This is a genomic window from Pantoea sp. PA1 (genome assembly GCF_056856975.1).
In genome coordinates, this window is the sequence record NZ_JBXGEE010000004.1 from 112,875 (window position 1) to 343,560 (window position 230,686).

The following is a 230,686-nucleotide window of genomic DNA, read 5'->3' on the forward strand; positions in this document are numbered from 1 at the left end:
ATGACATCTGGCTGAAGGGCGATCACTACAAGTGGCGGGCGATGCGCGCCAACGGTGTGGCTGAGGCGTTCTGTACCGGTAACGCCAGCGACCGCGAGAAGTTTGATGCGTGGGCAAGGACCGTACCGCACACCATCGGCAATCCGCTCTATCACTGGACGCACCTGGAGCTACGTCGTCCTTTCGGCATCACCGATACCCTGCTGTCTGAAAAAACCGCCGACAGCATCTGGCATCGCTGCAACGAGCTGCTGGCGCAGGACGCCTTTACCGCGCGTGGCATCATGCAGCAGATGAAGGTGAAAATGGTCGGCACCACGGACGATCCGCTGGATGACCTGCGCCATCATCGCGCCCTGGCAGAAGATGCCAGCTTCAGCGTGAAGGTGCTGCCGAGCTGGCGGCCGGATAAAGCCTTTAACATTGAAGCCGAAACCTTCCTGCCGTGGATCGGTGCGCTGGAGCAGCTGACCGACATCAGCGTGCAGCGTTTTGATGACCTGCGCCGGGCGCTGTATCAGCGGCTGGATCACTTTGCGGCGCACGGCTGTAAGGTGTCCGATCACGCGCTGGATGTGGTCTGTTATGCCGACGCCGATGACGTCACGCTGGATAACATTCTGGCGCGCCGCCGCAGCGGCACCACGCCTACGCCACACGAGACGGCACAGTTCAAAACCGCAGTGCTGGTCTGGCTGGGCAGCGAATATGCCCGTCGCGGCTGGGTGCAGCAGTATCACATTGGCGCGCTGCGCAACACGAACCCGCGTCAGTATCAGCTGCTGGGGCCGGACGTCGGCTTTGACTCGATCAACGATCAGCCGCTGGCCGAACCGCTGGCACGCCTGCTGGGCGCACAGAACCTCAATAACGCGCTGCCGAAAACCATTCTTTACTGCCTGAACCCGCGCGACAACGAAGTGCTGGCTACGATGGCGGGCAACTTCCAGGGCGAAGGAGAGGCGGGCAAAATGCAGTTCGGCTCCGCCTGGTGGTTCAACGACCAGCTGGATGGCATGCAGCGCCAGCTGACCCAGCTGTCGCAGATCGGACTGCTGAGTCGCTTTGTCGGGATGCTGACCGACAGCCGCAGCTTCCTCTCCTACACCCGCCACGAATATTTCCGCCGCCTGCTGTGTCAGATGATCGGTCGCTGGGTAGAGCAGGGTGAGGCGCCGGGCGATGAAGCCCTGTTAGGGCAGATGGTGCAGAACATCTGCTTTAACAACGCCCGCGATTACTTCGGCATTGAGCTGGGAGCCTGATGATGCAGAGGCTGAACCGCCGCGACTTTCCGGGCGCGCGCTATCGCGACCGGGTGATCCAGTTTGGCGAAGGCAATTTCCTGCGCGCCTTTATCGACTGGCAGATCGACTGGCTGAACGAGCATCAGGGCACTGATGCCGGGATCGTGGTGGTGCGGCCTCGCAACCGGGACGTCAGCGATACGCTGAATCAGCAGGAGGGACTCTACACCACGCTGATTCGCGGGCTGAACGCGCAGGGTGAGCCGGTCAGTGAAACCCGCCTCATCCGCAGTCTGAACCGTGAGATCCACCCTTATCAGCAGTTCGGCGACTTTATGGCGCTGGCGCAAAATCCTGACCTGCGCATGGTTTTCTCGAACACCACCGAGGCGGGTATCGCCTTTGCGGAGGCGGACCAGCTCACCGACCAGCCCGCCAGCAGCTTCCCGGGTAAACTGACGCAGCTGCTGTGGGCGCGCTACTCCCACTTCAGTGGGGCCAGCGACCGCGGCTGGCTGGTGGTGCCGTGCGAGCTGATTGACCACAACGGCGACACGCTGCGTGAGCAGGTGCTGCGCTACGCCGATCACTGGCATTTGCCGACCGAATTTAAAAGCTGGGTGCATCAGCACTGCGCTTTCTATAACACCCTCGTCGACCGCATCGTCACCGGGTTCCCGGCGGAGAGTGAGCAGCTGCAAAGCGAGCTGGGCTATGAAGATCGCTATCTGGTGGCGGGCGAAGTCTACTACCAGTTTGTGATTCAGGGGCCGTCGGCGCTGTTCAGTGAACTGAAGCTGGAGGCGCTGTCCCCGCATGTGCGGCATGTGGACAACATCGCGCCCTATAAAGCGCAGAAGGTGGCGATCCTGAATGGTGCCCATACCGCGATGGTGCCGGTGGCGTTTCTGGCCGGTCTGGAGAGCGTGGGCGAGGCGATGGCCGATCCGGCTATTGCCGGGTTTGTGGCGGCGTTACTGCGCGAGGATGTCATCCCAACACTGGATCTGCCTGCTGCGGAGCTTCATGCCTTTGCCGATGCGGTTCTGCGCCGTTTCCGTAATCCCTTTATTCGCCATGCGCTGCTGTCGATTGCCCTGAACAGCATGACCAAATTCCGCACCCGCCTGCTGACGCCGCTGCTTACCGCACATCAGCAAACCGGGCAGTGGCCGGTGCACATTACCTTTGCGCTGGCGGCGCTGATCGCCTTTTATCGCGGCGAGCTGGCCGGAAAAGCGTGGCCGCTGCAGGATGATCCCCACTGGTTACAGCGCTATGCCGATGCCTGGCAGGCGCAGGAGCGCGGCGCGATGTCGCTGCAGCAGCTGGTGGAGAACGTGCTAAGCGATGCGCAGCACTGGGGCGAAGATTTAACCCGTCAGCCCGGGCTGGCTGAGACGGTTACCCGGCACCTGCAAAACATTACCGTCCACGGCGTTCGTGAGGCGCTGAGTCAACTGAGGTCATGCGATGCAAGACGCAATTAAAATCGATCCCCGCGACAATGTCGCCGTGGCGTTACGTGACTTAGACGCGGGCGCGACGGTTGAGCTGCCACCACAGCGTGTGGTGCTGCATCAGGCCGTCGGGCGCGGGCATAAATTTGCCCTGCAGCCTGTCGGGCAGAATGAGCCAGTGATCAAATATGGCCTGCCGATTGGCCATGCCACGCAGCCGGTGGCGGCCGGAGAGCTGATTCATTCACAGAATGCCCGCACCAATCTCAGCGATCTGGACCACTATGCTTATCAGCCCGACTTCGTGACGCTGCCGCCGCAGCGTGGCGATCGGGAGGTGCAGATCTACCGGCGCGCCAGTGGCGAGGTCGGCATCCGCAACGAGCTGTGGATCCTGCCCACCGTCGGCTGCGTCAACGGCATTGCGCGTCAGATCCTGCAGCGTTTCCTGCAGGAGACGCAGCAGGCGGAAGATATTGATGGCGCGTTCCTGTTCAGCCACACCTTTGGCTGCTCGCAGCTGGGGCAGGATCACGACAACACCCGCACCATGCTGCAAAACATGGTGCGGCATCCCAACGCGGGCGCGGTGCTGGTGATTGGTCTGGGGTGTGAGAACAATCAGGTCGATGTCTTCCGTGACACCCTCGGTGCTTTTGAAAGTGATCGGGTGGAATTTATGGTGTGTCAGCAGCATGACGATGAGGTGGAAGCCGGACTGGAACGTCTGCATGCGCTCTATCAGAAGATGCGTCACGATCGGCGTGAACCGGGCAGGCTCAGCGAGCTGAAGTTCGGGCTGGAGTGCGGCGGCTCGGACGGCTTCTCCGGCATCACGGCCAACCCGCTGCTGGGACGTTTCTCCGACCAGATGATCGCCAACGGCGGCACCACCGTGCTGACCGAGGTGCCGGAGATGTTTGGCGCAGAACGGATTCTGATGAGCCGCTGTCGCGACGAGGAGACCTTCACTAAAACGGTCGCGATGATCAACGACTTCAAGCAGTACTTTATCGATCACCAGCAGCCGATCTATGAGAATCCCTCGCCGGGCAACAAGGCGGGTGGCATTACTACGCTGGAGGAGAAGTCGCTGGGGTGCACCCAGAAAGCGGGGCAGAGCCAGGTGGTCGATGTCCTGAAATATGGCGAGCGGTTAACCACACCGGGGCTGAATCTGCTGAGTGCACCGGGCAACGATGCGGTCGCCACCAGCGCCCTGGCGGGTGCCGGATGCCACATGGTGCTGTTCAGTACCGGACGCGGCACGCCCTATGGGGGGTTTGTGCCTACGGTGAAGCTGGCGACGAATACGCCGCTGGCGGAGAAAAAACCGCACTGGATCGACTTTAATGCCGGACGGCTGATTGAGGGAATGAGCATGGAGGCGATGCTGGAAGATTTTGTCGATACCATCGTGGCGATTGCCAGCGGTCAGCCCACCAACAACGAAAAGAACGACTTCCGCGAGCTGGCGATTTTCAAAAGCGGGGTGACGCTCTGAAATCAACAAGCGATCCTGATCGTTCAGAACGCTCAAAAGCTCAGAGAGCGGATGGCTGAGTCCGAAGAGCAAAGCGTCCCGCGCCAGGGAAGGCGCGGGCCGAGCGAGCAGGGATGCGTAAAGCGACTTTGCGATCGGACTCTGCCATTCGCGAAGGGCAGAGGATTAACCGACGGTGATAACGATCTTAAGCCCGGCTGGTTTCGCGCTCCGCTTCTGCCTGACAGACAGCGGCGGTAAACAGAATATCCGTTGACGAGTTCAGCGCGGTTTCTGCCGAATCCTGCAGGACGCCGATAATAAAGCCGACAGCCACCACCTGCATCGCCAGGTCATTCGGAATACCAAACATGTTGCAGGCCACCGGGATGAGTAGCAGCGAACCGCCCGCCACACCCGATGCGCCACAGGCACAGAGGGAGGCCACCAGACTCAGCAGAATGGCAGTCGGCACATCAATGCTGATCCCCAGCGTATGCACCGCCGCCAGCGTCAGCACGGTAATGGTGATTGACGCGCCCGCCATACTGATGGTCGCGCCCAGCGGAATCGACACCGAATAGGTATCCTCATCCAGCTTCAGACGTTTCGCCAGCGCCATATTCACCGGAATGTTGGCGGCAGAACTGCGGGTAAAGAAGGCGGTGACGCCACTTTCGCGCAGGCAGGTGAAGACCAGCGGATAAGGGTTACGGCGGATCTTCCAGAACACCAGCAGCGGGTTAACCACCAGTGCCATCAGCACCATACAGCCCAGCAGCAGCGCCAGCAGATGCGCATACTGCCACAGCGCACCAAAGCCGGTGGAGGCCAGAATTGACGCCACCAGACCGAAAATACCGACAGGCGCACAGCGGATGACGCAGCGCACCAGCCAGGTCACGGCTTCGGACGCGTCATTAAGAAAGGCGCGGGTGGTGTCACTGCTGTGACGGAACGCCAGACCCAGACCAATCGCCCACACCAGAATACCGATATAGTTCGCCTGCATCAGCGCGGTGATCGGATTCGACACCATGCTCATCAGCAGCCCGTGCAGGACTTCGGTGATGCCGGAAGGGGGAACGATTTCGGTACTCCCGACCGCCAGCGTCAGCGTCTGCGGGATCAGATGGCTGAACAGCACCGCGACCACTGCCGCGAAAAAGGTGCTCAGCAGGTAGAGCATGATAATCGGCCGGATATTGGTTTTCTGGCCCTGCTGGTGGTTCGCAATCGAGGCGATGACCAGCACCAGAACCAGTAAGGGGGCCACCGCTTTCAGCGCACTGACAAACAGTTCGCCCAGCAGGCCGACCGCTAACGCGGCATCGTGTGAGATCCAGGCGAGCGCGACACCGGCGACCAGCCCAATCATGATTTGCTTCACCAGGCTACCGGCGAGTAGCGTACCCAGACGTGCGGAGAGAGTTTTCTGCATAATAGTTTCTATATTTTGTCGCGAATGTAGTTTCAGGCGCGATGTTTTGCATCGGCTAAAACGGTTTGCCCGGCGGAGTATAAGGAAAAGATCGGACGAGAAAAGAGAAAGTTCTGCCGCTGTGGAGCGCGTCAGATTTTTATTATGCTGAATAGTGGAAGTGTGACAGAGGGATGAAATGGCGCGGCAGGCTGCCACAAAATAAAACAGGGGCATCCGCTGCCCCCGCAGGTAATTATGGTGCGAGCTTTTTCTGGTCTCTTTTGCGGTTAACCCAGGCATTAATCAGCAGGGTTGATGCCAGAATGAGACCGACCACACTCAGCGAGATGCCGACCGGGATGTGGTAGAGGTCGACAATCAGCATCTTAAAGCCGATGAACACCAGCACAATCGCCAGGCCATACTTCAGCATCGAGAAGCGCTCTGCCACGTTCGCCAGCAGGAAGTACATGGCACGCAGACCCAGAATGGCAAACAGGTTGGAGGTCAGGACGATGAACGGGTCGGTGGTGACGGCAAAGATCGCCGGAATACTGTCGACCGCAAAGATCACGTCGCTCAGCTCCACCATGATCAGCACCAGCAGCAGCGGTGTCGCAAACAGCACGCCGTTTTTGCGGGTAAAGAACTTCTCACCGTCGAGATCGTCCGTCATGCGCAGATGCTTACGCAGCCAGCGCACCACCGGCTTGTCGCCTACTGCGCCATCATCCTCTTTCGCCAGCGCCATTTTCACCCCGGTAAACAGCAGGAAGGCACCGAACACATAGAGGATCCAGCTGAACTGGGTCACCAGCCAGCTACCGGCGAAGATCATGATGGTACGCAGCACGATAGCGCCTAATACACCGTAGATCAGCACGCGACGCTGCAGGTTGGCCGGAATAGAGAAGTAGCTGAAGAGCATCAGCCAGACAAAGACGTTATCCACCGCCAGTGCTTTTTCCAGCACATAACCGGTCAGGAAGGCGAGTGTCTGGGTGTTAGCCACTTCGCGTCCTGCGCTGCCTTCCAGATACCACCAGAAAGCGGCGCTGAACAGCAGTGAGACGGAAACCCAGATCAGCGACCAGATTGCCGCCTGTTTAAAAGACATGGTCTGCGCGCCGCGGCGTCCCTGCAACAGCAGGTCGATAGCCAGCATGATAAGCACCACAACCGCAAAGCTGCCCCAGAGTAAAGGTGTCCCCACAGTTTGCATATTCGTATCCTGTCTGAAAAATAAAAAAAACGGCTGAAGTCAGAAGACATCAGCCGCTTATTTTTGTGTAAGCAAACCTCGCCTTCCGGCAAGGTCTCACTTACAACACAGAAATCGATTCCGGGTTGCCTGACGACCGGATGCTTGCGCAACGTAGTGACGATCAATCAGATTACAAGTTACTCCCCTTTGCAGAAAGCTACGTTACGGTTTCACCGCCCAGGAAGCAACAGCTCGCAGACATATTTAGAAATATTTACACAACCGCCCGATCGGCCGGGAAGATAACACCGGTCTGTCGACGGATTTCAGTCAGCAGTGCCGCCGTGGTGCGTGAGATCGCAAGCCCGGGATGCGCCACCTGACGCTGCGCCACCAGCCGGGCAAATTCGGCCGCCTCATAACGCATCGTGTTGCTATGCTGCGGCTGACTTAACACCTGCTTTTCTCCGCCGCGGGGCATAAAGGTCAGCTGCTGACACTCCGATAACTTCTCAATAAGCAGCGATCCGGCTTCTCCCTGAATCTCGCTGGGCAGGCTGGAGTCACTGACTTTCGAGTGCAGAATCGTCACGTCAAAATCGCCGTAGTCGAGCACCACCACCCCATGTCCGTCCACACCACTCTCAAGCAGCGTGGCGCTGGCCTGCACCCGCTGCGGCGCGCCCCACAGTGCCACCGCCGAGGCCAGGCAGTAATAACCGATATCCATGATTGAGCCGTTCGACCAGCGCGGATCAAAGGTGTTGGGGTTTTCACCATTGAGATAGCGCGGGTAGCGCGATGAATACTGACAGTAACTCAGCAGGGCTTTCCGCATCCGCCCCACGGCGGGCAGCGCCGCTTTTAAATGCAGGAAATTGGGCAGGCTGGCCGTTTTGAACGCCTCAAACAGCACCACCTGATGTTCCCGGGCGCAGGCGATCATCTGCTCCGCCTCGGCCAGATTGGAAGCCAGCGGCTTTTCACAGATGACATGCTTGCCGTGCGACATAAACAGCAGTGCCTGCTGGCAGTGCAGGGCGTTAGGGCTGGCAAGATAGACCGCATCGATCGCCGGGCTGGCGGCCAGGGCCTCCAGCGAGGTAAAGGTTGCCTGGCAGGGATAGTCGGCGATAAAGGCGTCCGCCTGCTGCTGACTGCGCGAATAGACCGCACAGAGTTGCATCCCGCCGGTTTCATGCGCGGCATCAATAAACTGGCGTGTTATCCAGTTTGTTCCCACAATGGCAAAACGAATCACGTTTTCTCTCCGGCAGCGGTAAAGCGGCAGAGTAACATCTCTCCGGCGCGGTGCAATGGGGAGGGGCGGGCAGGGATTGATCCTGCGATCCCGATTCCAATACTATGCGGGAGCGATGAATGTCAGGCACCAACCAGGGAGCGCAGGTGAAAGCAAGTAAGCACGCATTAAACTGGACCACACTGCTGATCGCCATTCCGGTCGGGTGTGCCGCATCGCTGGTGACGCTGGCTTTTCGCGGCGTGATTGAACTGATCAACCATCTGCTGTTTGCCCGCAGCGGGGAGATTAGCGGGTTACTGCCGCTCTGGCCGTGGATTTTCTGGCCGCTGCTGGTGGGGGCTGGTGGTGTGCTGGCGGGCTTTTTTCTGCGTTATGCGGTCGCCATTGAGCAGCAGCAGACGGTGAAAACCGACTATCTTGAGGTGATCAATGCCCGGCTCGATGCGGTGCCGACCCGAACCTCACTGTTCCGCGCCTTGTCCTCCATCGCCAGTATCGGCAGCGGCGCGTCGATAGGGAAAGAGGGGCCGATGGTGCAGCTTTCGGCGCTGTGCGGCAGCGCGATTGGTCGCCTGCTGCCCGCCTCGCTTAATCTGAAAAACAGTGACGTGGTGGCGATGGCGGCGGCGGCGGGGCTCTCTTCGGTCTACCATGCGCCGCTGGCTTCGGCGATCTTCGTCGCCGAAATCGCCTTCGGCATCTCCGCCCTGCAGCGGCTGATCCCGCTGATTATCGCCTCCGCCACGGCGGTGATGACCATGTGGACGCTGGGCTTTCGCAGCGCGCTCTACCCGCTGGCGGAGGCAAACTTTGCCATGGATCTCAGCAGCCTGCTGATGACGGTGCTGATTGGTTTGTGCGCCGGGCTGGCGGGCTGGCTGCTGATTAAGTGCATTGCCCGCAGTAAAGCGCTGTTCAGCCGGGTCGCCTCCCTGCCGCTGCGCCTCGGTGCAGGCGGAGTGGCCGTGGGCTTACTGGCACTGCTCTCAACCGATATCCTCGGCAACGGCTACGAAGTGATAGTGAAGGTGATGGCGGGCCACTATCTGCTGCCGGGCCTGCTGCTTCTGCTGCTGCTGAAAACCGTTGCCACCAGCCTCTCGGTGGGCTCGAATGCGGTCGGCGGGCTGTTTACGCCGTCACTGCTGATTGGCGCGCTGCTCGGCGTGATCCTGGCGACGCTGGGGGCGATGCTGCATCTGCCGCTCGGCAATGTGCTGCTCTATGCCGCTATTGGCATGGCGGCGGTGCTGGCGGCGGTCAGCCAGGCCCCGCTGATGGCGATGCTGATGGTGCTGGAGATGACCCTCAACAGCAGCCTGCTGTTTCCGCTGATGATCGCCACGGTGCTGGCCTCCATGGTGGTCTATCGGCTGCAATCGGCCAGCACCTACCCGGTAGTAAGCCATCACTTCACCCGTTCAGAAGCGAAATATGATTTCGATAACATGCGCATTGCCGAGCTGATTATTCCCGGCGCGGCGTTGCAGCCGGAAGCGTCGGTGGGGCAGGCGCTGGCGGTCAGTTCGCTGAAGCGCGAACGCTACGTCTATGTGATCAACGCCGGGGGGGCTTTCCTCGGCGTGGTCTCCATTCATGAGATTTCACGCCGGGTGCTGGCGCAGGAGATCACCCTCGAATCGCCGGTGCAGTGCGTGATGGATCAGGATTTCCCGGTGATCTATCAGAACCAGAGCATGCGTGAAGGGTGGGAAGCCTTTGCCGCCGTCACGCTGGAGCGGTTGCCGGTGCTGAACAACCCCGCTGAGCGCCATTTTCAGGGCGCGCTGACCAAAACCAGTCTGATCCAGAAAGCGCAGGAGTTTCTTTAAGCCGCGTTGCCGCGCATCGCCTGGTCGGTCATCCAGAGCCGCGCATCAAATTCGAGCTGGTGGTAATCCGGCTCCATATGGCAGCAGAGCTGGTAAAACGCCTTATCGTGATCTTTCTCTTTCAGGTGAGCCAGCTCATGCACCACGATCATGCGCAGAAAAGGCTCCGGCGCGAGGCGGAAAAAGGTGGAGATACGGATTTCCGCTTTTGCCCGCAGTTTGCCGCCCTGCACGCGCGAGATAGCGGTGTGCAGCCCCAGCGCATGCTTCATCACTTTAATTTTGTTGTCCCACACCACCTTACTGATCGGCGGCGCGTTGCGCATAAAGCGGTTTTTCAGCGCCTGGGTGTAGTCATACAGCGCCTTGTCGCTCACGACATCGTGGGTATCGGGATAGCGCTCCTGCAGAAACGCGCCTAAGCGCTGATGGGTAATCAGGGTCTGCACCTGTTCAAGAAGGGGAGCAGGATAACCCTGAAGGTAGATGAGTGAGGACATTAGGGATTCCAGGCGAAAAAGAGTATACTGCGCGCCCTTTTTATCGGGGCGAAAATTAATCAAAGTGTACCACGCCGGAGAATTCATGAGCCAACTTGAACTGAACGATCGCACACTGATCCTGCATCGCTTCCCGCAGATGCGTGACGAAAGTCCATTACAAGCCTGGGATGCGGCTGATGAGTATCTGTTACAGCAGGCGCTGCCAGAGGGGCCGGTGCTGGTATTCAACGACAGTTTTGGTGCCTTAACCTGTGGTCTCAATCCGCGTCCCGTCTGGCACGTCAGCGACTCCTGGCTAAGCCAGCAGGCCGCCCGGCAGAACCTCTCTTTCAACGGGATGGATGACAGCGACGTCCACTTTATTGACAGCCTGGCGGCGCTGCCTGCTTCCCCGGCGGCGGTGCTGATTAAAGTGCCGAAGACGCTGGCGCTGCTGGAGCATCAGCTGCGCGCGATTCGTGAAGTGGTGACCCCGGAGACGGTGATTCTGGCGGCAGCCCGCGCCAAAGAGATCCATAACTCCACCCTGCAGCTGTTTGAACAGATCATCGGCGAGACGAAAACCTCGCTGGCGTGGAAAAAAGCGCGGCTGATCTTCAGTCAGTTCAGCCAGCCTGCCCTGCGCGAAGCCAGTCCCACGCAGGTCTGGCCGCTGGATGGCATCCCTTATCAGATCCACAACTACGCCAACGTTTTCTCACGCAGCTCGCTGGATATCGGCGCACGCCTGTTTGTGCAGCATCTGCCGGAAAATATCGAAGGCGAGATTGTCGATCTGGGCTGCGGTAACGGCGTGGTGGGGCTGATGGCGCTGGCACAGAACCCGCAGGCTGAGGTGCATTTTCTGGATGAGTCCTACATGGCGGTCGCCTCCAGCCAGCTTAACGTGGAAGTGAACCGTCCGGAGGATCTGTCACGCTGTCAGTTCCTGGTCAACAACGTGCTGAGCGGCTATCCCTCGGACCGGCTGCACGCGGTGCTGTGCAACCCGCCGTTTCACCAGCAGCACGCCGTCACCGATCACCTGGCGTGGCAGATGTTCCGTGATGCCAAACGCTGTCTGCAATATGGCGGCGAATTGCGCATCGTCGGCAACCGCCACCTCGACTATCACCAGAAGCTGAAAAAGCTGTTCGGCAACTGCACGCTGGTCGCCTCTAACCAGAAGTTCGTGGTGCTGCGCGCGGTAAAAATGCGCTAGTCAGACACGCAGCGCCAGCGCGGTCGCCTGTGCGATGGCGCGGCGCGCATCCAGTTCCTGCGCCACATCGGCACCGCCGATCACCGTCACCTTCTGTCCCCGTGCACGCAGCGCCGCTTCCAGTTCGCGCTGCGGCTCCTGTCCGGCGCAGATAATCACATTATCGACCGCCAGCAGCAGGGTTTCACCGTTGCGCCGCAGGTGCAGCCCGCGATCGTCAATCGCCAGATACTCCACACCGCCCCACATCTCCACGCCGCGCGCCTGCAGACTGGCCCGGTGGATCCAGCCGGTGGTTTTTGCCAGCCCGGCGCCGGGTTTGCCTGTGCGGCGCTGCAGCAGCCAGATCTGCCGTAATGCGGCGGGCGGCTCGGGGGCCACCACACCGCCGCGCTGCGTCAGGCTCTGATCGATACCCCACTCAGCGTAAAAGGCCGCGCGATCCGCGTCATGCGAAGGCTGCGACAGAAACTCCGCCACATCAAAACCGATGCCACCGGCTCCGATAATCGCCACCCGTTTCCCTACCGGACGCCCATCGCGCAGCACCTCAAGGTAGCTCAGGACGCTGGGGTGATCGATGCCCGGAATATCCGGCGTGCGTGGCTGAATGCCGGTGGCCAGCACCACCTCATCGGCATCACCCAGCCCCTCGGCCGTGACCCGGCAGCCGGTCCTGACCGTCACCCCGGCGGCCGCCAGCTGGTGGCGGAAATAGCGCAGGGTTTCACTGAACTCCGCTTTGCCGGGGATCAGCCGGGCAATATTGAACTGGCCGCCGATATCGGCGGCGGCTTCATACAGCGTCACCTGATGTCCGCGCCCGGCCGCCTGCAGGGCAAAGGCCATTCCGGCCGGGCCACCCCCGACCACCGCCAGCCTGCGCGGAGCGCGACTGGGGATAACCGGCATCAGCGACTCGTGGCAGGCGCGCGGATTGACCAGGCAGGAGGTGATCTTTCCGGCGAACACCTGGTCGAGGCAGGCCTGATTACAGGCGATGCAGGTGTTAATGCTGTCCGGTTCGCCGCGCTGCGCTTTGCTGACAAAGGCGGCATCGGCGAGGAAAGGGCGCGCCATCGACACCATATCGGCGCAGCCTGACTGCAGCAGCTCTTCGGCGACGGCGGGGTGGTTGATGCGGTTAGTGGCGATGACCGGCACCGACACGTGAGCACGCAGGCGCTGCGTGACCCAGGCAAAGGCCGCGCGCGGCACGCAGGTGGCGATGGTCGGGATGCGCGCTTCATGCCAGCCGATACCGGTATTGAACAGCGTGACCCCACACTGCTCCAGCTCGCCCGCCAGCAGCAGCGTCTCTTCCAGCGTGCTGCCCTCTTTGATCAGATCGAGCATCGACAGCCGGAAGATAATGATAAAACGGTCGCCGGTGGCGGCACGCACCGCGCGGGTGACCGCCAGGGCAAACTGCATTCGCTGGCGGAAGTCGCCGCCCCAGCGGTCGCTGCGCTGGTTGGTGTGCTTCACCAGGAACTGATTAATCAGGTAGCCTTCAGAGCCCATGATCTCCACGCCGTCGTAGCCGGCCTGGCGGGCCAGGCGGGCGCAGCGCGCAAAGTCATCAATAGTCTGTTCAATCGCCGCCTCGCTCATCGCCTGGGGTGTAAACGGATTGATCGGTGCCTGAAGTGCAGAGGGCGCGACCAGATCGGGCTGATAGCTGTAACGGCCGGTATGCAGGATCTGCAGGGCGATTTTGCCCTGATGCTGATGAACGGCATCGGTAATCTGCCGGTGCCAGTGACACTGCGCCTCCTCTGTCAGCATCGCGCCGTGGGCGGTGGTAACACCCTGCGCATTAGGGGCAATGCCGCCGGTGACAATCAGCGCGACGCCTTCGCGCGCGCGCTCGCCATAGAAAGCCGCCAGCCGGGCTGCGCCATCCGGGTGCTCTTCCAGGCCGGTGTGCATGGAGCCCATCAGGAAACGGTTTTTCAGTCGGGTAAAACCCAGGTCCAGCGGCCTGAACAGCGCGGGATAGTCGGAATGAACGGCCATGATCATCACTCACGATAAAGTGGTCGGATGAGTTAACTCTAGCCATTTCTGTGTTAAAAAAAAGTGAAAGAGTGTCAGGGTGTGAGTGAAATCAACATCAGCCGCGACAGGCCGTGCGTCCGCCGTGGCCGATTTTCAGGGCGGGCGCGATTATCGCCGCCGGATCCAGGAGTAGCGGGAGTGATAGCCGCTGCCCGTATGGGTGTTGAAGCGGTAGCTTGAACCGCTCTCGGCCATGCAGTAGGTGCAGACGCCGACATTATCGATCTGCGCAGCCGGAACGCCCGCATCGACCAGCATCTGCGTCGCCAGCGCCGGCAGATCGAACCAGACACCCTGCTGACGTGCCGTCGCCTGCGGGCGCTGAGCCTCACCATTGACCGGCTGCTGCCTGTGCCAGCGCAGCCCGCGGGCCAGCGCCGGATTCCGGGCGATCTCCGCCAGCTGAGGCTCGGCCAGCTCATAACAGCAGGGGCCGAGTGCCGGGCCGATCGCCACCAGCAGATTCTCTGGCGCGCTGCCCTGTTCGCACAGTTTTTCCACGGCGCGGATCAGCACGCCCGCCAGCGTGCCTTTCAGTCCGGCATGCACCGCCGCCACGATGCGCTGCTGAGGATCGGCGATCAGCACCGGCAGGCAGTCAGCGGTATACACCGCCACCGGGCGCGTCCCGCTGCTGATAATGCCATCCGACTCGCAGCTTTTGGATGGGGTGTTTTCGACGTCGAAGACGACCGTGGCACTGTGGCGCTGATGCCCCCAGGCGCCGTCGGCGGGCGGTGGCTCACCGGCGGGCTGAAAGGCATAATCGACCCAGTCCAGCGAGTCGAGCAACGGCGAGCGCGGGATAACGGCCATAGGAATCTCCTGTGATAACAGCGTGCATTGGGCTGCCAACAGCTTACGTTAACTGCTACATTTTTGAAGCGTCTCCTCAGCCCTTTCTCACCTTAAGGATGAAATGATGAAAACCTCCGCAAAACTTGCCGCCTCCGGACTGGTTGCCCTGCTGCTGACCGGCTGTGCCTCCTCGTCACATCAGACCGCTCAGCAGCAGCTCGGGCAGCAGTCGGTGCTGGCAGTCAACTGGTTCCAGCAGTCCGGCGAATATCAGGCGCTGACCTGGCAGGCGTTTAACACCGCACGCATGGCGTTCGATCAGGCGCCGTCGCTGACCGGCAAACCGAAAGCCGTAATTGTCGATCTGGACGAAACCATGCTGGATAACAGCGCCTACAGCGCCTGGCAGGCGAAAAACGGTCAGCCGTTCAGCAGCAAGAGCTGGTCAGCCTGGACCCAGGCGCGACAGGCGAAAGCAGTGCCCGGCGCGGTTGAGTTTGCACGCCACGTCACCCAGAACGGCGGCACGCTGTTCTACGTGTCGAATCGCGATCAGAAAGATTACGCCGCCACGGTGGCGAATATGCAGCAGCTCGGTTTTCCTGACGTCAGTGAAAAAACGGTGCGTCTGAATACCGACAGCTCCAACAAGCAGGCGCGTTTCGATGCCATCAAAAATGCGGGCTACAACGTGGTGCTCTACGTGGGCGATAACCTCAACGATTTCGGCGGGGCGACCTGGCATCAGGGCAATCAGCAGCGTCGCGATTTTGTGAATCTCAATCATCAGCAGTTTGGCACGCAGTTCATCGTGCTGCCGAACCCGCTTTACGGCGACTGGGAGAGCGGGATGGCGGAGAATTACAATAAGCTGACGCCGGAACAGCAGCTCTCCGTGCGGGAATCGCGCCTGCAAAGCTGGAACGGTAAATAATTCGTCAAGAAAAAGAGCCTGACATGTTCAGGCTCTGTTTAATTCTGGTCCTGATTTACTTTCCGCTGTCACTATTTTGCTGCGAATTAAATTAATCATCTCTCGCTTTATTCTTATCTCAAAGCAGGCGTATTTAACTGGCTCTCTGCTATTAAGATGGTCGATTGTGCTAATGGTTAATTTTTTAATTAAGAGTAATCCTGGTAAAAGTGGGGCGAACGGGCAGGGTGAGAAAAAGCCATGCGGTTAGTGTTTGTATTTATTTGTCAGCAATAAATTAAGCCTTTTATTTTATAGTTTTTAATTGCCTGATATATCTTGTCTTAATCTGCGCTGTTTATGTGTCCTCATTTTTCTCCTGCTGAATTAAATTTACTTTCCTCTGACTTTTGCTGACGTTTAATTGACAAATCACGCCATGTTAAAGTGTTGTGAAATATTGCTCGTGCATTGGTAATGGTTAACGTCTATAACCTTTTTCTGTGACCTTGTTCTTATTTACCTGGCGGCTCTCACGCTATTTGTGAGCCGATACACTTTGTGATCAGCCAGGATGCGACATCCCGGTAGTAGAGAGAAGATGAATGTGACGACACTTAAACCCTTATTAGCGAAAAATCGCAGTTGGGCATTACAGCGCCGCCAGCGTAATCCAGACTATTTCAAAAAATCCCTTCATCAGCAAAAACCGCACTCGCTCTGGATTGGCTGTTCAGACAGCCGTGTTCCGGCCGAAGTGCTGACCGGCTCCCACCCAGGCGAACTCTTTGTGCATCGCAATATCGCCAACATGGTGCTGGAGGAGGATGACAATCTGCTGAGCGTGCTGCAATACGCGCTCTTCTTTCTCAACGTGAAACGCATCGTGCTCAGCGGCCATTACGGCTGCGGCGGGGTTGAAGCCGCACAGAACCTGCCAGGCAGCGTGCTGGAAGGGCAGGACACCGCACTGGGAAGGCGTATTCAGCGGCTACGTGATGACATTCAGCAGGGGCTGGCCGAGGAAGGGCCAGCAGACGCCACCCCCGATGAACAACGCGATCGGCTAGTTGAAGCCAACGTTAAAGCGCAATTCGCCAGGCTGGTGAAGTCTGAGCCGGTCAGGCAAATCTGGCAATCGGGCCAGGAACTGGAGGTGTTTGGTTGTGTTTATGACCTGCGCTCCGGCCATCTCAAAGAGCTGATTCATCAATCTTCAGAGGAGCCTTCATGATGAATTCTGATACCCTGCGCCGCGACATCCCGGCGGGTCTGGTGGTTTTCCTGGTGGCTTTACCGCTCTGTCTGGGTATCGCTCAGGCCAGCGGGCTGCCGCCGTTTGCCGGTCTGCTGACCGGGGTGATTGGCGGTCTGGTCGTCACCTCGTTAAGTCCCTCCCGCTTTGCCGTCAGCGGTCCGGCGGCGGGTCTGGTCACTATCGTTGTCGCCTCGATGGCGACGCTGGGCAGCTTCTCCGCCTTCCTCACCGCGCTGATTATTGCCGGGGCATTGCAGTGCCTGTTGGGTCTGTTGCGCGCCGGACGGTTTATCTCGCTGGTGCCGGGCAGTGTGATTAAAGGCATGCTGGCGGCGATTGGCCTGCTGCTGATCATGCAGCAGATCCCGGTGGCGCTGGGCGCGGCGGGCGATGCGGAGCTGGTTTCGCTGGTGAATGGGCAGATGACCTTCTCACTGCCGTCGATTGTCGTGGCGGCGGTCGGTTTAGCCATTTTATGCCTCTGGACAACCGCCCCGATCAAACGCATTAAGGCGCTGGCCTGGATCCCCGGACCGTTGATTGCGGTGCTGGTCGGCTGCGTCGCTACGGTGGCAGGCGGAAGGCTGTTCCCGGAGATGGCGCAGGGGCTGGCACGCATCTCGCTGCCCGCCTTCGACAGCGTCTCTGCGCTGGTGGCTGAGCTGGAAACGCCTGACTGGATGGCCTGGCAGAATCCGCAGGTCTGGGTCGTCGCCGTGACGCTGGCTCTGGTTGCCAGCCTGGAAACCCTGCTGAGTCAGGAAGCGCTGAAAAAGCTGCGTCCGCAGACGCCCGCGCCGTCGCCCAACAAAGAGATGTTCGCTCAGGGCATCGGTAATCTGACCGCCGGTTTTCTGGGCGCGATGCCGATAACGGCGGTGATCGTGCGCAGTTCGGTCAACGTCAGCGCGGGGGCGCAGACAAAGCTCTCCATCTTCATTCACGGTGTGTTGCTGCTGATCTGCGGCATGTGGTTCAGTGAGATGCTGAACGCCATTCCCCTGGCCAGCCTGGCCGCGGTGCTGCTCTACACCGGCTATAAACTGGCGACCCCTAAACTCTTTGTCGAACAGTTCCGGATGGGGGCCCAGCAGTATGTGCCGTTCCTGGCGACCATCGTCGGCATTATTACGCTGGGGATGCTGGTCGGTATCGGCATCGGTATCGCCACGCAGATCCTCTACAGCATCTATAAAAGCCATCGCAACGCGCTGCAGCTCACCCGTTATGACGATCACTACGTCCTGCGCTTTCAGCAGAACCTGACGTTTATGCACAACCCAAAGCTGCAGGGATTGCTGGATGAGATCCCGGAGAACAGCGTGGTGATTATCGATAATGACAATGCGGAATATATCGATCCCGATGTGAAAGCGGTGCTGAAAGATTTTGGCGACAACGCGGACAAGCGCGGCATCCGCCTGAGTCAGTGGCCGGTGGCCGTAAAATAGCCCGAAGCGCAACGGCAGCATCAGCAGAAGAGCAAAAATCGGATATCTCGGATAGCCGATTTTTTTACCGGCGGGGCATAATAAAGCCCCGTTTTCTGCTGTCATCTGCTGGCTTACCCGGCGCCGGGGCATTTTATTGAGTTAGCCCATGAAGTGGGGTTTTATCGCAGGATGACATTGAAGGCATTCAGGATTTAATCATTCTGACACCACGCGCCTGTTCAGGCTGGCGTGGAGAGCCAGCCTCACCGCGATAAGGTCCGGACGCATGCGCACACCGCTGTTTGAAGAGCACAACGCAAAGAAGAACGCAGTTTTGCTGTTTTTAATCACGCTGCTGTTTTGTTTTATCGGCGGACATCTGCGCTTTCCCAAAGAGCTCTCTCTCTTCTGGCCGGTCAATGCGATCGTGACGGGCGTCATCGTCCGCAATCCCTTTCTGCACCGGGGCCGCTACTACCTGGCTATCCTGGCCGCCATGGTGTTCAACGACACCGTGTTTTCGGGCTGGGCGTTCTCAGCGTTAACCCTCAACGTGGCGAATGTGCTGTTTGTGCTGGTGGCGGTGACGCTGCTGGTCAGGCATCTTCAGCACGATTCCGGCAGTGAGCGGATTACCAGCGTGCTGCGAATCTTCCCGGCCTGCCTGCTGGCAGCGTTCACCTGTGCCAGCTGGGGCGCGCTGGCGCAGCAGGCTGATTTTGATACCGGGCTGGCGGTGGCATGGGCTGACTGGTTCAGCGAGCAGTTCTCCACCGGGCTGATGCTGCTGCCGTTTTTGCTGACCCGCGACTGGTCGTCGCTGTCGCCCCGCCAGTTTCTGCACATCCGCAAGCTGCTCCCGGTTATCGCCGTGGCGGGTTCGCTGACAATCGGGGCGATGATGGGTGGCGCGGGTAGCCTGACGTTCCCGGTTCCTGCGCTGATCTGGTGTGCGGTGGTGTTGCCCATGCCGCTGACCAGCCTGGTGATTTTACTGACCGGCATTACCGAAATTATCCTGGTGTCGCACGGCGTGATGAACATTCAGGGCAGCGATGCGATGCTGCCGCTTAACCATCTCACCTCGGCCCGGCTGGGGGTGGCGACCATCTCCATCAGCCCGCTGATCGTGGCCGCGAGTATGGATGCGATCCGTCAGCTTAACCAGCGCCTGGCGCTACGGGCGAATTACGACTTCCTGACCCGGCTGCTGTCGCGCTCCGGTCTCTATGAAAGCCTGCGCAGTGAACCCATCTTCCCTGAACGCAAAGCGGGCGTTATCCTGCTGGATGTCGACTACTTCAAAGCTATTAACGACAATTTCGGTCACGACGCGGGCGACAGCGTGCTGGAAGAGATCGCGCGCCGGATGCAGCGGGTGGTGGGCAAAGCGGGACGCATCTGCCGTTTTGGCGGCGAGGAGTTTGTGGTGGTGCTGTTCGATCAGAACCCGGAGAGACTCTATTTTCTGGCTGAGAATATCCGGCAGACGATGGCGAAAGAGAAGTTCTGGCTGCAGGGGAATACCGTGACGGTGACCGTCAGTCTGGGACTGGCGCATGGCAGCGCCGCTGAGGCGACGGAGTGGCCCCCCGTCATCAACCGGCTGATCTCAGCGGCAGATAAAAACCTCTATCTGTCGAAACGCAACGGCCGCAACCAGACTTCACCGGTTAACTACCGTACCTTCACCAGCGACGTGGCCTGACGCCACGCCGCCGATGCACTCAGCTGACGCTGCTTTGCAGGGTGCTGGCCTGCTGGTGGCGCTCGATGGCCAGGTCGATCAGGCGGCTGATCAGATCCTGATAGCTGAGTCCGGCTGCCTGCCATAATTTCGGGTACATGCTGATATTGGTGAAGCCGGGCAGGGTATTCACTTCGTTGACAATAATCTCGCCGTCGTCGGTTAAAAACACATCGACGCGCGCCATACCAAAACACTCCAGTGCCGTGAAGGCTTTAATGGCAACCTCACGAATGGCATCGCTGGTTTCCATGGAGAGGGCGGCGGGCACCACCGTCTGCGCACCGCTTTCCGAGATATATTTGGTGTCGTAGGAGTAGAAGGCATCATGCACCACCACTTCGCCGCAGGGGCTGGCTTCGGGCGCATCGTTGCCCAGCACCGCGCACTCAATTTCGCGTCCTTTAATGCCCTGCTCAATCAGCACTTTACGGTCAAAGGAGAAGGCAAGCGCCAGCGCGGCGTCAAATTCCTCCGGGCTGTCCACTTTGCTGACCCCGACCGATGAACCCTGATTGGCGGGTTTGATAAACAGCGGCAGGCCAAAGCGGGCAATGACAGCCTCTGCATCCAGCTGGGCGCGCTGCGCCTGGGTGACGCTCAGCCACGGGGCGACCTTCAGACCGGCATCGCGTAACAGGCGTTTGGTGAAATCTTTATCCATGCTGACCGCAGAACCGAGCACGTCGGAGCCGACAAAAGGTAACGAAGCCATCCGCAGCAGGCCCTGCAGAGAGCCATCCTCACCCAGCGTGCCGTGAACGATAGGGAAGATGACATCGATCTGCGACAGCGGATGTGCGTTGTGACGGGTGATAACCTGCTGCTGAGTATGACCGGGTACCAGCGCCACATCGTCAGCCGCGCGATTCAGGGCGATCAGTGACGGATTCTCAGCGTTCAGTAAGAAGTTGGACGCATCGTTAAGACGCCAGTGCCCCTGTTTGTCGATGCCCAGCAGCACCACGTCAAACCGGGTTTTGTCTATCGCCTCAAGGATATTTTTGGCCGACTGCAACGACACTTCATGCTCAGCCGATTTCCCGCCAAACACGATCCCTACCCGCAACTTAGTCATCAATTTTGCCCACTGAAAAATCAAAACCTTAAGATAGCATGGGGTTTGCGCGGGAAAACAGGGTAAGGCGCGAGATAATTTTTCAGCGGCCGTTAACCCTCATCGCTGACGATAAAGCTGCCGTTAAGCTGCCACTGTTTCCGCTCACTGACCCGTGTGGCATCGGCAGGCAGCCAGGTGACAATCGTCACTTTTGCACGCAGCGTGCTGCCGGAGGCGATCTGGCCCTCTTTGCGGAACTGCAGAGGCAGACCGGCGCTGAACGCCATCGCTGCCGCCTCTGTTCCGGCTCGTTCGATCGTGACCGGACGATCGTCGAGCGTCGCATCATGCAGGGTCAGTGTCGCCCGGCCCTGTTCGCCAAACAGGTAGCTGTCGGCGTCTTTCGCGGGCCCGCTGAACATCAGTTTTAGCGGTGTCGGGCGGTCACAGATGACCGTGATCTCTGACTCTCGCGGGTCACCCATCCGTAGTTCGACGGCAGTCAGCGCATTGCCCGGGCGACCGAGCAGCTCGCCCCGTGTCATTTCACCGTAATCAATCCGTGGATCGCTGAGCTGAATTTCGCACGCCGCACGGGCAGGGAGTGCGGCAAAAAGGCCACTGAAAGCCAGCAGCAGAGGCAGAACAGAGAGCTGTTTCATGGGACGCATCTCGCGGAAAGTGAGGCATAAAGCGTGCCGGGCTGGTTATACCAGGGCGTAAGCATATCGATGGCACACTGGCTGCCATTGCGGTCGAGGCTGTATAACGGCTCGTCCGGCAGGTCGTCGAAAAAGAGCGTGCCATCTTCATTCACAAAGGCGATCAGATGACCTTTGCCATTTTTGACAGGGGCACCCGGTGCCGGACTTTGCTCTGGCGGGAAGCTCACCAGCGCCCGGCGAACCGTATAGGCGGGCAGAATCACCGGCACTACCGCGCCGCGGTAAGGCGTGATGTCTGCAATACCGCTGATGACCTGGACATTGTCAGGCAGGCTCTGGTTTTCGATCTGTACGGTATTCTTCTGCCACGGTGTCCAGGAGGTGATGGCATGACCCGTGTGGTCGCTCCACACCACGCCGCCAGGGGTGTGGATACTGACGTCAGGCTGGGGGCTGTTGAGGGAAATAATGCCAAAGGTATCGCCTGTTTTGCGGGGCGAAAAGGTCACTCCCTCGCTATGCAGGACGGCGCTGCCGCGCGCGCCCGCGTTGTAACTGGTGCTGTTTTCATTATGCGAAACGCCGCCGCTCAGCTGACTGTATTTGGTGGTCCAGGTTGCGGAACCCGCAACTGACGCATCCTCACGCTGACTTTTCTCCCCGGAGACGCTCCAGGCAAATTTATCATTCAGGGTGCTGTCAACACCCATGCCGGCGCGTGTTTTCCCCCGGGTGTCATTAACCCAGCTGCGCACGCTGCTGCGGCTGCCGAGCGGAACCGCGAAATTGAGGTATACGTAATGGTCATCAGTGTGGCGCTGATCCTGCATGAGCCGGTTTTTCTGGATGCCGAGATTGACGTTCACTTTTCCGAAGGTGCGGCCCCAGCTGAACATGTAGCCCAGACTTTCTGCATTCTGCCAGCTCTGTGACAGACTGCCGGAAAAGGCGAGCACGCCGAGCTGCGGCTGGCTATAGCTTATCCCCGCGGCGTACTGTGACCGGATCTGTCCATTCTCCTGACGGGTGTCTCCGGCGCGCCATGAACTGCCGGGATCCCTGAAATCACGGCTGCGAAAGCTGGCGGAAGAGGTCAGTGATAATCGCGGCGTCACGCCCGCGCTGACGCTGATCTGATGATTGAGGCCCTGCATGTTACCTCGCTCCCCGGCCGAATCCTGCACCTGCGAGGCGGTCTGGGTCAGGGAAGCGATAAGGCGTTCTGTCAGCCGCAGCGTGGTGCGCCAGGAGGCGGCCTGATAGTGCTCGCTCATCAGCCCACCTGCCGTCACGGCCATGAAACCATTCTGATAAAGTCCGGCGGAACCGACGAATACCGGGAACGACTCATCGGTCAGGCGCAGACGTCCGGCGGCCAGAGAGAGTCCGGCATTCGCCAGAGAAACCGTGGTCTGAGCCTGAATATAGGGGATCGTCTGCTGCTGACGATGACCGGACTGGTCATGGCTGATGATCTCAAAATCATCGGACTGATTGATCGCCGGGATGTCAGCCAGTGTGTTCATGCCTGCTGTGACCTGATAGGTCTTCAGCAGGATGCCTGCCTGCCAGACCTCGGCAGTACCGGCTTGTGAGAAGAGCAGATTCAGCGACACGCCGCTGTTTCCGCTATTTTCTGCACTGCGTTCTGGCATGAGTTGTGCGCCCAGCAGGTTGATGCCGGAAAACAGGGTGTCGCCCGCGGTGATCTCACCTATCTGCACGACCGACGACCAGCCGGGAAGGGAGCGCTGGGCATAACTGTAGAGTCGGGTCAGCTGGTGGTGTTCATTCTGGCTGGTATAGCTCTGCCCGCTGCGGAGTACCCAGTTGTTGATATTGCCCCCAATCTCGGAGGTCAGCGTCTGCGAGTGGTGGTTTTGTCCGGCGCGCGTCTGGTACTGATAGCGTCGGCCATCGTAATTCACCACCAGCGCATTTCCCCCGCTGGAGAAGCGCGGATGCGCAGACAGGTCGCCTGCCGGGACCTTGAGCAGCAGGCTGCTGCGATTAACCTGCTGCTCCAGCAGAATCGGGCTGTCGGATGGCAGCTGCAGGCAGCGCACATCCTCTGCCTGACGAAAACGATCGGGGATGATCCCCAGCTTCTCTGGCAGATCGGCTGGCCAGCAGGGATTACCGGCCTGATCAAACGTCAGGATATGCACCCCTTTGCTTTGACCGTTAACGACAATATTGACGGGTTGTTTCCCCGGCAGAAAGTGCGTGCCTGCATCAAGCAGTTCAGCGGCACTGGCGTCGTAGCCGAGCGCTTTGAGCATCTCTTTGTCATAGCGGTTTGCCGCCTGCACACAGGCTGAACTGACCACAAGGCTGAGTATCAGAAATTGTTTCATGGATAAAGGTGAACGGACTCAGAGCGGCACATTAAAAGGGGCGGTTAAAATTCCATATCGGGTGACGGGGTGCAGAAGCAGGGCTTTCACCTTATTCGCTGAGGCAGCAGGCAGAGCCACATCAAACTTTTCACCCGGAAGAATGTAGGAATTTTTCAGTTCAACCGACCCTTTGCCGGGCAGTAAATTAATCTCTCTGGTGAGCCTGACGATATAAGGTGTCGGATTTTCAATGTGCAGAGAGGCACCTGAAAGATGGAAGGTCAGCCCTGTCCAGGGCGCGGTGTTTACCGGCAGGCTGGCGGGGGAAATAATGACCGGAATATTCTGGCCAATGAGAATGCGGGCGCGATTCTTTTTACCATCATCCTGCGGGATAGAGACAAAATTAATTCGCTGCATCTTCTGGGTATCCAGCCTGACACCCTCTTTTAACACCACCCGGATCTGCTGGTTTTTCCCTCCATCGACACGAACCAGTTGAGGGGTAATAATCAGCCGGTTTTCAGGGTCTTCAGGAATTGTCTGCAGGCTGCTGTGCAGCAGCGCCGTATCCCTGTCTGTGTTCAGTACATTAACCGTCACTTCACGATTCTGGTCATCAAGAAATAAAGCCGGTACTTCAGGCTTCATGCCGACTGCAAATACGCCGGATACAGATAAGGAAAAGAGAATGGCAACAGAGAGAATTATTTTCATTTTATTTTTACCCTGTATTTAAAACGCGAAGGCCGGACGGCCTTCGCTGACAATCATGAAAAATTACAGATAAACCACAGAGAAAGTGACGTTACCGTCAATAGGCACTTCTTCACCGCTCGGGTAGGCATCCGCTTTCTTCAGAATCATTCTTGACGCAATGGAATAAGAGGCTTTAGTCATGGCTGCCGGGGTGGTGCTATTGGCATCCGCCGCCAGGGTAAAATAGCCGTTTTTGGTCAGCGTTGCGGGTGCTGTAGCCGTCACATGAGTGAGGGACCATGCCGCTTTATCGCTACTGGTCAGCACATTGGTATTCGCTGCACCGTCGGCGGTTGCGTCGGTAATCGCCAGTGCCATCGCCCCCACGTGTCCCTGGGCGCTATCTGTCCCTAAGCCGAAAATGTGTGCATCTGATAAGCCTGAAACGGTTGCTTTCATCTCTTCAGACATGTTCGCCAGCGTCATGGCACTTGCCGCACGGTTATCTGTGGTCTGAACGGCAATCGCGACAGGCGCTTCACAATCCACATTCAGGGTAACGGTGTTGCCCTGTTTAACATTGCTGTCCTTTAGCAGTGTCGCTGCGGCGATGGTGCCAAGATCAATGCTTGCAGAGCTTAATGCCACACCACAGGCGGCTGGAGTGATGGTACCCGTGATGGAAAGGGTCGCAGATTCTGCAGCCTGACCCGCAAAACTGACGGACGCCATCGCGGCAATAATGGCGGTGCTTAATAATAATTTTCTCATATTATCTCTCTTATCAGATTTGTTATAAATGAGCAGTTCTGAACAGACCGAACGCTCTCTTTGCTGTGCGGAGTAATCAGCGTGCAAAGTGATAATGAATAAGAGATATGAGGCGCATAATATTCTTATCCCTTAAGCTGAGCGCACTGATTAATCGCCTTCTCCTGATTTTTAATTTTGATTCAGGAAGGTCAGGCTAACATAGAACTTTATTAATGGTTTAGTTAACGAATAAGTAAAGTTGTCTTCATTTGAAGGTGAGTGTTTATAGCATGTTTGATGCGTTATGGTTTTTTCTGTTTAACCTTATATTTATAATTTAAAATTAACGGCAGGGAGAAAATGGTAATAGCAACCTCCCTGAAATAGATTTATTTTAAAAAAAAGATGTCTAAGCGCGGACAGTTTTGGGGAGCGTAAGCAATCCTGCCTGCTAATGCGCAAAAGGTGAGGTATGCTCTGGGTGAGTGTTGAACGCGGCTGTCAGCGATCGGGGTGTCGGGGATAACGTTAATCGGCATCATGCCACCCCCGCCCTTAAATCAGCATCATTATCAGCGGCGTTTAACGCGCTTGTTTTCGATAGATTCGATCACAACGAATGCCAGCATAAGGGCGGGGATTTTTGAAGTCCGTTATTTTAGCGGTCAATTTCTGCCATTCGCTACGGCAAAACTTAAAGGCTGAGTTTATCCGGGAGGGGTAAGGATTTACGTCAGCATTTATTTGATCGGTGATAACGGGCTGTGCTGTTATACCAGCAACTGTGAACCGCTGGTACCGTAGTTGACGCGGAAGTCAGCAGCGTATGCGGCGACAGCATCTTTTCCCCACAAGGCACCCATAATGACGCATACGGCCGGGCCAATGACGCCGCCCAGAACCGCACCACAGAGCTGAGCAATAGGTCCGAATACAGCACTGCGGCTTGCACTTCCACCGACCGTGACACCGGTTGCCAGACCTTCGATAAAGCCCCAGATAGCCCCTTCAAGCGCCCCTTCAATGGTAGAGACAAATTCACCACCGCTTACGGTTTCAATTTCACACAGAGTTAAATCACGCATATTTCAATTCCTTTTAATGTATTTTCGGTTAGTTAAAGCATCTTTACTGCTGTTATACCCGCGTTATGAAGCTGATGCCTTTTAAAAGCGCGCCACTGCATTACGCTGAGTTCTTTACCTCCAGGCCGATACCTTAAGCGACTAATGCTACATGGACGAAAAGAGGGCCTGTTAAATAATACCGTTTACCATACTGCGGAAATCCTTCCGCCTATGCCTGCAGCGGGAAACGTTGCCTGACTGAAAATCGTGGTGAATTGAATCATCTTTAAAACTGTACCCCGGCTCACTGAGTTTTATCGGGCTGGCCTGACGATGAATAACGGAAAAATCTTCTCTCTGTAATAATCTGTTTTGCGGAATGTAACAATATATTTTTTTATGCATAAATAAAGTTTTTTCTGATGACTGGAATCACTTATTTGTCCTCATTTTGCATCATTTGTTTTTTATTTTTACATTTTATAATCAAGTCGATTCATCGTCATCTGGCTAAAATGGCTGCCTGTTCATCTGAGTAACTGTCTGATGTCAGGGTTTTTATTTAGAGTTTGATTTGCCTTTTTCTGTATCAATAATTCATAACCGCTATCACCGCGGATAAACCGGAGTATTAAGCATAATAAGTAGGCTATGGGTCTCTTTTTTAAACAGGGCGCCGTCAGGTTATAGGACCAGCCGTCTTGTCGGTCCCCTATGAATATCACCGGAAAAAAGGGAGCATGGCATCTGTTAACAGAAGAGCTTCACGGAATCAGTCAGATTTAATCCGATGTTCTGTGAATTCATCGGTGTAATAGAAAAAGCAGCGCGTCATACATGATGACTTATTACAGATGTGCTGAAATTCGCTGGCAGGCCAGCCCCCAGGGCGCGCGGAACGTTCTGTCTGCCACCATCTGCCGAAGATCGCGATTGGTGGCGGCGATCAATCTTACATCCACCGGGATCAGCCTGTTTCCCCCGACACGCTCGAACTCCTGCTCCTGTAAAATATACAGCAGCTTCTCTTTCAGGCTCTTAATCTGCTGACAGGCGAGCGCATTATCTACCGCAATCGCAATACGCTCAGCAATCTGCTGCAACACCTGCAGATTGGCTGCAGTAAAACTGTCGGGCTGGCACTGAACCAGTTTCAGTACCCCCAGCGTTTTAGGGTAAAACCCAGTGGCAGGATAGCGAGGGTTTTGCTCTGATCGCGCCAGGTCACGTGAAAAAGCGAACGATCATAATCTTCTGGCTCCTCGTTTGGGCCAACATGTATCAGCAGCATCTCTCCACTTGTCATTACCTGCTGATCTGCAGAGCCGGCCAGCAGCATGCGCGACTGTTCACGCTGAGCCACCTGAGGCTGAAGATAATGAGTCACATAAACACTGGCCTGCTTACTCTCTTTATCCGCCTCACAGAGCACAATGCCTATCGCGTTGATCATCATCTATTGTTGGGGCTATTTTACAATTTCGACAGTAGACTCAGATTTAGTTAAGAAAATTATAATCTGGTTGAGTAGTGGTATTTATCTACGCCATCAATGAGTGGTTTTTGGCCATCACCAACTGAAAGTGACAATAAAGGTTCAATTTCAGCAAATGAATGGTTAGAAAACGATGATCAAATAACAATGGATTTGAATGTTTATAATGGTAAATTCGATGGAGTAATTTCAACTCCAGCTATCAGGAATTTCATTCGAGCAACACCACAAATTACTGATTACTTCTTATTGAAAGGATACAAACAACCTTTAGAAATTCGGGCGTTGGATATGTCTATGCAATTATTATGGGTAAAAAATATTTATTTGCAGTTGTTGACGTAAAGTTAGAGGGGGAAAGCCTGGTATTAACTGACAAAACAGAAGGAGGAAGTGAATTTCTTCCTGAAGATATCACCCTTCTGAAAAGGCCGGATGAGGCCACACTCCTCGGATAGAGTTAAGCAAAAAAATGTAACAGTTCAGCAAGGCTCGATAACGAGCAGGGGAATGATGAGGTTACAGGATGCGGATTCGAAGAGCTGTGTTTCAGTTTCACTAAGTTTGGCGTTCTTACATGCAATTGTGAAGTTAAATAAAAAATGTGGGGGGACAAAAAGGGGGGCATTAATTTGCAGAAACAAAAAAGCCACCCTGAAAGGTGGCTCTAATCTGCTGATTTAACAGCTAAAATTTGGTGGCCCCTGCTGGGTTTGAACCAGCGACCAAGCGATTATGAGTCGCCTGCTCTAACCACTGAGCTAAGGGGCCAGCGGAGCGGGGATTATAAAGTATCTCTTCAGGGCGATCCAGCACTCCGCCATCGGTTGCTGAAATAAACAGCAGCGATTTACCTGCTGATTTCTATAACAAAAGTGACGAGCGGCGTTAGCGAAGTTTTAAAACAGCGTGGAAAATGCGACGCCGTGCCTTTAGCGAAACTGGACATCAGGCTGCAGCAGTCGTGTGCTGCCTCTGTCACGTCGAAAGCGTAACGCGCTGAGTCCTGAAGGCTGGAATGTACTGAGCGTAATCACTACTATCTTAGCCAGAGATTACGTGGCAGAGAGCACAGGACGTTCTATGGAGAAGCAGAGCAGCAGAGCGCTTACGCCACAGCGTAGCGACAGCAGGGCGGGAAAGGCATGAGTGAACACGCTATCCGCGACATTATCACTCCGGGGCTTGATGTGCTGTTCTGCGGCATTAATCCCGGCCAGTCAACCGCCCATCAGGGCTTTCACTTTGCGCATCCCGGCAACCGGTTCTGGAAAGTCATCCATCAGGCCGGGTTCACCCGGGAGCAGTTGAAACCGGAAGAGGAGCAGCGCTTAACCGAAACCGGCTGCGGTATCACCATGCTGGTTGAGCGACCCACGGTGCAGGCGAGTCAGCTTGCCACGGATGAACTACGTGAGGGCGGCAGACGCCTGATGGAAAAGGTGCTGAATTACCAGCCCGCCGCGCTCGCCATCTTGGGTAAGGATGCGTTTCGTCATGCCTTTCAGCAGCGAAAAGTGGAATGGGGTAAGCAGCCCGTCTTTATGGGGAAAACCCAGGTGTGGGTGTTGCCGAATCCCAGCGGCCTTAATCGCGCCTCACTGGAGGAGATGGTCGAAGCCTATCATCAGCTTTACCGGGAGCTGCATCCGGAGGAGAGCAGGGCGGATAAATAGCAGGCATAAAAAACCCCGGCGAACCGGGGTTTTTGTCGGACTTAATCGTCGAGGAAGCTACGCAGCACTTCCGAGCGGCTCGGATGGCGCAGTTTACGCAGGGCTTTCGCTTCAATCTGACGAATACGCTCACGCGTTACGTCAAACTGTTTGCCCACTTCTTCCAGCGTATGGTCGGTGTTCATATCGATACCGAAACGCATGCGCAGCACTTTCGCTTCACGCGCGGTCAGACCAGCCAGTACGTCATGGGTGGCAGAACGCAGGCTCTCTGAGGTAGCAGAATCCAGCGGCAGCTCCAGCGTGGTGTCTTCGATAAAATCGCCCAGATGTGAATCTTCATCATCACCAATCGGCGTCTCCATCGAGATCGGCTCTTTAGCGATTTTCAGCACTTTGCGAATTTTATCTTCTGGCATCAGCATGCGTTCAGCCAGCTCTTCCGGCGTCGGCTCGCGACCCATCTCCTGCAGCATCTGGCGCGAAATACGGTTGAGCTTGTTGATGGTCTCAATCATATGCACCGGAATACGGATGGTACGTGCCTGGTCCGCGATAGAGCGGGTAATCGCCTGACGGATCCACCAGGTCGCATAGGTCGAGAATTTGTAACCACGGCGATATTCAAACTTATCTACCGCTTTCATCAGGCCGATGTTACCTTCCTGAATCAGGTCGAGGAACTGCAGACCGCGGTTGGTGTATTTCTTGGCAATTGAAATAACCAGACGCAGGTTCGCTTCCACCATCTCTTTCTTGGCGCGACGCGCTTTGGCTTCACCGATCGACATGCGACGGTTGATATCTTTAACCTGCTCAATGGTCAGGCCGGTCTCTTCTTCGACCTGCGCCAGCTTCTGCAGGGAACGCATAACGTCATCCTGCACTTCCAGCAGCTTTTCAGACCACGGCTTGTTCATCGCCAGCGCCGCTTTGAACCAGCTCTCATTGGTTTCGTTGCCGGTGAACAGGGTGATGAAGTTTTTCTTCGGCATTTTGCACAGCTCAATACAGAGCTTCATGATCAGACGTTCCTGGGTACGGACACGTTCCATCATGGTGCGCATGCTGCCTACCAGGTAATCGAACTGCTTCGGTACCAGGCGGAACTGTTTGAAGACGTCAGAGAGGTTCTGGATTTCAGCAACGGCGGCGGCATGGCTGCGACCTTTGCTTTTGATCACGCTGCGGGTGGTTTCGTACTGCTTGCGCAGATCGGAGAACTTCTCGCGCGCCAGTTCCGGATCGATGGAGTTATCGTCCTCGGAGTTGTCGTCCTCGTCTTCGTCTTCATCTTCGTCGTCGTTACGATCGGCTTCAGACAGCTCAGAGCCCACGTGCGTAGCCGTTGGGGCCAGATCTTCTTCTGCGTTAGGATCGACGAAACCGGTAATCAGATCGGAAAGGCGTGATTCACCTGCTTCAACTTTGTCGTACTGATCCAGCAGGTAAGTAATCGCTTCAGGGTATTCGGCAACGGAACACTGAACCTGGTTGATACCGTCTTCGATACGCTTCGCGATGTCGATTTCGCCTTCGCGCGTCAGCAGTTCAACGGTACCCATTTCACGCATGTACATGCGAACCGGGTCAGTCGTACGCCCGATTTCAGATTCAACGCTGGATAACACCTGAGCGGCAGCTTCCGCGGCATCTTCGTCAGTATCGGAGCTGTTTTCGTTCAGCATCAGATCGTCGGCATCAGGGGCTTCTTCAACCACCTGAATACCCATGTCGTTAATCATCTGGATGATGTCTTCGATCTGATCGGAGTCGACGATATCTTCCGGCAGATGGTCATTGACCTCAGCATAGGTCAGATAGCCTTGCTCCTTACCACGGGTGACAAGAAGCTTGAGCTGTGACTGCGGGTTTTGCTCCATAAGACGGTATCCACACTTCTGTTAATTAGATTGGTGTCGGTCGGCAGCGAGCCAACAATAGCAGTGAAGGCCTTTAATTCTTGCCGCTGCCTTCGTCGCGGCGTGGGCTTTGCCCATCAGTAATCGGCACTTAAGCCGCGTGTATAAATCGTTGGTGGTACAGGCCTGGCTTAACGCCCACGGCCTTAAAACAGCCACGCCGCCCTCCATCAGAACGGGCAGCGTGCTAAATTATTTTCGGGCAAACGCCTGACTGAGTGTCCAGAGCTCACGGCGCTCATCGGCGCTCAGTCCCTGGGTGCGTTCACGCGCTATCAGAAACTCCAGACGCTCTTCCAGAGCTGAGTCGTAGACGCTGGCCAGCGAGTCCTGAAACACCGCTTCGGCTTCTTCATCTACTATCATGTGGTTCCAGATCGCCAGCGTTTCAAGCGTCTGACTAAAATTTGTTCCGCGATATAACTCTAGTAGCTGTCCGGTGGTCAATCCAGGATTCTCATTACAGCGACCGACTAATTCAATAAACAGCGGTAAACCCGGCATTTTTGACTCAGACAGCCCGTCAAGCGAAGGCACCATCGACGCCAGCTGCGGGTTCTGTATCAGTAACGCAATCAGCACGCGCATGGTGGTACGCTTAAGCGGCGGGGCAACCGGCGCCGTTCCGCTTGTGGCCAGCTTTGGCATCAGCTTTTCAAGCTGATTGTCATCGAGAATACCCAGTTTATTTCCCAGCTCCTGACGCATATAAATACGTAAGGTCTCACCGGGGATCTGCGTAATCAGTGGTAAAGCCAGCGTGCTCAGGCGCGCTTTACCGTCGCGTGAGCTCAGATCCACCTGCGGCAGCAGGCTATCAAACAGAAACGAAGAGAGCGGCATTGCCTGCTCCATCCTCGCCTCGAAAGCGGCTTTACCCTCTTTGCGGACCAGCGTATCCGGATCTTCGCCATCGGGTAAAAACATAAAGCGTAGCTGACGACCATCATTCATGTAAGGCAATGCGGTCTCAAGCGCACGCCATGCTGCTTCACGTCCGGCCCGGTCGCCGTCGTAACAGCAGATCACGGTGTCGGTACTGCGGAACAGCAACTGAATGTGTTCAGCCGTGGTGGAGGTGCCCAGCGACGCAACAGCATAATCGATGCCATACTGCGCCAGCGCAACCACGTCCATGTATCCCTCGACCACTAACAGGCGGGCGGGTTCAGGATGATTTTTTACTGCTTCATACAGGCCATAGAGCTGGCGGCCTTTATGGAAAATCGGTGTTTCCGGCGAGTTCAGGTATTTCGGCGTTTCGTTACTCAGGACACGTCCGCCAAAACCGATGACGCGGCCACGCTTATCGCGAATCGGAAACATGACGCGGTCGCGAAACCGGTCATAGGTACGGCCTTTGTCATTGCTGACCAGCATGCCCGCTTCCATCAGTGACTCGCGGTCTTCGGATTGCTTGCCAAAACGCTTGAGAACGTTGTCCCAGCCGGCGGGGGCATACCCTATCGCAAAGTGATCGATGATTTCGGCGCTCAGACCACGACGATCGAGATAGTCGCGGGCTGCCTGCGCGCTGGACTGCTGCAGGCTCTGCTGATAAAAACCGTTCAGGCTCTCCATCAGCTGATACAGGCTCTGGCGCTGATGGCGTTCCATCTGGCTGGGCCCGCTGCCTGCTTCATAAGGCACGTCTAAACCGTGGGCGGTGGCTAACTCTTCGATACTCTCAACAAACTCCAGACGATCAAAGTTCATTAAAAAGTCGATGGCATTGCCGTGTGCGCCACAGCCGAAACAGTGATAAAACTGTTTTTCGCCGTTTACGGTGAAAGAGGGGGTTTTTTCATTGTGGAAAGGACAGCACGCGTGGAAATTCTTACCCTGCTTTTTCAGCTTAACGCGGGCATCGATAAGATCCACGATATCCGTGCGGGCAAGTAAATCGTTGATAAATACGCGTGGAATTCGTCCAGCCATACGCCCCGGTTTTTCAGCTCATAAACGGCAACAAGCCGCGCTTCCTTTCGGAAAGCACGGCCTTTTACTTGACTCTGTCTGCGTGAATCACGCGGTGGAGGCGGACCTCCGGAACGACTTAGTACAGACGAGTGCGGCGTGCGTTTTCGCGAGCCAGTTTCTTGGCGTGACGCTTAACTGCTGACGCTTTAGCGCGCTTACGTTCGGTAGTCGGTTTTTCATAGAACTCACGACGACGAACTTCAGCCAGAACGCCTGCTTTCTCGCAAGAACGTTTGAAGCGACGCAGTGCTACGTCAAATGGCTCGTTTTCACGTACTTTAATTACCGGCATGTAACTCTCACCTCGATAAAATTCGGTTTTGCTGCTGACTGCGGCGCCAGCACATTTCAAAATGGTGCAGCATTTTACTCCAACCCAGGTTGGTTTGTAAAGCACCATGGACAATTTGAAACCAACAGGAGCGTTTGCCTGTGCGGCTGCCGGTTTTTCCAGGGGCGGGAGTATAGCGCACTCTTTAGCCGACAGAAAATGACTTTTTACGCGGGATGGCCGCGCTGCATCTCCCATTGCTGTGATAAACTGCGCGCCGCAAGAATGAGGTGATGCAATGCGAATTCTGGGTATTGAAACGTCGTGCGATGAAACCGGCATCGCAATCTATGATGACGAGGCCGGATTACTGGCTAACCAGCTCTACAGCCAGGTTAAAGTGCACGCAGATTATGGCGGTGTAGTGCCGGAACTGGCCTCACGCGATCACGTGCGTAAAACCGTGCCGCTGATTCAGGCGGCGCTGAAAGAAGCCGGTCTGGCACCACAGCAGATCGACGCGGTGGCCTATACCGCCGGGCCAGGACTGGTCGGTGCGCTGCTGGTCGGGGCGACGATCGGTCGTGCACTGGCGTTTGCCTGGAAAGTGCCGGCGGTGCCGGTTCACCATATGGAAGGTCATCTGCTGGCTCCGATGCTGGAAGAGAATCCACCGGCATTTCCGTTTGTCGCGCTGCTGGTGTCGGGCGGACATACTCAGCTGATCAGCGTCACCGGCATCGGGGAATATCTCCTGCTGGGTGAGTCGATTGATGATGCGGCAGGTGAAGCCTTTGATAAAACGGCGAAGCTGCTGGGGCTCGATTACCCGGGTGGGCCGATGCTGTCGAAAATGGCGCAGCAGGGCACGGCGGGGCGGTTCACCTTCCCGCGTCCGATGACCGATCGTCCGGGGCTGGATTTCAGCTTCTCCGGGCTGAAGACCTTTGCCGCGAACACTATTCGCGCTAATCCGGATGACGATCAGACCCGAGCCGACATCGCCCGCGCCTTCGAGGATGCGGTAGTGGACACGCTGGCGATCAAATGTAAGCGCGCACTGGATGAGACCGGCTTTAAGCGTCTGGTGATTGCGGGCGGCGTCAGCGCCAACCGGACGCTGCGCGAGCAGATGGCGATCATGATGCAAAAGCGCGGCGGTGAAGTCTTCTACGCCCGTCCTGAGTTCTGTACCGACAATGGTGCGATGATCGCGTATGCGGGCATGGTGCGACTGAAAGGAGGAACGCGCGGGGGGTTAGGCGTCAGCGTGCGGCCGCGCTGGCCGCTGGCGGAACTGCCCGCCATCTGATGTGAAAAAAGCCGGCTTGCCGGCTTTTTTTATGGCTGAGATTTCTTTTTGCGCTTCCAGATCTTGCCTTCCTGTCCCCGCCACAGCCGCTGAATATTATCGTGATGACGCAGCAGGATCAGACAGGAGAGCATGGAAACCGGGAAGGTGAACTGCGGTTTGAACCACCAGACGTAAAACGGCGCAATCAGCGCGCTGACGATAGCGCCCAGTGACGAGTAGCCGCTGAGCAGAACCGTTAACAGCCAGGTGCCGGTCACCAGGCCGGTCAGATCCCAGCCAATGGGCGCGATGGCACCGAATGCCGTCGCCACCCCTTTTCCGCCGCGAAAGCGAAAGAACACCGGATAGATATGACCCAGGCAGGCGGCAATCGCGGTGAGGCCAAGATAAAGCGGGGGAACGTGCATCAGCCAGGCCAGCCAGACCGGCACCATCCCTTTCAGCACATCAAACACTAATACGGTGGCGGCTGCGGCTTTACCGCCCAGGCGCAGCACGTTGGTCGCCCCCGGATTGCCGGACCCGTGTGTGCGGGGATCGGGCAGGCCAGCGACTTTACAGACCAGAATGGCACTGGAAATCGAACCGCAAAGATACGCGAAAATAATCATACCAAGCGCGAAAGCACTCATAACACCGTACCGTTCCCTTCAGGGTCGTTTTGATCTCTTCAACCGTGGATAATACGCATAATCCGCCGGAAGTGGTATCCGGCTTAGCCAAAAACAGAGAGTCTTATCATGGATATCGTATTTATAGAACAACTCACGGTGTTCACCACCATTGGCGTTTACGACTGGGAACAGGGCATACAGCAGAAGCTGGTGCTCGATGTCGAAATGGCCTGGGATAACCGGCTGGCGGCCAGCAGCGACGATGTGAAGGACTGCCTCAGCTATGCCGATGTCTCCTCGGCCATTCTGACGCATCTGACCGGCAGCCGTTTCGCTCTGGTGGAACGGGTTGCTGAAGAAATTGCGGATCTGTTGATGAACCGTTTCAATTCGCCTGGCGTACGCATAAAGGTCAGCAAACCGGGCGCGGTGGCCCAGGCGGCGCAGGTTGGCGTGCGAATCGAGCGCGGGACTATTCCTAAATAAATACGATGTGATTGCCATCACAATGAAACCAAACCAAATTACTGTCTGTCATAGCCTGTACCGATACGTTACAGCAGGCGAATCGGTTTAGACCTTAAGGTTTACTTCAGGCTAACAGCGGCATGATTTCAGGCGATAGCAGCGCGCTACCGCCTTTTTAATGGTTTTGAAACGGATAGAGGGAACATTTGATGGCAGATATTCATCAGCTTTGGGTAGCTGCAATCCTGGGCGTTGTGGAAGGGCTGACCGAATTTTTACCGGTCTCTTCCACAGGGCACATGATTATAGTGGGTCACCTGCTGGGCTTTGAGGGTGAAAAAGCCGAGACCTTTGAAGTTGTGATCCAGTTAGGATCGATTCTGGCCGTAGTGGTGATGTTCTGGCGCCGTCTGTTCGGGCTGATCGGCATCCACTTTGGCGAAGTGAAACATGAGGGTGTCGGCAGCGGTCGTCTGTCGCTGATCCATATTCTGCTGGGCATGGTACCGGCGGTGGTTGTGGGTCTGGTGCTGCACGATCAGATTAAAACGCTGTTTAATCCGATCAACGTGATGTACGCGCTGGTGGTCGGGGGTGTGCTGCTGCTGGCCGCCGAGTTCCTGAAGCCAAAACAGCCGAAAGCCGTGGGCGTCGATGATATTACCTATCGTCAGGCGTTTATGATTGGCTGCTTCCAGTGCCTGGCGCTGTGGCCTGGCTTCTCCCGTTCCGGTGCCACTATCTCTGGCGGGATGCTGATGGGCGTGAGCCGTTATGCCGCGTCGGAGTTCTCCTTCATCCTGGCCGTGCCAATGATGATGGGCGCGACCGTGCTGGATATGTACAAGAGCATCGGCTTCCTGACGATGGCCGATTTTCCGATGTTCGCGGTGGGCTTTGTGACGGCATTTATCGTGGCGCTGATTGCGATTAAAGCCTTCCTTGAGTTGATCAAACGCATCTCTTTTGTCTCGTTCGCCATCTACCGCTTTATCGTCGCGGCAGCGGTCTACATGGTCTTCATGTAAACCGCAGGCAGACTGCTAGTCAGTCTGCCCGATCGCCAGACCCTGCGCGACGGCGTCAACCCGTCGTCGCGTTAACTCCTCCCGCACTTCCGCACCTTTAAATCCCGCCTCGATCACGGCTTTAGTGGGAACCGCCTGCGCCAGCGCAAAAGCGCGACGCAGATAGTCACCCTGCGGATAGGCCATACTCTCCAGCCCGGCACGCCCGCGTGCGTCCGCTTCACTGGTCAGCGCCATCTGTTCGACGCGCTGCGGCTTGCGCCACGCATCAATCCGGTCGAACAGCGCCAACAGCGACGCCGCGGATTGCCGCTCAATGGTGTGCACCACGTCGTGAAATTCGGTCACGATCAGGGCCAGATCGCGAATCGCGTTGGGCACCCGCAGCCGCTGACACAGCGCCTCAACCAGCGGCACACCCGCCAGACCATGACCATGATGGCTGGGCCACCGCTCAGGCGGCGTCAGTGCCTTACCGACGTCATGGAACAGCGTGGCGAAGCGCACCTCGATCTCTCCGGAGAGCGCGGCAGCCATCGCCAGCGTCATCAGCGTGTGGACGCCGGTGTCAATCTCCGGGTGCCACTTCGCAGGGGCCGGGATGCCAAACAGATTGTCCAGTTCGGGGAAAAGCACCTTCAGCGCACCGCAGTCGCGCAGTACCTGAAAATAGACCTGCGGATTACGGGTGCTCAGGGCTTTTTCCGTCTCCTTCCACACCCGCTCAGCCGTAAGATTTGCCAGCTCTCCGCTCTCCGCCATCTGCTGCATCAGCTGCCGGGTTTCAGGGGCGATACGAAAGTTGAGGTGAGCAAAACGCGCCGCAAAGCGCGCGACCCGCAAAACCCGCAGCGGGTCTTCACTGAAAGCCGCAGAAACATGGCGCAGCAGGCGCTGAGCGATATCACGCTGGCCGTCGTAGGGATCGACCAGTTTGCCATGCTCATCCTGCGCTATAGCGTTAATCGTCAGATCGCGCCGCTGTAAGTCCTGCTCCAGCGTCACGTCGGGAGCAGACCAGGTCACAAATCCGGTATAGCCTTTCCCGTTTTTCCGCTCGGTTCGTGCCAGCGCATACTCTTCGCGGCTGACAGGATGCAGGAAAACGGGAAAATCGCGACCGACCTGCTGATAGCCCCGCTCCAGCATGGCTTCAGGCGTGGCACCGGTCACCACCCAGTCTTTGTCTGTAACCGGCAGATTCAGCAGCGCATCACGCACCGCACCGCCAACAAGAAACGTCTTCACGTAAAACTCCAGAGAAAAAGAAATGATCGGCACGCCGGGCGCATCCCGCGCCTGAAATCAGCGGTGCATCTGGTTTTATTGTTGCACAGATTGCCCGGATTGCAGACATGCCAAAGGGGGGATCGTCTGATCCCCCCTTTAAAACCGACAGAATGCGGTCAGTTCATCCAGCGATCGCTTTTCTTGCGGCGCGGCAGCATGTGCGGCAGTAACAGACCCAGCAGCAGGCCGACGCCCAGCACGCCGCCGCCATACATAAACCACTGCATGATGATGGTACGCTGCTTGTCATCCAGCTGAACGTTGGCGGCGCTGACTTTCTTCTGCGCGACGATCAGCTCATTTTTCAGCTTCTGATTTTCATCTTTCAGCCCGTTGATGACACCGTCGCTGCTGGCGACTTTGTTCTGCATCTCGGCGGTGCGCTGGTTCCAGCTGTTGTCGATGTTATCCAGCTTGGCGGTCAGATCTTTGACCTGCTGCTCAAGCTGCGGCACCCGGGTGCGCAGGCTCGGATTTGCGCTGAGCTGCGACAGGGGGATCCAGGTGGTGCGGCCTTCCGAATCGCGGATCTGGCCATAATGAGTATCATTGTTGGTCTGTAACAGCTGCACCTCTTCCCCGGCGTTCAGCTTACCGAGCAGGCGGAACTGGTCGCCGGGGCCGCTGCGCACCCAGGTCGAGAGTTCATCAGAGACATAGCGTTTTTCGTCGGCGTGGGCAGGTGCAAGGGTGCTGAGGGCCAGCAAAGTGATTCCAGCGAGTGTGATTTTTTTCATTCGATTTCGTTTGGCTTAATCTGACTAAAAATTTACCGGCACAGTCTGGAGAGGCCCCGCATAAATCTGAATGAGAACTATCCTGGTCTCATGGGAGTGCGAAAAGGTCTGCAAAGCGCAAAGAAAGCAGAGACAGCGCCGCTTCTGTGCATTAATCTTCGCCTCATAACCCCTTGCCCTCAGGCGACAGCGTAACCAGCCTGCTGATAATCGCCTGAAATATGCAGGAAAAACCCTCTTAAGTGCCAGCGGCGTAGTGAATAAAAAATTATGACCATCGAAATCGAACTAAAGTTCATTGCAACTCCACAAGCGGCCGGGAAACTGGCTGAGTACTTCTCCACTTTGCCGCATCAGCACCAGGCGGCCCGTGAACTGACCAACATCTACTTTGAGACCGATGACAACCAGCTGCGACGCTGGGACATGGGCTTACGCATTCGTGGCATCGATAAACAGTATGAGATGACCCTGAAGGCCGCGGGGCAGACGCTGGGCGGACTGCATCAGCGCCCGGAATACAACGTTGAACTCAGCGAACCGGTGCTCGATATTGCGCGCCTGCCCGCCACGATCTGGCCGCAGGGCACCGATGTCGCGGCGCTCCAGTCGCGCTTACAGCCGCTTTTCACCACCCATTTCCAGCGCGAGATCTGGCTGATTACCTCTGGAAACAGCGAAATTGAAGTGGCGTTTGACCAGGGCGAGGTGTCGGCCGGTGAGTTCAGCGAACCGCTGTGCGAGGTCGAGCTTGAGCTGAAGCGTGGCGAACGTCAGGATCTGCTGACCTTTGCACAGCAGCTGGTGGCGCAGGGGGGACTGCGGATGGGCAGTCTGAGTAAAGCCGCCCGGGGTTATCAGCTAGCGCAGGGGAATCCGCCGCGCCTGATCAAGCCGTTCCCGCTGCTCAAAGCGGGGGCGAAAGCCACCGTGGAGCAGGGGATGGTCGCCGCCATGTCGGCTGGCCTCAGCCACTGGCAGTATCATGAAGAGGTCTGGCTGCGGGGCAACGCGGCAGCACAGGATGCGGTGCGCGAAGCGCTGGATCTGCTGCGCCAGGCGTTCAGCCTGTTTGGTGCGCTGGTGCCACGCAAAGCCAGCAGCGCGCTGCGTCAGCAACTGACCACGCTGGAAGAGACGCTGGTGAATGAAGAGCAGGCCGCTGCTGCCTTCTGTCTCTCTTCACTCTCCGTTGAGACCCAGCTGGCTCTGACGCACTGGCTGGCGGAATCTCAGTGGCGTCAGTGGATCGACGCCAAAGGGGAAACCAAGCTACAGGGCTCATTTAAACGCTTCAGCGACATCATGCTGAGCCGCGTGAATGCCGATCTGAGGGAGACCTTCAGCACGGTGAAACAGCCGAACGAATATCAGGACAAGGCGACCCGTCTGGCGCGTCAGCTGCTGACGGTTCACCTGCTGGCCGGATCCTACGCGCCTGAAACCGTCGCCAGCTGGCTGGAACCCTGGCAGCAGCTGCTGTCAGCCATTCATGAAAAGCAGGAGTCGGGCTTAGCCTGGCTGGCCTCGCAGGCAATGAAACAGTCGCCGTTCTGGCTCACCAGCGGCACAGGCCGCTAACCGCTTTCAGGTCACGCCATCAAGGAGGGCGTTATGTTGTCAGCACTTCCCGCATTGTTACGCAATCAGGCCGAAGAGGCCGCCCGACAGCTTGAGGTGCCGCTGGCCTCGCTCAGCCCGGAGGAGGCTGCCGGGCTGGCTTTCAGTGATTTCGTGCTGGAAAACCTGCAACAACATCCCGACTGGTGGCAGGCGATACGCGACCAGCCGCCGCAGCCTGATGAGTGGCAACACTATGCCGCGTGGCTGAATCAGGCGCTGAGTACAGTTGACAGTGAAGCGAGCCTGATGCGGGAACTGCGGCTGTTTCGTCGTCGTATGCTGGTGCGGGTCGCCTGGATGCAGGCCCTGCAACAGGCCTCGACCGTACAGAGCCTGCAGCAGCTCAGCGTGTTAGCGGAAGTGCTGATCAGCCGGGCGCGTGACTGGGTTTATCAGGCCTGCTGTCATGATTTCGGCACACCCTGCAATGCCGATGGTGAGGCACAGCCGCTGCTGATCCTGGGGATGGGCAAGCTGGGCGGCGGCGAACTCAATTTCTCCTCTGATATCGACCTGATTTTTGCCTGGCCAGAAAACGGCACCACGCGTGGCGGACGGCGTGAACTCGACAACGCGCAGTTCTTTACCCGTATGGGACAGCGGCTGATCAAAGTGCTCGATCAGCCCACCATGGATGGCTTTGTTTATCGGGTGGATATGCGGCTGCGCCCCTTTGGCGACAGCGGCCCGCTGGTGATGAGCTTTGCCGCGCTCGAAGATTACTACCAGGAGCAGGGGCGCGACTGGGAGCGCTATGCCATGGTCAAGGCGCGGCTGATGGGCGATGACCAGGATCGCTGGAGCCTTGAGCTGCAGCAGATGCTGCGGCCCTTTGTTTACCGGCGCTATATCGACTTCAGCGTGATTCAGTCGCTGCGTAACATGAAAGGGATGATCAGCCGCGAAGTGCGGCGACGTGGACTGAAAAACAACATCAAGCTGGGCGCGGGCGGCATTCGCGAAACCGAATTTATCGTGCAGGTGTTTCAGCTGATTCGCGGTGGACGTGAGCGCTCACTTCAGTTGCGTGCGCTGCTGCCAACGCTGGAGGCGATTAAAACGCTGGCTCTGCTCCCTGCTGAACAGGTCGATGCGCTGCGCGAGGCCTACCTGTTTCTGCGGCGGCTTGAGAATCTGCTGCAGAGCCTGGGCGATGAGCAGACACAGACCCTGCCGGAGGATGCGCTGCATCGCGCCCGGCTGGCATGGGCAATGGATTGTGCCGACTGGGCGACGCTGATGACGCAGCTCGACAGTCAGATGGCGGCCGTACGCACTATCTTTGACGAGCTGATTGGTGAGGACACCCCGGACATTGACGACCAGCGTGAGCTGGCGGAGTTTCAGGTTCTGTGGCAGGACCAGCTGGAGGACAGCGAGCTGGCTCCGCTGGTGCCACAGCTCAGCGACGATCAGCGGCTGTCACTGCATCAGACGCTGGAGGCTTTTCGTCAGGACATCAGCCGGCGCACCATCGGCCCGCGTGGTCGTCAGGCGCTGGATCAGCTGATGCCGCGGCTGCTGAGCGAAGTCTGCCTGCGCGAAGACGCGGCGGTCACGCTCAGCCGCGTGACGCCGCTGCTGCTTGGTGTGCTGACCCGCAGCACCTATCTGGAGCTGCTCACCGAATATCATGGCGCGCTGCGTCATCTGATCCGGCTGTGTGCCGCCTCACCGATGGTGGCTAGCCAGCTGGCACGTCACCCCTTGCTGCTGGATGAGCTGCTCGATCCCGCCACGCTCTATCAGCCCACCGCCACCGACGCCTATCGTGACGAACTGCGACAGTATCTGCTGCGTATTCCCACCGAGGATGAAGAGCAGCAGCTGGAAGCGGTGCGGCAGTTTAAACAGGCTCAGCATCTGCGTATTGCCGCCGCCGACATCGCGGGCACGCTGCCGGTGATGAAAGTGAGCGATCACCTGACCTGGCTGGCAGAGGCGATTATCGACTCCGTGGTGCGGCAGGCGTGGACGATGATGGTGCAGCGCTACGGCCGCCCCTCGCACCTGACCAGCGAACATGAGCGCGGCTTTGCCGTGCTGGGCTACGGCAAGCTGGGGGGCTGGGAGCTGGGTTACAGTTCTGACCTCGATCTGGTCTTCCTGCATGACTGCCCGGCAGACGCGGTGACGGACGGCGAGCGCAGCATCGATGGCCGTCAGTTCTATCTGCGTCTTGCTCAGCGCATCATGCATCTGTTCAGTACCCGCACCGCCTCCGGCATTCTCTATGAAGTGGATGCGCGGCTGCGTCCTTCCGGCGCGGCGGGCATGCTGGTCAGTACCTTTGACGCCTTTGACGACTATCAGCGCAACGAAGCCTGGACCTGGGAGCATCAGGCACTGGTCCGGGCGCGCGTGGTATTTGGCGAGGCGGCGCTGGGGGAACGCTTCAATGCCATTCGCCGGGCGATCCTCTCGCAGTCGCGCAGCGCGGAAGCCCTGCAGACCGAAGTGCGTGAGATGCGTGAAAAGATGCGCACTCACCTCAGCAACAAGCACAAAGGTCGCTGGGATATTAAAACGGACGCGGGCGGCATCACCGATATTGAATTCATCGCGCAATATCTTGTCTTACGCTACGCCGCTGAGCAGCCTGAACTCACCCGCTGGTCAGATAATGTGCGCATTTTTGAGCTGATGGCGACGTACCACAAAATGGCCGCCGATGAAGCGGAGGCGCTGACGCAGGCTTACGTTACCCTGCGCGACGCCCTGCACCATCGCGCGCTGCAGGAGCTGCCTGGCCACGTGGAGCCAGAGGCCTATGGCGCGGAGCAGCAGACGGTGCTGAGCAGCTGGCAGCGCTGGCTGGTAACGCCTGCGTCTATCCTGGCGTGATGCTGATAGCACAAATCGCAACTGTGCTATCATCCGCGCACTATTTTTAATGCAGTCTGGAGTGTCTGGAATGAAAGTGACTCTGCCCGCGTTCGGTCAAGCCTCAGTGCTGGTCGTCGGCGATGTAATGTTGGACCGCTACTGGTATGGCCCAACCAGCCGTATCTCCCCTGAGGCACCGGTGCCGGTGGTGAAAGTGGACACGGTTGAAGAGCGTCCTGGCGGCGCAGCAAACGTGGCGATGAACATTGCAGCACTCGGTGCCGCGTCACGCCTGATTGGCCTGACCGGCGAAGATGATGCGGCGCGCGTGTTAAGCAGCACGCTGAAAGATGTCAACGTACACTGTGACTTCGTGGCGGTTAAAAGCCATCCGACCATCACCAAACTGCGCGTGCTTTCCCGCAATCAGCAGCTGATCCGCCTCGACTTTGAAGAGGGCTTTGATCAGGTCGATCCGGAACCGATTCATCAGAAGATGCGCGAATCCCTGGTGGCTGCCGGTGCGCTGGTGCTATCCGATTACGCCAAAGGCGCGCTGGAAAGCGTGCAGACCATGATTACTCTGGCGCGTGACGCCGGTGTGCCGGTTCTCATCGACCCGAAAGGCACCGATTTTGCCCGCTACCGTGGCGCGACGCTGCTGACGCCAAACCTTTCAGAATTTGAAGCCGTGGTCGGCAAATGCAAAAGCGAAGAGGAGATTGTCTCGCGCGGCATGCAGCTGATTGCCGATTTCGATCTCTCTGCGCTGCTGGTGACCCGCTCCGAGAATGGCATGACGCTGCTGCAGCCAGGCAAAGCACCACTGCATCTGCCGACTCAGGCGCAGGAGGTCTATGACGTGACCGGTGCCGGCGATACGGTCATTGGCGTACTGGCGGCGGCGCTGGCGGCAGGCGATTCACTGGAAGAAGCCTGTTTCCTCGCCAATGCAGCAGCCGGTGTCGTGGTCGGCAAACTGGGAACCTCGACGGTCAGTACCGTTGAGCTGGAAAACGCTATTCATGCCCGACCGGAGCAGGGGTTCGGCATCATGACGGAAGCGCAGTTAAAAGCCGCCGTTGAGATGGCGCGCCGCCGCGGTGAAAAAGTGGTGATGACCAACGGGGTGTTCGACATTCTGCATGCCGGTCATGTCTCTTACCTGGCGAACGCCCGCAAACTCGGCGATCGACTGATTGTCGCGGTTAACAGCGATGCGTCAACGAAACGTCTGAAAGGGGAGAGCCGTCCGGTCAATCCGCAGGAAAACCGCATGATTGTTCTCGGTGCGCTGGAAGCGGTCGACTGGGTGGTGCTGTTTGAAGAGGATACCCCGCAGCGGCTGATCGCCAGCATTCTGCCTGACCTGCTGGTCAAAGGCGGCGATTACAAGCCGGAAGATATCGCGGGCAGCAAAGAGGTGTGGGCAAATGGCGGCGACGTACAGGTGCTGAACTTCGAAGACGGTATCTCAACCACCAACATCATCAAAACCATCCGCAGCAGCTGACAGCGGTATTAAGCGGGAGCCGTGCTCCCGCTTAACGGCTTATTCTGGCTTGTTATCCGCAGCAGGTTTCACGACATCGGCAGCCGGTGTTGATACCGGTGCTGCGGCAGGGGAAGTCGCTACGGATGACGGCGGGGTAACCGGCGCAGCAGGGGCAACCGGTGCGGTCGCGGTCGGCGGCGTACCTGCTGATGAACCCTGACTTTCCAGCTGGGCCAGACGCTGCTCCAGTGCCGCCATTTTCTCACGCGTACGCAGCAACACCTGCGTCTGCACATCAAACTCTTCACGGTTAACCAGATCCATCCGGGTCAGCTGCGCCTGGAGAACCTGACGAATTTTCTTTTCGACATCATCGCCAAACTCGCGAACGCCTTTAGGCATCGCGTCGTGAACCTGGCGGGCAAGTTGTTCAATTTTTTTCGTGTCGATCATGATGATTTCCTGGTTACGGGAGCTGTGTCAGCGTGTTTACCAACGTAATAAGTGTTAAGTGTAATGCCAGAAATGAAAAGGATAAACCTCAAATCGGTAACGCAGAAAATGCAAAAGCAATTGCGCTATTGATGATTGCCGCTACAAACGATCGGCGTTATAGTTGATTTGCTTATTCTCAGGGCGGGGCGCAATTCCCCACCGGCGGTAAATCAGCCTCGGCTGAAAGCCCGCGAGCGCTTTACTCCACTGAAAAGCGGGGTAAAGGACAGCAGATCCGGTGCAATTCCGGGGCCGACGGTTACAGTCCGGATGGGAGAGGGTAACGACACCTGTCGGACAATTGTGTCTGCATCACGTTATTGCCACGTCTTTTTGACGTCACTCCTAAGCATGCCCTGATTCTGGTAACCCATACATTTTAAGGTTTTTATTACCATGAATCAGACGCTACTTTCTGAATTTGGCACGCCTCAACAGCGTGTAGAACGTGCTATCGCCGCCATGCGTGAGGGACGCGGTGTGATGGTGCTCGACGATGAAAATCGTGAAAACGAAGGCGATATGATCTTCGCCGCAGAAACCATGACCGTTGAACAGATGGCTCTGACCATTCGTCACGGCAGCGGCATCGTGTGCCTCTGCCTGACCGAAGAACGTCGCCAGCAGCTCGACCTGCCAATGATGGTGGAGAACAACACCAGCTCGTTTGGCACCGGCTTCACGGTGACCATCGAGGCTGCAGAGGGCGTTACCACCGGCGTTTCTGCTCAGGACCGTATTACCACGATCCGTGCGGCGATTGCTGATGACGCTAAACCCACCGATCTGCATCGCCCTGGCCATGTCTTCCCGCTGCGTGCGCGTGAAGGTGGCGTCTTAAGCCGTGGCGGTCATACCGAAGCGACCATCGATTTAGTGACGCTGGCCGGCTTTAAGCCCGCAGGCGTACTGTGTGAACTGACCAACGACGACGGCACTATGGCGCATGCGCCTGAGGCGATTGCGTTCGCGCGTCAGCACAACATGCCGGTGGTGACCATTGAAGATCTGATTGCCTGGCGTCGTGAACACGAGACGCGTCACGCCAGCTAATCGCTGACCGTCAAAAACAGGTCACGCATCGTGACCTGTTTTCCTTTCTGAGTTATTCAAATTTTCTGATAATCATCATCACGCTTATCAGCGTGCTAACGTCGGGAATGCGCGTATCGTAGTGGCTATCACCTAACCGATCCCGGGGGATCACGAATGAGCCAGTTACGCATGCCGGCGCTGTTTTTGGGCCACGGCAACCCAATGAATGCCCTTGAAGAGAACCGTTATACGGCCGCCTGGCGCCATGCAGGTGAGACTCTGCCACGCCCGCGGGCGATTGTGGCGGTCTCTGCGCACTGGTATACGCGCGGTACGGCGGTAACGGCGATGGCCTCCCCCAGAACCATTCATGATTTTGGTGGCTTTCCGCAGGCGCTGTTTGACACCCGCTATCCTGCACCGGGCTCGCCTGAGCTGGCGCAGCAGCTGGTGGAGCAGCTGGCACCGGTGGCGGTAACGCTGGATCATGAATGGGGATTCGATCACGGTTCCTGGGGCGTGCTGATTAAGATGTACCCGCAGGCCGATATTCCGGTGGTGCAGCTCAGCATCGACGGCACAAAACCTGCTGCATTTCACTTCGAGATGGGGCAGAAACTGGCCGCGCTGCGCGATCAGGGTGTGATGATCGTCGCCAGTGGTAACGTGGTGCATAACCTGCGTAAGGTGCGCTGGGGAGGCGGAGACGAGGTCTATCCCTGGGCCAGCCGCTTTGAGCAGTTTGTCCGCGATAACCTTGAGGTGCAGAGCGATGCCGCTTCCCATCCGCTGGTGAACTTTATGACGCATCCTGATGCGGCCCTGGCTAACCCGACGCCTGAGCACTATCTGCCGCTGCTCTATGTGCTCGGTGCGCGTCAGCCGGATGACGCCATCACCCTTCCGGTTGAGGGGATGGAGATGGGTGCCATCAGCATGTTGTCGGTTCAGGCAGGTTAGGGCTGCTGAGAGAAAACAGGCCAGAGGCTGGCCTGTTCTTGTCGCGCTGCGTTAACCGATAAACGCGTGCGGATAGAAACGCGAATGATCCTGAGTGATCAGCTCGCGATCTTCACGCAGGCCGATACCGGCGGGTTGATCGTCAATCAGCCAGCTGCCGATCAGCGTGTAGCTGTCACCAAACTTAGGCAGCGGATGAAACTGCTGGACGATCATTCCCTCTTCACCGTAAGGCCCGTCGACGCGGGCGATCTCCTGACCCTTCTCGATGATGCGGATGTTCGCGCCCTCGCGGGAAAACAGCGGCTTAACCACATACTTTTCCATCGGCGGGACATCATCTTCCGCGAACCAGGCGGGCAGCAGATTAGGGTGATTCGGGAACATCTCCCAGAGCATCGGCAGCAGGGCTTTGTTCGACAGAATGCTCTTCCAGGCTGGTTCGAGCCAGCGCACGCCAGCATCAGCCAGCTTGGTGGAGAACATCTCACGCAGCATGAATTCCCACGGATAGAGCTTAAACAGGTTGCTGATCACCTGATCCTGAGCATCGGTAAACTCGCCTTTTTCTCCCAGGCCAATTTCATCAATGTAGAGAAATTCAACCGGCAGACCCGCTTCGGTCGCGCAGTCCTGAAGATACTGCACCGTGCCGCGATCTTCTTCGGTGTCACGGCAGCAGGCGAAATGCAGCAGGTTAAACCCATGCTGCTGATGCAGGGTGGCAAAGCGCTCGATCAGTTTTTCCTGCAGGCTGTTGAACTGATCGCTGCCAGCCGGGAGCTGTCCGGCATTAAGCTGGTCTTCCAGCCAGAGCCACTGGAAAAAGGCCGCTTCATACAGCGAGGTCGGCGTATCGGCATTGTTCTCCAGCAGCTTGATGTCGCCTTTGCCATCCCAGGCGAGATCGAGACGCGAATAGAGCGAGGGCTGACGCTGACGCCACGAATCCCGCACAAAATCCCAGGTGTGCCGGGGAATGCGGAAGCGGGTCAGCAGGGCTTCACTGTTGACCACTTTTTCCACCACCTGCAGACACATCTGGTGCAGCTCAGCCGTCACCTCTTCCAGATGATCGATTTGCGCCAGCGTGAACTGGTAGTACGCCTCTTCGCACCAGTAGGGCTCGCCATGCATGGTGTGAAAACGAAAACCGAACTCGGTGGCTTTTTCGCGCCAGCCCGGACGCTCTGAAATGGCAATGCGTTCCATCGGGGATTAACCTCCCATTGAGCGGCTGGAGGTACCGCTGGCGCTGCTGCGCTGCATGCTGTTCTGCTTCGCCACAGTTTCACCGAAGCCACCACGGGTGATGGTGGAGGTCGTGGCCGGTTTAGGGGCCAGCGCCGTTTTCGGCACGTTCATGGTTTTGCCGGAGGTCGCGGCACCATAATTACGGCCGGAAGCATCCACAAACTGGCCATTTGCCGGACTGCGCGGGTTTTTCGACGAGAAGAGTGGCTGCTGTGCGAAGCCTGCGCCACCGCCCATCATGCGACCCATCATGTAACCGGCCATCAGCGGCATCCAGAAACTGCCGCCACTCTGCTGGGCTTCAGCATTGGTGGTGCCGGCGCCCGCCTGAGCCGGGGTCTGCTGACACTGGTTTTCACCAAATTCAGCGACACAATCTTCACGTGTGGCATATTTTGGCGCGGTGCGCTCCGCCTCTTTTTTGGCTTCATTGAAGGCGGTGGTACATTGCGCACTCTGACCCGGATTGGCTTTAGAACAGTCATCGGCGTTCTGATACATCGAAACCGTTTCATCGTTCTGCTCGCAGCCTGCCAGCATAAATACCGCTGAAACCGCGATAGCAACAGGCGTTAAATGGCGCGCCTGCCAGCTCTTACGAAAAGCGGCATAGCGAATAGATTTTGTGCGTTTCATTATGATTATCCTGTGCCCAAAGGTAGCGCATAGAATAGGGGATGGGGGGGTAAAATTGAAGCTGAAGGCCTGATGCCGCAGGGATCTTTACTTAGTTATACGTTCAACAGAGAGACGGGCCGCAAAGCAGCCCGTCAGTGCTGATTAGTTACCGAAAGGGTTACCGCTTTTCTGGCGGGCAGCGGCAGGACGTGCAGCCTCTGCTGAACCCGTCGCGACCGGACCGTTGTCCACGCGCGCGGTCTGCTGCGCGTTTTCCGGTGCCACGGTTTCCGGAGAGGTCGGGATCTCTTTACCCAGCTGGCTGTTCAGTTTCTGCAGGCTCTGCTCGTTGAGCGTGCCCAGCGCATAGCTGATGTTCAGCTGGTTAATCAGGTAGCTGTAGCGCGCATCAGAAAGCTGCTGCTTGGCATTGTAGAGTACGGTGGTCGCATCCAGCACGTCGACGATAGTACGTGTACCCACCTGATAACCGGCTTCTGACGCATCCAGTGAACTCTGCGCAGAGACAACGGCCTGTTTATAGGCGTTGATGCTGCTGATCGAGGCGTTCACGTTGTTGAACGATGAGCGCACGGTCTGCACCGCAGTGCGGTGAGCGCTTTCCAGCTGTTCGCTGGCGCTGACGAAACCGTACTGCGCCTGTTTCACCTGAGAGGTCACGCCGCCGCCGCTGTAAAGCGGCAGGGAGAAGCTCAGACCCACCTGGTTTGAACCGGTGATGGAGTCGGTAGAGCCTGCACTCTGGTTAGCACGGCTGCCGCCATATTTGCTGTTCGACATACCGGTAGAGGCGGTCAGATCCAGCGTCGGCATATGACCGGTTTCCGCGGAGCGGATCTGCTCACGGGCCAGATCCTGGTTCAGACGTGCAGAGAGCAGCGACAGGTTACGGCTTTCCGCCTGCTTGAGCAGCGCGCTGACCGCTTCCGGCTTATCGGTTCTGAAACGGTCGATGTTCAGCGACGCCAGCGACAGGTAGTCCATGCCGGTGATCTGACGCAGCGTCTCTACGTTGTTATCCAGATTGTTTCGCGCGGTGACTTCGTTAGCCAGCACGCTGTCATACTGCGCGCGGGCGTTCTGAACGTCAGTGATGGCCACCAGGCCGACGTTAAAGCGCTGAGTCGTCTGGTCCAGCTCACGATAGATGGATTGTTTCTGCGCTTCGGTGTAAGAAAGCGTATCAATCGCTTTCAGCACGTTGAAGTAGGCGGTGGCGGTGTTCAGAATCAGATCCTGCTGTGCAACCTGATAGGTCACATCCTGAATACCGGCCGCTTTTTCCTGCAGGGTCAGCGCGCGCCATTTCGACATGTCGAAAATGGTCTGGGTTAATTGCAGCGAGCCACTGGTCGTGTTGGAATGGAGTCCGCTGTTATCGCGATAACCGCTGTTGTAGGTGTAATCTGCACCCAGGCCGAGCTGTGGTAATAATGGGCTACGCGCTTCGTTGATTTTCTCAAAAGCAGAATCGCGATCGGCTGCGGCGCTGCGCAGATCCGGGTTGCTCAGACGTGCCTGCTGGTAAACCTGCAGCAGATCTTCGGCCTGGCCGGTAAAGCTGAAACCGCCCAGGCTCAGCCCAATAAAAAATGGGAGCAGTTTTTTCATTTGCATTCCTTTTGTTGCAGCAAATTGCAGTGCGTGCGCTGCCGGGTAAGCCAAAAATTATCGCCGATTCTAGCAGAGGGCAACTGTGAGATAAGTTGGCTGAACGTGCCTTCTCCCTCTAATTTACGTAAATAATTCAGAAAGAACACCCTACATGGAGCACGGTCAGAGGCTTTTTTCGCTCCACCCAATCTGCATAAGGAACCTGATGATGCCGGAAGAAAAAAAATCCCCCGTGACTTTCACAAAAAACGATGTAGAAATTATTACACGCGAAACCGTCTATGATGGTTTTTTTTCCGTTGTACGTTACCGCTTCCGCCACCGCCAGTTTAATGGCGAAATGAGCGGCGAAGTGCAGCGCGAAGTTTTTGAGCGCGGACATGCCGCCGTGCTGCTACCTTATGATCCCTTACGTGATGAAGTGGTGCTGATTGAACAGATCCGCATCCCGGCTTATGACAGCAGTGCCTCGCCCTGGCTGCTGGAGATGGTCGCCGGCATTATCGAACCGGGGGAGTCTGTTGAGCAGGTCGTGCGTCGTGAAGCCGTGGAAGAAGCAGGATTAGATGTCGGCCGGATTAAGCCTATGCTGAGCTATCTGGCCAGCCCTGGCGGCACCAGCGAACGACTGTCGGTGCTGATCGGGGAAGTGGATGCCAGCCTGGCAGAGGGATGCCATGGTCTGGAGGAAGAGAATGAGGATATTCTTGTCCATGTGGTGAGCCGCGAACAGGCTTATCGCTGGGTGGAAGAGGGGATTATCGATAATGCGGCGTCTGTCATCGCCCTGCAATGGCTGGCGTTGCACCATGAAAAACTACGTGAAGAGTGGATACAAAAATGAAACAGCGCTATACCCCTGATTTCCCCGAAATGATGCGGCTCTGCGAAACCAATTTCGCCCAGTTACGCCGCCTGCTGCCGCGCAGCGATGAGGCGGGCGCATCGGTGATCTATCAGGTGAGTGGCGCCCGTTATCAGCTGACCATCCAGGAGTCGACCCGCTACACCACGCTGGTGGAGATTCGCCAGGTCGCGCCTGCCGTGAGTTACTGGAGCCTGCCTTCGATGTCGGTACGGCTCTATCACGATGCGATGGTCGCTGAAGTGTGTTCAACTCAACAGATCTATCGCTTTAAAGCGCGCTATGATTATCCTAATAAAAAATTGCATCAGCGCGATGAAAAACATCAGATAAACCAGTTTCTCGCAGACTGGCTGCGCTACTGCCTGGCACATGGCGCAATGGCAGTTCCGGTCTGCTGATGCGTATAATGCAGTAAATGGCGTGGAGACGAAGGAAACGCTTTGGATAGCCTGCTAACTCTTCCTGTGGCGAACGGTTCCGAAATCAGGATTTTACAAATCACGGACACCCACCTGTTCGCTGGAAAACATGAGTCGCTACTTGGGGTGAATACCTGGTCGAGCTATGAAGCGGTCGTGGAGGCAATTACTGCGCAGCAGCGCGACTACGACCTGATCATTGCCACCGGCGATCTGGCTCAGGACCACTCAGTGGAGGCCTATCAGCATTTTGCTGAGGGTATCTCACGTTTGCCCCGCCCCTGCGTCTGGCTGCCGGGAAATCACGATTTCCAGCCTGCGATGGTCGATACGCTGGCAGCCGCCCATATCAATGCCCACAAGCAGGTGCTGCTGGGCGATCAGTGGCAGATCGTTCTGCTCGACAGCCAGGTGCCCGGTGTGCCGCACGGCATGCTGAGCGACTACCAGCTGGAGTGGCTCGATAACGCGCTGGCCCGCTTTCCACAACGACATACGCTGGTCCTGTTGCATCACCATCCGCTGGCCTCAGGCTGCACCTGGCTCGACCAGCACAGCCTGCGCAATTCCCATCAGCTTGACGCGGTGCTACAGCGCTATCCGCTGGCCCGAACGCTGGTATGTGGTCATATTCATCAGGAGCTGGATCTGCTGTGGCATGGCCGCCGGGTGCTGGCGACGCCATCGACCTGCGTGCAGTTCAAACCCCACTGCACCAGCTTTGCGATTGATACCGTCGCGCCAGGCTGGCGCTGGTTTACCCTGCATCCGGATGGCGGCGTCGAGACCGAGGTTAACCGGCTCGACACCGACGCTTTTCGTCCCGATTTAGACTCAGAAGGATACTGACGCGTGGCGGCACTGCTCTATCTGCACGGTTTTAACAGCTCGCCGCAGTCGGCGAAGGCGACGCAGTTCCGGCAATGGTTAGAGACGCATCATCCGTCGATTAAGATGATTGTGCCGCAGCTGCCAACCTTTCCGGCGGACGCTGCCGCCCTGCTGGAAGAGCTGGTCCTGAGCCACAGCGGTGAAACCCTGGGGCTGGTCGGCTCGTCGCTGGGGGGCTATTACGCCACCTGGCTGTCACAATGCTTTATGCTGCCGGCGGTTGTCGTCAACCCTGCGGTACGCCCCTTTGAGCTGCTGGCCGATTTCCTTGGCGACAATCAGAATCCCTACACCGGCCAGCAATATGTGTTAGAGTCACGCCACATTTACGATCTGAAAGTGATGCAGATCGAACCGCTGGAAGCGCCCGATTTACTCTGGCTGCTGCAACAAACCGGCGATGAAGTTCTCGATTACCGTCAGGCGCTCGACTACTACAGCGCGTGTCGCCACACGGTAGAAGAGGGCGGAAATCATGCATTTACTGGATTCGAGCGCCATTTCCCGCAGATTCTGGACTTTCTTGGTCTGAATCACACCTGAGTAACGCGGAAATCGCACCCCATTTCACCCATCTGACAGACATTTACGATGAGTCAATCAAATTATAACGCGGATGCCATTGAGGTCCTGACTGGCCTTGAGCCTGTTCGCCGTCGCCCGGGGATGTACACCGATACGACGCGGCCCAACCATTTGGGTCAGGAAGTGATTGATAACAGCGTCGATGAGGCGCTGGGCGGCCACGCGAAGCGGGTTGAAGTGATTCTGCACGCCGATCAGTCGCTGGAAGTTATTGATGACGGGCGCGGCATGCCGGTGGATATTCACCCGGAAGAGGGCGTGCCAGCCGTCGAGCTGATCCTCTGCCGCCTGCATGCGGGCGGCAAGTTTTCCAACAAGAACTACCAGTTTTCGGGCGGCCTGCACGGCGTCGGGATCTCGGTCGTTAACGCCCTCTCTAAACGTGTCGAAGTCACGGTGCGCCGTAATGGCGAGATCTATGACATGGCGTTTGAGAATGGCGACAAAGTTCAGGATCTGACCGTGACCGGCACGGTGGCAAAACGCAACACCGGTACGCGCGTCCACTTCTGGCCCGATGAGAGCTTCTTCGACAGCCCGCGTTTCTCGGTTTCGCGCCTTTCACATCTGCTGAAAGCCAAAGCGGTGCTCTGTCCGGGCGTTGAGATAATCTTTAAAGACAAGCTCAACAACACCGAACAGCGCTGGTGCTATGAAGATGGCCTGACCGACTATCTGTGTGAAGCCGTGAACGGCCTGCCTACGCTGCCTGAAAAACCGTTTGTCGGCAGTTTTGCCGGTGATGTGGAGGCGGTGGACTGGGCGCTGTTGTGGCTGCCGGAAGGCGGTGAGCTGTTAACGGAGAGCTACGTCAACCTGATCCCGACCATGCAGGGGGGAACCCATGTTAACGGCCTGCGTCAGGGGCTGCTGGATGCGATGCGTGAGTTCTGCGAATACCGCAATATCCTGCCGCGTGGCGTGAAGCTCTCTGCGGAAGATATCTGGGATCGCTGCGCCTATGTGCTGTCGGTGAAGATGCAGGATCCGCAGTTTGCCGGTCAGACCAAAGAGCGCCTGTCATCACGTCAGTGTGCCGCCTTTGTGTCGGGCGTGGTGAAGGATGCCTTCAGTCTGTGGCTCAACCAGAACATCCAGACGGCAGAACTGCTGGCTGAACTGGCGATCTCCAGCGCCCAGCGGCGTATGCGGGCCGCCAAAAAGGTGGTGCGTAAAAAACTTACCAGCGGGCCGGCGCTGCCGGGCAAGCTGGCGGACTGCACCGCCCAGGATCTGAATAAGACAGAACTGTTCCTGGTCGAAGGGGACTCGGCAGGCGGATCGGCCAAGCAGGCCCGCGATCGTGAATATCAGGCGATCATGCCGCTGAAAGGCAAGATCCTGAACACCTGGGAAGTCTCGTCCGATGAGGTGCTGGCGTCGCAGGAAGTGCATGATATTTCGGTGGCGATCGGTATCGATCCCGACAGCGAAGATCTTTCACAGCTGCGTTACGGCAAGATCTGCATCCTGGCGGATGCGGACTCGGATGGGCTGCACATCGCCACGCTGCTCTGTGCGCTGTTCGTGAAGCATTTCCGTTCCCTGGTCAAAGGCGGGCACGTCTACGTCGCCATGCCGCCGCTTTACCGTATCGACCTCGGCAAAGAGGTTTACTACGCGCTGGACGAAGATGAGAAAGAGGGCGTGCTGGAGCAGCTGAAACGCAAAAAGGGTAAACCTAACGTACAGCGCTTCAAAGGGCTGGGTGAGATGAACCCGCTGCAGCTGCGTGAAACCACGCTCGATCCCAATACCCGCCGTCTGGTGCAGCTGACCATCAGCGACGAGGATGCGGATCAGACCCTGCGCATGATGGATATGCTGCTGGCGAAAAAACGTTCCGAAGACCGGCGCAACTGGTTGCAGGAAAAAGGCGATATGGCCGACATCGAAGTGTAAAAAGCAGGACGCGAAAGCGTCCTGTTCTTTTATGCCCGACGCATCACCCGTGAACGGTGGCCGGAAAGCCAGTCCACTCAGCAGAGACAGTAACCCTTGTGAAAATTACCCTGGAAGAGCTACGCGCCTGGGTGGCGGTGGTGGACAGCGGCTCGATTACGGCGGCGGCCTCTCAGCTGGCGCAGACCAGTTCCGGTATCAGTCGGGCACTGTCGCGGCTGGAGAGTAAACTGCAGACCACGCTGCTGCATCGCACCACCCGACGGCTGGCACTCACCGAAGAGGGGCAGGTCTTTCTGGAGCATGCGCGCCAGATTCTGGCCTCGGTTGAACAGGCTGAAGAGCAGATTGCCCTGCGGCGCGAAATGCCGTCAGGACGGCTGCGGGTCAACGCAGCGACGCCCTTTATGCTGCATGTGATCGTGCCGCTGGTGGAGGATTTCCGCGCCCGCTATCCGCTGATACAGCTCGAGCTGAACACCGACGATATTCTGATCGAGCTGCTGGAGCAGCAGACCGACGTGGCCATTCGCATTGGTGAACTGCGCGACTCCACGCTGCGTGCCCGAATGCTGGGCAGCAGCGCGATCCGGCTGATGGCAAGTCCGGCTTATCTGGCGAAGGCGGGCACACCGCAGAGCGTTGCCGATCTGGCGCAGCATCAGACCATTGGCTTCAGTCATCCTGAGATCCATAACCTCTGGCCGGTCTGGCAGGCGGAAGGGGAGTTTATGCGGGTTAAGCCGACGATCGCGGCTTCCAGCGGAGAGACCATCCGGCAGCTGGCGCTGGCAGGACAGGGAATTGCGCGCCTTTCCGACTTTGTCAGTCGGGAAGATTGCGCCGCCGGGCGACTGGTGCCGGTGCTGGCAGCGGAAACCCGCGAGCTGCGGCTGCCGGTGCATGCGGTCTACTACCGAAACACCACGCTCTCTTCGCGCATTGGCTGCTTCCTGGATTTTCTCCGCAGCGAGATCGACCGTCGAAAGCTGCTCTGAGCTGTCTGTCAGAAAGAAAAAACCCCTGTCGCGGGACAGGGGTTCTGATGAGAAATCTGGCCGGATTTGCTGTGATACCGTGCCTGCACAGGGAACAGGGTCAGATCGGAAAGACGCAAAAGCCGCCATCCCTGGCGCGGGACGCTTTCCTCTTCTGACCCTGTTCCCTGCGTGTTGCGCTAATCTGTTGCTGCCAGAGGCTCTCTGGTTTACGTAGTCTGCGGTCTTTACAACATCTGACGACCCGGAGCAGAAAGATCAGCAACAATCAGGCGCTGGGTTCCAGCACCAGAATCTTCACATCCACCACGTCATCTTTGATCAGCGCGCGATGGGCATCCATGTGCGGCATCTGCTGATGCTGCTCCAGATGGCGCAGCGTTTCCCACTGTTCCAGCATGAAAATAGAGTCGGGGGAGTTCTGCTTCCACGGCACCTGAGCCTGATGATCCAGCAGCGCGTCATACTGATGGCAGCCATCTTCTGCCAGCACCTGCGGGATCAGCTTGTTCACGGCATCAAGCACGGCCTGACGGCGTCCGGGTTTGACACAAATTTCTGCTACGACAGTTAACATTCGCGAATTCCTCTTTCGTGGGAAAAGTGTAAGTCTCCACCCTCTATCTTAGGCAAAAACATGGCTAAGATGGTTCCGATAAGCGGTGATGTCGCGTGGCACGTCCGGGGCTTTAATCACGTCGTTGCAGATAAAGGTTGGCAGCGCTTCCATTCCCAGGAACTGATTCGCTTTGTGGAAGTGCAGATAGAGACCATCCACGCCAACGCCTTCAAAGAACTGCTCCGGATCGGTAAAGGCCTGCAGCGGCGCGTTCCAGGTCAGTGACAGCATATATTTTTTGCCCTGCAGCAGGCCGCCGGAACCATACTTTTTCGCGGCATCGGAGCGGGTACGACCATCGCTGGCGTAGAGCGAGCCGTGGCCTTCGGTGAAGACTTCATCGATGTAACGTTTCACGGTCCAGGGCTCACCCATCCACCAGCCCGGCATCTGATAAATCACCACATCGCTCTCAACGTACTTCTGTACTTCATCGGCTACCACGTAGTCGCTGTCCGCGACGGTGACAGAAACCTCATGTCCCATGTCACGCAGCTGACTGGCCGCCACATCGGTCAGGGTGTGGTTCAGTTCGCCTTTAGAGTGGGCAAAGGTTTTGCCGCCATCGATAATTAAAATTTTGCTCATCAACTGCTTACCTCATTGTCTGAATATGGGGCTCAGCTTACGCGCGCTGCGGCCGCAGAAAAATGGGACGTTGATCACAAGACTTTTGCTATGACAGCAATAATCGGCCCGTCTATGGCACGATGAGTGGGCAAACTCATCATGAAAAAAACACCAATGAAAAAAATCGTCTTCGCTTTGCTGCTGGCCAGCGGTGCTGTCCAGGCTCAATCTCATCTCGACACTATCCTCAGTTCTAAAGTCCTGAAAGTCTGTACCACCGGCGACTACAAGCCTTACAGCTTCCTGCGTCCCGATGGTCAGTATGAGGGCCTGGATATCACGATGGCTGACGCGCTGGCGACCTCGCTGAACGCTAAGGTGCAGTGGGTGCCGACCACCTGGAAAACCCTGATGCCCGACTTTCTGGCGAAGCAGTGTGATATCGCCGTCGGGGGCATTTCGGTCACCCTGAAACGCCAGCAGACCGCCTGGTTCGCCCAGCCGCTGGATGTTGATGGCAAAATCCCGCTGGTGCGCTGCGCCGATAAAACGCGCTTTCAGACGATTGAGCAGCTCAACCGTCCCGATGTGCGCCTGATTGAACCGGCAGGCGGCACCAACGAAGCCTTTGTTCACAGCCATCTGCCCAACGCATCACTGACGCTGTTCCACGATAACGTCACCATCTTTCAGCAGCTGGTGGACAACAAGGCGGATGTCATGATCACTGACGCCTCCGAAGCGCGCTATCAGCAGCAGCACTATCCGACGCTCTGTGCCCTGAATGCTGACAAGCCGCTGCAGTATGGTGAGAAGGCGTACATGATTCCGCGTGACGACATCAGCTGGAAGCTCTATGTCGATCAGTGGCTGCACCTCAGCACCGCGACCGGGGAATACCGTGATATTGCCCGCCAGTGGATGGGTGCCGCGCGCTGACCGGCTCCTGCCTGACGACGCGAGGCGTGCCGGTCGCTGACTGGCACGCCTCGGGCGGCTGAAATCGCGCGGGTGCACGGCGCGCAGACCCGCGCTTCCCCTGTGACTAACACCAGCGAATAAGGTACTATCCTCGCCAAACCACCGCCGGGTGTCCCGCCGTTGTGGGCCACGATGTGAGGATGAGAAATTAATGAGTGAACTGACTCAGGATGGTGCAGAGCGTCTTGCCCTGCATACGTTTACCGAGAACGCGTACTTAAACTATTCGATGTACGTCATCATGGACCGCGCCCTGCCTTATATTGGTGACGGGTTAAAGCCGGTCCAGCGCCGTATTGTCTACGCCATGTCCGAACTGGGACTGAACGCCAGCGCAAAATTTAAAAAATCGGCGCGTACTGTCGGTGACGTGCTGGGTAAATACCATCCGCACGGCGACAGCGCCTGCTATGAAGCGATGGTGCTGATGGCGCAGCCTTTCTCCTACCGCTATCCGCTGGTTGATGGCCAGGGAAACTGGGGGGCGCCGGACGATCCCAAGTCGTTTGCCGCGATGCGTTACACCGAATCGCGCCTGTCAAAATATGCTGAAGTGCTGCTGAGCGAGCTGGGGCAGGGGACGGTCGATTATCAGCCGAACTTCGACGGTACGCTGCAGGAGCCGAAGATGCTGCCGGCGCGCCTGCCGAACATTCTGCTCAACGGCACCACCGGTATTGCAGTCGGTATGGCGACCGACATCCCGCCGCACAACCTGCGTGAAGTGGCGCAGGCGGCGATTGCCCTGATCGACTCGCCAAAAACCACGCTGGAACAGCTGCTCGATATTGTTCAGGGGCCTGATTATCCGACCGAGGCGGAGATCATCACGCCGCGTGACGAAATCCGCAAAATCTATCAGTCCGGGCGTGGCTCCATCCGCCAGCGCGCGGTCTGGAAAAAAGAAGAGGGCGAGGTGGTTATTACCGCGCTGCCACATCAGGTTTCAGGCGCGCGCGTGCTGGAGCAGATCGCGAACCAGATGCGCAATAAAAAGCTGCCGATGGTCGAGGATTTGCGTGATGAGTCGGATCATGAGAACCCGACCCGGCTGGTGATCGTGCCGCGATCTAACCGCGTCGATCTCGATCAGGTCATGAACCATCTGTTCGCCACCACCGATCTGGAAAAAAGCTACCGCGTTAACCTCAACATGATCGGGCTGGATAACCGACCGGCGGTGAAAAACCTGCATGAGATCCTGACCGAATGGCTGGTGTTCCGTCGCGAAACGGTAAAACGCCGTCTTAACTACCGTCTGGATCGCGTGCTGCGTCGCCTGCATATCCTGGAAGGGCTGCTGGTGGCGTTCCTCAACATCGATGAGGTGATCGAAATCATCCGCACGGAGGATGAGCCGAAGCCGGTGCTGATGTCGCGTTTTGGCATCAGTGAAACCCAGGCCGAATCGATTCTCGAACTGAAGTTACGCCACCTGGCAAAACTGGAAGAGATGAAGATCCGTGGCGAGCAGGCGGATCTGGAAAAAGAGCGCGATCAGCTGCAGGCCACGCTGGCCTCTGAGCGCAAGATGAACACCCTGCTGAAGAAAGAGCTGCAGGCTGACAGTGCCAGCTACGGCGATGAGCGTCGTTCGCCGCTGCGTGAGCGTGAAGAAGCCAAAGCCCTGAGTGAAACCGAGCTGGTGCCGTCTGAGCCGGTCACCATTGTGCTGTCGCAGATGGGCTGGGTACGCAGTGCCAAAGGGCACGATATCGATCCGGCGGGCCTGAGCTACAAAGCGGGTGACAGCTATCTGGCTGCCGCACGCGGCAAGAGCAATCAGCCGGTGGCCTTTATCGACTCCACCGGTCGCAGCTACACCCTGGACCCGACGTCGCTGCCTTCTGCACGCGGACAGGGCGAGCCGCTGACCGGCAAGCTGACGCCGCCGCCGGGCGCAGTGGTTGAACAGGTGCTGATGGAAGCTGATGACCAGCGTCTGCTGATGGCCTCGGATGCGGGTTACGGCTTTATCTGCACCTTCAGCGACCTGGTGTCGCGCAACCGCGCCGGTAAAGCGCTGCTGACGCTGCCGGACAACGCCCGCGTGATGACGCCGATGGCCGTGCATCATGAAGATGACATGCTGCTGGCGATCACGCAGGCGGGACGGATGCTGATGTTCCCGGTCGGAGAGCTGCCGCAGATGTCGAAAGGCAAGGGCAATAAAATTATCTCCATTCCTTCCGCGGAAGCGGCCGCCGGTCAGGACAAACTGGCCTGGCTGATGATCCTGCCACCGGGCAGCGCGATTACGCTGCACGTCGGCAAGCGTAAAATGTTGTTGCGCAGTGAAGAGCTTCAGAAATTCCGCGCCGATCGCGGACGTCGCGGCACGCTGTTACCGCGCGGCCTGCAAAAAATTGATCGTGTTGAACTGGATGCGCCTGCGCGTCCGGCGAGCCCGGATAGCGAAGCGTAAACAACCCGGCTGACCCCGCGTCAGCCGTGGCTCAATGAGGGAACTATGCTACTGATTCTGCGTACCATTATTGTCATCATCTATTCGATTTTGATCTGTGTGTTTGGCTCTGTCTGGTGTCTTTTTTCACCGCGCGATCCGCGTCACGTCGCCACCTTTGGCCATCTGTTTGGCCGCTTATCGACGGTGTTTGGCCTGAAAGTCGAACTGCGTAAACCGGAAGGGGCGGAGAACTATGGGAATGCGATCTACATCGCGAACCACCAGAACAACTACGACATGGTCACCGCCGCCAAAATTGTGCAGCCCTCGACGGTCACGGTCGGTAAAAAGAGCCTGTTGTGGGTGCCGTTTTTTGGCCCGCTCTACTGGCTGACCGGCAACCTGCTGATTGACCGTGATGACCGTGCTAAAGCGCGCGGCACCATCGGTGAGCTGGTGGATCAGTTCAACCGCAAGCGCATCTCCATCTGGATGTTCCCGGAAGGCACGCGCAGTCGGGGCCGTGGCCTGCTGCCGTTTAAAACCGGGGCATTCCACGCTGCTGTCGCGGCGGGCGTGCCGATCATTCCGATTGTGGTCTCCAACACCCATGACAAGATCAACCTTAACCGCCTGAAAAATGGCCTGGTTATCGTTGAGATGCTGCCACCGGTTGACGTAAAGGCGTTCGAATCGGTTTCGGTGCGTAAGCTGGCTACCCACTGTCGCGAACTGATGGCCGCGAAGCTGGAAGAGCTGAACGCCGAAGTGGCCGAGCGCGAAAAAAACGGAAAAATCTGACCGGCGAGCCGTTCGCCGAACTATCCTGCATGGATGCCACACGGCGTGGCAGTGACTGCCCGCCGTCGTGAACGCAGCACAGCAAAAACAGAGCAATAAAAACAGGGTCGGCGCGTTAGCGCCACGCGTAAAGGGTCAGAAGTTTTATGTCTTTCAGCAGACGTCAGTTCATCCAGCTTTCTGCCGGAGTGGCGCTTAGCGCCGGTATCATCCCTCATGCGGCCCGTGCCGCGTCTTCTGCCAGTGGCGACACACCGCTTCCGGTTCCGCCGTTGCTGGAGTCCCGTCGCGGCCAGCCACTGTTCCTGACGATGCAGCGCAGCCACTGGTCGTTTAATGGCGACAACAACAAAGTACCGGTCTGGGGCATCAATGGCCTCTACCTGGGGCCGACCGTCCGGGTTTACAGCGGCGATGACGTTAAGCTGATCTACAGCAACCGGCTGAATGAACCGGTCTCCATGACCGTCAGCGGCCTGCAGCTGCCAGGCGCCCTGATGGGCGGCGCGCCGCGCATGATGTCGGCCGGCGTTGACTGGGCACCGGTTCTGCCGATTCGTCAGGCCGCCTCGACCTGCTGGTATCACGCCAACACGCCAAACCGCATGGCTCCGCATATCTACAATGGACTGGCGGGCATGTGGCTGGTTGAGGATGACGTCAGCAAGCAACTGCCGTTGCCAAAGCACTACGGCGTGGATGACTTCCCGATTATTATTCAGGACAAGCGGCTCGATAACTTTGCCACGCCGGTCTACGACCCGCCGCAGGATGGCGGCTTTCTGGGCGATACGCTGCTGGTGAATGGCGTCCGCAATCCGTACGTCGAGGTGTCACGCGGCTGGGTGCGTCTGCGTCTGCTGAACGCCTCAAATGCGCGACGCTACGAGATGGTGCTCAGCGATAATCGTCCGTTTATGGTTATTGCCAGCGATCAGGGTTTTCTCTCTGCCCCGGTGGCGGTGCAGCGTCTCTCGCTGGCACCCGGTGAACGCCGGGAGGTGCTGATAGACATGTCGCAGGGCGATGAGGTGTCGATTACGGCGGGAACGGCGGCGGGCATCATGGATCGGCTGCGCGGCTTCTTCGAGCCCTCATCGATTCTGACCTCCACCCTGATCCTGACCCTGCGGCCCACCGGTTTACTGCCGCTGGTGACCGATAACCTGCCGATGCGGCTGCTGGCCGATCAGATTCTGGATGGGACGTCGGTTCGCACCCGCGAATTCCGTATCGGCGACACGATGCCGGGCATCAACGGCGCGCTCTGGGATATGAACCGGATTGATACCACCGCGCAGCAGGGCACCTTTGAGCGCTGGATCCTGCACGCCGACCGGCCACAGGCGCTGCATATTCAGGGCGTCATGTTCCTGATTAAAAGTGTTAATGGCGCACAGCCGATGGGCGAAGATCGTGGCTGGAAGGATACGGTGTGGGTCGATGGCAGTGTGGAACTGATGGTCAGCTTCCCGCAGAGTTCGTCAGACCATTTCCCGTTCGTCTATTACAGCCAGACGCTGGAACTGGCCGATCGTGGCACGGCCGGTCAGCTGGTGGTACAGCCTTCTGCATAACGCACAGAGTCAGGCGGGGAGACCCCGCCTGACCCACGCTTTCTGCTCTGCAGCCGCAGAGCGGTCAGTGCGTTACCGGGCTTAGTTAAAAGTTTCCGGGTCCGGCCCCAGACGATTGCCGCTGTCCAGCTTCGCAATATCACTCACTTCATGCTTATCCAGACGGAAGTCGAACACCTTAAAGTTCTCTTCGATACGGGCTGGGGTTACAGATTTCGGGATCACCACCAGGCCACTGTCCAGATGCCAGCGGATGACGATCTGGGCCGGGGTCTTGCCATACTTCTTCGCCAGCGACTTGATGATCTCCTGATCGAACACCCCTTTGCCGCCCTGCGCCAGCGGACTCCAGGATTCGGTCTGAATCTGGTGCATCGCGTTCCAGGCGTGAAGGGTGCGCTGCTGCAGCATCGGGTGCAGCTCAATCTGATTGACCACCGGGGTAACACCGGTTTCATCCATCAGTCGCTTCAGATGCGCTTCATGGAAGTTGCAGACGCCGATACTTTTGGTCAGTCCCTGCTGCTGCAGCTCAATCATCTTCTTCCAGGCATCCACATAGTGATCTTTTTCCGGGCAGGGCCAGTGCATCAGGTAGAGATCGACCTGCTCCAGCTGCAGTTTCTGCAGGCTGGTTTCCATCGCCTGCTGAACGTTCTGCTGATCGTCATTCCACAGTTTGGTGGTGACAAAAATCTCTTCACGCGGCACGTCGGTTTCCTGCAGTGCCTGACCAATCGCCTCTTCATTTTTGTAGGCCGCGGCGGTGTCGATTGAGCGATAGCCGACTTCCAGCGCTTTCAGCACCGCATGACGTGCATCTTCAATGCTGGCCTGCCACACGCCGAGTCCCAGTTGCGGCATCATATTGCCATCGCGCAGTTTAATAATGGGCTGGTCTGCCATAGTTGCTCCTTTCCGTTGCGGTTAACCCGTGAGATTTCACTGTGCTTAAGTCTAGCCAACAATTTTCAGCCTGCTCAGTGAAGCGATCCGCCCGCGTTCTGAAGCCCTGCCTGATTCGGTAAAATTCTTGCCTGATTCTCCAGCCCGCTGGTGATTTGCACATCCGCGCGGCACACTGGATTTTTACCCGTAAAGGAGTCGCTATGGCGCACGATGCACTGTGTCACCGGCTGGCACAGCAGGTAGTTAACTTAATGACTCAGGGTCGCGACCGGCTCTGTCAGGTCGAAAATGTGTCGCTGATCTACGCAAATCAGTATCGTCCCCGGACGCCGATGATGTATCAGCCCGGCATTGTCATTTTGTTTCAGGGCAGCAAAACCGGCTACCTTGGCAGCACCGTCTTTCAGTATGACGCCAGCAAATATCTGATGCTCACCGTGCCGCTGCCGGCGGAGTGCGAAACCTGGGCGTCGCCGGAAACCCCGATTGCCGGGCTGTGTCTCAATGTGGACACCGCCAGCCTGCAGGATCTGCTGATCGAAATCGGCGATGACGACCAGTTTCAGCCGCAGCCGCTGACCTCCGGTATTCACTCGGCGTGGCTGACGGAGCCGATGCTCTGTGCCGCCGAACGCCTGCTTGATGTGATGACTCAGCCGCGCGAAGCGCGGGTGCTGGGACCGCACATTGTGCGGGAGATTATCTATTACGTGCTGACCGGCCCGATTGGCGGCGCGCTGCTCTCACTGGTGAGCCGGCAGACCCAGTTCAGCCAGATCGCGCGTGCGCTGCGCCGGATTGAGAATCACTACGCGGATAACCTCAGTGTCGATGCACTGGCGGCAGAAGTGAACATGAGCGTTTCCGCTTTTCACCATAACTTTAAAGCGGTCACCCAGACGTCGCCGTTGCAGTACCTGAAGCGCTATCGACTGCATCAGGCGCGGCTGCTGATGTTGCACGATGGGCTGAAAGCGAGCGCGGCGGCGGTGCGGGTTGGCTATGAAAGCCCTTCACAGTTTTCGCGGGAGTTTAAGCGCTACTTTGGCGTAACGCCGGGGGAAGAGGTGAGTCGGGTCAGGCAGACGGTCGCGGATCCGTCCGCCTGAGAGGCGGCAGATCCCGGCACCGCGTGCTGCGATCAGGCTTGTTTCTGCCGACGCTTTTTCCAGATCACCAGAATGCTGCCAAACAGGCCGACCACCAGCAACACCATCGGCAGCACCATCAGGATCGCCATCACCTGATCTTCATGACGCTTGATAAACGGCACCTGGCTGATGCCATAGCCAAAGGCGACCACAATGCCGACCCACAGCACGCCGCTGAGCCAGTTAAAGAGCTGGAAGCGACTGTTCTGCAGGCCCGCAATTCCCGCCATGGTGGGCAGAATGGTGCGGATAAAGGCGAGAAAGCGGCCGACCAGCAGCGCCATCAGGCCGTGACGGTTAAACATATTCCAGGCACGCTGATGATACTGCGCGGGCAGATGCATCAGCCAGCTCTTCACCAGACGGGTATTGCCCAGCCAGCGCCCCTGCAGATAACTCAGCCAGCAGCCGAGGCTGGCGGCGGTCGTGAGGATCACCATTGTGGGGACAAAATCCATGACCCCCTTGGCCACCATCGCACCCGCCAGTAACAGCAGGCTGTCGCCCGGCAGGAAGGAGGCAGGTAACAGACCATTTTCCAGAAACAGCGTCAGAAACATCACGCCATACACCACCCATACCACATCCGGATTTGCCAGCGCGGCAAAATCCTGATGCCAGAGCGCCTGGACAATCTCGTGTAAAACACCCATTAGCGATTCCATCACGTCACAAGGAACTATTCGTCTGCATTCCGCGCGCGCAGTGACTGCACTGACGCGCTGAACGATACGGGATAAATGTTAACAACAAATCCATCATAGCCCGGCAAACTCACTGGTCAGCCGCGACCCGGTTTATCTTCTGTTTACTTTTTTCTTTGCTCAGCGCGTCAGACGCGCAAAACCGGCCTCCAGATCGGCGATCAGGTCATCCACATGCTCCAGACCGATGTGCAGCCTGACCAGCGTACCGGTGAAATCCACGCCGCCCGCCGGACGAATCGCGGCCAGTTCTTCAGGCTGATTGGCCAGGATCAGCGATTCATAGCCGCCCCAGGAGTAAGCCATGCTGAAATGATGGAAGTGATCGAGATATTCCGCCAGCTGCGGGGCGCTCAATTTTTCCTGCAGAATGAATGAGAAGAGGCCGCTGCTGCCGTTAAAGTCGCGCTGCCAGAACGTATGGCCTTTGCTCTGCGCCAGCGCAGGATGGTTGACGCGGGCCACCTCGGGCCGTGCTGCCAGCCACTCCGCGACCTGCAGGGCGCTCTCTTCATGCTGACGCAGACGGGTGCCCAGAGTGCGCAGGCCGCGGCTCGCCATATAGGCGGTATCGGCATCGACCATCTGGCCCATCAGATAGGAGTTTTCGCGCAGCTGATCGATGCAGCGCGCATTGGCGACCGCCGTGCCGATCATCGCATCGCTGTGTCCAATCAGATATTTGGTCCCAGCCTGAATCGAGATATCGACGCCGTGCGCCAGCGCATCAAACAGGATACCGGCTGCCCAGGTGTTATCGAGCATGATGATCGCCTCTGGCGCGATGGCGCGCACCGCCGCCACAATCGCCGGAATATCCTGCACTTCCATGGTAATTGAGGCGGGGGACTCCAGAAACACGACGCGGGTGTTGGGCTGGACCAGCGCACCGATTTCGCTGCCGATGCTGTGATCGAACCAGCTGGTCGAGACATTCATCTTCGCCAGAATTCTGGTGCAGAAATCCTGCGTCGGTTCATAGACCGCGCCGCTCATCAGGAGATGATCGCCCGCTTCGACGAAGGCCAGGATCGCATTCGCCACCGCTGCCGCACCGCAGGGGTAGAGCACGCAGCCCGCGCCGCCTTCCAGCTCCGTCATCGCATCCTGCAGCGCGAAGTGCGTCAGGGTGCCACGACGGCCATAAAAGAGTTCACCTTTTGCCCGTCCTGCGGTCGCGCGTTTTTTCTCCGCGACCGTATCAAAAACCAGCGAGGAAGCGCGCTGAATCACGCTGTTCACCGAACCCTGGGTATAACGCTTGCTGCGTCCTGCACTGACGAGCGTGGTATCAATTTTTCTGGTGGTCATGAGTCGCCCTTGCCGCTTCTGACTAAGCTCTCACGTTACCACGAAACGGCCAGCAGGGTTGAGACTCAATGGCGATTATCAGAACAGAGAGCAGGATAAAAAGCGGGTTGAAAGCCGCGCGGGTCACGGCAAAGCGGGCGGTCAGAGTTTGTAAATAGTAATGAGAACTACTATCAATTCGCCATTATTTTGCTATTATTCGCGCTTGTCCCGCATCCCTGTATATGAAGTTGGAGAAGCAGCGTGGTAGCCAGTGATTTGATGCAAACGGACCTCTCCGTTTGGGGCATGTATCAGCATGCCGATATCGTGGTAAAGGTGGTCATGATTGGCCTGTTGTTGGCCTCCGTAGTGACCTGGGCGATATTCTTTGGCAAATATGCCGAACTCAGTGCCGCGAAGCGCCGCCTGAAGCGCGAGCAGCTGGCGCTGGGCGAAGCGCGCAGTCTGAATGACGCCGCCCGCATTGCCCAGTCGTTTACCAATCACAGTCACAGCGTCGTACTGCTGAACGATGCGCAGAATGAATTGACGCTGTCGGCGGGTGTGGAAGATACCAACGGCATTAAAGATCGCACCAGCTTCCGCCTGGAGCGCCGCGTTGCTGCGTTCAGCCGCCACGCCGGACGCGGAAATGGCTTCCTCGCGACCATTGGTTCTGTCGCGCCCTTTATCGGTCTGTTTGGCACCGTCTGGGGCATCATGAACAGCTTTATCGGTATCGCCAAAACCCAGACCACCAATCTCGCGGTGGTGGCACCGGGTATCGCCGAAGCGCTGCTGGCGACCGCGATTGGCCTGGTCGCGGCGATCCCGGCGGTGGTGATCTACAACGTCTTTGCCCGCATGATCGCCAACTACAAAGCCTCGCTGGGTGATGTCGCTGCGCAGGTGATGCTGCTGCAGAGCCGTGACATCGACCTGGGTACCGTGGCCACTGAGGTTCCGCGTCCTGCAGCGGCTCAGAAACTGCGCTTAGGGTAAGTTCTTATGGCAATGCGATTAAACGACGATCTGCAAACCGATGGTGAAATGCATGAGATTAACGTGACGCCGTTTATCGACGTCATGCTGGTACTGCTGATCATCTTTATGGTGGCCGCGCCACTGGCCACGGTCGACGTGCGCGTCAATCTGCCCGCCTCAACCAGCGCGCCGCAGCCGCGTCCGGAAAAACCGGTTTACCTGTCGATCAAAGCAGATAAGCAGCTTTACGTCGGTAACGACGCGGTGACGCCGGACTCACTGGTGAATGTGCTGACCAGCCAGACCCAGGGCAATAAAGAGACCACCATTTTCTTCCAGGCCGACAAGTCGGTCGATTATGAAACGCTGATGAGCGTGATGGATAAGCTGCGCACGGCGGGCTACCTGAAAATTGGTCTGATGGGTACGGAAACCGTGAAGAAATAGCGGGTTATCCGGCACGACAAAGAGGCGACTGAGGCAGTCGCCTTTTTTTATGGCCCTCTGCTGACCAGATGATATCTGGCTGATCCGCCGTGACACCGATCACTTATGCTGGCTGGTCTGTATTGTTAATTTGTTGTTACTTATGTACATAGAATTGTAAAGTGCAATGGTGAGCCAGGTCACATTATTCTCGCGGCAGGCAGGCTAAAACGGCTAAAAAACAACAGGAAGCCGTTATGAGTCACGCCCCGTCTTTACAAAAGCCCCCGAAAAGCGCCGCCCGAACCATCTTCAACGTCACCAGTGGTAACTTCCTGGAGATGTACGATTTCATGGTCTTTGGCTACTACGCCACGGCCATTGCTAAAACCTTCTTCCCCGGCGATGACCCGTTCGCTTCCCTGATGCTGACCCTGATGACCTTTGGCGCAGGCTTTCTGATGCGCCCACTGGGGGCGATTATTCTGGGCGCGTACATCGACCATCATGGTCGCCGCAAAGGCCTGCTGCTGACGCTGGGTCTTATGGCGATTGGCACCCTGACTATCGCGCTGGTGCCGGGTTACGCCACGCTGGGCGCTGCGGCGCCGATTCTGATCCTGCTGGGACGCCTGCTGCAGGGCTTCTCCGCGGGCGTTGAGCTGGGGGGCGTGTCGGTCTACCTGGCCGAAGTGGCGCCGAAAGGGCGCAAAGGCTTTTTCGTCAGCTGGCAGTCGGGCAGTCAGCAGATTGCGGTGATCTTCGCCGCCCTGCTGGGTCTGATGCTGAACCATCTGCTGGCGAAAGAGGCGGTGACGGAGTGGGGCTGGCGTATCCCGTTTGTGGTGGGCTGTCTGATTGTGCCGTTCCTGTTTTATATCCGCCGCACGCTGGAAGAGACCGAAGCGTTCAGCAAACGCAAGCATCATCCGCGCATGACGGAGATCATGCGCTCGGTCGCCAGCAACTGGGCGCTGGTGCTGGCGGGGATGCTGATGGTGGTCACTACCACGGTGATGTTCTACATGATCACCGCTTTTACCCCGACCTTTGGCAAAACCGTGCTGATGATGAGTGATAAGCAGGCGTTCATGGTGACGCTCTGCGTCGGCATCTCCAATCTCTTCTGGCTGCCGCTGATGGGCGCGCTGTCGGACCGCATCGGGCGTCGTCCGCTGCTGATCGCCTGTACCCTGCTGATGATTGTCACCACCTGGCCGGTGCTGCACTGGCTGGTCGGCTCAGCCAGCTTCGCCCATCTGCTGGAAGCAGAGCTGTGGCTGTCGTTTCTCTATGCCAGCTACAACGGGGCGATGGTGGTCTATCTGGCAGAGATCATGCCTGCTGAGGTGCGCGCGGCCGGTTTCTCCATGGCATACAGCCTGGCGACGGCGCTGTTTGGCGGCTTTACCCCTGCCATCTCCAGCTACCTGATCCACGCCACCGGCGACAAGGCGATGCCGGGCGTCTGGCTGACCTTTGCGGCCATCTGCGGGCTGATCGGCACCCTGCTGATTGGCCGGATGGTGAAGCAGTATCAGCTGCGCCACAGCGGTACGCCGGTCAGCGCCTCGCTCTAAAAGGCTAAATCGACCACCACGCTGTCGCTGTAGTTTCCGGCGGGCGGCGTGGCCTGCGTCGTCAGGATGCGCGCGGTGTAGTTAAAGCCGCGCGTCAGTCCATCCGCAGAGACTGCGGTCGAGGTCGTGCTGCTCCAGCGCTCCGTCCCTGAGGGTCCCCAGCGATTGCTGGTCGTGCCTTTGTAGATCTCATAGCTCAGACGATTCGTTCCGCTCGCCATATTCCTCACGCTGCTCACCGGATAGCTGCCGTTACTCAGTCCGACCGTATAGGTGCTGCCCTTGCTGCACAGCACATTGATGGTCTGCGACACCGCAGAGAAGCTGCCGACCAGCGGCGCGCTGCCGAAGCTGATGTTGGGCGAGGTAATGGTGGTGCAGTCATTGGTGAGCGTAGCGGTCACGGTTATCGGGATCACGCCACTGCCGTTCTGTTCGCTTAAGCAGACGTTTCCCACGCTGACACTGGTACAGACGCGATACGTCACGGCCATGTTCAGCGTCACCTGGTAGGTGCCGGCGGCCACCACCTGACCGGGAACGGTGCGCAGGTAAACCGGGATAGCGAAGTTGAGGCTGCCCAGTAACCCCGCCAGATTGACCAGCGTCTGTGACCCATAGACGTAGGCCGCGCCGCCAATCGTCAGTTCACTGGCGCAGGCGCTGTCGGTGCAGAGCCGCACCGGCACATTATCGCTGCCGGTGTCACCGCTGCGTTTCAGGGTGCCGCGCGTGCCGCTGACATTCGTCGCGCCGGTCAGCTGAAACGTAATCTGGTTATTACCCAGCAGCGAGAGCGCGCTGCCCGAGCCACAGTTGACGTTGGCGTTGGTGGTGGTGGCGTTCACGGTGGTATTCGCCACAAATGTCGTGAGGGAGCCGAAGCTGGCGGTGGAGGCGGGAAGGGTACAGGCTGCATAACCCAGCGACGGCAGACAGAGCAGCAGGCCCGCAGGGATCAGCCATTTCAGCAGAATTTTTATCATGGTCGCGCTCCGGAAGAGAAAGTATCAGCGGGCGTGGCGGCGCTGCCCGCGGCCGGTGCAGGCAGCGGACAGGTCAGCGGGCCATAGGTTTTCAGCGCCTGCGGCTGACCGCTGGCGATGTGCAGTTCGGTTTCACAGCGGCGGCCGTCGGGCGTGACCACCGCGATCGGATTGCTGACCGTCAGCGCCTCCATCCAGACAATCCCATCCCAGCCCACATACTCCGTGGGATGATCGGGCCGCACGACCTGGCTTGAAACCGGCAGTGGCTGACCCTGCGCATCGACCAGAATCACGCTGGCCGATCGCAGCTTCTCCACCGGGAAGTTAAGCAGATAGCCACTCTGACGCCGGACGGCAACGCGCTGCTCAACCTGCGGCGTGGTCATATCGGCGGGCAGATCCAGGGTGTCGATATCATATTTAGCCGGGTAGTAGCTGCTGATGGTAGGCACCAGCAGATAGCCCTGCTGGTTGGTTCGTCCCATCGACTGATTCTCGTAGCGGACGTTGACGTCGGGGTAGCGGGTTTTCACCAGCACAAAGGCGTCGTTGATGGCGTTGGCGGCAAAGACGCTGTTGTCCATCAGTACCAGCGCGCCGGAGAGATCGGCCCACTGCGTGAGGTTGTCGTCGTCGCCATAAAAGCCTCCCGAGGCGTCAACCTGGTTGTTGCGGTAGCGCAGGCTGCCCTGACGGTAATCGCCGCTGTCACCGCTCTGATTCGCCCAGGAGGCATCCCAGGCGAATCCGCCGTCGCTGGGCATGGCGCGTGAGGCGTAGACGCGCTGGCTGTTGCGGCCGCGCCGGTCGCGTTCGGTGCTGATTGCGGCACTGCCCTGTTCGCCAAAGGGGATCACCAGCGAGATCGCGCCGGTCCAGCTCTTCTCCTGCTGATCGCGGCTGGCGGAGACGTAGAGGCTGCTGTTGCCCCACAGGTTTTTACTCCAGGAGAGATTCCACAGGCGGGTGCGGTCGCCCTGACCGTCGGTAATATCGATAAAGGCGGCGCCGACGCTGCCAAAACGGTTCAGTGAGACGCTGGCGCTGTACTGCGCACTGCGGCGCGACAGCGCGAAGCGGCTATCTGCCTGACTTCCTGCACGGCTGCCGACCAGCGCCAGGTTGCCAAAGTCGCGGCTGCGCCGGGTCTGCTGCGTGCCGAAATTGAACCAGCGGTTGTTGTACTGATAGCCCCAGCTGTATTGCCCGCCGCGCTCGCCATCCAGCTGACTCTGCGCCACCGCGCCGTTTACCACCCCCCAGCTGCCGACGCGCAGCTGGCCGCCCAGCCCGCCCATTGCCAGGTTTTCGCTGCCCTCGGCCTGGCTCTCCAGCGTCAGCCAGTCGGTCATGCCATAACGATACGCGCCGCTGGCGGCGGCCTGTCCGTAATCGAAATTTTTAATACCGTAGTTCTCGCGGATCGCCCCGGCGGAAAAGGCGTAATCCGACAGTCCCGCTTTCAGCAGGTTACTGGAGACGTAAAAGGGCATGGTCGTGGTGACGCGTCGGCCTGTTGCATCGGTGGTGGTGATCACTGCATCACCCGCGCCGTTGACGAACGGGACATTGGTCAGCGACCAGGGGCCAGGCTGCACGTTCGCCTGGCTGGAGCGATAGCCATTAATAAACAGATCCACGGTGGAGGGGACGGCGGCCTGGCCGGAAAAGGCGGGCAGCGGGTAGGTGACCAGATCGGGCCGGATGCTGAAGTCGCGACCGATGCGGATGCCGCCGAGCCGCACGCTGCTGCCCCAGGCGAGCGAGTCGCTGACCAGATCCCCGACCCGCCAGCTCACCGCCGCATTTTCATCTTCGTTGCTCCACCAGGTGTCGTAGCGGATGTAGCCATCATCCTGATAAGAGGAACTGCCTTCCAGCTGCTGCTGCCAGACGCCGTTGCTGGAGAGGTGTCCGGCCTCCCCGAACAGCCGCAGCTCATTCCAGGCGGAGAGGCGGGTGCCGCTGTTGTCGGTGCGGCTGGCGTAAAGATCGTAGTTAAGCAGCGCGCCGCTGCTGGTCCGTCCCGGATAGCGCGGCCCGTTTTTCGCCTCGCCAATCACCTGGCCGGGCAGCCACTCTGGTGGCACGGTCAGCAGCAGCCGCTGCCGCGCAGCATCATAATCCACCCTGACCAGAGGCAGGCTGCTGACATCGACCTGCGGCTGCTGGCCCAGCTTTTCCCGCGGCAGACCGGCACGCTGCAGATCGCCGCTGCGCAGCCAGAAGTGACCGTCGCGCTGCTCTGCCGGTACGATATTGCCCTCTGCCTGCTGATTCACCACCAGCTCCAGCATATATTGCTGGCCACTGTCGCGGGACTGCAGGCTCGGCGGCGGTGGCAGGGAGGAGTAAGTCTCCGCCAGCACGCTATCCGGCGAGCAGGCGTAGCAGAGGCTGGCAACCGCCAGCGCACAGGGATGAAGCGGGTAGCGTCTCATTCAGCACTTACTTCTGAGCCGCGCTGCGCCACGGGCGCTTGTTGACCTCAGCGCTCAGCTCGCCGCTGACCGGGGAGGTGAGCGGCCAGCGATGCATGCTGTCCGCCAGCACATAGCCATACAATCCTTCCCCCAGCCGGCGACCGCCAATCGTGACATTGCTCAGCCGGGCGTGGCCGCTGCCGCTGTTAGTCAGCTGAAGCCAGCGCTTGCCGCCGTCGCTGACCTGCTGCCAGCGCAACTCCGGCCGGGCGCTGTCGGTGTTCAGCCCGGTGCCATAAACAAACAACGGCACGGAATAGCGCATCTGAAACGTCAGCCCGGCCTGATTCTCACCGGGATTGCGCGGCGCCGGGATCTCATCCAGCACCACCCGATAGGCCAGCTCTTTACCGGCCGCAGGCGGCGTCTGTTTAATCAGCCTGACCAGCTGCTTCTGGCCCGGCTCCATCCGCACCATCGGCGGGCTGGCTACCACCTGCTGCTGAGTCTGATACTGCTCCTGGCCGCTGACCTGCTGCCAGCTGAAGACGCGGATCTGCATCAGCGTGGTGCTGTTACCGCGATTTTCCAGCCAGAGTTCACTGGCTTTCTCGTCAGGATTAATGGCGGGATCGATGGGCCAGATCATCACCGAGTTAGCGGCGAAGGCCGGAGAGAGCAGGGTGGGGCTCAGCAGCAGCAGAGCGCACAGTGACTTCATGATCATATCCTTGTTTTTTATCGCCTCACCAGCTCAGGGTGACGGTCAGCGTGTCGGTATAAACGCCGGCGCGCGCGGTGCCGGGGAGTTGCAGCTGGCCATAGATCGGCAGCGTAATGTTACCGGCATTGCTGTAGCTCAGCGGCACGGCCTGGTTGATCGGGATCACCGTGGTGCGGCTGGCATTGCTAAAGAGCGTATAGGGAACGGTATTGCTGAAATTGGGCAGCTTCAGGTTGCGGGTGGTGGTGTAGTTGTTGCCCTGATTGATGCTCATGCTCAGCGTGGTGCCGGGTGTGCAGGCGAGATTGATGGTCGTGCTCTGCAGAAAGCTGGCGTTGACGGTCGCTGTCGCCACGCCAGACTGCGTGCCGAAATTGAGCGTGCCGAAAACGCCGGTATTGGTACCGGATATCACGCAGCCTGCCACAATCGATGCGGAGACCTGAAAGGTGCTGGTGGGCAGCCCCCAGGCGCTGACGCTCCCTGTCAGCAGAGGCAAAGCACGTGCGATCATCAGGCAGGATCGCCAGAGAACCACCCTCATTGACCTGCGGCTGCAGTTAATAATTCACGGCGACGTTAATGGTATCGGTGTAGGTTCCGGCCGGAATCAGCGGGTTAAAGCCGCCGCCGACCACCCGGCCATAGATGGCGTAGTTGGTGCCCAGCGTCGGATCGTTGGTGCCGCTGGCGGCAATCGGCGTATTGTTGGCGATCGCGGTAGTGAAGGAGGCATCGCTGTAGAGGGTATAGGCGATGCCCTGCGCATTGTCCGATCCCAGCAGCAAATAGCGCGGTGACGCAGAGGCGGTGCCATAGATAGTCGCTGGCGCCGCGTTGCTGCTGGTCACCACCACGTTATAGTCCTGACCGGTGGTGCAGCGCACGTAGATGCCGTTACCGGCGGCGCCCACCAGGGTGGCGTTCAGCGTATCAAAGGTGGCGGCGCTGCTACCAAAGTTCAGCGTACCGAAGTTAACACCTGCCGTGGCGGACTGACCGTTGACCAGGCAACCGGTGGTCAGCGTGAGGGTGGCATTGATGGTCCCGGAGGTGGTTGCCGCCTGGGTTAAGGTCGGAAGTGACAGCGTTAATCCCGCAGCAGCACACAGAAAAAGCTTGAGTTTCATAATATTTCCTTACGGATTATCAGGAGTCAGTGCTTTTTCACCTGGTATTAATTAACGATTTGGCCCAAAAATAAGAAATAAATAAAGCAGTGCCCGCAACGGGGCTGTCTTAAGAAAAATCTTAGACTTAAGGGTGCTGATTTATATCAGTTTTACTTACTATAGAACAGTTAACGCGTCTGGCGAAGTGCTCCTGATTATTTTTCACTAATCTAATGGTCACTTCAGCCGATAACCCAGTAATAGCAAGGTGTGTAAGCGTAACGGGAAAGCAGAAATCCCTGTTTTTTTCCTCGCGTACAGGCTTTCCGCTTCGGTAATATGTTGCTGTATCAATCAGACATAATAACGATTAACCGGCTCGCTTAGCGGATGCGGGAACAGGATGCTGCGCATCGTTCTCCTGCGCTGGCGGGCGGGTTTTGCCGGAAATAATCCCTGGCGAAATACCGGCATTAAATAACTTTCACCCCCGCGGGGGTTTTCAGATGACTTATCAGACTTTACACAGCACCCGTTCAGCACGGGTGGTGAGGAGTGGCACATGCTGCATATCACCTGGGATAACGTCCTGATCGGCATTTCGCTGATCGTGGCGTTTGTTGCCTCTTTTACAGCCCTGGATACCGCCGGACGGGTGGCGGTCTCCCAGGGTTGGCCTGCCCGATTCTGGCTGCTGGTCGGCGGCACCGCCATGGGAATTGGCATCTGGGCCATGCACTTTATCGGCATGCTGGCGATGATGATGCCGATGACGATGCGCTATGACGTACCGCTGACGGCAGGCTCGCTGCTGGTGGCGATTCTGGCCGCCATGCTGGCTTTCGGACAGACGGTGGGAGGCGTACATCTCACCCGTTTCCGGCTGCTGCGCGGCAGTCTGATCCTGGGCGCGGGGGTGGTGGTCATGCACTATCTCGGCATGTCTGCGCTGCTGATTGAACCGGGACCTGACTGGAATCCTCTGCTGGTCGCCCTCTCTGTGCTGATCGCCTTTGTGGCCTCTGCGCTGGCGTTGTGGCTGGCGTTTCATCTGCGCCAGGGGGAGCAGCATCTGCTGCTGATGCGCAGTCTGGCTTCCCTGGTGATGGGGATCGCCATCGCCGGTATGCACTACGTGGGCATGGCCGCCGCACGGTTCAGCCCGAGCAGCACCATGCAGCCGCATGGCCTCAGCAATCCGGGGCTGGCGGTATGGGTAACGCTGATTACCCTGCTTATTCTGAGCGTCACGCTGCTGAGTTCCATGCTGGATGCTCAGCTGCGCGCGGCACGGCTGGCGGCGCGGCTCAATCGCGCCAACCAGGAGCTGCGCCAGCTGGCGATGCACGATAACCTGACCGCGCTGCCGAACCGGGTCATGCTGGAGCAGCAGCTCGATCTGGCGATTAAGCAGGCGATGCTGCAGGAGAGCCGCTTTGCCGTGTTCTATATGGATCTGGATGGCTTCAAAGCGGTGAATGACACCTGGGGACATCACGTCGGTGACCGCCTGCTGGTCGCAGTCGCGGAGCGGCTGCGCAGCCAGCTCACGACCACGATGCTGCTGGTGCGTCTGGGCGGCGATGAGTTTGTGCTGATGGCAGAGGCGCTGGATATCACGCCGGCCCGTCAGCTGGCGCAAAAGCTGGTTAAGGTGATCAGCACCCCCTTTGAACTTGACCGCTATGTGCTGCACGTATCACTCAGCGCCGGCATTGCAATCTTTCCGCTGCACGGGCGAAACCGGCATGAGCTGCTGTTCAATGCGGATGCGGCGATGTATCACACCAAACACAACGGGCGCAATGGCTGGTGTCTGTTTGAACCGGCGATGAGCGATGCGACCCAGCATCAGCTGGAGCTGGCGAACGATCTGTGGGAGGCGATAGAGCGCCAGCAGATGCGCCTGTTCTATCAGCCCAAATTCAGTTCCGGCGGCACCCTGTTACTGGGATTCGAGGCGCTGCTGCGCTGGCAGCATCCGCTGCGCGGGTTACTGACGCCGGAGCTGTTTCTGCCGCGCGCCGAAAAGACCGGCCAGATCGTCGCGCTTGGCAACTGGGTGATCGAGGAGACCTGCCGCCAGCTGAGAAGCTGGCACAATCAGGGCCACAGTGACTGGACGGTGTCGGTGAACCTCTCCGCCCTGCAGTTTCATCAGCGCGATCTGCTCACCACGCTGACCCGGACGCTGGCGCACTTCCAGTTGCCAGCCAGCGCGCTGATGCTGGAGATCACCGAAACGATAGCCATGCGTGACCCGCTGTTCAGCCAGCAGCGCATCCGCGAACTGCAGCAGGCGGGTATCAGCGTCGCCATTGATAATTTTGGCATCGGCTATGCCAACCTGCTGCATCTCAAAGATCTGGATGCCTGCGAACTCAAAATCGACCGCAGCTTTATCAACTGCCTGCGGCCCGGCAGTGAAGATGCAACGGTGGTCAGCGCCATGCTGACGCTGGCGCAGAGTCTCAACCTGCGGATGGTGGCGGAAGGGGTGGAAACCGAAGAGCAGCAGCATTTACTCACCAGCTTAGGCTTTGATGCCCTGCAGGGGTATCTGCTGGGTAAACCGACCCCGGCGGATCGGGTTGACGCGTTCCGTTTCGCCTCACGGCGGCAGCCGGTGGCGTCACTCTCCGGCTGAGTGTCACGATAGTTTTCAGCAATCAGAGTAAGTGAAAGCACGCAGCCTGCGCGGCTCATTAACCGCCGGGCGGTGCCGATAACAAAAAGAACCCTCTCCTCTGTCCAACCACAAGCACGGCTTTTCGCGGGAATGCACTATGTTAGTGACCTCATACGACTCTTTTATTGTTATCGTCTCGATTCTGGTCGCGATGCTGGCTTCGTTTACCGCGCTGGATATGGCAGGGCGGGTGGTGCATTCGACCGGCAAAGTCGCGCTGGTCTGGCTGTTCGGCGGCGGCTTTTCCATGGGGATCGGCATCTGGGCGATGCACTTTATCGGCATGCTGTCGATGAACATGGATATGGTGATGAGCTACAACGCCTCACTGACCGCGCTCTCTGCCGCCATCGCGGTGTGTGCGTCGATATTTGCGCTGTGGCTGGTCTGCCATAGCGATCTGCCCTGGCCGCGGCTGGCGGGCGGCGCGCTGATCCTCGGCAGCGGCGTGGTGGCGATGCACTACACCGGCATGGCGGCCCTGATGTTCTCGCCCGGTATCGTCTGGCAGTGGGGCTGGGTAGGACTGTCGGTAGTCATCGCCCTGGCGGCTTCTGGCGCGGCGCTGTGGCTCGCCTTTAACCTGCGCGAGGGGCAGACCAGCCGGGTCACGCTGCTGCGGATTGGCGCCGCAGTGGTGATGGGGTTTGCCATTGCAGGCATGCACTACACCGGCATGATGGCCGCCGAGTTTCCCGCGCACAGTCATTCGGTGGGGCAGGGCGTCAACAGCAACTGGCTGGCGATTCTGGTCACCGTAGTCACCCTCTCTATCCTGGGAATTACCCTGCTGGTCTCCATGCTGGATGCGCGGATGCAGGCGCGCACCTCGATTCTCGCCAGCTCTCTGGCGGAGGCGAATCGCGAGCTGGCCCAGCTGGCGCTGCACGATAACCTGACACGGCTGCCAAACCGCATCCTGCTGGAAGATCGGCTGGAGCAGGCGATCAACAAAGCGAACCGTGAACAGACGCAGTTCGCCCTGATGTTTATGGATCTGGATGGCTTCAAGGCGGTTAACGACGCCTTTGGTCACCATATTGGTGACAGTCTGCTGGTTGGCGTAACCGAGAGAATGAGTCAGCAGATGACCGGCTACTACACGCTGGCGCGGCTTGGCGGCGATGAGTTCGTGCTGCTGGTGGAGATTGACGATCCCAATGATGCCGCGGCCGTCGCCGATAAGCTGGTCAAAGCGGTGGATCGTCCGTTTGATATCTCCCGCTATGAACTGGTGGTTTCCCTGAGTCTCGGAATTGCCGTCTATCCCGGCGACGGAGTGGATGAGCGGGAGCTGATGTTCAATGCGGATGCGGCGATGTACCACACCAAAAATAATGGCCGCAACGGCTATACCTTCTTTCAGCCCTCCATGAATATTCAGGCACAGAGTCAGCTACAGCTGAATAACGATCTCTGGCAGGCGCTGGATAATGATGAGCTGCGCCTCTTCTACCAGCCAAAATTCTGCGCCCCGCGTGGTCCGATCCTCGGTTTTGAGGCGCTGCTGCGCTGGCAGCATCCGCAGCACGGCCTGCTGTCGCCCGATAAATTCCTGCCGATGGCGGAAAAGACCGGGATGATTGTCAATATCGGCAACTGGGTGATTCAGGAAGCCTGCCGCCAGCTGCGCCAGTGGCATCTGCAGGGGCACCCGCACTGGTCGGTGGCGGTTAACCTCTCGGCGTTGCAGTTTGAGCAGTCGAATCTGGTGGAGACGGTGGTTGAGGCGCTGGCAAAACATCAGATTCCGGCCGAGCTGCTGACCCTGGAGGTGACAGAAACCACCGCGATGCGCGACCCCGATGAGAGCGTGCGTATCCTGACCGAGCTGACCCGGCTGGGCGTGAAAGCCTCGATTGATGATTTCGGCACCGGCTACTCGAGCCTGCTCTATCTGAAGCGATTACCGGCCAGCGAACTGAAGATCGACCGGGCCTTTGTGAACGAGCTGCAGCATCAGAAAGAGGATGCCACCATCGTGTCGGCCATCGTGGCGCTGGCGCAGTCGCTGCAACTCAAAGTGGTGGCTGAAGGGGTAGAGACCGCCGAACAGCAGGCGTTTCTGACCAGCCTGGGCTGCAATACGCTGCAGGGCTATCTGCTGGGTAAGCCGGTTCCGCCGGAGCGGGTGCCGGAGCTGACCGACTTTGTCGCGGCAGAAATTGAAGAAACGGTGGCCAGCACGGGCCTGATTGCGGATGTCGATCGGCCGCTGACGCCAGAGGTGGCAGCGGTCTGACGCGCGGCGCGTCGGTGCTGAAAAAGCGTCCCGTGCGCGTTGCGTCAGTGCAATGGGGCTGTATAAGCGGTTCATGCCGCCTGTCATTGGCCGCCGCGCGTGGTAAAGTCACGCGGTCAGACAAGGAGAGATGAGCCGTGGCGAAATACCAGCGATTGATGGATGAGATTCAGCAGCAGATAGAGGCCGGCATCTGGCTGCCGGGCACACGCTTACCCTCGTTGCGCCAGCAGGTGGCGCAGCAGGGCGTCAGCCTGATGACGGTGCTGCACGCCTATGAGCTGCTGGAGAGCCAGGGCTGGATCGTCTCCCGTCCCCAGTCGGGATACTACGTCGCGCCCCGCGCGCTGGCACCCGCGCCCATGAGCGTGTCGATCAGCGAGCAGGTGGATATCAACGACTTTGTGTTTGATGTGCTGCAGGCAACGCGCGATCCGGCGATAGTGCCGTTTGGCTCCGCCTTTCCCGACCCCGCGCTGTTTCCGCAGCGTCAGCTGATGCGCTCGCTGGCGAATGTCTCCCATCACCTCACGCCAACCGATGCGCTGCATAACCTGCCGCCCGGTAACGCCACGCTGCGACAGCTGCTGGCACAACGCTATGCGCGTCAGGGCATCACGCTGTCACCGGATGAAATTGTCATCACCAGCGGGGCGCTGGAGGCGCTGAATCTCAGCCTGCAATCCCTTACCGAGCCGGGCGATTACGTGGTGATTGAGCATCCCGGTTTTTATGGCGCGCTGCAGGCGATTGAGCGGCTCAAGCTGAAAGCGCTGGCGATCCCGGTGGATGCAAAACAGGGCATCGATCTTGTCCAGCTGGAGGAGGCGCTGCAGCGCTGGCCGGTAAAAGCCTGCTGGCTGATGACCACCCTGCAGAACCCGCTCAGCGTCACCCTGACCCCGGAACGCAAACAGCAACTGGTGGCGCTGCTGGCGCGCTATCAGGTGCCGATGATTGAAGATGATGTCTATGCCGAACTCTGGACAGGCGATGTCGCGCCGCTGCCGGCCAAAGCCTGGGATCGTCAGGGCAACGTGCTGCACTGTGGGTCATTTTCAAAATCGCTGGTGGCGGGATTTCGCGTTGGCTGGGTGGCGGCGGGACAGCATGCGCAGCGCATTCAGCGGCTGCAACTGATGAGCACGCTCTCGACCAGCGCGCCCATGCAGCTGGCGCTGGCGGATTTTCTGGCGACACGGCGTTATGACACCCACCTGAAGCGCCTGCGGCAGATCCTGGCGAAGCGACAGCAGATGGTGCGCCAGGCGCTCCTGAAGGTGCTGCCACCCCAGGCCACACTCAGCGAGGCGCTCGGCGGTTATTTTCTCTGGGTGACGCTGCCGGAGCGGATCAATACCACCCGGCTTTATCAGCGCGCGCTGGCACAGGGGATCAGTATTGCACCGGGACAGTTATTTTCGGCAGGCGAGCAGTTCAGTCACTGCTTCAGGCTGAATACCGCCTGGCCGTGGGACAGCCGGGCCGAGGCGGCAATCGAAACGCTGGGTCGGTTAATGGCGGAAAGCGGGGCAGATTAAACCCGCGCCGCTTCCTGATGGCCCCAGGTCAGGTAGTAGACATCATAAAAATCGACTTCGCCTTTTTGCGACAGCAGACGCTGGATGCCGCTCTTCACCCGTTCCGGCGTCTCAGGCAGCGACAGAATCCGCGAAACGGCCTGCTCGCGCACCGGCTGAACGTAATACCATTCACCGTTGTAGCAGACGCGCAGATCGAGTGCGTCGATATCCTCAAAGCGATATTTCGGGTTGATGTCCATCAGCATCAGCAGGCTCATCACCAGGACAAAGATGGTCGCAAACCAGAAGGCGGGCCAGCCGAGCATCTCGGTAGTGAAAATCAGCGCAACGCACAGGCCATAGCACAGGTACATCACCGCCCAGAGGCCGGGATGGTTTTTCAGAAACGAGAGGCTGAAGCGCGGCAAATTGTCGCGACGTTCTTCGCGGTTAAGCGTGGCGATCTCGTCAATCAGGATTTGTTTAATAGCGTCCATTGGTTACCTCTCTGTGATCTGCTAGCGATTAGAACAGATAACAGTCAAGGATATCAGAAACAGATCTGTGCGATTTTTATATAACAGTTGAACCGTGACCAGAGTCCTGCTCCGGGCGGCCTGACATTTTGCAACATTTTACCGCAGTCAGAACCGCTTCCCGTGGTGGTGCAGGGCGGGTAACACCCTGTAGTTAACGCCGCATTTGGCTTTAGTCAGCAATATCAGTCAATTATCTCAATTCTGTCGCCTGGCGCACATTGCATTATGGCGCAGGTTTGCCACACTGATAAAAAAGCGGAGAACCTGCATGCGTACCCCATCCTCCAGTCTGTTATTGATGATGTCTTTTGCCGCTGGCACCTTTTCGGCCGGGGCGTCTGACAATCCTCAGCACCTGATGCTCGCCATTCCGTCGGGCGGCGTGCCGAATAACCCGTTACCTCTGATTATCTGGCCACGCGTGGTGCCGGAAGAGGAGGAGATCGCCGCATGGTTTGAGAAAACCTTCGAAGAAAACGGCTGGCCACCCGCCTGGCGCTATCCGATTTTTCCTTACACCCACTACCACCCCAACACCCATGAGCTGCTGGGTGTGGCTGAAGGCTGGGCGGAAGTGCTGTTTGGCGGTGACAGTGGCCGGATGGTGACGCTGCGCGCCGGCGATGCGGTGCTGATCCCGGCAGGCGTCGGCCACCGGCAGGTCAGCGCCAGTGAAGACTTTATGGTTGTTGGAGCCTATCCGCGTGGCATGTCGCCCGAGACACTGCGCGATGAGCCAGCGAAACTGAAAATGGCGCAGGAGCAGGTGAAAAAAGTGCCTCTGCCGACCCAGGATCCCTTCACCGGTAAAGAGGGCGCACTGACAGAAATCTGGCAGCCGATTGCCGCCATGCAGCCGCAGCCATAAGGGAAGGTGCTTCAGACACGCTGCTGAATAACGATGCGCGAGCCCGTCTCGCGCTTTTCCCCTCTCTTCCCGGAATCCCGCTCTGCGCCTTAGGCGCGCGCGCTCGCCCCGATCGCGACACCATTGAACATTTGCTCACCGCTGCCGATAACTCCCCTGTTAAGATTAGTTATTCTTCTTAATACACTTGTCTTCACAGCCCATTTCCGCTGTAGTCTCCGCAGATGTATTAAGAACATTCCTAAGCCATGACCAGGCTACCGAGCAGCAGGCAAATAACAATGGATAATAACTCTGATGTCATCTATCGCATGCTGGTACAAAGCGTGATCGACTACGCGATCGCCATGCTCAAACCGGACGGAACCGTCGCCAGCTGGAATGAAGGCGGGCTGAACGTTCTGGGTTACAGGCCAGAAGAAATTATGGGTCAGCATGCCGCCGTGTTTTACAACGAAGAGGATCGTCGTCGCGGTCTGCCGCAGCGGGAACTCGATATTGCCGCCACCGTGGGACGTTATGATTACGAAGGCTGGCGCTGCCGTAAAGATGGCAGCACCTTCTGGGCGCATGTGGTGATCTATCCCATCCGCAATGATGTGGCGCAGCTGGTGGGCTTCGCTGTGGTCTGCCGCGACTGTACCCGGCAGCAGGAGCAGCAGCGCAAAGAGCGGGAACAGGAGGCGCGCTTCCGTCTGCTGGTGGAGGGCGTCACCGATTACGCCATCTATATGCTGGATATCGACGGCAACGTCGTGAACTGGAACGCCGGCGCCCAGCGCGCCAAAGGCTATGTAGCCGAAGAGATTGTCGGCCAGCATTTTTCCCGTTTCTACAGCGCGCAGGATCGTCTGAATCACGTTCCCAGCCAGAACCTGCAGATCGCCTATCGCACCGGCCGGTTTGAAGATGAGGGCTGGCGCTACCGCAAAGATGGCAGCGCCTTCTGGGCGCACGTGGTGATCGACACGATCCGTGACGATCAGGGTAAGCTGCTGGGTTACGCGAAGATCACCCGCGACTGTACCGAACAGCAGCGCGTACGCAATGAGCAGCGCGAGCAGGAGCGACGCTTCCGGCTGCTGGTGGAGGGCGTCACGGATTACGCCATCTATATGCTGGATATCGACGGCGTGGTGGTGAACTGGAACGCCGGTGCCGAGCGCGCCAAAGGTTACCGGGCTGAAGAGGTCGTGGGTCAGCACTTCTCGCTGTTTTACAGCGCTCAGGAGCGGCTGAACAGAACGCCGGAAGCTAACCTCGGCATTGCGCTGAAGACCGGTCGCTTCGAAGATGAGGGGTGGCGCTACCGCAAAGATGGCAGCGCCTTCTGGGCGCACGTGGTGATCGACGCGATTCACGACGATGACGGCAAGCTGATCGGCTTCGCCAAGATCACCCGCGACCGGACGGAACGCCGTGAGCAGGAGCAGCAGGTGCTGCGCGCCCGCGATCTGGCGGAAGCCCAGAGTACCCAGAAAACGGCGCTCTCCCGCTTTCTGGATAACATCATCGCCAACATCCCCTCCTGCGTGATTGTCGAAGATGCCATTACCCGCGAGATTCTGCTGGTCAACGACCGTACCCAGCAGCTGTTTGGCCTGTCGAAATCGCTGATCGTCAACAAACGGCCGCACGAGTGTATGTCGCCTGAGTTAAGCGACTATTTCAACAATCTGGCGGATGTGGCGCTGCGCAGCGAGGGGATGCATGAGCGTGAACAGCTGCTGATGACCGCCAGCGGTGAGCGCATCCTGCACACCCGCGCCACCGCGATTAATGGTCAGGATGCACGGCGTAACTATCTGATGCTGCTGGTGGAAGATGTGACCGACCAGCGCGCCGCAGATGCCCGCATTCACCACATGGCGCACCATGACAACCTCACCAGCCTGCCGAACCGTATCCTGTTCCGCCAGCGCCTGAGTGAAGCGCTGCGCAACGCCGGTCAGACGCCGCGTCAGACCGCCGCGCTCTGCCTGGATCTGGATAATTTCAAGAATGTGAACGATGCGCTGGGCCACCAGATAGGCGATGAGCTGCTGCGCAGTGTGGCGAAGCGGCTGCGCAACGTGCTGCGCGATCAGGATACCCTGGCGCGTATCGGCGGCGATGAGTTCGCCATCGTGCTGCCGTCGGTTGCCAGCGGTGACGAGGCGAGCGTAGTCGCGCAGCGGCTGATCGAGGCCATTCGTCCGCCGGTCAACATCGAAGGTCATAACCTCTCGGTCGGGCTCAGCGTCGGTATTGCGCTCAGCACCACCATCACCAACACGCCGGAACAGCTGCTGCGCTGTGCCGACATGGCGCTGTATGAGGCCAAACGCAACGGCCGTAACCGCTTTGAGCACTTCACGCTGGAGATGGACGACGTGGCACGCAGCCGCCGCCTGATTGAAAATGATCTGCGCGATGCGATCAGCGGCGGGCATCTGCGGCTCTACTACCAGCCCATCACCAATGGCGACCACCACACCATTATTGGCTATGAAGCGCTGATGCGCTGGCATCATCCCATCCGTGGCCTGATCATGCCCAACGACTTCATTCCGATTGCGGAAGAGACCGGCCTGATTCATATGCTGGGCGCGTTTGCGCTCTATGAAGCCTGTCGTGAAGCGGCGAGCTGGGAAGGCAATCAGTCGGTGTCGGTTAACCTCTCACCGCTGCAGTTTAAAAACAGCTCGCTGGTGCCGGTGGTGGAGGGCGCATTGCAGGAGTCCGGGCTGGATCCGGCGCGGCTGGAGGTGGAGATCACCGAATCGGTGCTGCTGGATGATTCGCTGGGAAATATCCGTACCCTGCAGAATCTCAAGGCGCTGGGCGTGCAGATTGCGCTGGATGATTTTGGTACCGGCTATTCGTCGCTGAGCTATCTGCGATCCTTCCCGTTCGACAAAATCAAAATCGACAAATCCTTTATTAACGACATGGGGGACAGCCGTGAGGCGCTGGCGATTATCCGGGCCATTACCGGCATGAGTCGCAGTCTGGATATCCAGATTACGGCCGAGGGGGTGGAGAGCGATGAGCAGTTTATGAAGCTGCGCGATGAGGGCTGTACGCTGTTCCAGGGCTTCCTGTTCGGGCGTCCTCAGCCGTCGGAACTGCGGCTGAAAACGCTGGGTCAGTCGTAAAGGCCATGCTGCTGAACCGGCGCATGGCTGAGGTTGTCGCGGATGCGGCGCACCGATTCGCGCACCACCAGCCGGCCATTCAGTAGCAGGGTGCCGGCCGGGGTGGCAGGATTAAGTCGCATCTCCTGCAGCACTTTCACGGCGGCGGCCCCCAGCTCATCACGCGGCACCTGCACTGAGGTCAGGGGAATATCGTGGATGGCGGCCAGGTTAAAGCCATCCATGCTCATGACCGAAATATCCTGCGGCACCCGCAGGCCCGCCTGCTCCAGCGCGCTGACCGCACCTGCGGCAATGTAATCACCGCTGGCCAGAATGGCGGTCGGGCGCAGCACGTCCGGGCAGTGGCGCAGATATTCACCGAGCCGTTCCGCCGCTTCATTGCTGCTGAAGCTGTTCAGCGTCAGCAGATGCTGACGGCTGTCGAAGCGCAGATTCATCGCATGCCAGGCGTCACGCACGCCCTGCAGCCGCTGCTCCATGGTGTAGCGGCGCAGGCAGTGCAGCGACAGGATCTGCCGGTGCCCCTGCTCAAACAGGTAGCGGGCTGAAAACTCCCCAATCAGCTGATGATCCGGCGAAACCGAAGGCAGCCGCATACGGCGATCGCGGGCGTTAATCAGCACGCAGGGTTTGTTCATCTCCGCCGCCAGCTGATGAATGTGCTCATCATCAATGCCGATCAGGATTGCCGCTTCGGTCTGCTGCATCTTGTCGATAAACAGCGCCGCGTCACTCTCCACCTCTTCCAGCGGAGAGTAGCGCAGCCGTACCTCGTGCGGCTCCACCGCCTGGCTTATCCCCTGAATCACTTTGTAGTAGAAGATGTCACTGCGCACGTCGAAGGCACGCGGCGGCGCGAAGACCATCAGATTATTCAGCAGCAGGCGACCGCTGTGCAGGTTATCCAGCACACCCTGCTGCTGCGCCACGGCCATCACCTTGTCGCGGGTGGCGGGGCGGGTATTGGCTTTGCCCGCCAGTACCCGTGACACCGTGCTGATCGAAACGCCGCTCAGCGCCGCAATTTCGCTTACTTTCAGCCTTTGTTTCATTCTGTGATCGCCTTCAAATCTGCCAGTGAAAAATTTTTCATAACCTGCTGAATCGCGTCAGATTGGCGTTTCAGTGTCATTTTCTGCCGGTAATCAGCCTGCCATGAAAAGAGTTGCAAAAAAGAGGCTGTACCCACGTTTCGCACTTTTCTAAGTTCGCTAAAAGGACACGCGGTACGCCAGCAGGCGGTGTGATTTATCAATGGAAATCAGGAGTGGCACTATGAGCCTCGAATCGACAACCAAACCCGTCAGTGCTTCACGCACGGTGCGCGTGATTAAAAATTTACGCTGGTGGATGCTGGGGATGTTCCTGCTGGGTGTGACCGTTAACTACATCACCCGCAACTCACTCGGCATTCTGGCACCGGAACTCAAAACCAGCCTCAACATGAGTACCGAACAGTACTCCTGGGTGGTGGCGGCGTTCCAGCTGGCCTACACCCTGTTTCAGCCGGTCTGCGGCTGGCTGATCGATGTGATCGGCCTGAAGATGGGCTTCCTGATCTGTGCGCTGGTCTGGTCGGTCACCTGTCTGCTGCACGCCGGGGCCGGAAGCTGGCTGCATCTGGCGCTGCTGCGCTTTGTCATGGGGGCGTCTGAAGCGGCCGCCACGCCAGCCAACGCCAAAGCGATTGGTGACTGGTTCCCGAAAAAAGAGCGGCCGGTGGCAGCAGGCTGGGCGGGCGTCGGCTTCTCCATCGGGGCGATGCTGGCACCGCCCATCATCTACGTTTCCCACATCAACTTTGGCTGGCAGGGCGCCTTCCTGCTGACAGGCAGCCTGGGGCTGCTGTGGGTGCTCTTCTGGTGGTGGGGCTATCACGCTCCGCAGAGCCATCCGCGCCTTTCTGCTGAGGAGCGCGACTTTATCAATCAGGACAACGAAGCCATCGGCGAGAAGCTGCCGTTCTTCAAAGCGCTGAAAGTGATTGGTAAAGAGAAGAAGTTTTACGGTATTGCGATTCCGGCCTTTCTGGCTGAACCCGCCTGGGCGGTGCTGAGCTTCTGGGTGCCGCTCTACCTCGCCAATGAGCGCGGCATGGATCTGAAGCAGATCGTGATGTTTGCCTGGCTGCCCTTCCTGGCGGCTGACCTTGGCAGCGTCGCCAGCGGTTATCTCACCCGCATTTATGTGCGCTGGTTCGGTTTTACCCGCGTCAACTCGATTGTCGCCAGTTCGGTGACGGGCGCGCTGTTAATGGTTTCGCTGGCGCTGATGACGCTGGTGAAAGATCCCCTGCTGGCTATCGCGCTCATCTCCATCGGTGGCTTCGGGCATCAGGTCATCTCCTGCATGCTCAGTGCGCTGGTGGTAGAGCGTTTCGATCGCCGTCAGATGGCGACGGTCAACGGCATGCGCGGCTCCTGCGCCTGGATTGCCAGCTTTATCTTCTCGCTGATTATCGGCGTCACCGCCGACACCATCGGCTTTAATCCGCTGTTTGTGGCGATGGGCTTTTTTGACCTGATTGGTGCCGTTTTCCTGGTGATGCTGATCGCCGAACGACGCCAGCGCCCGGCTAACCCATAAGGATATCGTGATGAAAACCCTGAAGAACTGGACGCTGCATCAGCAGGCCGACCACTTTGTTGAACTCAAGGTCGAAGAGCGGCATCACCTGCGGCTTTACGTGCTGGAGGAGAAGCTGATGCGCGTTCTGCTGAAGCGCGATGGCGAGCTGGCGCTGGACCGCACCTGGAGCATTGCGCCGGTTACGGATGTGCCCTGGCAGGGACGGGATCGTGAGGCGCTGGACGGCTTTACGCTGCCGCCCTTTCAGGTTGAGCACGATGCCCAGCAGCTGCGCCTCAGCACGTCACGGCTGCGGGTTACGGTGCATCAGCCGCTCTGCCTGAGCTGGGAGCAGTTTGATGGTGAGAGCTGGCAGCCGCTCACCGCCGACCGTCACACCGGCGCCTATCTGCTCAACGCGCACGGGGATGGGGTGGAGCACTATCAGCGTCGTCAGCCCCAGGATCGGGTTTACGGTCTGGGCGAGAAGAGCGGCGACCTGAACCGCGTCAACCGGCGCTTTGAGATGCGCAACCTCGACGCGATGGGCTACAACGCCGCCAGCACCGACCCGCTCTATAAACATATTCCCTTTACCCTGACGCAGCGCGATGGCGTCAGCTTCGGTTTGTTTTATGACAACCTCAGCAGCAGCTGGCTGGATCTCGGTAACGAACTGGATAACTACCATCTGCCTTACCGCCGCTACCGCGCTGAGGCGGGCGACCTTGATTACTATATGATGCTGGGCCCGACGCTGCTCGACGTCACCAAAGCCTTTGTCCGCCTGACCGGACGGACACTGTTTCAGCCGAAGTGGAGCCTGGGCTACAGCGGCTCGACCATGCACTACACCGACGCGCCGGATGCGCAGCAGCAGCTGCAATCCTTTATTCGCCTGTGTCACGAGCATGAGATCCCCTGCGACTCGTTCCAGCTCTCTTCCGGCTATACCTCGATCAATAACAAGCGCTACGTGTTCCACTGGAACTATGACAAAGTCCCGAATCCCGACGGCCTGAGCGCGGCGTTTCACGATGCCGGGATGAAGCTGGCGGCTAACATCAAGCCCTGTCTGTTGCAGGATCATCCACGCTATCAGGAAGTGGCGGCCCGGGGGCTGTTTATTCGGGACTCTGAGCAGGATCGCCCTGAGCGTTCGGTGTTCTGGGATGATGAGGGTTCGCACCTTGATTTTACCCATCCGGAGGCGGTGCGCTGGTGGCAGGAGAACGTCACCCGACAGCTGCTGGAAAAGGGTATCGACGCCACCTGGAACGACAATAACGAATATGAGGTGTGGGATGGCGAAGCACGCTGTCACGGCTTTGGTCAGCCGATCGCCATCAAGCATATCCGGCCGGTAATGCCGCTGCTGATGATGCGCGCCTCCATGGAAGCGCAGCAGCAGTTCGCCCCGAACAAGCGTCCCTATCTCATCTCACGTTCCGGCTGCGCCGGGATGCAGCGTTACGTGCAGACCTGGAGCGGGGATAACCGCACCAGCTGGCAAACCCTGCGCTATAACATCCGCATGGGGCTGGGCATGAGCCTGTCAGGGCTGTTTAACGTCGGACACGATGTCGGCGGATTTTCGGGCGACAAGCCCGATGCCGAGCTGTTTGTGCGCTGGGTTCAGAATGGCGTGATGCATCCGCGCTTTACCATTCACTCATGGAATGATGACCACACGGTGAACGAACCCTGGATGTACCCGGAGGTGACGCCGATGATCCGCGAGGCGATCCGGCTGCGCTATCGTCTGATGCCTTATCTCTACACGCTGGCCTGGCTGGCCAGTTCAGAAGATGAGCCGATGCTGCGTCCGACCTTCCTCGACCACGAGCAGGACCCGCGAACCTATGAGGAGTGTGATGATTTCATGCTGGGTCGCGATCTGCTGGTCGCCAGCGTGGTGGAGCAGGGCGCGCGCAGCCGTCAGGTCTATCTGCCCCGTCATGCCGGTGGCTGGTATGACTGGCACAGCGGCAGGGCGTTTGCGGGCGGCGAGACGATCACACTGGATGCGCCGCTCGATCGGCTGCCTTTGCTGGTGCGGGCCGGTGCGGTCATTCCGCTGGGTGAGTGTGAAAGCACGACCGATGCGCGGCGCGACACGGTGCGGCAGTGGCAGATATGGCCTGCACCTGAAGGGGTAACAACGCAGGGGCAAACCTTTGACGATGATGGTGAGAGTCACGGCTGGCAGCAGGGGAACGCCCTGTGGCTCAGCTGGACGTTGTGCAGCAGCGCCACGCGCATCGATCTGACGGTGGAAAAACGCGGTGATTATCAGCCTGCCTGGCGGGAGATCGCGCTGTTACTGCCTGCGGGTGAAGATCGTGAGCTGTGGGTGAATGGCGAGAAAGCGGCGAGTTACCGGCTGCAGTAGCTGTGTTGAGGTGGCAAAGCCGAATCAATCAGTTTCTGGACAGCAACGCTAAAGTTCAGCTGGCAGGGAACAGGGTCAGAGGAGGAAAGCGTCCCGCGCCAGGGATGGCGCGGGCCGAGCGTGCCAGGGATGGCGGCTTTTGCGTCTTTCCGATCTGACCCTGTTCCCTGTGAAAGCACGATCTCACAGCGACCCGGTCTTCTGACTCCGTGGTCCCGACAGAGATTACTCTGCGTGGTTCTCGGTGCTCATGCGGCCCAGATCTTTGTCGACCAGGAAGAGACCGTTGCCGCTGTTGCTGACCAGCGCCAGTTTATCCAGCACGGTTTTGAACAGCTTCTCTTCTTCGTGCTGCTCGGCAACATACCACTGCAGGAAGTTGAAGGTGGAGTAATCCTGTGAGGTCATGGCGGCATGCGCCAGCTCATTGATTTTACGGGTGATAAGCTGCTCGTGCTCCAGCGCCTGCTCCAGGATCTCATTGAGTGAGTTGAAGGAAACCGGCGGTGCCGCGATGGTTCCCAGTACCGGCATTGCGCCGGTGTCGCTCAGGTAATCAAACAGACGCTGCATGTGCTGCATCTCTTCACGTGAGTGCATTTTCAGGAAGGACGCAGCGCCCTCAAAGCCTTTGTCACAGCACCAGGCACTCATTTGCAGATAAAGATTGGCAGAGAAAAATTCCAGGTTCAGCTGGTCGTTTAAACGTCCAGTCATTTCAGCAGTCAGCATGGCCGAGTCCTTTTTACGAAGATGTTAATTAAACAGGCAGATGCGGCGAATTATGCATCAGATATGTTAGTAATGTGAAGCCTTTTTCGCAAAACAGGGCAATTTATCTGTTTGATTTAAATAGAATTATTCAGCAATTTGAATGCGACCAATTCTCATTTTGTATTACAGGTTATCGGCCTGAAAACAGAGGGGGACGGCACCACGCTAGTGCACCTGTACAGCATCCTGCTGGTGCAATCGCCCTGATGGCGGCATACGAGCGCGGTTACCGGATACGGCCAGCAGGCACGCATCCGCAGCGGACACAAAAATAAATTTCCGTGCAGTCGCGCATATCGCGGGGATGGAAGAGCCGGAGAGGCGAAACAGGGCAGGATTAAAGGCTGACTGCGTCAGCACTGGCATAAATCCTGCTTAGAACTCAGTTCCATATATTGAAACTTGCCCCGACAGGGAACAGGGGCAGGTCAGGTGATCAGGAGAAAATCATGTCAGATGAAACCCGCGTTACACCGATGAAAATGACGGCGACCCGAGGCAGTTATGTCGCGTTAATTTTTGCCATTCTGTTTTTTTCCGGGCTCTTTTATAACGTCGACGGCCTGAAATGGCTTGGCGCGTTTGATTTCACCACGCTGGGCGGCAGTTTTGGCACCATGAAAGATCCCGCCAGTAACACCTTTCTCGGCGCAGGTGGGCTGAGTGCCAAAGCCGGCTTCCTGTTCGCCCTGTCGCTGACGCCTACCGTCATGCTGGCGTTGGGCGTGCTGGAGATCTTTACCCACTACGGTGCGATTCGGGCGGCGCACCGGCTGCTGACGCCCTTACTCAGACCTCTGATGGGTCTGCCGGGGCATTGCGGGCTGGCACTCATCACCGACCTGCAAAGCACCGACGCGGGTGCTGCGTTAACGAAAGAGATGGCCGATCAGAAGCAGATCGGTAAGAAAGAGGTGGTGGTCATGAGCGCCTGGCAATATTCCGGGGCCGGGTTAATCAATAACTACTTCGCCATCGGTTCCGCACTCTTTGCCTCAATGACGCTGCCGATCATCATTCCGCTGTTAGTCATGTTCGCGCTGAAATTTGTCGGTGCGGCCATCACGCGCGCTGTGCTAAACAGTGTTTATAAGAAGGATTTTATCGATGGAAAATAAAAGCGTTACTGCCAGCAGCAATCCGTTTGACGTATTTGTTACCGGCGCACGTAAAGGTTTTCATATCGCCATCCACAACCTGATGCCGAATGTGGTGATGGCCTATGTGCTGGCGGAGGTGCTGAATCTGCTGGGCATCATGCAGTTCCTTGGCCATGTTTTTGCGCCGGTGATGGGGCTGTTCGGCTTGCCGGGTGAGGCGATTACGGTGCTACTGACGGCCTGGCTCTCGTCGTCGGCGGGAACCGGCGTGGCGGTCAGCCTGCTGACCAAAGGGCTGCTGACCGGGGAAGATATCACCATCCTGGCGCCGGCGATTTTTCTGATGGGATCGCAACTGCAATATATGGGACGGCTGCTGGGTGTGGCCGATGTACCCAAAAAATACTGGCCGCTGCTGATGCTGGTCAGCATCATCAACGCGCTGATCGCCATGTCTGTTATGCGTCTGTTTATTCAGGAGTAACGTTTTGACTAAGGTACTGGAGCATTATCACACGCTGCATGAAATCCCGGAGCTCGGTTTTCAGGAGTTCAAAACCTCGGCCTATATCGCTGACCAGCTGGAGAAAGCGGGCCTGAAGGTGACGCGCAACATTAACAACACCACCGGTATCGTGGCGGAAATTGACAGCGGTGTCCCGGGGCCGGTGCTGGCGCTACGGGCGGATATGGATGCACTGGGACACGTGATCGATGGTGTCCCCTGCGCGCGGCACACCTGCGGTCACGATGGTCACTCGTCGGTGGTGCTGACGGCGGCCGCGGCTCTGCTGCAGGAGGGCACAGTGAAACGTGGCCGGCTGAAGATCCTGTTTCAGCCCGCCGAGGAGCTGGGCGCCGGTGCGCTGTCGATGATCGAGGGGGGCGCGCTGGATGATGTAGAGATGATTCTGGGCTTCCATCTGCGTCCGCTGGAGGAGTGTGTCGTGGGGCAGGCGGTGCCTGCGGTGCTTTACTCCGCCTGCAGCACGCTGGAAGCGACGATTAAAGGCCAGCCTGCCCACGCGGCGCGTCCGCATCTGGGCGTGAATGCGCTTGATGCCGCCGTTCAGGCGGTGCAGGCGGTCAACGCCCTGCATCTCTCTCCCGGCCTGACCTGGAGCGTTAAAGCGACCCGTTTCCTGTGCGATGCCGGGGTAACGAACTCGGTGCCGGATGAAGCCCGTGTGGTGTGGGATCTGCGCTCTCAGGAGAATGGACCGATGACCCAGCTCAAAGAGCAGGTGACGCGCGCCATCACCCACAGCGTGGCGGCGCTGGGGGCCAGCGCCGAAATCCGGGTGCTGAAAGAGATGCCTGCGGCCGAGATCGATGATGAAGCCACGGCGGTGATCCGCGCCGCTATCGTTGAGGTACTGGGCGAAGCGGGTGCACTGCCGGCCCGCACGACGCTAGGCAGCGAGGACTTTTTCTACTATCCGGTGAAGCGTCCGGGAGTGAAAGCGGGGTTCTGGGGACTGGGTACCAACCTGACGCCAGGGCTGCACCATCCCGATATGCGATTTGACCTCAGCTCGCTGGAGATCGGCGTGCAGATCTTCAAAGCCTGCGTCAGAAAGGTGCTGGGATAACGAAAACAGGGCGGGCGCGGGTCAGCCCCGCCCTGGGCCACTCTTCACCGCGCTATCTCCGCTAAATCCCGCCCCTTCCCCTGTAGGCCGCGCGCGCAAAATATTGTATGCTATGCCGCCTTAAAGCTGACCAGGTAACCGGAATTCACGCCAATGTAACTTCGCGCTGACCCGCCAACGATAAAATATCGTTCTGGCACCGTTTACCCGCCGGTAAGGTTCTGCCGGCCACCGTGATTTATCAGCAGCGCCTGTGACCCGCGCTGCTCCATTGAGAAGAATTCATGTCTAATCCCTTTTTAGAAGAGGTGGCACGCCGCCGCACCTTCGCGATTATTTCGCATCCGGATGCCGGTAAAACCACGATTACCGAAAAAGTGCTGCTGTTCGGACAGGCTATCCAGACCGCCGGTACGGTTAAAGGCCGCGGCTCTAACCAGCACGCTAAGTCGGACTGGATGGAGATGGAGAAACAGCGTGGTATCTCCATTACCACCTCGGTGATGCAGTTCCCTTACCGTGACAGCCTGGTGAACCTGCTGGATACCCCAGGTCACGAAGATTTCTCGGAAGACACCTACCGCACCCTGACCGCCGTGGACTGCTGTCTGATGGTGATCGATGCCGCGAAAGGCGTCGAGGATCGTACCCGTAAGCTGATGGAAGTCACCCGTCTGCGCGATACGCCGATCCTGACCTTTATGAACAAACTTGACCGTGACATCCGCGATCCGATGGAGCTGCTGGATGAGGTGGAAAGCGAGCTGAAAATCGCCTGCGCACCGATCACCTGGCCGATTGGCTGCGGCAAGCTGTTCAAAGGGGTTTATCACCTCTACAAAGATGAGACCTACCTCTACCAGTCCGGTAAAGGGCACACCATTCAGGACGTGCGCATCGTGAAGGGGCTGAATAACCCGGAACTTGACAGCGCCGTCGGTGAAGATCTGGCGACGCAGCTGCGTGAAGAGCTGGAGCTGGTGCAGGGTGCCTCGCACGAGTTTGAGCAGGAAGCGTTCCTGAGCGGCGAACTCTCGCCGGTCTTCTTCGGGACCGCGCTGGGTAACTTTGGCGTGGATCATATGCTGGATGGCCTGGTCTCCTGGGCGCCGCGTCCAATGCCACGTCAGACCGACACCCGCACTGTAGAAGCGCAGGAAGAGAAGTTCACCGGCTTTGTCTTTAAGATCCAGGCAAACATGGACCCGAAACACCGTGACCGCGTCGCCTTTATGCGTGTGGTTTCCGGGAAGTATGAAAAGGGGATGAAGCTGCGTCAGGTGCGCACCGGCAAAGATGTGATGATCTCCGATGCGCTGACCTTCATGGCGGGCGACCGTTCCCATGTGGAAGAAGCCTATCCTGGCGACATCATCGGCCTGCATAACCACGGCACCATTCAGATCGGCGACACCTTTACTCAGGGTGAAAATATGAAGTTCACCGGGATTCCGAACTTCGCGCCAGAACTGTTCCGCCGTATCCGCCTGCGCGATCCGCTGAAGCAGAAACAGCTGCTGAAAGGGCTGGTTCAGCTGTCGGAAGAGGGCGCCGTGCAGGTGTTCCGCCCGGTGCACAACAACGATCTGATCGTGGGTGCGGTCGGGGTGCTGCAGTTCGACGTGGTCGTCGCACGCCTGAAGAGCGAATATAACGTCGAAGCGATCTACGAAGCGATCAACGTCTCTACGGCGCGCTGGGTTGAGTGCGACGACGTGAAAAAGTTTGATGACTTCCAGCGTAAAAACGAAGTTAACCTGGCGCTCGATGGCGGCGATAATCTGACCTATATCGCGCCTACCATGGTCAACCTCAATATTACCCAGGAACGTTATCCGGACGTTCGTTTCCGCAAAACGCGCGAGCACTGATCGCGCTGTTTCCGGGCCATTCCAGCAGGGAATGGCCCTGTTTTCCCCGCTACAGACTCCTCCTAAAAACCCTGTTTTTCTGCTGTTTTAACGTGCGATCAACCAGTTAGCCAGGCAAATCGCAAAATGCCGACTATGATTATTCTATCGGACGGCGAAAGAGACTTCTCTTGTCCTTACGTCCTGTAACGCAGCGGCACCTGTGCTGCTGTTTCGCCCACAGTTTTGGGTGAGTTAACTGATAGAAGGAAGATATCGATGAACAAGACTAAGATTGCTAAAACCCTGATGGCCGCCATGATTGGCTCAGCACTGATCAGCGGCAGCGCCCTGGCTGACGAATCACTTTCTCAGAAAGCGTCTCAGACTGCCGACAGCGCGGGTTCGAAAATCGATAGTTCTATGAAAAAAGTCGATGGTTATATGGATGACAGCGGCATCACCGCCAAAGCCAAAGCGGCACTGGTGGATGACGACGCCATTAAAAGCACGGATATCTCGGTAAAAACGCATCAGGGCGTCGTGACCTTAAGCGGTTTCGTCACCTCACAGGATCAGGCTGAAAAGGCTGTGGCTGTGGTGCAGAAAATCGAAGGTGTTAAATCCGTCAGCGACAAACTACACGTCAGAGACAGCAAAACCACTTCTGTGAAAGGTTATGCGGGCGATGCCGCAACGACCAGCGAAATTAAAGCTAAGCTATTAGCGGATGACATTGTTCCGTCGCGCAACGTTAAAGTTGAAACCACCGACGGCGTTGTTCTGCTTTCAGGGCATGTGGCGAGTAAGGCACAGTCAGACCGTGCTGAAAGCATCGCTAAAGCCATTGAAGGCGTGAAAAGCGTTAAGAATGACCTGACGGTTAAATCTTAATGGCTGCAGTGCGGTCACGGTTGTGACCGCACGAATAAAAGAGACCCATCCGGGGATGAAATAAGCAGTTCGAATTTAAATAGGGTAAGGAGAGGCTTATGTTTCGTTGGGGCATTATTTTTCTGGTGATCGCACTGATTGCTGCAGCGTTAGGTTTTGGCGGTTTAGCGGGTACAGCAGCATGGGCAGCTAAAGTTGTCTTCGTTGTTGGTATTATCCTGTTCCTCATCAGCCTGTTTACCGGCCGTAAAAAGCTTTAGCCGATGAGTCCTGCAGTGTAATGCAACGCAAAGCATAGAGCGGAGACCAGTCATCGTCAGCGACAGACGTGAAGAGAGGGACACCTTCATATCGCGACGGTGGTAAGCCTGCCTGGCAGGTTTACCGGTTAAAGGAATAGAGGACTGGTTCTCCGGAATGCTGCCGCTGCAAGCGGATTGCTCCCCCAGCCTGCCCGGAGCCCTTCTGAGGTTCGCACAGTGGGTATACGCATTCCTGTCACGCTTGGTGCCATTGAACCTCTGGCACTGATCCCCTTTAAATCACAGAAGATTGCCCTGGTGTGTGAAGGCGGCGGTCAGCGCGGTATTTTTACCGCCGGTGTTTTGGATGAGTTTCAGCGCGCCCGATTTAACCCGTTTCATCTGATGCTTGGCACCTCTGCCGGTGCACAAAATCTCTCTGCCTATGTCTGTGGTCAGCCCGGCTATGCCCGGCGCGTCATTACCCGATATACCACCAGCAAACTCTTTTTCGATCCGCTGCGCTTTGTGCGCGGGGGAAATCTGATCGATCTCGACTGGCTGATTGAGATAACCCGCAGTGAATTTCCGCTGGCGATGAGCAGTGCAGAGCAGATGTTCTCCAGCGGCCGCGAATTTTATATGTGCGCCTGCCGCAGTGACGATTACACCCCTGGCTACTTCACGCCCACTGCCGACAACTGGCTGGATCTGATCAAAGCCTCCAGCGCTATCCCCGGCTTTTACCGGCTGGGGGTCAATCTGGAGGGGATCAGCTATCTCGACGGCGGCATCAGCGATGCCATTCCGGTGCGGGAGGCGGCCCGTCGCGGGGCTGACACCATCGTGGTGATCCGCACCGTGCCGTCGCAGATGTTCTACACGCCGAAATGGTTCAGGCGGATGGAGCGCTGGCTCAGTACCGGCGCGTTGCAGCCAATGGTGAATGTGGTCAACCGGCATGAGCAGAGCTATCGGGAAATTCAGCAGTTCATTGAGAATCCCCCCGATGATTTGCGTATCATCGAAATCTTTCCGCCGCATGCGCTGGCCAGCAGTGCGCTTGGCAGCCGCATCAGCTCACTAAATCAGGATTATCATCTGGGACGGCGCTGCGGCCGCTATTTCCTCGCGACGCTGGGGCAGTGGCTGAGCGATGCGGAACCGCTGACCTCGCCGCGCATCGTCACGCCCGCTGCCCCGGTGGCGAACGCGCCCGATACCCGCCAGATTATCACGCCGCCGCTGGCGGATAACGATGAGCATTACGACAAAGGATCGCTGGCATGAAGTTTATCGACACGCACTGCCACTTCGACTTTCCGCCGTTTGAGGGGGACATTTCCGCCAGCCTGGCGCGCGCCGCTGAGGCGGGCGTGGAGAAGATCATCGTTCCGGCGATTGATGCCAGCCGCTTTGAGCGGGTCTCTGCGCTGGCCGCAGCGCATCCGGCCTTATATGCCGCGCTGGGGCTGCATCCGATTGTGATCGAAGCGCATCAGGCCTCCCATCTCGACCAGCTTGAAACGCTGCTGCAACAGCGACCGCGTAAGCTGGTGGCGATCGGCGAGATCGGGCTGGATCTCTATCGCGACGATCCGCAGTTTGATAAGCAGCAGCGCTTTCTTGAGGCGCAGCTTAAGCTGGCGAAAACCTATCAGCTTCCGGTGATCCTGCATTCACGGCGCACGCATGACAAACTCGCGCAGATCCTGCGTCGTCACGACCTGCCGCGCCGTGGCGTGGTGCATGGTTTTGCTGGCAGCCTGCAGCAGGCGCAGGCTTTTATCCGGCTGGGCTATGCGATTGGCGTTGGCGGCACCATCACCTATGAGCGCGCCAGCAAAACCCGTCAGACCGTGGCACAGCTGCCACTCTCTTCGCTGCTGCTGGAAACCGATGCCCCTGATATGCCGCTGCAGGGCTTTCAGGGTCAACCCAATCGTCCTGAACGGGCGCGTCGGGTGTGGGAGGTGCTCTGTAGCCTGCGTGACGAGTCACCTGAAGAAATTGCCGATGCCCTGTGGCACAACAGCCAGCAGCTGTTCCGGCTCGATCCCGCCTTTCCGGCGCTGCGCCCATAAATGTGATAATAGTAACATCGCATCGCCTGACGTATAATGGCCATTATTCCGCGTTATCTGCGATTTTTGTCACAGCCTGCGTGGTAATATTGCACCAATTTCTTATTTCTATGTGACTGCTGGCACATATCAGGCCGCTTCAGAGTGTTATTATTATAACATTCCGCCGGCGAGCCGGTGGGTTGCACCCCGATTCTTTGGAGAGCCTCATGACCGATATCAAACACCTCGCCCTGCGCGCCCTGAAACTGATGGATTTGACCACCCTGAATGAGGACGACACCGATGCAAAAGTGATCGCCCTGTGCCATCAGGCCAAATCCCCGGCAGGCAACACCGCCGCAATCTGCATCTATCCGCGTTTTATTCCGATTGCGCGTAAAACGCTGCGCGAGCAGGGCACGCCGGAGATTCGTATCGCCACGGTGACGAACTTCCCGCACGGCAATGATGACATCGACATTGCGCTGGCCGAGACCCGTGCCGCAATCGCCTACGGTGCCGATGAAGTGGATGTGGTGTTCCCCTATCGCGCGCTGATCGCCGGGAACAGTCAGGTCGGCTTCGATCTGGTCAAAGCCTGTAAAACGGCCTGTGCGGAAGCGAATGTGCTGCTGAAAGTGATCATCGAAACCGGTGAGCTGAAGCAGGAAGCGCTGATTCGTCAGGCGTCAGAAATCGCCATCGACGCCGGTGCCGACTTTATCAAAACCTCTACCGGCAAAGTGCCGGTCAACGCGACGCCCGAAGTGGCGCAGATCATGATGAATGTGATCCGGGATAAAGGCGTCAGTGAGCAGGTTGGCTTTAAACCTGCGGGCGGCGTGCGCACCGCGGAAGATGCCGCACTCTATCTGCAAATGGCGGAAGAGACGCTGGGTGCCGACTGGGCCGATGCGCGCCATTTCCGCTTTGGTGCCTCCAGCCTGCTGGCGAGCCTGCTGAATACTTTGGGTCACAACAGCGACACCAGTAAAGCCGGTTACTGATCCTTCTGGCGGTCGCGGACCGCCTTTTCCCCACCGCATCTTTTCTGAACCAGGGGGCTTTCGTGTTCCTGCCACAAGAAATTATTCGTAAAAAACGTGACGGCCATGCGCTGACTGAAGAGGAGATTCGCTTCTTCATCAACGGCGTGCGCGATAACAGCGTTTCGGAAGGCCAGATTGCTGCGCTGGCGATGACCATCTATTTTCACGATATGACCCTGCCTGAGCGGGTGGCGCTGACGATGGCGATGCGCGACTCCGGTACGGTGCTCAACTGGCAATCACTCAATCTCAATGGCCCGGTGGTGGACAAGCACTCTACCGGCGGCGTTGGCGATGTGACGTCACTGATGTTAGGACCGATGGTGGCGGCGTGCGGCGGCTATGTGCCGATGATCTCCGGGCGTGGATTGGGCCACACCGGGGGCACGCTGGATAAGCTGGAGGCGATTCCGGGCTTCGACATCTTCCCCAGCGATGACCGTTTTCGCGAGATCATTAAGCAGGTGGGTGTGGCGATTATCGGCCAGACCAGCTCGCTGGCCCCGGCGGACAAGCGTTTCTACGCCACGCGTGACATCACCGCCACCGTTGATTCCATTCCACTGATTACCGCCTCGATTCTGGCGAAGAAGCTGGCCGAGGGACTGGATGCACTGGTGATGGATGTGAAAGTCGGCTCTGGCGCGTTTATGCCAACCTATGACGCCTCTGAGCAGCTGGCGCAGTCGATCGTGGGCGTCGCCAATGGCGCAGGCTGTCAGACCACAGCCCTGCTGACCGACATGAATCAGGTGCTTGCCTCCTCCGCAGGTAATGCGCTGGAAGTGCGTGAAGCGGTGCGTTTCCTTACCGGCGAGCAGCGCAATCCGCGCCTGCTGGAGGTGACGCTGGCGCTCTGCAGTGAAATGCTGATCTCCGGTAAACTGGCTGCCAGCGACGCCGAAGCGCGTCAGAAGCTGATGGCGGTGCTGGACAACGGCAGCGCGGCCGACTGCTTCGGGCGTATGGTTGCGGCTCAGAAGGGTCCGGCCGATTTTGTCGAACGCTACGACACCTATCTGCCACAGGCGATGCTGAGCAGACCGGTATATGCCGACCAGCCAGGCATCGTCAGCCGTATGGATACCCGTGCGCTGGGGCTGGCTGTGGTCGCGCTGGGAGGCGGACGTCAGCGTGCCAGCGACAGCATTGATTACAGCGTCGGCCTGAGCGACATGATCACCCTGGGCGAACGGGCCGACGCACAGCGTCCTCTGGCGATGATTCACGCCAGCAGCGAAGAGCAGTGGCAGCAGGCCGCCGCCGCGGTGAAAGCCGCGCTGGTGCTGGGTGACAGCGCCCCGGCTGAGACACCGGTTGTCTATCGCCGTGTGAGCGATATCCGCTAACTGGCCCGTAACCCGTGCCAGCCGCGATGCATTCAGGTATACTGATCTGATCGCTTTTTTTTGACTTGTCACGCGCCAATGCGCAGGAGACTTGCATGAAACGTGCTTTTATTATGGTTCTCGATTCCTTTGGAATTGGCTCCAGTAAAGATGCCGATAAGTTCGGTGACGCGGGTTCAGATACCCTGGGTCACATCGCTGAAGCCTGTTTTAAAGGTGAAGCAGACAAGGGACGTAAAGGCCCTCTGCATCTGCCTAATCTTACCGCGCTGGGTCTGGGCAAAGCCGCGGAGCTGTCGACCGGTCGCTTCCCGGCCGGTCTGGACCCTGAGGCAACGATCACCGGCGCGTACGCCTACGCCAGTGAGCTGTCTTCGGGCAAAGATACGCCGTCAGGCCACTGGGAAATTGCCGGTGTGCCGGTACTGTTTGACTGGGGCTACTTCAGCGACAAAGAGAACAGCTTCCCGCAGGATTTGCTGGACAAGCTGGTGGAGCGCGCTGACCTGCCGGGCTACCTCGGAAACTGCCACTCATCAGGCACCGTGATCCTCGATCAGCTGGGCGAAGAGCATATGAAAACCGGCAAGCCGATTTTCTATACCTCGGCAGACTCGGTGTTCCAGATCGCCTGTCATGAAGAGACCTTTGGCCTCAACCGCCTTTATGCGCTGTGTGAAATCGCCCGTGAAGAGCTGACGGAAGGGGGCTATAACATCGGCCGCGTGATTGCCCGTCCGTTTGTGGGCGACAAAGCGGGGCAGTTTGAGCGCACCGGTAACCGTCACGACCTGGCGGTTGAGCCACCTTCAGCCACCATGCTGAAAAAGCTGGTAGATGAGAAAGGCGGGCATGTGATTTCAGTGGGCAAAATCGCCGATATCTATGCGGAGCAGGGCATTACCAAAAAGGTCAAAGCGACCGGTCTGGATGCGCTGTTTGACGCGACGATCCAGGAGATGAAAACGGCGCCGGATCAGGCGATTGTTTTCACCAACTTCGTGGATTTCGACTCCACCTGGGGGCATCGCCGCGATGTCGCCGGTTATGCTGGCGGCCTGGAGCTGTTTGACCGTCGCCTGCCTGAGCTGATGGAACTGGTCGGCGAAGATGACATCCTGATCCTCACCGCGGACCACGGCTGTGACCCGACCTGGCAAGGCACCGAGCATACGCGTGAGCACATTCCGATTCTGATCTACGGACCGAAGGTGGAGCCGGGCTCACTGGGCTACCGTGAGACGTTCGCCGATATTGGTCAGACAATTGCACACTACTTTGGCCTGTCCGACATGGACTATGGCAAGAACATGCTGTAAATCAGCACTTTAATAAGGATTTAAACCATGGCTACTCCTCACATCAATGCTGAAATGGGCGATTTTGCCGATGTTGTTCTGATGCCCGGCGATCCGCTGCGTGCAAAGCACATCGCAGAAACCTTCCTGGAAAACCCGGTTGAAGTGAACAATGTGCGTGGCATGCTGGGCTATACCGGCACTTACAAAGGCCGCAAAGTCTCTGTCATGGGTCACGGAATGGGTATTCCTTCCTGCTCCATCTACACCAAAGAGCTGATCACTGACTTCGGCGTGAAGAAGATCATCCGTGTTGGCTCCTGTGGTGCCGTGCGTCCAGACGTCAAACTGCGTGACATCGTGATTGGTATGGGTGCCTGCACCGATTCCAAAGTGAACCGTATGCGTTTCAAAGATCACGACTTCGCGGCGATTGCTGACTTCGACATGGTGCGCAACGCGGTGGATGCGGCAAAAAACCTGGGTGTTGAAGCACGCGTCGGTAATATCTTCTCTGCCGACCTTTTCTACACTCCGGATCCGCAGATGTTCGACGTGATGGAAAAATATGGCATCCTCGGCGTCGAGATGGAAGCGGCAGGCATCTACGGTGTGGCCGCTGAGTTTGGCGCTAAAGCGCTGACCATCTGCACAGTATCAGACCACATCCGCACGCATGAGCAGACCACAGCGGCTGAACGTCAGACGACGTTCAACGACATGATTAAGATCGCACTGGAATCTGTCCTGCTGGGTGATTAATCCCTCTGGCGGGCGCTGTCGTCCGCCATCTGTTCAGATCCTCTTTAACCGGGGGATCTGCCTCACTCCCCCGCGCTCTCCCGTAACATTCACATCAAATGACACACTTTTGCCGAGGCTTGTGCATCTTCGTGCTGGCACCGCCGCGAACGCGCTTTATTATGGTGCGCAACAACAGATAATAATTAATCGCCTGATAATGCCCCCTGATGAATTTTCGTAACTTCGAAGCTGAAGAGAAGCTCTTTGCCCGCCGTGCTGCAGTTGCCTTTGCTCTGGTCTGTCTCTGTTTCACTATACTTGGCGTGAACCTTTTCCGTCTGCAGGTGCGCGATCACGGCTATTACCAGACGCGCTCCAATCAGAACGACATCAAGATGATCCCCATCGCGCCGACGCGCGGGCTGATCTATGACCGCAACGGCATTCCGCTGGTGCGTAACGTCAGCTGGTACGCCATCACGCTGACGCCGTATAAAATCAGCGACATGGAAGCGACGCTGCGCGAGCTGACGCCGCTCGTGGATCTGACGCCCGATGAGATCGACACCTTCCGCCATGCGCTGAAGCAGACCAGCCGCTACAAGCCGGTGGTGCTGAAAGAGGAGCTGACCGAAGAGGAGGTCGCCCGCTTTGCGGTGAATCAGTTTCGCTTCACCGGTGCCAGTCTTGAGACCTATCAGGATCGGGAATACCCCTACGGGGCCGATCTGGCACATGTGGTCGGTTATGTTTCGAAAATCAACGACAGCGACTACAAGCGCCTGAATGAAGAGGGGATCGCCGAAAACTATGCGGCGGACCATAACATCGGCAAGCAGGGCATTGAGGGCTATTACGAAGCGCTGCTGCACGGCAAGCCGGGCTATCAGGAAGTGGAAGTGGATAACCACGGCCGCATTGTCCGGGTGCTGAAAGAGGTGCCGCCGGTGGCAGGCAAGAACCTGACGCTGACGCTGGATCTCCATCTGCAGCAGTATGTGGAAAGCCGCCTGGCGGGGCAGCGTGCGGCGCTGCTGATTGAGGATCCGCACGACGGTTCGGTGCTGGCGATGGTCTCCAGCCCCAGCTATGACCCCAATCCGTTTGTCAAAGGCATCAGCTATCAGGCCTACAAAAAGCTGCTGCAGGATAAAAACCTGCCGCTGATTAACCGCGTCACGCAGGGACTCTATCCGCCCGCCTCGACGGTGAAACCTTACATGGCGATGTCGGCACTGCTGACCCATGTGATTACGCCGCAGACGCAGTTCTTTGGCGCGCCGACCTGGACGCTGCCGGGCACCGACCGGCGCTATCGCGACTGGAAAAAGACGGGCCACGGTATGCTGGATGTGACCCGCGCCATTGAAGAGTCTGCCGACACCTTTTTCTATCAGGTGGCGTTTATGATGGGCATCGATCGCATTCACACCATGCTCAGCCAGTTCGGCTATGGCAAATCGACCGGTATCGATCTGAATGAGGAGTATAACGGCCTGCTGCCGAGCCGCGAGTGGAAACAGAAGGTGCATAAAAAGCCGTGGTATCAGGGCGATACGGTCTCAGTCGGCATTGGCCAGGGCTACTGGATTGCGACGCCGATTCAGATGGTGAAAGCGATGGTGGCGCTGATCAACAACGGCAGGGTGATTGCGCCGCATCTGCTGGAGAAAACCCAGCGCGGCACCCTGGTAGAGAACTACCATCCACCGCTGCGCGAAACACAGATTGGCGATCCCCATTCTCCCTACTGGGCGCTGGTGCGCCGTGCGATGTTTGGCATGGCGAACTCACCTAACGGCACCGGCTATAAATATTTCCACACGGCGCCTTATGGCATCGCCGCGAAAAGTGGCACCTCGCAGGTTTTCAGCCTGCGCCAGAACCAGACCTATAACGCGAAGATGATCCCGGTCCGGTTGCGTGACCATATCTTCTACACCGCCTTTGCGCCCTTTAACGACCCGAAGGTCGCAGTGGCCCTGATTCTGGAGAACGGCGGCGGGGAAGGGGTGACGGCTGCGCCGGTGATGCGGGATATTCTGGACCATATCTTTATCCCGCCCGCGCCAGAGGCGACGGTGTCCGCCACCCAGACCGCGCAGACCGTGCAGTAAAAGGGGGCAACAGCCCCCGCAGCCACTCAGGCCTTAAGCGTTCTGGCGACCTGGCCGATGGCACGCACCACATCGGTTGCGCCTTCGCGGATTTCGGCGATGACGCCGCCCGCTTCCTGGGCCAGCTGCACGCCCTGATCCGCCCGCTTCAGGTTCGATTCGATCCCCTTCAGCGCGCGGCTCGCCAGCACGTGGTTTTGCTGTATCCGGTTTTCGATGTCGGTAGTCGCGCGGTTGATGTTCGCCGCCAGCGTGCGCACTTCGTTTGCCACGACCGCAAAGCTGCGGCCATGGCTGCCCGCTCTTGCGGCCTCAATGGCGGCATTCAGTGCCAGCAGGTTGGTCTGATCGGCAATGCGCCGGATCCCTTCGACAATCGCGCCGATACGATCTGATGACTCGCTCAGGCCGGTAATATCGCCGGAGATGCCCTGCAGTTCACCCGCCAGCGCATTCATGGTCTGAACGCTGCTGGCAATCACATCGGCACCCAGCCGTGTACTCTCATCCGTCTGCAGCGCGGTGTGGTAAGCCTGCTGCGCCGCGTCATGCTCCTGCTGATTCTTTTCCACCTGAGCGGTGACATCCGTCGCGAATTTGACGATTTTGTAGAGCCGGCCCTGTTCGTCAAACACCGGGTTGTAGGTTGCGCGCAGCCAGATGGTCTCACCGGCCTTGTTGACGCGGGGAAACTGACCGGAGACAAATTCACCCCGGTTGAGCTGCTGCCAGAATTCGCTATATTCCCGGCTGTCGCGCAGCGCCTGCGAGCAGAAGTGGCTGTGATGGATACCTTCGATCTCCTCCCGGCGGTAGCCCATGGTTTTCAGAAAGTTATCATTGGCTTTGAGCACCTCGCCCTTGAGGTTAAAGGCGATCACAGCCATAGAGCGCTCAATGGCGGTCGTGATGGCGCGCTGCTCCTGGGCGTCGTTGATATGGCCGGTAATGTCGGTGGCCAGCTTAACGATTTTGATCACCCGGCCATGTCGGTTCTGCACCGGGACATAGTTGGCTTCGAGCCACACAGGGCGGCTGTTTTTGGCTACGCGCAGAAACTTGTCGCTGAAGCTCTCTCCCCGGTTCAGTCGCAGCCAGAAATCCTGATAATCTTTCGACTGTAACTGCTCTGCGGTGCAGAACAGGCTGTGGTGCTGGCCTTCTATCTCTGCCAGCGTGTAGCCCATACGCGCCAGAAACAGCGTATTGGCGCTGAGAATGGTGCCGTCAGGCGAAAATTCGATCATGGCGATAGATCCGTTAAGCGAGCTCAGCGTGGCTGCTGAGTGTGCGCGTTTCTGCCAGCTGTGACGTGCAGCGATTCCTGATGTAATGGTGGAAAACATAGCGATCCTTATTATTAGTGTGGGATTCGCCTTATTTATCGGCATCCGCGCGGCACAATGGAGTCTTTACCGGTTCGCTGACGACTATTTATCCTGACGACCGTCACGTTTTTGGTGTCAGGAGAGCCACAGCGGGCGGGTTGATGGAAAAGCGGGCAGTCGATCTGATTTTGGCGAAAAGCGTTTGACGCTGCCGGGCCGCTTTGGTTTAATGCGCCCCGTTGCCCGAATAGCTCAGTCGGTAGAGCAGGGGATTGAAAATCCCCGTGTCCCTGGTTCGATTCCGGGTTCGGGCACCAAAATTTGAAACCCTCGCTTCGGCGGGGGTTTTTGCTTTTTAGCGCTACATCCTACCTCATAACCCTCCACTGATTTGCCCGCGTTCCCTTACTCACCCGGTCACCCGCAAGAAAGATTTTACGGCGAAACTAATTTACCGTCTTGCCTCTGTGCTGTAATGCCAGACTGCCACCGCCTGATATTCTGCCCAGCCTGCAATTGGCCGCGACTAATCGTGTTTTATACGCCTCTCTTTACAGAATCACTCTGACAGGCACAATACCCCTTTCTCAATCCTGTCTTACGGTCATGTCAGAAGAAGCGCTGCGTCTGCAGATACAGAATTTGAAAAAGCATAATGCGCGGCTGAAGCGTATAGCGCATGACGCCCGGACAAAACTCAATGCGGCGCTGGATGGCACCGGGCTGTTTCTGTGGCAACTGGACATTCCCAGCGGCAAGCTGGTGATCTTCAACCGGCGCTGGGGTGCCATGCTGGGCTTCCAGCCGAAAGAGACTGACGCCACGTTTGAATCCTGGAAAGAGAGCCTGCATCCCGATGATGCCGCCGAGGTTTTACGCGCGTTTTACGACCACATTACCGGGAAAGCGCCCTACTACGAGGCCCTGCATCGCATGATCGCCAAAAATGGCAGTATCGCCTGGGTACTGGATCGTGGCCGGGTCAGCGAGTGGAATGAAGCGGGGCAGCCGGTCAAAGTAATCGGCACGCATATCGACATGACCAAAGAGAAGCAATATGAAGAGCAGCTCGCGCTGCTGGCGCTGCACGATCCCCTGACATTACTCAACAATCGTCATGCACTGCAAAGTGCCTTCTGCGAACTCAAAGCGCAGGGGCCGCTCTGTGTCGTCTTTATTGACCTGGATAACTTCAAGCACGTCAATGACACGCTGGGTCACCGCAGCGGTGACGAAGTACTCATTGAGCTGAGTCAGCGGCTGACGCAAAGCGTTCCGGAAGCGGTCATCACCGGCCGGCTCGGTGGGGATGAGTTTGTCCTGTTGCTGCCCTTTGCCATCATTCATCCGCAGGTCAGAGCGCTGGCCCATGCCTGCCTGGATGCCGTTCTGACGCCGTTTGAGATGGCAAACGGACACGCCATGATCGGGGCTTCTGTGGGCGTATCTCAGGTGCAGGCCAGCGATGATTTCGACACCGCGCTGGCGCGCGCGGATGAAGCGATGTACCGCATCAAGAAAAACGGCAAACGCGGTGTGGCTTTTGATCCTGACATTACCCGATTACTGTGACCTGATATACCCGGCTGTGCGCGCTCTCCATCAGGCGTAACGGCACACCCCACCAGATCTTCTCTTTTCACACTTCATCACACTCCTGCCTGTGTCGCAGAGCGGCAGGGTTGATGCCAGCCTCCGCAGAAAACACTTTTTAGTACTATTCCGAAAGCCTCACCTTCACTGTACACATGCTTAAATTATACCGCTTCGCTTAGTCATTAATTTCAGGGCCGGAAATGGCCTATGATTTTAATTAAAATTCTCGTTAAACCATGATAATTGATCATTTATTGATCAAATTCACCATTTTAAACCTGATGCTCATAATGCCGTGCGCTTCGCTTAATTCTGATCCTGAAAAGACGCGGCCTGGATTTATTTCGCGCTTCGCTTAGGGAAATTGATCGTTTGTTGATCATCTTCACCACCTGATATTGAAGAAGTTATGTTGCAGCCGCTTCGCTTACGATTTTTTCAATTGGACATTTTTCGAAAAAGATCGATTAATAGGGCGCGGCGAATTTAGCTATAAAGTTTTGACACGCCGGTTCGCTTTTTTCGAATAGGAAAAGGCGATAGTTGAAATGCGTTATCAATCCGGATGAGGGCAGAGCCACCAATAAACCAGAGCGATGGCGGATTTTTATTTGGCTCGCTTGATCGGTCCGATTTTCTGTCTACATTTAGATTGCTGAATCGGCCTGATGAAGCATTAACTGTGCAAATTCTGATTTTTAATTCAAAGAGGAACACAGAATGACTCAATATCGTGGTGGGGCCGGAAACTTTGCGGCTGACAAAGAGCGTGCGGCTGAAGCCGGGCGCAAAGGCGGCCAGAAAAGCGGCGGGAACTTTAAGAATGACCCCGAGCGGGCTATTGAGGCAGGGCGCAAAGGAGGTAAGGTCAGTCGCCGCAGCTAAACCCTTAAGCGCTGTCATCACAGCAGGTTAACAGGTTAAGCGGGCCACAGAGATTCTCTTTAATTTTCCTTAAAGATAATTACCCCCTGAATTATGTCGCTGCTTAATGACTGGCAGCAACAGATATCCTTAATTAAACCGGATGGGTTTGCCTGTCCGGTTTTTTTATTTCCGTTTCGTTAAAGCTATACGGTTTAATAAAAGTTTGTACAGATGAAGTTTTGCCTGGTGCATTTTTTATGCGCCGGATTCCGGAAATGTATACAGTGTTTTATACGCTTGTACAAATTCGGATGTGGGTAGCGAAGCCGTAACGTGGAAAATGCTTTTCAGCTAACATGCTGCTGCAAAAAGGAAAGTGCATTTTACATGCCACTTTTGTCTCAAATTCATACTACCGAAGCGTGCGATATTAAGAATCTCCACTAGACTTTCCAGGTGTCAACGATATGACTGGCGTTGCGTTATTACCGACGCAGCTTTTTAATCAATGAGGCTATCTTATGACAGTGAAAACGTTAAACGATCTGTTCATCCATGACTTATCCGATGTATACAGCGCTGAGAAACAGATAACCCGTGCATTGCCTAAAATGGCGCGTGCTGCCAGTGACGAAACGCTTGTTGCTGCGTTTAATCAACACCTGGAAGAGACCCGGGTGCAGATTGAACGCCTCGACGAACTGGTAGAGGTAACACCTGAAGTTAAAATCAAACGTATGAAATGCCATGCGCTTGAAGGTCTGGTTGAGGAAGCGCAGGAGATCATCGACTCGGTCGAGAAGGGAGAAGTCCGCGATCAGGGGCTGATCGGGGCGGCGCAGAAAGTTGAGCACTATGAGATTGCGACTTACGGCACCCTGCATGCGCTGGCGTTAAAGCTGGGCTACACCAAAGCCGCCGAGCTGCTGGAAGCGACACTGAATGAAGAAAAACAAACGGATGAAAAGCTGACCTCGGTCGCTGAGTCGATTACCGTCTCTTAAGGAGTGACACATGACTGCAATTGAGCATTATCATGACTGGCTGCGCGATGCGCATGCCATGGAAAAACAAGCGGAAAGCATGCTGAGCAAAATGTCGGGCCGTCTTGAACATTATCCGGCGCTGGAACAGCGCCTGGCCCAGCATCTGGATGAGACAAAACATCAGCTGACATTGCTGGAACAGCTGCTCGACAGCCACGGTATCGATCATTCCGTGATGAAAGATGCGATGGGCAAAATGGCGGCCACCGGCCAGGCCGTGGGCGGCATGTTTAACTCTGATGAAGTGGTGAAAGGCGCTATTAGCGGCTATGTGTTTGAGAATGCCGAGATCGCCAGCTACACCAGCCTGATTGCGGCGGCAGAACAGGTAGGGGATACCCAGGGTGTACGGATCCTTAGCGAAATCCGTGACCAGGAAGTGGCAATGGCGGAGTGGCTATTGCAGCATCTGCCTGAAGTGACGCAGCAGTTCCTGCAGCGGGCGTCACAGCCAGGCACGGAAGCGAAGAAATAGCGCAGAACAGTCTGCATAAAAAAGCCGGGATGCCCCGGCTTTTTTGCGTCAATGCTGTTCTGTGTGTCAGTCTGCCATCAGATGACCATACATCGTCATCAACTTGCGGGTTACCCCGTTGGTCCAGCCAAAGCCATCCTGTAGCGGATATTCACCGCCGCCACCCGGACGGGCGCGATCGCCGCTGATGTCATATTTCTCGACCAGCTTATGGTGCAGCTGATAAAAGTTGTTGACCGTGTTGAGCCAGTTAACCGCCACTTCACTCGCCAGCGTCTCTTCGCCATAGTTATTCAGGCCAACCACGGCCATCCACTGCATCGGCGCCCAGCCGTTTGGACGGTCCCACTGCTCGCCGCTTTCAACCATAGAAGTCAGCAGACCGCCGTTGCTCAGCAGCAGATGGCGCAGCGAGATCGCCTGCAGATGTGCCTGATGCGGTGTAGCCAGCCCGACAAACAGCGGCACGACTGACGCCACCGTAAAGGCCCCAAAACGCTCACGCCGCCAGTCATAGTCGCGGAAAACGCCTGCGGTGCTGTCCCACAGGTAGCGGGTGATGGCGCGTTTACGCGCTTCCGCTTTTTTCTGCCACGCCAGCGCCGTCAGCTCTTCGCCTTTGGCATGCGAAAGCGTGGCAATCATCAGTTCCAGCTTGTAGAGAAACGCGTTGAGATCGATCGGGATGAACTGCGTCGTCCGGATGCTCGACAGCCGTTTCGGGTTACGCAGCCAGCGCGAGGAGTAATCCCAGCCCGATTCCGCCCCAGCGCGCAGGTCGCGATAGACCTCGCTGGCCGGACGTTTAGATTCACGCGCGGTTTCCACGTCTTCGCTCCAGGATTCGTCACGCGGCGTATCGCGGTCATCCCAGTAGCGGTTGAGCAGTGAGCCGTTTGGCATGCGCACCACATGACGATAGGCCTGGTTCGGCATCAGTGAACCGGCGCCGTCCATCCAGAACTGATATTCCTTCATCAGCTGTTCCTGATAGCGTTTGGCACCGCGCACGCCATCTTCTTCAAACAGCTCGACCATCAGGGCAAATACCGGCGGCTGAGAGCGGCTCAGGTAATAGGTGCGGTTGCCGTTAGGCACATGACCGTAGTTATCGATCAGCCACGCAAAGTTGTCCGCCATATGACGCAGCAGATCGTCGCGGCCCGATTCTGCCAGACCGAGCATCGTAAAGTAGGAGTCCCAGTAGTAGGTTTCACCAAAGCGTCCGCCGGGGACCACATAGGGTTTAGGCAGCGGCAGCAGTGATGAGTGCGGCATATGCTGCTGCGGCATTTTAGTCAGAACCGGCCACAGGTCATCGATATGCTCGTTGAGCGTTTTATCCGGGTTGGAGACATAGAAGCTTTCATTTACGCCAGGCAGATAAAAGTGATCGGCGACAAAACGCGACAGGTCGAAGTCACTGCTGCGTTTCTGCCGACGATAGCGCATCAGCACATCCAGCGGATCGTACTTTGGCGAACAGTCGGGGAAGGTTTTGCTGTCCTCGAAAATTCGCGACATCTGGACATGTTCAAACAGTTCCAGATAACGATCGGCAGGCGTCAGCGCATCCGGCGCCGGCAGGCCTTCGATCAGCTCCGGTTCCGGTTCAGAATCCTGCATGCGATCCAGTTTCAGTTCATGGGGATCGTATTGATACTCAACTTCCGCCCCGGCACGAACCTCTTCAAGTGCATTTTGTTGCTGGCGATAAGTATTAATAGCGGCCTCCTGAGCGGTCATGGTTGCACAAAGGACAAATTATAGACCTCTCAATCTGCGGAACAACAATGCAGATTGCCTATGAACGTAATAAAAATTGTCTATTAATTGAGGTTTTTGAATAAATTCCAGACAATTCAACCAAATATGCTGCTGTTCACAAAAAACGCATTTCAGATGAATCTCTTAGGTAACTAAAGAAAAAAATTTAAGCTGAAGAAAACAGGCGTCTGTTTACATTTTGTAAAGAAACCAGAGGCTCTGGCAGGGTGCAAAAAGTGGCATACCCAACGGAAGAAGGACTGAAACGGGCAGGGAGCGGACCGGGCTGTCCGCTCCCTGCCATCAACATCACTGTTTCGCCAGCGTCGCGGCAATCACCGCCTGCCAGGTGGTCGTCGGGCGACCGATTAGCTGACTCAGCTGGCGGGAATCATCAAACAGGCCGCCTTTCTCTGCGCCGGCGTCGGAATCCGCCAGCATCTCCGCCAGGCCGTCTGGCAGACCGGCGTTTTTCAGCGCTGCGGCGAAGTCACTCTGTGAGAGATTAACGTAATCGACCTTCTCGCCGCTCTGGGCGGCAATCTCCGCAGCGAACTGCGCCAGGGTGTAGCTCTCATCACCGGCCAGTTCGTATACCTTACCGGCCTGATCGTCACGGCTCATGACTTCTGCCGCCGCTTCCGCATAATCCTGACGGGCTGCCGAGGCGATACGGCCTTCGCCTGCCGCACCGATAAAAGCGTGGTGCGCCAGCGACGGAGGAATGCTGGCTGCATAGTTCTCGCTGTACCAGCCGTTGCGCAGCAGCGCAAAGGGGATGCCAGAGGCCTGCAGCAGCGCCTCGGTCGCGCGGTGCTCAATCGCTAACCCCAGCGGTGAGCTGTCGGCATGTAACAGACTGGTGTAAGCGATAAAACCCACACCCGCCGCCTGCGCCGCCTCAATAACGGCTTTGTGCTGCGCTTCACGCTGGCCCACTTCACTGCCGGAGATCAGCAGCAGCTTATCCACGCCCGAAAACGCGGCCCTGAGGGTCTCTGGCTTACTGTAGTCAGCCTCACGGACAGTGACACCCTGCGCCGCAAGATCCGCCGCTCTGGCGGGCGTACGCACCGCAGCGATGATCTCTTCGGCCGGGACTTTTTTCAGTAAGGCATCGATCACGAACCGGCCCAACTGGCCGGTAGCTCCTGTTACGGCAATCATGTTTTCTCTCCTGTGACGGTTGGTGAAAATCAGACTACGGGATAAACTAATTTTTAGTAAGTACTTACAGAATTGTTAGTTTGAACGGAGCGAAGTAAATGTCTGAAAAACTGAGTGAAAGATTTAGCCGGGGTGAGCTGCTTAACGTCAACTGCCCGTCCCGTGACGTGCTGAAGCGCGTGACCAGCCGCTGGAGTGTGCTGATCCTGTTAGCGCTGCAGGGCCAGACGCTGCGCTTCAGTGCGCTGCGCCGGACGGTGGGTGGCGTCAGTGAGCGGATGCTGGCGCAGAACCTGCGCTATCTGGAAGAGGATGGCTTCGTGCAGCGTATCGCCTATGACGTGGTGCCGCCGCATGTGGAATATTGCCTGACTCCGCTGGGTCGCGAAGTCGGTGAGCAGGTTGTCGGGCTGGCTGACTGGCTGGAGCTGAACGTGAGCCGGATTCTGGCGCAGCGCGAAAAATCCGCCGCAGAGTAGTTCCCCTCTGTTTTCCGGCCTCCGTCTCCACGCGACGACTCACTCTTCAGGCGTTCGCGCAGTTCTCCGGCTGCATCCGCTGTGACAGATTCTCTTCTGTGACAAAACGGCAGAGCGCAACGGCGGCACAAATAACCCCAGCGGCCCAATGCCGCTTATTAAACCGTTTTTTCTCGCGCGGGTCCGGAATAATCGTCGGCCTGCGTGTGACGTTTAATTCAGCTCTGCTTTTTGACTCATTTTATTAACATTTACAGCTGCGCTTAAATCGCTTTCCTGCCGGTTTTTCTATGCGGTTTTAATGGCGGTATTAGCAGGGTTATGCGAAAAAGCAAACAAAGCGGCAGAGATAAAAGCTTGCGGTTTTAACCTGTTAAAAAACCAAGCGATTTAATTTTCCCTCTCTCATTTTTGACCTTTCCCTGAGTGGGGTTTATAACAAAATAGTGCCTGAAAACAGGCTGTTGAAGGCCTTTTTCATGCAGGCCTGACTCAGGCCAGTCTCTCTTTTTACGGGTGGTGTTACTGTAACATTAGCGACACATAAGTGCGCTTAAATTAACCTTTAAGCCTTATTTTTAAATAAGTAATTCCTGCTAAAAACAATGATCAGAATCAACAAATACTGTTATAGTTTTCATTCATCCCACTGTTTCTGTTTCCGCGTCGCAAATAGTTTTAAATTTGCGGCGGGAATTTCAATAAGCGCAGAGAAACCCGCGCATCAGGCTTAAGTTGTTAATTATAAGTAAATACATGGTGTTCTATGTGGCAAAGAGGTAAGCAATGTTCGGATTAGATGCCTTTCATCTGGCCAGGATTCAGTTCGCATTTACTGTGTCCTTCCATATTATCTTTCCCGCCATCACTATCGGTCTCGCCAGTTTCCTGGCCGTACTCGAAGGTATGTGGCTCAAAACCCGCGATCAGTCTTATCGCGATCTCTACCATTTCTGGTCCAAAATCTTTGCCGTTAACTTCGGTATGGGTGTGGTCTCAGGGCTGGTTATGGCGTATCAGTTCGGGACTAACTGGAGTGGCTTCTCGGCTTTTGCCGGGAGTATCACCGGCCCGCTGCTGACCTATGAGGTGCTGACGGCGTTCTTCCTGGAAGCGGGTTTCCTGGGCGTGATGCTGTTTGGCTGGAATCGCGTGGGGCCGGGTCTGCACTTCTTTGCCACCTGTATGGTTGCCCTCGGAACACTGATTTCAACCTTCTGGATCCTCGCCTCTAACAGCTGGATGCATACGCCACAGGGCTACATCATTCAGAATGGCATCGTGGTTCCGCAGGACTGGTTCAAAATCGTCTTTAACCCCTCTTTCCCTTACCGGCTGTTCCATATGTCGGTGGCGGCATTCCTCGCGAGCGCGTTTTTCGTGGGATCGTCGGCGGCCTGGCATCTGCTGAAGGGCAACAACAATCCGGCTATCCGCCGTATGTTCTCGATGGCGCTGTGGATGGCACTGATTGTCGCGCCGATTCAGGCGATGATCGGTGATGCGCACGGCCTGAACACGCTGGAACATCAGCCTGCCAAAATTGCAGCGATTGAAGGGCACTGGGAAAACCCGCCGGGTGAAGCCACACCGCTGATCCTGTTCGGTATTCCCGATATGGAGCAGGAGCGGACGAAGTATGCGCTGGAGGTGCCGTACCTTGGCAGCCTGATCCTGACGCACAGCCTGGACAAGCAGGTTCCGGCGCTGAAGTCGTTCCCGAAAGAGGACCGTCCCAACTCAACCGTCATTTTCTGGTCCTTCCGCGTGATGGTGGCGCTGGGCCTGCTGATGATTACGCTGGGCGTGGTCAGCCTCTGGCTGCGTTTCAAAGGACGTCTCTATGAGTCGCGTCCTTTCCTGTGGTTTGCGCTGCTGATGGGGCCATCGGGTCTGATTGCCATCCTGGCTGGCTGGTTCACCACCGAAATTGGTCGTCAGCCGTGGGTGGTTTATGGCGTGCAGCGCACCATCGATGCGGTGTCGGCGCATGGTGACATTCACATGAGCATCAGTCTGCTGGCCTTTATTCTGGTCTACAGCTCGGTGTTCGGGGTGGGCTACCACTACATGATGCGTCTGATTAAGCAGGGACCGGTTACTGGCGAAGGTCATATCACCGAAGAGGGTGGACCCGGTCAGAAGAAAACGCCGGCGCGTCCGCTTTCGGCTGCCACCTTTAAGGATGGAGACCACTAAGATGATCGATTTTTCTATTATCTGGTTTGTGATTATCGTCTTCGCAACCCTGATGTATATCGTGATGGATGGCTTTGACCTGGGTATCGGTCTGCTCTTCCCGTTCAATAAAGATGCCGGTGAGCGTGACATGATGGTGAATACCGTCGCGCCGGTCTGGGATGGTAATGAAACCTGGCTGGTGCTGGGCGGGGCAGGCCTCTACGGCGCGTTCCCGCTGGCCTACGCGGTGATTGCCGATGCGCTGACCATCCCGCTGACCGCCATGCTGATTGGTCTGATTTTCCGCGGCGTTGCCTTTGAATTCCGCTTCAAGGCGGTCGAAGGTCATCGCGCCTTCTGGGACAAATCATTTATTGCCGGTTCGATCATCGCTACCTTCAGTCAGGGTGTGGCCGTGGGCGCGTTGCTGGATGGCATTCCGGTTGAGGGACGCCGTTTCGCCGGTTCCGCCATGGACTGGCTGGCACCGTTCCCGCTGTTCTGCGGCGTCGGTCTGGTAGTGGCCTACGCGCTGCTGGGCTGCACCTGGCTCATCATGAAGACCGAAAATGAGCTGCACCGCAAAATGTCCGCGCTGGCGACACCGCTGGTCATCGCCCTGTTAGTGGTTATCGGGATTGTCAGCCTGTGGACGCCGTTTGCCCATGGCGACATCGCGCATCGCTGGTTCAGTAAGCCAAACCTCTTCCTGTTCCTGCCGGTTCCGGTGCTGGTGCTGCTCTGCTCGTGGGGCATTGTGCGCGCCATCAAACGTGAAGCGCACTATTCTCCGTTCCTGCTGACGCTGGCGCTGATCTTCCTGGGCTTCTCCGGACTGGGCATCAGCATCTGGCCAAATATTATTCCACCGTCAGTGACCATCTGGGCCGCCGCGGCACCGCCACAGAGTCAGGCCTTTATGCTGGTGGGTAGCCTGCTGATCATCCCGATGATCCTGGGCTACACCTTCTGGAGCTACTACGTGTTCCGTGGAAAAATCAAAGCAGACGCAGGATATCATTGATATGAAAAGTCTCAGCAGCATGAAAAGCCACAACGAAACGAAAGCTGGCAATGACGCGAAAGCGCCCTGGTGGAAGCGCGTCATGTGGCTGGTGTTTATCTATGCCGCCAGCGTACTGGCGCTGGGTGTTGTTGCCTCTCTGTTCCGGATGATGATGACGGCGGCGGGGATGCGCAGCCATTAATTGTCCCGGTAACGGCGGTGGGTGCTGCTAACGCGCAGGCTCAGTGCGGCGCAGATTTTTTTAATCATCAGGAGGCTGGCGCGAGCCAGCCTTTTTTAGTTAGTAACCTAAGCAATTAATGCGAAATCGCCCCGCACGGGCGTGTTCGCCTTACCCTTTCCTTACACCGATTCGCGATTTTTGTTATTCTTTTGTAACGAAATTCTCAGTCTTAACCCGCGTCGTAAATCGCCATCATGCTCAGCCAGGCCATCAAAAAACAGCACATTCACGACTTAGTCGAATGGATAGAAGCCAATCTTACCGACGACCTCAATATCGATCAGATCACCCTGAAATCGGGCTACTCCAAATGGCACATGCAGCGCATGTTCAAGGAGATGACCGGACAGACGCTGGCGGCCTATACCCGCAAACGGCGTCTGACAATGGCCGCCATGGCGCTCCGGCTGACGCGCATGACGCTCATCGATATCGCCGTTCGCTTTGGCTTTGATAACCAGCAAAACTTCACCCGCGTATTCAAAGGGCACTTCTCGCTGACGCCCGGCGCGTTTCGCCGTTTTCCTCATCTGCCGGTTAAAAACTTTCACGGCCGTATACTGGCGCGTTCGCTGGATGAGCGCGCGACGCTGGTGGAGCGCGAGGAAGAACTGCCTCTCTGCGGCGAGACGCTGGAGTGGGAGTGTCAGTTCGGTAATTACATCGCCGACCGCGAACACCGGGTAGCCGACCAGGCGCGGCAGCTGGTGGCGCTGGCGGGCAGTCATGTGAAGCAGGGGTGGTTAGGCTTTCAGTATGGTCCCGGCCACAGCTCGGCTGACCAGCAGAATATCAGCCTGTTTCAGGCGCTGGAGCCGCAGCATGCGGCGCTGCTGGGCGAGCATACCGTCAGCTGGCGCGAAGAGCGGGGCCTCTATGCGCGCATCCGCTGGAGCGGCAGGCCAGAGCAGCTGACGCGTTTTATTGAAGATATCTACTATCAGCATCTGCCCGGACTGGGCGTGTCACGCCGTCAGGGTAAAGATCTGCTGAGTCTCGATTTTACGCAATGTCAGCCCGACTGGCTGAGCGGCGTTTTTTCCATTCCGGTTACCCGGGCGTAGTCAGTGGAGCAGGGCACACTGCCAGCGGCGTGCCGGATGCATCTTTCGTGCGGTGAACCGTGATAAACCGCACGATTTTATAAAATAACTCCCCGTTCTGGCGTAAAATTCTCCTCCGAAACCCTGCCGTACTTTAATCATCGTGCATCTGTAGCAGGGCTGGAACAATCATCTGCATTTCAGGCCGTTCACGGCCAGAACACAAACGAAGACACCTATGCGACGCTTAATAATCTCACTGATTCTGGCATTGCCCGTTATGGCAATGGCACAACAGGCTGAACCCTTCTCACCGCCAGCCGGACTGCATCCGCACTCTCAGAGCGCCGGTCATGAAATTGTGGGTGATGGTGAGCTGCCGGAACAGAACAGCAGTAATCACTGCTTCTCCGGATTCGGCGATACCCTGTAACTGTGAATGCGCGGCCAGCCCCGGCGGCGCAGACGTTGCCCGGCTCATCAGGAGCCGGACAGCCTGACCCCTTTCTGTTCACATCCGCTCTTCTCTGATTTGCCGCTGCAGCGTCTGCGGCTTCGTTTCCGGGCCGTCTCTGCTGCGCGTCCGGCGAGGCCTGCTCTGCGGCTGACCTTTGTTCTTAACGCCTTCCCGCTCTCTGTTAAATCCAGGGCCTGCACTCATCGCGTCGGTATAAAATATATCTTAAACCGTCGGATCGCATTTTTCGTCATTGTGCTCAAGATATATCATCGCTTATCTTCTGGCTTCAGATGAGAATGATTTTTATTAACTAATCATCGCCAACCCTTTGAATAACGGGTATCTGTCCCGTTCCAGGAGAGACATTTTGCCAGCATCAACGAATCCGCGCGTGCCGCAGCGCGTCCGAAATGAACTGCGTTTCCGTCATATTCAGGTCGAAAGCAAAACTCAGATTGCCGGGCACTTCTGGCGCATCCGCTTCAGTGGCAGCGATCTGGCGGGCTTTACCTCACCTGGCTTCGATGACCATATCAAGGTTTTCTTCCCGACGGCAGAAGGGACCGAACTGGCGCTGCCGCAGATCACCGATGGAGCGATTGTCTGGCCCGAGGGCGAGCGTCCACCGGCCCGCGACTACACGCCGCTGGAATTTGATGGCGCCTCACTGACGCTCGACTTCTATATTCATCAGCAGGGTGTCGCCAGTGACTGGGCAACCCAGGCGAAGCCGGGCGACCGCTTAGTGATCGGCGGGCCACGCGGTTCGCTGGTGGTGCCGACCGATTACGCCTTCCAGCTCTATGTCTGCGACGAAACCGGGCTGCCCGCCTTTTCACGTCGTCAGCGCGATGCCCGGGCGCAGGCCCTGCATCTCTACGCCTTTACCGATGAGGCAACGGGCCGTGACTACCTGCCGGACACCACCGGCGTGACGCTGAACTGGCTCGGCAGCGGTCAGATGCAGACCGCGCAGCTCAGCCAGCTGATTGCCCGGCTGGATCAGGTAACATTCCCGGCGGAGGATTACTTTATCTGGCTGACCGGTGAAGGTGAGTTTGTGAAGGCGCTCTGCGACTATTTCACAATGCAGCGCGGCATCAACAGTGACTTCGTGCGGGCGGTGGCCTACTGGCACCAGAAGTAACCGGCGCTGACAATTGAGTTTTGCCTGGCGGCAGACTACCATCAGGCTCCTTTTTTCGCAGGCCAGACTATGAAACAGCATCCCACGCCCTTTTCCGCTGACGACCCAAGTGCCCGCACAGGCGGTTGTGGCGGGCGGCGAAAACGCCGTGAAAAAATGCTGGAAGCGAGTGAGATTCGTCTGCTGATGCTGCATTTTCTGTCGCAGCATGCGGCGCACGGTTATGAGCTGATTAAGTCGGTTGAGGAGCTGTCAAAAGGGGAGTACACCCCCAGCCCGGGGATCATCTATCCCAACCTGACGCTGCTGGAGGAGATGGAGGCGATTGAGGTACTGGATGCTCAGGCCGCGCGCAAAGCGTATCGCCTGACGGCCGCCGGTAAGGCGCTGCTGGCAGATAACCGCGAAACGGTCTCCCGCCTGATCACGCGTCTCTCCACGCTGGCGATTCTGGTCAACAATCGCAGCATTCCCGCCGTCGAGCAGGCGATTTACGGACTGAAAGTCGCTCTGAACCAGCGGCTGGCGCAGGAAGATATCTCTGATGCCGCGTTGCAGACGCTGATTGCGGCCCTGCACGACGCGGCAGAGAAAATCACTCACAGCTGAGCCGGGTAACTTAGCCGATCTCCGTTTTGTTTTTGTCGATGTGACCCAGCGTGCGATCCGGGAAACAGATGTCGCGCACCCGCTGTTTCAGCGTGGTCGCATCAGGAAAGCCGCCATCCCGCTTACGTTCCCACAGCAGATGCTCATCCAGCATGATCTCAAACACACCGCCGGTGCCGGGTTTCAGCGTCACCTCCGCCAGATCCTCAGCAAAGGTATGCAGAAGTTCCTGTGCCATCCACGCTGACCGCATCAGCCAGTTGCATTGCATACAGTAGTGAATAACGACCACAGGTTTTTGCGCCATAACTCTCTTCCTTACGTATTGATAAATGCCAGTGCATTCAGGTTAAAAAAGTGTGCGCTGTGGTTGTTTATGAACTCATAAAGCTATTTAAAACAGAATCTTAATTAAATTTTCTCGGGTCAGCGTCTCGCTCAATGTGCTGTTCTGCTTTTTTGCGGCTTTTATGCAGCGCCGTCTTTGGCATGTCAGCAAGCAAGTGAATACTAACAATTAATCAAAGGATTCGCTGCTCTGTTACCTCATTTTTGGCGAGGGAGGTAACGACGCTGGCGTAGCAGGTGCTCATCCGCGCCGCTATTTATCGCGGCTCTGAGAGACATCACGACAGGAATAAACACCGATTTACGAAGGCTGGCGGACTACTCTCATCCTGTTTCGCAGCAGGACGCTTTGATCAACTGAAGGCCTGGTTTTCTGCCGGGCAATCTGACCGTTTCGCTTTAAAAACATTGCCTTGCGTCTATTTGTTCACGGATTTTGCGCTATACCTGGAGTTCCGGACTGACGATTAAGGAAACCATAATGGCAAAATCATTAGCGCAAACGGCTGAACAACTGGGCACACTTTTACTCTCTTCCGGACTGCATCTGGCGACCGCCGAATCCTGTACCGCCGGGCTCATCAGCATGACGCTGGCGGCGGTGGAAAGCAGCGGTGACTTCTACACCAGTGGGTTCGTGACCTACAGCGATAACGCCAAAATCCGTCTGCTGGGTGTGCATCCCGCCACGCTGAAACAGCACACGGCGGTGAGCGAACAGACGGCGCGGGAGATGGTTCAGGGGGCCTGCGCACGCTCGGGTGAGCCGGTGGGATTGTCGATTACCGGCTATGCCGGGCCGGATGGCGGTGAAGATGGAACCCCGGCAGGCACCATCTGGTTTGGCTGGGTCCTGCCCGACGGCCGGGATGAGGCGGAGTGCCACCAGTTCAGTGGCGATCCGAAATCGGTGATGGAGCAGGGCACGCAGTTCGCGCTGGAGGGACTTATCAGACGGTTGCAGCAGAGCACGCTCTGAAGGCGCGAAGCGCGCCTTCAGAAGCCGTCAGCGGCAGTCGACAATCAGCCGGCCCTGCACTTTTCCGTCCAGCAGATCCTGCGCGCCCTGTTTCGCCTCACTCAGCGGGATGACCCGGCTCAGCCGGCTGAGCCGTTCGCCATCCAGCAGCTCACCCAGCCGCTGCCACGCCTGCTGGCGAAGCGGTGTCGGGCAGAGCACGCTGTCCACACCGGCAAGCGTGACGCCGCGCAGAATAAAGGGGGCGACGCTGGCAGGCAGGTCGAGACCCTGCGCCATACCGCAGGCGGCTACCGCGCCGTCCCGCCGGGTGGCGGCCAGCACGTTCGCCAGGGTGTGGCTGCCCACGCTGTCTATCGCGGCAGCCCAGCGCTCTTTTGCCAGCGGCTTGCCTGGCTGCGACAGCTCATCACGATCGATTACTGAGGTCGCCCCCAGGGTGTCGATCAGGTAGGCATGGTCGCTGGCGCGTCCGCTGGAGGCGATAACCTCATATCCCAGACGCGCCAGCAGGCTGACGCTGTAGCTGCCGACGCCGCCGCTGGCACCCGTCACCAGCACCGGCCCGTGGTCAGGCGTGATGCCCTGTTTCTCCAGCGCCATCACACAGAGCATCGCGGTCAGTCCCGCCGTGCCCATTGCCATCGTCTGTAGCGGAGTGAGGGAGGCGGGAACGCGCACCAGCCAGTCGCCGCTGACGCTGGCTTTCTGTGCCAGGCCGCCCCACTGTTTTTCGCCCACACCCCAGCCTGTCAGCAGGGCCATATCTCCCTCTTTCCAGTCGGGATGGCGGCTGGCGGTGACCCGGCCCACAAAGTCGATACCCGGCACCATCGGGAACTGGCGCACAATCGGGCCTTTGTTGCAGATAGCCAGGGCATCTTTGTAGTTCAGGGATGAGTAGCTGACGTCGAGCGTGACATCGTGGTCGGGCAGTTGCGATTCGGGGAGATCTTTGAGCAGGGCGCGGTAACCCTGCTCGTCATTTTCAATGATCAGTGCCTTGAACATGCATCCTCCAGGAGTGTGACAGTGAGGATGAGTGTACGCCCGGCAGAGGCAATGCGGTAGGGCAAGGGTCAGACCAGGGGGCAGTGAATCCCGCTCACGCGCATCGTCAGCCGCCGATCGTTCTCTGCATAAATCTGCATATATTTCATATAATTAGTCGTGCTGTTAATTTTTATCTATAAATTATTTATTAAAAACAGGGTGTTATCTTTTTTGTGGCCTGCCGGATAATTGCCTGGCTCGGGTTGTCCACGTAAAAAAAAGATGACATCATGACCGCCACTTTTTGGCCCTGTTTATACATCACAGAGGACGTCGCCATGTCCGGTTCACCGCGCACCCGCCCGGATTACCGTTCGCTCTTTCCGGCGCGCACCGGTTTTTCCTCTTTCCTGAACACGCTGCGGTTCCCCATGCGGTGAGGCCAGCCTGGCAGCGGCCGGTTATCTGCTCTTCAACGGCTGCACAATGCCTTCTGACGGTTTTCACTGACATTCTTCGCCGGGGCGCTGTCCCCATGATTGTGCCACGGGCACCTCCTCCCTGCCGTTAGGGACGCTTTATGACTCCACTGAAAATTGCTGCCAGCGCCGCTGTGGCGCCCAGTCTGACTCTGAACACCGCGCGCGACGTGGTGACGCTGGATAACACCGACTTTACCGATGTCGCGGCGGTTGTCGTCTCGCTGGCGGATACCCGCAGCGGCATACTGACACTGCTGCGTCATACCGGGTTCGACCTGCCGGTATTTGTCGCCAACGCCTTTGAAGAGGAGGTGATGCACCTGCCAGGCGTCAGCGGGGAGCTGAATGGCGATCCGCAGGAGTGGATTGCGCTGGAGGCGGCCGCGCAGGCCTATGAAGCGGCGCTGCTGCCGCCCTTTTTTGAGACGCTCTCCCGCTATGTTGATATGCAGAACAGTACCTTTGCCTGCCCCGGTCATCAGGGCGGCGCTTTCTTCAGGAAACATCCGGCGGGTAAACAGTTTTATGACTTCTATGGCGAAAATGTTTTTCGCTCGGATATGTGCAATGCCGACGTCAAACTGGGCGATCTGCTGATCCACGAAGGATCGGCTAAAGATGCACAAAAGTATGCGGCAAAGGTATTTAACGCCGACAAAACCTACTTTGTGCTCAACGGCACCTCAAGCGCCAATAAAGTGGTGACCAATGCGCTGCTGACCCGGGGCGATCTGGTGCTGTTTGATCGCAACAACCATAAGTCGAACCACCATGGCGCGCTGATCCAGGCGGGGGCCACGCCGGTTTATCTGGAGGCGGCACGCAATCCTTTCGGCTTTATTGGCGGCATTGATGCGCACTGCTTTGATGAGGCCTATCTGCGCGAGCAGATCGCGGCGGTTGCGCCCCAGCGCGCAGAAGAGGCGCGGCCTTTCCGTCTGGCGATCATCCAGCTGGGCACCTACGACGGCACGGTCTACAACGCGCGTCAGGTGGTGGATCGCATCGGTCATCTGTGTGATTACATCCTGTTTGATTCCGCATGGCTCGGCTATGAGCAGTTTATCCCGCTGATGCAAGGCTGCTCGCCGCTGACGTTAGAACTGAACGAGAACGATCCCGGCATTTTTGTCACGCAGTCGGTGCACAAGCAGCTGGCGGGTTTTTCACAGACCTCGCAGATCCACAAAAAAGATAATCACATTCGCGGACAGCGCCGCTTCTGTCCGCACAAACGGCTGAATAACGCCTTTATGCTGCACGCCTCAACCAGTCCGTTTTATCCGCTGTTTGCCGCGCTGGATATTAACGCCCGGATGCATCAGGGCGAGGCGGGGCGTCGCCTGTGGGATGAGTGCGTCACGCTGGGGATCGATGCGCGTAAAGCGATCCTGGAGCGTTGCGAAATGATCCTGCCATTTGTGCCGGAGCGCGTGGCCGGGCAGCGCTGGCAGGATGCGCCCACGGAGACGATCGCCCGCGATCTGCGCTACTTCAGCTTCGAACCACAGGAAAAGTGGCACGGTTTTGCCGGTTATGCGCGCGATCAGTATCGGGTCGATCCCTGCAAGCTGCTGCTGACCACGCCGGGGATCGATGCCGCCAGCGGGGAGTACAGTGATTTTGGGATCCCGGCCACGATTCTGGCGAACTATCTGCGCGAAAACGGCATTGTGCCGGAGAAGTGCGACCTCAACTCGATCCTGTTCCTGCTGACGCCAGCAGAGAGCCCGGAGAAGATGGCGAATCTGGTGGCGATGCTGGCGCAGTTCGAGCAGCACGTCAGGGATGATGCGCCGCTGGCCGAAGTGCTGCCGACGATCTACCGTAAAAATGCGCAACGCTATGCCGGTTACACTCTGCGTCGCCTCTGTCAGGAGATGCACGATCTTTACGTCAGTCACAATGTGAAGGATCTGCAGCGTCTGATGTTCCGCGCCGCGGAGTTCCCGCCGGTCAGGGTGAATCCGCAGGATGCCCATCAGGCGTATATTCGCGGTGAGGTCGAGCTGGTGCCGATAGCCGAGGCCGCAGGACGGATTGCCGCCGAGGGCGCGCTGCCTTATCCGCCGGGTGTGCTCTGCGTGGTGCCGGGAGAGATCTGGGGCGGCGCAGTGCAGCGCTACTTCCTGGCCCTGGAAGAGGGGCTGAACCTGCTGCCAGGCTTCTCGCCAGAGCTGCAGGGCGTTTACACCGAAGAGGATGAGCAGGGACGTAAATATCTGGTGGCCAATATGATGGTGAGGGGGTAGCTTCGCTGCGCGAAGGGGCTATGAGATTCTTTCGCCTGCCAGGCGGTGGGCTGGCTCTGAGAAGGTTTCGCCCGCCAGGCGTGAGGGAGTTTCAGCCTGCCCGTGCAGGCGGACGCGTCAAGGGGCGGACGCCCGCCCCTTAACAATCCCGGCGTCCGGCAGCCTCCGCGCCCCGCGTTGCGGGGTGCCTTCGTCACGCCCTGCGGCCAACGGACCGTCCGGACTCGCCATCCCTGGCTCGTGCCGTCCTCTCGCCGACGTCCTGTCGGCTCATCCTGGCCTCCGGTTGCTCCTCAGCGCGCCGGATGCCTCTCCCACACCCCCGCCTTTGATATCTTCTGTTTTCTGATGTGAAGCATCGTCTGCTGGCCTGAAGGCTAAAGCAGTCTCCTAAACGCACCGCGATATGAGAGCCAGATAGATAGAAAAGTTAACAGCGGAGAGGGAGGCCGTCTGAGCCGCTGAGCGGATGAGGGATTTCAGGACGAGCGACAGGGATGTCGCGAAGAGGCAGGGTCGCGCCAGGGATGGCGCGTCCTGCCGGTCCGTGAGAAATCCGGAAGAAGCGAAGGGACCGCGAAGCGGCGGTGAGGCAGGCCGGAGCCCGGGGTCAAGGGGGCGCGGCGACTGGCGCCCCCTTGTCGGTCGCCTGCAGAGGCGAAACTGAAACTGCCGGATTCACCCGGCGAACGAAACCCTCTCAGACTCCGCTCGCGCAGCAACCCCCCTCGCTTCAGCGGCTCCAATCAGAACCCCCGATAACTCCGCTGTGCGGTACTCACCTTATACAGATAACGGCGCGACTCCGCCGACGGATGCTGGCTGGTCAGGATCTGATAGACCCTGTTCGGCGGCAGGTCGTTAATCATCGCGAATGCCCGATCTTTATCGCTGGAGAAGACGCGCAGAACGCTGCCTGCACCACCGTTGTAGGCGGTGATCACCGCATAGCGGCGGGACAGCGGATCCTGAATGCCGCCCAGATAGCTGCGCTGCAACAGCGACAGATAGGCGGTGCCCGCATCGATATTGTTCTCCGGGTCCAGCAGATAGCTGCGGCTTGGCTTGCCCCATTTCCCCTTCATGCGGAACACGTCAACACCGGCGGTGTGCTGCACCACCTGCATCAGGCCCAGTGCATCGGAGTGGCTCACGGCGTAGGGGTTAAAGCTCGATTCGGTCTGCATAATCGCCAGAATCAGTGACGCATCCACACCATACTGTTCGGCGGCTTTGCGCACCATCGGCAGGTATTTGTGGGCACGCTTATCCAGGTGGTTCGGCACCATCGGAATTGTAATGGTGTAAATCACATGCAGACCCGACGTGCGGCGCTGCAGTTTGTGCTGGATCAGATAGTCAGCAAAGGCTTCAGCGCGGCCCTGCCAGCGGATCGGCTGCCCGGTGTTATCCAGCACCTGACCATAGAGCAGTGGCTCTTTACTGATCACGATATCGTTGGCATCGGAGTAGAGATCGACATTCCCCGGATCGTCGCCAATCAGCAGGGTGGTCACGATCGCCTGACGCAGGCTGGCCATGGGATCGGTGCCCGAAATCGTCTCGATAGTCAGCTTACCGCTTTCAAAGTTGATGTGGCTGCGGGTGTAATAGTTGTCGCTGTATTTGACGTAATCTTTGGGTCCGGCGATCAGGACCTCATTGATACCCCAGATATTCTCAATATTGTGAGCAAACTGCCCCATCAGAATATCAAAGCCGTTAGTGTCTTTTACCCACTCTTCGTGGAACTGCTGTTTTTTCGACCCGGAACAGGAAACCAAAAGTGGTGCTATCACCAGCAGGGCGATTAATTTTTTATTCATTGGGAATGCAAGCCTGACCTGGATAACCGGCCCCAGCGATGAGGCCCGAAAATTTACGCTTCTGGCGGTGTATAGCCTTCGATGTGAACGTCTTTGCCTTCGAACAGGAAGTTGACCATCTCCTTCTCCAGGACTTTACGATCCTCAGGATTCATCATGTTGAGCTTCTTCTCGTTGATCAACATGGTCTGCTTCGCCATCCACTTCTGCCAGGCTTCTTTCGAAATCTCGTTGTAAATGCGCTTACCCAAATCGCCCGGATAGAGCTGAAAATCCTGTCCTTCCGCGTCGCGCTGTAAAAACGTACAAAAGATGGTGCGGCTCATTCTTCTTCCTCATTAATCTCACAACTGTCCAAAGCCAGTTGTCGGAGATGGCGCAGCTCGTGCAGCAGGCGCTCAACGGGTGCAGCTAATCCCACAGATGGTGGCAGCGCTAAGTTATACCAGAGACCGCCTGCTTCATCCATCGCCGCCCCGACAGAAGGCCATGCCAGCCACATTGGCACAATATCGAGATGGAAATGGCTGAAGGTGTGACGAAAGGCCGTCATCTGCTGCGGTCTGGCGTGGATGCCGCGTGCCGCCAGCCAGTCGTTCAGCGCCGCTTCGGTGGTGAATTGCGGGAAGCAGAACAGCCCTCCCCATAAACCCACGGGGGGACGCTGCTCCAGCCAGACATCATCGCCATCCTGAATCATCAGGAACCAGCCGCTGCGCTCCGGCAGCACCTGTTTAGGCTTCTTACCGGGATAGCTGGCCCAGCTGCTGCTGGCATAGGCTTCACAGCCGCTGTTCAGCGGGCAGATTTCGCACTTCGGTTTCGAGCGCGTGCAGACCAGCGCGCCCAGATCCATCATCGCCTGGTTAAACTGGCTGACACCCGCAGCAGGAGTGACCTCTTCGCTGATCTGCCAGAGCCGCTTCTCGACCTCTTTTTTACCCGGCCAGCCGCTGACGGCATAACAGCGGGCCAGCACGCGCTTGACGTTGCCATCCAGAATCGGGAAGTGCTGTCCCAGTGACAGCGACAGGATCGCCCCCGCCGTCGAGCGGCCTACGCCGGGCAGGGCAGAGACATCATCGAAATTCACAGGGAACTCGCCCTGATGAACATCGACAATCTGTTTTGCCGCCTTGTGCAGGTTACGCGCACGGGCGTAGTAGCCGAGGCCGGTCCAGAGATGCAGAACCTCATCCAGCGGTGCCGCCGCCAGATCGCTGACCGTGGGGAAGCGCGCCATAAAGCGTTCGAAGTAGGGAATAACCGTGGCAACCTGGGTCTGCTGTAACATCACTTCAGACAGCCACACCTTGTAAGGCGTTTTCTCCAGCTGCCAGGGCAGGGTTTTGCGGCCAAAGCGCTGATACCAGTCCAGCACCTGTTGCGCGAACTGCGGCGCTTGCATCATAAGAAGGAAAATTTCCGTGTTTACTCTACACTCAGGCAGGAATTCCAGCACATGCGCACCTAGGTGTAAACCGGAAGATTGCAAAGGCTTGCTTCTGCTTATGAACTTTGCATAATGCCCGTTTCCCGGAACAGGCTAACCAGCAGGCTTTTACATGATTAATGACGTCATCACCCCAGAATTTGATGAGAACGGGCGGCCATTGCGCCGGATCCGCAGCTTTGTGCGCCGCCAGGGTCGCTTAACCAAAGGCCAGCAGCAGGCGCTGGACACCCTGTGGCCGGTCATGGGGGTGGAATACCAGCCGGAGCCGGTCGATTTAGTCGCGCTGTTTGGCCGCGAGGCACCGGTGACGCTGGAGATTGGCTTTGGTATGGGCGCGTCGCTGGTCACCATGGCGCAGAATACGCCGCATCAGAACTTCCTGGGTATTGAAGTGCATGCGCCAGGCGTGGGAGCCTGTCTGGCCGCCGCGAAAGAGGCGGATGTACAGAACCTGCGGGTGATGTGTCATGACGCGGTGGAAGTGCTGGAGAAGATGATCCCGGATAACTCGCTGCGCATGGTTCAGCTCTTTTTCCCCGATCCGTGGCACAAAGCGCGTCATAACAAACGCCGTATCGTCCAGGTGCCTTTCGCCGAACTGGTGATGCGTAAACTGAAGCTGGGCGGCGTTTTCCACATGGCGACCGACTGGGAAGCCTACGCGGAGCATATGCTGGAAGTGATGAACAGCATTGATGGTTACCGTAACCAGTCAGAACAACAGAATTATGTGCCGCGTCCTGAGACGCGTCCACTGACCAAGTTTGAGCAGCGCGGGCAGCGTTTAGGCCACGGCGTATGGGATTTAATGTTTGAGAGGGTGAAATAATGGCCACACAACGCAGCCGCCGTTTACGCAAAAAACTGCACATTGATGAGTTTCAGGAGCTGGGGTTCTCGGTTGCCTGGCGCTTCCCGGAAGGCACCAGCGAAAGTGAAATTGATGAGACGCTCAACCAGTTCATCAACGAAGCGATCGATCCTAACGGTCTGGCTTTTGATGGCAGCGGTTACCTGGTGTGGGAAGGTCTGGTCTGCCTGCAGAAAACCGGCAAATGCACCGAGGAGCATCGCGCTCTGGTCCGCAAATGGCTGGAAGATCACAAGCTGCAGGATGTGCAGATGACGGAACTCTTCGACGTCTGGTGGGACTAAAGGTCAGGTCGGTCAGGCTGCTGGTCTGCCATCCCGGATGGGGCAGAACGCCAGGCCGCCGGCCCGGTTTTAAAAAACACGATGTCGGGCTGAGGCCCGATTGCTGAACGGTTCCGCACCAGATGTTAGGGAGTAGATATGATGCGTAAAGCGCTTCTTGCTGTGCTGCTGGCAGCAGCGACCCAGGCTCAGGCAGCCTATGAATGCAGCGTTAAGCCGCAGGATGATGTGGTGATTAAGCCGCAGAGCGTGCAGGTGGTCGGTGCCAATGGCAATCTTGAGATCTCGCCGCAGGGCGACGTGCAGTTCAACGGTCAGAAGGTATCGCTGAGCACAGCGGAACGCCAGAAAGCGATCGATTACCAGAACGCGCTGCGTCGCGATTTGCCGTGGATCGACAGCGGGGCGACCTCACGTCTGGAGAAAGGACGTGCGGCACTGGATCGGGTGATCGTGGAGAAACTGGGCACCGACAGCAACGTCCGCAATCGCCTGAGCACGCTGAATGGCCAGCTGAAACAGCAGATGAACCGCATTATCGAGCACCGTGACGACGGGCTGACGTTCCACCATCAGGCGATCGATAAGGTGCGCGCGGAAGGGGAGCGGCTGGTTCAGTCTACGCTGGGCGGCGTGATGCAGGATAGCCTGAATGAGATGGGCAGTAAGCAGGGCAGTGGCGGCAGCAATCCGCTGCAGGCGATTATGGGAAATCTTGGCGGTCTGCAGCAGTCGATTCAGGCTGAGTGGAGCAAGCAGGAGCAGGATTTCCAGAACTTCGGTCACGAGGTCTGTAATCGCGTCATTTCGCTGGAAGATCAGCGTAAGCAGCTTACGGGCGCCCTGAAAAAATAGTATCACGCCTCAGCCTGCCGGGCTGAGGCGCCTTTATTACTCTTCCGCCAGAAACAGCTCCAGCAGCGAATTCAGAAACAGTTTTCCTTTCTCTGTAATCTGCCACTGATCCGCCGTTTCCGTCACATAACCTGCGGCGATCGCGGCATCCATCTGCGGACGGATCGCCTGCTCTGACAGACCGGTGTAGCGGCTGAACTCGTCGCGCGGTGCTGCTTCCAGCAGGCGAAAGCGGTTCATGAAATATTCAAACGGCTTGTCGCTGTCGGCCACCTCATACTGCTTCTCGCGGTAATTTCCCTGCATGAATCCACGCGGATGACGGGTTTTCACCGTGCGTACAATGCGGCCATCCGGTTGCGTCAGCTTGCCGTGTGCGCCACAGCCGATCCCCAGATAGTCGCCGAAACGCCAGTAGTTAAGGTTGTGCTCACAGCGATAACCCGGCTTCGCGTAGGCGGAGGTTTCATACTGCTGATAACCCGCCTCCCGCAGCAGCTGATCGCCCTGTTCGAAAATGTCCCACAGCGCATCATCATCCGGCAGCACCGGCGGACGGGAACCAAACAGGGTGTTGGGTTCGATGGTCAGCTGATACCAGGAGAGGTGCGGCGGATTGAGTGCAATCGCCTGACGCAAATCGTCGAGCGCCTCTTCCAGCGACTGGTCCGGCAGGCCGTGCATCAGGTCGAGGTTGAAGCTGCGCAGTGACAGCGACTGTGCCAGCTGGGCGGCACGGGTCGCCTCGTCAGGCCCGTGAATGCGGCCGAGGCGCTGCAGCTTCTGCGGACTGAAACTCTGAACGCCAATCGAAATACGGTTAATGCCGGCGCGCTGATAGGCGCTGAAGCGATCGGCTTCCACGGTGCCCGGATTGGCCTCCATGGTCACCTCCGCATCGGGAGCCAGCGTCAGACGCGCCCGCACCCCATCCATCAGCATCTGCATCGCGCTGCTGCTCAGCAGGCTGGGGGTGCCGCCACCAATGAAGATGGTGCGCACTTCGCGACCATGAATCAGCGGTAGATCGATCTCCAGATCGCGCAGCAGGTGCTGCACGTATTCAACGTGCGGCACCTCATCCTTCAGCGCATGGGAGTTAAAATCGCAGTAGGGACACTTCTGAACGCACCACGGAATATGGATATAGAGACTTAACGGCAGCAGATTAGGCATTACGCATCGCTTCCAGCAGCAGCGTCAATGCTTTACCCCGGTGAGAAACAGCACCTTTTTCCGCTTTGCTCAGTTCAGCGGCCGTTTTACCCAGCGCCGGAACAGAGAAAATCGGGTCATATCCAAAGCCACCGGCACCCGCAGCGGAACGGGTAATTTGCCCCTCCCAGCTGCCGTGGAACACCAGCGGCGTAGGATCGTCCGCATGACGCAGATAAACCAGCACGCAGTGGAACTGCGCCTGACGCTGACCGTCCGGCACGTTTTCCAGCGCCTGCAGCAGCTTCTCCAGATTCTGCTGATCGCTGGCATCTTCTCCGGCGTAACGCGCCGAATAGATACCAGGCGCGCCACCCAGCGCATCCACGGCCAGGCCGGAGTCGTCGGCAATCGCCGGCAGTCCGGTGATCTGCGCCGCGTGACGCGCTTTGAGAATGGCATTCTCGATAAAGGTCAGGCCGGTCTCTTCCGCTGACTCAACCCCCAGGTCACTCTGAGCGACGATATCCAGACCAAAGGCGGAGAGCAGCTCCGCCAGTTCACGCACTTTGCCGGGATTACCGGTGGCGAGCACAACTTTTTGCATAACAGTTCCAGTTTGATTCATTTACAGCAGGTACCAGAGACCCGGGAACAGGTCCATGCCGAGAAAGTTCAGGGCATACAGCACCAGGATGACGATCATCGCGGAGAAATCGATACCGCCCATAGCAGGCAGAATACGGCGAATCGGTGCCATCATCGGTTCGGTCAGCTGCACCAGCAGGTAGTCGACCGGGCCGCGCCCCTGGCTGATCCAGCTCATCAGTGAGCGAATGATGATCACCCAGAAGACCAGATAACCGGCCGATTTAATCAGCGACAGCAGGCCGACCAGCAGGTTGGTCGGATCAACCGAGAACACGCCCACCTGAATCAGCAGTAAAATCGGGTATTTCAGCGTGGTCAGGACAAAGGCCAGCAGCAGCGAGGCGGTATCAATCGGCCCCAGTGCCGGAATGATGCGGCGCAGCGGCTTAATGATCGGCTGCGTGACTTTGACGACGAACTGCGCCACGGGGTTATAAAAATCGCAGCGTGACCACTGCATCCAGATGCGCAGCAGCAGCACCATGACGTAGAGATCGATCAGCGTTTTTACTAAAAACGTCAGTGTTAACATGAAGTTCCTCTGTTATTGTTGTGAGTTGTGCGCATAATCGCGTGCGCCAAAAATGGCGGTGCCGATGCGCACCATCGTACTGCCTGCGGCGATGGCCGCCTCCATGTCATCGCTCATTCCCAGCGAAAGCGTATCAATATGCGGATAGTGCTGCTGCAGCTGACGGAATGCTTCCGCCATCTGCTGACACACCGCCAGCTGCTTCGTGTAGTCACTCTCCGCCGCCGGAATCGCCATTAATCCCCGCAGTCGCAGCTGCGGCAGGGCCGCTATCGCCTCTGCCAGCCCGGAAACGGCCTCCAGCATGATGCCAGATTTACTCGTCTCGTCACTGATATTTACCTGAATTAACACATTCAGCGGTGGCAGTGAGGCGGGACGCTGATCGTTGAGCCGCTGGGCAATGCGCAGACGGTCAAGGGTGTGGCACCAGGCAAAATTTTCCGCCACCAGTCGGCTTTTATTGGACTGCAACGGACCGATGAAGTGCCACTCCAGTTCCGGATGTGCGGCCAGCGCCTGAACCTTTTCAACCCCTTCCTGCACGTAATTTTCGCCAAAGGCGATCTGACCCGCGGTAAAGGCTTCTTCGACCGCGCTCGCAGGTTTGGTTTTACTGACGGCAAGCAGGGTAATTTCTTCTGGTGCGCGGCCGCAACGCGCGGCAGCGGCCGCAATGCGCTGCCGGACTTGCTGTAGGTTGTGCTGGATTGAGGTCATAGTCAGGAGACATTATGAATCTGGATGAAATGGTGGCGCTTAGTGTAAAGCATAATGCGGCCGATCTGCACCTTTGCAGCGGACATTTGCCCTACTGGCGGCGGCAGGGGAGGCTGGAGGCGATTCCGCAGCAGAGCCCGCTCTCGGCCGCCTGGATGACGGAGTTTATGGCCCGCTGGCTCAGTGAACCCCAGCGCCAGCAGCTGGCGCGTGACGGGCAGATCGATTTCGCCCTGAGCCTCGCCGACGGTCAGCGTCTGCGCGCCAGTCTGTTTATGCAGCGCAACGGCCTGTCGCTGGCGCTGCGCCTTATCTTTGCGGTCTGCCCCACGCTGGAGAGCCTGCAGCTTCCCGCCGTGGTACCGACGCTGCTGGAGCAGCAGGATGGATTGATTCTGGTCACCGGGGCGACCGGAAGCGGCAAATCCACCACGCTGGCGGCGCTGGTGGATGCGCTGAATCGCCAGCATGCCCGTCATATCATCACGCTGGAAGATCCCATTGAATTTATCCACCACAGCCAGCAGTCGCTGATACAGCAGCGTGAAATCGGCCTGCACTGTCCCTCTTTCTCACTGGGCATCAGAGCGGCGCTGCGGGAAGATCCCGATGTGATTCTGCTGGGCGAGCTGCGCGACAGCGACACCATCCGTCAGGCGCTGACGGCGGCGGAAACGGGGCATCTGGTGCTGGCAACCCTGCACACCCGCGGCGCGGCGCAGGCGGTGGACAGGCTGGTGGATGTCTTTCCGGCGGAGGAGAAACCGCTGGTGCGAACGCAGCTGGCGGGCAGCCTGAAAGCGGTCATTGCGCAGCGGCTGGTGCCTTCCGTTGCCGGATCGCGCATCGGGCTGTTCGAGATCCTGGTTGCGACACCGGGCATCACTCATCTGATTCGGGAGGGCAAGATGCACCAGATCCCTGCTCTGTTGCAGACCGGCGCACAGGCCGGTATGCAAACCTTTGAGCAGAGCAGGCTGGCACGTGAAGCTGCCGGACTGATCGCGTCAGGTCAGTAGTGGTTCTCGAACCAGTCCTGCAAAATGATGGCGGCCGACTGTGAATCCACCGACCCTTTACTGAGCGCACGATAACCGCCACGTTCGAAGAGGCCCGCACGCGCTTCGACGGTGCTGAGGCGCTCATCCTGCAGCTCGACCCGGATGCCAAACCGACCGTGCAGGCGATTGGCAAATTTTCGCGCCCGGGCCGTTAACGGCTGTTCAGTGCCATCCATATTGAGGGGTAAACCCACCACCACGAAATCGGGCTGCCACTCTTTCAGCAGCTTTTCAATGAGCAGCCAGTCTGGCGTACCATCCTGGGCTTTCAGCGCCGCCAGGGGACGGGCGCTGCCGGTGAGTTGCTGACCGACGGCGACACCAATGCTTTTGGTGCCGAAGTCGAAACCTAACAGTGTTTGCGTTGACATCAGGCGTGTCCGGCGTCGCTGGCCATGTTGTGAATATCGACGCCGATGCTGCGCGCCGCTTCGCGCCAGCGCTCTGCGATAGGCGTCTGGAACAGGATATTGCTGTTGGCTGAGGTCGTGAGCCAGGCATTTTCCATCAGCTCATTTTCCAGCTGATCTTTTTCCCAGGCGCAGTACCCCAGCGCCACCAGCACATTTGTGGGCTGAGAGGCGGTGCCAATCGACTCCAGCACGTCACGGGATGTGGTGATGACGGTGTTGTCGGAGACACGAATGCTGGAGGTAAAAGTCCGTTGCGCTGAGTGCAGAATAAAGCCGCGATCTTCCGCCAGCGGGCCACCGGTGAAAACCGGCTTATCCAGCCTGATGGCCGGGTCGCGATCGTCAGCAGAGATTTTCAGCTTCTTCAGAATGCCTTCAACCGTCAGGTTTTCCATGGGTTTATTGATGATCAGTCCCATTGCACCTTCTTCGTTATGTTCGCAGAGATAGACCACGGAACGCTTGAAGAAAGGGTCCTGCAATGAAGGCATGGCAATCAAAAAGTGATGTTGTAAATTCATTCTCACACGATGTACCAAAAAAATAACCGGCACGCGACGGCCGCACCGGTATTGGGTTGATCACGGAGCCTCGCCCCGGCGTCTTGCTCAGCCCAGGCGTTTCTCAATGGCATCCATCAACATGCCGGTGATGGAGATCGGGAACGCAGCCTCAATTTCACGAATGCAGGTCGGGCTGGTCACGTTAACTTCAGTCAGTTTATCACCGATGATGTCGAGACCGACAAAAATCAGTCCTTTTGCTTTCAGCGTCGGGCCAACACGGCGCGCAATTTCCCAGTCGCTTTCACTCAGTGGACGGGCTTCACCGCGCCCACCGGCGGCGAGATTGCCACGCGTTTCACCGCCCTGCGGGATACGCGCCAGGCAGTAAGGGACCGGCTCGCCATCCACGACCAGCACACGCTTGTCACCCTCTTTGATAGCCGGGATATAGTTCTGCGCCATGCAGAAGCGGCTTTCGTGCTCGGTCAGGGTTTCTGTGATGACGCCAAAGTTAGGATCGTCCTGCTTCACGCGGAAGATAGAGGCGCCGCCCATGCCATCCAGCGGTTTCATGATGATGTCGCCGTGCTCCTGCCAGAAGGCGCGCAGCTGCTCTTTGCGGCGGGTCACCAGGGTCTCAGGCGTGAATTCCGCAAACCAGGCGGTGTAGAGCTTTTCGTTACAGTCACGCAGGCTCTGCGGTTTGTTCACGATCAGCGTTCCCAGCTCTTCTGCGCGCTCCAGAATGTAGGTCGCATAGATGAACTCGGTGTCGAAAGGAGGATCTTTACGCATCAGGATCACATTCAGGTCAGCCAGCGGGATCTCCTGCTCGCTGCCGAACTGATACCAGTTATCCGCATTCTGCTCAACGCTCAGCAGGCGGGTGCGGGCAGAGGCCACGCCACCGCGCATCGAGAGATCGTGCATCTCCATGTAGTGAATTTCGTAACCACGGCGCTGTGCTTCCAGCAACATGGCGAAGCTGGAGTCTTTTTTAATATTGATGGACGAAATAGGGTCCATCACGATGCCAAGCTTAATCATTATTATCTCCTCGGTAAGGCGTTGATCGCCTCGTTCGGTTCGGTCTGCAGTGGGCCGAACAGTCAGGACACTATGCCTGCTCTCTCACCGCCGAAAGTATCGCTTAACCCAGGTCGCCAAACCTCACCTGAAGTGCCGTAATGGCGGTCAGCGCGGTGGTTTCGGTTCGCAGAACCCGTGGGCCAAGCAGGATATCCGTAAAATCGTGCTGCGCCGTCATCGCAATCTCGTCCGCTGACAGGCCGCCTTCCGGGCCAATCAGCAGCCGGACCCGCTCCACAGGCTGTGGTAGCGTGTTAATACTCTGGCTGGCACGCGGATGCAGGTTAAGCTTCAGACCGCTGTCCGCTTCCGCACACCAGGCTTCCAGCGTCATCGCTTCACGAATTTCCGGCACGCGATTGCGGCCACACTGCTCGCAGGCGGCAATCGCAATTTTCTGCCACTGCTGGATCTTCTTCGCCAGACGTTCAGCATCAAGCTTTACGCCACAGCGCTCGGAAAACAAGGGTGTAATGACGTTCACGCCCAGTTCAATTGATTTCTGGATAGTGAATTCCATTTTTTCACCGCGCGACATCACCTGACCTAAATGCAGATGCAGGGGAGACTCGCGATCGTCCGGCTGGCTCTCTGTGACCGATACTTTTACACGCTTTTTATCAACATGCGTGATCTCTGCTGCAAAAGTCAGATTAGTGCCATCAAAGAGTTCCAGACGCTGGCCTGCCGTCATCCGGAGGACCCGGCCCACATGGTTGGATGCATCTTCATCCAGAGTAATTTCACTGCCGATGTTCAGAGGCGCGGCGTGATAGATGCGAGGTATGCGCATAAGGTTCCTGAGACCGGACGCCGCGCTGCAGCGGCGTCATGGGAAAAGAGCTAGTGTAGGGCAGGGATTTTAGCGCTGGCAAGCCTGCTGCACATAAGGATTGTGATTGCCCTGCACCCTGGCAATCCGCTGGTCGCGTTCGCACTCCCACGGCGTGACAGGATAGAGTTTATCCCAGGCGGTAAACAGCTGCGTCTGCTGGCGTGAAATGCGCAGATGGTACTGGTCGCGCATATAGAAATAGGTACGGGCAATCGCGCCCCGCGCCCGCGCAGGCGGCTCCGCCTGTTTCAGTTTGAAGTCGATCTTCATCTCACACTGACCATACTGCTTCTCGCTGCCGTTCCACTGACTGTAGGCGAAGTTGCCGCGGTCGCCATTCACTTCACCCACCGCAGGCTGCAGGTTGTGCAGATCGGTTTCGATGCGGCGATAGTCGGGGTCTTTGTTGCAGTTTTTGCGGCCACCGTCCTGCCAGCACTGGCGCTGATGTCCAAACTCCCACGCAGGCATCACATGTTCCCACTCAATGCGTGCGGCGCGATTCGCATTTTTGCGCACCTGATAGCCACAGCTGTTGAGATCGGGGATGCCCTTTTTTCCCTGCCACGTAATTTTACAGCCACAGTAAAAGGAGCCCGGTGCATCGGCATTAATCGCCGCAGCAAAGGTTTTGGCCTGCTGAAAGTTATTCTGATGATAGTTATTCAGGTTGATAGCGTCAGCGGCAGGGGCAAACAGCAACGCCACCGCCAGACTTAAAATGCGAGACATATTCCAGCTTCTGTTCAGTACAAAAAAGGGCGGCAGGTTAACAGAATGTCCAATAGGGCGGAATGGGGATTAGTCTCAGGCTGGCACAAACTCGCCCGCGGTCAGCAGGCTTCCGCAGTGCACGCAGCGATACTCACTCTCTTTGCGCACCACCCGATTGTGGCGCCGCACCGTAAGCTGGTGCTGCTGGCACTGACAGCGATAGGCAAAGGTCTTGCTGCGCACGGAAGCGATCTCAAACTGATGGGTGCGCCGCGCCGGCACGCCCAGCACCTGCTCCATCATCCACTTCCACTCTTTGCCGTGCGGCGCAACGCGACCAAACTGTTTCCAGACCAGCAGATGCGCCAGCTCATGCGGCACCACTTCATCAATAAACGCCTGCTGATTTTCCAGCAGCAGTACCGGATTAATGCGGATTTCCCAGGCGGCCAGCCAGGCCGTGCCCGCCGCCGTGCCGCGCTGCTGGTAGAGCAGGGCAGGTTCCGGGTAGTCCGTTTTCAGGGCCTGATTGGCACGCGCAAGCGACTGGCGCAGCGAGCGCATCACCGCCTGCTGCAGGGCAATAGGGAGACGAGGTGTTTTCATGGCGTTCAGGATAATCATCGCTGCCCGGGAACTCAACATAACCCGCGAAAATGGCAGCAGCGTAGCTATAATCTGCCGCCCCGTTTCCGGCACGGCAGGCGGCGGCGGCCACAGGGTGGTCAGACGAGGCGCGGCAGCGGCGGAAATTTCCGGATTCAATATGGTTATCGGCGTTTTTAGAATATCCTATTGATAAGGTTCACTGCAGCGTGAACCGATGAGATGCGACAGGCACAGTGTACGGACAACGCAATGAAAAATAATAACATCAGGAAGCAGCGCATTGTGCTGGTGACCGATTTGATGGCAGGTCGCGGCGGTATGGAGAATGTGACCGGTCAGCTGATTACCACGCTGAATGCAGAGGCCGGAACGGAAGCGGGGCTGTTTATTATCAACAGCGGCGAAGAGAGCCACTCCCGTGCCTGGACCGCCAACGCTGTTTTAGCCGAGAGCGTCTGCACGCTGCGCAACAAAAAGATAAAAAATCTGATTCATACGCTGCGAATGGCCGCCTTTTTTCGCCGCTATCAGCCCGATCATGTCCTGACCCTGAATACGATTCCCTGCCTGATGACGCGCCGCGCCATCAGCCTCTCCGGCCGTAAAATCATGCTGTCGAGCTGGATGCATCTGCCCCCGCGTGAACGTTACCGTCCCCACTATCTGCTGCGGGCCGATCACCATTTCGCCATCAGCCAGCAGATTAAACAGCAGCTGGTGGATCTGGGTGCCCGTGATACAGACGTTGATGTGATCTATAACCCGGTAAAGCGCACTGAGGTGGTCATTGGCCGCCCGCAGGGGCTGAAGTTTCTCTATATCGGGCGCATCCACTTCCAGCGACAGAAACAGCTGAAAGATCTGTTTGATGCCCTGCAGCAGGTCAGCGTCCCCTGGACGCTGGAGATGGTGGGAGATGGCGAGGATCTGGCGCAGTGCCAGCACTACGCGGCGCAGCTTGGGATTGCGGATCGCATCACCTGGCATGGCTGGCAGGAGAACGCCTGGGAGTATGTCCTCCACCACATCAGACAGGTCAGCTGTCTGCTCATGACCTCCAACTTTGAGGGGTTCCCGCTGATCCTGCTGGAGGCGATGTCGCGCGGCGTCTACTGCGTCTCATCCGACTGCATCAGCGGTCCGGCGGAAATTATTCAGAACGGTCACAATGGTCAGCTCTACCCTGTCAATGACAGCATGGCGCTGGCCGCTATTCTCAACGCCATGAGCGGGGATTTCCGTTTCCCTGACCATCAGGTTATTAAAGCGAGCATCACCGGTTTTTATGAGGAAAATTATATGAAGCACCTGATGACCGTGCTTAATCGCCTTACTGAGGTTAAGCATGACGAATAAAACCGAACGCAATGGATTAACGTTACTGGTTAATTTCTCCGTGATTGCGCTCTGCCTGGCACTCTCACTGAATATGTTTGTTACCGGTCTGCCGCAAAAAATATTCTACTTCGTCTCCTATCTCTCTGTTGCCTCCATACTCTATGGCCTGGTGCGCAGACGGATCGACTTCAGGGGAGCGGGTTTTTATCTCGCGCTGTTCGCTGTTCTGGTTATCTTTACCCTGATCCGTCTGTTCTGGGCCCTCCACGTTAAGGGGATTGAGACCGCCCCCTCAACCGATGCGATAACCAATATCGGCAACTACCTGCTGGGCGCGAAGCGGCTGTTGCTGGGCGCGTTTATTCTCCTCAGCCTGGCTATTTATGGCGATCGGGTTTCCCTGACCACGCTGCGTATCGGGAAAGTGCTCATTCTGATCGGACTGCTGATTACGCTGGGCTTCGGTATTCATGAGCATCTCTACACCGCGAACATCCGCATCAAACTCACGACTGAAGCGGCGTCGATGTCCTCCTACATGATTCTGTTTATCTACTGCGCCTGGCTGTGGCTGAGTCGTTTTGAGACGCATCGCTACTGGAAGGTTGCCGATGTGGTGGTGCTGGCTGTCACCTTCGCGCTGCTCTACCTGTGTGCGACCCGCGTGACCCTGATTGCGCTGATCGCCACAGGCCTGCTGTTTGTGGTGCAGAGTTACCGGCTGTCGCTGCTCACTAACTGGCGCGTCGGCACGCTGGCGGTGGGCGTCGTGGCGCTGCTGATCCTGATGACCAGTAACCGCTGGGTGGAAGGGGTGCAGGATATTGAGAACTTTGGCTCCAACAGCTCGACCTCGCTGGGTGCACGCGTCGCGATCTGGGGCGGAGCGATGAACTTTATTGAGCATCATGGCGGCTTCGCGACGCCGGATGCGCGCACCACGGAGGCGCGTCAGTTCATCATCAAACACTATCCGCTCAATGTGGAAGGCTACACCAACGTCAAATACAACATGCACAACGAGTTTCTCGAAGTGACGACGTTACAGGGATGGCTGGGGACGCTGTCGCTGGCGCTGCTCTATCTGACGATGCTGGCGGGCTGGCTGAAGAAGTGCGATCTGCGCGGGGCGGCGCTGCCGATGCTGGCGCTGTTTATCACCGGGCTGACCGATTCGGTGCTGCCCTATAACCAGACTGCCACCATCTTTATCATGGCGCTGGCGCTCTGCTGCCTGCCGCGGCCTCGGCCGGACGTGCGGGTCACCCCGGTATGATGAGGGGCTGAACCAATAAAAAGGGCGGGGTTTCCAGAGAAACCCCGCCCTTTTTTTAATGCTTAACGGTTAGTCGCGTGCACCGATGTCGCGCAGTTTTTTACCGGCCATCAGGTTACGTTCGATGTGTTCCAGCGAGACGTTTTTGGTCTCCGGAATCAGCATCAGCGTCAGCAGAATGAAGAACAGGTTAAGCAGCGCGTAGACCCAGAAGGTGTTGGCGTTGCCCAGGGTATTCAGCATCGTCAGGAAGGTCGCACCCACGATCATGTTGGCGATCCAGTTGGTGGTGGTCGAGACGGTGATACCGAAATCGCGGCCTTTCAGCGGCTGAATTTCAGAACAGAGTACCCAGATCAGCGGACCGGCTGACATCGCGAAGCCAACGATGAACATCAGCAGCATGCCTACCGCGAAGTACTGTGCGCCCGGCGAGGTAATGCCAAAGTGCAGCATCGTTCCCAGCACGCCCATACCGGCAGCCATCACCATAAAGCCCAGAATCAGGGTCGGTTTACGGCCCCAGCGATCCACCAGGCCAATGGCAATAAAGGTCGCCAGCACGTTGACCAGACCGACGATGACCGTACCCCACATCTGCTGCGTGGTGTTGGCGAAGCCGGCAATTTCAAAGATTTTAGGTGCGTAGTACATGATGACGTTCATACCGGTAAACTGCTGCATAACCTGCAACAGAATGCCGAGGTAGACGGCACGACGGAAGTGGCTGCTGCTGGTGAACAGACCCCAGCCAGACTGCTTGATCTTCAGGCTTTCACGAATCTCATCCAGCTCACGTTTTGCCTGCTCACTGGTGTCGCGCAGACGGTCCAGTACGCGTTGCGCATCGCGGAAGTTGCCACGCGCCGCCAGCCAGCGTGGGCTGTTTGGCAGGAAGAAGACACCGATCAGCAGCAGCAGGGCAGGGATGGTGATGACGCCCAGCATCCAGCGCCAGTTGCCGGTAAAGCTGAAGGCGGTATCAGACAGGTAAGCACCCAGAATCCCGATGGTGATCATCAGCTGATAGAGCGAAATCATACTGCCGCGAATTTTTTCTGGTGCGATTTCAGAAAGATAAAGCGGGGCGGTATAAGAGGCGACACCGACTGCCAGACCCAGCAATACGCGGGCGCTGATCAGCATTTCCGGGTTTGGCGCCATCGCCGACCAGAGAGAACCGATAACGAACAGAATCGCACCGGCCATCAGGCTCTTTTTACGGCCCAGGCGGGAGGACATCCAGCCGCTGCCGATAGCCCCCACCGCAGCACCAAACATCATGGAACTGACGATCCACTCCTGCTGATGAGCGGTAACGTTGAAGTCCTTTGCGATAAACGGCAGGGCACCGGCAATCACGCCGATATCCAGACCGAACAGCAGACCCGCAAGGGCTGCCAGAAAGCAGACAAATAAGGTCATCGCCTTATTTGAAGTTCTGCTTTTGTGTGTATTGCCAGGCATTTTAGCCTCCAGGTTTATCCATCATTGTTTTTATCAATGTTAAAAAACCTTTTACGGGAAAAAAGTGAGTCTGATCACATCAGTGTAATCGCTTACACACGCTGAAACCCTGAAATTCAGCATATTTTACCCGTAAAGATTAATTAACCAGTGAGGTATAGCACTCATTAAGTTTCTGACAATGCTCTATTTATTGGCTATCAGACGACGCTGAAAATAACGCATTTTGAACAGAATAACCACGTGCGTTAAATCTTAAATGTCAGATAAACAAAGCATTTCAATTTGTAATCGTTAACATTTTGTTGTCAGAAAAAGCGCAATGAAGTGTAGCTGAGATTAGAGAACCTGCTGAGGAGCGGCGGGAAGGTCGGGCAGAAGCGTTTTATCCGGTCAGAATGGGGCAGGCCGGTAATGCAAAACAGATAACAATCTGCCCGTGCTGCACGCAGGCAAAGCCACTGAAAAAGCAATAAAAAACCCTGCCGGCGTGGCAGGGTTTCATGATCAGCCGGAAAACTTACAGGCCAGCCGCTTCACGCAGCAGGGCGGCTTTATCGGTTTTTTCCCATGGGAAATGTTCGCGACCAAAGTGACCGTAAGCGGCGGTCTCTTTGTAGATAGGGTGCAGCAGATCCAGCATCTGAATCAGACCATATGGACGCAGGTCGAAGAATTCACGCACCAGCAGCGTCAGCTGTTCGGTCGCAATTTTCTCGGTGCCAAAGGTTTCCACCATGATGGAGGTCGGTTCAGCAACGCCGATCGCATAAGAGACCTGAATTTCACAACGGTCAGCCAGACCGGCTGCGACGATGTTTTTCGCGACATAACGCGCTGCATAGGCCGCAGAGCGGTCAACTTTTGACGGATCTTTACCGGAAAACGCACCGCCACCGTGACGCGCCATGCCGCCGTAGGTGTCGACGATGATTTTACGACCGGTCAGACCGCAATCGCCCATCGGGCCGCCGATCACAAAGCGGCCGGTCGGGTTGATGTGATATTTGGTTGAGGCATTCAGCCACTCGGCAGGCAGAACCGGCTTGATGATCTCTTCCATCACCGCTTCCTGCAGATCTTTCTGGCTGATGGACTCCGCGTGCTGCGTTGACAGCACGACCGCGTCGATGCCGACAATTTTGCCATCGTCATACTGGAAAGTGACCTGGCTCTTGGCATCCGGACGCAGCCACGGCAGGGCGCCGTTTTTACGCACTTCTGCCTGACGCTGAACCAGACGGTGTGCATAGGTCACCGGTGCAGGCATCAGAACGTCGGTTTCGTTGGTCGCATAACCGAACATCAGGCCCTGGTCGCCCGCGCCCTGTTCCAGCGGATCGGTGCGGTCAACACCCTGATTGATATCCTGAGACTGTTTGCCAATCGCGCTCAATACGGCGCAGGAGTTGGCATCAAAGCCCATATCGGAATGAACATAGCCGATTTCGCGAACGGTGTTACGGGTGATCTCTTCGATATCGACCCAGGCGCTGGTGGTGATTTCACCACCAACCAGTACCATACCGGTTTTAACGTAGGTTTCGCAGGCCACACGCGCTTTTGGATCCTGTTCCAGGATCGCATCCAGCACGGCATCGGAAATCTGGTCGGCGATTTTATCGGGATGTCCTTCTGATACGGACTCGGACGTAAAAAGGTGTTTAGCCATTCTGTTCTTTACCTTAAATATGGTTTGAATTCGACTGCATAGCGCCAGTGAGGTTATCTGACCTGACGCCCCTTCAGGCAAAGCCGCGAGCAGTGAGGTTGTGTCAGCACAGCAGGCCAACACCGCCTGGATATTAACCTGTTTAGATGGAAAACCATCTGGACGGCTATTTTAGGATAGAGGATAAACCAATTACCAGCCCTTTTTCTGTTTCGGCATTTTACCTGTCAGCTTTATCGGCATAATTTGCTGACACTCCACGGAATTACCCGATAATCTTTTTGCTTTTTAGCGCCGTAAACGGTATAAAACGCCGCTGCTTCGCTAGCCGCAGCAAGGATGACGCCACTGTGTGCGTCGCGCCCGTCAGACACCGGTCTGGCTTTCACCCTGGTTGTTCTCCATGTGCCCCCGGCATATGCGGAGGTGATACAAGTAATGAACCACGCTTTTTCTTCTCCCGGTTCTCTGCGCTCTGGCGCAACACTGGCGCGCTCCTGCCTCCCCTCTGTTTCTCTTTCCAGCCGACAATATCTGCGATGCGGTAATTTTACCGACACGAGCGCTGGCTAATCTTTACCTCTGTTCTCAGGGCTTTGTCTCTTCTCTGCGTCCACGCAGTGGAACGAGACCGGTTATCTATGGTCAATAAAGATCGGGTAAATGTTCTCTGTTTAAACGGATCTGGCCAGGGTGTTTTACACTTAACTCATATGCGTGAAGCGCGCTGACGGCAACGTCAGGTGAACAGGACATGACGTTTAATGGGGTATCTGCGTTTCAGATTAGCGGCCATAAAGCCGGTTAACAGTTTCATCTTTCAACGGAAAATTGAGGTTCGCGATGTCTGACGACATGAAGAATATCAAAGGTTCGTCAGCTGGCGAACAGGGTGCACTCCGCTCCATGCAGGAGGTTGCAATGAACGATCAGGACGCGAGCAAAATGTTGCGGACGTACAACATCGCCTGGTGGGGCAACAACTATTACGACGTCAACGAACTGGGCCACATCAGTGTCTGCCCGGATCCGGATCGCCCGGATGTGCGCGTCGATTTAGCCCGGCTGGTGAAAGAGCGCGAAGCACAGGGCCAGCGTCTGCCCGCGCTGTTCTGCTTCCCGCAGATCCTGCAACATCGTCTGCGCTCTATTAACGGCGCGTTCAAACGTGCGCGTGAATCCTACGGCTATACCGGTGACTACTTCCTGGTTTACCCGATTAAAGTCAACCAGCATAAACGCGTCATTGAATCCCTGACCCAGTGCGGTGAACCGCTGGGCCTGGAGGCTGGCTCGAAAGCGGAGCTGATGGCGGTGCTGGCACATGCGGGTCAGACCCGCACGGTGATCGTCTGTAACGGTTATAAAGACCGGGAATATATTCGTCTGGCGCTGATTGGCGAGAAGATGGGCCACAAGGTCTATCTGGTGCTGGAAAAAATGACCGAGGTGCGGCTGGTGCTGGAAGAGGCGGAGCGTCTGAACGTGGTGCCGCGTCTGGGTATCCGTGCTCGCCTGGCGTCACAGGGCTCCGGCAAGTGGCAGTCGAGCGGCGGCGAAAAGTCGAAGTTTGGCCTGTCAGCGACGCAGGTGCTGAAGCTGGTTGAGATTATGCGCGAAGCGGGCCGCATCGACAGCCTGCAGCTGCTGCATTTCCATCTTGGTTCACAGATGTCCAATATCCGCGATATCGCCACCGGTGTGCGTGAGTCGGCGCGTTTCTATGTCGAACTGGCGAAGCTGGGCGTAAACATCAAATGTTTCGACGTCGGCGGCGGTCTGGGTGTCGATTATGAAGGCACGCGCTCGCAGTCTGACTGTTCGGTCAACTATGGCCTGAATGAGTACGCTAACAACGTGATCTGGGGCATCGGGGCCGCCTGTGATGAGCACGGCCTGGAGCATCCGACGGTGATCACCGAGTCCGGTCGCGCCGTGACCGCACACCATACGGTGCTGGTTTCTAACATCATCGGCGTGGAGCGCAACGAGTTCAGCGAACCTGAAACGCCGGATGCCGATGCGCCGCGCCCGATTCTCAGCATGTGGGAAACCTGGCAGGAGATGCACGAGCCGGATACCCGCCGTTCGCTGCGTGAGTGGCTGCACGACAGCCAGATGGACCTGTTCGATATCCATACTGGCTACTCCTCCGGCACTTACGATCTTAAGCAGCGTTCATGGGCTGAGCAGCTCTATCTGAGCATCTGTCACTATATTCAGCAGCATCTCGATCCGAGCAACCGTGCGCATCGTCCGATCATCGACGAACTGCAGGAGCGAATGGCGGATAAGATCTACGTTAACTTTTCGCTGTTCCAGTCGATGCCGGATGCATGGGGTATCGATCAGCTCTTCCCGGTTCTGCCGCTGGAAGGGCTGAATAAGAAGCCGGAACGCCGCGCTGTGCTGCTCGACATCACCTGTGACTCTGACGGTACCATCGATCACTATGTGGATGGTGACGGTATCGCCACCACCATGCCGATGCCGGAATATGACCTGGATAACCCGCCGATGCTGGGCTTCTTCATGGTCGGGGCCTATCAGGAAATTCTGGGCAATATGCACAACCTGTTCGGTGACACCGAGGCGGTGGATGTCTACGCGCGCGAAAATGGCGAAGTGGAAGTTCAGCTGTCGGATGAGGGTGACACGGTGGCAGACATGCTGCGCTATGTGCAGCTTGATCCTAACCAGCTGATGTCGCTGTTCCGCAATCAGGTGCAGGCGTCCGATCTGGATGAAGAGCTTCGTGCCCAGTTCCTGGAAGAGTTTGAGAGCGGCCTCTACGGATACACCTATTTAGAAGATGAGTAATCGCATCGTTCAGCCCGCAATCGTATATTGCAGTTGCCGCTGACTATGCCGATAATCTGACTCACTCAATCCCTTCCTCGTCGGGCCTAACGACGCGGAGGGGATTTTTTTCATCTATATCTTAATGGCTTGCGGGCCTGGCCCGACTTACGCATAGAGAGAGCAATTATGTATAACACGCTTGGCAATCAGTACGACAACTCCCTGGTCTCTAACGCCTTCGGCTTCATGCGCTTTCCGCTGAACTTCCAGCCTTATGACAGCGACGCAGAGTGGGTGATTACCGGTGTACCGTTTGATGCTGCCACCTCTGGTCGTCCGGGCAGCCGCCTGGGGCCGGGCGCCATCCGCCAGATCTCCACCAACCTGGCCTGGGAAGGCTGCCGCTGGCCTTGGGATTTCGATCTGCGTCAGCGTCTGAACGTTGTCGACTGCGGCGATCTGGTTTACGCCTTCGGTGACTCACAGGATCTCTCCGATAAATTACAGGCTCACGCCGAAAAACTGCTGGCCAGTGGCAAGCGCATGATGACCTTTGGCGGCGACCACTACGTGACGCTGCCGCTGCTGCGCGCGCATGCGAAACATTTCGGCAAGATGGCGCTGGTGCACTTTGATGCCCACACCGACACCTACTCCAACGGCCCGACGTTTGACCACGGCACCATGTTCTTTACGGCGCCGAAAGAGGGGCTGATCGATCCTCAGCACTCGGTGCAGATCGGTATCCGTACCGAATTTGACCGGAGCCTGGGCTTTAACGTGCTGGATGCGGCGCAGGTCAATGACCGCAGCGTTGACGATATCCTCGCTGAAGTAAAACGCACCGTCGGCGATCTGCCGGTCTATCTCACCTTCGATATCGACTGTCTGGACCCGGCTCATGCACCTGGCACCGGTACGCCGGTCATTGGCGGCCTGACCACCGATAAAGCCACCAAACTGATCCGTGGCCTGCAGGGCATGAACATCGTGGGTATGGATCTGGTGGAAGTGGCACCGGGCTATGACCATGCAGATTTAACCGCGCTGGCCGCGGCGACGCTGGCGCTGGATATGCTGCATGTTCAGGCGGCCAACAAGGGCTGATTTGCCGCACCCCTCTGATAAGTCTGCCGGGATAATCCGGCAGGCTTTGCTGCCGTCTCCCGCCATTCCCCCTCTGCGTTTTCCCCACGAATACCCTGTCTGACCGGCTGCTGGCTTCGGCCATGCGGTTCAGGCGCAACTGCACATCAGCAACTAAACTTAGTGACATCAATTTTCGACGTGGAGGCAATCATGGGCTTTCTTGATGAACTGGCGGGCTCACTGCAGGGCAGTCAGAGTGACGGGCATCTGCCCGGCCAGCTGCAGGCGGTGTGGCACTGGGTACAGGAGCAGGGCGGCATTGAAGTGCTGCTGCAAAAATTTCAGCAGGGCGGGCTGGGTGAAGTCTTTAGTTCGTGGATTGGCACCGGCAGCAATCAGCCGGTCGCGCACAGCGATATCCACTCGGCGTTTGGTCAGGCGGAACTGCAGTCACTGGCGGATAAGCTGGGAACCGACGTTAAGGGCGCAGCAGGCACGCTGGCGGTGATTCTGCCGCAGCTGATTGACAGGATGTCACCGCAGGGGCGCATGGATGAGGCGTCACTGCATGAGAATAAACTCGATTTAGGCTCAATGGTGGATCAGATATTTAAGCGCTGAATCAGCCAGAGCCGGAAGGTATCAGGCGCATCGCCCTGAAGGATGATGCGCCTGATTGTCTCTTATTTCGCGTCGGCAGCAATGCGATCGCGGATATGCTGAGCGCGCGCTTCTGAAGCCGGGTGGGAGTCAAACATCGAACTCTGACGGCCCTGTTCCAGCTTCGCCAGTTTCTCAAAGCTGGTGACCAGCCCCATCGGGTTAATGTTGCGCTTCTTCATCAGGTCATAGGAGTAGTCATCCGCCTGTGACTCCTGCGACTGGGAGAACTGCGCGTTGACCAGTTTCTCACCCAGTTCGCCCAGCTGCGACTGCGACAGCGAACCGATCACCCCGCCAACCGACGCGGCAGCCGTGCGGGCCGCAGTGGTGGCATACGCCAGCTGCATCGCTTTACGGGTGTGGCCCAGCGCAACGTGACCCATCTCATGGCCCAGTACCCCTTCGACTTCATTGTCGGTCATCATATCCATCAGTCCGCTGTAGACACGGATACAGCCATTTGCCATCGCCCAGGCGTTGACATCTTTCGTCTGGTAAACCTTGTAATTAGCCGGGACGCCATTGATGTTGTCGCCCAGCGCGGCGGCAATCTTGTTCAGACGCTGCTGATATTGGCTGTCAGCCGGCGCGATCTGATTCTCTTTGTCCATCTGCTCACAGGACTTATCGCTCAGCTGCTTAACCTGATCGTCGCTCAGCGTGTAAGCCTGATAGGCCTGAGCGCCTGACTGCATCAGCGCGTTATTGTCCAGCCCCTGACAGCCGCTCAGCAGCGTCGCCAGTCCAAGCGCTAATACCGTTTTCTGGATTTTCATGCTCTATCCCATTCATAACAAGGTAAGAAAAACAAACACCTGAAATCGTGCCAGGTGAATAAACGTTTTGGTTATAGCCTGCCAGTCTGCACTTTGCTAGCAGAGTTGGCCGGAAAAGCCATACGAAGCGGTGACATTTAGCGTTTTACAGCATGTACTTTTGCCCCGATTTTCATGTACATTGATGGGCAACTTTTTCCTTGTTTTGCCCGGTAACTCATTAATAACAATAAGTTAAGGCGCGAAGCATTAATCCGACCTGGAGTAGAAAATGCCCTCTCGTAAAGAGCTTGCCAACGCCATTCGTGCGTTAAGTATGGATGCAGTACAGAAAGCGAAATCGGGACATCCGGGTGCCCCAATGGGTATGGCGGACATCGCTGAAGTACTCTGGCGCGGTTACCTGAACCACAACCCGACCAACCCGCAGTGGGCTGACCGCGACCGTTTCGTGCTTTCCAACGGTCACGGCTCCATGCTGATCTATAGCCTGCTGCACCTCACCGGCTACGATCTGCCGATGAGCGAACTGGAAAACTTCCGCCAGCTGCACTCAAAAACTCCAGGTCACCCGGAATATGGCTACACCGCCGGCGTTGAAACCACCACCGGTCCGCTGGGGCAGGGCATCGCTAATGCGGTCGGTTTCGCTATCGCTGAGCGCACCCTGGCCGCGCAGTTCAACCGTCCGGGTCATGACATCGTAGACCACAATACCTATGTCTTCATGGGTGATGGCTGCATGATGGAAGGCATCTCGCACGAAGTCTGCTCACTGGCGGGTACGCTGAAGCTGGGCAAACTGGTGGCCTTCTATGATGACAACGGTATCTCTATCGACGGTCACATTGATGGCTGGTTCACCGATGACACCGCTAAGCGCTTTGAAGCTTACGGCTGGCACGTTGTGCGCGGCGTTGATGGTCACGATGCGGACGCGATTGCTAAAGCGATCGACGAAGCGAAAAGCGTCAGCGACAAGCCATCACTGCTGATGTGCAAAACTGTCATCGGCTTCGGTTCGCCGAACAAAGCGGGCACCCATGATTCACACGGCGCACCGCTGGGTGATGACGAAGTGGCGCTGACCCGTAAACAGCTGGGCTGGAACCACGCACCGTTCGTTATCCCGTCAGAGATCTACGCTGAGTGGGACGCGAAAGAAGCGGGTCAGGCGAAAGAGTCCGCCTGGGATGAGAAATTCGCGGCTTACGCGCAGGCTCACCCGGAACTGGCCGCTGAGTTTAAGCGTCGCATCAGCAATGAGCTGCCTGCTAACTGGCAGGAAGAGTCTCAGAAATTTGTTGAGCAGCTGCAGGCGAACCCGGCGAAGATCGCCAGCCGTAAAGCCTCACAGAATGCGATTGAAGCCTTCGGTAAAATTCTGCCGGAATACCTGGGCGGTTCAGCTGACCTTGCGCCGAGCAACCTGACTGTCTGGTCGGGCTCTAAGCCGATCAATGAAGATGCGGCAGGTAACTACATCCATTACGGCGTGCGTGAATTCGGTATGACCGCTATCGCTAATGGCCTGGCGCTGCACGGCGGCTTCCTGCCTTACACGGCCACCTTCCTGATGTTCGTTGAGTATGCGCGTAACGCTGCGCGTATGGCGGCACTGATGAAGATCCGTCAGATCATGGTCTACACCCACGACTCCATCGGTCTGGGCGAAGATGGCCCGACGCACCAGCCGGTTGAACAGATGGCCAGCCTGCGCACAACGCCAAACATGAGCCTGTGGCGTCCGTGTGACCAGGTTGAATCTGCCGTGGCGTGGAAATACGCGATTGAACGTCAGGATGGCCCGACGGCACTGATCTTCTCCCGTCAGAACCTCGCGCAGCAGTCGCGTGACGCTGAGCAGCTGGCTAACGTGGCGCGCGGCGGCTATGTGCTGAAAGATTGCGACGGCACGCCTGAGCTGATCCTGATCGCCACCGGTTCAGAAGTTGAACTGGCTGTCGGTGCGTGGGACAAACTCACCAGCGAAGGTCGTAAGGTGCGTGTCGTCTCTATGCCTTCAACGGATGCCTTCGACAAGCAGAGCGATGCGTATCGCGAAGCCGTTCTGCCAAAAGCGGTCAGCGCGCGCGTGGCTATCGAAGCGGGCATCGCAGATTACTGGTTCAAATACACCGGTCTGAATGGGGCCATCGTCGGCATGACCAGCTTCGGCGAATCAGCGCCTGCGGATCAGCTGTTTGAACTGTTTGGCTTTACTGTCGACAACGTTGTGGCGAAAGCCAAAGCGCTGCTGGCGTAAAAAACCGGTCAGGCGGGCCTGAACCCGCCTGGCGCTAAACTCAGAGGGACGACTTTTTCGTCCCTCTCGCTCTTTTATTCCTGCAGTAATAACCTGTTTTCGCCTCAATTTGTGACGCAGATCTAAATATAAGCAGTCAGATTGATCACAGTCATTCCCGTTATTCCTTCCTTCCATTATTGTAGCTGAACCGTTTCAGTCGCCAGGCAACTTGCCCTGGTTTCGGACAATGCCGGGTAAGAATCTCCTGTACAAAATGCAGTGAAACGCTCAGGCTAACGGCACGTTTTTTTCAGTCTGACGTGGCAGGAGAGAAATGACGGTACGGGTAGCAATAAATGGTTTTGGCCGGATTGGACGCAACGTTCTGCGCGCGTTATATGAAACGGGCCGGCGGGCGGAGATTACGGTGGTGGCGATCAACGAGCTGGCGGAAGCCACCGGGATGGCGCACCTGCTGAAATATGACACCAGCCATGGCCGTTTTGCTTTTGATGTGCGGCAGGAGCGCGATGTGATGTGGGTGGGGGGCGATACCCTGCGCATTCTGCACCGTGCAGAGATTGCCGATCTGCCGTGGCGTGAACTCGATGTTGATGTGGTACTGGACTGCACCGGCGTTTACGGTTCGCGCGCGGATGGCGAAGCGCATCTTCAGGCGGGTGCCAAAAAAGTGCTGTTCTCTCATCCCGGCGGGAACGATCTCGACGCGACCGTGGTGTATGGCGTTAATCAGCAGGATCTGAGCGCCAGCGACCGCATCGTCTCCAATGCCTCCTGTACCACCAACTGCATTATTCCGGTGATTAAACTGCTGGATGATGCGTTTGGCATCGAATCCGGCACCGTCACCACGATTCACTCGGCGATGCACGATCAGCAGGTGATCGACGCTTATCACAGCGATCTGCGCCGCACCCGAGCAGCCAGCCAGTCGATCATTCCGGTCGACACCCGGCTGGCGGCGGGCATCACCCGCATTTTTCCGAAGTTCAACGATCGCTTTGAGGCGATAGCGGTTCGCGTCCCGACGATCAACGTGACGGCTATTGATCTCAGCGTTTCTGTTCGTCAGGCAGTGAAGGCGTGCGAGGTTAACACCCTGTTGCAAAGCGCGGCAGAGGGGGCATTTCGTGGTATAGTTGACTATACGGAATTACCGTTAGTCTCTGTAGATTTTAACCATGATCCGCACAGCGCCATTGTGGACGGAACGCAAACGCGGGTCAGCGGTCAACACCTTATCAAGACCCTGGTCTGGTGTGACAACGAATGGGGCTTTGCTAACCGAATGCTCGACACGACGTTAGCCATGGCCGCAAGCGGTTTCAGGTAAGACGCGGTTTGCGTCTGGCAAAACTTATGAGAATCAACGAGAGGGTTCACCATGTCTGTAATTAAGATGACCGATCTGGATCTGGCTGGCAAACGCGTGCTGATCCGTGCCGATCTCAACGTACCGGTTAAAGAAGGTAAAGTGACGTCTGATGCACGTATCCGTGCTTCTCTGCCCACCATTGAAGCGGCGTTGAAACAGGGCGCGAAAGTAATGGTTACCTCTCACCTGGGTCGTCCGACCGAAGGTGAATACAACGAAGAGTTCTCGCTGCTGCCGGTCGTGAACTACCTGAAAGAGAAGCTGAGCGGCACCAATGTGACCCTGGCAAAAGATTACCTCGACGGCGTGGAAGTGGGCGCTGGCGAACTGGTGGTGCTGGAAAACGTTCGCTTTAACAAAGGCGAGAAGAAAGACGACGAAGCGCTGTCTAAAAAATATGCTGCCCTGTGCGACGTCTTCGTGATGGACGCGTTTGGTACTGCACACCGCGCGCAGGCCTCTACTCACGGCGTCGGCAAATTTGCGCCTGTTGCCTGTGCCGGTCCGCTGCTCTCCGCTGAACTGGAAGCGCTGGGCAAGGTGATGACCAACCCTGAGCGTCCGCTGGTCGCTGTCGTGGGCGGTTCTAAAGTTTCAACCAAATTTGATGTGCTGCAGTCGCTGGTGAAAATCGCGGACACCGTGATTGTCGGCGGCGGCATCGCCAACACCTTCGTGGCGATCGACAATAAAGTCGGTAAATCCCTGTATGAGCCAGACTTCGTTGAAGCCGCGAAAGGCCTGCGCGATCAGCACGGTATTCCGGTTCCGACTGACTCACGTGTCGGCACGGAATTCTCCGAAACTGCACCAGCGACCGTGAAAAAGGTTTCGGAAGTGGCGGATAACGAAGAGATTATGGACTTCGGTGACGAAACCGCACAGGCGATGGCTGCCATCCTGAAAGATGCGAAAACCATCCTGTGGAACGGCCCGGTGGGCGTATTCGAGTTCCCTAACTTCCGTAAAGGCACCGAAATCGTGGCGAACGCCATTGCGGACAGTGAGGCGTTCTCTGTGGCTGGCGGCGGCGACACCTTAGCGGCGATCGACCTGTTCGGTATCGAAGACAAAATTTCCTACATCTCTACCGGTGGCGGCGCGTTCCTTGAGTTCGTGGAAGGCAAGAAACTGCCTGCCGTCGCCATGCTGGAAGAGCGTGCGAAGCAGTAAACCTTTGGGGGTGATGCCCTGCGGCATCGCCTGAAGTCTTGCCCGTCTGGGCGTTTAAATCGACGTTCCTTAAGGGGAACAACGGTCACGAAACAGGACACAATCATGTCTAAAATTTTTGATTTCGTAAAACCCGGCGTTGTCACTGGTGATGACGTACAGAAGATCTTCAAAGTCGCGAAAGAGAACAAATTCGCACTGCCAGCCGTAAACTGCGTCGGCACCGACTCTATCAATGCCGCACTGGAAGCTGCTGCGAAAGTTAAAGCGCCAATCATCATTCAGTTCTCTAACGGTGGTGCGGCTTTCATCGCGGGTAAAGGTTTCAAGACTGACAAACCACAGGGCGCCGCTATTTTCGGTGCAATCTCGGGTGCACACCATGTTCACCTGATGGCTGAGCAGTATGGCGTGCCGGTAATTCTGCACACTGACCACTGTGCCAAGAAACTGCTGCCGTGGATCGACGGTCTGCTGGACGCGGGTGAAGAGTACTACCAGAAAAACGGTAAACCGCTGTTCTCTTCTCACATGATCGACCTGTCAGAAGAGTCTCTGGAAGAGAACATCGAAATCAGCAGCAAATACCTGGCGCGCATGGCGAAACTCGACATGACCCTGGAGATTGAACTGGGCTGCACCGGCGGTGAAGAAGATGGCGTTGATAACAGCCACATGGACGCATCCGCACTCTACACCCAGCCAGAAGATGTGAACTACGCGTACGAAAAACTGCATGCGATCAGCCCGCGCTTCACCATTGCGGCGTCATTCGGTAACGTCCACGGCGTGTACAAGCCAGGCAACGTGAAACTGACCCCGACCATTCTGCGTGATTCGCAGAAGTTTGTGTGTGAAAAACATGGCCTGCCGCACAACGCGCTGGACTTCGTTTTCCACGGCGGTTCAGGTTCTTCAGCAGCAGAGATCGAAGAGTCTATCAGCTACGGCGTGATCAAGATGAACATCGATACCGATACCCAGTGGGCAACCTGGGACGGCATTCTGCAGTACTACAAAAAGAACGAAGGCTATCTGCAGTCGCAGCTGGGTAACCCGGAAGGCGACGACAAGCCAAACAAAAAATACTACGACCCACGCGTCTGGCTGCGTTCTGCCCAGGCGTCTATGGTGGTCCGTCTGGAGCAGGCTTTCAAAGAGCTTAACGCTGTCGACGTACTGTAACACCCTGGTGGTTACCGTATAAAAAAGGCCCGAAAGGGCCTTTTTTTTGCCTTTTTTTCAGCAGATTTATGTCAAAAGTCATGCAGGTTTGGCACACCGGCATTTATTGTTTACCCTTTTGTCAGGGATTGTCAGAACGGTTCTGACAATGTGGTCTCATTCCCTTTGGGATTTAATTACAGGATGGTTACATGCAGGATACGGGCATGATCGATGAAATCAACAACGCGGGAAACTGGATTATACGAAATCAGGAACTCCTGATTAGCTATGCGGTAAACATCGTCGCCGCGATTGCGATTATCGTGGTAGGGCTGATGATTGCGCGCATCATCGCCAATGCGGTCAATCGTCTGCTGCGCGCGCGTCACATTGATACCACGGTCGCTGACTTCCTGTCTGCGCTGGTACGCTATGGCATTATCGCGTTCACGCTTATCGCCGCACTGGGGCGTATCGGCGTCCAGACCACCTCGGTCATTGCTATTCTGGGTGCAGCCGGTCTGGCTGTAGGCCTGGCATTAAAAGATTCCCTGTCAAACCTCGCGGCGGGTGTGCTGCTGGTGATTTTCCGCCACTTCCGGGCCGGTGAGTTTGTCGATCTGGGCGGCATCATGGGTACGGTCATGAACGTACAGAGCTTCTCCACGACCCTCAAATCGGCTGACGGCAAGCTGGTGGTGGTGCCTAACGGTAAAATCATCACCGGTAATATCGTTAACTTCTCGCGCGAGCCGATACGCCGCAATGAATTTATCATTGGTGTCTCTTACGATGCGGATGTTGATCAGGTGCTGACGCTGCTGCGCGAAGTGGTTGATGCTGATAGCCGTGTTCTGCAGGAGAAAGGCGTGCAGGTCGGTCTGAATGAGCTGGCGGCCTCCTCAATGAACTTTGTGGTGCGCTGCTGGAGCAACAGCGGAGACCTGCAGGATGTTTACTGGGATCTGCTGAAGAACTTTAAGCGTGCGCTGGATGGAAAAGGGATTGGCATTCCTTATCCACAGATGGATGTGCATCTGCACCGTGTTAAAAAGCCGGAGACCGCTGCGCCAGAGACAATCGCGCCACAGGCCCAGCCGGAGTAATCGTTTTATGGGCGACCCCGGTCGCCCATTCATTTTGCTAATCGCAGATTAATTCTTTCAATTTCCGCTAATCATCGCCCCCTCTTATACTGCTTCACATCTGACGATGTGAGGACATAATTCTGTGATATCTCTCTACTTTCAGGGGCTTGCCCTGGGTGCCGCACTGATTCTGCCGCTGGGTCCGCAGAACGCCTTTGTCATGAATCAGGGGGTAAAGCGGCAGTACCACCTGATGACAGCGGCGCTCTGCTCGCTGAGCGATATTCTGCTGATTTGCGGCGGTATTTTCGGCGGAAGTGCACTCCTGAGTCACTCTCCGCTGCTGCTGGGGGCAATCACCTGGGCGGGCGTGGCATTTCTGCTCTGGTACGGCTGGGGCGCACTGCGTCACGCCTTTCGCGGCGATGTCGATCTGGCAGAGGGGACGTCGCGCAGGCAGAGCAGGGGACGCATCGTGGCGACGCTGCTGGCGGTGACCTGGCTCAACCCGCACGTCTATCTTGATACCTTTGTGGTGCTGGGCAGCCTTGGCGGCCAGTTGCCGACCACCGCGGCGCGTCAGTGGTTCGCGCTGGGAACCATCAGCGCCTCTGTCCTGTGGTTTTTCGGCCTGGCCCTGCTGGCCGCGTGGCTCTCACCGCGTCTGCGCACTGCGACGGCACAGCGCATCATTAACCTGCTGGTCGGCGCAGTGATGTGGTTTATTGCCCTGCAACTGGCGTGCCAGGGTATCGCCGCTTTCTGAACAGAACGCGAACAGGCTACGGTTATTGCCGCACCGCTGGCGAACTTTTGCCATAATGACCACTCAAAGCATGGCGCATACCGATGCGCTGCTGGGCTTCGCCGGTTAGAAGCCGTCATAGTGACCTTTTCAAGGAGGACTTTCATGAAACTGAAAGCATTGGCTCTGGCCGCAATCATGAGCGCCGGAGCACTGCCTGGCGTACACGCTGATGAGTTACCAAATGGGCCGCACGTGGTGACCTCAGGCAAGGCAACAGTCGATGCCCGTCCCGATATCGCCACGCTCTCTATCGTGGTGAATGTCTCATCCAAAGATGCCGCCGATGCGAAAAAGCAGGCGGACAGCCGGGTTGCACAATATTTCGATTTTCTGCAGAAAAACGGCATTGAGAAGAAAGATATCGATGCGGCTAACCTGAGTACCCAGCCAGAGTACGATTACACCAAAGAGGGCAAATCTGTCCTGAAAGGCTACCGCGCGGTGCGTCAGGTTCAGGTCACTCTGCGTCAGCTGGACAAGCTGAACGATCTGCTGGATGGGGCACTGAAATCGGGTCTGAACGAGGTGCGCAGCGTCGAGTTAGGCGTGGCAAACCCGGAGAGCTACAAAGAGCAGGCACGTAAAGCGGCGATTAAAAATGCCACTCAGCAGGCCTCACAGCTGGCTGAAGGCTTTAACGCGAAGCTGGGCCCAATCTACAGCATCCGCTATCAGGTCGCTAACTATCAGCCAATGCCGATGAACCGCATGTATAAAGCGGCGGCAGCAGCCGATACCTCAGCCCAGGAAACCTACGATCAGCAGAGCATTAACTTTGACGATCAGGTCGATGTGGTGTTTGAACTCAAGCCCAACGCGCCATAATGCAAAACGGGGCTGATGTCCCGTTTGAAATTGTTGACAAAACCTGGCCCGGTTCGCTGTGAGACGGTGCCTGCACAGGAAACAGGGTCAGATCGGAAAGTCGCTAAGGCCAATCCCTGGCCGCTCGGCCCGCACCATCCCTGGCGCGGGACGCTTTCCTCTTCTGACCCTGCTCCCTGCGCGTTTAACTTTTCTGTTGTTGTAAGAGTCTTCTTTATCCCGATTTGTCAGCAACAAAAACGGGGCTTTCGCCCCGTTTTTGTTTTCAGGCTGCCACGTCGTCCTGACGCAGCACCCGATGTCCATGCGCTATCAGCGCGTCGGTGACCCGACGCATCAGACGGCTCTCCGGCGCAAAACGATGCCAGTAGAGCATCCGGCGCTGATACAGGCCAGGCGTCAAATCGATTAACTCCCCGCTTGCCAGCTCGCGCTCAATCTGCAGATGCGGAATCATACAGCAGGTCGACCCCTGTCGTGCCATCTGCACAAAGGCTTCCGATGAGTTGACGATGTGGCAGGGCACGCTCCCGGGTGAGAGGTCGAAATTCTGCTGCAGGAAGGCCTGATGCATATCATCAAGGTGGTCGAACGCGACCGCAGGCGCCTTCAGCAGGGCAGAGCGGGTCACCCCGTTGGGGAAGAAGCGATCGGCAAAGTCGCGCGACGCCACAAACAGATAGTCGAGCGCGCCGAGCTGGTCCACCAGACAGCTGGGCAGCGGCTGCGGCTGAATACTAACCGCGCCCACCACCTCACCGCGACGCAGACGCTCCTGGGTGCGGGTTTCATCTTCCACCTGCAGATTCAGGCGCACGGGCGAGTCGGCCAGCACATCTTTCAGGGCGGGCAGCAGCCAGGTCGCCAGACTGTCGGCGTTGACCGCCAGCGACAGCAGCAGCGGCGTGGTTCCACTGTTCTCATCACCCAGCCACTCCTCTTCCAGCAGCTCGACCTGATGCAGTAACGCCAGCAATTTCTGGCCCTGTTCGGTCGGACGCGGCGGCACGGTGCGCACCAGTAGCGGCTGGCCAAACAGGTTTTCCAGCTGCTTGATACGCTGAGACACCGCCGACTGGGTGATGCAGAGTTTCTGTGCGGCTCGCTCAAACCCGCGTTCGCGGATCACTGAATCCAGCGCCTGAAGCGTTCGATAATCCGGGCGTTTCATTATTCTTCTCTCTCCTTCAGGGTGGACGTCACTATGCCACAAAAGTGCCGCCTGTGATGGCTCACCTGTTTTTTGTGGGCTGGCTTCCAAAGCGTTAAATCCACGTCGGTCAGCCGAGCATTTTCAGCCAGCCTTGTTTTATACTACGCGCACTTCGTTGTCGCACAGGTTTTAAACATACCATGACCCAGGATGAACTGAAAAAAGCCGTTGGCTGGGCTGCACTTGAGTACGTGCAGCCGGGAACGGTTGTTGGCGTAGGCACCGGATCCACCGCTGCCCACTTTATCGATGCGCTTGCCACAGTCAGGCATCAGATCGAAGGTGCCGTCTCCAGCTCGGATGCCTCGACTCTGAAACTGAAAAGCCTGGGCATTCCGGTGTTTGACCTGAACGAGATCGATCTGCTGTCGGTTTACGTCGATGGTGCGGATGAGATCAACCCGCAGATGCAGATGATCAAAGGCGGTGGCGCGGCGCTGACGCGTGAAAAGATCGTGGCCGCGGTGGCGCAGACCTTTATCTGTATCGCCGACGCCTCTAAAGAGGTCGATGTGCTGGGCCGCTTCCCGCTGCCGATCGAGGTGATCCCGATGGCGCGCAGTTACGTTGCGCGTGAGCTGGTTAAAATGGGCGGCCTGCCGGAGTATCGCCAGAATGTCATCACCGATAACGGCAACATCATTCTCGACGTGCATAATCTGACTATTCTCGATCCGATTGCGCTGGAAAAGAGCATCAACGCTTTGCCTGGCGTGGTCACCGTGGGCCTGTTTGCCGCACGCGGCGCCGATATTGCGCTGATAGGCGGTCCGGATGGCGTGAAAACCATCAAAAAATGATCTGTCCGGCGTCGATACGGCGCCGCTTATTTCTGCCTGCAAATCATCTTTTCTCGCCCGGGTGAAATTTGGTGACTTATGTCACATAACCGTTATCCGCAACGGTTTCATTCTCTCTTCAACCCTGACCCCGTGATTTTGTCTGGCATTGTGGTGCTGCCAGCCGTTGCCGTGCTGGCTCCCGGGCAATCGTTTGTATTGCCCGACGCGATTTTTTTGATATTTTGACAGAAGGCTGGCTTATGGTACTCCTCATTGAATGCTGAATAGGATCGGGAAATGGCAAAGGTATCACTGGATAAAGATAAGATTAAGTTCCTGCTGGTGGAGGGTGTGCATCAGAGCGCGCTGGACAACCTGCGGGCTGCAGGCTACACCAACATCGAATTTCACAAGGGCGCGCTGGACGCTGATGCATTAAAAGCCTCCATCCGTGATGCGCACTTCATTGGTATCCGTTCCCGCTCCCAGCTCACTGAAGAGATTTTTGCGGCAGCTGAAAAGCTGGTCGCTGTCGGCTGTTTCTGTATCGGAACCAACCAGGTTGACCTGCAGGCCGCCGCCAGCCGCGGAATCCCGGTCTTCAATGCGCCGTTCTCCAATACCCGCTCGGTCGCTGAACTGGTGATTGGTGAAATGCTGCTGATGCTGCGTGGCATCCCGGAAGCGAATGCCAAAGCGCACCGTGGTATCTGGAACAAGAATGCCAAAGGCTCATTCGAAGCGCGTGGGAAAAAACTCGGCATCATCGGTTACGGCCATATCGGGATGCAGCTGGGCGTGCTGGCAGAGAGCCTGGGCATGCACGTTTTCTTCTACGACATTGAAAACAAGCTGCCGCTGGGTAATGCCACTCAGGTTCGCCATCTGGCGGAACTGCTCAACATGAGCGACGTTGTGAGCCTGCACGTACCGGAAACCGTGTCGACACAGGATATGATCGGGGCGGAGCAGCTGGCGCAGATGAAGCCTGGCGCGCTGCTGATTAACGCCTCTCGCGGCACGGTTGTGGATATCCCGGCGCTGTGCGAAGCACTGGCCAGCAAGCATGTGGGAGGCGCGGCCATCGACGTCTTCCCGGTCGAGCCAGCCACCAACAGCGATCCCTTTATCTCTCCGCTGAGTGAGTTCGACAACGTGATCCTGACGCCGCACATTGGCGGTTCGACAGAAGAAGCGCAGGAGAACATCGGTATTGAAGTTGCGGGCAAGCTGGCGAAATATTCCGATAACGGCTCCACCCTGTCGGCGGTCAACTTCCCCGAAGTCTCACTGCCGATCCACGGCATCAGCGCCAGCCGTCTGCTGCACATCCACGAGAACCGTCCGGGCGTGCTGACGGCGATCAACCAGATTTTCGCCGAGCAGGGCATTAACATCGCCGCTCAGTATCTGCAGACGTCGCCATTTATGGGCTATGTGGTCATCGATATCGATGCTGAGCCGGAAGTGGCGGAGAAAGCTCTGCAGCTGATGAAGGCTATTCCGGGGACTATCCGCGCGCGTTTACTTTACTAAGCGCTACCCGCCTGGAGAGGCGCTGAGTCGCGTCTCTTCAGGTTTCATTGCAGCCAGGTGCGCCCGGACAGGGGATTAAGCCATCTGAAAGTGTCGTAAGATCACTTCCTCTACTCCCACTGCCACAGCTTTGACGGCGTCATTACGGCCGGTAAAGGCACATCCCATTCTGCCACCGGCAGGCTGTCAACCTGCTGACAATCGTGGGCCAGACCCACGGGCAAAAAGCCGTGCTGCCGCCAGTTCTGCAGCGTGCGATCGTAGAAGCCTCCGCCCATCCCCAGACGCTGACCGGCGTGATCAAACGCCACCAGCGGCACCATCATCAGATCCAGCTGATCCAGGGTGATCAATTGCCGGATGTCTAGCGGCGGTTCGGGAATACGCAGCTTATTGGTCTGCAAAGGGGTGTCGGGCGAATAGCGCAGAAACAGTAAATTACCGGGAGAGAAGGGGTGCAAAACCGGCAGACAGACCGTTTTTTTCAGATGCCACAACCGGGCAATCAGCGGACGGGTATTGAGCTCTCCATCCACCGACAGAAACAGGGCAATATTTTGTGCGGCAGTAAGCGGGGCGTAGTTCAGGGCCAGCTCCGCAAGCTGTTCGGCCGCCTGGGCCTGCTGCTCGTCCGTCAGGGCCCGGCGCAGATGACGCACCTGCTGGCGAATTTCCTGACGCTGTAACATGGAAGGTGCAGAGATGGAAGGTTCAGACATGATTTCCCCGCCGGATAAGTCGCTGTTCAGCGACTATAACATGTCGGTCGGGGGAAAAAAGCAGGAGTGCTGAAAGGGAGATCTCCGAGATGCCGCCGTAGGCTGTAACCCTTGAACCCTTGGTTCAAGGTGAACATGCCGTCGTAACCATCAGGCTTCTCGGACGGACCGAGCATGCACACAGGTTACAGAGCGTCACATTCTGTTTTTTCGAAATATCGGCTCAGGGGACTGGCCCACTTGCAAACATCTCAGAGAAAATTTACCTCACCGTTACTGTAGCACAGCAACCATGAAGTTTTATTCGAACTTCGCATCCTGGCGGTCGGTTATGCGACCCTGCTCAACTAACGCCTGCTCAATCGTCTGCTGCAGCATACGGATACGCTGTTCCATATTAGCAGCATAATCGCGCGTTTTCACTTTCTCTTGCGCCAGTTCATGGCAGACGTTTAACGCGGCGATGAACACCAGTTGCTCTGTATTTGTGACTCTAGTGCGAACTTTTAAATCTTGCAACCGCTGATTGAGATCGTCAGCCGCACTATTGAGCGCATCTTGCTGCTCTGGCGGACAATTCACTCTTAACGAACGACCAAAAATTTGTAAATCTACCGGTTGTGCAGACATGCCACCTTCCTGACTGATTACTTCGCTCGCAACTCCCTTAGCAGTCAATGGCTTGGGAGGCGGGCAACTATATAGACCCACGAAATAAGATACAACCCCTTTTCTGGAAACCTTGAGGCAGCTAGTGGTAGCATAACACGAACTTATTCTGCCAACGACGATGAAAACTTATGTCCTTACAGAACGCAACCCCCGATTACAACGCGCTTGCGGCGGTGCTCTCACAGCAGGGTGTTGGAATGACGCCCGCAGAAATGCACGGCCTGCTGAGTGGGATCCTCTGCGGCGGTAACCAGGACACCAGCTGGAAGACGCTGGTCCACGATCTGGCTAACGAAGGCATGGCGTTTTCTCACTCTCTCGCAGTGCCACTGACAGAACTGCACGCGCACACGGCGACCACGCTGGAAGATGAAGGCTTTCTGTTTCAGCTGCTGCTGCCCGCTGATGATGACATCACCGTCTTTGACCGTGCCGATGCGCTGGCGGGCTGGGTGAACCATTTTCTGCTCGGCCTGGGCGTAACACAGCCTAAACTGGATAAGGTCACCGGGGAAACCGGCGAAGCCATTGATGACCTGCGCACCATCGCTCAGCTCGGTTATGAAGAGGATGAAGACCAGGAGGAGCTGGAGCAGTCGCTGGAAGAGGTGATTGAGTATGTGCGCGTGGCAGCCCTGCTGTGTCATGACACCTTTACCCGCCCACAGCCCACTGCGCCAGAAGTGCAAAAGCCGACGCTGCATTAAGTCAGGCATTTCAGGTCAACGAGTTTAACCGGTCAGTTTACAGGGAGTGCAGAGATGATTTCACTGGAACGATTCCTGCAGCGCCGTCAGGCGCTGTTAGCGAAGATGGCGCCAGGCAGCGCCGCGTTAATTTTTGCTGCGCCTGAAGTGACGCGCAGTAATGACACCGAGTATCCGTTTCGTCAGAGCAGCGATTTCAGCTATTTCACCGGTTTTAACGAGCCACAGGCGCTGCTGGTCCTGATCAAAAGCGATGAGAATCACAACCACAGCGTGCTGTTTAACCGCGTGCGTGACCTCACGGCAGAGATCTGGTCTGGCCGTCGGCTGGGTCAGGAGGCGGCTCCCGCGAAACTGGGCGTGGATCGCGCCTTGCCCTGGGACGACATTGGCGAACAGCTGCACCTGCTGCTCAACGGCCTGGATGTGATCTACCACGCACAGGGTGACTACAGCCATGCCGATGCCCTGGTGTTCAGCGCTCTGGAAAAACTGCGTCGTGGGTTCCGCCAGAACCTCAGCGCGCCTGCCACCCTGACCGACTGGCGTCCCTGGGTGCATGAGATGCGCCTGTTCAAGGATGCGGATGAAATCGAGCTGATGCGCCGCGCCGGGAAGATCAGTGCCCTGGCCCATACCCGTGCCATGCTGGCCTGCCAGCCAGGCATGTTTGAGTATCAGCTGGAGGGAGAGATTCATCACGAATTTGCCCGTCATGGCGCGCGCTTCCCGGCCTACAACACCATTGTCGGTGCCGGAGAAAACGGCTGCATTCTGCACTACACCGAAAATGAAAGTGAAATGCGTGACGGCGATCTGGTGCTGATCGATGCCGGCTGCGAGTTCCACGGCTATGCCGGGGATATCACCCGCACCTTCCCGGTTAACGGCAAATTCAGCCCGGCGCAGCGCGCGATTTATGACATCGTTCTGGCTTCACTGAACCGGGCGCTGGAGATGTTCCGGCCTGGCATCAGCATTCGCGAAGTCAACGATGAAGTCGTACGCATTATGATCACCGGCCTGGTTGAGCTGGGCATTCTCGACGGTGACGTCGATACGCTGATTGCCGAAGAGGCGCATCGTCAGTTCTACATGCATGGTCTGGGCCACTGGCTGGGGCTGGATGTTCACGATGTTGGCCACTACGGCACGCCGAGCCGCGACCGGATACTGGAACCGGGCATGGTGTTAACGGTTGAACCGGGCCTCTACATCGCGCCGGATGCGGATGTCCCTGTGACGTATCGCGGCATCGGTATCCGTATCGAAGATGACATCGTGATCACCGAAGAGGGCATTGAAAATCTCACCGACAGCGTTGTGAAAGAGGCCGATGAGATTGAGGCGCTGATGGCGGCGGCTAAACAGGCATGACGATTCTGATTGCCGGTGGCGGCATGACCGGGGCGACGCTGGCGCTGGCGATCTCCCATCTCACTCAGGGCAAACTGCCGGTGACGCTGATCGAGCGCAGCGAGCCTGCCAGCCGGGCGCACCCCGGTTTTGATGGCCGGGCGATTGCGCTCTCAGCCGGCACCTGCCAGCAGCTGGCGGCGATTAACCTCTGGCAGCGCATCGCCAGCTGTGCCACGCCGATTACTGATATCCATGTCTCCGACCGCGGCCACGCAGGCTTTGTCTCGATGGCGGCGGCTGACTATGAGATTCCGGCGCTGGGGCAGGTTGTCGAGCTGTTTGACGTCGGTCAGCGACTGTTTGCTGAACTGAAAAAAGCGCCGGGCGTGACGTTGCGCTGTCCGGCTCGCGTGACCCAGGCAACCCGCAGCGAAGAGCAGGTTGAGGTGACGCTGGACAACGGCGAGCAACTCAGCGGAAAAGTGCTGGTGGCGGCAGACGGCACACGCTCTGCACTGGCGGCATCCTGTGGCATCCAGTGGCAGACTGAGGCGTATCAGCAGCTGGCGGTTATCGCCAACGTCTCCACCGCACTGCCTCATCAGGGCCGGGCATTTGAACGTTTCACCGAGCATGGCCCGCTGGCGCTGTTGCCGATGTCCGGGAACCGTCTGTCGCTGGTCTGGTGCCATCCGGCGTCGCAGCGCGAAAAAATAGTGCAGTGGAGTGATGCTGAATTCCTCAGCGAGTTGCAGCGCGCCTTTGGCTGGCGGCTGGGGAAATTCACCCACACCGGTCAGCGCGAATGCTACCCGCTGGCGCTGCACCAGGCGGTGCAGACGGTAACGCATCGCGTGGCGGTGGTAGGCAATGCGGCACAGACGCTGCATCCGATTGCCGGGCAGGGCTTTAACCTGGGCCTGCGCGACGTGATGTCGCTGGCGGAAACGCTGGCCGCTGCCCATCGGGAACAGCAGGACCCTGGCAGCTATGCGGTCCTGAATCACTATCAGCAACGCCGGCAGTCGGACCGTGCCGCCACCATTGGCATCACAGACGGGCTGGTTCGCGTCTTTGCCAATCGTTACGCCCCGCTGGTGGCAGGACGTAACCTGGGCCTGCTGGCGATGGACCATCTGCCGTGGCTACGAAATCAACTGGCTGAGCGCACGCTTGGCTGGGTTAAGCGTTAATAAAGAGGCTCAGATGCAAACTTTTGATGTGGTGATTGCCGGTGGCGGAATGGTGGGGCTGGCTGTCGCCTGCGGCTTGCAGGGCAGTGGACTGCGCATCGCCGTACTGGAAAAATCGCCGGAGCCGCCCCTGGCGCTGAGTGCGTCACCCTCCGTCCGTGTTTCGGCAATTAATGCCGCCAGTGAGCGTCTGCTGCAGAAGCTGGATGTCTGGTCAACCATCCTTTCCCTGCGCGCCAGCCCCTATCACGGTATGGAAGTGTGGGAGAAGGACAGTTTTGGAGCCATCGCGTTTGATGATGAGCAGCAGGGCCTGTCGCATCTTGGCCACATTATCGAAAATCCGGTGATCCAGAGCGCGCTCTGGCAACGCGCCAGCACCTGCAGTGACGTCACGCTGATGGCGCCTTCGCAGTTGCAGCAGGTGGCATTTGGTGACAACGAAGCCTTTATCACGCTGCAGGATGGCAGCATGCTAAGCGCGCGCTTAATGATTGCTGCTGATGGCGCAAACTCCTGGCTGCGCAACAAAGCGGATATTCCACTGACCTTCTGGGATTACGACCACCATGCGTTGGTGGCTAACGTTCGCACCGAACAACCTCATGACGCGGTGGCGCGTCAGGTGTTCCACGGCGACGGCATACTGGCGTTCCTGCCGATGCAGGACCCACACCTCAGCTCTATCGTCTGGTCGCTGTCGCCTCAGGAAGCCAGCCGCCTGGAAACCATGCCGGACGCACTGTTCAACCAGCAGCTCTCCGTGGCGTTTGATATGCGCCTTGGCCTCTGCCAGCTGGAAAGTGAGCGCAAAACGTTTCCGCTGGTGGCGCGCTACGCCCGCAACTTCGCGGCGCACCGTCTGGCGCTGGTCGGGGATGCGGCTCACACCATCCATCCGCTGGCAGGACAGGGGGTTAACCTGGGCTTCATGGACGCCGCAGAGCTGATCGGTGAGATCCGGCGTCTCCATCAGCAGGGCAAAGATATCGGTCAGCACCTCTATCTGCGCCGCTATGAGCGCAGCCGTAAACACAGCGCCGCCATGATGCTGGCGGGCATGCAGGGCTTCCGCGAAATGTTTGCAGGCAACAACCCGGCGAAAAAACTGCTGCGCGATGTCGGTCTGAAGCTGGCGGACCGTTTACCGGGCGTCAAACCGATGATGCTGAAACAGGCGATGGGCCTGACCGATTTGCCCGCCTGGCTTCGCTGAATCTGCCCCTCTGCTAAGCCAGCTTCTGCTGGCTTTTTTATCTCTCAATCCCCCTCTGCACCACAAAAAGGCAACGCTGCACCAGCAGGGTTCCTCGTTTGATTTATTCTAATTTTGCGTGAGATTTCGCATTACTTTTTTTTATCCGGAAGCGCGCGGAAGGCGGGATCTTTTTAACAACCTGGACGTCGTGCCGCATAAATTTGCTGCGTATATTTAAATAGCCTGCATTTATTGCGCGATTAATCACAAAAATGCAGTTTATTATCCTGTCGCTTCCGATTCCTGGTTAGTCTGTGCCTCTGCTTTCGACCCCGATTTGCTTATGGTTAATCGCCAGATTCGGTGGTAACGTCAGCCTCAGGAGAACGTTTGCGTCGGCACAGTATGACGACGCGCTTTTGTACTCATTCGCTTCTGCACAGGATGGTTATGACTCAGCAAACACCTCTGTTTGAACAGCATCAGGCCTGCGGTGCCCGCATGGTGGACTTTCATGGCTGGATGATGCCTTTGCACTACGGCTCCCAGATGGATGAACATCATGTCGTGCGCAGTGACGCCGGCATGTTTGATGTCTCCCACATGACCATTGTCGATCTGACCGGTCCGCGTACCCGCGAGTTTCTGCGCTACCTGCTGGCGAACGATGTGGCAAAACTGACCCAGCCCGGCAAGGCGCTCTACACCGGGATGCTCAATGCCTCGGGTGGCGTCATTGACGATTTAATTGTTTACTTTATGAGCGAGACGTTCTTCCGGCTGGTCGTGAACTCCGCGACCCGTGAGAAAGATCTCGCCTGGATAGCGCAGCACGCGCAGAACTACGGCATTACGCTGACCGAACGCGATGATCTGGCGCTGATTGCCGTGCAGGGTCCGCAGGCACAGCAGAAAGCGCAGACGCTGTTCAGCGAAGAGCAGCGTCAGGCCGTCGCAGGGATGAAGCCCTTTTTCGGCGTGCAGGCGGGCGATCTGTTTATCGCTACAACGGGTTACACCGGCGAAGCGGGATATGAGATTGCGCTGCCCGCAGGCGAGGCGGCGGGGTTCTGGCAGCGCCTGCTGGCTGCAGGGGTGAAACCGGCGGGACTGGGCGCGCGCGACACCCTGCGTCTGGAAGCGGGGATGAACCTCTATGGTCAGGAGATGGATGAAGGTGTCTCACCGCTGGCCGCCAACATGGGCTGGACCGTCTGCTGGGAGCCAGCAGACCGCGATTTCATCGGCCGGGAAGCCCTGGAGCTACAGCGTGAACGCGGAACGGAAAAGCTGGTGGGACTGATCATGACGGAAAAAGGGGTGCTGCGTCACGGGCAGCCGGTGCGTTTCACGGATGAGCAGGGCCAGCAGCAGGAAGGGATCATTACCAGCGGTTCTTTCTCACCGACCCTGGGTTGCAGCATCGCCCTGGCGCGCGTCCCCGCTTCCGTCGGCAGCGCCGCCATCGTTGAGATCCGTAACCGCCAGATGCCGGTACAGGTCACCCGTCCCATTTTTGTCCGCGCCGGTAAGCCGGTCGCTCAGTAAATTTTATTCAGGAGAAATGGCCAATGAGCAATGTGCCGAATACGTTGAAATACCGCGACAGCCACGAATGGGTGCGCAAAGAAGAGGATGGCAGCTACACCGTGGGCATTACCGAACATGCGCAGGAGCTACTGGGCGACATGGTGTTTGTCGATCTGCCGGAAGTGGGCGCGACGTTCGCAGCCGGTGAAGAGTGTGCGGTAGCGGAATCCGTTAAAGCGGCTTCAGATATTTATGCGCCCCTCAGCGGTGAAATTGTGGCGGTCAACGACGCGCTGACCGACTCACCGGAGCAGGTTAACAGCGAGCCTTATGCCGGCGGCTGGTTATTCAAAATGAAAGCCAGCGACGCCTCCGAACTTGACTCGCTGCTGGATGCGGATGCCTATAAAGCCTCCATCGACGAGTAATCGTCAGGCGGCCTCCTGCAGAGGCCGCTGACTTCTGTTTGATCTCCGGTTCCCCAGCCCGATTCAGGATTTACTGCTAATGACTCAGACTCTCAGCCAGCTTGAACACAACGGTGCCTTTATTGAGCGCCATATCGGTCCTTCACCTGAGCAGCAGGCGCAGATGCTTGACGCGATTGGTGCCCGTTCGCTGGACGCGTTAATCGGCACCATTGTGCCTGCCGACATTCAACTGCCAGGCCCGCCTGCGGTAGGCGAAGCCGCCACTGAACAGCAGGCGCTGGCGGAACTGAAAGCCATCGCCAGCCAGAATCTGCGTTACAAATCCTGGATCGGCATGGGATACAGTGCGGTGATCACCCCGCCGGTGATCCTGCGTAACATGCTGGAGAATCCCGGCTGGTACACCGCTTACACCCCTTATCAGCCTGAGGTGTCGCAGGGCCGTCTGGAAGCACTGCTGAACTTCCAGCAGCTGACGCTGGATCTCACCGGCATGGATATCGCCTCCGCCTCACTGCTGGATGAAGCGACCGCCGCCGCCGAAGCGATGGCGATGGCAAAACGCGTCAGCAAGCTCAAAAACGCGAATAAATTTTTCATTGCCGATGATATCCATCCGCAGACGCTGGATGTGGTGCGAACCCGTGCAGAAACGTTCGGCTTTGAACTGATTATCGACCGTGCAGAGAAAGCGCCTGAGCATGACGATCTGTTTGGCGTGCTGCTGCAACAGGTGGGCACCACCGGTGAAGCGCACGACTACCGCGCTCTGATTGCCGCACTTAAAGCGCGCAAAGTGGTCGTCAGCGTGGCCGCCGACTTTATGTCGTTAGTCCTGCTGGAAGCGCCTGGTAAGCAGGGCGCGGACATCGTGTTTGGTTCGGCTCAGCGCTTCGGCGTGCCCATGGGTTACGGCGGGCCTCACGCGGCGTTCTTCGCCAGCCGTGACGAGCATAAACGCTCTATGCCGGGCCGCATCATTGGTGTCTCGCGCGATGCCGCAGGCAATACGGCGCTGCGCATGGCGATGCAGACCCGCGAGCAGCATATCCGCCGCGAAAAGGCCAACTCCAACATCTGTACTTCACAGGTGCTGCTGGCCAACATTGCCGGTCTCTATGCGGTGTTCCACGGCCCGGCCGGACTTAAACGTATCGCCTCACGCATTCACCGCTTCACCACGATTCTGGCAGCCGGCCTGCAGCAGGGCGGTCTGACGCTGCGCCATCAGCACTGGTTCGATACGCTGACGGTCGAGGTGGCGGATAAAGCCGCCGTGCTGAACCGCGCCCTGAGCTTTGGCGTTAACCTGCGCAGCGATATTCACAACGCGGTCGGCATCACGCTGGATGAAACCACCTGCCGCGAAGATATTCTGACGCTGTTCGCTATTCTGCTGGGTGACGATCAGCGTCCGGACCTGGAAAAACTCGACAGCGAAGTCGCCAGCGAAGGCCACGCTATTCCCGCCGGCCTGCTGCGCCAGAGCGACATTCTGACTCATCCGGTCTTCAACCGTCATCACAGCGAAACTGAGATGATGCGCTATATGCAAAGCCTGGAGAAAAAAGATCTGGCGCTGAACCAGGCGATGATCCCGCTCGGCTCCTGCACGATGAAGCTCAATGCCGCGGCGGAGATGATCCCGATCACCTGGCCGGAGTTTGCTGAGCTGCATCCTTTCTGCCCGGCTGAACAGGCCGCTGGTTATCTGCAGATGATCAGTCAGCTTTCACAGTGGCTGGTGCAACTCACCGGCTATGATGCGCTCTGTATGCAGCCTAACTCCGGGGCGCAGGGGGAGTACGCCGGACTGCTGGCGATCCGCCGCTATCATGAAAGTCGCGGCGAGGGGGATCGCCATCTCTGCCTGATCCCCAGCTCAGCCCACGGCACTAACCCGGCCTCTGCTCAGATGGCGGGTATGGATGTGGTGGTGGTGGCCTGTGATAAACAGGGCAACATCGATCTGGGTGACCTGCGCGAAAAAGCCGCTCAGGCAGGTGATAAACTCTCCTGCATCATGGTGACTTATCCCTCTACCCATGGCGTCTATGAAGAGACCATCCGCGAAGTGTGCCAGATTGTTCATCAGTATGGCGGTCAGGTCTACCTGGATGGCGCAAACATGAATGCGCAGGTCGGCATCACCACGCCGGGATATATCGGCGCGGATGTGTCGCATCTCAATCTGCACAAAACCTTCTGCATCCCGCACGGCGGTGGCGGTCCGGGTATGGGACCGATTGGCGTCAAGGCGCATCTGGCTCCGTTTGTGCCGGGTCACAGCGTGGTGCAGATCGACGGTGTGCTGACGCAGCAGGGCGCGGTCTCCGCTGCACCGTTTGGCAGCGCCTCCATCCTGCCTATCAGCTGGATGTACATTCGTATGATGGGAGCCGAGGGGCTGAAACAGGCCAGCTCGGTCGCTATCCTCAATGCTAACTACATCGCCAGCCGCCTGCAGTCCGCCTATCCGGTGCTCTATACCGGCCGCGAAGGCCGCGTGGCGCACGAATGTATTCTCGACATTCGTCCGCTGAAAGAGCAGACCGGCATCAGCGAGCTGGATATTGCCAAGCGCCTGATCGATTACGGCTTCCACGCGCCGACCATGTCCTTCCCGGTCGCGGGCACCCTGATGGTGGAGCCAACCGAGTCGGAGAGTAAAATCGAACTGGATCGCTTTATTGATGCGATGCTGGCGATCCGCATCGAGATTGACCGGGTGGCGGCCGGTGAATGGCCGCTGGACGATAACCCGCTGGTGAATGCACCGCACACCCAGCTGGAAATCGTCGGTGAGTGGTCTCACCCTTACAGCCGTGAACTGGCGGTCTTCCCGGCGGGCAGCCACAACAAGTACTGGCCGACGGTGAAGCGTCTTGACGATGTCTTTGGCGACCGCAATCTGTTCTGCTCCTGCGTACCGATCAGCGACTATCAGTAAATCGCGGCAGCAGAATCTCATCCCCAGGGGCCGGTTTCCGGCCCTTTTTTATGGAGAAACAGTATGAAACTGGCACTGGTTACGGGAGGCAGCCGCGGCATCGGACGGGCAACGTCGCGGCTGCTGGCCGCTCGCGGTTATCGGGTCGCGGTGAACTATCGCCAGCGCGAGGCAGAAGCGCAGGAGGTGGTCAGCCAAATCCGGCAGCAGGGCGGGGAAGCCTTTGCGATTCAGGCTGATATTGCGGATGAAGAGGCGGTGAAGGCGATGTTTGCGCAGCTCGATCAGCAGGCGGAACCGCTGGCGCTGCTGGTGAACAACGCCGGTATTCTGTTTCAGCAGTGCCGCACCGAACAGCTGGATGCGGCGCGTCTGCAAAAGGTGTTTGCCACCAATGTTATCGGCACCTTTCTCTGCTGCCGGGAGGCGGTTAAGCGGATGGGTACCCATCATGGCGGCCAGGGCGGGGCGATCGTGAACGTTTCATCGGCGGCGTCCCGCACCGGTGCACCGGGCGAATATGTCGATTACGCCGCCTCAAAAGGGGCGATGGATACCCTGACCAGAGGATTGTCGCTGGAAGTGGCGCAGCAGGGCATCCGGGTAAACGGTGTCCGGCCAGGATTCATCTATACAGAGATGCATGCTGACGGCGGCGAGCCAGGCAGAGTAGACCGGCTTGCCAGTGCGATTCCGATGGGACGAGGCGGAGAAGCGGAGGAAATTGCGGAAGCGATCGTCTGGCTGGCCAGTGAAGCGGCCTCATACGTGACCGGCAGCATCATTGACGCTGCCGGTGGGCGCTGAGGCGTTTCGCCTCCGCGGCGGCGGGGCGCGTCAGAGGTTATCACCATTGCTGGCGATAACCTGCTGATACCAGCCGAAGCTCTTCTTCTTCGCACGGGAAAAGTCACCGCTGCCATCATCGTTTTTATTCACATGAATAAAGCCGTAACGCTTGTCGTACTGTCCGGTGGTGAACGAGACGCAGTCCAGGCAGCCCCACGGGGTGTAGCCCATTAACTCCACGCCATCATAGCTGACGGCTTTCTTCATCTCTTCAATGTGTGCGCGCAGATAGTCGATGCGGTAATCATCGTCAATCATCCCGTCGGCACCCGGCTTATCGATCGCGCCAAAGCCATTTTCCACAATAAACAGCGGCTTCTGATAACGTTCATAAAGGTCGTTCAGGGCATAGCGCAGGCCAACCGGGTCGATCTGCCAGCCCCAGTCGGAGGCTTTCACATGCGGGTTTTTCACTACGCCTTCAAAGCCGGTAATCGGATCGTCAACGCCGCTGGCATCGGTCTTCACGGCGTTGCTCATGTAGTAGCTGAAGCCAACGTAGTCTGCGCAGCCCTGACGCAGCGTTTCGGCATCGTCAGCGTCCATCTGAATGTCATACCCTTTGCGTGCCCACTCTTTCAGGGTATAGGCCGGATAGTATCCGCGCATCTGCACATCACTGAACACGTAGCGCTGATGCATCGCTTCCTGCGCCAGGGCCACATCATCCGGATGGCAGGAGAACGGGTAGACCGGCACCATGGCGATCATGCAGCCAATCTGAAAGTCCGGATTGATGTCGTGTCCGAGTTTCACCACTTTTGCGCTGGCAACAAACTGATGGTGCATCACCTGATACATCGCCTCTTCAGGCTTCTCATGTTCAGTGAAGATCACCCCTGAGCAGCAGTATCCAAACAGCGGATAACGCCAGTTGCGCTGGTTGTTGATCTCGTTAAAGGTCATCCAGTATTTCACTTTGTCTTTATAGCGCTTCAGCACCACTTCACTGAAGCGCACAAAGAAGTCGACCACTTTGCGGTTATGCCAGCCGCCATACTCTTTAACCAGGTGATAAGGCATTTCGAAGTGAGAGAGAGTGATGACGGGTTCAATGCCATACTTCAGCAGTTCATCAAACAGGTCGTCATAGAATTGCAGGCCCGCTTCGTTGGGCTGCTGCTCATCCCCGTTCGGGAAGATGCGGGTCCAGGCAATGGAGGTGCGGAAACATCTGAAGCCCATCTCGGCAAACAGCGCGACATCCTTTTTATAGTGAGAGTAGAACTCCACGCCCTGATGGTTCGGATAGAAATGGCCGGGCTGCACGCCATCGGTAATGACCCGATCAACACCATGTGAACCGCCGGTCAGCACGTCTGCAATGCTGACTCCTTTGCCGCCCTGATCCCAGCCGCCTTCAACCTGATGCGCTGCCACCGCGCCACCCCAGAGAAAGTCTTTGGGTAACTGCAATTCTGCACTCATGTTTCACTCCGTTCCGGATAAAGAAATTGCGATGAGTGTAGCAAGGCAATAATCAAAGTCACGATATAACACCGCGCGAGAAATGGCGTTTGTTACCTGTGAAAAACAGGCTGTTTTATTTTCGCAGCTGGCGGCCGATCGCCTCAATAATATAGGTTACCGGAACCTGTGTCGTAATGTCCGTGTTGTCAGCCAGACGAATAATCGGCACATGGTAGCAGAGGGTAAAATCGCCGATTTTCGCCAGCGAGCTGCTCTCCGTATTCGTTATCGCAATGATTCTGCACTTGTTCAGGCTGAACTGGCTGGCAATACGCAGGATCTCTTCGGTTTCACCGGAGACGGATAAAATAATCGCAATCGCGTTCTGATAGAGGTCGGGACTGATCGGATAATAGGGATCATCTATTGCGTGGCTGAATTTACCGAGGTTAGAGAAAAAGCGGGCGCCATATTTCGCCAGGCTGCCTGATGTGCCGACGCCAATAAAGAAAACCTGCTCAGCCTGAGCAATTTTCTGTGCGGCCTGAGCGATGAGCTGTTCAAACGCCGGATTGTTAATGCTGTTAAAGAAACTCAGCATCTCGCTCACCCCGGCGGTATTCAGCTGAGGCGTATGCTGCTGTTCGGCTAAGCGCAGACGAATGCGAAATTCTGACCAGCCTTCACAGTGCATCTTACGGCAGAAGCGCAGCACGGTGGTCGTGGAGACCCCCGCCTGCTCAGCCAGTTCGCGGATGGTCATATAACTGACGCCTTCACGATGTTTAATGATGAACTGATAGACCTGCATTTCCAGATCGTTAAGACGGGCGAGATCGCGGTGCGAAAACATGGATGACTCGTTGAACGGTTGACCTGGGGTCAGTCTATCAGATTCAGCAGCCGGTTTAACGGTTACAGAATTTCATAAGATAATTTTAGCGTACAGGTGTACACTGAAATCGTTATCAACCCGGCTGGAGAATATCATCACTGCGATTACGCTGTTCAGGACACACTTATGACCCCCACACTTTCTCACAAACCACGACCCGCAGCAGAAAGTTGGTTCGGCGAAGAAATTGCCAACAGTATCAGTCATGGTCTGGGCTGTCTGTCAGGCATCGCCGGCCTGGTGCTGATGCTTCATCAGGCCATCGAACGCCAGGCGGATACCCTGACCTTTGTCAGCTACAGCCTCTATGGCGGCAGTATGATCCTGCTGTTTCTGGCTTCGACGCTCTATCACGCCATTCCCGATGGCCCGGTCCGGCCCTGGCTGAAAACGTTTGACCACTGCGCGATCTATCTGCTGATCGCCGGAACCTACACGCCGTTTCTGCTGGTGGGACTCAGGACGCCGCTGGCGTATGGATTAATGGCGGTAATCTGGGGGCTGGCGCTGGCTGGTATTCTGTTTAAGCTTACCATTGCCCATCGCTTTAAAGTGCTGTCGCTGGTGACCTATCTCTGTATGGGGTGGCTGTCGCTGATCGTGGTTTATCAGCTGGCCATGATTATGCCGCCAGCCTGTATCTGGCTGCTGGCAGCAGGCGGGATAATCTACTCGCTGGGGGTGATTTTCTATGTGGCACGCCGCATTCCCTACAATCATGCCATCTGGCATGGATTCGTACTGGGCGGCTCACTCTGTCATTTCTGCGCCATCTACTTCTATGTACGCTGACGCTTCGCGAATGTGGCCCTGACGTGACGTCAGGGCCAGAAGGTGACTCAGCTCTCATCCAGCGAATAGGGCAGGGGCTGCACCGTCAGATGACCACCTTCATCGCCTTCAACCCGCAGCACGCTGTCCGGCTCCAGATCGTTGTTCAGCACCACCTGAATCCAGCTGGTGCCATCATCCAGCTGCACAGCCGCCAGCACGCTGCCGGTACGACGCCAGCGCTCACCCATCTGCAGCTCCAGCGGCGCGTTGGCTTCAGGCAGATGGCTTGCCTTACCCGCCAGCCAGTAAAGGGCGCGTTTGTTAGCACCGCGATATTTCGCCCGGGCCACCATCTCCTGTCCGGCATAGCACCCTTTTTTAAAGCTGATGGCATCCAGCGCCTGCAGGTTGGTGGCCTGCGGAATAAACTGCACGCTGGTGGCGGGAACGATCACCGGAATACCGGCTTCGATATCCAGCGCCAGCCACTGCTGGCTGTCGTTGAACTGTGCATCCTCGCTGAGTTTCTGCTTCAGCACGTCGGCCTGGGCCGGTGATGTCACAATCAGAAAACGTTCGGCCGGATGCGCAAACCACAGCAGGGTAGTTTCACCCTGATGCACCACCGGCTTCTCGCTGTCAGGCAACGCCTCAAACAGGTTAGCCAGGGCAGCACGCGCCTGGAAACCAGCCACACCCAGCAGAAGTGCTTCATCGTCGGGCGTCATCGTGACTTTTGAAAACACCGCATATTTCTTCAGCTCGGCCAGCTGGGTGTCGCGCAGCTCGCGCCGGATCAGGTAGGCATACCCTTCACCGCGATGAAACAGACGCAGATTGCTCCACATTTTGCCTTTGGCGTCGCAGTGCGCGGCGGGGGAGTGATGATCGGCATCCAGCGCCGCGACATCCAGCGTTAACTGACCCTGCAGGTAGGCAGTGCTGTCCGCACCGGTAATCGAAACCAGTGCCCAGCTGTCCAGTGACATCAGGGTTAACGGCAGACGGGACGACGCGGCAGGCTGGCGCGGCGGTAAAGTAAAAGTGGGCATGGAGATATCCTGTGTAAGAAGGTTCATCCGGAACAATGTCTTCAATGTTAAAAGAGCCGCCTGGCAATGCAACCTGTTTACGGAAAACGGCGCACAAAAGGCGTGATAGCCCTGCAAAGAGGCCGCCTGAAATGTGGCAGGTTGCACAGCATGCGACGCAGCGCCTGCGAGCCGTAGTAAACCAGGTTACACTAAGCGCCACGTTGTGAACTGTGGAAACTGATGCATGGATATTAATGATAAATCACGTATTCAGTGGGCCTGCCGTCGCGGCATGCTGGAACTGGATGTGGCGATTATGCCGTTCTTCAAATTTGAGTATGACACGCTGAGCGACACCGATAAGCAGGTCTTTGTCGCGCTGCTGAAGAGTGACGATCCCGATCTGTTCAACTGGCTGATGAATCACGGCGAGCCAAAGGATCCTGAGCTTAAGCGGATGGTCAATCTCATCCAGCAGCGCAACCATGAGCGCGGCCCGGTGGCAATGTAAGCTGCGGCCCTCCCGGCTGGCGTGCGGGGTGCTGTGCGTCTGGCTGGTGGCTGCCGTCTCGGGCGTGCTGCTGATGGCGCTGCCCGTGGGTGGGGAGCTGCTGCGGAGCGGAATGATCCTGCTGCTGCTGGCGGAGGGCGGTCGTGTCTGCCGGCGGCTGAGGCTGCGGCGCGGGACGCTGGAGCGGGAAAGTGTCCATTGCTGGATCTGGCAGGGAAAACGCTGGCGTCCCACTCAGCCACTGCGCTGGTTACCGGCGGGCGTGCTGCTGGTGGCGAAGAGCGAAGAGGGTGACAGGCTGCGCTGGTGGCTGATGCAGGACGCTATGCAGCCTGACGAATGGCGGGCGTTGCGCGCCTGCTGCTTCAGCAGGGCGCGACATTAACGGCGAAGAGGCATAAGCGCGCATTTCGACTGACCCGCGGCCGGTCAGATTCTGCCGGGCATTCCGCGCCGTCTCCGTATGTGGCTGGCGGCCGCAACGGCTGAAGAGGGTTACAGCAGTCCGGCAGTCTCGGTTAACACCTGCTCGCACCACTGCTCTACGCGCTCATCCGTCACTTCAAACTGATTCACGTCATCCAGCGCCAGGCCGACAAACTGTGTACCATCGGCAGTGAGTGGTCGGGGACTGGTGAACTCATAGCCCTCCAGCGGCCAGTAGCCCACGAAACGTACCCCCATCGGCTGCAGCAGATCGTGCAGCATACCGAGCGCATCCAGAAACCATTCACCGTAGCCAATCTGATCGCCCATACCATACAGCGCCACAATCTTATTCTGCAGATTCAGCGCGGGCAGCTGCGTCCAGATCGCCTCCCAGTCCTCCTGCAACTCACCAAAATCCCAGGTGGGGATGCCCATGATCAGCAAATCGTACTGCTCCATCAGGCGTGGGTCATCATCCTTAACGTTATGCAACGTGACCAGCTCGTCGCCGATGAAATCGCGAATTTTCTCCGCCACGATTTCGGTGTAACAGGTACTGGAACCGTAAAACAGACCGATTTTCATGCAGATAACACTCTGTAAATACTGACTTTGGCGCAATTGTACCAGAAGCGCTGCTGAATCAGGCATAATGAGCATGATTTTACACCAGACGGCGGAGATAACGTGCAGGACAGCGAACTGACAGAACAGTTTCTTGACGCGCTCTGGATTGAGCGCAATCTGGCGCAGAACACGCTCTCCTCCTATCGCCAGGATCTCCAGACGCTGACCGGCTGGCTGGCGCATCACCAGCTGACGCTGCTCAGCGTGACGCCAGCCGATCTGCAGCAGTTTCTGGCTGAACGGCTGGAAGGAGGCTACAAGGCGACCAGCTCAGCGCGGCTGCTCAGCGCCATGCGTCGCCTGTTCCAGTATCTGTACCGTGAAAAAGTGCGCCCCGACGATCCCAGTGCGCTGCTCTCGGCACCCAAACTGCCACAGCGACTGCCGAAAGATCTCACTGAGGCGCAGGTCGAGCGGCTGCTGCAGGCACCCAATACCGATATCCCACTGGAGTTGCGCGATAAGGCGATGCTGGAGCTGCTCTATGCCACCGGCCTGCGCGTCTCCGAACTGACGGGGCTGACGCTCAGCGACATCAGCCTGCGTCAGGGCGTCGTCCGGGTAATCGGTAAAGGTGATAAAGAGCGGCTGGTGCCATTAGGTGAAGAAGCGGTTTACTGGCTGGAGCAATATATGGAACATGGTCGCCCGTGGCTGCTTAATGGTCAGACGCTGGACGTGATGTTTCCCAGTAATCGGGCGCAGCAGATGACGCGGCAGACCTTCTGGCATCGTATTAAGCATTACGCCACGCTGGCGGGCATCGACGCCGAAAAGTTATCACCCCATGTGATGCGCCATGCCTTTGCCACGCATCTGCTGAACCACGGCGCTGATTTGCGTGTCGTACAGATGTTGCTGGGGCACAGCGATCTCTCCACCACGCAAATTTATACGCATGTCGCCACCGAGCGCCTGCGTCAGTTGCATCAACAACACCATCCGCGAGCCTGAACCGCGGCCATAAGGACAACGATGAACAAGCATTTTGCCATGCTGGCCCTGTTAGCCAGCGCCTTTTCCGGTCTTGCTCAGGCCGATGACAGCGCCATTCAGCAATCCCTGAAAAAGCTCGGGCTGAATCAGACAGAGATCAGCCCGTCCCCGCTGCCAGGGTTCAAAACCGTGCTGTCAGAGAGCGGCGTGCTCTACGTGACCGACGACGGTAAACATATGATTCAGGGCCCGCTGTATGACGTCAGCGGCACTCAGCCGGTGAACGTCACCAATAAGCTGCTCGACAAAAAGGTCGAGGCGCTGGTGCCGGAGATGATCGTCTACAAAGCGCCTAAAGAGCAGCATGTCGTGACCGTCTTTACCGACATTACCTGCGGCTACTGTCACAAGCTGCACGAGCAGATGGCGGACTACAACGCACTGGGTATCACCGTGCGCTACCTGGCGTTTCCACGGGAAGGGCTGAATGGTCAGATCGCACCGGCGATGAAAGCGATCTGGTGCAGCGCCGACCGCAACAAAGCCTTTGACGAGGCAATGAAAGGCAATGCGCCGAAGATGGCTGCGCCCGACAGCTGCAAAATTGATATTGCTCAGCACTACAAACTGGGCGTGCTGTTCGGCATTCAGGGCACCCCGGCCATGCTCACCGACAGCGGCATGATGATCCCCGGTTATCAGACGCCGCAGGAGCTGAAGCAGGTGCTGGACAATCAGAAGCGTGGTGGTTAATCGGTGGTAAAACAGGATGTGGAACTCCGTCGCCGTGAGGTGACGGTAGACGATGCGCTGCCGGCGACCCTGCCGCCGCTGCTGAAGCGACTCTATCTGCACCGCGGTGTGCGCGATGCCGCAGAGCTGGAGCGCGGTGCAAAAAATCTGTTGCCGTTTCAGTCCTTAAGCGGGATTGAGAGCGCCGTTGCGCTGCTGCATCAGGCGCTGCTGGATGGCCGTCGTATCATGGTGGTCGGCGACTTTGATGCCGATGGCGCGACCAGTACCGCGCTGACGGTGATGGCGCTGCGCAGTATGGGCGGCAGTAACGTGCAGTATCTGGTGCCGAATCGCTTTGAAGATGGGTATGGCCTCAGCCCGGAAGTGGTAGAGCAGGCGCGTGCACGGGGCGCCGCCATGATCCTGACGGTCGATAACGGCATCTCCTCCCACGCCGGGGTGGAGTACGCGCATCAGCACGGCATTCCGGTGCTGATCACCGACCATCACCTGCCGGGCGAGACCTTACCGGCCGCTGAGGCGATCGTGAATCCTAACCTGCCCGACTGCGACTTTCCTTCACGGGCGCTGGCGGGCGTTGGCGTTGCGTTCTATCTGATGCTGGCGCTGCGCGCCCATCTGCGCACCCAAGGCTGGTTCGGCGTTACCCGCGCCGAGCCAAATCTGGCCGGGATGCTGGACCTGGTGGCGCTCGGCACGGTCGCCGATGTGGTGCCGCTCGACGTTAACAACCGTATTCTGGTATGGCAGGGGCTGAGCCGTATCCGGGCCGGAAAATGCCGGCCAGGCATCCGGGCGCTGCTGGAGATTGCGAATCGAGATGCGCGTCAGCTGGCGGCCAGCGATCTCGGTTTTGCGCTGGGGCCACGGCTTAATGCCGCGGGGCGGCTCGACGACATGTCGGTGGGCGTGGCGCTGCTGATGACTGATGACCTGAGTCAGGCGCGGATGTTAGCCAGTGAGCTGGACGCACTCAACCAGACGCGAAAAGAGATCGAGCAGGGCATGCAGAGCGAGGCGCTGGCGTTGTGTCAGGCGCTGGAGCGTGAGCAGCGCGATCTGCCGCTGGGACTGGCCTTCTATCATCCTGAGTGGCATCAGGGCGTCGTCGGCATTCTGGCCTCACGACTGAAAGAGCGTTTTCATCGTCCGGTCATTGCCTTCGCGCCCGCGGGCGATGGCACGCTGAAAGGCTCAGGACGTTCGATTGCCGGTCTGCATCTGCGTGATGCGCTGGAGCGGCTGGATACCCTGAACCCCGGCCTGATGCTGAAGTTTGGTGGCCACGCGATGGCGGCAGGCTTATCGCTGGAAACGGACCGCTACGAGGAGTTCCGTCAGCGCTTTGCCGACCTGGTCGGTGAGTGGCTGGACGGCGAATCGCTGCAGGGCATCATCTGGTCTGACGGTGCGCTGCAACCGCAGGATTTTTCGCTGCAGACGGCTGAGATGCTGCGTGAGGCGGGCCCCTGGGGCCAGGCGTTCCCGGAACCGGCCTTCGACGGCCGGTTTAAACTGCTGCAACAGCGGCTGGTGGGCGAGCGGCATCTGAAAGTGATGGTCGAACCGCTCGACGGCGGTCCGCTGATCGACGGTATCGCCTTTAATGTCGATACCACACTGTGGCCTGACAGCAGCGTGCGTCAGGTCGAACTGGCTTATAAGCTGGATATCAACGAGTATCGCGGTAACCGCTCGGTACAGCTGATCATCGACCATCTCTGGCCGCTGAACTAGGTTCTGTCAGGTTTGCGCCTCTGCGATGATGGCAGGCGCGCATGCCTGACTGCCTCCCGTCGTCTCCTCTGACGGGGCCGCAGCGCCAACAGCCGGGAAGAAAATGCGGCGCGTCACGCCGTTCCCGCATCCCCCCTGTCTCAACGCTACAAACTGCCGCCAGTTTCGGGTAAACTTGTGCGTTAAATTTCCTGTCCCATCGAACATAAAAAAGACGCTAAAGCCATGTTTGAAATCAACCCGGTCAAAAACCGTATTCAGGACCTCAGTGAGCGCAGCGACGTTCTTCGGGGGTATCTTTGACTACGATGCCAAGAAAGAACGCCTCGAAGAAGTAAACGCCGAGCTGGAACAGCCCGATGTCTGGAACGAACCTGAGCGTGCTCAGGCGCTGGGCAAAGAGCGCGCCTCGCTGGAAGCGATCGTGCAGACGCTGGATCAGATGGCGCAGGGCCTGGAAGATGTGCAGGGTCTGCTGGAGCTGGCCGTCGAAGCGGAAGACGAAGAGACTTTCAACGAAGCGGTTGCCGAGCTGGACGTGCTTGAGGGCAAGCTGGGCGAACTGGAGTTCCGCCGCATGTTCTCCGGTGAGTATGACAGCGCTGACTGCTACATCGATCTGCAGGCCGGTTCCGGCGGCACCGAAGCGCAGGACTGGGCCAGCATGCTGATGCGTATGTATCTGCGTTGGGCCGAAGCAAAAGGCTTCAAAACCGAAATTATCGAAGAGTCTGAAGGTGAAGTCGCGGGCATCAAATCCGTGACCATTCGCGTGTCAGGCGACTACGCCTTCGGCTGGCTGCGCACGGAAACCGGCGTCCATCGCCTGGTGCGTAAGAGTCCGTTCGACTCCGGCGGCCGTCGTCACACCTCATTCAGCTCCGCCTTTATTTACCCGGAAGTGGATGACGATATTGATATCGACATCAACCCGGCGGATCTGCGTATTGACGTCTATCGCGCATCGGGCGCGGGCGGTCAGCACGTTAACCGGACGGAATCTGCGGTGCGTATTACCCACATTCCAACCGGAACGGTGACTCAGTGTCAGAACGACCGTTCTCAGCACAAGAACAAAGATCAGGCGATGAAGCAGATGAAGGCGAAGCTGTACGAGCTTGAGATGCAGAAGAAAAATGCTGAGAAACAGGCGCTGGAAGACAACAAGTCTGACATCGGCTGGGGAAGTCAGATCCGTTCTTACGTGCTTGATGATGCCCGCATCAAAGATCTGCGCACCGGCGTAGAGACGCGTAACACCCAGGCGGTACTGGACGGCGATCTGGATCGATTCATTGAAGCTAGTTTAAAAGCAGGGTTATAAGGAACCGACATGTCTGAACAACAACCGCAGAGCGCTGACGCCGCCGTTGAGTTAAATAACGAACTGAAAACGCGTCGCGAAAAGCTGAGCGTGCTGCGTGCAAATGGCGTGGCGTTTCCTAACGATTTCCGTCGTGACAGCCTCTCTGACCAGCTGCACGCCAGCTATGGCGAGAAGAGCAACGAAGAGCTTGAAGATCTCGGCATCGAAGTGAGTGTTGCGGGTCGTATGATGACCCGTCGCATCATGGGTAAAGCCTCTTTCGTGACCCTGCAGGATGTGGGTGGACGCATTCAGCTGTACGTTTCGCGTGATGACCTGGCGGAAGGGATCTACAACGAGCAGTTCAAAAAGTGGGATCTCGGCGATATCCTCGGCGCGCGCGGCAAGCTGTTTAAAACCAAAACCGGCGAACTGTCGATTCACTGTTCTGAACTGCGCCTGCTGACCAAAGCCCTGCGTCCATTGCCGGACAAGTTCCACGGCCTGGCCGATCAGGAAACCCGTTACCGTCAGCGCTATCTCGACCTCATCGCCAACGATGAGTCGCGCAATACCTTCCGCATTCGTTCGCAGATCATGGCCGGCATTCGTCAGTTCATGGTGAGCCGCGACTTTATGGAAGTGGAAACGCCGATGATGCAGGTGATCCCGGGCGGCGCGTCTGCGCGTCCTTTCATCACCCATCACAATGCGCTGGATATCGACATGTATCTGCGTATTGCTCCGGAGCTTTACCTGAAGCGTCTGGTGGTGGGCGGGTTCGATCGCGTGTTCGAGATCAACCGTAACTTCCGTAACGAAGGGATTTCGCCACGTCATAACCCAGAGTTCACCATGATGGAACTCTATATGGCCTACGCGGATTACAAAGATCTGATCGAGCTGACCGAGAGCCTGTTCCGCACGCTGGCGCAGGATGTGCTGGGCAGCACGGTGGTCCCTTACGGTGAGCAGGAGTTTGATTTCGGTAAGCCGTTTGAAAAACTGACCATGCGCGAAGCGATCAAAAAGTATCGTCCTGAAACCGATCTGGCCGATCTGGAAGACTTTGATAAAGCGGTGGCGATTGCGCAATCACTGCACATCAAAGTTGAGAAGAGCTGGGGTCTGGGTCGCGTAGTAACGGAGATTTTCGAAGAGACGGCAGAGGCGAATCTGATTCAGCCAACCTTCATCACCGAATATCCGGCAGAAGTGTCGCCGCTGGCCCGTCGTAACGACGAGAACCCGGAAATCACGGATCGCTTTGAGTTCTTCATTGGCGGTCGTGAAATCGGTAACGGCTTCTCGGAGCTGAACGATGCGGAAGATCAGGCTGAGCGTTTCCTGCAGCAGGTAAATGCCAAAGATGCCGGTGACGACGAAGCAATGTTCTATGACGAAGATTACGTTACCGCACTGGAACATGGTCTGCCGCCAACCGCCGGTCTGGGTATCGGTATCGACCGTATGGTGATGCTGTTTACCAACAGCCACACCATCCGTGACGTCATCCTGTTCCCGGCACTGCGCCCAGGCAGCAAGTAAGTTTGACTGTTAACAGAAAAGGCCGGGATATCCCGGCCTTTTTTATACCTATGCCAGAATCAGACACTGCTGTTCGCCTCGCGATGCTTGAGCCGTGCGGCTCCCTATGCCAGGCTGAATACCTTAACCAGGAGCAAACATGATGCAACGTCCCGACTGCATTCGCCACTGGCAAGCGCTGGAAGGTGAAGATAACGAACATTATGCCGACAGCGATGAGCGCATGTCGATTGGTGCTCCACTGGGCAGGTTGCTGGGATTAACCCGCCTTGGCATTCATCATGAAAGGCTGTTGCCCGGACGTCGCATGTCTTATCCCCACGCAGAAAGCGCAGAAGAAGAGTTCATTTTTGTGCTTGAAGGTCATCCTGATGCCTGGATCAACGGCGAGCTGTACCCGTTGTCGCCAGGTGATGCCGTGGCTTTTCCGGCGGGCACTGGCATTTGCCACACCTTTATAAACAACAGTGAGCATGAGGCACGCTTTTTAGTGGTGGGGGAGACCAGTAAGCCTGAAAATCGTATTGCTTACCCTCTTAACCCGGACTACGAAGCAACCCGTGAAGACAGATGGCTCAATCCGCCCGAACATCCTATGGGCAACCATCCTGGTTTGCCCGACAAAAAATCTTAGGATTTAATCGCCTGATCCAGCCAGGTCTGAAAGCGGGAATAGGGCACATAGAGCGCAACGTTCTTGTAGAGCGTCTTACCGGTGACATTATCATCGATGTTATTGCTGTAGCCCACAATCACCCCCGCCAGCGTATCGTCAGAGGCGTTATAAACCGCACCGCCTGACATGCCTTTTACCACTCCTGCATTCGCCGCTACCACGACGCAGTCTGGCTTGTTCCAGCTGTTCGCCAGCGTGGTATTGATGAGGTTCTGCCCGCTGGAACTGACCGGCATCGCCGAAATAAAGCTGTAGCCGTAGAGGTTCACCCTGTCGCCGATATGGCTGTTGCGGAAGCTGGGAGGCAGGTTTACTTCGCTGTTTTTGTGGTAGACCACCGCCAGGTCGCATTGCGGATGCCAGGCTTTGACCCGATAAAGCGAAAACTTCGCCACATGGGCGGCGGTCAGGCTGTACTCCGGCGTCAGCGGGATGGTGGTGCCGAGCGTGCCGATACCCAGTATGGTCGGAATGCCGGTCACGGTCATATCAACCCGCTTTTCAGCTTCTTTACTGTACTCATAATGACCAACCGAGCAGCCGGTCAGAGCAAAGACCATCAAGGCTATGAGTCGTTGCATTCTCTCTCCCTGCGTCAGAAGTTGATAACTACACCTGGCAATTGATTAGGGATATATCGGCAACGTTGCGGAATAATTAATGAATCACATATAAAAAAGGTAACCGGTTAACGGGAAATGGCAACCTGACGCGATACAGACAGGGCAGCCGCTGCCCTCAGATAGCGAGAGAGAGCATCAGGAGGCGAGGATTATTGCGGCAACGGCAATAATCCTTTGCGCTTCGCAGGCTATGTCGCTTATCCGGGCTGTGCTGTAATACTCACTGTGACGCAGATCAAATTTTAATAAGCGTCGAGGGGCTGCGTGTCCGCGCGGTTCACCTGCAAATAAGACTGGGAGAGTGTTATGCCTGTTGCATTACTGGCGCTGGCGTTGAGTGCGTTCGCCATCGGAACCACCGAATTTGTCATCATGGGATTGCTGCCTGACGTGGCGCGCGACCTTCAGGTTTCCATTCCGTCGGCGGGCTGGCTGATCAGCGGCTATGCGCTGGGCGTGGCGATCGGTGCGCCGATTATGGCGCTGCTCACCGCCAGACTGCCGCGTAAAAAAACGCTGATTCTGCTGATGGTGATCTTTATTGTCGGCAATCTGCTCTGCGCGCTGGCGTACAACTACAACCTGCTGATGCTGGCACGTATCGTCACCGCGCTCTGTCACGGGGCCTTCTTCGGTATCGGTGCGGTCGTCGCCGCCAGTCTGGTGCCAGCCGGACGTCAGGCCTCCGCTGTCGCCCTGATGTTTACCGGGCTGACCCTGGCTAACGTGCTGGGCGTGCCGCTGGGCACCAGCTTCGGTCAGATGTTTGGCTGGCGGGCCACGTTCTGGGGTGTGGCGGTGATCGGTGTGCTGGCCTTTATCGCCCTGATTGTCAGCCTGCCGACAAACAAACAGGAGAAGCCGGTTCATCTGGCGAGTGAAATTGGCGCGCTGGCTAACGGAAAACTGTGGCTCTCTCTGCTGATGACGGTCTGCTTCGCGGCGGCGATGTTTGCGCTGTTCAGCTACATCGCGTCTCTGCTGTTAGAGATCACCGGGATCAGCGACCGCGGCGTCAGCTGGACGCTGTTCCTGATTGGTGCGGGCCTGACGGTGGGGAATATCCTTGGCGGCAAACTGGCCGACTGGAAAGTCTCATTCAGCCTGATCCTCAGTTTTTCGCTGATCGCCATCTTCTCTCTGCTCTTCAGCTGGACCAGCCACGCGCTGTGGCTGGCGGAGATCACCCTGTTCCTCTGGGCGATGGCCACCTTCGCCACGGTACCGGGCCTGCAGATCAACGTGGTCCGTCACGGTAAAGAGGCTCCTAATCTGGTCTCCACCCTGAACATTGCGGCCTTTAACGTGGGCAATGCGCTGGGTGCCTGGGTCGGCGGTGCGGTCATCGGTCGCGGTTATGGCCTGACGGCGGTGCCGGTCGCGGCGGCTGCGCTGGCGCTCATCGGCCTGCTGGTCTGCCTGATGACCTTCCGCAAACCAGGCCGCCCGGCTGCCAGCGTCCGCGCCTAAGCCAGGCGGGCGGCGATACGTGCCGGAAAGGCGGTCACCTGCTCCTGCAGATGGCTGACAAAGGCATCGACCAGCGCTGAGGCGGGTCGGTGCCGCGGCCTGACCAGGCTGACGGTAAACGGCACTGCCACGCTGAACTTACGCATCACCAATCCGCTGTCGGCGTAATCCAGCGCCGTCAGCGGATTAACAATCGAAATGCCTGTACCCGCCCTGACCATGGCGCACACTGAGGCTGCGCTGTGCGTCTCTATCACCAGCCGCCGTTCAACCCCCTGCTCCTGAAACAGCGCATCCAGCAGCTGACGATAGCTGTCGCTGCGCGAGAGGCTGACATACCGCTCGCCAGCGAAATCATGCGGCGTCAGCACGGCACGCTGACTCAGGGGATGGTGCTGTGGCAGAACGCACACTTCATCACAGGTCAGCAGGGCGAGACGATCGGTACCGGCCGGGGCGTGCTGGGTTTCGGTTAAACCGATATCGTAGCGCTGTGCTGAGAGCCACTCCTCCAGCAGCGGCGACTCCTGCGGGATCACATTGAGGCTCACGTCGGGGTAACGTGCTAAAAAGGGCTGACACAGCGGCGGCAGCAGCGACTGAGAAAAAACCGGCAGGCAGGCAATCGACAGCTCGCCCTGACGAAACTGGCGAAGTCCCTCTGCGGCTTCCCGGATGCGATCCAGACCGTACCAGGAGCGCTGCACCTCTTCAAACAGGCGCAATCCCTGCACCGTCGGCTGCAGCCGGCCGCGTACCCGTTCAAACAGCTGTAGTCCCAGCTGCTGCTCCAGCCGCGCCAGCTCCCGGCTCACCGTCGGCTGAGAGGTGTGCAGCAGCGTGGCGGCCTGAGTCAGATTGCCACTGGTCATCACCGCATGAAAAATTTCAATATGCCGCCAGTTGATGTTCGCCATGTCGCCACCCTATATCCATTCTGCATAGATGCTATTAAAACAGATATTTTTCGCTATGGCATGATTCTGGCTTAATGGAACTATCGCCACAGGAGAATTGTTATGCCACGTTCCTTACAGAGTACCGAAACCACCCTCAACGCCGCTCATCTGCTGCCGCTGGCCCGCCGTTACGCCGGACCTTTCTGGGCCTATGACGCGCAGATTATTCAGGCGCGCATTGCGCAGCTGCAGGCGTTTGACGTCATACGTTTTGCGCAGAAAGCCTGCTCAAATATTCATATCCTGCGCCTGATGCGGGCGGCGGGGGTCAAAGTGGATTCGGTTTCGCTGGGTGAAATCGAACGTGCGCTGGCGGCAGGCTACCAGCCGGGTGGCGATGAGATTGTTTTTACCGCCGATCTGTTTGACCAGCCGACGCTGGAGCGGGTTGCGGCGCTGAAGGTTCCGGTGAACGCCGGTTCAATCGATATGCTGCATCAGCTTGGCGCAGTGTCACCCGGTCACGCAGTGTGGCTGCGGGTCAATCCTGGCTTTGGTCATGGTCACAGCCAGAAAACCAATACCGGCGGCGAAAACAGCAAGCACGGTATCTGGCACGGTGATTTAGCCGCGGCGCTGGCCGCCATTGAGCAGCACGGCCTGCAGCTGGTGGGCATCCATATGCATATCGGGTCGGGTGTCGATTATGCGCACCTGCAGCAGGTCTGCGATGCGATGGTCGGACTGGTTATGGCGTCCGGTCAGGATTTGACGGCAATCTCTGCGGGCGGCGGCCTCTCTATCCCTTATCGCTTTGGCGAAGAGGCGATCGACACCGATCACTATTTCGGCCTGTGGGATGCGGCCCGGCAGCGGATTGCTCAGCATCTGGGGCACGCGGTCAAGCTGGAGATTGAACCGGGCCGTTTCCTGGTGGCTGAGTCAGGTGTGCTGGTCTCTCAGGTGAGGGCGGTCAAGTCGATGGGCAGCCGTCACTTTGTGCTGGTCGATGCCGGTTTCAGTGACCTGATGCGTCCTTCCATGTATGGCAGCTATCACCACATCTCGCTGATGGCGGGTGATGAGCGGGCGATTGATGATCGGCAGACGATCGACACCGTCATCGCGGGGCCGCTGTGTGAGTCGGGCGATGTCTTTACCCAGCTGGAAGGCGGTATGGTAGAACCGCGTGCGATCCCGGCGGCCAGCGTCGGCGACTACCTCGTGTTTCACGACACGGGCGCTTATGGTGCCTCGATGTCCTCAAACTACAACAGCCGTCCGTTAATCCCGGAAGTGCTGTTTGAACAGGGCCAGCCGCGCGAAATCCGCCGTGCGCAGACCATTCAGTCGTTGCTGGCACTGGAGATTGGCGAATAAGCGATACAGTACGACCGGACGGCCTGTACGCGGGCTTATCGCGTCAGCATTTTTCAGAGGAGAGCGGGAGATGGAGATTGTCTTGCTCAGCGACGCGCCCCACTTTGCCGATCAGGTTACTGACTGGCAGTGGCGGGCATTCGGTGAGGCCAGCAGCCGGGCGTTCTTCGCCAGCGTGGTTAACAGCAGCCTGACGGGGGCAGAGTTTCCCGTCACCTTTGTGGCCGTGGAAGCGGGCAGGGCGATCGGAACAGTGGGACTCTGGCGCTGCGATCTGATCAGTCGTCAGGATCTCTTCCCCTGGCTGGCGGCGCTCTATGTGGATGAATTGGCGCGCGGCAGAGGAGTCAGCGAGGCGCTGCAGCAGCACGTTATCGGATATGCAAAGGCGCGGGGCTTTCCACGCTTGTGGCTCTGGTCGGCGTTCAGAGGGTATTACGAACGGTTTGGCTGGCAGGCGGCGGGAGAGGCGCTGGAGTATCCTGACAAGCCTGTCTCGCTCTACTGCCGCACGCTGTGAGAGAAGCCAGCCGCCTCTGCGGCAGCTGGCAGTCGCACTCAGGGAGCCGGGTAGGTAAAACGACGGTGAATCGCCTCAATCCCTTCCAGAATCTCGGCATTCAGGGTCAGATTGAAGCTGTCGATATTTGTCTGCAGCTGCTCAAGGGTGGTGGCACCCAGCAGCGTGCTGGCGACAAACGGCTGCTGACGCACATAGGCGAGGGCCATCTGCGACGGGTCAATCTGATGCTGTCGGGCCAGCGCCACATACTCAGCAATCGCCTGCTGTGACTGCTCACCGCTGTAGCGGGTGAAGCGGCTGAACAGGGTGTTGCGTGCGCCCGCAGGCTGCGCGCCATTCAGATATTTACCGCTCAGCGTACCAAACGCCAGGCTCGAATAGGCGAGCAGTTCAACGCCCTCATGCTGGCTGATTTCGGCCAGACCCACTTCAAAACTGCGGTTCAGCAGACTGTAGGGGTTCTGAATGCTGACGATGCGCGGCAGCTCATGCTTCTCCGCCAGTTGCAGATAGCGCATCACCCCCCACGCCGTTTCGTTCGAGACCCCGATATAGCGAATCTTTCCTGCCCGCACCTGTTCGGTCAGCGCCTCCAGCGTCTCCAGCAGGGTTACCTGCGCGGTGGTTTCGCTGTACTGATAGCCGAGCTTGCCAAAAAAGTTAGTCTGGCGCTGCGGCCAGTGCAGCTGGTAGAGATCCAGATAGTCGGTGTTCAGCCGTTTCAGGCTGGCGTCGAGGGCGGCACGGATGTTTTTGCGATCCAGCGCCATGTCCGGACGGATTGAGGCGTCGTTGCCACGGGAAGGGCCGGCGACTTTGCTGGCCAGAATGATTTTGTCGCGGCTGCCGCGCTGTTTCAGCCAGCTGCCAATATATTGTTCGGTCAGACCCTGGGTTTCCGGGCGCGGTGGCACCGGATACATCTCGGCAGTATCAATAAAGTTGATGCCGGAACGGATAGCCAAATCCAGTTGAGCATGCGCGTCAGCTTCGCTGTTCTGTTCGCCGAACGTCATGGTGCCCAACCCCAGCTGACTCACTTCCAGCGTGCTGTGGGGAATACGATGATAGTGCATTGCCAGCTTCCTTTTCTTTATCGGGAATAGAGCGAATGGAATGTTGTGTCCTGAGGGACTATAGCGCGAGCCATGGCGGGGAAGGAAGGGGGAAAAATCGGGGAAATCATCTGCCAGCGCAGAATGGGTGGCAGATGATTAAATCAGGCACTTAACGTTCAATGATCGTTGAAACCTCATCGCTGTTAATCTGCACTGCGTGACCTGACTGATCGGTGTATTCCACCAGGCCGGTCTCTTTATCAATGCTCGGCTTGCCTTCGGTCATAATCATGCGGCCATCTTTGGTCGCCATCACATAATCTGAACTGCATCCGCTTAATAACGCTGCGGTTATCACTACCGCTGCTAATCCTGCCAGCCCTTTCATCACGCCTTCCCCTCACAAATCGTCAAGTGCAAAAAGTGTAGTAATAAATGGTTTTGCCGGCAGGATTAATCGCAGAATTCTGAAAATATCCGGGCGAGCAGGCTCGCCCTTGACTTTATCAGGCGGGCTTTTTCTTACTGCGCATCAGGTTAAGGCACTCAACCGCCATTGAGAAGAACATGGCGAAATAGATGTAACCTTTTGGTACGTGGACCGCAAAACTCTCCAGAATCAGGGTAAAACCGACCAGAATCAGGAAAGAGAGGGCCAGCATTTTCACTGACGGATGGCGATCGACAAATTCACCGATAACCCGCGCCGCGAACATCATCAGCAGCACCGCGATCACGACTGCCGCCATCATAATGAAGAGATGATCGGAGAGGCCGATGGCGGTGATAACGGAGTCCAGGCTGAAAATAATGTCGAGCATCATGATCTGCACAATCGCGCCGAGGAAGGAGTGAACGCGGGTATTGTGTTCCCCTTCGCCGCCTTCAATCGTTTCATGGATCTCCATGCTCGATTTCCACAGCAGGAAAAGGCCACCGAACAGCAGGATCAGATCGCGTGCCGAGAAGGGGTGATCCAGCAGCGTAAACAGCGGATTAGTCAGACGGGCAACCCACGCGATTGAGGCCAGTAAGGCCAGACGCATCAGCATTGCGCCCATCAGGCCAATGCGACGGGCGCTTGCCTGCTGGTGCTTAGGCAGTTTCGCGACCACCAGTGACAGGAAAATGATGTTATCAATACCCAGCACCACCTCAAGGATGGTCAGGGTACCCAGCGCCAGCCAGGCGTTGGGATCGGAAATCCACTCAAACATACCGACATTCAATCCTAAACGAAAAGTAAACGGCGATTATACGCAATGGCTGCACCGATCACCCACAAAATTGCGACATTTCCGCCAGGGCGGGGGAGTTCAGAGGAGAAAATGACGCGCCAGCAGGGGGCCGGTGAAACTTTTCTTCAGATAGAAACCGCGCGGCAGGGTCATGATCGGCTGGCCCTGATCGCCAATGCCCTCCGTCAGCGCTTTACTGTTGGCGGCCTTGGGTCGAATCTGCAGCCAGGCGCCATGCCGGGCGGTGATCTGCTCAACGCGACCCAGCACGATCATATCCATCAGCTCCTCCCAGTCCTGACGCAGCATCTCCTCCTCCTCTGCATCCGGGCTCCACAACAGCGGCGCGCCGACACGGCGATGCCGCAGTGGAATCTCACGCTCGCCTTCCACCGGGATCCATAACACCCGCGCCAGCTTGTGCCGCACGTGGCTGTTCGACCAGGTCACGCCGCTGTTACCGGTCAGGGGGGCGACGCAGACAAAGGTGGTTTCCAGCGGTTTGCCCTGTGCATCAATCGGAATAGTTTTCAGTTCGATACCCAGATGGGCAAAGTCCTGCTCCGCTTTGCTGCCTGCGCTGGCGCCCAGATGCCACTCCAGCAGCATCCCGACCCAGCCTTTATCGCGTTTAAGATCGGCAGGCATAGGCAGCCCGGCGCGAGCGGCCAGCGTTTCCAGTGTTAATCCGGCTAACTCCTGCGCCCGGGCCAGCAGGCTGGCTTCATTTTCAGGCGGGCCTGGCGGGTGACTCATGTTGATAACTCTTGCTGGTTAAAATTTGAACAATAAAAAGAGGGTAACCTGTGCGGCTGAAATAAACCCTATCGGGCTTCGATAATAACATGATAGATCGTGCTTTTTTTAGTGGATCTGCAGGATGTCACCCTCAGGCTGCCAGGGTTATCCCGGCTTACCCGCAACAATGAACAGGATCTCCAGCCCGGTTATCCACAGAAAAATGGGATAACCCCCTTCCCGATGCGGTACTGGTTCCATTTACAGCCTTGACTTTTCACGATCTGACCATAATTTCGTCGCTCTGGCCTAACCCTGAGCGATTCTCTGTGGATAAAAAGCGGTGTGGTGATATTTTAACCGATTGTCAGCGGGCGTGAATTTATCCGCCTGCCAGGAAACGCATTAACGTGGCGAAATTAAAGTTATTATGTTTTAAATCAACGGTATAAAATGCGGTCTCTTTTCAGCGGTTCAGAGTGCGCTGAAAAGGTTATTCAGTTAACTCCCGTGTTCTGCACAAAGCTATCCACAGAAAAGGTGAATAAGATCGACCATTTTTCTGATTGCTGTTCATAACTTTACCATTTTCTGTGAGTTATCCCGACAAAGACGGCGCAACCCCCCATGAATCCAGTGGTTTACCGCCTGTAAGGAGTGTGAAACAATCAGCTTATTCAAATTTTGCTTTGAGGTAGTCCGGTGATCGATGATGATGGCTACCGCCCGAATGTTGGTATCGTAATCTGTAACCGGCAGGGACAAGTGTTATGGGCCAGGCGCTTTGGACAGCACTCCTGGCAATTTCCTCAGGGAGGCATCAATCCCGGTGAAACCGCAGAACAGGCGATGTATCGCGAACTGTTTGAAGAGGTCGGATTGCACCGGAAAGATGTCCGAATACTTGCCTCTACCCGTAACTGGCTGCGTTACAAGTTGCCAAAACGTTTGGTGCGTTGGGACACAAAGCCGGTATGTATCGGCCAGAAACAAAAGTGGTTTCTTCTGCAGTTAATGTGTAATGACGCGGATATCAATGTGCAGCACAGCAGCACGCCGGAGTTCGATGGCTGGCGCTGGGTCAGTTTCTGGTATCCGGTGCGTCAGGTTGTCTCCTTTAAACGCGACGTCTACCGCCGGGTGATGAAGGAATTCGCTGGCGTGGTGATGTCTATGCAGGAGAGTGCGGGGCAGCGAAACAATCCTGCCCATCGACGTAAGAGAGGATAGGCCACGCCCTTTATGCTCACTCAGTTGCGCGAAATTGTAGAAAAAGTGGCGAGTGCGCCGCGTCTCAATGAAGCACTCGACATTCTGGTCAATGAGATCTGTCTGGCGATGGAAACGGAAGTCTGTTCCGTTTACCTCGCCGACCACGATCGTCGCTGCTATTACCTGATGGCGACGCGCGGACTCAAAAAACCGCGTGGCCGCACTGTGACGCTGGCGTTTGATGAGGGGATCGTTGGTTTAGTGGGCCGTCTGGCCGAGCCGATTAACCTTGCGGACGCCCAGAGCCACCCCAGCTTCAAATATATCCCCGCAGTGAAAGAGGAGCGCTATCGCTCCTTCCTCGGCGTGCCCATTATCAGCCGCCGTCAGCTTCTTGGCGTGCTGGTGGTGCAGCAGCGCGAACACCGTCAGTTTGATGAAAGCGAAGAGTCGTTTCTGGTCACCCTGGCGACCCAGATGGCGGCGTTGCTGTCGCAGTCTCAGATGGGCCAGCTGTTTGGTCAGTTCCGGCAGACGCGGGTACGCGCGATTGCGGCCGCGCCTGGCGTGGCGGTGGCACCTGGCTGGGTCGATGAGACGCAGCCGCTGCTCGATCAGGTTTCCGCCGCCTCCACGCTGGATGTGCAGCGTGAGCGCGAGCGACTGTCAATCGCCATGACCGAAGCCGCGAGTGAATTTCGCCGCTTCAGTAAACGGTTCAGCGCCAGCGCACAGAAAGAGAGCGCGGCCATTTTCGACCTCTACTCCCACCTGCTGACCGATGCCCGGCTGAAGAAAGATCTGTTTGATGAGATCGAACGCGGATCGGTCGCCGAGTGGGCGGTCAGACAGGTAATCGAGAAGTTTGCTAAGCAGTTCGCCAGCCTGACGGATAACTATCTGCGTGAACGCGCAGGCGATCTGCGGGTGCTGGGCCAGCGTCTGCTGTTTCACCTTGATGACTCGCTGGTCGGCACCAATGCCTGGCCGGAACGCTTCGTGCTGGTGGCCGATGAGCTGACCGCAACGACCCTGGCTGAGCTGCCGCAGGAGCGGCTGGCAGGCGTGGTGGTGCGGGATGGCGCAGCCAACTCCCATGCGGCGATCCTGACCCGGGCGATGGGGATCCCGACCGTGATGGGCGCGGATATCCAGCCGCATCAGCTCAACAAACGTCTGCTGATTGTCGATGGCTATCGCGGTGAGCTGCTGATCGATCCGGAGCCGGTGCTGGTGCAGGAGTATCAGCGCCTGATCAGCGAAGAGAATGCGCTGAGCAGGATGGCGGAAGGGGTTGTCGATCAGCCGGGTGAACTGAAAAGTGGCGAGCGGGTGCAGGTGATGCTCAATGCCGGATTAAGCCCGGAGCATGAGCAGGCGCTCGGCAGCTGGGTGGATGGCATCGGGCTCTACCGCACCGAAATTCCGTTTATGCTGCAGAACGGTTTCCCGTCGGAAGAGGAGCAGGTGGCGCAGTATCAGGGCATGCTGCAGCTGTTTCACAACAAGCCGGTCACGCTGCGAACGCTGGACGTCGGGGCGGATAAGCAGCTGCCCTATATGCCGATCAGTGAAGAGAACCCCTGCCTGGGCTGGCGCGGCATCCGCCTGACGCTCGATCAGCCAGAAATTTTTCTGGTGCAGGTGCGCGCCATGCTCCGCGCCAATGCGGCATCCGGCAATCTCAGCATTCTGCTGCCGATGATCAGTCACATCGACGAGATCGACGACGCGAAACGGCTGATCGATCGCGCCGGTCGCGAAGTGGAGGAGATGCTGGGCTACCCGATCCCCGCGCCGCGCATTGGGGTGATGATCGAAGTGCCTTCCATGCTGTTTATGATCCCGCATCTGGCGTCGCGGATCGATTTTATCTCGGTCGGCACCAACGACCTGACGCAGTATCTGCTGGCGGTAGACCGCAACAATACCCGCGTCGCGAACCTGTACGACTCGCTGCATCCGGCGATGCTGCGCGCGCTGAATGCCATCGCGCAGGAAGCCCGTCTCGCGAATCTTGAACTGTGTTTGTGTGGTGAAATGGCAGGCGATCCGATGTGCGTGGCGCTGCTGGTCGGGCTGGGGTATCGCCATCTCAGCATGAACGGTAAAAACGTCCCGCGGGTGAAATATCTGCTGCGTCATCTGGATCACGAAGAAACGCAGAAGCTCAGCGAGCAGGGAATGAATGCGCATACCGCCACCGAAGTGCGCCATGTGGTGTCGGCCTTTATGGAGCGGCGCGGCCTGGGTGGCCTGATTCGCGGCGGGCGCTAAGCGCCATCCTGACAGACTGAATTTTCGTCCTGTCCCGGACGGGTGCTCACGCTCTTCACGTTCTGCCTCTGCGCGTTATTCGTGTTTACATTTGCACGACAATTCAAAAAACCGGCTGTGCTATGATGCGCAGCCTTAATTTATGTGCCTGACAACGCCCCTTTTCAGGGTAGAAAAATAGACGGTGAAAGATGAATAACGGCTATATTGCATTTCCGCAGTTCGATCCGGTGATCTTCTCGATTGGACCGGTTTCGCTTCACTGGTACGGTCTGATGTATCTGGTGGGCTTTGTTTTCGCCATGTGGCTGGCGGTACGCCGTGCTAACAAACCTGGCAGCGGCTGGAAAAAAGAGGAAGTTGAGAACCTGCTTTACGCGGGTTTCCTGGGCGTCTTCCTGGGTGGACGCATTGGATATGTGCTGTTCTACAACCTGCCGCTTTTCCTGGAAAATCCCCTCTATCTGTTCAAAGTCTGGGATGGCGGCATGTCATTCCACGGTGGCCTGATCGGGGTGATTGTGGTGATGCTGATTTTTGCCCGCCGGACTAAACGTAATTTCTTCCAGGTCTCCGACTTTATTGCACCGCTGATCCCGTTTGGTCTGGGTGCCGGGCGTCTCGGTAACTTCATCAACGGCGAACTCTGGGGTCGTGTCGATCCGAACTTCCGCTATGCGATGCTGTTCCCCGGCTCCCGCAGCGAAGATGTGGCACTGGCCGCCACCAATCCGCAATATCAGGCGCTGCTCAACACCTACGGCGTGCTGCCACGTCATGCGTCGCAGCTGTATGAGCTGGCGCTGGAAGGCGTAGTGCTGTTCATCATCCTGAACCTGTTTATCCGTAAGCCCCGTCCGATGGGCAGCGTGTCTGGCCTGTTCCTGATCGGCTATGGCGCATTCCGCATTATCGTTGAGTTCTTCCGCCAGCCGGATGCTCAGCTGGGCCTGTTTGAAGGCGGTATCAGTATGGGACAGATCCTCTCTGTGCCGATGATTATTGCCGGTATAATTATGATGATCTGGGCGTATCGTCGTCGCCCGCAGCCACAATTTCGCGAGGAAAAATGAAACAGTATCTGGATTTGATGCAGCATGTGCTGAACGAAGGCACGCCAAAAGCTGACCGTACCGGCACCGGTACGCTTTCAATTTTTGGTCACCAGATGCGTTTCAATCTGCAGGATGGTTTTCCGCTGGTCACCACCAAGAAATGCCACATCCGCTCGATCATTCATGAGCTGCTGTGGTTCCTGAAAGGGGACACCAACATCGGTTATCTGAAAGATAACAAGGTTTCCATCTGGGATGAGTGGGCCGATGAGCAGGGCGATCTCGGCCCGGTGTATGGCAAACAGTGGCGCAGCTGGGGTACGGCCAGCGGTCAGGAAATTGACCAGTTAAGCCAGGTGATGGAGCAGCTGAAGCGCGATCCCGACTCACGCCGGATCATCGTTTCAGCCTGGAACGTCGGCGAACTGAGCCAGATGGCGCTGGCACCCTGCCATGCTTTCTTCCAGTTCTATGTGGCGAACGGCAAGCTCTCCTGCCAGCTCTATCAGCGCTCGTGCGACATCTTCCTGGGCCTGCCGTTTAATATCGCCAGCTATGCGCTGCTGGTGCATATGGTGGCGCAGCAGTGCGATCTGGAGGTGGGTGACTTCGTCTGGACCGGCGGTGACACGCACCTCTACAGCAATCATCTGGAGCAGGCGCGTCTGCAGCTGACCCGTGAACCGCGTCCGCTGCCGAAGCTTGTTATCAAACGCAAACCGGCGTCACTGTTTGACTATCAGTTCGACGATTTTGAGATTGAAGGCTACGATCCGCATCCTGCGATCAAAGCCCCCGTCGCCATCTGACCCGCGATAAACATCAAGCCCTGGCGCACTCCGCCGGGGCTTTTTTTTTACCTGTTGTCCGGAACATCTGCGGCATCGCGCGCACGCTTCCTGAGATTGCCTGTCTGTCACGCCGGTTCTCTGCGACAGCCTCTCCAGCCCGTGACGCTGCGGCTTGTCTCACCCGCTCATTCCCGCCAGTCTGATGCCATGAAAAGTGCAAACGTTCGGGGTTTTACCCTGCCGGAGCTGCTGCTGGTGATGGTGATTGCCGGCATGCTGAGCCTTGCCGCACTGCATGGCTGGCAGCGCTGGCAACAGCGGCAGCAACTGCGCGACAGCGCACAGCAACTGCAGGGCTTCCTGTTGCGGCTGCGTGCGCAGGCCAACCGGCAAAACCGTGACCTGATCCTGTGGTCGCAGCCGGGCATCCCCTGGTGCATCGGGGCAGGCCGCCTGCCTGCGGCCGGTTGTGACGGCGGAAAACGGCTCCATTTCATCGCTCCCCATGCCGGGGTAACGCTGTACAGGCTGCGTGGTGAACCGGGCTTCTATGGTCGTCGTAATGTTGCCAGGGCGGGCAGCATTGAGCTGGGCAATGCTGCCGGGCGCATCTGGCTGATTATCTCCGCCAGAGCCCGTATCCGTCTTTGCCTGAACGATGAGGAGAACTGCCGTTGAAAGTCGCCGGATTCAGCCTGCCGGAGATGCTGGTCGCCCTGGCCATCAGCGCGGTCGTGATGCTGAGTGCCGGGCGCTTTCTGCCGCGGCTGCTGACAGAGAACGCTGGGATGCTGCAGCGGGCACAGCTGCGTCAGGAGTTACAGCAGATGATGGCAACCCTGGAAAAGGCGGTGCGGCGTGCCGGTTACTGTCACGGCGAGTGCGGCAGTGGCGCACTCACTCTGCAGGAGAACTGCCTGCTGCTGCGCTGGGATGAAAACAGCAATGGAAAGTGGGAAGGGGTCGACCATGCCGAAAGTGACTATTACGGCTATCGCCTGCGACAGCAGCAACTGGAGATGCAGCGGGGTGTGGACCAGTGTCACGCTGCGGGCTGGGAGCGGCTCTCCGACCCCGCGTTTATGCGCGTGGAGCAGTTCAGCGTCAGCCGGCAGGGCGAACAGATCAGGATCACGCTCCAGGGGCGGGCCGGACGCTGGCACGAAATGACAGAGCGCTGGGTAGAAGGAGAGAACCTGTGAAGCAGCGAGGCAGCAGCGCGCTGGGCATGGTTCTGATGATCATGGTGATGGGCAGCGTGGCGCTGCACGCCAGCCGCAGGCTGTCAGAGCAGGGTATACGCGTGCTGGCGGATGAACAGCAGTTTATCCAGGATTTCTGGCGGGCGCAGTCTGCGCTGCAATGGGGCTTAACGCTGAGCTGGTCAGCGCATGCGGATTCAGGCTGTCAGCAGGAGGTGCGTCAGGGCTGGGTCAGCTGCCTGCAACGGAGTAAAAAAGATGAAGGTCTGCTTAAAGGAGAAGCCAGCGGCAGTGGCATGGCGGTCTGGCAGTGGGTCCGGTTACGGGACAATCAGATCCGCGCGTTGCCGCACGGCTGGATTGACTACTGCCCGCTCACACCTCCCGCCGCCTGTCTGTAAAGGCGCAGGCTTCTCACTGCCAGAGGTGTTATTTGCTCTGTTGTTAATGGCATTAAGCAGCAGCACGCTGTTGCACTATCATCGCGCTCTGGCGCGGGGATTCAGTCAGCAGTGGGCGCAGCAGGAGGCCTGGTACGTCGCTGAACAGCGCCTGGCGGGGCATGAGGTTGCGGGCTGGCAATCCACGCTGCAACAGCAGCCGGGGCCCGCGGGCTGCATGCTGGAACGGGCCGACGTCACCGGTCCCTTCGGGCGTCATGCCTCCCTGAGCCGACTGCGATGTTAACGCCTGCGGGACGCCCTTTTGATGGGTTTCAACAGCGATACGCGGTAAAGTGACAGGGCCGCAATACCGCAGTCATGTTCTGAGTTACCACAGGAGTTGTCATGTTTCACGTCTATCACTCAAATCAGCTCGATGTGCTGAAGATTCTCGCGGCTGCGGTGATTAAACATGATCCTCTGGATGACCCTTTCGCGTCAGAAATGATACTGGTGCAGAGTCCGGGTATGGCGCAATGGCTGCAGATGGAGCTGGCGCAGACCTTTGGCATTGCAGCCAACATCGAATTTCCGCTGCCCGCCAGTTTCATCTGGGAGATGTTCGTGCGCGTGCTGCCCGACATCCCGGTAGAGAGTGCCTTCAGCAAGGCCAGCATGAGCTGGAAGCTGATGCACCGGCTGCCGGTGATGCTGGAGCAGGAGGAGTTTACCTCCTTACGTCACTATCTCCATGACGACGGCGACAAGCGCAAACTGTTTCAGCTCAGCTCCCGTGTGGCGGATCTGTTTGACCAGTATCTGGTCTATCGCGCTGACTGGCTCAACAGCTGGGAGCGCGGCGAAAGTATCGACGGGCTGGGCGAAGCGCAGCGCTGGCAGGCCGCCCTGTGGCGCGATCTGGTGAGCTACACCCGCACGCTGCGACAGCCGGAATGGCACCGCGCGAATCTCTATGCGCGATTCATCCGCACGCTGGAGCAGGCGAAGAGCACGCCGGAAAACCTGCCCAGGCGGGTCTTTATCTGTGGTATCTCCGCACTGCCGCCCATCTATCTGCAGGCGCTGCAGGCGCTGGGACGTCACATCGACATTCACCTGCTGTTTACCAATCCCTGCCGCGACTACTGGGGCGACATTCAGGACTATGCCTTCCTGGCGAAGCTGCAAAGCCGTCAGCGCCGCCGCCATGACGCTGAGGCGGCGCGTGGGCTGTTCCGGGACGCAGAGCAGGCGCCGCAGCTGTTTAACGAAGCCGGTGAACAGCAACTGACGAATCCGCTGCTGGCCTCCTGGGGCAAGCTGGGGCGTGACAACCTCTTTCTGCTCAGCCAGATGGATGCCAGCGACGACATCGATGCCTTTGTGGATGTTGAGCCGGACAACCTGCTGCACTGCATGCAGTACGATCTTCTCAATCTGCAGGACAGTGCCATCATCGGGCTGAACGCGGCGGAACTGGCGCACAGCGATCGCAAGCGCCTCCTCGATCCGGCGGATCGTTCGATCGTGGTGCAGGTCTGCCACAGTGCGCAGCGCGAAGTTGAGGTGCTGCAGGATCATCTGCTGGCGATGATGGAGGCTGATCCGACGCTGAAAGCACGCGACATTATTGTGATGGTGGCCGACATCGACGCTTATGCACCGTTCATTCAGGCCGTGTTCGCCAATGCGCCCGCCGATCGCTATCTGCCTTTTGCGATTTCAGACCGGCGGGCCAGTCAGGCGCATCCGGCCATCGTGGCGTTTCTGCATCTGCTGGCGCTGCCGGACAGCCGTTTTGTCTCAGAAGATGTGCTGGCGCTGCTGGATGTGCCGGCGCTGGCGTCCCACTTCGCCATTGATGAAAGCGGCCTGCGTTTGCTGCGGCGCTGGGTCAGCGAGTCAGGCGTTCGCTGGGGGCTGGATGATGCCAGCGTTGAAGCCCTCTCACTGCCGATTACCGGCCAGCACACCTGGCGCTTTGGCCTGCAGCGTATGCTGCTGGGTTATGCGATGGAGAGCCACAACGGCGACTGGGAGGGGATTCTGCCTTATGACGAGTCGAGTGGCCTGGTGGGTGAGCTGGCGGGCCATCTGGCTGAGCTGCTCGCGCGGCTGAATCACTGGCGTGAGCGGCTGGCGGAACCCCGCCCGCTGGCGGAGTGGCTGCCGATGTGCCGGGAACTGCTGAACGCCTTCTTCACGCCTGACGCGGAAACCGAGGCCGCTTTACTGCTGGTGGAAGAGCAGTGGCAGCAACTGATTCAGTACGGAATGGATGCGCGGTTTGAGGAGGCGATCCCGGTGGCGCTGCTGCGCGACGACCTGCGCAGCCGGCTCGATCAGCAGCGCATCAGCCAGCGCTTTCTGGCCGGGCAGATCAACTTTTGTACCCTGATGCCGATGCGTTCAATACCGTTCCAGCTGGTCTGTCTGCTGGGGATGAACGACGGCGTCTATCCGCGCACGCTTGCGCCGTTAGGCTTTGATCTGATGCAGCAGCAGTCCCGTAAAGGCGACCGCAGCCGCCGTGATGATGACCGTTACCTGTTTCTTGAGGCGATGCTCTCCGCTCAGCAGCAGCTCTACATCAGCTATATCGGCCGGGCGATTCAGGATAATACGGAACGCTATCCCTCGGTGCTGGTCACAGAACTGCTGGATTACATCGGACAGAGTTTTTACCTGGAGGGGGATGGTCATCTGGAGCTGGATGAGAGTGCCGGACGGGTGCGGGCGCATCTGCAGCACCTCAACAGCAGGATGCCGTTTGCCGCTGAGAACTTCCAGCCTGCCGCCAGACTGCAGAGCTTCGCCCGCGAGTGGCTGCCTGCCGCCCAGGGCGCGGGGCAGCCGCAACCCGAATTTGTCCAGCCGCTGACGGCCCCGGACATCGATGCACTCACCTTAGAGGCCTTTCTGCGTTTCTGGCGGCACCCGGTTCGCGCCTGGTTCCACCAGCGTCTCGGCGTGAGCTTCTGGCTGGAGGAGGATGAGCTGCCCGACAGCGAACCTTTTGCGCTCGACAACCTGGAGCGTTATCAGATCAATGCCCAGTTGCTGAATGCCCTGGTCGAAGGTGAGGATACCCAGCGGCTCTATGCGCACCATCGTGCCGCCGGTAATCTGCCCTACGGCGCATTTGGCGAACTTTTCTGGCAGGCGCAGCGTGATGAGATGCAGGAAGTGGCGGCGGAAGTGGTGAACCAGCGCAGCGACGGCGAGAGCTGGGAAGTGAATCTGCAACTGGAGCAGGTCAGCTTAACCGGCTGGCTGACGCAGGTGCAGAGCGACGGGCTCCTGCGCTGGCGGCCTGGCGTCCTCAACATGAACGATGGCCTGCTGCTCTGGCTGGAGCATCTGATTTACTGCGCGCTGGGCGGCACCGGCAGCAGCCGTATGTATGGCCGCCAGCAGAGCCGCTGGTGTTTTCCTGCCGTGCCGCAGTCAGAGGCGATGGCCGCCCTGAATGACTATATCGCCGGTTACCTCGACGGGTTGCGTCAGCCGCTGATGTTGCTCAGCAAAAGTGGCGGTGCGTGGCTGACCGCCAGCTACGACAAAAAGAGCCAGCAGTTACTCACGGATGAGGCCACGCAGCTGAAGGCGCGCAATCGCCTGCTGACGGCCTGGTCAGGCAGCTACCAGGTGGAGGGAGAGGGCAGCGACCCCTATCTGCAGCGGCTCTGCCGCGTGCTGGATGAGGCGCAACTTCAGCAGATCACTGAGGCGGCGCAGCGCTGGTATTTGCCGGTGCTGGCCGCACATCAGGATGATGAATAGCAGGTCAGAGCGCATTTTGCAGACTGACTACACACACAGAAATTTTTGCCTGGCTTTGAGCCGCCGCGTCAGTAATTGGCGGCTTATCGGGAAACAAGAGGGGTTTACATGCGGCTACACGCACGCTGGATAGCGGCACTACTGTTGAGCCTGGTGGCTTGCACCGCCCTGGCGCAGACATCTGCAGGCTGGCAGCCAGTTAAGGACACCATTCGCAAAAGTGACCAGGACCCCCGAAACTATCAGGCCATCCGTCTCGATAACGGACTGACGGTATTGCTGGTGTCCGATCCGGTGGCACCGAAATCGCTGGCGGCGCTGACGCTGCCGATTGGATCGCTGGACGATCCCGATCAGCAGGCGGGACTGGCTCACTACCTCGAACATATGGTGCTGATGGGCTCAAAGCGCTACCCGCAGCCGGACAACCTGGCCGAGTTCCTGAAAAAGCATGGCGGCAGTCACAATGCCAGCACCGCCTCTTATCGCACCGCCTTTTATCTGGAAGTGGAAAATGCGGCGCTGGAACCGGCGGTCGACCGCCTGGCGGATGCCGTGGCGGCACCGCTGCTGGATCCGGTCAACGCTGACCGCGAGCGTCACGCCGTCAATGCCGAGCTGACCATGGCGCGCGCGCGTGATGGCCTGCGCATGGCTCAGGTCGGCGCCGAAACCCTGAACCCGGCACACCCGGCGTCGCGTTTTTCTGGCGGTAATTTAGAGACCCTGAAAGATAAGCCGGGCAGTAAACTGCACCAGGCGCTGCTGGACTTCTACCACACGCATTACTCCGCCAACCTGATGAAGGCGGTCATCTACAGCAACAAACCGCTGCCGGAGATGGCGTCGATTGCGGCCAGAACCTTTGGCCGCATCAAAAATCACCATGCCAGCGTGCCGGAGATTAACGTGCCGGTGGTCACCGATGCGCAGCAGGGCATCATCATTCACTATGTGCCCGCCCAGCCGCGCAAGCAGCTCAAAATTGAATTTCGCATCGGGAACAACAGCGATCGTTTTCGCAGTAAAACGGACACGCTGATCAGCTACTTAATCAGTAACCGCAGCAAAAATACGCTGACCGACTGGCTGCAGAAGCAGGGGCTGGCGGACGGTGTCAATGCCGGCGCCGACCCGATGACCGAACGTAACAGCGGCGTGTTTGCCATTACGGTCTCCCTGACGGATAAAGGCCTGGCGCAGCGTGATGAAGTGGTGGCGGCGGTATTCAGCTACATCAATCTGCTGCGTCAGCAGGGCGACGATAAGCGCTATTTCGATGAGGTCTCTCACGTACTGGCGCTCGACTTCCGCTATCCCTCTATCACCCGCGATATGGATTACATTGAGTGGCTGGCCGACACCATGCTGCGGGTGCCGGTGGAACACACGCTGGATGCGCCTTACCTGGCCGATCAGTACGATGCCGCCGCGATCGCTGCCCGCCTGCAGGAGATGACGCCGCAACGTGCGCGTATCTGGTACATCAGCCCGCAGGAGCCGCACAACAAAAAAGCCTACTTTGTGGATGCGCCTTATCAGGCAGAGAAAATCACGCCGCAGACCTTTGCTGACTGGCAGCAGCGCGCCAGTCAGATCGCGCTGGCAATGCCTGCGCTGAACCCCTATATTCCGGACGACTTCACGCTGCTGCCCGCTGACGGTAAAACCTGGCAGCATCCGGTCAGACTGGCTAACGACGACGGCATGCGCATTTACTGGATGCCCAGCCGCTATTATGCCCGCGAGCCAAAGGCGGCGATCACCCTGGCCTTACGCAACAGGCACGCTATCAGCGATGCACGTCAGCAGGTGCTGTTCGGCCTGAACGACTACCTTTCCAGCCTGGCGCTGGACGAGCTTAATTCGCAGGCTTCGGTGGGCGGCATCAGCTTTTCAACCGGTGAAGATGAAGGTCTGGTGTTCAATGCCAGCGGCTTCACGCAGCGCCTGCCGGTGCTGCTGAAGAAACTGGTCGAAGGGTATGCCCACTTCCAGCCGACAGAGCAGCAACTGGCGCAGGCAAAATCCTGGTATCTGGAACGGCTGGAGGCGGCGGAAAAGGGCAAGGCGTTTGAACAGGCGATTCAGCCGATGCAGATGCTCTCTCAGCTGCCTTATACCCAGCGCGAGACGCGCCGCAGACTGGTCAGCACGATCACGCTTGATGAGGTGACAGCTTACCGCGATGCGCTGTTCCGCGATGCGACGCCAGAGATGCTGGTGATCGGCAACCTCAGTGCAGACAGCGTGACGCAGCTGGGACATGAACTGAAACAGCAGATGCAGAGTCACGCGACCCGCGACTGGCAGAGTCAGTATGTCTCGTTCGATAAACCGCTGAAGGCCAATCTGCAGCAGCCGGGCAGCAGTACCGACTCGGCGCTTGCCGCGCTCTATATTCCGCTGGGCTACAGCGAATATCAGAGCATGGCCAACAGCTCCATGCTGAGCCAGATCGTGCAGCCGTGGTTCTACAATCAGCTGCGCACAAAAGAGCAGCTCGGCTATGCGGTGTTTGCCTTCCAGATGCCGGTCGGCCGACAGTGGGGCGTTGGCTTCCTGCTGCAGAGTAACAGCCGGCAACCTGACTGGCTGCTGCAGCGTTACCAGGCGTTCTATCCCGAGGCGGAAAAACGTCTGCGCAACATGAGCCAGGCCGATTTTGCACAGTATCAGCAGGCGATGATCAATGACCTGCAGCAGCGTCCCCAGACGCTGGATGAAGAAGCCGATCGTTACAGCCGTGACTTCGATCGTCAGAATGAGACGTTTGATACCCGGCAGAAAGTGATAGAGCAGGTACAGCTGCTTACCCCGGCCAGCGTGGCAGACTTTTTCCGCAAGGCGGTTATCGAACATAATGGCATGGTCATGACCTCGCAGATTGCGGGCAGTAACAATGGCAAAATTGACTATGCCCGGCAGCCTGGCTGGAAAACCTGGGATGAAGTGGCGCAGTTGCAGCAGTCGCTGCCGGTAAAGAGTGAGACCCAATGACGCAGTTACCCCCCGTATCGCTGAATCCTTTAACGCTGCCGCTCAGGGGTGAGCGGCTGATTGAGGCGTCTGCCGGCACCGGAAAAACCTTTACCATTGGCCTGCTCTATCTGCGCCTGCTGCTGGGGCTGGGCGAAGAAAACGCCTACAGCCGGCCGCTCTCGGTTGAAGAGATTCTGGTGGTGACCTTTACCGAGGCCGCCACCGCCGAGCTGCGCGGCCGTATCCGCGAGAACATCCACCAGCTGCGTCTGGCCTGTATCCGCGGCAAAAGCAGCAATCCGATGCATCAGCGATTACTGGAGCAGATGCCGGATCTGAGTCAGGCCGCGGCGCAGCTACTGGCCGCCGAAAGGCAGATGGATGAAGCCGCCATCTTTACCATCCACGGTTTCTGTCAGCGGATGCTCAATCTGAATGCGTTTGAGTCGGGCATGCTGTTTGAGCAGGAGCTGATCGAAGATGAGCAGGCGCTGCTGAAGCAGTCCGCCGCCGACTTCTGGCGTCGCCAGTGCTATCCGCTGTCGCTGGATGTGGCGCGGATTATCGCCGCGGAGTGGAGCGGGCCGGACAGCCTGCTGACCACGCTGCGTCCCTGGCTTCAGGGGGAAACGCCAGGACTGAAACGACCGCCCGCGGCCGATGAGACGCTGGCCTCCCGCCATGCCCGCAATCTGGCGCGCATCAACGCCATCAAACAGCAGTGGCAGGCGCTGAGTCGCGACGTTGAAGGCATCATCAGCGCCTCAGGCGTGGATAAGCGCAGCTACAGCAGTAAACATCTGCCCAACTGGGTCGCCAGAGTCACCCAGTGGGCCAGCAGTGAGACGCTGGATTATCAGCTGCCGAAGGAGCTGGAGCGGTTTGGCCAGCAGGTGCTGGAGGAGAAAACCAAAAAGGGTGAAGTACCACGTCACGCCCTGTTTGAGGCCATCGACCAGTTTCTGGCAGAGCCGCTGTCGCTGCGGGATGTGATCATTGCTCAGGCGCTGATCGATGTCCGCGCCACGGTTCAGCGCGAGAAGCGGTTACGGGCGCTGTTAGGCTTTGACGATCTGCTCAGTAAGCTGGATGAGGCGCTGCAACAGCCCGGCGGGGTTCTGCTCGCTGAAACCATCCGGGCGCGTTTCCCGGTCGCCCTGATTGACGAATTCCAGGATACCGACCCGCAGCAATATCGTATTTTCCGCACGCTCTATGTGAATCAGCCGGAGCAGGCGCTGTTTCTGATCGGTGACCCGAAACAGGCGATCTACGCCTTTCGCGGCGCGGATATCTTTACCTATCTGCGGGCCAGAAACGAAGTCAGTGCTCACTACACGCTGGATACGAACTGGCGCTCTTCGCCGGAAATGGTCGAAAGCGTTAACCGCCTCTTCTCGCAGCTTGAGTCACCGTTCCTGTTCTCGGCAATCCCTTTTCAGCCGGTGCAGCCTGCGGCACCCAATCAGTCACTGAAACTGATTTATGATGGGCAGCCGCAACCGGCGTTACGCTTCTGGCTGCAACCCGGTGAGGGCGTCGGCAGCAGTGATTATCAGCAGTTTATGGCGCAGCAGTGTGCCGCCGACATCAGCCGCTGGCTGGTGGCCGGACAGCAGGGGCGCGCCTTTGCAGGAAAAGGGGAGGCGCTGCAGCCGGTGCGGGCTTCCGATATCACGGTGCTGGTGCGCAGCCGCAATGAAGCCACCTTAATCCGCGATGCGCTGAATGCGCTGGCGATCCCCTCGGTCTACCTCTCGAGCCGCGACAGCGTCTATACCACGCCGGAAGCGCGTGAATTACTCTGGCTGCTGCAGGCGATTCAGGCCCCGGAGCAGGAGCGCTTACTGCGCAGCGCACTGGCGACCTCTATCTTTGGCATTGATGCGGCGACGCTGGAAACGCTGAGCCAGAATGAACGCGACTGGGATGCGCTGGTCGAGCAGTTTGCCGTCTGGCAGCAGCTGTGGCACCAGCGCGGCGTGTTACCGATGCTGCGCGACGTGATGATCAAACGGCAGCTGGCGGAGAATATGCTGGCGTCGGAGAACGGAGAGCGGCGCCTGACCGATCTGATGCATCTGGGGGAATTGCTGCAGGAAGCCTCAGTGCAGCTGGAGAGCCCGCACGCGCTGGTGCGTTTTCTGGCGCAGCAGATTGCCCGCCCGAACAGCCAGGCCGCCAGCCAGCAGCTGCGTCTGGAGAGCGACCGCCACCTGGTGCAGATTATCACCATCCACAAATCGAAAGGGCTGCAATACCCGCTGGTCTGGCTTCCGTTTGCTGCCGGATTTCGCGAAGCGGCCAGTGCGCTTTACCACGACCGCGAAAGTTTTGCGGCTCTGCTGGACGTTCAGGGCGATGCACAAAGCCTGGCGCTGGCGGAAGAGGAGCGTCTGGCAGAGGATCTGCGCCTGCTCTATGTGGCGCTGACCCGCTCGGTGTATCACTGCAGCGTCGGGATTGCGCCGCTGATCAAAGGCACGCGTAAAAAAGAGGGCGAAAGCGATCTGCACAAGAGCGCGCTCGGCTATCTGATTCAGAAAGGCGAGGCGGCCGATGCGCAGCAGCTCAGCCGTTCTCTGCAGGCATTAACCGGGACGGGCATTGCGCTGGTCGAGGCAGATCTGCTGCCCGGCGAACGATGGCAGGATGCGCAGCCGGGCGACGACGTCCTGAGCAGCCGCGTCGTTACTCAGGCGCGAACGGATGTCTGGCGGGTCACCAGTTATTCCGGCCTGCAGCAGCACCACAGTTCGCCGCTGCTGGACGCATTGCCCAGCTTCGATATTGACGCGGCGGGCGAAGAGGAGAGTGGTGAAGAGACGGCACTGACGCCGCACCATTTTCCGCGCGGTGCGGCACCCGGTACGTTTCTGCACGGCCTGTTTGAATCTATCGACTTTACTGAACCGCCGGAGCGCATCTGGCTGGAAGATCAGCTGCAGCACAATGGCTATCCGCTGAGCTGGTTACCGGTGCTGGAGACGTGGATCGCGCGGGTGTTAGAGACCCCGCTCAACGCGGAAGGGCTGACGCTGTCGGCGATCAAAAGCAGCGAACGGCTGATCGAGATGGCGTTCTATCTGCCGATCGATAATCTGCTGACGGCAGCCGGGCTGGATGCGCTGCTGCGGCGGCACGACAGCCTCTCTCAGCAGGCTGCCTCGCTGGATTTTCGTCAGGTGAGGGGCATGCTGAAGGGCTTTATCGATCTGGTCTTCCGCTGGCAGGGAAAATATTATCTGCTCGACTACAAGTCGAACTGGCTGGGGGAAAGCCACAGCGCTTACACCCAGGAGGCGATGGCGCAGGCGATGATCGGGCACCGCTACGATCTGCAGTATCAGCTCTATACGCTGGCGCTGCATCGCTATCTGACCCATCGCCTGCCGGATTACCGCTACGATCGCGATTTTGGCGGCGTCTTTTATCTGTTTTTGCGCGGGATGGATGGCAGCTCGCCCGACAACGGCATTTTTGCTACCCGCCCCTCCGCAGAGTGTGTGGAGGAGATGGATGCACTGTTTGGTAAGAACGGAGAGAGAGGATGAGTGACATGCTGAGTCTGCTGCTGCAGGCAGTCGACAAACGTCTCCTGCGCCCGCTGGATATTCAGTTTGCCCGCCTTGTGGCCGCTGAATCCCAGCCTGCGCTGCTGCTCGCGGCGGCCTGCGTCAGCGCCGAGGCGGGCGAGGGGCACGTCTGTTTACCTCTGAGCAACCTCTGTGAAGCCCGGCTGTTCGCCGGCCGACAGCCTGCACTGGCTCAGGCGATATGGCAGGCTGCTGGTGCGCCCGATAACTGGTCAGCTCGTCTTGCTGACTGGTCGGCGGTCAGCGACGGCAGTCGGGTGACGCCCCTGGTGCTGAGCAATCAGCGTCTCTACCTGCATCGTCTGTGGCACAGCGAAGGCCGGGTCGCCGACTTTTTTGCCGCTCAGGAGATGACCTCCGCGCTGGATATGCGTGCCGCCGGTGAGGTGCTCAACAGCCTGTTTGGTGACCAGCCGGAAAACTGGCAGAAGATTGCGGCGGCGGTGGCGCTGACCCGCAAGACGGCGGTGATCTCCGGCGGCCCCGGCACCGGGAAAACCACCACCGTGGCGAAACTGCTCGCGGCGCTGATTCGTCTGCATCCCGGCGCGCTGCGGATCCAGCTGGCGGCCCCGACCGGCAAAGCTGCCGCGCGGCTGACCGAATCCCTGGGCAGGGCACTGCAGGATCTGGCCGTGAGTGACGAAGAGCGTCAGCGTTTTCCTGCTGAAGCCACGACCCTGCATCGCCTGCTGGGCGCGCAACCGGATACCCAGCGCCTGCGCTATCATGCCGGTAACCGGCTGCATCTTGATGTGCTGGTGGTGGATGAAGCCTCGATGGTCGATTTGCCGATGATGGCCAAACTGATTGCCGCGCTGCCGCCGCATGCCCGCGTGGTGTTTCTGGGCGATCGCGACCAGCTGGCCTCGGTTGAGGCGGGGGCGGTATTGGGCGACATCTGCCGCTGTACCGAAAGTGGCTACAGCCAGGCGCGGGCAGAACAGCTTGCCCAGCTGACCGGTTGCACCCTGCAGGGCAGTGACGATCTTCAGGCGCCGACGGTGCGCGACAGCATCTGCCTGCTGCAGAAAAGTTACCGTTTTGACGCCTCATCCGGCATCGGTCTGCTGGCAAAAGCCATTAATCGTGGTGACGCGGAGGAGGTCAGGGCGGTGTTTGCTGAGGCCTATGAGGATGTCAGCTATCAGCCGCTGGACAGTGCGGAAGCCTATCAGGCGATGCTGGATGAAGTCGCCGCCGGTTATCAGCCCTTCCTGCAGCTGATCAGGGAGCAGGCCTCACCCGCAGAGGTGATTGCGGCATTTGGCCGTTATCAGCTGCTCTGTGCACTGCGAGACGGCCCCTTTGGCGTGCAGGGGCTGAATCAGCGCATCGAACAGCGGCTGATGCAGCTGCAGCGCCTCCGTCGTCCTGGCATCGGCAGCCGCTGGTATGCCGGGCGGCCGGTGATGATCACCCGTAATGACAGCGCGCTCGGCCTGTTTAACGGCGACATTGGCATAGCGCTGCGTGATGATGAGGGCAACCTCCGGGTCTTTTTCCCGCTGCCGGATGGCACGATCAAAGCGATTCAGCCGAGCCGTTTACCCTCACATGAAACCGCCTGGGTCATGACGGTGCATAAATCACAGGGGTCGGAGTTTGACCACACTGCGCTGATCATGCCAACTCAGTCTCTGCCGGTACTGACCCGCGAACTGGTTTACACCGCCATTACGCGCGCGCGGCGTCAGCTGACCATCTACAGCGAACCGGGTGTGTTTCAGCGCGCCGTGCAGCTGCAGACGCAGCGACGCAGTGGTCTGGTCGATCGCCTGAGCGCAGCAGGATAGAAGAGAGGGGGAGAGTTCACATCCATGATCGCTCTCCCCCGGAGGGGTAACATCAGGTGAGGTCGGCCATCAGCACTTTTGAGCGCCGCTGATAGTTGTACATCTCTTTTTTACTTTCCGGCAGTGACTCGATATCTACCGGCGTAAAGCCGCGCTCCTGGAACCAGTGGATGCTGCGGGTGGTTAACACGAACAGTTTTTCCAGCCCCATCTGCCGCGCCTGAAGCGCCACACGCTGCAACAGCATCTCACCACGTGAAGAGCTGCGATAGTCCGGATGCACCGCCACACAGGCCATTTCGCCAATCTTCTCATCCATAAAGGGATAGAGTGCCGCACAGGCGATGGTCAGGTTATCTCGCTGAATGATGGTGAATTTATCGATCTCCATCTCCAGCTGCTCGCGTGAGCGGCGAACCAGAATGCCCTGCTGCTCAAGCGGCCGGATCAGTTCGAGGATGCCGCCAATGTCGTTGATGTTGGCGCGGCGGATCTGTTCTGCCGACTCCATCACGATCTGCGTACCGATACCGTCGCGAGAAAAGAGCTCCTGCAACAGCGCGCCATCTTCCTGATAGCTGATCAGGTGGCTGCGGCGGACTCCGCTGCGGCAGGCTTTCACCGCCCCCCTCAGGAAGCGCACCGTGCCGGAAAGGTAGTCACCCTCCTTTTCAATCTCGTCGATGCGGGCCTGCGCATCGTTCGGGAAGAGTTCAGAAATGATCTCGCCGTCGCTGTTCAGCACGCCCTGCTCAGAGCAGAAGCCGATCATTTTTTCCGCTTTAAGTTTGATCGCCAGCTGGGTAGCGACCTCTTCGGAGGTCAGGTTAAAGCTCTCGCCGGTCACGGAAACCGCCACCGGGCCAAGCAGCACAATGGCGTCGTTATCCAGCTGACGATGAATCGCCGCCTCATCAATACGACGGATGCGGCCGCTGTGACAGTAATCCACGCCATCATCCACGCCCAGCGGCTGAGAAATGATGAAGTTGCCGCTCACCACATTGATATGCGCACCCTGCAGCGGCGTGTTGTTCAGACTCATCGAGAGGCGGGCCGTAATATCTAACTGCAGCCGGCCGGCCGCCTGTTTTACCAGCTCCAGGGATTGCGCGTCGGTCACCCGGGTAAACTTATGATAAACCGGCTCCAGCTGCTGCTGCGCCAGACTGGCATCAATCTGCGGACGGGCACCATAGACCACCACCAGACGGATACCCAGGCTGTGAAGCAGGCCGATATCATTGACGATGCCGGAGAAGTTCTCATGCTCAATCGCCTCGCCACCCAGCATGATGACAAAGGTTTTACCCCGGTGGGCATTGATATAGGGAACGGTATGGCGAAACCCCTGAACCAGCTCGGTACTACGTTCCTTCACGGCCAACCCTCAATGAATGTTTATTCGTATTTTTTGTATTTTTATGCTTTTGCGTGCCATTTTGCAAGCCTTAATCCTGACGAAAATTTACGTTTTTCTGAGTGTCAAAGCCGCTAACAGCCTGCATTATTTAGGTTTTCCGGGGTGACATCATTCCGGGGATTGGATAAAGTTTTCGCCGCCATTTTATTAACTGGCGCTTTTTTAGACATTACTCAGCAGCTGGAGCGGCATGTCAGACGTTAATTCCCATTTTTCACGCAGACGATTTTTACAGGGGACAGGCGCCTTACTGCTGTTAAGCGTCAGCCGCACCGGGCTGGCGGCAAAAAATCACATTGTGGCCGTGCGCATCTGGCCCTCATCGACCTATTCACGGATGACGCTGGAGTCCAGCGTTGAGCTGAAATATAAGCAGTTTGCGCTGAGCAATCCTGAACGCCTGGTCATAGATATTCAGGGCCTGCACCTTAATCCGGTCCTGAAAGGGGTCAATAAACTGGTGCGGGTCGATGATCCCTTTATTAAACATGCCCGGGTCGGCCAGTTCGACAGCGACACGGTTCGCGTCGTTCTCGAACTAAAGCGCAACGTTTCGCCGAAGATCTTTAATCTGGCCCCGGTCGCCGGAATCAATCACCGGCTGGTGGTGGATCTCTATCCGACCCAGAACCAGGCGGAAGACGATCCGTTGCTGGCCCTGCTGAAAGATTATAATCAGGGCGCGCTGGAGAAAGACGCCGGGGTTCAGGCCCCTCTGCCGGGCAGGGCGGGACGCGATCGACCAATTGTCATCATGATCGATCCGGGGCACGGCGGGGAAGATCCGGGCGCACACGGCAAATATAAGACCCGTGAAAAGGATATCGTGCTGAAGATCGGACGGCGGCTTAAAGCGCTGATCGACAAAGAGTCCAACATGAAGGCGTACATGACGCGCAATGAGGATGTCTTTATTCCGCTGCGCGTCAGGGTTGCTAAAGCCCGCAAACAGCGCGCCGATCTCTTTGTTTCCATCCATGCAGATGCCTTCACCAGCCGGGCGGCACGCGGTTCGTCAGTCTTTGCCTTATCCACCAGCGGGGCAACCTCCGCCGCGGCCCGTTTTCTGGCTCAGACGCAGAATGAATCCGATCTGATTGGCGGCGTCAGCAAAAGCGGGGACCGCTATCTCGATCACACCATGTTCGACATGGTGCAGCGTCAGACGATCCATGACAGCCTGAAGTTCGGTAAAGAGGTGCTGCATCGCATGGGCCGCATCAACCATCTGCACAAGCGCACCGTCGATCAGGCGGGATTTGCCGTGCTGAAAGCCCCGGATATCCCCTCTATTCTGGTGGAAACGGCGTTTATCAGTAACGTGGAGGAGGAGCGGAAGTTACGCACCACCCGCTATCAGCATCAGGTTGCGGAGGCGATTCTGAACGGCATCAAAGCCTATGTAGAGAGCGGGGCCGCGCTGGCGCATCGCTAATTAACGTGCGGGTAGCCCCGGTTATCCGCAGACTTTTCGCCGTGGAAAGAGAGAAAACAGAAGAGAAGGGGAACGGCAGAAACAAAAAAACACCCTTTCAGGTGTTTAAATAGTGGTTGCGGGGGCCGGATTTGAACCGACGACCTTCGGGTTATGAGCCCGACGAGCTACCAGGCTGCTCCACCCCGCGTCCGTCATGCGCTTTGCGACTTTTTATTTTCTGACGTCTGTGAAACCGCTGCAAAAGTGTGGTTGCGGGGGCCGGATTTGAACCGACGACCTTCGGGTTATGAGCCCGACGAGCTACCAGGCTGCTCCACCCCGCGTCCGTCTTGCGCTTTGCGACTTTTCACATTGTCACTTCTGCCAGAGTGCTACAGAAGTATTGGTTGCGGGGGCCGGATTTGAACCGACGACCTTCGGGTTATGAGCCCGACGAGCTACCAGGCTGCTCCACCCCGCGTCCGTGGAAGCGCACTATACTCTCCGCGCTGATTGATGCAACCCCTTTTTGCAGATAAAAGCCAAATTAACAGCCAGTTGCTGAAGGATTCCCCCATCTGGCTAATTATTGAACTGTTCCGCGCGAGGTCAAAGCGGATGCATTTCATTCTGCCGGGGGCTTTGCTATCGTCGCGGGGCGAACAGTTATAAAAAGAGAAGAGAATGAAATTACATTGGGTGAAGTATGCACTCACTGGCGCGTTGATTACGCTGCTGGCGGCCTGTAGCTCTAAACCGACCGATCGCGGTCAGCAATATAAAGATGGCAAACTGGAACAGCCGCTGGCGCTGGTGAATCAGCCCAATGCCAAAGGCGCGCCGGTCAATGGCCGGGACTTTGGCGAGCAGGTTCGTCAGATTCAGTCCGCCTCGTCTGCGCTCTATGGTCGCCAGAACGGCACCTACAGCGCGATTGAGAGCTGGCTGATGGCGGGCGCCGACACCCGGCAGCTTCGTCAGTACGGGCTGAACGCCTGGCAGATGGAGGGCACGGATAACTACGGCAATGTGCAGTTTACCGGTTACTATACGCCGGTGGTGCAGGCGCGCTACACCCGCCAGGGTGAATTCCAGTATCCGATTTACCGCATGCCGCCGCGCAAACGTGGTGCAAAACTCCCGAGCCGTGCCTCTATCTATAGTGGCGCACTCGATGACCGCTACATCATCGCCTACAGCAACTCGCTGATTGATAACTTCATGATGGATGTGCAGGGCAGTGGCTACGTCGACTTTGGCGATGGTCGCCCGATGAGCTTCTTTGGTTACGCCGGTAAAAATGGCTGGGGTTATCACAGCATTGGTAAGGAGCTGATCGATCGCGGTGAAGTGAAGCGCGAAGATATGTCGATGCAGGCGATTCGTCAGTGGGCGCAGGAGCACTCGCCGCAGGAAGTGCGTGCGCTGCTGGAGACAAACCCCTCTTTCGTCTTCTTTAAGGCGGAGCCTTTCACGCCGGTGCGCGGTGCCAGTGCGGTGCCGCTGGTAGCGAAAGCCTCTGTGGCTTCTGACCGCTCCATCATTCCGGCAGGCACGGTGCTGCTGGCTGAAGTGCCACAGCTGAATGAGAAGGGCAAATTCAACGGTAAGTATGAGATGCGCCTGATGGTGGCCCTCGACGTGGGCGGTGCGATTAAAGGGCAGCACTTTGATATCTATCAGGGTATCGGCCCGGACGCGGCGCATCTGGCGGGCTTCTATAATCACTACGGACGCGTCTGGGTGCTCAAAGCCGCGCCGGGGGCCGGTCAGCCGCTGTTCTCCAGCCCGCAAAACGGCAACAGTGGTTCACTGCTTCTGGGCGCTAACTGATTTCTTCTCTGCGGGCCTGCGGGCCCGCACGACGTAACAGGTTCAACTATGAAAGTGTTAAACGACGCCTGGCATCAGCGCTTTGGCGGCACGGCGCGTCTCTATGGTCAGGATGCGCTGCAACGGTTTGCTGACGCTCACTTCTGCGTGATCGGTATCGGTGGCGTCGGCTCCTGGGCCGCAGAGGCGCTGGTACGCACCGGCATTGGCAAAATTACCCTGATTGATATGGATGATGTCTGCATCACTAATACCAACCGGCAGCTTCATGCGCTGCAGGGCAACGTCGGTAAGGCGAAAACAGAGGTGATGGCTGAGCGTCTGCGCGCCATCAATCCTGACTGTGACGTGATCTGCATTGATGACTTTATTACGCCTGATAATACCGCTGAACTGATGGCAGCCGGTTTCGACTACGTGATTGACGCGATCGACAGCGTGCGGCCTAAAGCGGCGCTGATCGCCTGGTGTCGCCGCAATAAGATCCCGCTGATCACCACCGGTGGCGCAGGCGGGCAGATTGATCCTACCCAGATCCAGGTCGCCGATCTGGCGAAGACCATCCAGGATCCGCTGGCGGCAAAGCTGCGTGAGCGACTGAAAGGTCTGGGCGTGGTGAAAAACAGCAAAGGAAAACTGGGCATCGACTGCGTTTTTTCCACCGAGGCGCTGGTCTATCCGCAGGCGGATGGCAGCGTCTGTGCGTCACGCGCCACGGCAGAAGGGCCAAAGAGAATGGACTGTTCGTCTGGCTTTGGTGCGGCCACCATGGTGACCGCCAGCTTTGGCTTTGTCGCCGTTTCGCACGCGCTGAAGAAATTTCTGGCGCGCGCAGCCCGTCAGGATGCCGTCAGCGCCTGACGGGCGGCCTGCCGGACCGCGTCGGCCAGCGCCTGCAGGCCGCTGCTGCGTGAAGCACTGAGCTGAGCGCGCAGTCCCAGCGTATCAAACAGCGTCAGGGGATCGTCTGCCAGCAGCTGGTCAGGCATCCGGCCCTCAACAGCGGTCAGCAGTACCGCCAGCAGGCCACGTACGATGCGTCCTTCGCTGTCACCGTAGAAATGCAGCGCGCCATCCTCACGCAGCTGGCTGCCCAGCCAGACCCGGTTTTCACAGCCGCTCAGCTCAATGTCCGCGGTTTTCAGCGCTTCCGGCAGAGCCGGCAGCTGACGACTCAGCTGAATCAGCTGACGATAGCGATCTTCCCACTGATGAAAGTGGCTGAAACGCTCTGTCAGGCTGGCAACGGTAATCTGCTCGCCAAACGGGTGTGGCGCTAACAGCGATGAACACATAATCAAAACTCCGATAACAGCGCGACGGCGCTCTTCATGGCGCGCACCAGCGCATCAACATCCTGCAGGTTATTATAGGGGGCAAAAGAAGCCCGCAGCGTGCCGCTGACGCCCAGCGCCGCCAGTAGCGGCTGCGCACAGTGCTGACCGGCCCGCAGCGCGATGCCCTGTTCGGCCAGCAGCGTCACCAGATCGCTGTGATGCTGATCGGCAAGATCAAAGGCCAGCAGGCTGGCACTGCCACAGCGGAAGCTGCGGAAACCCGGCAGCTCCGCCAGCTGCTCCTCGGCCAGCGTTGCCAGCTGCTGGCTCCAGCGCTCCATCTGCGTCAGGTCGTACTGCGACAGCCAGCTCAGCGCGGCACTTAAGCCCACCACGCCCGCCACATTCGGTGTTCCTGCCTCGAAGCGCCACGGCACCGGCTGCGGCGTAAAGCCCGTGAAATCGACATCGGTAATCATCTTGCCGCCGCCCTGCCAGGGTTCCATCGCCTCCAGCAGTTCAGCTTTGCCATAGAGCGCACCGATGCCCATTGGCGCGTAAATTTTATGGCCGGAAAAGGCGTAAAAGTCGATATCCAGCGCCTGCAGATCGGGCGGGCAGTGCACCACCCCCTGCGCGCCATCGACCATCACCCTGGCACCCATATCGTGCGCCAGCTGAATCGCCCGGGCGAGATCGGGACAACCGCCAGTGACGTTCGACATCTGGCCGACCGCCAGCAGGCGGGTGTTGCGGTTCAGCAGGGCGGGTAGCAGGCCGATATCGGGCAGCCGGTCCGGCCCTAAGGGCCATTTCACCACGCGCGCACCGCAGGCCTGGGCGGCCATCAGCCAGGGCACCAGGTTTGCGTGATGCTCTGCTTCGCTGACCACAATCTCGTCGCCGGGCTGTAAGCGCGGACGCAGCCAGCTGTTTGCCACCAGATTGATCGCTTCGGTGGTGCCGCGTGTCCAGACGATCTCACGATCGTCCGCGGCGTTAAGCCAGCGGGCAACCTGCGATCGCGCCTGCTCATATCGCTGGGTCAGGGCCTGCGCGGCGGCAAACTGACTGCGGTGCACCGTGCCTGCACTCAGGCTGTAAAACTGCTGCGTACTCTCAATAACAGCCTGGGGTTTCAGCGTGGTCGCTGCGCTGTCGAGATAGACACCGGCGTCGGCGAGTGCGGGAAACTGCTGGCGAAATGCGGTGGGATTAAATGCGGTCATGCCTGGCCCATAGTGTGAATAATCAGGACCACACTGAAAGCGTGGTCGGCGTCTGGCAAAGCTGGAAAAGCGCGTTATGCTGAATATTGCAAGGTTTGAACCAAACCCGCATAACGATCGGACGTTCACTGGTCGATCTCACTTATCGGCTGCCTCTGGTTAGCGTAACGCGGGTGGTTTGATGCAATCAATCTACAAGGAGATAGCAGATGAATAAACTTACCGCAGTGCTGGCCGTGTGTACTCTGGCTTTTACCCTGGCGGGCTGTTCAAGCAATTACGTGATGCATACCAATGATGGACGCACCATTGTTGCTGATGGCAAGCCTAAGGTTGATGATGATACCGGTATGATCAGCTATAAAGATGCGAATGGCAACGAGCAGCAGATTAACCGTACTGACGTCAAAGAGATGGTTGAGATGGGCCAGTAAGCAGCAAAAAAAAGCACCGCAATTTGCGGTGCTATTTAAAATCACTATGGACAGACAGGGTAAATCTACAGGAATTAAGAGTTCGATCCGCAATCGTCGGATCAAAAAATTGCAAACACAACATCACGACCACAAGCCAAAAGCTTTCAGAAAATCTGCGAACTCACTCACAAATCTAAAAACTTTTCGTTCCGGCTCAGGAAGTGCGGCAACTATAGGTATTTGCTGGTGGTTCCTCAACGGACAAATTATAATGCCTCGGATTAAAAATTCTAATACGTAAACGCTTTGTATAAGCCCGCGTATTTTTCGCCGATCCGGATACGGAAAACCATGTCGAAACGCCTTCCTCCTCTCAATGCACTGCGTGTTTTTGACGCGGCTGCGCGTCATCTCAGCTTTACCAAAGCCGCTGAAGAGCTGTTTGTCACCCAGGCAGCTGTAAGCCATCAGATAAAGTCTCTGGAAGATTTTCTCGGGTTAAAGCTGTTCAGACGGAGGAATCGTTCGTTATTACTGACGGAAGAAGGACAAAGCTACTACCTCGATATTAAAGAGATCTTCTCGGCGATAAACGAAGCGACCCGCAAGCTGCAGGCGCGCAGCGCCAAGGGGGCGCTGACCGTCAGTTTACTGCCGAGCTTTGCCATTCAGTGGCTGGTTCCCCGTCTTTCCAGCTTTAATATGGCTTATCCGGGGATTGATGTGCGCATCCAGGCTGTAGACCGCGACGAAGAGAAACTTGCCGACGATGTCGACGTGGCGATCTTTTACGGACGCGGTAACTGGCCGGGGCTGCGGGTGGAAAAACTCTATGCTGAATATCTGCTGCCGGTCTGTTCACCGTCGCTGATGACCGGCGATAATCCGCTGAAAACGCCGATGGACCTGTCGCGCTTTACGCTGCTGCATGACGCGTCCCGTCGTGACTGGCAATCCTATATCCGGCAGCTCGGCCTGCAGCATATTAATGTGCAGCAGGGGCCGATCTTCAGCCACAGCGCCATGGTGCTGCAGGCGGCGATTCATGGTCAGGGCGTGGCGCTGGCAAATAACGTCATGGCGCAGAGCGAAATCGAAGCGGGGCGGTTAATCTGTCCGTTTAACGACGTCTTAGTCAGTAAAAATGCTTTTTATCTGGTTTGTCATGACAGTCAGGCAGAACTGGGTAAAATAGCGGCCTTCCGACAGTGGATCCTGGCAAAAGCCGCAACCGAACAAGAAAAATTCCGCTTTCGTTACCAACAGTAACATCTTGATTTGTTTGCATTACGATGCAAAAGCACCCTGAGGATCGGTTAATGTCCAGTCGTGCCATGTTTGTTTTTGCGGCTATCAGCGGTTTTCTGCTGGTGGCTTTTGGCGCATTTGGTGCCCACGTTTTACGTCAGTCGCTGGGCGCGGCTGAAATGGCCTGGATTCATACCGGGCTGGAATATCAGGCTTATCATACGCTCGCGGTGATGGGCCTGGGGGCGGCGATGTTGCGCCGTGCCAATATCTGGTTTTACTGGAGCAGTGCGCTGATGGCGCTCGGCACCGTGCTGTTCAGCGGCAGCCTCTACTGTCTGGCGCTGTCGCATCTGAAGTTTTGGGTTTTTATCACCCCCGTGGGCGGAATCTGTTTCCTCGCCGGTTGGGTATTGATGTTGATTGGCGCGCTGCGTCTTAAACGAAAGGCAGAACGCCATGAATAAAGTTTTACTCTATTGTCGTCCCGGTTTTGAAAAAGAGTGCGCGGCGGAAATCAGCGCCAAAGCGGCAGAACGTGAAGTTTACGGTTTTCCGCGAGTTAAAGAGGATGCCGGCTATGTGCTCTTTGAGTGCTATCAGTTTGAAGATGCTGAGCGTCTGGTGCGGGAACTGCCGTTCCAGGAGCTGATCTTTGCCCGGCAGATGCTGGTCGTGGGCGAACTGCTGCGCGACCTGCCGCAGGAGGATCGCATTACGCCGATTGTCGGTATGCTGACCGGCGTTGTTGAGAAGGGCGGCGAACTGCGTGTTGAAGTGCCGGACACCAACGAAGCCAAAGAGCTGACCAAATTCTGCCGTAAGTTTACCGTGCCGCTGCGCGCGGCCCTGCGTGAGAGTAAGATCCTGCTCAACTACGAAAGCCCGAAACGGCCGGTGGTGCATGTCTTCTTCATCGCGCCAGGCACCTGTTATGTCGGCTACTCCCTGCCGGAAAACAGCTCGCCGTTTTACATGGGGATTCCGCGCCTTAAGTTTCCATCGGATGCGCCAAGCCGCTCCACCCTGAAGCTGGAAGAGGCGTTTCACGTCTTTATTCCGGCCGATGAGTGGGATGAGCGCTTAGCCAGCGGCATGTACGCGGTCGATCTGGGTGCCTGTCCGGGCGGCTGGACCTATCAGCTGGTCAGACGCAGCATGATGGTTTACGCGGTCGACAACGGTCCGATGGCCCCGAGCCTGATGGAAACCGGTCAGGTGATGCACGAAAAAGCGGACGGTTTTAAGTTCCGTCCGCCACGCACCAATATCAGCTGGCTGGTGTGTGACATGGTGGAGAAACCGGTTCGCGTGGCAAATCTGATGGCCGACTGGCTGGTCAACGGCTGGTGCCGTGAAGCGATCTTCAACCTCAAGTTGCCGATGAAAAAGCGTTATGAAGAGGTAACGCAGAATCTGGCGATGCTTCAGGAGAGGCTGAATGAGAACGGCATTAACGCTCAGATCCAGGCGCGTCAGCTCTATCACGATCGCGAAGAGGTGACGGTGCATGTCCGTCGCATCTGGGCCGCCACAGGGGGGCGTCGCGACGAACGTTAATCGCCGGGCTGAGTGTTGCGGCACTCAGCCACGATAACGCAGCGTGTTCAGATTCCCTGCCAGCAGCAGATCCCGTTTCAGCGTCGCGACCTGACGGCTGATTTCAGCCATCTGCTGTCCTTCCGCGAGCTTTTCCCGCCATTTAGCCGGCACCTTATCGAGTTGCTGATAGATCCCCTCCAGCGTGTGAAACTCTGCGAGCAGCTGTTTCGCGCTTTTCGGGCCGATACCGCTGATACCCGGGATCTTACTGCTGCTGATCCCGCACAATCCCCAGAAGTCGGGCAACCGCTGCGGGGGAACGCCAAATTCGGCGTCGATAAAGGGCTGGTCGAGCCAGCGCTTCTGGAAGTAATCGCGGATGCGGATTTCCGGGGCCAGCAACTGGCAGTAGCCTTTATCCGTGGAGACAATAGTGGCCTGATGGCCAGCCTGGGCCATTTTGACCGCCAGCGTCGCCGCCAGATCATCTGCCTCATCCTCGCCCGCCATCCAGCAGCTTACCCCGGCGGCACGAAAAGCTTCCTGCAGCGCCGGCATCTCCGCCTGCAAATCCTCAGGCATCGGCGGACGCCCGCTTTTGTAATCAGCTAACAGCTGATGACGCCAGCCCTGATGACGCGCGTCGCCATCAAATACGGCCACGGCGTGCGTCGGGCGGGTGTGGCCTAAGACCTGACGCAGCGCGCCGACGCAGCCTTCGACACAGGGAGAGCCCTGAACCGCATGGAGACGGCGTATCAGGTTCAGCGCATCAACAATAACAAGATGAAGAGCCATGAGAGTCCGGGCAGCCCGACGGGCTGCCTCCTGGTTTATTTAATGATTTCGTAGCAGGGGATGTAGGCGGTGCCGGGCAGTTTCATACGCTGCTGAGCAACGAAGCCCTGCAGCAGCTCGTCCATGCGGTGCATGATGTCGGCATCGCCATGCAGCCGGTAACGTCCCTTCTCACGGATTTCGCGGATCCCGATCTCTTTCACGTTACCGGCTACGATGCCTGAGAAGGCCCGGCGCAGGTCAGCAGCCAGCTTTTCAGGAGGCTGGTTGGTGTAGAGATTGAGGTTTGCCATGTTTTCATGGGTCGGCAGGAAAGGGATCTGCAGATCGGGCTCGATGCGGATGGACCAGTTGAAACTGTACGCATCGCCGGTTTCGCGACGATTCTCTTTGACCTGCGGCATCGCTTTCTTCATCAGACGCGCCACTTCGGCTGCATCGTTAATGATGATCTGATAATGCTTACGCGCCTGCTCGCCCAGCGTGTTAACAATGAAATCATCCAGCACGCGGAAGTAGTCGGCACTCTCTTCCGGTCCGGTCAGGATCAGCGGCAGCACCTGGTCCTTGTTCTGCGGGTTCATCAGGATGCCCAGCAGGTAGAGCAGCTCTTCGGCGGTGCCGACCCCGCCCGGGAAAATGATAATGCCGTGGGCAATACGCACAAAGGCTTCCAGACGCTTCTCAATGTCCGGCATGATGATCAGCTCATTGACCAGCGGGTTAGGCGGTTCAGCCGCAATAATTGAGGGTTCGGTGAGACCAATAAAGCGGCTGTCACGGTAGCGCTGCTGCGCATGGCCGACGGCGGCCCCTTTCATCGGGGCTTCCATGACGCCGGGTCCGCAGCCGGTACAGATATTCAGCTCACGCAGGCCCAGCTGTGTGCCGACATTGCGGCAATACTGATATTCAACCGCGTTAATGGAGTGACCGCCCCAGCAGACCACGGTGTTGGGGTACTCACCGATGTGCAGTGCCCGCGCATTACGCAGAATGGAGAAAACGGTGTTGGTGATCGTGGCGGAGTCATTCTCTTCACCCGCGGTTAAGCGCCCCGGCATGGCGAGCTGGCCGCTGACAAACAGGATGTCGCGCAGTACCGCAAACAGGTTCGCCTGCAGGGACCGGATAATGCGGCCATCCACAAAGGCCTCTTCCGGTGGGTTGATCAGCTCCAGTTTGACGCCACGCTCACGGCGCAGCACGTTGATGTCGAAGTTTTCAAAGCGGGAGAGCAGTTCGTGGCTGCTGTCAGTCTGGCTGCCAGAGTTAAGCACGGCCAGAGAGCAATTGCGGAACAGCTGATAGAGGTCGCTGCTGGCGGTGCGCTTGAGCATATCGACTTCCAGCTGCGAGAGCAGATCCATTGAGCCAAGGGGGCTGATATGGGTAATCAAATGAACTCCTTTACACCCGCCTGGGTGCGTGTTGGCACTGCAACGGCAGTGACGAAAATCCCTGGTCGGCAACCCGCAGATTGCCGCCATCACCAGAGTAGCCTTGTCGGCCCGCCCAGCTCAAGCGGAACTGCGCTTCCTTCATGCAGCCTGCGAGAGCTCTCGCAAACTACTGACGCACCAGACGCGAATAACCGGGCGAGAAGGGCACATTCGTGCGCCATGGGTTGATATCCAGCCCGCCGCGCCGCGTGTAGCGCGCATAGACCGTCAGCGCTTCCGGGTGGCAGAATCGCATCACATCGTTAAAGATGCGTTCGACACACTGTTCATGAAATTCGTTGTGCTGGCGGAAGGAGACCAGATAACGCAGCAGCGCTTCGCGGTGAATGCGCGGGCCTTTGTAGCGGATCATCACCGAGCCCCAGTCGGGCTGATGGGTAATCAGGCAGTTTGATTTGAGCAGATGGCTGACCAGCGTCTCTTCCACGATTTCGCTGCCTGCGGCATCGGCCAGATAGTCAGCGTTGAAGCGATAATCCTCGATGGCGATATCCTGCTCATCAATGCAGGTCCCCTCAAAATGACCAATCGGCTGTCCTTCGATTTCATTCAGACGGAACAGCGCCACCCGCACGTCACCTTCAGCACAGGCGCGGAGATCGCGCTCCAGCGTCTGACGCACCTCACCCCAGTCGGCAAAGCGGGTCTGGTTGAAGCTGTTGAGATAGAGCTTGAAGCTTTTCGACTCGATGAGGTTGCGGCTATGCGCATCCAGCACCACTTCACCCACGGCAACCTGCGGCAGCCCCTTGCTGTTCAGCCAGGAGAGCTCATACAGCGTCCAGATATCGCCGCCGGTAAACGGCAGACTTTCAGGAAACAGGCCAAGAGGTTCGCGGTTCAGGCTGCGCGGCACCGCCTGCAATAAGCCATTGTCATAGCGATCGTGATAGGCTGTGGGCTTGCCCAGCGTCAGGTTGCTGAGTGCCTGATCCTGTTCGTGTGTAGTCATTGCGGTTACCACCAGAATTCATCAAAGTGGCTAAGTGTAACCCATCAGAAGTGAGAATATGAATGATGCAGCAAACTGCCGCCGCATTGCGCGACTTTACCACCCGTTACTGCCAGCACTGGCTGGCGCAGAGGGGTCATGCTCCGGCCAGCCGCGATCTCGCTGGCGTCGCGTCGCCCTGCGCGCTGGAGGAGCGCGAGGAGCAGGTCATCTGGCAGCCGCAGCCTTTTAGTCTGCCGCCGACACTGGATGGAGTAGAGCGGGCCGTGGATCTGCAGCTGCAGCCGTCAGTCACCGCCTTCTATACCACCCAGTTTGCCGGCGACATGTCGGCGCGTCATGGTGAGAATCAGCTGACGCTGTTGCAGGTGTGGAGTGAAGAGGATTTCCTGCGGCTTCAGGAGAACCTGATTGGGCATCTGGTTATGCAGCGCCGCCTCCGACAGTCACCGACGCTGTTTATCGCCACGACGGCGTCAGACGAGGAGATCGTCTCCCTCTCTAACCTGACTGGCGAGGTGATTCTGGAACAGCCTGGCCGTAAACAGCGCCAGATTATTGCGGAAAATCTTGAGATGTTTCTTAAGTCATTACAACCGGTTATCATCTGAATTGCAGTGATTTGCCGCCTCGCTTGTGAGATATCTCTTACACGTGGTGTGAGAGATCGCTATATAAAATCTGAGCCATCCGGAAGGCTGCAATGTAAAAATATTGTGAATCATCAACTTAATGGCGATTATCTGAATTTGTGCCGCACATTTTGTAAAGTTCAGCTGTAAGTCACTTGTGCGCGTAACGAGTTCTGTCAAAATATTTCCCACTGCAGGATGCTCAGGAAAAAGATATCGTCAGGATGATGATAAGCCATGAGGCAGGAACGTAACGGAGCTTACGGCACACGGAAGGTTTCAGGATGAAACAGGATCGCTCAGGATTGAGTCAGGGACACCTCCAGGATGGAGAACGGGAGCCCCTCGGACGAGGTGGCGGGCCAGGATGCTTAGGAATCATCAGGACGATGCGCGACAGGAGTTCGCACTGGACAAGTTGTCACGGAAGAGCAGGGAGCATTAACGTAGCAGGATGGCTGCAAACGAACCGGGAGCACTGTTTATACAGTGCTCCCTTTTTTTGTGCCTGTGCCAACAAGTGATATGCTTGCCGCCCATTTTTTGACGGCTAGCCGGAGGTGGCGCATGACGCCTGAACAATTGATTACGCAGCGGCTGGAGCAGCTGGAAGCGGTGATGCGTGAGTACCAGCTCTGGCAGAGCACGCCGCCTGCCGTGGAGGCACTGGAGAGTCGTGAACCCTTCTGCCTCGATACGCTTGAGCCGCTGCAATGGCTCCAGTGGGTGCTGATTCCGCGGA

General features: G+C 57.6%; 201 protein-coding genes, 5 tRNA genes, 1 other RNA gene, 1 pseudogene and 1 riboswitch (2 of these 209 only partly in view). Of the genes and pseudogenes, 127 read left to right on the top strand and 81 right to left on the bottom strand.

All coding sequences use genetic code 11. The features are described 5' to 3' along the window. The 3 genes in view from uxaC to AC1V0D_RS16150 are tightly spaced (at most 2 nt apart) and all read left to right on the top strand, a layout consistent with a single transcriptional unit that may run on beyond the window. Positions 1-1,265 carry the 3' portion of a glucuronate isomerase gene (uxaC, locus tag AC1V0D_RS16140; protein ID WP_482907752.1) on the top strand. Its footprint begins 151 nt before the window's first position, so only the last 1,265 of its 1,416 coding nucleotides appear in the window; its start codon lies off the left edge, out of view; it ends in the stop codon at positions 1,263-1,265. 2 nt (positions 1,266-1,267) lie between these two features. Beyond that, entirely contained in the window at positions 1,268-2,737 is a 1,470-nt protein-coding gene (locus tag AC1V0D_RS16145) for a tagaturonate reductase (RefSeq protein WP_482907819.1), read from the top strand. After that, positions 2,721-4,211, top strand: a complete 1,491-nt coding sequence (locus AC1V0D_RS16150) for a UxaA family hydrolase (protein ID WP_476639356.1) — start codon at positions 2,721-2,723, stop codon at positions 4,209-4,211. Before AC1V0D_RS16145 ends, AC1V0D_RS16150 begins: the two co-directional genes overlap by 17 nt. 187 nt (positions 4,212-4,398) lie before the next feature. On the opposite strand, the gene sstT is transcribed toward AC1V0D_RS16150, so the two are convergent. The 3 genes from sstT to AC1V0D_RS16165 form a co-directional block, all read right to left on the bottom strand. Then, positions 4,399-5,631 carry a serine/threonine transporter SstT gene (gene sstT / locus AC1V0D_RS16155; RefSeq protein WP_111208118.1) on the bottom strand — a complete coding sequence of 411 codons (1,233 nt, stop codon included), beginning with the start codon at positions 5,629-5,631 and terminating at the stop codon, positions 4,399-4,401. A 235-nt stretch (positions 5,632-5,866) separates the two neighbouring features. After that, positions 5,867-6,835 (bottom strand): TerC family protein, encoded by a 969-nt coding sequence (locus AC1V0D_RS16160; protein WP_009087344.1) that lies wholly within the window; start codon positions 6,833-6,835, stop codon positions 5,867-5,869. 256 nt (positions 6,836-7,091) lie between these two features. Then, complete coding sequence (locus AC1V0D_RS16165) at positions 7,092-8,078, bottom strand: Gfo/Idh/MocA family protein (protein ID WP_482907753.1); 987 nt, start codon at positions 8,076-8,078, stop codon at positions 7,092-7,094. A gap of 146 nt (positions 8,079-8,224) precedes the next feature. On the opposite strand from AC1V0D_RS16165, the gene AC1V0D_RS16170 reads away from it, so the two are divergent. Further along, positions 8,225-9,913 (top strand): chloride channel protein, encoded by a 1,689-nt coding sequence (locus tag AC1V0D_RS16170; protein ID WP_337025643.1) that lies wholly within the window; start codon positions 8,225-8,227, stop codon positions 9,911-9,913. On the opposite strand, the gene AC1V0D_RS16175 is transcribed toward AC1V0D_RS16170, so the two are convergent. Continuing rightward, positions 9,910-10,413: a M48 metallopeptidase family protein gene (locus AC1V0D_RS16175; RefSeq protein ID WP_009087337.1), complete on the bottom strand. Its 504-nt coding sequence runs from the start codon at positions 10,411-10,413 to the stop codon at positions 9,910-9,912. The two genes, AC1V0D_RS16170 and AC1V0D_RS16175, sit on opposite strands and share 4 nt — an antisense overlap. Positions 10,414-10,498: 85 nt before the next feature. Between AC1V0D_RS16175 and rlmG the strand changes: the two genes are divergently transcribed. Continuing rightward, entirely contained in the window at positions 10,499-11,617 is a 1,119-nt protein-coding gene (rlmG, locus tag AC1V0D_RS16180) for a 23S rRNA (guanine(1835)-N(2))-methyltransferase RlmG (protein WP_482907754.1), read from the top strand. On the opposite strand, the gene AC1V0D_RS16185 is transcribed toward rlmG, so the two are convergent. Together AC1V0D_RS16185 and AC1V0D_RS16190 are read right to left on the bottom strand one after the other, a co-directional pair. Next, a complete protein-coding gene (locus tag AC1V0D_RS16185; RefSeq protein ID WP_482907755.1) occupies positions 11,618-13,636 on the bottom strand; it encodes a 2,4-dienoyl-CoA reductase FMN-binding domain-containing protein in 2,019 nt (672 codons plus the stop codon). Between the two features lie 150 nt (positions 13,637-13,786). Next, on the bottom strand, positions 13,787-14,494 hold the full coding sequence (locus AC1V0D_RS16190; protein ID WP_337021898.1) for a purine nucleoside phosphorylase YfiH/LACC1 family protein: 708 nt from the start codon (positions 14,492-14,494) through the stop codon (positions 13,787-13,789). A gap of 106 nt (positions 14,495-14,600) precedes the next feature. Here AC1V0D_RS16190 and AC1V0D_RS16195 point away from each other — a divergent pair, with 106 nt between their 5' ends. From AC1V0D_RS16195 to AC1V0D_RS16210, 4 genes are all read left to right on the top strand, one after another. Beyond that, positions 14,601-15,410 carry a 5'-nucleotidase, lipoprotein e(P4) family gene (locus AC1V0D_RS16195; protein ID WP_150030263.1) on the top strand — a complete coding sequence of 270 codons (810 nt, stop codon included), beginning with the start codon at positions 14,601-14,603 and terminating at the stop codon, positions 15,408-15,410. Between the two features lie 580 nt (positions 15,411-15,990). Then, complete coding sequence (locus AC1V0D_RS16200; RefSeq protein WP_033736060.1) at positions 15,991-16,623, top strand: carbonic anhydrase; 633 nt, start codon at positions 15,991-15,993, stop codon at positions 16,621-16,623. Continuing rightward, on the top strand, positions 16,623-18,098 hold the full coding sequence (locus AC1V0D_RS16205; protein WP_009087324.1) for a SulP family inorganic anion transporter: 1,476 nt from the start codon (positions 16,623-16,625) through the stop codon (positions 18,096-18,098). The genes AC1V0D_RS16200 and AC1V0D_RS16205 overlap by 1 nt, the downstream gene beginning before the upstream one ends. A gap of 268 nt (positions 18,099-18,366) precedes the next feature. Next, positions 18,367-19,788: a GGDEF domain-containing protein gene (locus AC1V0D_RS16210; protein ID WP_058956442.1), complete on the top strand. Its 1,422-nt coding sequence runs from the start codon at positions 18,367-18,369 to the stop codon at positions 19,786-19,788. 19 nt (positions 19,789-19,807) lie between these two features. On the opposite strand, the gene ddlA is transcribed toward AC1V0D_RS16210, so the two are convergent. The 7 genes and pseudogenes from ddlA to AC1V0D_RS16245 all read right to left on the bottom strand — a co-directional run. Then, positions 19,808-20,905: a D-alanine--D-alanine ligase gene (ddlA, locus tag AC1V0D_RS16215; protein ID WP_482907756.1), complete on the bottom strand. Its 1,098-nt coding sequence runs from the start codon at positions 20,903-20,905 to the stop codon at positions 19,808-19,810. A 92-nt stretch (positions 20,906-20,997) separates the two neighbouring features. After that, positions 20,998-21,549 carry a DUF1120 domain-containing protein gene (locus AC1V0D_RS16220; protein ID WP_482907757.1) on the bottom strand — a complete coding sequence of 184 codons (552 nt, stop codon included), beginning with the start codon at positions 21,547-21,549 and terminating at the stop codon, positions 20,998-21,000. Next, positions 21,546-23,909, bottom strand: coding sequence for a fimbria/pilus outer membrane usher protein (locus tag AC1V0D_RS16225; RefSeq protein ID WP_482907758.1), 2,364 nt, complete (start codon positions 23,907-23,909; stop codon positions 21,546-21,548). Before AC1V0D_RS16225 ends, AC1V0D_RS16220 begins: the two co-directional genes overlap by 4 nt. Positions 23,910-23,927: 18 nt before the next feature. After that, positions 23,928-24,608 carry a fimbria/pilus chaperone family protein gene (locus tag AC1V0D_RS16230; RefSeq protein WP_482907759.1) on the bottom strand — a complete coding sequence of 227 codons (681 nt, stop codon included), beginning with the start codon at positions 24,606-24,608 and terminating at the stop codon, positions 23,928-23,930. A gap of 63 nt (positions 24,609-24,671) precedes the next feature. Continuing rightward, entirely contained in the window at positions 24,672-25,361 is a 690-nt protein-coding gene (locus tag AC1V0D_RS16235) for a DUF1120 domain-containing protein (protein WP_009087311.1), read from the bottom strand. Positions 25,362-26,113: 752 nt separating this feature from the next. After that, complete coding sequence (locus AC1V0D_RS16240) at positions 26,114-26,428, bottom strand: DUF5862 family protein (RefSeq protein ID WP_009087309.1); 315 nt, start codon at positions 26,426-26,428, stop codon at positions 26,114-26,116. Positions 26,429-27,300: 872 nt separating this feature from the next. Beyond that, positions 27,301-27,659, bottom strand: a pseudogene (locus AC1V0D_RS16245) (sigma 54-interacting transcriptional regulator); the annotation flags it as partial. A gap of 303 nt (positions 27,660-27,962) precedes the next feature. On the opposite strand from AC1V0D_RS16245, the gene AC1V0D_RS16250 reads away from it, so the two are divergent. Then, complete coding sequence (locus AC1V0D_RS16250) at positions 27,963-28,250, top strand: hypothetical protein (RefSeq protein ID WP_482907760.1); 288 nt, start codon at positions 27,963-27,965, stop codon at positions 28,248-28,250. 350 nt (positions 28,251-28,600) lie between these two features. Here the strand turns inward: AC1V0D_RS16250 and AC1V0D_RS16255 are convergent. Continuing rightward, positions 28,601-28,676: transfer RNA gene (locus tag AC1V0D_RS16255), tRNA-Ile, on the bottom strand. 374 nt (positions 28,677-29,050) lie between these two features. Here AC1V0D_RS16255 and mug point away from each other — a divergent pair. After that, complete coding sequence (gene mug, locus AC1V0D_RS16260) at positions 29,051-29,581, top strand: G/U mismatch-specific DNA glycosylase (RefSeq protein WP_140029543.1); 531 nt, start codon at positions 29,051-29,053, stop codon at positions 29,579-29,581. A 41-nt stretch (positions 29,582-29,622) separates the two neighbouring features. Here the strand turns inward: mug and rpoD are convergent, their stop codons facing one another. From rpoD to rpsU, 3 genes are all read right to left on the bottom strand, one after another. Further along, positions 29,623-31,464 carry an RNA polymerase sigma factor RpoD gene (gene rpoD, locus AC1V0D_RS16265; RefSeq protein ID WP_009087305.1) on the bottom strand — a complete coding sequence of 614 codons (1,842 nt, stop codon included), beginning with the start codon at positions 31,462-31,464 and terminating at the stop codon, positions 29,623-29,625. Between the two features lie 231 nt (positions 31,465-31,695). Beyond that, positions 31,696-33,441, bottom strand: coding sequence for a DNA primase (gene dnaG, locus AC1V0D_RS16270; protein ID WP_140924913.1), 1,746 nt, complete (start codon positions 33,439-33,441; stop codon positions 31,696-31,698). 118 nt (positions 33,442-33,559) lie between these two features. Beyond that, positions 33,560-33,775, bottom strand: a complete 216-nt coding sequence (gene rpsU, locus AC1V0D_RS16275; protein WP_001144069.1) for a 30S ribosomal protein S21 — start codon at positions 33,773-33,775, stop codon at positions 33,560-33,562. 277 nt (positions 33,776-34,052) lie between these two features. Between rpsU and tsaD the strand changes: the two genes are divergently transcribed. Continuing rightward, a complete protein-coding gene (gene tsaD / locus AC1V0D_RS16280) occupies positions 34,053-35,066 on the top strand; it encodes a tRNA (adenosine(37)-N6)-threonylcarbamoyltransferase complex transferase subunit TsaD (protein ID WP_140924915.1) in 1,014 nt (337 codons plus the stop codon). Positions 35,067-35,095: 29 nt separating this feature from the next. Here tsaD and plsY read toward each other — a convergent pair whose 3' ends face one another. Further along, entirely contained in the window at positions 35,096-35,701 is a 606-nt protein-coding gene (gene plsY, locus AC1V0D_RS16285; protein ID WP_009087302.1) for a glycerol-3-phosphate 1-O-acyltransferase PlsY, read from the bottom strand. A gap of 108 nt (positions 35,702-35,809) precedes the next feature. Here plsY and folB point away from each other — a divergent pair, with 108 nt between their 5' ends. Both folB and bacA read left to right on the top strand, forming a co-directional pair. Beyond that, positions 35,810-36,169: a bifunctional dihydroneopterin aldolase/7,8-dihydroneopterin epimerase gene (gene folB / locus AC1V0D_RS16290; RefSeq protein WP_010249061.1), complete on the top strand. Its 360-nt coding sequence runs from the start codon at positions 35,810-35,812 to the stop codon at positions 36,167-36,169. 191 nt (positions 36,170-36,360) lie between these two features. After that, complete coding sequence (bacA, locus tag AC1V0D_RS16295) at positions 36,361-37,179, top strand: undecaprenyl-diphosphate phosphatase (RefSeq protein WP_009087300.1); 819 nt, start codon at positions 36,361-36,363, stop codon at positions 37,177-37,179. Positions 37,180-37,194: 15 nt separating this feature from the next. Here the strand turns inward: bacA and AC1V0D_RS16300 are convergent, their stop codons facing one another. Then, entirely contained in the window at positions 37,195-38,427 is a 1,233-nt protein-coding gene (locus AC1V0D_RS16300; protein WP_482907761.1) for a multifunctional CCA addition/repair protein, read from the bottom strand. 158 nt (positions 38,428-38,585) lie between these two features. Further along, a complete protein-coding gene (locus tag AC1V0D_RS16305) occupies positions 38,586-39,206 on the bottom strand; it encodes a TIGR04211 family SH3 domain-containing protein (protein ID WP_009087298.1) in 621 nt (206 codons plus the stop codon). Between the two features lie 270 nt (positions 39,207-39,476). Between AC1V0D_RS16305 and AC1V0D_RS16310 the strand changes: the two genes are divergently transcribed. The 3 genes from AC1V0D_RS16310 to hldE all read left to right on the top strand — a co-directional run bounded on the left by AC1V0D_RS16310 (position 39,477) and on the right by hldE (position 45,168). Then, a complete protein-coding gene (locus AC1V0D_RS16310; RefSeq protein ID WP_482907762.1) occupies positions 39,477-40,787 on the top strand; it encodes a CYTH domain-containing protein in 1,311 nt (436 codons plus the stop codon). Between the two features lie 33 nt (positions 40,788-40,820). Continuing rightward, positions 40,821-43,673, top strand: a complete 2,853-nt coding sequence (gene glnE, locus AC1V0D_RS16315) for a bifunctional [glutamate--ammonia ligase]-adenylyl-L-tyrosine phosphorylase/[glutamate--ammonia-ligase] adenylyltransferase (RefSeq protein WP_482907763.1) — start codon at positions 40,821-40,823, stop codon at positions 43,671-43,673. A gap of 70 nt (positions 43,674-43,743) precedes the next feature. After that, positions 43,744-45,168, top strand: a complete 1,425-nt coding sequence (gene hldE / locus AC1V0D_RS16320) for a bifunctional D-glycero-beta-D-manno-heptose-7-phosphate kinase/D-glycero-beta-D-manno-heptose 1-phosphate adenylyltransferase HldE (RefSeq protein WP_009087295.1) — start codon at positions 43,744-43,746, stop codon at positions 45,166-45,168. Between the two features lie 39 nt (positions 45,169-45,207). On the opposite strand, the gene ubiK is transcribed toward hldE, so the two are convergent. Next, positions 45,208-45,603 carry a ubiquinone biosynthesis accessory factor UbiK gene (ubiK, locus tag AC1V0D_RS16325; protein ID WP_009087294.1) on the bottom strand — a complete coding sequence of 132 codons (396 nt, stop codon included), beginning with the start codon at positions 45,601-45,603 and terminating at the stop codon, positions 45,208-45,210. A gap of 170 nt (positions 45,604-45,773) precedes the next feature. Then, positions 45,774-45,931, top strand: a riboswitch (FMN riboswitch). 110 nt (positions 45,932-46,041) lie between these two features. On the opposite strand from ubiK, the gene ribB reads away from it, so the two are divergent. Continuing rightward, a complete protein-coding gene (gene ribB, locus AC1V0D_RS16330) occupies positions 46,042-46,698 on the top strand; it encodes a 3,4-dihydroxy-2-butanone-4-phosphate synthase (RefSeq protein WP_482907764.1) in 657 nt (218 codons plus the stop codon). Between the two features lie 156 nt (positions 46,699-46,854). Next, the gene (gene ygiD / locus AC1V0D_RS16335; protein ID WP_009087292.1) at positions 46,855-47,640 is read left to right on the top strand and encodes a 4,5-DOPA-extradiol-dioxygenase; all 786 of its coding nucleotides are present in this window, start codon (positions 46,855-46,857) and stop codon (positions 47,638-47,640) included. 51 nt (positions 47,641-47,691) lie between these two features. Here ygiD and AC1V0D_RS16340 read toward each other — a convergent pair whose 3' ends face one another. The 3 genes from AC1V0D_RS16340 to tolC form a co-directional block, all read right to left on the bottom strand. After that, positions 47,692-48,852, bottom strand: a complete 1,161-nt coding sequence (locus tag AC1V0D_RS16340; protein WP_482907765.1) for a glutathionylspermidine synthase family protein — start codon at positions 48,850-48,852, stop codon at positions 47,692-47,694. A 6-nt stretch (positions 48,853-48,858) separates the two neighbouring features. Beyond that, complete coding sequence (locus AC1V0D_RS16345; protein ID WP_009087289.1) at positions 48,859-49,530, bottom strand: DUF1190 family protein; 672 nt, start codon at positions 49,528-49,530, stop codon at positions 48,859-48,861. Positions 49,531-49,674: 144 nt separating this feature from the next. Beyond that, the gene (tolC, locus tag AC1V0D_RS16350; RefSeq protein WP_058956432.1) at positions 49,675-51,144 is read right to left on the bottom strand and encodes an outer membrane channel protein TolC; all 1,470 of its coding nucleotides are present in this window, start codon (positions 51,142-51,144) and stop codon (positions 49,675-49,677) included. A gap of 211 nt (positions 51,145-51,355) precedes the next feature. Here tolC and nudF point away from each other — a divergent pair, with 211 nt between their 5' ends. From nudF to AC1V0D_RS16380, 6 genes are all read left to right on the top strand, one after another. After that, complete coding sequence (nudF, locus tag AC1V0D_RS16355) at positions 51,356-51,991, top strand: ADP-ribose diphosphatase (protein WP_482907820.1); 636 nt, start codon at positions 51,356-51,358, stop codon at positions 51,989-51,991. Further along, entirely contained in the window at positions 51,988-52,413 is a 426-nt protein-coding gene (locus tag AC1V0D_RS16360; RefSeq protein WP_009087284.1) for a DUF1249 family protein, read from the top strand. The genes nudF and AC1V0D_RS16360 overlap by 4 nt, the downstream gene beginning before the upstream one ends. Positions 52,414-52,455: 42 nt before the next feature. Then, complete coding sequence (gene cpdA / locus AC1V0D_RS16365; RefSeq protein WP_009087282.1) at positions 52,456-53,283, top strand: 3',5'-cyclic-AMP phosphodiesterase; 828 nt, start codon at positions 52,456-52,458, stop codon at positions 53,281-53,283. Between the two features lie 3 nt (positions 53,284-53,286). Next, positions 53,287-53,868 (top strand): esterase YqiA, encoded by a 582-nt coding sequence (yqiA, locus tag AC1V0D_RS16370; protein ID WP_009087280.1) that lies wholly within the window; start codon positions 53,287-53,289, stop codon positions 53,866-53,868. Between the two features lie 48 nt (positions 53,869-53,916). Beyond that, positions 53,917-55,812: a DNA topoisomerase IV subunit B gene (gene parE, locus AC1V0D_RS16375; protein WP_009087278.1), complete on the top strand. Its 1,896-nt coding sequence runs from the start codon at positions 53,917-53,919 to the stop codon at positions 55,810-55,812. A 98-nt stretch (positions 55,813-55,910) separates the two neighbouring features. Further along, entirely contained in the window at positions 55,911-56,810 is a 900-nt protein-coding gene (locus AC1V0D_RS16380; protein ID WP_482907766.1) for a LysR substrate-binding domain-containing protein, read from the top strand. A gap of 268 nt (positions 56,811-57,078) precedes the next feature. On the opposite strand, the gene AC1V0D_RS16385 is transcribed toward AC1V0D_RS16380, so the two are convergent. Beyond that, positions 57,079-57,387: a putative quinol monooxygenase gene (locus AC1V0D_RS16385; protein WP_009087274.1), complete on the bottom strand. Its 309-nt coding sequence runs from the start codon at positions 57,385-57,387 to the stop codon at positions 57,079-57,081. A 48-nt stretch (positions 57,388-57,435) separates the two neighbouring features. Then, positions 57,436-58,017, bottom strand: coding sequence for an NAD(P)H-dependent oxidoreductase (locus AC1V0D_RS16390; protein ID WP_482907767.1), 582 nt, complete (start codon positions 58,015-58,017; stop codon positions 57,436-57,438). A 156-nt stretch (positions 58,018-58,173) separates the two neighbouring features. On the opposite strand from AC1V0D_RS16390, the gene AC1V0D_RS16395 reads away from it, so the two are divergent. The 4 genes from AC1V0D_RS16395 (at position 58,174) to ftsP (ending at position 63,765) form a co-directional block, all read left to right on the top strand. Then, entirely contained in the window at positions 58,174-58,938 is a 765-nt protein-coding gene (locus AC1V0D_RS16395; RefSeq protein ID WP_140029535.1) for a transporter substrate-binding domain-containing protein, read from the top strand. Positions 58,939-59,131: 193 nt separating this feature from the next. Beyond that, positions 59,132-61,405 carry a DNA topoisomerase IV subunit A gene (gene parC / locus AC1V0D_RS16400; RefSeq protein ID WP_154929159.1) on the top strand — a complete coding sequence of 758 codons (2,274 nt, stop codon included), beginning with the start codon at positions 59,132-59,134 and terminating at the stop codon, positions 61,403-61,405. Between the two features lie 45 nt (positions 61,406-61,450). Beyond that, entirely contained in the window at positions 61,451-62,188 is a 738-nt protein-coding gene (locus AC1V0D_RS16405; protein WP_046102557.1) for a 1-acylglycerol-3-phosphate O-acyltransferase, read from the top strand. Between the two features lie 146 nt (positions 62,189-62,334). Next, complete coding sequence (ftsP, locus tag AC1V0D_RS16410) at positions 62,335-63,765, top strand: cell division protein FtsP (RefSeq protein ID WP_482907768.1); 1,431 nt, start codon at positions 62,335-62,337, stop codon at positions 63,763-63,765. A gap of 81 nt (positions 63,766-63,846) precedes the next feature. On the opposite strand, the gene dkgA is transcribed toward ftsP, so the two are convergent. Next, positions 63,847-64,671: a 2,5-didehydrogluconate reductase DkgA gene (dkgA, locus tag AC1V0D_RS16415; protein WP_009087259.1), complete on the bottom strand. Its 825-nt coding sequence runs from the start codon at positions 64,669-64,671 to the stop codon at positions 63,847-63,849. A 203-nt stretch (positions 64,672-64,874) separates the two neighbouring features. On the opposite strand from dkgA, the gene AC1V0D_RS16420 reads away from it, so the two are divergent. After that, entirely contained in the window at positions 64,875-65,783 is a 909-nt protein-coding gene (locus tag AC1V0D_RS16420; RefSeq protein WP_009087257.1) for an AraC family transcriptional regulator, read from the top strand. A 32-nt stretch (positions 65,784-65,815) separates the two neighbouring features. Here AC1V0D_RS16420 and AC1V0D_RS16425 read toward each other — a convergent pair whose 3' ends face one another. Beyond that, a complete protein-coding gene (locus AC1V0D_RS16425) occupies positions 65,816-66,478 on the bottom strand; it encodes a DedA family protein (RefSeq protein WP_009087255.1) in 663 nt (220 codons plus the stop codon). 171 nt (positions 66,479-66,649) lie between these two features. Then, positions 66,650-67,840 (bottom strand): cystathionine beta-lyase, encoded by a 1,191-nt coding sequence (gene metC / locus AC1V0D_RS16430; protein WP_009087253.1) that lies wholly within the window; start codon positions 67,838-67,840, stop codon positions 66,650-66,652. Between the two features lie 261 nt (positions 67,841-68,101). On the opposite strand from metC, the gene exbB reads away from it, so the two are divergent. From exbB to tcuC, 3 genes are all read left to right on the top strand, one after another. Next, on the top strand, positions 68,102-68,824 hold the full coding sequence (exbB, locus tag AC1V0D_RS16435) for a tol-pal system-associated acyl-CoA thioesterase (RefSeq protein WP_482907769.1): 723 nt from the start codon (positions 68,102-68,104) through the stop codon (positions 68,822-68,824). A gap of 6 nt (positions 68,825-68,830) precedes the next feature. Beyond that, on the top strand, positions 68,831-69,253 hold the full coding sequence (gene exbD, locus AC1V0D_RS16440) for a TonB system transport protein ExbD (protein ID WP_482907770.1): 423 nt from the start codon (positions 68,831-68,833) through the stop codon (positions 69,251-69,253). 236 nt (positions 69,254-69,489) lie between these two features. Next, on the top strand, positions 69,490-70,812 hold the full coding sequence (tcuC, locus tag AC1V0D_RS16445) for an MFS transporter (protein ID WP_140924933.1): 1,323 nt from the start codon (positions 69,490-69,492) through the stop codon (positions 70,810-70,812). Here the strand turns inward: tcuC and AC1V0D_RS16450 are convergent. The 5 genes from AC1V0D_RS16450 to AC1V0D_RS16470 are packed head-to-tail and all read right to left on the bottom strand — an operon-like array spanning position 70,809 to position 76,078. After that, positions 70,809-71,798 (bottom strand): Csu type fimbrial protein, encoded by a 990-nt coding sequence (locus AC1V0D_RS16450; protein ID WP_154929154.1) that lies wholly within the window; start codon positions 71,796-71,798, stop codon positions 70,809-70,811. The genes tcuC and AC1V0D_RS16450 overlap by 4 nt on opposite strands. Next, the gene (locus tag AC1V0D_RS16455) at positions 71,795-74,242 is read right to left on the bottom strand and encodes a fimbria/pilus outer membrane usher protein (protein WP_482907771.1); all 2,448 of its coding nucleotides are present in this window, start codon (positions 74,240-74,242) and stop codon (positions 71,795-71,797) included. The genes AC1V0D_RS16450 and AC1V0D_RS16455 overlap by 4 nt, the downstream gene beginning before the upstream one ends. Before the next feature lie 7 nt (positions 74,243-74,249). Next, a complete protein-coding gene (locus AC1V0D_RS16460; RefSeq protein WP_046102552.1) occupies positions 74,250-74,945 on the bottom strand; it encodes a fimbrial biogenesis chaperone in 696 nt (231 codons plus the stop codon). Between the two features lie 25 nt (positions 74,946-74,970). Then, complete coding sequence (locus AC1V0D_RS16465; protein ID WP_325973880.1) at positions 74,971-75,462, bottom strand: Csu type fimbrial protein; 492 nt, start codon at positions 75,460-75,462, stop codon at positions 74,971-74,973. A gap of 46 nt (positions 75,463-75,508) precedes the next feature. Next, positions 75,509-76,078: a Csu type fimbrial protein gene (locus tag AC1V0D_RS16470; RefSeq protein ID WP_009087237.1), complete on the bottom strand. Its 570-nt coding sequence runs from the start codon at positions 76,076-76,078 to the stop codon at positions 75,509-75,511. Positions 76,079-76,622: 544 nt separating this feature from the next. Between AC1V0D_RS16470 and AC1V0D_RS16475 the strand changes: the two genes are divergently transcribed. The 3 genes from AC1V0D_RS16475 (at position 76,623) to AC1V0D_RS16485 (ending at position 82,532) form a co-directional block, all read left to right on the top strand. Next, positions 76,623-78,707, top strand: a complete 2,085-nt coding sequence (locus AC1V0D_RS16475) for a putative bifunctional diguanylate cyclase/phosphodiesterase (RefSeq protein WP_058956421.1) — start codon at positions 76,623-76,625, stop codon at positions 78,705-78,707. A 139-nt stretch (positions 78,708-78,846) separates the two neighbouring features. Next, the gene (locus AC1V0D_RS16480) at positions 78,847-80,991 is read left to right on the top strand and encodes a putative bifunctional diguanylate cyclase/phosphodiesterase (protein ID WP_482907772.1); all 2,145 of its coding nucleotides are present in this window, start codon (positions 78,847-78,849) and stop codon (positions 80,989-80,991) included. A 137-nt stretch (positions 80,992-81,128) separates the two neighbouring features. Then, a complete protein-coding gene (locus AC1V0D_RS16485) occupies positions 81,129-82,532 on the top strand; it encodes an aminotransferase-like domain-containing protein (RefSeq protein ID WP_482907773.1) in 1,404 nt (467 codons plus the stop codon). Here AC1V0D_RS16485 and AC1V0D_RS16490 read toward each other — a convergent pair. Further along, positions 82,529-83,011: a YlaC family protein gene (locus AC1V0D_RS16490; protein WP_009087228.1), complete on the bottom strand. Its 483-nt coding sequence runs from the start codon at positions 83,009-83,011 to the stop codon at positions 82,529-82,531. The genes AC1V0D_RS16485 and AC1V0D_RS16490 overlap by 4 nt on opposite strands. 310 nt (positions 83,012-83,321) lie before the next feature. Between AC1V0D_RS16490 and AC1V0D_RS16495 the strand changes: the two genes are divergently transcribed. Continuing rightward, entirely contained in the window at positions 83,322-83,921 is a 600-nt protein-coding gene (locus AC1V0D_RS16495; protein WP_009087226.1) for a cupin domain-containing protein, read from the top strand. Between the two features lie 281 nt (positions 83,922-84,202). After that, positions 84,203-87,058, top strand: coding sequence for a bifunctional diguanylate cyclase/phosphodiesterase (locus AC1V0D_RS16500; protein WP_009087225.1), 2,856 nt, complete (start codon positions 84,203-84,205; stop codon positions 87,056-87,058). Here AC1V0D_RS16500 and AC1V0D_RS16505 read toward each other — a convergent pair. After that, a complete protein-coding gene (locus AC1V0D_RS16505; RefSeq protein ID WP_009087223.1) occupies positions 87,049-88,113 on the bottom strand; it encodes a LacI family DNA-binding transcriptional regulator in 1,065 nt (354 codons plus the stop codon). The genes AC1V0D_RS16500 and AC1V0D_RS16505 overlap by 10 nt on opposite strands. 223 nt (positions 88,114-88,336) lie before the next feature. Here AC1V0D_RS16505 and AC1V0D_RS16510 point away from each other — a divergent pair, with 223 nt between their 5' ends. Both AC1V0D_RS16510 and AC1V0D_RS16515 read left to right on the top strand, forming a co-directional pair. After that, a complete protein-coding gene (locus tag AC1V0D_RS16510) occupies positions 88,337-89,647 on the top strand; it encodes an MFS transporter (protein ID WP_009087221.1) in 1,311 nt (436 codons plus the stop codon). Positions 89,648-89,657: 10 nt separating this feature from the next. After that, a complete protein-coding gene (locus tag AC1V0D_RS16515) occupies positions 89,658-92,021 on the top strand; it encodes a glycoside hydrolase family 31 protein (protein ID WP_140924948.1) in 2,364 nt (787 codons plus the stop codon). Positions 92,022-92,246: 225 nt separating this feature from the next. On the opposite strand, the gene ftnA is transcribed toward AC1V0D_RS16515, so the two are convergent. Then, a complete protein-coding gene (gene ftnA, locus AC1V0D_RS16520) occupies positions 92,247-92,753 on the bottom strand; it encodes a non-heme ferritin (RefSeq protein WP_009087216.1) in 507 nt (168 codons plus the stop codon). Between the two features lie 491 nt (positions 92,754-93,244). Between ftnA and AC1V0D_RS16525 the strand changes: the two genes are divergently transcribed. The 13 genes from AC1V0D_RS16525 (at position 93,245) to mrdA (ending at position 107,096) form a co-directional block, all read left to right on the top strand. After that, the gene (locus tag AC1V0D_RS16525; RefSeq protein ID WP_009087213.1) at positions 93,245-93,913 is read left to right on the top strand and encodes a nucleoside recognition domain-containing protein; all 669 of its coding nucleotides are present in this window, start codon (positions 93,245-93,247) and stop codon (positions 93,911-93,913) included. Continuing rightward, the gene (locus tag AC1V0D_RS16530) at positions 93,903-94,379 is read left to right on the top strand and encodes a YjiG family protein (RefSeq protein ID WP_482907774.1); all 477 of its coding nucleotides are present in this window, start codon (positions 93,903-93,905) and stop codon (positions 94,377-94,379) included. The genes AC1V0D_RS16525 and AC1V0D_RS16530 overlap by 11 nt, the downstream gene beginning before the upstream one ends. Positions 94,380-94,383: 4 nt before the next feature. Further along, positions 94,384-95,487 (top strand): M20 peptidase aminoacylase family protein, encoded by a 1,104-nt coding sequence (locus AC1V0D_RS16535; RefSeq protein WP_482907775.1) that lies wholly within the window; start codon positions 94,384-94,386, stop codon positions 95,485-95,487. Between the two features lie 284 nt (positions 95,488-95,771). Continuing rightward, positions 95,772-97,358 (top strand): peptide chain release factor 3, encoded by a 1,587-nt coding sequence (prfC, locus tag AC1V0D_RS16540; RefSeq protein ID WP_009087207.1) that lies wholly within the window; start codon positions 95,772-95,774, stop codon positions 97,356-97,358. 258 nt (positions 97,359-97,616) lie between these two features. After that, on the top strand, positions 97,617-98,231 hold the full coding sequence (gene osmY, locus AC1V0D_RS16545) for a molecular chaperone OsmY (protein WP_482907776.1): 615 nt from the start codon (positions 97,617-97,619) through the stop codon (positions 98,229-98,231). A gap of 98 nt (positions 98,232-98,329) precedes the next feature. After that, complete coding sequence (locus AC1V0D_RS16550; protein WP_003848537.1) at positions 98,330-98,491, top strand: DUF1328 domain-containing protein; 162 nt, start codon at positions 98,330-98,332, stop codon at positions 98,489-98,491. Between the two features lie 219 nt (positions 98,492-98,710). Beyond that, positions 98,711-99,763, top strand: coding sequence for a patatin-like phospholipase family protein (locus tag AC1V0D_RS16555; protein ID WP_140029526.1), 1,053 nt, complete (start codon positions 98,711-98,713; stop codon positions 99,761-99,763). Beyond that, entirely contained in the window at positions 99,760-100,557 is a 798-nt protein-coding gene (locus AC1V0D_RS16560; RefSeq protein WP_009087197.1) for a TatD family hydrolase, read from the top strand. Before AC1V0D_RS16555 ends, AC1V0D_RS16560 begins: the two co-directional genes overlap by 4 nt. A 209-nt stretch (positions 100,558-100,766) precedes the next feature. After that, the gene (gene deoC / locus AC1V0D_RS16565; RefSeq protein WP_476639396.1) at positions 100,767-101,546 is read left to right on the top strand and encodes a deoxyribose-phosphate aldolase; all 780 of its coding nucleotides are present in this window, start codon (positions 100,767-100,769) and stop codon (positions 101,544-101,546) included. 62 nt (positions 101,547-101,608) lie between these two features. Further along, positions 101,609-102,937: a thymidine phosphorylase gene (deoA, locus tag AC1V0D_RS16570; protein ID WP_482907777.1), complete on the top strand. Its 1,329-nt coding sequence runs from the start codon at positions 101,609-101,611 to the stop codon at positions 102,935-102,937. Between the two features lie 95 nt (positions 102,938-103,032). Further along, the gene (deoB, locus tag AC1V0D_RS16575; protein WP_482907778.1) at positions 103,033-104,256 is read left to right on the top strand and encodes a phosphopentomutase; all 1,224 of its coding nucleotides are present in this window, start codon (positions 103,033-103,035) and stop codon (positions 104,254-104,256) included. Between the two features lie 27 nt (positions 104,257-104,283). Next, positions 104,284-104,997 carry a purine-nucleoside phosphorylase gene (deoD, locus tag AC1V0D_RS16580; protein ID WP_009087192.1) on the top strand — a complete coding sequence of 238 codons (714 nt, stop codon included), beginning with the start codon at positions 104,284-104,286 and terminating at the stop codon, positions 104,995-104,997. Between the two features lie 209 nt (positions 104,998-105,206). Continuing rightward, on the top strand, positions 105,207-107,096 hold the full coding sequence (mrdA, locus tag AC1V0D_RS16585) for a penicillin-binding protein 2 (RefSeq protein ID WP_150030426.1): 1,890 nt from the start codon (positions 105,207-105,209) through the stop codon (positions 107,094-107,096). 26 nt (positions 107,097-107,122) lie between these two features. On the opposite strand, the gene AC1V0D_RS16590 is transcribed toward mrdA, so the two are convergent. After that, positions 107,123-108,442: a methyl-accepting chemotaxis protein gene (locus AC1V0D_RS16590; protein ID WP_009087189.1), complete on the bottom strand. Its 1,320-nt coding sequence runs from the start codon at positions 108,440-108,442 to the stop codon at positions 107,123-107,125. A gap of 223 nt (positions 108,443-108,665) precedes the next feature. Between AC1V0D_RS16590 and AC1V0D_RS16595 the strand changes: the two genes are divergently transcribed. The 5 genes from AC1V0D_RS16595 (at position 108,666) to AC1V0D_RS16615 (ending at position 112,408) form a co-directional block, all read left to right on the top strand. Further along, positions 108,666-108,741 (top strand) — tRNA-Phe (locus AC1V0D_RS16595). Between the two features lie 289 nt (positions 108,742-109,030). After that, a complete protein-coding gene (locus tag AC1V0D_RS16600; RefSeq protein ID WP_265138277.1) occupies positions 109,031-109,996 on the top strand; it encodes a sensor domain-containing diguanylate cyclase in 966 nt (321 codons plus the stop codon). 744 nt (positions 109,997-110,740) lie between these two features. Continuing rightward, complete coding sequence (locus AC1V0D_RS16605) at positions 110,741-110,905, top strand: con-10 family general stress protein (protein WP_004571242.1); 165 nt, start codon at positions 110,741-110,743, stop codon at positions 110,903-110,905. 503 nt (positions 110,906-111,408) lie between these two features. Next, complete coding sequence (locus AC1V0D_RS16610) at positions 111,409-111,891, top strand: YciE/YciF ferroxidase family protein (RefSeq protein ID WP_009087186.1); 483 nt, start codon at positions 111,409-111,411, stop codon at positions 111,889-111,891. A gap of 10 nt (positions 111,892-111,901) precedes the next feature. After that, complete coding sequence (locus AC1V0D_RS16615; RefSeq protein ID WP_009087185.1) at positions 111,902-112,408, top strand: ferritin-like domain-containing protein; 507 nt, start codon at positions 111,902-111,904, stop codon at positions 112,406-112,408. Between the two features lie 66 nt (positions 112,409-112,474). On the opposite strand, the gene treF is transcribed toward AC1V0D_RS16615, so the two are convergent. Both treF and AC1V0D_RS16625 read right to left on the bottom strand, forming a co-directional pair. Beyond that, entirely contained in the window at positions 112,475-114,154 is a 1,680-nt protein-coding gene (treF, locus tag AC1V0D_RS16620; protein WP_009087184.1) for an alpha,alpha-trehalase TreF, read from the bottom strand. Between the two features lie 330 nt (positions 114,155-114,484). Further along, a complete protein-coding gene (locus AC1V0D_RS16625; protein ID WP_154929142.1) occupies positions 114,485-115,342 on the bottom strand; it encodes an SDR family oxidoreductase in 858 nt (285 codons plus the stop codon). A gap of 98 nt (positions 115,343-115,440) precedes the next feature. Here AC1V0D_RS16625 and AC1V0D_RS16630 point away from each other — a divergent pair, with 98 nt between their 5' ends. The 8 genes from AC1V0D_RS16630 (at position 115,441) to AC1V0D_RS16665 (ending at position 122,511) form a co-directional block, all read left to right on the top strand. Beyond that, the gene (locus tag AC1V0D_RS16630; protein WP_009087181.1) at positions 115,441-115,821 is read left to right on the top strand and encodes a winged helix-turn-helix transcriptional regulator; all 381 of its coding nucleotides are present in this window, start codon (positions 115,441-115,443) and stop codon (positions 115,819-115,821) included. A 786-nt stretch (positions 115,822-116,607) separates the two neighbouring features. Further along, entirely contained in the window at positions 116,608-118,020 is a 1,413-nt protein-coding gene (locus AC1V0D_RS16635; RefSeq protein WP_009087179.1) for a cytochrome ubiquinol oxidase subunit I, read from the top strand. Position 118,021: 1 nt separating this feature from the next. Next, on the top strand, positions 118,022-119,026 hold the full coding sequence (gene cydB, locus AC1V0D_RS16640) for a cytochrome d ubiquinol oxidase subunit II (protein WP_046102528.1): 1,005 nt from the start codon (positions 118,022-118,024) through the stop codon (positions 119,024-119,026). A gap of 19 nt (positions 119,027-119,045) precedes the next feature. Next, the gene (locus AC1V0D_RS16645) at positions 119,046-119,210 is read left to right on the top strand and encodes a DUF2474 domain-containing protein (RefSeq protein ID WP_482907821.1); all 165 of its coding nucleotides are present in this window, start codon (positions 119,046-119,048) and stop codon (positions 119,208-119,210) included. Between the two features lie 236 nt (positions 119,211-119,446). Next, positions 119,447-120,316: a helix-turn-helix domain-containing protein gene (locus tag AC1V0D_RS16650; RefSeq protein WP_140924965.1), complete on the top strand. Its 870-nt coding sequence runs from the start codon at positions 119,447-119,449 to the stop codon at positions 120,314-120,316. 217 nt (positions 120,317-120,533) lie between these two features. After that, positions 120,534-120,728: a hypothetical protein gene (locus tag AC1V0D_RS16655; protein WP_033736052.1), complete on the top strand. Its 195-nt coding sequence runs from the start codon at positions 120,534-120,536 to the stop codon at positions 120,726-120,728. Between the two features lie 394 nt (positions 120,729-121,122). Beyond that, positions 121,123-121,902 carry a siderophore-interacting protein gene (locus AC1V0D_RS16660; protein WP_482907779.1) on the top strand — a complete coding sequence of 260 codons (780 nt, stop codon included), beginning with the start codon at positions 121,123-121,125 and terminating at the stop codon, positions 121,900-121,902. Positions 121,903-121,971: 69 nt separating this feature from the next. Further along, entirely contained in the window at positions 121,972-122,511 is a 540-nt protein-coding gene (locus AC1V0D_RS16665; protein ID WP_140029519.1) for a PadR family transcriptional regulator, read from the top strand. Between the two features lie 10 nt (positions 122,512-122,521). Here AC1V0D_RS16665 and AC1V0D_RS16670 read toward each other — a convergent pair whose 3' ends face one another. Further along, positions 122,522-122,818 (bottom strand): Rdx family protein, encoded by a 297-nt coding sequence (locus AC1V0D_RS16670; RefSeq protein WP_009087166.1) that lies wholly within the window; start codon positions 122,816-122,818, stop codon positions 122,522-122,524. 522 nt (positions 122,819-123,340) lie between these two features. Between AC1V0D_RS16670 and AC1V0D_RS16675 the strand changes: the two genes are divergently transcribed. After that, complete coding sequence (locus AC1V0D_RS16675; RefSeq protein WP_009087165.1) at positions 123,341-123,838, top strand: CinA family protein; 498 nt, start codon at positions 123,341-123,343, stop codon at positions 123,836-123,838. 27 nt (positions 123,839-123,865) lie between these two features. Here AC1V0D_RS16675 and acuI read toward each other — a convergent pair whose 3' ends face one another. Beyond that, positions 123,866-124,849, bottom strand: coding sequence for an acrylyl-CoA reductase (NADPH) (acuI, locus tag AC1V0D_RS16680; RefSeq protein ID WP_111208358.1), 984 nt, complete (start codon positions 124,847-124,849; stop codon positions 123,866-123,868). 562 nt (positions 124,850-125,411) lie between these two features. On the opposite strand from acuI, the gene AC1V0D_RS16685 reads away from it, so the two are divergent. Continuing rightward, positions 125,412-127,565, top strand: a complete 2,154-nt coding sequence (locus AC1V0D_RS16685) for an ornithine decarboxylase (RefSeq protein WP_482907780.1) — start codon at positions 125,412-125,414, stop codon at positions 127,563-127,565. 746 nt (positions 127,566-128,311) lie between these two features. Here the strand turns inward: AC1V0D_RS16685 and mltC are convergent. Genes mltC through mutY form a run of 3 tightly spaced genes read right to left on the bottom strand, consistent with a single transcriptional unit; the run spans position 128,312 to position 130,802 of the window. Further along, on the bottom strand, positions 128,312-129,391 hold the full coding sequence (gene mltC, locus AC1V0D_RS16690; RefSeq protein ID WP_009087159.1) for a membrane-bound lytic murein transglycosylase MltC: 1,080 nt from the start codon (positions 129,389-129,391) through the stop codon (positions 128,312-128,314). 53 nt (positions 129,392-129,444) lie between these two features. Continuing rightward, positions 129,445-129,717: an oxidative damage protection protein gene (locus tag AC1V0D_RS16695; RefSeq protein WP_009087157.1), complete on the bottom strand. Its 273-nt coding sequence runs from the start codon at positions 129,715-129,717 to the stop codon at positions 129,445-129,447. Next, positions 129,714-130,802, bottom strand: a complete 1,089-nt coding sequence (gene mutY / locus AC1V0D_RS16700; protein WP_482907781.1) for an A/G-specific adenine glycosylase — start codon at positions 130,800-130,802, stop codon at positions 129,714-129,716. Before mutY ends, AC1V0D_RS16695 begins: the two co-directional genes overlap by 4 nt. 154 nt (positions 130,803-130,956) lie before the next feature. Here mutY and trmB point away from each other — a divergent pair, with 154 nt between their 5' ends. From trmB to AC1V0D_RS16715, 3 genes are all read left to right on the top strand, one after another. After that, positions 130,957-131,676, top strand: coding sequence for a tRNA (guanosine(46)-N7)-methyltransferase TrmB (trmB, locus tag AC1V0D_RS16705; RefSeq protein ID WP_009087154.1), 720 nt, complete (start codon positions 130,957-130,959; stop codon positions 131,674-131,676). Next, complete coding sequence (locus AC1V0D_RS16710; protein WP_009087152.1) at positions 131,676-132,002, top strand: YggL family protein; 327 nt, start codon at positions 131,676-131,678, stop codon at positions 132,000-132,002. The genes trmB and AC1V0D_RS16710 overlap by 1 nt, the downstream gene beginning before the upstream one ends. Before the next feature lie 138 nt (positions 132,003-132,140). Further along, a complete protein-coding gene (locus AC1V0D_RS16715) occupies positions 132,141-132,857 on the top strand; it encodes a YggN family protein (protein WP_009087151.1) in 717 nt (238 codons plus the stop codon). A 36-nt stretch (positions 132,858-132,893) separates the two neighbouring features. Here the strand turns inward: AC1V0D_RS16715 and hemW are convergent, their stop codons facing one another. Genes hemW through AC1V0D_RS16735 form a run of 4 tightly spaced genes read right to left on the bottom strand, consistent with a single transcriptional unit; the run spans position 132,894 to position 135,915 of the window. Next, positions 132,894-134,033, bottom strand: coding sequence for a radical SAM family heme chaperone HemW (gene hemW / locus AC1V0D_RS16720; protein WP_482907782.1), 1,140 nt, complete (start codon positions 134,031-134,033; stop codon positions 132,894-132,896). After that, positions 134,026-134,619 (bottom strand): XTP/dITP diphosphatase, encoded by a 594-nt coding sequence (locus AC1V0D_RS16725; protein WP_482907783.1) that lies wholly within the window; start codon positions 134,617-134,619, stop codon positions 134,026-134,028. The genes hemW and AC1V0D_RS16725 overlap by 8 nt, the downstream gene beginning before the upstream one ends. Before the next feature lie 21 nt (positions 134,620-134,640). Beyond that, complete coding sequence (locus AC1V0D_RS16730; RefSeq protein WP_482907784.1) at positions 134,641-135,195, bottom strand: YggT family protein; 555 nt, start codon at positions 135,193-135,195, stop codon at positions 134,641-134,643. Positions 135,196-135,207: 12 nt separating this feature from the next. Next, positions 135,208-135,915: a YggS family pyridoxal phosphate-dependent enzyme gene (locus AC1V0D_RS16735; RefSeq protein ID WP_009087144.1), complete on the bottom strand. Its 708-nt coding sequence runs from the start codon at positions 135,913-135,915 to the stop codon at positions 135,208-135,210. 14 nt (positions 135,916-135,929) lie between these two features. Here AC1V0D_RS16735 and AC1V0D_RS16740 point away from each other — a divergent pair, with 14 nt between their 5' ends. Beyond that, complete coding sequence (locus AC1V0D_RS16740; RefSeq protein WP_150030155.1) at positions 135,930-136,934, top strand: type IV pilus twitching motility protein PilT; 1,005 nt, start codon at positions 135,930-135,932, stop codon at positions 136,932-136,934. Here AC1V0D_RS16740 and ruvX read toward each other — a convergent pair. The 6 genes from ruvX to AC1V0D_RS16770 form a co-directional block, all read right to left on the bottom strand. Continuing rightward, positions 136,928-137,347 (bottom strand): Holliday junction resolvase RuvX, encoded by a 420-nt coding sequence (ruvX, locus tag AC1V0D_RS16745; protein WP_009087141.1) that lies wholly within the window; start codon positions 137,345-137,347, stop codon positions 136,928-136,930. The two genes, AC1V0D_RS16740 and ruvX, sit on opposite strands and share 7 nt — an antisense overlap. Continuing rightward, a complete protein-coding gene (locus AC1V0D_RS16750; RefSeq protein ID WP_482907785.1) occupies positions 137,347-137,910 on the bottom strand; it encodes a YqgE/AlgH family protein in 564 nt (187 codons plus the stop codon). Before AC1V0D_RS16750 ends, ruvX begins: the two co-directional genes overlap by 1 nt. An 87-nt stretch (positions 137,911-137,997) precedes the next feature. Then, a complete protein-coding gene (gene gshB, locus AC1V0D_RS16755) occupies positions 137,998-138,942 on the bottom strand; it encodes a glutathione synthase (protein ID WP_111208362.1) in 945 nt (314 codons plus the stop codon). 103 nt (positions 138,943-139,045) lie between these two features. Further along, a complete protein-coding gene (rsmE, locus tag AC1V0D_RS16760; RefSeq protein WP_009087137.1) occupies positions 139,046-139,777 on the bottom strand; it encodes a 16S rRNA (uracil(1498)-N(3))-methyltransferase in 732 nt (243 codons plus the stop codon). Between the two features lie 69 nt (positions 139,778-139,846). Beyond that, complete coding sequence (endA, locus tag AC1V0D_RS16765) at positions 139,847-140,551, bottom strand: deoxyribonuclease I (RefSeq protein ID WP_009087136.1); 705 nt, start codon at positions 140,549-140,551, stop codon at positions 139,847-139,849. Between the two features lie 75 nt (positions 140,552-140,626). Next, positions 140,627-141,139, bottom strand: coding sequence for a SprT family zinc-dependent metalloprotease (locus AC1V0D_RS16770; protein WP_009087135.1), 513 nt, complete (start codon positions 141,137-141,139; stop codon positions 140,627-140,629). Between the two features lie 252 nt (positions 141,140-141,391). Between AC1V0D_RS16770 and AC1V0D_RS16775 the strand changes: the two genes are divergently transcribed. After that, positions 141,392-142,498, top strand: coding sequence for a glycosyltransferase (locus tag AC1V0D_RS16775; protein WP_482907786.1), 1,107 nt, complete (start codon positions 141,392-141,394; stop codon positions 142,496-142,498). Then, positions 142,488-143,756 carry an O-antigen ligase family protein gene (locus AC1V0D_RS16780; RefSeq protein WP_482907787.1) on the top strand — a complete coding sequence of 423 codons (1,269 nt, stop codon included), beginning with the start codon at positions 142,488-142,490 and terminating at the stop codon, positions 143,754-143,756. Before AC1V0D_RS16775 ends, AC1V0D_RS16780 begins: the two co-directional genes overlap by 11 nt. A 69-nt stretch (positions 143,757-143,825) precedes the next feature. Here the strand turns inward: AC1V0D_RS16780 and AC1V0D_RS16785 are convergent, their stop codons facing one another. Beyond that, the gene (locus tag AC1V0D_RS16785; RefSeq protein WP_009087132.1) at positions 143,826-145,223 is read right to left on the bottom strand and encodes a sugar porter family MFS transporter; all 1,398 of its coding nucleotides are present in this window, start codon (positions 145,221-145,223) and stop codon (positions 143,826-143,828) included. Between the two features lie 520 nt (positions 145,224-145,743). After that, a complete protein-coding gene (gene metK / locus AC1V0D_RS16790; RefSeq protein ID WP_009087131.1) occupies positions 145,744-146,895 on the bottom strand; it encodes a methionine adenosyltransferase in 1,152 nt (383 codons plus the stop codon). Between the two features lie 843 nt (positions 146,896-147,738). Between metK and speA the strand changes: the two genes are divergently transcribed. The 3 genes from speA to AC1V0D_RS16805 all read left to right on the top strand — a co-directional run bounded on the left by speA (position 147,739) and on the right by AC1V0D_RS16805 (position 151,407). Continuing rightward, positions 147,739-149,715: a biosynthetic arginine decarboxylase gene (gene speA / locus AC1V0D_RS16795; RefSeq protein WP_009087130.1), complete on the top strand. Its 1,977-nt coding sequence runs from the start codon at positions 147,739-147,741 to the stop codon at positions 149,713-149,715. Between the two features lie 168 nt (positions 149,716-149,883). After that, complete coding sequence (gene speB / locus AC1V0D_RS16800) at positions 149,884-150,804, top strand: agmatinase (protein ID WP_009087129.1); 921 nt, start codon at positions 149,884-149,886, stop codon at positions 150,802-150,804. 192 nt (positions 150,805-150,996) lie between these two features. Beyond that, positions 150,997-151,407, top strand: coding sequence for a YidB family protein (locus AC1V0D_RS16805; RefSeq protein ID WP_009087128.1), 411 nt, complete (start codon positions 150,997-150,999; stop codon positions 151,405-151,407). A gap of 62 nt (positions 151,408-151,469) precedes the next feature. Here AC1V0D_RS16805 and loiP read toward each other — a convergent pair whose 3' ends face one another. After that, positions 151,470-152,225 (bottom strand): metalloprotease LoiP, encoded by a 756-nt coding sequence (loiP, locus tag AC1V0D_RS16810; protein WP_058958125.1) that lies wholly within the window; start codon positions 152,223-152,225, stop codon positions 151,470-151,472. Between the two features lie 271 nt (positions 152,226-152,496). On the opposite strand from loiP, the gene tkt reads away from it, so the two are divergent. From tkt to AC1V0D_RS16845, 7 genes are all read left to right on the top strand, one after another. Continuing rightward, on the top strand, positions 152,497-154,491 hold the full coding sequence (gene tkt / locus AC1V0D_RS16815) for a transketolase (RefSeq protein WP_046102506.1): 1,995 nt from the start codon (positions 152,497-152,499) through the stop codon (positions 154,489-154,491). Positions 154,492-154,807: 316 nt separating this feature from the next. After that, the gene (epd, locus tag AC1V0D_RS16820) at positions 154,808-155,827 is read left to right on the top strand and encodes an erythrose-4-phosphate dehydrogenase (RefSeq protein WP_009087123.1); all 1,020 of its coding nucleotides are present in this window, start codon (positions 154,808-154,810) and stop codon (positions 155,825-155,827) included. Positions 155,828-155,878: 51 nt separating this feature from the next. Then, positions 155,879-157,042 carry a phosphoglycerate kinase gene (gene pgk / locus AC1V0D_RS16825; protein WP_009087121.1) on the top strand — a complete coding sequence of 388 codons (1,164 nt, stop codon included), beginning with the start codon at positions 155,879-155,881 and terminating at the stop codon, positions 157,040-157,042. 105 nt (positions 157,043-157,147) lie between these two features. Beyond that, positions 157,148-158,227 carry a class II fructose-bisphosphate aldolase gene (gene fbaA / locus AC1V0D_RS16830; RefSeq protein ID WP_009087119.1) on the top strand — a complete coding sequence of 360 codons (1,080 nt, stop codon included), beginning with the start codon at positions 157,148-157,150 and terminating at the stop codon, positions 158,225-158,227. A 191-nt stretch (positions 158,228-158,418) separates the two neighbouring features. Beyond that, positions 158,419-159,315, top strand: a complete 897-nt coding sequence (gene mscS / locus AC1V0D_RS16835; RefSeq protein WP_482907788.1) for a small-conductance mechanosensitive channel MscS — start codon at positions 158,419-158,421, stop codon at positions 159,313-159,315. 124 nt (positions 159,316-159,439) lie between these two features. Continuing rightward, a complete protein-coding gene (gene argO / locus AC1V0D_RS16840; protein WP_476639407.1) occupies positions 159,440-160,063 on the top strand; it encodes an arginine exporter ArgO in 624 nt (207 codons plus the stop codon). A 144-nt stretch (positions 160,064-160,207) separates the two neighbouring features. After that, positions 160,208-160,930 carry an oxidative stress defense protein gene (locus AC1V0D_RS16845; protein WP_009087113.1) on the top strand — a complete coding sequence of 241 codons (723 nt, stop codon included), beginning with the start codon at positions 160,208-160,210 and terminating at the stop codon, positions 160,928-160,930. A 265-nt stretch (positions 160,931-161,195) separates the two neighbouring features. On the opposite strand, the gene AC1V0D_RS16850 is transcribed toward AC1V0D_RS16845, so the two are convergent. Further along, complete coding sequence (locus AC1V0D_RS16850; protein WP_009087111.1) at positions 161,196-162,101, bottom strand: LysR family transcriptional regulator ArgP; 906 nt, start codon at positions 162,099-162,101, stop codon at positions 161,196-161,198. Positions 162,102-162,283: 182 nt separating this feature from the next. Between AC1V0D_RS16850 and rpiA the strand changes: the two genes are divergently transcribed. Beyond that, the gene (rpiA, locus tag AC1V0D_RS16855; RefSeq protein ID WP_046102502.1) at positions 162,284-162,943 is read left to right on the top strand and encodes a ribose-5-phosphate isomerase RpiA; all 660 of its coding nucleotides are present in this window, start codon (positions 162,284-162,286) and stop codon (positions 162,941-162,943) included. Positions 162,944-163,222: 279 nt separating this feature from the next. Further along, the gene (gene serA, locus AC1V0D_RS16860; RefSeq protein ID WP_009087106.1) at positions 163,223-164,461 is read left to right on the top strand and encodes a phosphoglycerate dehydrogenase; all 1,239 of its coding nucleotides are present in this window, start codon (positions 163,223-163,225) and stop codon (positions 164,459-164,461) included. 110 nt (positions 164,462-164,571) lie between these two features. On the opposite strand, the gene AC1V0D_RS16865 is transcribed toward serA, so the two are convergent. From AC1V0D_RS16865 to zapA, 3 genes are all read right to left on the bottom strand, one after another. Beyond that, entirely contained in the window at positions 164,572-165,180 is a 609-nt protein-coding gene (locus AC1V0D_RS16865) for a 5-formyltetrahydrofolate cyclo-ligase (protein ID WP_140924980.1), read from the bottom strand. A gap of 77 nt (positions 165,181-165,257) precedes the next feature. Continuing rightward, a non-coding RNA gene (gene ssrS / locus AC1V0D_RS16870) (6S RNA) lies at positions 165,258-165,441 on the bottom strand. 39 nt (positions 165,442-165,480) lie between these two features. Beyond that, a complete protein-coding gene (zapA, locus tag AC1V0D_RS16875) occupies positions 165,481-165,810 on the bottom strand; it encodes a cell division protein ZapA (protein ID WP_009087102.1) in 330 nt (109 codons plus the stop codon). Positions 165,811-165,980: 170 nt separating this feature from the next. Here zapA and AC1V0D_RS16880 point away from each other — a divergent pair, with 170 nt between their 5' ends. From AC1V0D_RS16880 to AC1V0D_RS16915, 8 genes are all read left to right on the top strand, one after another. Further along, entirely contained in the window at positions 165,981-166,559 is a 579-nt protein-coding gene (locus AC1V0D_RS16880) for a YecA/YgfB family protein (RefSeq protein WP_009087101.1), read from the top strand. 54 nt (positions 166,560-166,613) lie between these two features. Continuing rightward, positions 166,614-167,936: a Xaa-Pro aminopeptidase gene (gene pepP, locus AC1V0D_RS16885; protein ID WP_185185207.1), complete on the top strand. Its 1,323-nt coding sequence runs from the start codon at positions 166,614-166,616 to the stop codon at positions 167,934-167,936. Continuing rightward, on the top strand, positions 167,933-169,111 hold the full coding sequence (gene ubiH / locus AC1V0D_RS16890; RefSeq protein WP_482907789.1) for a 2-octaprenyl-6-methoxyphenyl hydroxylase: 1,179 nt from the start codon (positions 167,933-167,935) through the stop codon (positions 169,109-169,111). Before pepP ends, ubiH begins: the two co-directional genes overlap by 4 nt. 13 nt (positions 169,112-169,124) lie before the next feature. Beyond that, the gene (gene ubiI, locus AC1V0D_RS16895) at positions 169,125-170,327 is read left to right on the top strand and encodes an FAD-dependent 2-octaprenylphenol hydroxylase (protein WP_058958034.1); all 1,203 of its coding nucleotides are present in this window, start codon (positions 169,125-169,127) and stop codon (positions 170,325-170,327) included. Between the two features lie 432 nt (positions 170,328-170,759). Beyond that, the gene (gene gcvT / locus AC1V0D_RS16900) at positions 170,760-171,857 is read left to right on the top strand and encodes a glycine cleavage system aminomethyltransferase GcvT (RefSeq protein ID WP_140924984.1); all 1,098 of its coding nucleotides are present in this window, start codon (positions 170,760-170,762) and stop codon (positions 171,855-171,857) included. Between the two features lie 23 nt (positions 171,858-171,880). Continuing rightward, positions 171,881-172,267: a glycine cleavage system protein GcvH gene (gene gcvH / locus AC1V0D_RS16905; protein ID WP_009087090.1), complete on the top strand. Its 387-nt coding sequence runs from the start codon at positions 171,881-171,883 to the stop codon at positions 172,265-172,267. A 79-nt stretch (positions 172,268-172,346) separates the two neighbouring features. Beyond that, entirely contained in the window at positions 172,347-175,220 is a 2,874-nt protein-coding gene (gene gcvP / locus AC1V0D_RS16910) for an aminomethyl-transferring glycine dehydrogenase (protein ID WP_482907790.1), read from the top strand. A 63-nt stretch (positions 175,221-175,283) separates the two neighbouring features. After that, positions 175,284-176,027, top strand: coding sequence for an SDR family oxidoreductase (locus AC1V0D_RS16915; RefSeq protein ID WP_058958030.1), 744 nt, complete (start codon positions 175,284-175,286; stop codon positions 176,025-176,027). Between the two features lie 30 nt (positions 176,028-176,057). On the opposite strand, the gene AC1V0D_RS16920 is transcribed toward AC1V0D_RS16915, so the two are convergent. Together AC1V0D_RS16920 and AC1V0D_RS16925 are read right to left on the bottom strand one after the other, a co-directional pair. Further along, positions 176,058-177,497, bottom strand: coding sequence for a 6-phospho-beta-glucosidase (locus tag AC1V0D_RS16920; RefSeq protein WP_482907791.1), 1,440 nt, complete (start codon positions 177,495-177,497; stop codon positions 176,058-176,060). A 115-nt stretch (positions 177,498-177,612) separates the two neighbouring features. Then, entirely contained in the window at positions 177,613-178,332 is a 720-nt protein-coding gene (locus AC1V0D_RS16925; RefSeq protein WP_009087083.1) for a MurR/RpiR family transcriptional regulator, read from the bottom strand. 168 nt (positions 178,333-178,500) lie between these two features. On the opposite strand from AC1V0D_RS16925, the gene trhA reads away from it, so the two are divergent. Then, complete coding sequence (gene trhA / locus AC1V0D_RS16930) at positions 178,501-179,166, top strand: PAQR family membrane homeostasis protein TrhA (protein ID WP_482907792.1); 666 nt, start codon at positions 178,501-178,503, stop codon at positions 179,164-179,166. Between the two features lie 47 nt (positions 179,167-179,213). Here trhA and ygfZ read toward each other — a convergent pair whose 3' ends face one another. Next, positions 179,214-180,200 (bottom strand): tRNA-modifying protein YgfZ, encoded by a 987-nt coding sequence (ygfZ, locus tag AC1V0D_RS16935; protein WP_009087079.1) that lies wholly within the window; start codon positions 180,198-180,200, stop codon positions 179,214-179,216. Between the two features lie 226 nt (positions 180,201-180,426). On the opposite strand from ygfZ, the gene sdhE reads away from it, so the two are divergent. Together sdhE and AC1V0D_RS16945 are read left to right on the top strand one after the other, a co-directional pair. Beyond that, complete coding sequence (gene sdhE / locus AC1V0D_RS16940) at positions 180,427-180,693, top strand: FAD assembly factor SdhE (protein WP_009087078.1); 267 nt, start codon at positions 180,427-180,429, stop codon at positions 180,691-180,693. Further along, complete coding sequence (locus AC1V0D_RS16945) at positions 180,668-181,078, top strand: protein YgfX (RefSeq protein WP_046102493.1); 411 nt, start codon at positions 180,668-180,670, stop codon at positions 181,076-181,078. The genes sdhE and AC1V0D_RS16945 overlap by 26 nt, the downstream gene beginning before the upstream one ends. Positions 181,079-181,188: 110 nt before the next feature. Here the strand turns inward: AC1V0D_RS16945 and fldB are convergent, their stop codons facing one another. Continuing rightward, the gene (gene fldB / locus AC1V0D_RS16950) at positions 181,189-181,707 is read right to left on the bottom strand and encodes a flavodoxin FldB (RefSeq protein ID WP_046102492.1); all 519 of its coding nucleotides are present in this window, start codon (positions 181,705-181,707) and stop codon (positions 181,189-181,191) included. 102 nt (positions 181,708-181,809) lie between these two features. On the opposite strand from fldB, the gene xerD reads away from it, so the two are divergent. From xerD to AC1V0D_RS16980, 6 genes are all read left to right on the top strand, one after another. Then, positions 181,810-182,703, top strand: a complete 894-nt coding sequence (xerD, locus tag AC1V0D_RS16955) for a site-specific tyrosine recombinase XerD (protein WP_009087070.1) — start codon at positions 181,810-181,812, stop codon at positions 182,701-182,703. Between the two features lie 21 nt (positions 182,704-182,724). Continuing rightward, the gene (gene dsbC, locus AC1V0D_RS16960; RefSeq protein WP_009087068.1) at positions 182,725-183,438 is read left to right on the top strand and encodes a bifunctional protein-disulfide isomerase/oxidoreductase DsbC; all 714 of its coding nucleotides are present in this window, start codon (positions 182,725-182,727) and stop codon (positions 183,436-183,438) included. Positions 183,439-183,441: 3 nt separating this feature from the next. Next, positions 183,442-185,178 carry a single-stranded-DNA-specific exonuclease RecJ gene (gene recJ, locus AC1V0D_RS16965; RefSeq protein ID WP_046102491.1) on the top strand — a complete coding sequence of 579 codons (1,737 nt, stop codon included), beginning with the start codon at positions 183,442-183,444 and terminating at the stop codon, positions 185,176-185,178. 225 nt (positions 185,179-185,403) lie between these two features. Then, positions 185,404-186,502, top strand: a protein-coding gene (gene prfB / locus AC1V0D_RS16970) for a peptide chain release factor 2 (protein ID WP_111208374.1) whose coding sequence is annotated in 2 segments (ribosomal slippage) — positions 185,404-185,478 and positions 185,480-186,502 — 1,098 coding nt in all. Because the reading frame shifts where the segments join, the coding sequence is not laid out codon by codon here. 9 nt (positions 186,503-186,511) lie between these two features. Then, positions 186,512-188,032: a lysine--tRNA ligase gene (gene lysS / locus AC1V0D_RS16975; protein ID WP_009087062.1), complete on the top strand. Its 1,521-nt coding sequence runs from the start codon at positions 186,512-186,514 to the stop codon at positions 188,030-188,032. 139 nt (positions 188,033-188,171) lie between these two features. Then, complete coding sequence (locus AC1V0D_RS16980) at positions 188,172-188,666, top strand: cupin domain-containing protein (RefSeq protein ID WP_033736044.1); 495 nt, start codon at positions 188,172-188,174, stop codon at positions 188,664-188,666. On the opposite strand, the gene AC1V0D_RS16985 is transcribed toward AC1V0D_RS16980, so the two are convergent. After that, entirely contained in the window at positions 188,663-189,289 is a 627-nt protein-coding gene (locus tag AC1V0D_RS16985; protein ID WP_111208375.1) for a serine protease, read from the bottom strand. The two genes, AC1V0D_RS16980 and AC1V0D_RS16985, sit on opposite strands and share 4 nt — an antisense overlap. Before the next feature lie 348 nt (positions 189,290-189,637). On the opposite strand from AC1V0D_RS16985, the gene AC1V0D_RS16990 reads away from it, so the two are divergent. Further along, positions 189,638-190,801 (top strand): MFS transporter, encoded by a 1,164-nt coding sequence (locus AC1V0D_RS16990; protein WP_482907793.1) that lies wholly within the window; start codon positions 189,638-189,640, stop codon positions 190,799-190,801. On the opposite strand, the gene AC1V0D_RS16995 is transcribed toward AC1V0D_RS16990, so the two are convergent. Next, positions 190,798-191,718, bottom strand: coding sequence for a LysR family transcriptional regulator (locus tag AC1V0D_RS16995; protein ID WP_009087056.1), 921 nt, complete (start codon positions 191,716-191,718; stop codon positions 190,798-190,800). The genes AC1V0D_RS16990 and AC1V0D_RS16995 overlap by 4 nt on opposite strands. A 102-nt stretch (positions 191,719-191,820) precedes the next feature. Here AC1V0D_RS16995 and lysA point away from each other — a divergent pair, with 102 nt between their 5' ends. Together lysA and AC1V0D_RS17005 are read left to right on the top strand one after the other, a co-directional pair. Continuing rightward, complete coding sequence (gene lysA / locus AC1V0D_RS17000) at positions 191,821-193,080, top strand: diaminopimelate decarboxylase (protein WP_482907794.1); 1,260 nt, start codon at positions 191,821-191,823, stop codon at positions 193,078-193,080. Between the two features lie 70 nt (positions 193,081-193,150). Further along, positions 193,151-193,600, top strand: coding sequence for a GNAT family N-acetyltransferase (locus AC1V0D_RS17005; RefSeq protein WP_482907795.1), 450 nt, complete (start codon positions 193,151-193,153; stop codon positions 193,598-193,600). 38 nt (positions 193,601-193,638) lie between these two features. Here the strand turns inward: AC1V0D_RS17005 and AC1V0D_RS17010 are convergent, their stop codons facing one another. The 4 genes from AC1V0D_RS17010 to mutH form a co-directional block, all read right to left on the bottom strand. Further along, positions 193,639-194,679, bottom strand: a complete 1,041-nt coding sequence (locus AC1V0D_RS17010; RefSeq protein ID WP_009087049.1) for an NADP(H)-dependent aldo-keto reductase — start codon at positions 194,677-194,679, stop codon at positions 193,639-193,641. A gap of 151 nt (positions 194,680-194,830) precedes the next feature. Then, positions 194,831-195,049 (bottom strand): YgdI/YgdR family lipoprotein, encoded by a 219-nt coding sequence (locus AC1V0D_RS17015; protein ID WP_009087047.1) that lies wholly within the window; start codon positions 195,047-195,049, stop codon positions 194,831-194,833. 118 nt (positions 195,050-195,167) lie between these two features. After that, positions 195,168-195,878 (bottom strand): TerC family protein, encoded by a 711-nt coding sequence (locus tag AC1V0D_RS17020; protein WP_046102486.1) that lies wholly within the window; start codon positions 195,876-195,878, stop codon positions 195,168-195,170. A 99-nt stretch (positions 195,879-195,977) separates the two neighbouring features. Further along, positions 195,978-196,655 (bottom strand): DNA mismatch repair endonuclease MutH, encoded by a 678-nt coding sequence (gene mutH / locus AC1V0D_RS17025; protein WP_058958022.1) that lies wholly within the window; start codon positions 196,653-196,655, stop codon positions 195,978-195,980. A 684-nt stretch (positions 196,656-197,339) separates the two neighbouring features. On the opposite strand from mutH, the gene rppH reads away from it, so the two are divergent. From rppH to recD, 12 genes are all read left to right on the top strand, one after another. Then, positions 197,340-197,867 carry an RNA pyrophosphohydrolase gene (gene rppH / locus AC1V0D_RS17030; RefSeq protein ID WP_009087042.1) on the top strand — a complete coding sequence of 176 codons (528 nt, stop codon included), beginning with the start codon at positions 197,340-197,342 and terminating at the stop codon, positions 197,865-197,867. 12 nt (positions 197,868-197,879) lie between these two features. Then, on the top strand, positions 197,880-200,126 hold the full coding sequence (gene ptsP, locus AC1V0D_RS17035) for a phosphoenolpyruvate--protein phosphotransferase (RefSeq protein ID WP_482907796.1): 2,247 nt from the start codon (positions 197,880-197,882) through the stop codon (positions 200,124-200,126). 191 nt (positions 200,127-200,317) lie between these two features. Continuing rightward, entirely contained in the window at positions 200,318-201,199 is an 882-nt protein-coding gene (gene lgt / locus AC1V0D_RS17040; RefSeq protein WP_009087037.1) for a prolipoprotein diacylglyceryl transferase, read from the top strand. Next, entirely contained in the window at positions 201,196-201,990 is a 795-nt protein-coding gene (thyA, locus tag AC1V0D_RS17045; RefSeq protein WP_009087035.1) for a thymidylate synthase, read from the top strand. The genes lgt and thyA overlap by 4 nt, the downstream gene beginning before the upstream one ends. A 189-nt stretch (positions 201,991-202,179) precedes the next feature. Then, complete coding sequence (locus tag AC1V0D_RS17050) at positions 202,180-202,650, top strand: prepilin-type N-terminal cleavage/methylation domain-containing protein (RefSeq protein WP_140925007.1); 471 nt, start codon at positions 202,180-202,182, stop codon at positions 202,648-202,650. Next, positions 202,647-203,174: a prepilin peptidase-dependent protein gene (locus AC1V0D_RS17055; protein WP_482907797.1), complete on the top strand. Its 528-nt coding sequence runs from the start codon at positions 202,647-202,649 to the stop codon at positions 203,172-203,174. Before AC1V0D_RS17050 ends, AC1V0D_RS17055 begins: the two co-directional genes overlap by 4 nt. Beyond that, entirely contained in the window at positions 203,171-203,575 is a 405-nt protein-coding gene (locus AC1V0D_RS17060) for a DUF2509 family protein (protein WP_150030173.1), read from the top strand. The genes AC1V0D_RS17055 and AC1V0D_RS17060 overlap by 4 nt, the downstream gene beginning before the upstream one ends. Before the next feature lie 46 nt (positions 203,576-203,621). After that, positions 203,622-203,861 carry a prepilin-type N-terminal cleavage/methylation domain-containing protein gene (locus tag AC1V0D_RS17065; RefSeq protein ID WP_033736452.1) on the top strand — a complete coding sequence of 80 codons (240 nt, stop codon included), beginning with the start codon at positions 203,622-203,624 and terminating at the stop codon, positions 203,859-203,861. A gap of 101 nt (positions 203,862-203,962) precedes the next feature. Then, entirely contained in the window at positions 203,963-207,340 is a 3,378-nt protein-coding gene (gene recC, locus AC1V0D_RS17070) for an exodeoxyribonuclease V subunit gamma (protein ID WP_140925011.1), read from the top strand. A gap of 108 nt (positions 207,341-207,448) precedes the next feature. Next, positions 207,449-210,340, top strand: coding sequence for a pitrilysin (gene ptrA / locus AC1V0D_RS17075; protein WP_482907798.1), 2,892 nt, complete (start codon positions 207,449-207,451; stop codon positions 210,338-210,340). Continuing rightward, entirely contained in the window at positions 210,337-213,876 is a 3,540-nt protein-coding gene (gene recB, locus AC1V0D_RS17080) for an exodeoxyribonuclease V subunit beta (protein WP_482907799.1), read from the top strand. Before ptrA ends, recB begins: the two co-directional genes overlap by 4 nt. Next, positions 213,873-215,714: an exodeoxyribonuclease V subunit alpha gene (recD, locus tag AC1V0D_RS17085; RefSeq protein WP_482907800.1), complete on the top strand. Its 1,842-nt coding sequence runs from the start codon at positions 213,873-213,875 to the stop codon at positions 215,712-215,714. Before recB ends, recD begins: the two co-directional genes overlap by 4 nt. A 52-nt stretch (positions 215,715-215,766) precedes the next feature. Here the strand turns inward: recD and argA are convergent, their stop codons facing one another. Beyond that, entirely contained in the window at positions 215,767-217,095 is a 1,329-nt protein-coding gene (gene argA, locus AC1V0D_RS17090; protein WP_009087010.1) for an amino-acid N-acetyltransferase, read from the bottom strand. Positions 217,096-217,327: 232 nt separating this feature from the next. Between argA and amiC the strand changes: the two genes are divergently transcribed. Continuing rightward, positions 217,328-218,572 (top strand): N-acetylmuramoyl-L-alanine amidase AmiC, encoded by a 1,245-nt coding sequence (gene amiC, locus AC1V0D_RS17095; RefSeq protein ID WP_046102475.1) that lies wholly within the window; start codon positions 217,328-217,330, stop codon positions 218,570-218,572. A 113-nt stretch (positions 218,573-218,685) separates the two neighbouring features. Here amiC and AC1V0D_RS17100 read toward each other — a convergent pair. The 3 genes from AC1V0D_RS17100 to AC1V0D_RS17110 all read right to left on the bottom strand — a co-directional run bounded on the left by AC1V0D_RS17100 (position 218,686) and on the right by AC1V0D_RS17110 (position 219,035). Beyond that, a tRNA-Met gene (locus tag AC1V0D_RS17100) sits at positions 218,686-218,762 on the bottom strand. A gap of 59 nt (positions 218,763-218,821) precedes the next feature. Continuing rightward, positions 218,822-218,898: transfer RNA gene (locus tag AC1V0D_RS17105), tRNA-Met, on the bottom strand. Between the two features lie 60 nt (positions 218,899-218,958). After that, positions 218,959-219,035 (bottom strand) — tRNA-Met (locus tag AC1V0D_RS17110). 203 nt (positions 219,036-219,238) lie between these two features. On the opposite strand from AC1V0D_RS17110, the gene mltA reads away from it, so the two are divergent. Then, positions 219,239-220,387 (top strand): murein transglycosylase A, encoded by a 1,149-nt coding sequence (gene mltA, locus AC1V0D_RS17115; RefSeq protein WP_009087006.1) that lies wholly within the window; start codon positions 219,239-219,241, stop codon positions 220,385-220,387. A 48-nt stretch (positions 220,388-220,435) separates the two neighbouring features. Next, positions 220,436-221,248, top strand: a complete 813-nt coding sequence (tcdA, locus tag AC1V0D_RS17120; protein WP_046102474.1) for a tRNA cyclic N6-threonylcarbamoyladenosine(37) synthase TcdA — start codon at positions 220,436-220,438, stop codon at positions 221,246-221,248. Here the strand turns inward: tcdA and csdE are convergent. Beyond that, a complete protein-coding gene (gene csdE / locus AC1V0D_RS17125) occupies positions 221,227-221,682 on the bottom strand; it encodes a cysteine desulfurase sulfur acceptor subunit CsdE (RefSeq protein WP_046102473.1) in 456 nt (151 codons plus the stop codon). The two genes, tcdA and csdE, sit on opposite strands and share 22 nt — an antisense overlap. Positions 221,683-221,684: 2 nt before the next feature. Further along, positions 221,685-222,893, bottom strand: a complete 1,209-nt coding sequence (csdA, locus tag AC1V0D_RS17130) for a cysteine desulfurase CsdA (RefSeq protein ID WP_476639416.1) — start codon at positions 222,891-222,893, stop codon at positions 221,685-221,687. A gap of 209 nt (positions 222,894-223,102) precedes the next feature. Here csdA and AC1V0D_RS17135 point away from each other — a divergent pair, with 209 nt between their 5' ends. The 4 genes from AC1V0D_RS17135 to rlmM all read left to right on the top strand — a co-directional run bounded on the left by AC1V0D_RS17135 (position 223,103) and on the right by rlmM (position 226,117). Then, complete coding sequence (locus AC1V0D_RS17135) at positions 223,103-223,327, top strand: YgdI/YgdR family lipoprotein (RefSeq protein ID WP_009087002.1); 225 nt, start codon at positions 223,103-223,105, stop codon at positions 223,325-223,327. 333 nt (positions 223,328-223,660) lie between these two features. Then, entirely contained in the window at positions 223,661-224,578 is a 918-nt protein-coding gene (locus AC1V0D_RS17140; protein WP_046102471.1) for a transcriptional regulator GcvA, read from the top strand. Positions 224,579-224,628: 50 nt separating this feature from the next. Then, complete coding sequence (locus tag AC1V0D_RS17145) at positions 224,629-225,024, top strand: DUF423 domain-containing protein (RefSeq protein WP_009087000.1); 396 nt, start codon at positions 224,629-224,631, stop codon at positions 225,022-225,024. Continuing rightward, positions 225,017-226,117, top strand: coding sequence for a 23S rRNA (cytidine(2498)-2'-O)-methyltransferase RlmM (gene rlmM, locus AC1V0D_RS17150; RefSeq protein ID WP_009086999.1), 1,101 nt, complete (start codon positions 225,017-225,019; stop codon positions 226,115-226,117). Before AC1V0D_RS17145 ends, rlmM begins: the two co-directional genes overlap by 8 nt. Before the next feature lie 24 nt (positions 226,118-226,141). On the opposite strand, the gene xni is transcribed toward rlmM, so the two are convergent. The 3 genes from xni to queF all read right to left on the bottom strand — a co-directional run bounded on the left by xni (position 226,142) and on the right by queF (position 229,312). Further along, positions 226,142-226,897, bottom strand: coding sequence for a flap endonuclease Xni (gene xni, locus AC1V0D_RS17155; RefSeq protein WP_482907801.1), 756 nt, complete (start codon positions 226,895-226,897; stop codon positions 226,142-226,144). A 35-nt stretch (positions 226,898-226,932) separates the two neighbouring features. Next, entirely contained in the window at positions 226,933-228,297 is a 1,365-nt protein-coding gene (gene ppnN, locus AC1V0D_RS17160) for a nucleotide 5'-monophosphate nucleosidase PpnN (RefSeq protein ID WP_009086997.1), read from the bottom strand. Between the two features lie 169 nt (positions 228,298-228,466). Continuing rightward, on the bottom strand, positions 228,467-229,312 hold the full coding sequence (gene queF, locus AC1V0D_RS17165) for an NADPH-dependent 7-cyano-7-deazaguanine reductase QueF (RefSeq protein WP_482907802.1): 846 nt from the start codon (positions 229,310-229,312) through the stop codon (positions 228,467-228,469). A gap of 62 nt (positions 229,313-229,374) precedes the next feature. On the opposite strand from queF, the gene syd reads away from it, so the two are divergent. Both syd and AC1V0D_RS17175 read left to right on the top strand, forming a co-directional pair. Then, entirely contained in the window at positions 229,375-229,923 is a 549-nt protein-coding gene (gene syd, locus AC1V0D_RS17170; protein WP_154929332.1) for a SecY-interacting protein, read from the top strand. Between the two features lie 588 nt (positions 229,924-230,511). After that, a protein-coding gene (locus tag AC1V0D_RS17175) for a YqcC family protein (RefSeq protein WP_046102467.1) crosses the window boundary here: on the top strand, positions 230,512-230,686 show its 5' portion. 155 nt of this gene lie beyond the right edge of the window; only the first 175 of its 330 coding nucleotides appear in the window; the start codon lies at positions 230,512-230,514; the stop codon falls past the right edge of the window.

Coding starts and splice junctions, on each gene's coding strand:
- AC1V0D_RS16145 (WP_482907819.1), top strand. CDS start 1,268: ATGCAGAGGCTGAACCGCCGCGACTTTCCGGGCGCGCGCTATCGCGAC.
- AC1V0D_RS16150 (WP_476639356.1), top strand. CDS start 2,721: ATGCAAGACGCAATTAAAATCGATCCCCGCGACAATGTCGCCGTGGCG.
- sstT (WP_111208118.1), bottom strand. CDS start 5,631: ATGCAGAAAACTCTCTCCGCACGTCTGGGTACGCTACTCGCCGGTAGC.
- AC1V0D_RS16160 (WP_009087344.1), bottom strand. CDS start 6,835: ATGCAAACTGTGGGGACACCTTTACTCTGGGGCAGCTTTGCGGTTGTG.
- AC1V0D_RS16175 (WP_009087337.1), bottom strand. CDS start 10,413: ATGTCCTCACTCATCTACCTTCAGGGTTATCCTGCTCCCCTTCTTGAA.
- rlmG (WP_482907754.1), top strand. CDS start 10,499: ATGAGCCAACTTGAACTGAACGATCGCACACTGATCCTGCATCGCTTC.
- AC1V0D_RS16185 (WP_482907755.1), bottom strand. CDS start 13,636: ATGGCCGTTCATTCCGACTATCCCGCGCTGTTCAGGCCGCTGGACCTG.
- AC1V0D_RS16190 (WP_337021898.1), bottom strand. CDS start 14,494: ATGGCCGTTATCCCGCGCTCGCCGTTGCTCGACTCGCTGGACTGGGTC.
- AC1V0D_RS16195 (WP_150030263.1), top strand. CDS start 14,601: ATGAAAACCTCCGCAAAACTTGCCGCCTCCGGACTGGTTGCCCTGCTG.
- AC1V0D_RS16200 (WP_033736060.1), top strand. CDS start 15,991: ATGAATGTGACGACACTTAAACCCTTATTAGCGAAAAATCGCAGTTGG.
- AC1V0D_RS16205 (WP_009087324.1), top strand. CDS start 16,623: ATGAATTCTGATACCCTGCGCCGCGACATCCCGGCGGGTCTGGTGGTT.
- AC1V0D_RS16210 (WP_058956442.1), top strand. CDS start 18,367: ATGCGCACACCGCTGTTTGAAGAGCACAACGCAAAGAAGAACGCAGTT.
- ddlA (WP_482907756.1), bottom strand. CDS start 20,905: ATGACTAAGTTGCGGGTAGGGATCGTGTTTGGCGGGAAATCGGCTGAG.
- AC1V0D_RS16220 (WP_482907757.1), bottom strand. CDS start 21,549: ATGAAACAGCTCTCTGTTCTGCCTCTGCTGCTGGCTTTCAGTGGCCTT.
- AC1V0D_RS16225 (WP_482907758.1), bottom strand. CDS start 23,909: ATGAAACAATTTCTGATACTCAGCCTTGTGGTCAGTTCAGCCTGTGTG.
- AC1V0D_RS16230 (WP_482907759.1), bottom strand. CDS start 24,608: ATGAAAATAATTCTCTCTGTTGCCATTCTCTTTTCCTTATCTGTATCC.
- AC1V0D_RS16235 (WP_009087311.1), bottom strand. CDS start 25,361: ATGAGAAAATTATTATTAAGCACCGCCATTATTGCCGCGATGGCGTCC.
- AC1V0D_RS16240 (WP_009087309.1), bottom strand. CDS start 26,428: ATGCGTGATTTAACTCTGTGTGAAATTGAAACCGTAAGCGGTGGTGAA.
- AC1V0D_RS16250 (WP_482907760.1), top strand. CDS start 27,963: ATGAGTGGTTTTTGGCCATCACCAACTGAAAGTGACAATAAAGGTTCA.
- mug (WP_140029543.1), top strand. CDS start 29,051: ATGAGTGAACACGCTATCCGCGACATTATCACTCCGGGGCTTGATGTG.
- rpoD (WP_009087305.1), bottom strand. CDS start 31,464: ATGGAGCAAAACCCGCAGTCACAGCTCAAGCTTCTTGTCACCCGTGGT.
- dnaG (WP_140924913.1), bottom strand. CDS start 33,441: ATGGCTGGACGAATTCCACGCGTATTTATCAACGATTTACTTGCCCGC.
- rpsU (WP_001144069.1), bottom strand. CDS start 33,775: ATGCCGGTAATTAAAGTACGTGAAAACGAGCCATTTGACGTAGCACTG.
- tsaD (WP_140924915.1), top strand. CDS start 34,053: ATGCGAATTCTGGGTATTGAAACGTCGTGCGATGAAACCGGCATCGCA.
- plsY (WP_009087302.1), bottom strand. CDS start 35,701: ATGAGTGCTTTCGCGCTTGGTATGATTATTTTCGCGTATCTTTGCGGT.
- folB (WP_010249061.1), top strand. CDS start 35,810: ATGGATATCGTATTTATAGAACAACTCACGGTGTTCACCACCATTGGC.
- bacA (WP_009087300.1), top strand. CDS start 36,361: ATGGCAGATATTCATCAGCTTTGGGTAGCTGCAATCCTGGGCGTTGTG.
- AC1V0D_RS16305 (WP_009087298.1), bottom strand. CDS start 39,206: ATGAAAAAAATCACACTCGCTGGAATCACTTTGCTGGCCCTCAGCACC.
- AC1V0D_RS16310 (WP_482907762.1), top strand. CDS start 39,477: ATGACCATCGAAATCGAACTAAAGTTCATTGCAACTCCACAAGCGGCC.
- glnE (WP_482907763.1), top strand. CDS start 40,821: ATGTTGTCAGCACTTCCCGCATTGTTACGCAATCAGGCCGAAGAGGCC.
- hldE (WP_009087295.1), top strand. CDS start 43,744: ATGAAAGTGACTCTGCCCGCGTTCGGTCAAGCCTCAGTGCTGGTCGTC.
- ubiK (WP_009087294.1), bottom strand. CDS start 45,603: ATGATCGACACGAAAAAAATTGAACAACTTGCCCGCCAGGTTCACGAC.
- ribB (WP_482907764.1), top strand. CDS start 46,042: ATGAATCAGACGCTACTTTCTGAATTTGGCACGCCTCAACAGCGTGTA.
- ygiD (WP_009087292.1), top strand. CDS start 46,855: ATGAGCCAGTTACGCATGCCGGCGCTGTTTTTGGGCCACGGCAACCCA.
- AC1V0D_RS16340 (WP_482907765.1), bottom strand. CDS start 48,852: ATGGAACGCATTGCCATTTCAGAGCGTCCGGGCTGGCGCGAAAAAGCC.
- AC1V0D_RS16345 (WP_009087289.1), bottom strand. CDS start 49,530: ATGAAACGCACAAAATCTATTCGCTATGCCGCTTTTCGTAAGAGCTGG.
- tolC (WP_058956432.1), bottom strand. CDS start 51,144: ATGAAAAAACTGCTCCCATTTTTTATTGGGCTGAGCCTGGGCGGTTTC.
- nudF (WP_482907820.1), top strand. CDS start 51,356: ATGCCGGAAGAAAAAAAATCCCCCGTGACTTTCACAAAAAACGATGTA.
- AC1V0D_RS16360 (WP_009087284.1), top strand. CDS start 51,988: ATGAAACAGCGCTATACCCCTGATTTCCCCGAAATGATGCGGCTCTGC.
- parE (WP_009087278.1), top strand. CDS start 53,917: ATGAGTCAATCAAATTATAACGCGGATGCCATTGAGGTCCTGACTGGC.
- AC1V0D_RS16385 (WP_009087274.1), bottom strand. CDS start 57,387: ATGTTAACTGTCGTAGCAGAAATTTGTGTCAAACCCGGACGCCGTCAG.
- AC1V0D_RS16390 (WP_482907767.1), bottom strand. CDS start 58,017: ATGAGCAAAATTTTAATTATCGATGGCGGCAAAACCTTTGCCCACTCT.
- AC1V0D_RS16395 (WP_140029535.1), top strand. CDS start 58,174: ATGAAAAAAATCGTCTTCGCTTTGCTGCTGGCCAGCGGTGCTGTCCAG.
- parC (WP_154929159.1), top strand. CDS start 59,132: ATGAGTGAACTGACTCAGGATGGTGCAGAGCGTCTTGCCCTGCATACG.
- AC1V0D_RS16405 (WP_046102557.1), top strand. CDS start 61,451: ATGCTACTGATTCTGCGTACCATTATTGTCATCATCTATTCGATTTTG.
- ftsP (WP_482907768.1), top strand. CDS start 62,335: ATGTCTTTCAGCAGACGTCAGTTCATCCAGCTTTCTGCCGGAGTGGCG.
- dkgA (WP_009087259.1), bottom strand. CDS start 64,671: ATGGCAGACCAGCCCATTATTAAACTGCGCGATGGCAATATGATGCCG.
- AC1V0D_RS16420 (WP_009087257.1), top strand. CDS start 64,875: ATGGCGCACGATGCACTGTGTCACCGGCTGGCACAGCAGGTAGTTAAC.
- AC1V0D_RS16425 (WP_009087255.1), bottom strand. CDS start 66,478: ATGGGTGTTTTACACGAGATTGTCCAGGCGCTCTGGCATCAGGATTTT.
- metC (WP_009087253.1), bottom strand. CDS start 67,840: ATGACCACCAGAAAAATTGATACCACGCTCGTCAGTGCAGGACGCAGC.
- exbB (WP_482907769.1), top strand. CDS start 68,102: ATGCAAACGGACCTCTCCGTTTGGGGCATGTATCAGCATGCCGATATC.
- exbD (WP_482907770.1), top strand. CDS start 68,831: ATGGCAATGCGATTAAACGACGATCTGCAAACCGATGGTGAAATGCAT.
- tcuC (WP_140924933.1), top strand. CDS start 69,490: ATGAGTCACGCCCCGTCTTTACAAAAGCCCCCGAAAAGCGCCGCCCGA.
- AC1V0D_RS16450 (WP_154929154.1), bottom strand. CDS start 71,798: ATGATAAAAATTCTGCTGAAATGGCTGATCCCTGCGGGCCTGCTGCTC.
- AC1V0D_RS16455 (WP_482907771.1), bottom strand. CDS start 74,242: ATGAGACGCTACCCGCTTCATCCCTGTGCGCTGGCGGTTGCCAGCCTC.
- AC1V0D_RS16460 (WP_046102552.1), bottom strand. CDS start 74,945: ATGAAGTCACTGTGCGCTCTGCTGCTGCTGAGCCCCACCCTGCTCTCT.
- AC1V0D_RS16465 (WP_325973880.1), bottom strand. CDS start 75,462: ATGATCGCACGTGCTTTGCCTCTGCTGACAGGGAGCGTCAGCGCCTGG.
- AC1V0D_RS16470 (WP_009087237.1), bottom strand. CDS start 76,078: ATGAAACTCAAGCTTTTTCTGTGTGCTGCTGCGGGATTAACGCTGTCA.
- AC1V0D_RS16475 (WP_058956421.1), top strand. CDS start 76,623: ATGCTGCATATCACCTGGGATAACGTCCTGATCGGCATTTCGCTGATC.
- AC1V0D_RS16480 (WP_482907772.1), top strand. CDS start 78,847: ATGTTAGTGACCTCATACGACTCTTTTATTGTTATCGTCTCGATTCTG.
- AC1V0D_RS16490 (WP_009087228.1), bottom strand. CDS start 83,011: ATGGACGCTATTAAACAAATCCTGATTGACGAGATCGCCACGCTTAAC.
- AC1V0D_RS16495 (WP_009087226.1), top strand. CDS start 83,322: ATGCGTACCCCATCCTCCAGTCTGTTATTGATGATGTCTTTTGCCGCT.
- AC1V0D_RS16500 (WP_009087225.1), top strand. CDS start 84,203: ATGGATAATAACTCTGATGTCATCTATCGCATGCTGGTACAAAGCGTG.
- AC1V0D_RS16505 (WP_009087223.1), bottom strand. CDS start 88,113: ATGAAACAAAGGCTGAAAGTAAGCGAAATTGCGGCGCTGAGCGGCGTT.
- AC1V0D_RS16510 (WP_009087221.1), top strand. CDS start 88,337: ATGAGCCTCGAATCGACAACCAAACCCGTCAGTGCTTCACGCACGGTG.
- AC1V0D_RS16515 (WP_140924948.1), top strand. CDS start 89,658: ATGAAAACCCTGAAGAACTGGACGCTGCATCAGCAGGCCGACCACTTT.
- ftnA (WP_009087216.1), bottom strand. CDS start 92,753: ATGCTGACTGCTGAAATGACTGGACGTTTAAACGACCAGCTGAACCTG.
- AC1V0D_RS16525 (WP_009087213.1), top strand. CDS start 93,245: ATGTCAGATGAAACCCGCGTTACACCGATGAAAATGACGGCGACCCGA.
- AC1V0D_RS16530 (WP_482907774.1), top strand. CDS start 93,903: ATGGAAAATAAAAGCGTTACTGCCAGCAGCAATCCGTTTGACGTATTT.
- prfC (WP_009087207.1), top strand. CDS start 95,772: ATGTCTAATCCCTTTTTAGAAGAGGTGGCACGCCGCCGCACCTTCGCG.
- osmY (WP_482907776.1), top strand. CDS start 97,617: ATGAACAAGACTAAGATTGCTAAAACCCTGATGGCCGCCATGATTGGC.
- AC1V0D_RS16550 (WP_003848537.1), top strand. CDS start 98,330: ATGTTTCGTTGGGGCATTATTTTTCTGGTGATCGCACTGATTGCTGCA.
- AC1V0D_RS16560 (WP_009087197.1), top strand. CDS start 99,760: ATGAAGTTTATCGACACGCACTGCCACTTCGACTTTCCGCCGTTTGAG.
- deoC (WP_476639396.1), top strand. CDS start 100,767: ATGACCGATATCAAACACCTCGCCCTGCGCGCCCTGAAACTGATGGAT.
- deoB (WP_482907778.1), top strand. CDS start 103,033: ATGAAACGTGCTTTTATTATGGTTCTCGATTCCTTTGGAATTGGCTCC.
- deoD (WP_009087192.1), top strand. CDS start 104,284: ATGGCTACTCCTCACATCAATGCTGAAATGGGCGATTTTGCCGATGTT.
- mrdA (WP_150030426.1), top strand. CDS start 105,207: ATGAATTTTCGTAACTTCGAAGCTGAAGAGAAGCTCTTTGCCCGCCGT.
- AC1V0D_RS16590 (WP_009087189.1), bottom strand. CDS start 108,442: ATGTTTTCCACCATTACATCAGGAATCGCTGCACGTCACAGCTGGCAG.
- AC1V0D_RS16600 (WP_265138277.1), top strand. CDS start 109,031: ATGTCAGAAGAAGCGCTGCGTCTGCAGATACAGAATTTGAAAAAGCAT.
- AC1V0D_RS16605 (WP_004571242.1), top strand. CDS start 110,741: ATGACTCAATATCGTGGTGGGGCCGGAAACTTTGCGGCTGACAAAGAG.
- AC1V0D_RS16610 (WP_009087186.1), top strand. CDS start 111,409: ATGACAGTGAAAACGTTAAACGATCTGTTCATCCATGACTTATCCGAT.
- AC1V0D_RS16615 (WP_009087185.1), top strand. CDS start 111,902: ATGACTGCAATTGAGCATTATCATGACTGGCTGCGCGATGCGCATGCC.
- treF (WP_009087184.1), bottom strand. CDS start 114,154: ATGACCGCTCAGGAGGCCGCTATTAATACTTATCGCCAGCAACAAAAT.
- AC1V0D_RS16625 (WP_154929142.1), bottom strand. CDS start 115,342: ATGATTGCCGTAACAGGAGCTACCGGCCAGTTGGGCCGGTTCGTGATC.
- AC1V0D_RS16630 (WP_009087181.1), top strand. CDS start 115,441: ATGTCTGAAAAACTGAGTGAAAGATTTAGCCGGGGTGAGCTGCTTAAC.
- AC1V0D_RS16635 (WP_009087179.1), top strand. CDS start 116,608: ATGTTCGGATTAGATGCCTTTCATCTGGCCAGGATTCAGTTCGCATTT.
- cydB (WP_046102528.1), top strand. CDS start 118,022: ATGATCGATTTTTCTATTATCTGGTTTGTGATTATCGTCTTCGCAACC.
- AC1V0D_RS16645 (WP_482907821.1), top strand. CDS start 119,046: ATGAAAAGCCACAACGAAACGAAAGCTGGCAATGACGCGAAAGCGCCC.
- AC1V0D_RS16650 (WP_140924965.1), top strand. CDS start 119,447: ATGCTCAGCCAGGCCATCAAAAAACAGCACATTCACGACTTAGTCGAA.
- AC1V0D_RS16655 (WP_033736052.1), top strand. CDS start 120,534: ATGCGACGCTTAATAATCTCACTGATTCTGGCATTGCCCGTTATGGCA.
- AC1V0D_RS16665 (WP_140029519.1), top strand. CDS start 121,972: ATGAAACAGCATCCCACGCCCTTTTCCGCTGACGACCCAAGTGCCCGC.
- AC1V0D_RS16670 (WP_009087166.1), bottom strand. CDS start 122,818: ATGGCGCAAAAACCTGTGGTCGTTATTCACTACTGTATGCAATGCAAC.
- AC1V0D_RS16675 (WP_009087165.1), top strand. CDS start 123,341: ATGGCAAAATCATTAGCGCAAACGGCTGAACAACTGGGCACACTTTTA.
- acuI (WP_111208358.1), bottom strand. CDS start 124,849: ATGTTCAAGGCACTGATCATTGAAAATGACGAGCAGGGTTACCGCGCC.
- AC1V0D_RS16685 (WP_482907780.1), top strand. CDS start 125,412: ATGACTCCACTGAAAATTGCTGCCAGCGCCGCTGTGGCGCCCAGTCTG.
- mltC (WP_009087159.1), bottom strand. CDS start 129,391: ATGAATAAAAAATTAATCGCCCTGCTGGTGATAGCACCACTTTTGGTT.
- AC1V0D_RS16695 (WP_009087157.1), bottom strand. CDS start 129,717: ATGAGCCGCACCATCTTTTGTACGTTTTTACAGCGCGACGCGGAAGGA.
- mutY (WP_482907781.1), bottom strand. CDS start 130,802: ATGATGCAAGCGCCGCAGTTCGCGCAACAGGTGCTGGACTGGTATCAG.
- trmB (WP_009087154.1), top strand. CDS start 130,957: ATGATTAATGACGTCATCACCCCAGAATTTGATGAGAACGGGCGGCCA.
- AC1V0D_RS16710 (WP_009087152.1), top strand. CDS start 131,676: ATGGCCACACAACGCAGCCGCCGTTTACGCAAAAAACTGCACATTGAT.
- AC1V0D_RS16715 (WP_009087151.1), top strand. CDS start 132,141: ATGATGCGTAAAGCGCTTCTTGCTGTGCTGCTGGCAGCAGCGACCCAG.
- hemW (WP_482907782.1), bottom strand. CDS start 134,033: ATGCCTAATCTGCTGCCGTTAAGTCTCTATATCCATATTCCGTGGTGC.
- AC1V0D_RS16725 (WP_482907783.1), bottom strand. CDS start 134,619: ATGCAAAAAGTTGTGCTCGCCACCGGTAATCCCGGCAAAGTGCGTGAA.
- AC1V0D_RS16730 (WP_482907784.1), bottom strand. CDS start 135,195: ATGTTAACACTGACGTTTTTAGTAAAAACGCTGATCGATCTCTACGTC.
- AC1V0D_RS16735 (WP_009087144.1), bottom strand. CDS start 135,915: ATGACCTCAATCCAGCACAACCTACAGCAAGTCCGGCAGCGCATTGCG.
- AC1V0D_RS16740 (WP_150030155.1), top strand. CDS start 135,930: ATGAATCTGGATGAAATGGTGGCGCTTAGTGTAAAGCATAATGCGGCC.
- ruvX (WP_009087141.1), bottom strand. CDS start 137,347: ATGTCAACGCAAACACTGTTAGGTTTCGACTTCGGCACCAAAAGCATT.
- AC1V0D_RS16750 (WP_482907785.1), bottom strand. CDS start 137,910: ATGAATTTACAACATCACTTTTTGATTGCCATGCCTTCATTGCAGGAC.
- gshB (WP_111208362.1), bottom strand. CDS start 138,942: ATGATTAAGCTTGGCATCGTGATGGACCCTATTTCGTCCATCAATATT.
- rsmE (WP_009087137.1), bottom strand. CDS start 139,777: ATGCGCATACCTCGCATCTATCACGCCGCGCCTCTGAACATCGGCAGT.
- endA (WP_009087136.1), bottom strand. CDS start 140,551: ATGTCTCGCATTTTAAGTCTGGCGGTGGCGTTGCTGTTTGCCCCTGCC.
- AC1V0D_RS16770 (WP_009087135.1), bottom strand. CDS start 141,139: ATGAAAACACCTCGTCTCCCTATTGCCCTGCAGCAGGCGGTGATGCGC.
- AC1V0D_RS16775 (WP_482907786.1), top strand. CDS start 141,392: ATGAAAAATAATAACATCAGGAAGCAGCGCATTGTGCTGGTGACCGAT.
- AC1V0D_RS16780 (WP_482907787.1), top strand. CDS start 142,488: ATGACGAATAAAACCGAACGCAATGGATTAACGTTACTGGTTAATTTC.
- AC1V0D_RS16785 (WP_009087132.1), bottom strand. CDS start 145,223: ATGCCTGGCAATACACACAAAAGCAGAACTTCAAATAAGGCGATGACC.
- metK (WP_009087131.1), bottom strand. CDS start 146,895: ATGGCTAAACACCTTTTTACGTCCGAGTCCGTATCAGAAGGACATCCC.
- speA (WP_009087130.1), top strand. CDS start 147,739: ATGTCTGACGACATGAAGAATATCAAAGGTTCGTCAGCTGGCGAACAG.
- speB (WP_009087129.1), top strand. CDS start 149,884: ATGTATAACACGCTTGGCAATCAGTACGACAACTCCCTGGTCTCTAAC.
- AC1V0D_RS16805 (WP_009087128.1), top strand. CDS start 150,997: ATGGGCTTTCTTGATGAACTGGCGGGCTCACTGCAGGGCAGTCAGAGT.
- loiP (WP_058958125.1), bottom strand. CDS start 152,225: ATGAAAATCCAGAAAACGGTATTAGCGCTTGGACTGGCGACGCTGCTG.
- tkt (WP_046102506.1), top strand. CDS start 152,497: ATGCCCTCTCGTAAAGAGCTTGCCAACGCCATTCGTGCGTTAAGTATG.
- epd (WP_009087123.1), top strand. CDS start 154,808: ATGACGGTACGGGTAGCAATAAATGGTTTTGGCCGGATTGGACGCAAC.
- pgk (WP_009087121.1), top strand. CDS start 155,879: ATGTCTGTAATTAAGATGACCGATCTGGATCTGGCTGGCAAACGCGTG.
- fbaA (WP_009087119.1), top strand. CDS start 157,148: ATGTCTAAAATTTTTGATTTCGTAAAACCCGGCGTTGTCACTGGTGAT.
- mscS (WP_482907788.1), top strand. CDS start 158,419: ATGCAGGATACGGGCATGATCGATGAAATCAACAACGCGGGAAACTGG.
- AC1V0D_RS16845 (WP_009087113.1), top strand. CDS start 160,208: ATGAAACTGAAAGCATTGGCTCTGGCCGCAATCATGAGCGCCGGAGCA.
- AC1V0D_RS16850 (WP_009087111.1), bottom strand. CDS start 162,101: ATGAAACGCCCGGATTATCGAACGCTTCAGGCGCTGGATTCAGTGATC.
- rpiA (WP_046102502.1), top strand. CDS start 162,284: ATGACCCAGGATGAACTGAAAAAAGCCGTTGGCTGGGCTGCACTTGAG.
- serA (WP_009087106.1), top strand. CDS start 163,223: ATGGCAAAGGTATCACTGGATAAAGATAAGATTAAGTTCCTGCTGGTG.
- AC1V0D_RS16865 (WP_140924980.1), bottom strand. CDS start 165,180: ATGTCTGAACCTTCCATCTCTGCACCTTCCATGTTACAGCGTCAGGAA.
- zapA (WP_009087102.1), bottom strand. CDS start 165,810: ATGTCTGCACAACCGGTAGATTTACAAATTTTTGGTCGTTCGTTAAGA.
- AC1V0D_RS16880 (WP_009087101.1), top strand. CDS start 165,981: ATGTCCTTACAGAACGCAACCCCCGATTACAACGCGCTTGCGGCGGTG.
- pepP (WP_185185207.1), top strand. CDS start 166,614: ATGATTTCACTGGAACGATTCCTGCAGCGCCGTCAGGCGCTGTTAGCG.
- ubiH (WP_482907789.1), top strand. CDS start 167,933: ATGACGATTCTGATTGCCGGTGGCGGCATGACCGGGGCGACGCTGGCG.
- ubiI (WP_058958034.1), top strand. CDS start 169,125: ATGCAAACTTTTGATGTGGTGATTGCCGGTGGCGGAATGGTGGGGCTG.
- gcvT (WP_140924984.1), top strand. CDS start 170,760: ATGACTCAGCAAACACCTCTGTTTGAACAGCATCAGGCCTGCGGTGCC.
- gcvH (WP_009087090.1), top strand. CDS start 171,881: ATGAGCAATGTGCCGAATACGTTGAAATACCGCGACAGCCACGAATGG.
- gcvP (WP_482907790.1), top strand. CDS start 172,347: ATGACTCAGACTCTCAGCCAGCTTGAACACAACGGTGCCTTTATTGAG.
- AC1V0D_RS16915 (WP_058958030.1), top strand. CDS start 175,284: ATGAAACTGGCACTGGTTACGGGAGGCAGCCGCGGCATCGGACGGGCA.
- AC1V0D_RS16920 (WP_482907791.1), bottom strand. CDS start 177,497: ATGAGTGCAGAATTGCAGTTACCCAAAGACTTTCTCTGGGGTGGCGCG.
- AC1V0D_RS16925 (WP_009087083.1), bottom strand. CDS start 178,332: ATGTTTTCGCACCGCGATCTCGCCCGTCTTAACGATCTGGAAATGCAG.
- trhA (WP_482907792.1), top strand. CDS start 178,501: ATGACCCCCACACTTTCTCACAAACCACGACCCGCAGCAGAAAGTTGG.
- ygfZ (WP_009087079.1), bottom strand. CDS start 180,200: ATGCCCACTTTTACTTTACCGCCGCGCCAGCCTGCCGCGTCGTCCCGT.
- sdhE (WP_009087078.1), top strand. CDS start 180,427: ATGGATATTAATGATAAATCACGTATTCAGTGGGCCTGCCGTCGCGGC.
- AC1V0D_RS16945 (WP_046102493.1), top strand. CDS start 180,668: ATGAGCGCGGCCCGGTGGCAATGTAAGCTGCGGCCCTCCCGGCTGGCG.
- fldB (WP_046102492.1), bottom strand. CDS start 181,707: ATGAAAATCGGTCTGTTTTACGGTTCCAGTACCTGTTACACCGAAATC.
- dsbC (WP_009087068.1), top strand. CDS start 182,725: ATGAACAAGCATTTTGCCATGCTGGCCCTGTTAGCCAGCGCCTTTTCC.
- lysS (WP_009087062.1), top strand. CDS start 186,512: ATGTCTGAACAACAACCGCAGAGCGCTGACGCCGCCGTTGAGTTAAAT.
- AC1V0D_RS16980 (WP_033736044.1), top strand. CDS start 188,172: ATGATGCAACGTCCCGACTGCATTCGCCACTGGCAAGCGCTGGAAGGT.
- AC1V0D_RS16985 (WP_111208375.1), bottom strand. CDS start 189,289: ATGCAACGACTCATAGCCTTGATGGTCTTTGCTCTGACCGGCTGCTCG.
- AC1V0D_RS16990 (WP_482907793.1), top strand. CDS start 189,638: ATGCCTGTTGCATTACTGGCGCTGGCGTTGAGTGCGTTCGCCATCGGA.
- AC1V0D_RS16995 (WP_009087056.1), bottom strand. CDS start 191,718: ATGGCGAACATCAACTGGCGGCATATTGAAATTTTTCATGCGGTGATG.
- lysA (WP_482907794.1), top strand. CDS start 191,821: ATGCCACGTTCCTTACAGAGTACCGAAACCACCCTCAACGCCGCTCAT.
- AC1V0D_RS17005 (WP_482907795.1), top strand. CDS start 193,151: ATGGAGATTGTCTTGCTCAGCGACGCGCCCCACTTTGCCGATCAGGTT.
- AC1V0D_RS17010 (WP_009087049.1), bottom strand. CDS start 194,679: ATGCACTATCATCGTATTCCCCACAGCACGCTGGAAGTGAGTCAGCTG.
- AC1V0D_RS17015 (WP_009087047.1), bottom strand. CDS start 195,049: ATGAAAGGGCTGGCAGGATTAGCAGCGGTAGTGATAACCGCAGCGTTA.
- AC1V0D_RS17020 (WP_046102486.1), bottom strand. CDS start 195,878: ATGTTTGAGTGGATTTCCGATCCCAACGCCTGGCTGGCGCTGGGTACC.
- mutH (WP_058958022.1), bottom strand. CDS start 196,655: ATGAGTCACCCGCCAGGCCCGCCTGAAAATGAAGCCAGCCTGCTGGCC.
- ptsP (WP_482907796.1), top strand. CDS start 197,880: ATGCTCACTCAGTTGCGCGAAATTGTAGAAAAAGTGGCGAGTGCGCCG.
- lgt (WP_009087037.1), top strand. CDS start 200,318: ATGAATAACGGCTATATTGCATTTCCGCAGTTCGATCCGGTGATCTTC.
- thyA (WP_009087035.1), top strand. CDS start 201,196: ATGAAACAGTATCTGGATTTGATGCAGCATGTGCTGAACGAAGGCACG.
- AC1V0D_RS17050 (WP_140925007.1), top strand. CDS start 202,180: ATGAAAAGTGCAAACGTTCGGGGTTTTACCCTGCCGGAGCTGCTGCTG.
- AC1V0D_RS17065 (WP_033736452.1), top strand. CDS start 203,622: ATGGCATTAAGCAGCAGCACGCTGTTGCACTATCATCGCGCTCTGGCG.
- recC (WP_140925011.1), top strand. CDS start 203,963: ATGTTTCACGTCTATCACTCAAATCAGCTCGATGTGCTGAAGATTCTC.
- ptrA (WP_482907798.1), top strand. CDS start 207,449: ATGCGGCTACACGCACGCTGGATAGCGGCACTACTGTTGAGCCTGGTG.
- recB (WP_482907799.1), top strand. CDS start 210,337: ATGACGCAGTTACCCCCCGTATCGCTGAATCCTTTAACGCTGCCGCTC.
- recD (WP_482907800.1), top strand. CDS start 213,873: ATGAGTGACATGCTGAGTCTGCTGCTGCAGGCAGTCGACAAACGTCTC.
- amiC (WP_046102475.1), top strand. CDS start 217,328: ATGTCAGACGTTAATTCCCATTTTTCACGCAGACGATTTTTACAGGGG.
- mltA (WP_009087006.1), top strand. CDS start 219,239: ATGAAATTACATTGGGTGAAGTATGCACTCACTGGCGCGTTGATTACG.
- tcdA (WP_046102474.1), top strand. CDS start 220,436: ATGAAAGTGTTAAACGACGCCTGGCATCAGCGCTTTGGCGGCACGGCG.
- csdE (WP_046102473.1), bottom strand. CDS start 221,682: ATGTGTTCATCGCTGTTAGCGCCACACCCGTTTGGCGAGCAGATTACC.
- csdA (WP_476639416.1), bottom strand. CDS start 222,893: ATGACCGCATTTAATCCCACCGCATTTCGCCAGCAGTTTCCCGCACTC.
- AC1V0D_RS17135 (WP_009087002.1), top strand. CDS start 223,103: ATGAATAAACTTACCGCAGTGCTGGCCGTGTGTACTCTGGCTTTTACC.
- AC1V0D_RS17140 (WP_046102471.1), top strand. CDS start 223,661: ATGTCGAAACGCCTTCCTCCTCTCAATGCACTGCGTGTTTTTGACGCG.
- AC1V0D_RS17145 (WP_009087000.1), top strand. CDS start 224,629: ATGTCCAGTCGTGCCATGTTTGTTTTTGCGGCTATCAGCGGTTTTCTG.
- rlmM (WP_009086999.1), top strand. CDS start 225,017: ATGAATAAAGTTTTACTCTATTGTCGTCCCGGTTTTGAAAAAGAGTGC.
- xni (WP_482907801.1), bottom strand. CDS start 226,897: ATGGCTCTTCATCTTGTTATTGTTGATGCGCTGAACCTGATACGCCGT.
- queF (WP_482907802.1), bottom strand. CDS start 229,312: ATGACTACACACGAACAGGATCAGGCACTCAGCAACCTGACGCTGGGC.
- syd (WP_154929332.1), top strand. CDS start 229,375: ATGATGCAGCAAACTGCCGCCGCATTGCGCGACTTTACCACCCGTTAC.